A 227,218-nucleotide genomic window follows, 5' to 3' on the forward strand; every position below is an offset into this window, starting at 1 on the left:
AGCGGAAGCTGGACGGCTGGCCGGCGGTCACGCGGAAGTCGTCGCTCGCCACCGTGAACCACGCCACCGCCGGCGCGCCGGTGGTGCGGCGGCAGATGGTGCAATGGCATAGCGCCTGGTTGCGGATGCGCTCGGCGGTCTCGTAGCGGACGGCGCCGCAAAAACATTGTCCGGTCAGCATAGGGCCTCCTGATTGTGTTCAGTGCGAAGCTTTACGATACCGGAAATGCGCAAGTCGCCACGACACCTTACCGCCATGCACATCGACCGCTCAGCCCGCTTCGCTTGTCATGCGGCAAGTACACGCCGAATCGCTTCGTGCTATGCTTTTCCTCACTTTCGTAAGGAGGACATCATGCCCGCTTCCCACGACACCTACACCCGTCAGCAAGGGTTGAAAAACACTTATGACGTCGAATACACGGCGCTGCGCTACCGGATTTCCCTGGACGGCAGAGTGCTGAAAGACATTCAACTCGATATCCACAACACGCCCGCGCTCGATCCGGACGCGGCATGGTCGCGTGCCGTGTCCGATATCGAATTCCTGCGCGGAATGCCTGAACACTAGCCGCTAAGGCCGCAGCTGCTGAATCACTGGCCGGCCACCATCGCACCGGCCTGGGCGGCGAACCATGGCTGCATGCGGCGGATCGCCTCGGCGATTTCCTGCGTCGATACCGCAAAGCTGAAGCGGATGAAACGCTTGCCTTCGACCGGATCGAAATCGATGCCCGGCGCTGTCGCCACGCCCGTGTCGTTGAGCAAACGCTTGCAAAAGTCCAGGCTGTCGTCCGTCAAGTGCGCGATGCTGGCGTAGATGTAGAACGCGCCGTCCGGCGGCGCGATGGCGTTCAGGCCGAGCCCCGGCAACGCGTCCAGCAGCAGGCGGCGGTTTTCCTTGTACACCGTCAAATGGCCTTCGAGTTCGTCGAGCGCGTCGAAGGCGGCCAGCGCCGCGTGCTGGCTCAGCGACGGCGCCGTCAGGAACATATTGCCGCAGTAGGTCCAGGTCCGGTCGATGTGTTCGGCCGGCACCAGTAGCCAGCCCAGGCGCCAGCCGGCCATGCTGAAGTATTTGGAGAAGCTGCTGACGACCAGCGCGTCCGGCGCGTAGGCGAGGATGGTCTGCGCCGGTTCCACGTAGCTCAGGCCGTGATAGATCTCGTCCGAGATGATGCGGATGCCGCGCGCCTGGCACACCCTGGCGATGGCCTCCAGCTCGTCGGCGGCGATGATGGTGCCGGTCGGATTGGCCGGGCTGGCGATGATCACGCCGGCCGGGGCCGGTTCGATCGCCTCCAGCGCGGCGGCGGTGAGCTGGAAGCGGACCTCGGCGCCGCAGGCGATTTCCACCGGCTCCATGTGCAGCGCCTTGAGCGTGTTGCGGTAGGCGACGTAGCCCGGCCGCGCCAGCGCGATGCGGTCGCCCGGCGAGAACAGCGAGTTCAACGCCAGCACCAGCGCCGGCGAGGCGCCGCACGTCATGACAAAGCGGCTGGCATCGACTTTGATGCCGTAGCGCTCTTCATAGAAGCGCGCCAGGCGCTCCTTCAACGGCGTGCTTTCCCAATAGCCCATGTTGTCGGCGTCGAGCACCTGATGGGCCTTGGCGATGGCCGCCTTCGGCGCGCCGGTCGACGGCTGGCCGAATTCCATGTGGATGATCGAGCGCCCCTGCGCCTTCAAGGCGTGGGCGAGGCGGCTGATGCCGACGGCGTGAAACGGGTCGAGTTGCGCTTGCATGGATGTCCGATGGTCGGGAAGGTCCGATAGTGTAAGGCAAAACGCAGCCCGTCGGCGTCGGGCTGGGCTGGTAGTAAGTAAGCTTTGCAATTGCTATACTGTTACCTGTTGAACACAGATTATGGGAACCAGTTTTGCGGGCGATGACGATACGATGGAGACGGTGGGGCTTGGGCGTGGCCGGCGCGGTGGGGGTGTATGCGTTGGCGGGCGGCTGGGCGTTGCCGTGGTTGATCAAGCGTCAGATTCCACAATTTGTCGAAGCCGAGTTGGAGCGTAAAGCCAGCATCGGCGACGTCAGTTTCAATCCATTCACCTTGCGCCTGGAAGCGAAGGACGTGCGCCTCACCGAGGCCAACGGCGCGCCGCTGTTCGGCGTCGGCGCGCTGGCGGTGGAGATGCAGTGGCGTTCTCTGGTGCGCCGTGCGTGGAGCCTGGCCGAGATCCGCGTCACCGCGCCGTCGCTGCAGCTGGCCATTTCGCCCGACGGCAAGTTCAACATCGCGCAACTGATGGAGACGCTGGACAAGCGCAAGAAGGACGACAGCGACAGCGGCATGCCGCGCCTGATCGTCGAACATTTCGCGCTCGAGCAGGGCAAGGTCGAGATGCACGACCGCCATGCCGGCTACAACGACACGCTCACCCCCATCGCTTTCGAGCTGAACCATCTGAGCACGCTGCCGGACGAGAACGGCAACTACAGCTTGAGCGCCGACGCCGGCCTGGGCGGCAAGCTGCGCTGGAAGGGCGCGGCCGCGCTCAATCCGATCGGCGGCAGCGGCGTGCTGTCGCTGGAGAATGTCGCGTTGCCGGGCATGTCGACGTATCTGAAGTCGTTCATGCGGGTGGTCGTCGGCGACGGCCGGCTGTCGGCTAAGTTGCCCTATCAATTCGCCTACAAGGACGGCAAGCTGGACGCGAGTCTGATCGGTGCCAGCCTGGCGTTGAACGATCTGGCGATCCAGCATGCCGGCGTGGCTGCCCCGTTCGTCAAGCTGAAGTCGCTGGCGGTCAGCGGCGTCGGTGTCGATCTGAATAAACGTTCGGTGGAGGTCGGCGGGCTGGATTTGCAGGGCGGCGCATTGGCGCTGCGGCGCGATGCGCAAGGCCGGATCGACCTGGCGAATTTGATGGTGCCGGCGTCCGCTTCCGCTGGGACGCCGGCGCCGACGCCTGTGACCAAGCCGGCGCCGAAGGAGGAGGGCGGCTGGAAGGTGCGCTTCAAGCAGATCGGCCTGGATGACATCGCCATCAACGCGCTCGATGAAACCGCCAGTCCCGCGCTCAAGATCAGCACCGACAAACTGAAGCTGAAGTTGCAATTGCAGCTGGAAACCGCTGCAAGCGGGCTCAAGCTGAATATCGACGATGCCGCGTTCTCGATGGATAATCTGGCGCTGGTCGGCGGCGCGATGACGCCGTTGAAGCTCGGGCAGCTGGGTTTCGATGAGGGCACGCTCGATCTGGCCGCGCGCCGTGTCAGCCTGGGGCGCCTGTACGCGGATGGCGGCTTGCTGGATCTGTCGCGCGATAGCGCGGGCCGGTTCCTTTTCCTGGACCGCTTGCCGGGCTCGGGTTCGGCTGCCGCCGCCGTAACGCCGGCCCAAGACAAACCCGTCGAGCCTTTAGCGATAGGCTCGCCGGACCACTTAGGGGTCGGACCCCGACGGGGTCCGACCCCGCCTGGCCCTGCGGGTTTGCCATGGGCAGTTTCCGTCAAGACTGTCGATCTGAGTAAATTCGGCGCGCGCTATGACGACGCCAGCACCGGCATCAAGGCCAATCTGCAGGACTTCAATCTGACGCTGACCGATGTCGGCAGCGACCTGAAAAAACCGCTGGCGTTTGAGGGCGGCGTCGGCTTGCGGGAAGGCGGCCAACTGACCGCCAAAGGCAAAGTCGTGCCGGCCACCGGCGCCGTCGATACCGAACTGAAGCTGACCAAGCTGGCGCTGTCGCCGTTGCAGCCGTTGCTGAGCAAGTACGTCAAGCTCAAGCTTGCCGACGGCAGCGTTTCCGGGGAGGGCCGCCTGCGCACCGGCGCCGGTGGCAGCAGGGCCAATCCCGCCATGCGCTACGATGGTTCGTTTGAAGTCGCCCAGCTGGCGCTTGACGAAGAAGACAACGACCACTTCGCGCGCTGGAAGTCGGTGCGCGCCGACAAGCTGGCGCTGAGCGTCTCGCCGAATCTGCTGGATGTCGCCGAGTTGCGCGTGGTCGAGCCGAACGCGATCCTGATCATCGAGGACGATCGCAGCTTGAATGCGCAGCGGCTGCTGGTGAAAAAGTCCGAACCGGCACCGGTCGCGGCGACGCCGTCGTCCGCGTCGTCCGCGCCCGCCGTCAGCGAGCCGTTCCCGATGCGCATCCGCCGTGTGCGCTTCCAGAACGCCAAGCTGGACTTCACCGATTTGAGCCTGCGTCCGCAGTTCGGCGCGAAGATTTATGAGCTTAGCGGTCTGATCACCGGCCTCTCGTCGAAGGCCGACGCGCGCAGCCAGATCGAGCTCGACGGCCGCGTCGACGATTTCGGCCTGGCGCGCATCCGCGGGCAGTTGAATCCGTTCGTCCCGGCGGACAACACCGACGTCAATGTCGTGTTCAAGAACGTCGACATGGTGTCGGCATCGCCGTACTCAATGAAGTTTGCCGGCTACAAGATCGCGCAGGGGAAAATCTCGCTCGACCTGCAATACAAGGTGCGCAACAGCCAGCTGGAAGGCAACAATCAGATCGTGCTCGACAACCTGACCTTGGGGGAACGCATCGACAGTCCGGACGCGATCAAGCTGCCGCTGGAGCTGGCGCTGGCCATCCTCAAGGACAGCAACGGCCGCATCGACCTGGGCGTGCCCGTGTCGGGCAATATGAACGATCCGCAATTCAGCTACGGCGCCCTGGTGTGGAAAGCCATCGGCAACCTATTGAGCAAGGTCGCGCTGTCGCCGTTCCGCGCGTTGGGCAATCTGTTCGGCGTCAGCGGCGACAAGCTGGACGCTGTCGACTTCGATGCCGGCAGCGACACCGTGCTGCCGCCCGAGCGCGAGAAGCTGCACCAGGTGGCAAAGATTTTGGCGAGCAAACCGCAGTTGAAGCTGTCGGTGCCGGGACAATACAACGAGACGGCCGATGGCGCCGCGCTGCGCATGCAGGCGCTGCGCCGCCTGGTGGTGACGCGGGCGGAGATCAAGCTGGCGCCGGACGAACAGCCAGGGCCGCTCGATATCGGCCAGCGTAAAGTGCGCGGCGCCTTGCGCGACCTGTATGCCGAACGCTTCGGGGCTGCCGAGCTGGATAAGCAGAAAAAGGCGGCCGAGGGCGCGGCCGCCGCCAAGCCGGCGGCTGCGGACCTAGACGACGAGGCCAAGGGTGCCGATGCCGTGGCGCAGAAGAAGCTGCCGGTATTGCAGCGGCTGGGCAAGATCGTGCAGGGCGAACCGCAGGTGGCCGACCCCAGCGCCTTCTACGGTAAATTACAGGAACGCCTGGAGCAAAGCCAGCCGTTGCCCGACGGCGCCCTGCCGGAGCTGGGGGCCAAACGCGCCGCCGCAATCGTGGCGGCGCTGAAAGAGGCGGGCGTCAACACCGCCGCAATACAGGCGGGCGCGCCGGAGAAGACCGATGCCGCCATCGGCAAGCCTGTCGCGCTCAAGCTGGGATTGGCGGCGAAATAGATGACCGCTGACAAATCCCACGTTGGCGGCGGCGCGCTGCTGGCCGGATTCGCGCTGCTGTGCAGCCAGCTGTCGCTGAACGTCGGCGCGGCCGTCGCCAAGCATCTGTTTCCGTTGATCGGTGTCGAGGGTGTGACGGCTTACCGCGTGGGCTTCGCCGCGTTGCTGATGATGGCCGTGTTCCGGCCGTGGCGCACGCCGTTGACGTGGCCGCAGGCGTGCAACGTCGCCGTCTACGGCAGCGTGATCGGGTTGATGAACCTGATGATCTACCGCTCGTTCAATCTGATACCGCTGGGGATTGCGGTGGCGATCGAGGTGGCGGGTCCCTTGACGGTGGCGGTGCTGTCGTCGCGCCGGCCGCGCGATGTGGTGGCGATCGCGCTGGCGGTGGCGGGGCTGTATTTTCTGCTGCCGATCCACGGCCATGTCGATCAGCTCGATCCGGTCGGCGTCGCTTATGCTGCGGGGGCGGCGGTGTGCTGGGCGCTGTACATTGTGTTCGGCAAGCGGGTTTCGGTCATGCACGGCGGGCAGTCGGTGGCGTGGGGTATGACGGCCGCGTCGCTGTTCATCTTGCCGGTCGGCGCGTGGTACTCGGGTTCCGTGTTGTTGACGCCGTCGTACATGGCGATCGGTCTGGCGATCGCGGTGATGTCCAGCGCGTTGCCGTACACGCTGGAGATGCTATCGATGCGCAATCTGTCGTCGCGCACCTTCAGCATGTTCAGCAGCGCCGCGCCGGCGCTCAGCGCCTTGGCGGGCATGCTGCTGCTCGGCGAACATCTGACGTTGACGCAGTGGCTCGCGATTGCGGCTATCGTGATGGCGTCGGCGTTGACCACGTTGAGATAACTCAAATTGGCTCAGCTTGCCAGAGGCCGCAGCGTAAGCCTACCATGGTCGTATGGACCTCGACCTCAGACTGGCAAAGATAGAAAGCAGACTCGACAAGCTTGAAGAGTTTGCCATCGAGACGCGCGAACGGCTTGCAAAAATTGAGGCACGTTTGGAGCAAATGGCGACTAAAGCTGATCTTGCCGAGCTTAGCGCTACGCTGGTCAAATGGATCGTCGGCATGGCGGTTGGCATGAGTGTTGCGGCTGTCACGGTCATGACGTTTGTGATGAACAACGCGGTGCCTAAAGTACCGCCAACACCTCCGCAGACGCCGGCGCCAATCATCATCCAGATGCCACCTTACCGATAGCGTTGCTTTTCATGCTAGATCGTGGCAGCATGGTCGCTTCATCCAGGAGGAGCCATGCAAGTCGCCCGCGCCCAACAACCCATCGCCGCCGCCGCCGTCACGCTGGTCGTCTGGATCGGCTGCATCGCGTCGTTTTTGCCGCCGCTCAGCAAGTACACGACGAGCTCGGTTCCGCTGATGATCCTGGCTGGACTCGGCATCGCGGTCAGCGCCATCCTGCACCTGATTTTTGTCGGCGTCGCCGCCAAACGCCTGGGCCGCTCGCCCGCCTTGTGGGTGGTGATCGCGCTGTGCGGCTTTCCGATCGCGTCGATCATCGGCCTTATCCTGTTCGAATGGTTCAGCGACGAGAAAAACCAGTCGCCCGCATGAGTCGTTGCCAGCGTGCTTGCCAAGGCGCTTGCCAACATCGGAACTGATGGGCTAGTATGGATCCCGATGCAACATTGCATCGACGTCGCTCGGACGGTTCCGGGCGCTTACGTGAGATTTCCATGACTGACACCCAAACTCCGCGCAGATTTTCGCGCATCGATCGCCTGCCTCCCTACGTTTTCAATGTCACCGCCGAGCTCAAGCTGGCGGCGCGCCGTCGCGGCGAAGACATCATCGATATGTCGATGGGCAATCCCGACGGCGCCACGCCGTCGCACATCGTCGACAAGCTGGTCGACACCGTCCGCCGTCCCGACACGCACGGCTACTCCGCCTCCAAAGGCATCCCAAGGCTGCGGCGCGCGATCACCAAATGGTACAAGACCCGCTACGAGGTCGACTTCGATCCGGACTCGGAAGCGATCGTCACGATCGGTTCCAAGGAGGGCCTGGCGCACCTGATGCTCGCGACCCTGGACGCCGGCGACACCGTGCTGGTGCCGAACCCGAGCTATCCGATCCACATCTGGGGCGCGGTCATCGCCGGCGCCAACATCCGCTCGGTGCGCATGACGCCCGGCGTCGACTTCTTTGACGAACTGGAACGCGCGGTGCGCGAAAGCTACCCGAAGCCGAAGATGATGATCCTCGGCTTCCCGTCGAACCCGACCGCGCAGTGCGTGGAGCTGGAGTTTTTCGAACGGGTGGTGGCGCTGGCCAAGCAGCACGACATCCTGGTGGTGCACGACCTGGCTTACGCAGACATCACCTTCGACGGCTGGAAAGCGCCGTCGATCATGCAAGTGCCGGGCGCGCGCGACGTGGCGGTGGAGTTTTTCACCATGTCGAAGAGCTACAACATGGCCGGCTGGCGCATCGGTTTCATGGTCGGTAACAAGGAATTGGTCGCGGCGCTGGCGCGCATCAAGAGCTACCACGACTACGGCAGCTTCACGCCGGTGCAGGTGGCCGCGATCGCCGCGCTCGAAGGCGACCAGAGCAGCGTCAGCGAGATCTGCGCGATGTACCAGAGCCGTCGCGATGTCCTGCACAAAGGACTGTGCGAAGCGGGCTGGCCGGTCGACAAGCCGAAGGCGTCGATGTATATCTGGGCGCGCATACCGGAAGCCTACCGCCACCTCGGTTCGCTGGAGTTCTCCAAGTTGCTGCTGGCCGAGGCCAAGGTGTGCGTGTCGCCGGGCATCGGCTTCGGCGACTACGGCGATGAATATGTTCGCTTCGCCTTGATTGAAAACGAGGCACGCATACGCCAAGGATTGCGTGGCATCAAAGCCATGTTGCGCAAAATGATGGAATAAATCTGCGCGCTCTTTAAGCCGCATCAAATGCGTGATCCGATGCGGCAGCTAATGTAGCTCCTGAACCAACACAGGAGCTCCATTATGCCCCCACTGCCTATCGGTGACAGCACGCGGCGCTTGATCGCCGCCGTTAAAAAACTCGAGAACACCTTGAACACGGTCGGCCTGCCCCGTTTCGTGGCGCGCTTGCCCGTATGCTGGCTGTGCTGGCACTACTGCCGCACGCTGGACCAGAAAATCGTCCGTATCCGCCGCATCGCCGGCAAGTTCGAGCAGTGGCTGCCGACGATACGCGACTTCGGCAAGGAAGGGCCGGCGCAGCTGGAATTGATCGATGTCGATCACAGCATGCGCGACGATATAGAAGTGACCAAGAAGACGATGTGGGAACTGCGCGGTTATTGCATCGACGTGGGCCGCATGTTCGAGCAGCTCGGCTACCAGTCGCAGGGACTGAAACGCCGCCAGGCCATTTTCCTGCAAGTGCTGGAGACGTCTTGCGTATCGGCCAGCACCATGCAGGAAGCGCTGGTGGCGCATGACACCGCGGTGCTGGCCGTTTTGCGGGCCCAGCAGACGCACGAGCGGGAGCGTGCGGCGGCCGGGTCCGTGTCTTGAGTTTTAAAGCCCTTTAAAACCCTTCCAGCACAATCTTGCCCTTGGCGCGATTGCTCGCGAGCAGGGCGTGCGCCCGCTTCAGGTTGGCGGCATTGATCGTGCCGAAACGTTCCGCCAAGGTCGTTTTGAGGACGCCGGTGTCGACCAGCTTGGACACATCGTTCAGCAGTTCATGCTGCTTCTGGATGTCGGCCGTGTTGAACATCGAGCGAGCGAACATGAACTCCCAATGCAACGAGGCGCTCTTGCGCTTGAGCAGGCGCACGTCGATCGCGGCCGGATCGTCGATCACCGCGACCTTGCCTTGCGGCGCCAGAACTTCGACGATCGCGGCCCAATGGTCGTCGGTGTGAGTCAGGCTGGCGACATAGGTCACCGGCGGCAGGCCCAGACGGGCGATTTCTTCGTTCAGCGGCTTGCTGTGGTCGATCACATGGTGGGCACCCAACTCCTTTACCCAGGCCGCCGTGTCCGGACGCGAGGCGGTGCCGATGATCGTCAGGCCCGTCAACTGGCGCGCCAGCTGCACCAGGATCGAACCGACGCCGCCCGCCGCGCCGGTCACCAGCAGCGATTGTCCTTGCACGCCTTTGTCCCGGCTCACTTCCAGACGGTCGAACAACAACTCCCACGCGGTGATCGCGGTCAGCGGCAGCGCGGCAGCCTGGGCGAAGTCGATATTCTTCGGCTTGTGGCCGACGATGCGCTCGTCCACCAGATGCAGTTCGCTATTGGTGCCCGCACGGGTCAGGTCGCCGGCGTACCAGACTTCGTCGCCCGGCTTGAACAATGTGACGTCCGGACCGACCGCCTTGACCACGCCGGCCGCGTCCCAGCCGATGACCTTGTCCTCGCCGTCCGCCGGCGCCACGTTGGCGCGAATCTTGACGTCGACCGGATTGACCGAAATGGCTTTGACTTCGACCAGCAGGTCGCGGCCCCGGGCTTGCGGCGTTGGCAGCTCGATGTCGATCAGCGAATCGGCATCGTCGATGGGGAGGGGCTTGCGGTAGGCAACGGCTTTCATGAACTTCTCCTATAAATGGTATGGGAGTATCATCATTTATTTCGTGGTGCGGAAAAGGGGCGCCTCAGCGAAACACTTTCAAAAAAACGAAGAAAATGCTGCGACTTGATGATTTGACCGTTTTTGTCCGCACCGCCGACCGTGGCAGCTTGTCGGCGGCGGCGCGCGAACTGGAGATTTCCCCGGCGCTGGCCAGCGCAGGGGTAAAGCGACTCGAGCGGGAGCTCGGCCTGCGTCTGTTCGCCCGCACCACGCGCTCGCTGCGGCTGACGGAGGAGGGCGAGCACTATCTGCGGCACGCGCGCGAAGCGCTGCGCTTGTTGAAGGATGGCCACGACGCACTGATACAGGGGCAGGAGAGCCTGGGTGGAACGCTGAAGATTTCGATGCCGTCGGATCTGGGGCGCAATATGCTGGTCGGCTGGCTGGACCAGTTCCAGGCGCAGTATCCCAAAGTGAGCTTTCAGCTGAGCATCAGCGACAGGGTCTCGGACATGTACCGGCAGCCGGTCGACATCGCCATCCGATACGGCCGGCAGGAGGATTCCAGTCTGATCGCGCTGCCGCTGGCGCCGGACAACCGTCGCGTGCTGGTGGCCTCGCCCGACTACATCAAGCAGCATGGCAGGCTGACCGAGCTAAAGGATCTGGCGCGGCACAACTGCCTGCGCTTCATGCTGGAGGATGTGATCCATGACCGCTGGAGTTTTTACGCGCATGCCGACAGCGAAGCGATGGCTATCCACGTCAACGGCAACCGCAGCGCCGACGATGCCGACGTGGTGCGGCGCTGGGCGGTGGCGGGACTTGGCGTGGCCTACAAATCGCGGCTCGATCTGCGCGACGATATCCGTAGCGGGCGCCTGCATATCCTGATGCCGGACGTGCTGGGGGAGCCGACGCCATTGAATATGCTGTGCATGCACCGCTCGCAGATCACGCCGACGGTGCTGCAACTGCGGGATTTTCTGCGCGCGCAGTGTGAAAAAGCGTAATAAGCGTAATGCGGTGCATCTCCGCAGGCGTGGCAGGACTTAAAAATTCGCTTAAAAAGTCATTAAAGCAACAGCGCGCACACTTGTAGTGATAGCAAAACCCCTTAACATAGCTTCATGGCGTGCAATGTTGCTTGTCATTGAACTGCGCCTCAACAGCTGGCTGGGCGCGTTCGACGGCGGGGCTGCGGCAAGATGCATCTGTCTGATGACGGCTCGCCAGCTGCCAGATCCAGGTGAGGAGCGCGAGCGAGGTCGCGGCATCGGCCGGCCTGTCTTGCGACTGGATAGGGCAGCTGGCACCGGCAACCATTAGTGCGCCTTCGACAGGATCAACAGCCAGCGGCGGCACAGCAGAACCTCAAGGTGACCGGCTTGCACGCCGGTGTCGCATTCGATGACAGGATTGACCGCGTAGTAGCGCTTACGGAAATCACGGCAAACCAGCAATTCGCGTTTGCCCATGCGGACCAGGAAGGAAGTAGGCATATATTCCAGGCCGAAGCGGGAGCTGAAGCTGTTATTAACTGTTGTCATGACATTTTCCTTTTGGGAGAAGCGTTTAACGAGGAGTTCAGAATAGCATAAGTACTGTATGAATAAACAGGTACTGTGTAAATAAACAGTAAATTCGTTGTTTCGTAGTTTTTCCGCCAACTTCAACGGCCACCTATCCGGGAGCACCAAATTTTCAGCAAATCCAAGCGTTTCATTGAGGCAAGACTGTCGCCAGAGGGCGAGTTCGGCCTGCACCTGACCGTTGGCGTGCTTTTGATGGTGTTCGCCGTCTCCATTTTCGGCCACCTGGCGTCCGAGGTCATGGGGCAGGAAGAGATCACCGTGCTCGACCTGCACATCGCCAACTGGTTCAACGCCAACCATTTCGAGCCGATGACCAGCATCATGATGGCGATAACGACTGTCCACACGATGCCGGGCGTGATCCTGATGGCGTCCGCGTTCGGCTACTTTTTGTGGAAGCGGGGCCAGATTTATTGGATCTGGGCGCTGGTGCTCAGCGTACCCTGCGGCATGCTGCTGAACGTGCTGCTCAAGGTCACCTTCCAGCGCAGCCGGCCCGTGTTCGAGGAACCCCTGGTCACATTGGCGACGTACAGCTTCCCCAGCGGGCACGCGTCGGCCGCGACCCTGTTCTACGGCTTGGTTGCGTGCTATGTGATGATCGCCCGCAAGGGCTGGAGTGTGCGTTTAGGCACAGCCGCGGCCTGTACAGTGATGATACTGTTGGTGGCCTTCAGTCGCGTCTATCTTGGCGCACACTATCTGAGCGACGTGCTTGCCGGCATGGCGGGCAGCGCGGCGTGGCTGACGATTTGCATTACGGGGATCTCCACGCTGCGCCGCCGGCGCGAGGCCAAAAGCTTATCGAACAATTCCGGGGGAATGCTCTGAACAGTATTGTAGTCATCGTCAACGCCAGCGCCGGACAAGGCTACTGCGGCGGCTGGTCCGCCGCGCTGGCGGAAAAATTCCGTGCGCAGGGCGCCGAAGCGGATATCACATTGGCCAAAAGCGGCGAGGAAATGATCGCCCGCGCCAGGCGCGCCGTGGCCGACGGCGCCCCGGTCGTCGTGGCCGGTGGCGGCGACGGCACCATCAACGCGGTCGCGTCCGCGCTGGTGGGCAGCCAGACCCGCCTGGGAGTGCTGCCGCTCGGCACCTTGAATCACTTCGCCAAGGATTTGAACATCCCGCTGGACCTCGACGAGGCGGTCGCCAATGCGGTGCATGGCGTGCTGGCGCAGGTCGACGTGGGCGAGGTCAACGGTCGCATCTTCCTCAACAACTCCAGCCTCGGCATCTACCCCGACATCGTGCGCGACCGCGAAAAGCAGCAAAAGCGTCTGGGACGCAGCAAGTGGCACGCGTTCGCGCGCGCCGTGTTCGTGGCGGCGCGGCGGTTTCCGTTCATGAGCGTGCGGCTCAAGATCAACGGCAGCGAGCATCTGCGCCGCACGCCGTTCGTCTTCATCGGCAACAACGAATACATGCAAGGCCTGACCATGGGCGAACGCGAACGGCTCGACAGCGGCAAGATGTATTTGTACGTCGCGCAAAAGCCCACAAGGCTGGGCCTGCTTCGCTACGCCATCCACGCCTTGTTCGGGCGGCTGTCGGAGGCCAAGGATTTCGACGTGCTTTCGTCCAGCGATCTGGTGATCGAAACGCGCCACCGCCAAATACGTGTCGCCACGGACGGTGAAGTGACCGTGATGACTCCGCCATTATGCTATCGTTCCAGGGCCAAGGCACTGAACGTGATCGTCCCTGTCGTGCCGGCCACGTAGGAGGGGAAGCATGCGAACCATCGTCCATTTATCGGACCTGCATTTTGGCAGGGTCGACCACGCCTTGCTGGCGCCGCTGCAGGAACTGACCGCCAGGCTGGCGCCCGATGTGGTGGTCGTCTCCGGCGACCTGACGCAGCGCGCCAAGACCGAGGAGTTCAAGGCCGCGCGCGCCTTCCTCGACACCTTGCCGGGGCCGCAGATCGTGGTGCCGGGCAATCACGACATCCCCTTGTACAACGTCGCCACGCGGTTCCTCACGCCGCTGCGCAAGTACACGCGCTACGTGACCCTGGATCTGGCGCCGGAGTATATCGACGACGAGATCGCCATCCTCGGCATCAATACCGCGCGCTCGTTGACGTTCAAGGACGGGCGTATCAACGATGAGCAGGTGGCGCAGATGCGCCAGCGCATGAGTGCGGTCAATCCCAACCTTACGCGCATCATCGTCACGCACCATCCGTTCGATTTGCCCGAGACGTTCGACAAGGACGACCTGGTCGACCGCGCACCGATGGCGATGCGGGCGTTTTCCGAATGCGGTGTGGATCTGCTGCTGGCGGGGCATTTGCATGCGAGCCACGCGGGCAACAGCGAAAAGCGCTACAAGCTCAGCGGATACGCCGCGCTGGTGGTGCAGGCCGGCACGGCCACGTCCACGCGCGGCCGCGGGGAATCGAATTCGTTCAATGTGATCCGTGTGGATGCGGAGCGGATCGAGGTGGACCGCTATAGTTGGGTCGACGGCACCGGCAGCTTCGAGCGCGTGATGACCGAGTGCTTCCAGCGCATCGGCGAAGCGTGGCACCTGGCCGCAAAGGCTTGATACCAATCCGGGGAGTTTATAGCCAGTAGTTCATCATGCGGGCGGCCCATTCCTTCATGCGGTCCGTCAGCGGCCGGTTGCGCCAGTCCGCCAGCGTGATCTGCTTCGAGTCGCGCATGTCTTCCTGGAACGCCTTTTCCATTTCGTTGCCGAACGCGGCGCCCAGCACCACCACATTGAGCTCGCTGTTGTGCAGGAAGCTGCGCGTGTCGATGTTGGTCGAGCCCACCGTCGACCAGGTGCCGTCGATGACGGCGGTCTTGGCGTGCAGTACGGCCAGCTTGAGGTGGTAGATCTTGATGCCGTTCGATAGCAACTCGTCATACAGCGCGTGGCTGGCGTGGAATACCAGTCCGCTGTCCGATACCCCCGGCAACACGATCTTGACGTCCACGCCGCGCTTGGCGGCGGCGATCAGCGCGTCGATCGTCTGGCGGTCCGGTACGAAATATGCCGACGTCAGGTGGATGCTCTTCTTCGCTTCCTGGATCGCCAGGCTGTAAGCCTTGAAGATTTCAAACTGTCCGCCCGGGTCGCTCGCGAGCACGCGCACCACCTTGTCGCCGGCGATCACCTGTTGCGGGAAGTACTCCGCCTCGGGCAGGTCGGTGCGGTCCTGCGTGGCCCACTGGCGCACGAACAACCACTGGAACGCGTGCACCGCCGGCCCTTCGAGCTTGATGTGGGTGTCGCGCCAGCCGACGTCTTCCTTCTGCTTGGTCTGCTTGGCGCTGGAGCGGAACAGCGAGCCCTTGGAGTAGTCGGCGCTGATGTTGATGCCGCCGGTGAAGGCGGTCTTGCCGTCGACGATCAAGACCTTGCGGTGGTCGCGGTTGTTTACTTTCCAGTCGTCGCCCTTGACCTTGGCCGGATTGACGGGGTTGTATTCGAGCAGGTTGACGCCGGCCTTGCGCATGCGGTCGAAGAACTCGGCCGGCACGCCGATGGTGCCGACGCTGTCGTACAGGATGTTGACCACCACGCCCGATTGACGCTTGGCGATCAGCGCGTCGGCGAACTGCATGCCGAGTTCGTCCTGGTCGAAGATGTAGGTTTCCAGGTTGATGTTGTTCTTCGCGCCGTTGATGGCCTTGAGCATTTCGCCCATCGTTTGCGGGCCGTCGAACAGCAGAGTGACCTTGTTGCCGTCGATCAGCGGCACGCCGGTGGCCGCTTCCTCCAGCACCGCCTGCTGCTTCAGGTCGAGCGAGCCCTTGGGCCAGCGCTTGGCCAGCAGCGCCTTGGTGCGCGCCGTGCCGAGGTCGCCGTTCTTGCCCTTGACGGTGGGCGTGGCCGCCGCCGGTTCGAGTTTGTCGCCCATGGCGGCGACATCGGGCAGCGAGGCGCATGCGCCCAGCAAGCCCCAGCACATCAGGAACATGGGAAGCCAGATACGCATGCTTGAGGATTTCATCGGTTTGCCTTTAGGGGTGATTTCGATTCATCGGACAACGCCAGCGGCGCCGCCTCTTCTGCTGACGAGCCGAAAAAGAACGCGATCGGCCCTTGTATAAACCTGCGGCCCAGCACCTTCATCAGCTGCCAGCCGTGCTTGAAACGTACCTGGCGCGAGCGCAGCGCCACCCACAACGCCAGTCCAAAGCTGACCAGCAGATTCACCGTGCCGATCAGCACGAAACCGGCCACCGAGGTGACCACCAGCTGCCAGCTGACGTTGTAGTCGAGCCCGACCATGGCGGTGGCGAAGTTGGCCGACGAGAACGTCACGTGGCGGATGTCCAGCGGCATGCCGAGCAGGAAGCCCAGCAGCGGCATGACGCCGAGCAGGATGCCGAAGAAGAAATTCCCCATCAGGCCGCCGAGGTTGTTTTCCATGTAGACGCCGAAGCGGTCCAGGCGTTCCTTGCCCAGCAGCCAGCGCAGGCCGCGCAATTGCGCGATGCGCTGCGCCCAGCGCGTGTAGAGCGCCTTGTTGTCGTAGTAGCCCGAGATCAGGCCGGCCACGAACAGGCAGACGCCGGCGATGGCCGCGTACACCAGCGCCGGACCGCCGAAGGGATCGATGTCGGCCAGCAGGTGCATGGCTTTTCCGGGCGCGACCAGATGGTGGCCGGTCAGGTAGGGCCAGGCCATGGCGATCAGCCAGGCGGTCGGGATCGCGGTGGCCAGGTTGCCCAGTACCGCCATGTTCTGCGTGCGGATGACCTTGTTGCATAGCTCGGCCATGCTTTCGATATCGATGTTGCGGCCGTCCCGGCTGTGCAGGCCGGCGGCAATGCGCGAGGCCGTCATCGCCGGCTGCTTGGTGGCGACCGTGAAGTGCAGCACGTGGATGAACATGAAGCCGAGCGAATAGTTCATGCTGAACAAGAAGGTCTCGACCAGCGGCGCGGCGCGCAGGTAGGACATCAGGATCTTGAACAGCGCCATGAAGCCGATGACGACGCCGGCGCCGGCCGACGACAGGAACATGCCGCCGAGTTCCTTGCGGTGGTCGGCCACATAGTGCTCGCCGGTGTGGCTGGCGTTCTCGGTGACGTTGCGCGCCAACAGGTCGATATTGTCGCGCAGCAGATCGCTGACGGCGTATTTGTTGTTGTGGGCATCGACCAGTTCCAGCGCCAGGCCGACGGCGGCCGCGCGGCGCGGACTCGGCGGACCTTGCTGGCCGACCGGTTGCGGATGTTGCGCTTGCAGCTCGGCCGGTGCGATCAGCAGCGCGGCCGGCGCGATGGCTTCGGCCTTCAGTTCGCCGCTGACGTCAACCAGGAACAGCAGCTTGCGCAGCCGGGCGATGCTTTGCGTGAGCGCCACCAGCAGGTAGGTCAGCGCGATGCTGGTGCCCTGGTGCAGCGCCTTCTTGCGGATCTTGCCGACCACCACGTCGCACTGGTCCAGCATCACCAGCAGGTGGCGCGCGTCCTCGACCTCGACGTCCTCGCCGGCCAGGTTGCGCTGGTAGTTGTCCAGATAGGCGTTGACCTCGAAATTCTGGCCCATGAAGGGCGATTCGTAGGTCTCCATCTCGGTGTGGAAATTGGTCAGCTTCGGTTCCAGGCCGATCGCGCAGATGCGGTAGGACAGCGTGCGTATCGCTTCGAGCAGGCCCGGCAGCATCAGGTTGGGGGTGCAACGGGTAGTGGCGTCGCCACGGCTGGCTTCGCGCCGGTCGGGCGGATTGCAGATCACATCGACCAACGCCAGCCAGTCGGCGGCCGGCACGGCGCTGATCCAGAGGCGGTCGGTGCGCTTGTAGATCACCTGGTCGAGCGCTTCGCTCAGGTACTCGTTGCCCAGCGCCGGCGGCAGGATGCGGAAGGCGATGCGGCGTTTGAGTTCGGTGAAAAAGCCATCGTTCGACAGTACGCCGATCTCGGTGTACAGGCTGGAGTGGCGACGGCTGGACAGCAGACTGCAGGCGTAGCCGCGCAACGCGAGCGCGTGCGCGGGACTGCCTTTCAACAATTGGGCGAGCGTGCGCACGTTGGCGGTGGCGCGGACGCCATCGTTGGGGCGCTGGGGACGCAGTGTATCGAACAGCTCGACCATGAGGCCGATGTCCGTGCTTTCCGCGTCTATACGTTGTAATATTTCGAGCATGCACAGGGCGGAATGACCGCAGTTTTGACTAAAAAACGCAGTATATCCAGTCAGCATTACCCAGTATGTACGCTGCCGTACATATTTCTATCTGTCAGGAAATTCCCCTGCTCAGCATAGCAAGATTCGTTTGGCCGCGTCGCGCAGCTCCGCGCGGAAGTCCGGATGGGCGATGGCGATCAGCGCCTCGGCCCGCTGGTGTGCCGATTTGCCGCGCAACTGTGCCACGCCGTATTCGGTGACCACGTAGTTGACGTCGTTCTTGCCCGTGGTGACATGGGTGCCGGGCGTGAGCGTCGGCACGATGCGCGAGATCGCGCCTTCCCTGGCGGTCGACGGCAGCACGATGAAGGCCTTGCCGCCGTTCGAGCGGTTGGCCGCGCGCACGAAGTCGACCTGGCCGCCGGTGCCGGAATAGGGCAGGTGGGCCAGGCTCTCCGAGCCGCATTGCCCCAGCAGATCGACCTGCAGGCTGGCGTTGATGGCCACCAGTTTGTCGTTCTGGCCGGCCAGGTAGGGATCGTTGGTGAAGCTGACCGGATGCATCTCCAGCATCGGGTTCTGGTGCATGAAGTCGTACAGCTTGCGCGAGCCCAGCGCGAAAGTCGCCACCATCTTGCCCGGCATGAAGGTCTTGCGGCTGTTGTTGACCGCGCCGGATTCGACCAGCTTGAGGATGCCGTCGCCGATCATCTCGGTGTGCACGCCGAGGTCGCGCTTGGAGGTCAGCTGCTGGACCACCGCGTCCGGAATGCCGCCATAGCCGATCTGCAGGGTCGAGCCGTCCTCGATCATGGCGGCCACGTGTCTCCCGATGGCCTCCTGCACGGCGCCGATGGCCGGCAGGCCGACCTCGATCACCGGCTCGTCGCTTTCGACGATGGCCGTCACTTGCGACAGGTGCACGATGCATTCGCCATTTGCCACCGGCACGTTCGGATTGACCTCCAGCACCACCACGCGGGCCTTGCGGACCGCCGCCATCGTGTAGTCGGCCGCCAGGCTGAGCGCGAAGTTGCCGTGCTCGTCCATCGGCGAGGCCATCGAAAAGACCACGTCGGCCGGGATCAGGTCGCGCTGGATCAGGCCGGGGAGCTCGGAAAAGTAGGCGGGGATGAAATCTGCCCAGCCGGCTTGTCCCGCCGAGCGCGAGGCGCCGCCGAAGAACAGCGCGACGTGGCGCACATGGTTGACCGTGTCGCAGTCGAAATAGGCATATTTACGCATGGCTAGGATCTGCGCCACCCTGATGTCCTGGAAGCTGGTGCGCCTGGCCGACAGCGCGTGCAGCAGCGAGGGAGGCTCGCCGGCGCCGGTCGGCACGATGACGGTGTCGCCATTCCTCAGCAGTTCCAGGGCCTGATCGGGGGAGCAACGTTTGCTGGCGTATTCAACATGCATGGCGTCTGCCTTTCACATAATGAAATCCCACTATAAACCAAGTCGCGAAGAATTTGACGTAAACGTGTTGAGCCGCACAGAGCGGTGGCGAAGGGCGACCTATGATGAACTTAACAATTCACTCAAGTTCCCTGCTCATCATGAAACCGAACCTTCTCGTTACCGCGCTGTCCCTGATCGCGCCGCTGGCCGCGGGAGCGCAAGAGTCGTCCTCCGCCGAGGTCTACGGGTTGCTGGACGCTGGTGTTGTCGTGGAACAGGGTTGCAAGACCGATTGCGCCCGTACCAAGGTCGACAGCGGCATCGCTTCCGGCTCCCGGCTCGGCGTACGTGGCCGCGAGCAGCTTGGCGGCGGCACCTCGGCCGTGTATACCCTCGAAGCCGGCGTGCTGAACGATACCGGCGCGTCGGAACAAAACGGCAAGCTGTTCAACCGCCAGGCCTATGTCGGCATCGACGGGCCGATGGGACTGGTGACCATGGGTCGTCAATACAATCTGGTCTACGAGACCTTGACCGATGTGGCCGACCCCTTCCATGGCGGCATGGCGGGTGCGGCGTCCAACCTGGTGGGTTACACCACCAAACGCTATGACAACACCGTCAAGTACAAGACCAAACGCGCCCGCAGCGGCCTGATCGGCGCAGTCCAGTACAGCTTTGGCGAATCGCCGTTCAACAGCAAGGTCAACCGCGCATACGGCGGCAGCCTGGGCTACGACAAGGGACCGATCAAGATCGGCATCACGCACCAGCGCAAGGACAACCTGCTCGACGCCACCGGCACCACGCCGGCGGTCGACCAGTCGGCGCGCAACACCCTGGTGGCCGCCAATATCGACTTCGGCCGCTTCGTCGGCTACGCCGCATACGGCCAGAGCCGTGGCGAGGGCAGCTCGCACTGGGACATGTCCAATCCTTACGGCGCGGTCGCCCAGACCTTGCCTACCGACAAGAGCCGCGACGCGCTGTTCGGTGTTGCCGTGCCGATGGGCGCGACCACTCTGCTGGCCTCGTTCATCCGCAAGGACGACCGCACCATGCTCGACCGCGACGCCGACCAGATCGCCATCGGCGCCAGCTACGCGCTGTCCAAGCGCACCGATTTCTACGCCTCGCTGGCCCGCATCAAAAACCGCAACGGCGGCGCCTATACCGTCGGCAACGCCACCAGCCAGGGGCGCGGCGACAAGGCCTTCAACGTCGGCATGCGCCATGCGTTCTGAGCGGCCCGTTCCATGCTGCATTTAAGGTTGCCTGCCCAAACGTGATAAATTGCTTGTTTTTCTGAATTCGGAACAAGCATGCATCTGACTTACTTCAACGGCGAATGGGCCGAGGGCAACACTCCACTGTTTGGCGCGATGGACCACAGCGTATGGCTTGGCTCGTCCGTATTCGATGGCGCGCGCGCCATACGCGGCCATCTGCCGGACTTGCGGCTGCACTTGCAGCGCGTCATCACCTCGGCGGAGCGGGTGGGGCTGGCTTGCCCGTTGAGCGTCGATGAAATGGAAAAATTGGTGCGCGAAGGCGTGGCGAAGTTCCCGGCCGACGCCGAGCTTTACGTCCGCCCGCTGGTGTTCGGCACCGACGGTTTCCTGGTGCCCATTCCCGAGAAGAGCGCGTTCGCGCTGACCCTGTTCGACGCGCCGATGCCGGCCTTTACCGGTTTTTCCGCCTGCCTGTCGGCGCAGCTGCGTCCGGACGCCTTGATGGCGCCGACCGACGCCAAGGCGTCTTCGCTGTACGTCAACACCGCCAAGGCCATCCGCGAAGCGCAAAAGCGCGGCTTCGACAACGCCGTCGTCTGCGACAGCACCGGCAAGGTGGCCGAGTTCGCGTCGGCCAACCTGTTCTTCGTTACGCCGGACGCCAAGGTGGTGACGCCGGCCGCCAACGGCACTTTCTTGTCCGGCATCACCCGTGCGCGCGTGATCGCGCTGCTGGCGGAGGAGGGCATCATGGTCGAGCAGCGGGCGGTGGCGCCGGAGGAATTGGAGAGCGCGGTCGAGATCTTCAACACCGGCAACTACGGCAAGGTCATGCCGTGCATCCGCTATGAAACACGCGATCTGGCGGTTGGTCCTATCGCCACCCTGGCGCGCGAGCGCTACATGGCGTTCTCAGACACTCACTAAGCACTTTTAGCCCTTCGGCTTGGCCGGGCAGCTGGCGCCCACCCAGCGTCCGGCTGAATTGACCTTGACCTTCTGCGGCGCGCCGGTCGCCTCGGTGTTGACATCCATAATCATCGTGTAATGGCTGTCGTCGCTGAAGCGGATCTGGCCCTGGCCGCTGGAGGTCGGATTGGTGCAGCTGAACGACACGTCCAGCCCGCCCGCCGCCGGCACCGTCTTCGAGGTGCAATTCCCCTTCTGGTTCAGCGGCAGTTCTTTCTTGGCCGCCATCTCCGGCGTCACGCACGCGGTCACCGTCATGCTGCCGTCGCCGCCCACCTTGGGCACCGACACGCCGTTCTGCGCCAGCATCGCTTCCATCTGCGCGCGTTGCGCCGGCGGCATGTTGGCCAACTGCTGCATCGCCATCTGGATGGCGGCGTCGGTTTGTATATCGCCGGTCTTGACCGTGTTATTCAGTTCCCACAAGCCTGGCTTGATGGTTTGCGCCTGCGCCGCAGCCATGGGCAGCATGGCCAGCGCGATCAAAAAACGTTTCATAGTCACTCCATGGAAAAGCCAGCGCACAGCATAAACGAAAAAACGGCGCACCACCGCGAGGGTGGGGCGCCGCTTCGATCAGGTCGCGGTGTGCTACACGCCGCGTCCACTAATCAGGCGCAGCAGCACCATAATGATCGCAACGACCAGCAGTACGTGGATGAAGCCGCCAATGGTGTACGAAGTGACCAGGCCCAGCAGCCACAGGATAAGCAGAACTACAGCGATGGTATAGAGCATGATTCTCTCCTAAGGTTGTTATTGCGACGTCCACTGTGGGCATCGAATGCGATGTCGAACTGTTTGTTCGTATCTTGGAATCTATTATCTTTAAAACCAGCTTAAGCTTCTGTACGGTGCCGTACGTAACAGCGATTTCCGCCGCATAATTTTACTGTCGGTATCAATTGGCCGAGCGCAACTGTCCGTTTACCACACGAACGGCGTCACCCGAGCCCCAGGCCGGCTGCGCCGACTGGTTGAAGGTGCGGGTGGTGCCGTTGTCCATGCGAACCACGATGCGCCAGGTGTGCGTGGTCTTCATATGGGTTTCGACCTGGTTGCCGGCCACCGCGCCGCCCACGGCACCCGCGACCGTCGCCAGTTGGCGGCCATGGCCGCCGCCGACCTGGTTGCCCAGCAGGCCGCCAAGGATGGCTCCGCCCGCCGCGCCGACGCCGCTACCTTGCGGGCGGTGTTCGATCGAGCGTACCGACTCGACCACGCCGCAGCTCTTGCACACTGCCGCTTGTTTGACTTCCGGTTCCGGCGCGCGGTCCTGGTCGCGGCCCGAGGCGTTGTTGTCGGCATTGCGCCCGGCATTGTTGTTGGCCGCGAGACTGTTGCCGTTGTTGGCGCCGTTGTTATAGGCCGGGGCGGGCTGCTGCTCCGCCGGTGGCACCGATGACAACTGGCCCGGCATCGGCGCCGCGCCGGGCACGCTGCCGTTGGCGTTCGAGGTCGGCAGCCAGCCCATGATGGCGGCGGTGCCGACACCGCAGAACAGCACCACCGCGACGGCGGCGATGATCATCAGCGGGTGCAAAGTCTGTTTGGTCGGGGTGTTCGGAGTAGTCATGATGGTGTCCTTTTTTCGTGTTGGTGCGCGTGTTCGCATGCAGTGATCGTACGCGCGGAATTTTCCTATAGGACATGTTTAGCTTCCGTGCGTCAGCGTACATACATGGTAAATGATTACCCTTACGCTCAATTCATGCATACCCATCTCTCACACCTATCCGAAGAAGACAGGAGCCAGCCACGACCGGCGGTCAATCGCTTACTGTCGAGCTTGCCAGAGGAAGAACAAGGCCAGCTCGCCAGGCTCAGCGAACCCGTCAGAGTCGAAGTCGGCGACGTGTTATACGAACCCGGCCAGAGCATCCGTTATATCTATTTTCCCATCGACAGTCTGATCTCGCTGCTTGCCGTGGCCGAGGGCCGCATGACGCTTGAAGTGGGCGCCGTCGGCCGCGAAGGCATGATCGGCGCCTCGGTGGTGCTTGGTCACGAAATGGCGCAAGTGCGCGCGGTGGTGCAGCGCGCCGGCCGCGCCACCCGCATCGATGCGGCCGAGTTCGCCGCGGAGTTCACGCGCATGGAGGCGTTGCAGCGGTTGCTGTACCGCTACACGGACACCTTGCTGGCGCAGGCGATCCAGATCGCCGTGTGCAGCCGCTTCCATGTGCTGGAGGCGCGTCTGGCGCGGTCGCTGCTGATCACCCGCGACCGGTTGCAATCGGAAAAATTCCATCTCACGCACGAGTTCCTGGCGCATGCGCTAGGCGTGCGCCGCGTCGGCGTGACCAAGGCCGCCAGTGCGCTGCAAAACCAGAAACTGATTTCCTACAGCCGGGGCAATATCGAGATCCTCGATTCGGCCGGGCTGGAAGCGGTATCGTGCCGCTGCTACGAGCTGGTCAAGGACGACGGCGCCATCGGCATGGGCAACGTTTTCTTGTAGCGATACGGGACAAGGCATTCGGTAAAGCGATTTCCTCAAGTACTCCATCTAGCAAGTTATGTTGACCTTGCTATAGCTCAAAATATCATCTCCACGGCATGCCATGATCGACATGCCGCGCGGCCCTACCGTTGCTAAGAGGCATCGGTGCCGCGCGGTCTGCGATGGATGTTGAGGAGCAACCGTGGAACGCGATAAAGATTTTTTCAGCTTCATGAGCATGCCCAAGGAGCTGGTCACCTTCAACCGGCCGATCCGGCTCAAGCTCGATCTGCCGGGTGGCGTCAACGACGACATGCTGCTGCCGCAGCGCGTGTTCGGCACCGAGACGCTGTGCGGCGGCATCGACTACCGGGTGCTGTGCGTCTCGTCCAACGCCACGCTGCCATTGAAGCAGCTGATCGCCGTGCCGGCCGCGCTGCAATTCGTCACCGACCAGGGGGATTTGCGCAGCGTCTGCGGCATCGTCACCGAAGCGAGCTCCGGCGACAGCGACGGCGGCCTGGCCAGCTACCAGCTGGTGCTGCGGGACGCCCTGGTGATCCTGGAAAAGCGCATCAACACGCGCGTGTTCCGCCAGATGGATGAAGTGGAGATCGTGCGGCAGATTCTCCAGGAATGGCGGCAAAAAAGCTCCACGCTCGGTGTCTGCTTCAATGACGAAGTAGACGAGGCTTTCCATCTCCAGCAATACCCCAAGCGCGAATTCACCATGCAGCACAACGAATCGGACGCCGCGTTCATCCGGCGCCTGCTCAAGCGCAGCGGCATCGGCTGGTACGTGCGCGCCGAGGCCAATGGCCAAGTGCCGACGCACACGCTGGTGCTGTTCAACAGCGCCGACAGCCTGCGCCAGAACGTCGCCGGCACCATCCGCTACCACCGCGACGCCGGCACCGAGCAGCGCGACACGATCACCTCCTGGGGCGCGGTGCGCACCCTGCAACCGGGCGTGGTGACGCGGCATAGCTGGGACTACCGCCACCCGCAAGGATCGGACTACATGATGGCGCAGACCAGCAGCGGCGTCGATCAGGGCGTCAGCGGCAACGAGCTGGCCGCCAGCCTGGATGACTACCAGGTGATGATGCCGCACGCGGGCGACGACGTCGACGACTTGTGCCGCCTCGGGAGGCTGCACATGACGCGCCACGATTTCGAATCTAAGTGCTTCCACGGCGAAGGCAGCGTGCGCGATCTGTGCGCAGGCGAGTACTTCACCTTGACCGGGCATCCGGAGGTGGACCAGCACCCGCGCGAGGAACGCGACTTCGTCGTCACGGCCTTGCAGGTGAACGCGCAGAACAACCTGCCCAAGGCGCTGGCCGAACGCGTGGAACGCCTGTTCTCACGCAGCCGCTGGACGCAGGGCGCGCAGGAGCCGCAGACGCAAAAGGAGGTCGCGGACAGGATGGCGTCGGGCGCGCTGCGCATGCACGTCCAGTTCACGGCGGTGCGGCGCGGCGTGAAGATCGTGCCGGCGTACGACGCGCGCACCGACCTGCCACAGGCGCTGATGCAAAGCGCGATCGTCGTCGGGCCGAAGGGCGAGGAGGTGTACTGCGATCAGATGGGGAGGGTGAAGATTCGCTTTCCGGGCACGCGTGCGGCGGATCACAAGCATGCGGATGGATCGGGGGCGTCGAATGACGATAGCGACTCGGCCTGGGTGCGCGTGGCGTCGAATTGGGCGGGGAACGGGCCGGGTAGCGTGGATCAGTGCGGAACCATCGGCCTACCGCGCGTGGGGACGGAGGTGCTGGTCAACTTCCTGGGTGCAGATCCGGACAAGCCGGTAATTGTGGGGCAGCTTTACAACCAACAGGCGCAGCCGCCGGCGTTGAGCGATAGGGGGGACTTGCCTGGTAACCGCCACCTTTCGGGAATTAAGAGCCGAGAAGTTAAAGGCGCGCGGGCTAATCAGTTGCGATTTGATGATACACATGGCGAGATCAGCGCGCAGTTATCTAGTGAGCACGGGGCCAGCCAGCTCAATTTAGGTTTTCTCACTCAACCGAAAACCATGGGGTTTGGTGACGCGCGCGGCGAGGGGGCAGAGTTACGCAGCGATATGGGCATTGCTGTTCGCGGTGCTGGGGGCGTACTTGTTACCGCAGAGGCGTCTTCACACGACGGGCAGCATCTAGATCGCAATGAGATGATCAGCTTGGCCCAAAACCTGCAAAAGATCGCGGATCAACTCGCGAAGCTCGCGGCAACTCACTCCCAGGACGCAGCAGATGGCCCTAATGCCTCGGAACTAATACGCAAACTAGCGCATCTGGAAAAGCAGGCCGCCCAAGTTGTTGCCATTTTCGGCCCAGATGGAGCTTTTGTCGGTAGTGGCCAAGCTTTGCTGGTAGAAGGGTTGAAGGGAGTGGATATTTTGAGCGGCGCTCACGCCCGTATCGGAAGTTCAGGTATGACCTCGCTTCGCGCGGCGAATGGGATAAGTCTATTCGCGAACGAAGGCGGCGCAAAGCTCATCTCCGTTGCAGGAAAAGTGCAGATACAGGCGCAGCGCGAAGGAATGGAGCTTTTAGCTAAAAGTGTACTAGAGATCATCAGTACAAGTGACTGGATAAACATACGAGCGAAGCAAGGCGTCCGCATTAGCGGCGGCGGCAGTGAAATCGTAATAGATGGGCAGGGGATACGGGGTCAAACGAATGGGAAAAACGAGATGCACGCGAGTGTTCATCAGTCTTTCGGACCCAAGGCCGCTTCATCGAATCTTCATCACGACTTTCCGGAGCTTTCGAAATTGCTCACTGAGAAAACTTGGATCGAGATCGGTTTGGCCGATGGCTCAACTCCGCTAAGTGGTGAGAAATATCGACTTACAGATGCAGACGGCAATATTCACGAAGGCTCTCTTGATGCTGGAGGCCTGGCACGGATCGAATCGATCGTGCCCGGACACTGTAAGTTGGAATTCCCAGATGTGGGACAAATTAGCGAAGTATTGGCCTGATTTGGAGACAATATGCCTAAAACAGAGCAAACCCCTGAAAGGCTAAAAGAAGGCATCAAGGTATCAGCTGAAAAACTAACGACTATTCAGCTGATATCGCCTTCAATCGAAATTCTTGTCGGCGGTCCGTACAAAGCGGCTGACGGAATGCATACCTACGGGCACATGGCGTTACGAGTGACTACCTCGAAACAAGAGAAAATTTATGATTTTGGCCGCTATGGTGCCACGGGCGGGGAATTTAGCGCGGAGGGTGAGGGAATTCTTCGAGTCTGGACCAGTTTTAACTCATACATCGCTGGGGAGAACGCGTATGGCCGCGCGACCAAGGGCTTTTCTTATATTATTAATGAAGCACAGGCTGAAAAGGTTTTTTCTCACTTCTCATTATTGGTTTCTGATGGCACCAAGCGTCGGGCGAAGCATCCCAATTCCGAAGAGTACAAGCTCGCCAAGGATTATCATGGAATAACCAATAATTGTGCGACTATGACGCTTTCGGGAGCCCGCCTTGCTCTGCCAAGCATTGACGCGAACGGCTCAGCATATAATGCTGGAAGAGGGATGGGCGATTTGGAGAAGGTTGCTGCGCGTGGAACGAACTTCGGATTTTGGCCGTCTAAGATATTTATGCCCGCTGATGTACAGGTTATGTTGGAAAAAGAAAAACGGTATATTCCAAAGAAAATGGCAATCTATGGCAAAGGCATGCAATGAAAATTCCGTCTCCGATTCAGTTTTTTTGTGTTGCAATCGTTGCCGCAGTTTTCGGATTTTTTCTTTCAGAAAAAGGAGTTATTCATATGAGTGATAAAAAAGCAGTTCGTCTGGAGGAGCCGCTTCTCATCGAGGGTGAAAAACAAAACAGCTACTCGCTTCTGCCGACAGGAACGGTACTTTACTACGATAAGAGCTGGGCTGAGGGGCATAGCACCTACCACGTCTATTTCCATTTTAAAGGTGAGTTCAAGTCGGCACCTACCGATGGGAGCGGCATTGATCCTATTTGGTTGCGCACAGTAGACAGCGATGACTTGCCCAAGCTGCTGACGGAATACCCTGTCAGCAAAGAGGAGCTTACTAATATTTTGAAGGCCAAGCGCGCCACAAAACAAGATTTGGTCCAAATACTACGTGATTGGACAGATTAAAACTGTAGCGCCCTGCGTCTTGCTCTGTGCAGTCTTCTTTCCGGATTGTAATTAGTCAACATGTTGACTATTCCGCAAGTGTATGTATTTGGTCATGTAAATAAGATTCATTACAGTTAGCATCGACTCGCAGTACCAAGTCTTTGACAATAACTCTAAGGGAGATGACACACATGGCTATTCACAAACATTTTGCATCACTTCTGGTCGCCGGCGCTGCGCTCGCAGGTTGCGGCGGCGGCGGTTCCGCCGACACGGCGTCCGCCGGCGCCAGTTCCATCAGCACCGCGGCGGAGGTGAGTATCAGCGCAGCCGCTGCCGCCGCCGACCCCATACTGAACCAGGCAGGCAACCCGGCCTACAAAGAGATCGAGCGCTATAAAAGCTGGCTGAGCACTAACAGCAACAGTGACGCCGCGCTGGCGGCCGACAAGACCAAGGCCACCAACATCGTGTCATGGCAGATGCCGCATGGCGGCTTCTACAAGTTGCCGGCCTGGTACAACGCCCCGTGGAACGGCTCTGCTTCGCGCTCCGAATGGTTCGGCGCCAATGGCGTCGAACTGGGCACCATCGACAATGACGGCACCGTCACGGAAATCATGTTCCTGGGCGATGTGTACGCGCGCAGCGGCACAGTCGCGTACCGCGATAGCGCCCGCAAGGCGATGGACTTCATCTTGAACATGCAGTATTCGTCCGGCGGCCTGCCGCAGGTCTATCCGGCGCGCACCGGCACTTCGTATTCCAACTACGTCACCTTCAACGACAACGCCATGGTGCGCGCGCTGGTGTTGCTGGACCACGCGGTGAAGCAAAAAGCACCGTTCACCGGTGACTTCTTCACCTCGGCGCAGCGCACCCGAATGACAAACGCCCTCAATCTGGCGGTGGGTTACATCCTCAACGCGCAGATCGTGCAGAACGGCGTCAAGACGGTCTGGTGCGCGCAGCACGATCCCGTCAATTTTGCGCCGCGCGGCGCACGGTCGTACGAGTTGCCGTCGAAGAGCGGCAAGGAGTCCGCGCAGATCGTGGCGTTCCTGATGACACGCCCGCAATCGGCAGCCGTTGCGGCGTCGGCCAAAGCGGCGATCGCCTGGTACAACAGCAGCCAGGTCAAGCTGGTGAACACGGCGTATGAGAAGACCAATTCCAAAGCGACCAACACCTCGCCGTTCATCACGAAGGCCGGGTCGACCACGTGGTATCGCTTCTACGATCTGAACGCCGACACCGGTTTCTTTAGCGGCCGCTTGCCGACCGATAACCCTCCCGGCACCGGCAAGCAATACGACATCATGAATGTCGAGGCCGAGCGCCGCTACGGTTACGAGTGGGGCGGCAGCTACGGCACCAGTCTGTTCGCCTACACCAGCACCGTCGGATACTAATCCGGCGCCAGCACCGAACCGGCGTCCGCGCCGACGCCCTCTATTGGCCCACGGCGAAATAGGAGATGGTGGTGTTGGGCGGACCCATGATGGCCACCGCTTGTGCCGCGCCGCTGCTGTTGGTCAGTTTGCTTGCGTCACTGAGTACGAAGGCTTGCTGGCCGAAGCCCAGGTACAAGCGGTCATTTGCGGCATCGATTGTCACCGCGCTGGCGTAGCTTGAGGTCGGTAGCGAGAGCGTGGTGACAGCAGAGGTCCCGGTCGCCTTGCTTGCACCGTCCAGTATCATGGCGCCGCCCGTGCCCGCGACCATATAAAGCCGATCACGGCTACTGTCGATGGACAGCCTTTCTACGACCTTTGGCACGCTGATGCGGCGAGCGATCGTTGCCTCGCCCTTAAAGGTGTCGATGTGCTCGTAGACGTACACGTCCGCCACGGCGGTGTCGGTCGCGCTGGTGTACAGCAGGTTGCGCTTCAAATCCAGGGCCCAACGGTCTATGGATATGTTGCCCGAAATAATGCGCGAAGGCGCCACCGTTCCGTTGAGCTTGCTGGCCTGCTCAAACACGGCCAGGCCGCCACTGAACGGTGCTTTGAAGCCGACGTAGAGGCGGTCATTGGCCTTGTCCAGGAACACGCGCTTGAGACTATTGTAGCCACTGATTGCCGGGGTGATGGTGCGGGAGGCGGTAATATTCCCGTCCAGTTTGCTCGCATTGGCGTACACGGTGATGTAGTCGAACGCAGCAACATAAAGTTCATTGCGAGTGCTATCGAACGCAGCATCGAACCAGGACGCTTCGTTGGTGGAAAATACCTTCGCGGCCAAGGCGCCAGGCGCAGGCGTCAGCGTATCGATGGCAGCCATTTTCTGGTTGCCCCTGTCTCCGATGAAGATCATGTTACCGGATTGTACGGTTGGGGCAGGTGGTTGAGGCGTCGATGCGGCGGTGTTGCTACCGCCGCCGCCGCCGCCGCACGCCGTTAAAGCTGAAAAGCAAAGCAAAAATAAAGATGAGTGCAGGCGCATTGTTGAAAATTTAATTAAAAGAAAACAACTATCTTAACATAATTTCCTTATGGCATCTTGTAAGGCTGTCTAGTAAGAACCTTTGCTTCATTGGATTAATCCGGCGCGAATGCAAAACCGCCCCGTTCAAGCCGGTCTGCGGCTTGAACGGGGCGGTTTATTTGCGGCGTATGAAGGCCGGCGATTAACGCGGTGGCTTGTTGACCTGGTTACCGATCACGCCGCCGACAGCCGCGCCGCCGACCGTGCCCACCGCGCTGCCGCCGGTCAGCACCGAGCCGGCAACCGCGCCGACGCCGGCGCCCACAGCCGTGCTTTTATCTTGCGAAGACATGCCGGCGCAAGCGCTCAGGCCCAGGGTGGCGGCCAGAATTGCCGCGGTCGATGCGATACGTTTGATGTTCATGATCTTCTCCTTACGCTGTTAAGGCGCGGCGTCTGGCCCGCTCCAATGACTACAGAGTACGTCTCTGCGTCACCAATTTCCGTACGACAGCGCACATTGAAACACCTTGTTACCCTTTAGGTTGCGGCTTGACGTTTTGCGCGTTCTTGCCCGGCTTTTCCCGCAAGGTCTGGCCCGGCGGCGGCGCCACCGGCTTGCCGCCGCCCTGGGCCAGCAAGGCTTCGCAGCCGGTCGTCTCGCCCGGCCCGGCGTTGACCAGCGGCAGGATCGCCGCGATCGGCGCCACCACCGCCAGCGCCAGCGCACCGCCGGCGCGCATCGCCAGCACGCCCTTGTCGATGCTGACGTCCGGGTCCTTGAAGGTGCCGCGCACATAAATCGGCGCCCGCAGCGAAATCACGCGCACGCCCTTGGCGTCCGGCCGCAAGGTCAGGTCCAGCTTTTCGTTTTCGAGATTGACGGTGCCGGCGACATCGATCTTGGCGTCGGACGTGTCGACCACGAACAGGCGCGAGCGCATCAAGCCGTTGGTGACGCTGAAGTCGGTCACCATGCAGTTGAGCTTGACCTGCTTGTCGCCGATCAGCTTGGTCAGCACGACGTTGCCGAGGTTGAGTCCCATTTCCTCCAGCAGCAGCTTGCTGACGCTGCCCTCGTTGATCACGCCTTTGAGCTCGCCGTTCGACGAACCCAGCAGGCCCGCCACCGAGTTGCCCGTGGCCGACAGCGATATGTCCGCATTGACCTGGCCCACGGTGGCCTGCATGCCGTCGATGGTGGGGAACAGCTGCTTGAGCTGCAGCTTGCGCGCGCCGGCCTTGAGCTCGGCGCGGATGGCGTTCGGATTGATCTTGCCGCTGCCGTCGAGCATGATGTTGGAGGTGAAGCGGCCGCCGGCGATGTCGAAGTTCATCGGCGTCAGCGACAGTACGCCATCCTTCATGTGGATCAGGGTGTCGAGGTTGTGGATCGGCAGGCCGCCGTCGCGCGTGATGCGCTGGGCCTTGAAGCTGACGTCGGCGTCGAGCGCGGTCCAGCGTTCGGTCTTGAAGGTCTCCACCGGCAGCACCCGGTTGCCCGGCTGGACGGCATCGACGCCGCGCGCCTGCTTGCTGGCGTTGGAGTCGGCGCCGACCAGCGGCCCAAGGTCGGAGAACTGCAGCAGCGTCGATTCCACGGCGCCCGTCAACACCGGACGCGGCTGGCCGGACCGGTAGTCGAGCTTGCCGTGGATATCGCTGTTGCCGACGCGGCCGGTGAATTTGTCGTAAATCCAGTGGCTGGCGTTGGCGCCGATGTTGCCGGTCAGATGCCCCTCGGTGGCGAAGGCGGGCGTCTCCGGCAGCAGCACGCCGGTGATGCCGTACAGGCGCGCCATGCTGGGGCCGGAAATCTTCAGGCGCATGTCGAGCGCGGTCAGCGCGGTCGGCTTGGTCAGGGTGCCCTCGACGGCGATGCGGGTGCCGCCCACGTCCAGGCTGGCGGCCAGCGGGAAGGGTATCGTCTGCTGCTGCAACGACAGCACCGCGCCCGACTTGCCGCTGCCGGTGATGGTTTGATTATTCCACTTGCCGCTCAGCTTCCACGACACGCCGTAGGTCCGATCGGCGTTGATGGTGTCGACCGCTGCGGTGGCGTCCACATGCGTCATGGCGTCGATATAGTGCACCGCGCCTTTGGAGAAGACCACGCGCTGCAGGTCGAGCTTCCACGGCGACGGCTTGTCGGCCTGCTTGAAGGTCCAGTTGTTCTTGCCATCGGCGTCGCGCTGCAGCAGCACGCTGGGATTGTCGAAGCGCAGCACCGGGATGGCGATCTTGTGTTGCAGCAGCGGCAGCAGCTCGACGCCGAAGGCGAACTGGCCGACGCTGGCCATTTCGGCCGGCGCCCGCATGCCGGCCGGATTGCCGACGTGGACGTCCTTGGCGACCAGATGCGGCAGCGGCAGGTAGTCGCGCCAGGTGCGGTCCGCGCCCGACAGTCCCTGCTGTTGCCAGGTCAGCGACAGGTCGCCGCGAATCTCGAACGGGCGGTCGATCGATTCGCTGATCTTGTCGTTGAGCCAGGGCCGCGCCTTGTTCCAGTCGTAGGTCGCCAGCACGATGGCCGCGATCACGGGAACGGCCACCAGCACGCCGGCGACGGCAATGGCAATCCGGGTTCGGCTCGGGAGGCGGCGTGGGCCGGAAGTGGCGGGGGCGGGGGCGGGGGCGCTGCGGTTCTGGTCCTGCGGGGTCATCGGTTGGCCTTTCTTATTGGTAATGGCATTTTACACACCCTAAGCAACGCAGGCGGGCCCGGTTGTGCGCTGGCGCACCCTGTGTGGCGGCCCGGGCGGCTCCCCTTGTTCAATGTGCGGCAGCGTACTGAAGCACCGCAGGCAACAGCCTATAACGTTACCTGTCCACACAAACTTTCAAGGAGAACAATAATGACGACGACCTTACACCAAAGATTGACCATGATTTGCGGCGCCGCAGTGCTGCTCGGTCTGACCGCTTGCGCTAGCAACAAAACCCCTGCCACCGCCGACGTCGCCGTCTCGCGCGCCGCCGTGGCCAACGCCACCTCCGCCGGCGCCGCCGAGCTGGCGCCGGCCGAAATGCAATCGGCACGCGAAAAGATGGCGCGCGCCAACCAGGCGCTGGCCAACAAGGATTACAAGGCCGCCCAGGATCTGGCGGCGCAGGCCCAGGCCGACGCCCAGCTGGCGCAGAGCAAGGCTAACTCGACCAAGGCCACCGCCGCCGCCGACGAGCTGCAACAAAGCATTCGCGTGCTGCGTGAAGAGTTGAACCGCAATAGCACCACCACCCAATAATAGAGACGAGGGAATCATCATGAAACAACTGAACCTGAAAAAACTGAGCGTCATGCCTACCGTGCTGGCGATGTCGATCATGCTGGCAGCTTGCAGCTCCGCGCCGACCACCACCAGCCTGCTCGACCAGACCCGTGGCGACTTCTCGGCCGCGCAAAGCAATCCGTCGGTCGCGGCCAACGCCCCGGTCGAGTTCAAGGCCGCCGCCGACGCGCTGGACCGCGCCAACGCCGCCGCCGACAAGAAGGAAAGCGTCGAAGCGATCGACAAGCTGGCTTATCTGGCCAAGCAGAAGATCGCCGTCGCCCAGGAAGTGGCGAAATCCAAGCAAGCCGAGTCCGATGTAGCCAACGCCGGCCGCCAGCGCGACGAGATCCGCCTGCAGCAGCGCACCCAGGAAGCCGACAAGGCCAAGATGAGCGCCGAGCAAGCCAAGGCCGACGCCGACGCCGCCCGCCGCCAGGCCGAGGCGGCCACCGCCAGCGCCCGCGAAGAGCAATCGAAGAGCGCCGCGCTGCAACAGCAGCTGGCCGACCTGCAAGCCAAGCAAACCGACCGCGGCCTGGTGATCACCCTGAGCGACGTGCTGTTCAATGTCGACAAGGCCGAGCTCAGCGCTGAAGGCATGCGCACCGCGCAAAAGATGGCCGATGTGCTGTTGCAGGAACCACAGAGCGCCGTTTTGATCGAAGGGTTTACCGACTCCACCGGTTCGTCGGCGCACAACATGCAACTGTCGCAGCGCCGTGCCGAATCGGTGCGTAACGCGCTGATCGGCCTGGGCGTGAAAGCCGACAAGGTGTCCACCCGTGGCTACGGCGAAGCGTTCCCGGTCGCCAGCAACTCCGATGCCGGCAGCCGCCAGCTGAACCGTCGCGTTGAAATCGTGCTGTCGCAAAACGGCGCGCCGATCGCCAACCGCCGTTAATGGCGGAACCGGAGCCTCGGGCGTCACGCCGGATATTTCCGGCGTGACGCCTGAAGGGCTCCGCTAGCAAGACTTTCTGTACTTTATTTTAAGGAAAATATCATGGCTGAATCAAACCCCACCCAACCGGCAGGCATCGATAGAGAAGCCATCCGCGCCGCCGCCCGCAATCTGGAGGACGGCCCGGTAACCGCCGGCTACAAGGGTGACCGCACCGCCGTCATCAAGATGCTCAACGAGGCGCTGGCGACCGAACTGGTCTGCGTGCTGCGTTACAAGCGTCACTACTACACGGTCAGCGGTTTGCAGAACGGTCCGATCAAGGCCGAGTTCCTCGAGCACGCCCAGCAAGAGCAGGAGCATGCCGACTCGCTGGCCGAGCGTATCGTTCAGCTGAACGGCCAACCTGATTTCAATCCGGCAACATTGCTCGACCGTAGCCATGCCGAGTATGATGCTTCGGAAGACGTGCAAGCGATGATCCGCTCGAACCTGATCGCCGAGCGCGTGGCCATCGAATCGTACCGCCAGATGATCGAACAGATCGGCGATACCGATCCGACAACGCGTCATCTTTTGATCAGCATCATGGCCGTGGAAGAAGAACACGCCGATGATATGCGCGATTTGCTTGAATAACGACTAACATTTTGATTTTGCTGTAAAGTTTTCACACCTCACAACCATAATAGGAGCTCCATCATGCTGGAACAAAATATCTCTACCGTGAATAACGACGTGAAAACTCTGGTCAAAGATGCGCAAGCATTGTTTACCGCCGCCACCGCCCTGACCGGTGAGAAGGCTGAAGAACTGCGCGGCCGCGGCATGCGCGCGCTGGACACCGCCCTGGCCAAAGCCCACGACGCGCAAATCAGCGCCCTGGCAGCCAGCAAGGAAGCTGCCAAGCAAGCCGACGTCTACGTCAAGGAAAACCCATGGCGTTCGATCGCCGGCGCGGCAGCCGTGGGCCTGCTGATCGGTGTCATCATCGGCCGCAAGTAATCCATGGCGCAAGCTGACGAGTTGACACGTCCGCCAGGCCTGATCGCGTCGCTGGGCAATATCGCCCGCAACAGCATCGGCCTGCTGCTGACGCGGCTGGAGCTGGCCGCGCTGGAACTGTCTCAGGTGCGCAATCACCTGATGCATCTGGTGCTGGCTTTCGCGCTGGCGGTGGTGGCGGGGTGCTTCGCACTCGCCTACGCCACTGTCACGATTGCTTATCTGGCGTGGGATGCGCTGGGCTGGACGATCCTGCCCATTATGACCGGCGTCTTCCTGCTGCTCGCTATCGGCCTCATGGTGTACGCGCGCGGTTTGATCCGCAGCGGCAAGCTGGGCATGCCCGCAACCATGGCTGAACTGAAATCCGACCGCGACATGCTGTTGTAAGAGGAGCGCATATGACGAAAGACGCGGAAAGCAAGTTATTCGACGCTGACAAACAGCGCTTGATCCGTGAAGGCGAGCTGTATCGCATCAAGGTTGTGCACTCGAAGGCGCTGGTGGCCAACGCGTTGCATCCGGATGCGCTGTTTCATGGCGCGGTCGACCACGCCGTCGGACTGGCGCAAGCCCGTCTCGGCGGCCTGCTGCAGCCGGGTGGCATGAGCGGCTTTAACTACAAGGCGCTGATGCCGTACGCGCTGACGGTGGGGTCCTTCATCGCCCGCAAGAAGCTGGTCAAACCGGCGCTTGGCGTGGTAGCGGTGCTGGGGCTGGGCGCCGCCTGGCTGATGCGCCGCAAGCGCATCACGGACTAGTGTCTTGAGTTCGTCGTCCAACAAACTCAACCCTGCGGGCATGCGCATTGTGCTGGTGCTGCAAGGGGGCGGGGCGTTGGGCGCCTACCAGGCCGGCGTGTTCCAGGCACTGCACGAGCATGGCCTGGCGCCCGACTGGATCGTCGGCACCTCGATCGGTGCCATCAACGCCGCCATTTTGGCCGGCAACCCGCACGAAACCCGGCTGGCGCGCTTGCGCCAGTTTTGGGAAGGCATTTCCCACCGCGACTCCTTCGACATGCGCCGCGTGGCCGATGCCCAGCGGCGCTCCAATATTTTTCTGCAAACCTGGGATACCTTGCTGCGCGGCGTGCCGGGCTTTTTCAAGCCACGGCTGTTCAGCCCGTTTGCCGCCGGCATGGCCGTCGCGCCCGAGGAAGCCAGCTTCTACGATACCGCCGAGTTGGGCGAGACCCTGAATTCCCTCATCGATTTCGATTACCTCAACGGTCCCGAAGGCATGCGCCTGACCGTCAACGCGCTCAAGGTCACTTGCGGCACGCTGCGCAGCTTCGACAACCGCGACCTCGACATCAACGCCGACCACATCCGCGCCAGCGGCGCCTTGCCGCCCGGCTTTCCGGCGGTGCGCATCGATGGCGAGCTGTATTGGGATGGCGGCCTGTACTCCAACACCCCGCTCGAGACCGTGCTGGACGACGCCCAGCCGGTCGATACCCTGTGCTTCATGGTCGACCTGTGGAGCGCCGACGGCCGCGAACCCACCACCCTGGACGAGGTGCAGACGCGGCAGAAGGATGTCACCTTCGCTTCGCGTTCCAAGCGCCATCTGGACGATTATGTCGCCCGCCACAAGCTGCAGCAAAAGCTGCGCGGCCTGTACGCCGCGTTGCCGGAGCATGCGCAGACGGAGCAGGGCGAGCAGGATCTGGCCGAGCTCGGCTGCGGCACCACCCTGCACGTGGTGCGCCTCGAATACGCGGGCCGGGACTGGAATATGGCGGCCAAGGACATCAATTTTTCCAAGGGCTCGACCGAGTGGCGCTGGGACCAGGGCTACCAGGACGGGCTGCGTGCCGTCGAGGCCGCAGGGTGGCTGACCTTTGTGTCCGAAGACACGCCGCTGGTCGTGCACGAACTGCCGCCGCTGCCCGCCGCCAAGCCGGCCGGCGCACGTGAAAAAGCCGCCTGATCGCTCAGGCGGTTTTCTGTACCAACTTCATCCCGACGATTACTGCCGTTTGTTCTCTGCGAGAACCTGCGGCACCTTCTGCATGTCGCGCTTGTAGGTTTCGCGCGCTTCGCGGACGCAGGCATCGCGTTCGCTGGCCGGGCCTTTCTTGCAGGCGTTGGTGGATTCGGCCAGCGCGGCGCCGATTTCCTTGCGCAAGGTGCGGGTCTGCTCGGCGCTGGTGGCGTCTTCCTTGTACCATCGCGCCGGATCGCCCTTGGCGATTTCCTGCTGTTGCAGCTGGACGTTCTGCGGCGGCGTGTTGTCCTGCGCCTGCGCGGTCAGCGCCGCGCAAGCCAGCGCCAGGCCGCATGCAATGTGATGGAAACGCGTCATGATGTCCTCCTTGTGCTTACAAGCGGCCCGTCAGCAGCATGATCAGCAGGATCAGCACGATCAAGCCGGTGATACCGCTCGGTGCGTAGCCCCAGTTGCGGCTGTGCGGCCAGGTCGGCAGCGCGCCGATCAGCGCCAGGACCAGAATAATCAGAATGATGGTGCCCATGGTGTTCCCCTTAATTTGGTAGTTGTTTTTGGATGCGGTTTAACGGCGGTTCAATCGGATTAGTAGCGGTACACGCGGCCGTCGACCAGGCGCACGCGGTTGCCGACGCGCAGGTCGTACACGCTGTCCTGGTTCACCATGCGGTAGTCGCCGTTGTCCATGCGAACGCTGATCTGATATTCCTGTTTCGCTTCGTTGCGGTTGCCCTCGACGGTGTTGCCGACCACGGCGCCGCCGACCGCGCCGGCCACGGTGGCCGCAGCGCGGCCGCTGCCGGAACCGACCTGGTTACCCAGCAGTGCGCCAACCAGGCCGCCTGCGACGGCGCCGGCGCCACTGGTGCCTTCCTTGGCTTGCTTCATCTGGATCGATTCGATCGTGCCGTAGCTGGCCGATTCATTCTGATTTTGGTACGACACTTGTTGCGGCGCGTTGTTGGTGCTGGCGCAACCGCTTAAAACGGCGGTGCCGGCGATCATCAATGCTGCCAGGGTTTTTGTGTGGTTCATGTTGTTCTCCTGAAAATGTGATTCCAGAATAGTCACACGGCAAAAGTGGGTCTGTGCGGTTTCGCACGAAGGTTGTCAAGTCGGCGGGGAGGGCGAAACCGCCTGTCCCGGGTCAAATTTTTATCTGTGTACGGTACCGTACAGATGTCCATTTGGAAACCACGTAAAACGTCTACATCGGTAGCAGAGATGTCTAAACGTCCCGCTCGCTGACAAACTCATTAGTTAATAACTCCAAGGAGAACCGCCATGAAAATCGCACATAAAATCGCCACCGCCCTGTTCACCGTTTCGCTGCTGGCCACCGCTGGCTGCGCTTCGACGTCCACCAAAGAAGGCACCGGCGAGTTTGTTGACGATTCGGTCATCACCACCAAAGTGAAAGCCAGCATCTTTAACGAGCCGACCCTGAAGTCGACCGAAATCAATGTCGAGACCTTCAAAGGCACCGTGCAGCTGAGCGGCTTCGTTGCCCAGCCAGCTGACATCGCCAAAGCAGGCGAAGTCGCCCGCGGCGTCAAAGGCGTGACCTCGGTCAAGAACGACATCCGCGTCAAGTAAGCATTATCTGCCGGCGCGCCGTGCTCGTCCTTTCGAGCATGCCGCGCCGGGATTTTTTTGTGAGTCATCATGAGCCAGCCGCCTGTAGAGATTTCCCTTCCTCCAACTCCGGCCAGCAATGTGGCCACCGGTGCGGCCTCCGTCGCCGAACCCGATCCCAGTCATCTTCCCCGCATCCCCCTACATGTGAACGCCCGAGGCCTCGCGCTCGGCATCATCGCCACGGTTGCCTTTATCTACGCGCTGCAATGGTCGCGCGGCTTCCTGGTTCCCCTTCTGCTCGGCATTCTGATCAGTTACACGCTCAGTCCATTGATGGGCTGGCTGGAACGCCGCCGCATTCCGCGCATCGTCGGCGCCACCTTGATCACCGTTGCCATGGTCGGCGGCTCGGCGATGGTGGTCGACAAGTTGCACGGCCAGTTCGAATCGATCGTTGAAGAGCTGCCCAGCGCCGGGCATAAATTATCGCGCTTGGTCTCCGAGCGCTTGCACGGCGGCTCCAGCACGTTGCAGCGCATCCAGGCGGTCGCCACCGAATTACAGCAGGCCACGGCCGGCGCCCAGGAACGGCGCGCCGCGCGCCGCGCCGCGCCGGCCCCGGCCTCCGATTTTCCGTTGATGGATTGGGTGTGGGCCGGATCGATGGGGCTGATGGGTTTCCTGAGCCAGGCCACGATGGTGATCTTCCTGGTGTTTTTCCTGCTGCTATCCGGGGACACGTTCAAGCGCAAGCTGGTCAAGCTGACCGGGCCGTCGCTGTCGAAGAAAAAAATCACCGTGCATATTCTCGAGGACATCAACACCTCGATCCAGAAATACATGCTGATGCTGCTGGTGACGAACGGCATGTTGGCGCTGCTGATGTGGGTGGCGTTGCGCTGGATCGGGCTGGAGAACGCCGGCGCCTGGGCCATCGTCGCCGGCTTGCTGCACTTGATGCCGTATTTCGGCCCCTTGCTGATCATGCTGGCCACCGGCATCGTCGCCTTCCTGCAATTTGAATCGCTGCAAATGAGTTTGCTGGTGATGGGCAGTTCGCTGGCCATCGCCACGCTGGTGGGCACGGTGATCACGACCTGGATGACCGGGCGCTTCGCGCGCATGAACGCGGCGGCCGTGTTTGTCAGCCTGTTGTTCTGGGGCTGGCTGTGGGGCGTCTGGGGCTTGCTGCTGGGCGTGCCGGTGATCGTCATCGTCAAGGTCGTCGCCGAGCGGGTCGAGGGGATGGAAGTGGTTGCGGAGTTGCTGGGCGAGTAGCCGGGCAGTGACCATGGCGAAAGGCCGGCGATGCGCCGGCCTTTTTTTGTCACGGGAATGATGAGTCGTCGGTGTTCAGGGGTTCTGCTTGGTGACGGTGGTGGTTTGGGGCGGTGGCCGGTGGCGCAAACTACCCAGCTGCAACGCATATTGACGCGCGAACTCGGCGCCCAGGAAGAAGATTTGCGCCGAGTAATATACCCACAGCAGCAGCGCGATCACCGAGCCGGCGGCGCCATAGCTGCTGGCAATGCCGCTGTTGCCGATGTAGGCGCCGATCGCATACTTCCCCAACGAGAACAAGGCCGCCGTGCCCAGCGCGCCGATGGTGACGTCGTGCCACGACAGCTTCACCCTCGGCAGCATCTTGAAGATCACGCCGAACAGCGCGGCGATCACGGCAAAGCTGATCGCGTAGTTGATGCCGGTCAGCAGATCGCCGGCGTCGATCCAGACGCTGTGCACGTATTTTTCCAGTACCGTCAACACCGCGCTGACCACCAGCGACACCATCAACAGGAACGCCAGCACCAGCACCATGCCGAACGACAGCAGCCGGGTGCGGACGACGTCCCACACCGTGCCCGTTTTGAGCGGCGGCACCTGCCAGATCGCGTCCAGGCTCGCCTTGAGTTCGGCGAACACGGTGGTGGCGCCGAACAGCAGCAGGGCGCCGGCGATCAAGGTGGCCAAACGGCCTTCCTCCTTGCTGCGGGCGCCGGCCAGCACCAGCTGGATCGCCTCGGCGCCCTGGTTGCCGACCAGGCCGCGCAATTGCGCGAACAGCTCGCCCTGGGCCGCCTGCGGACCGTAGAACCAGCCGGCGATCGCCAGCACCAGCACCAGGATGGGCGCCAGCGAAAACAGGGTGTAGAAGGCCAGCGCCGCGCCCATGCTGCCGCCGCGGTGGTCGAGCCATTCGTAGACGGTGCATTTCAGCACCGAGACTATATTTTTGTTCATATAAAAAAAAAGCCCCGCAACTTTCGTCGCGGGGCTCCCCAATTAATTAATTAATTGACGCGGCGTTCGATCGTGATCTGTTCGACCTCGACGCGACGGTTAGGTTCCAGGCACTTGATCAGGTCAGCACGCTTCTTGTTGTCGCAGGTGACAACAGGATTGGCTTCGCCCTTGCCTTCGGCGACCAGGCGGTTGGCGGCGACGCCTTTACCGACCAGGTAGCCCTTGACGGTGTTGGCGCGCTGCTCGGACAGCTTCTGGTTGTACTTGTCGCTGCCCAGACGGTCGGCGTAGCCGGTGATGACGACGTTGTCGACGGTCGGGTTGGCGTTCAGCACGGTGGCGATCTCGTCCAGCTTAGGCTGGTTCGGGTTCAGCTTGGCGCTGTCGAAGCTGAACAGCTCGGTCGACGACATCGTCACTTTTTCAAAGCGCGCTGGCGGTGGCGGCGGTGGCGCGACCGGTGCTGGCGGCGGTGGCGGCTGCACGGCTTCCGGCGCAGGCGGCGGTGCCGGTGGGGCAGGGCGCGGTGGCGCGGCGAAGGCGAAGTTCAGGCCGACGGTCACGTAGACGTTGTCCGCTTTGCTAGGCGGGAAGGCATCGCCGCGCAGGAAGCCGTGCTGGTTGCGGATGTCCGCCTGGAAGCTGGTGCGCTCGTTCAGGTCGGCCTGGAAACCCAGACCGGCGCTGACGTACGGCGAGTTCTTGGCGATTTCGCCGAAGGTGTTCAGGTTCGACTTGTCGCGCTCGACGCCGGCGCCGACCAGGATGAATGGACGGAACGATTTACGGGAGAACATATACAGGGCGTCCGCACCCAGGCTCTGCTGCTGATAGCGCTCGCCGTTTTCCTTCGAGCGGGCGTAGGTGCCGCCCAGCTGCACATCCCAGTTCTGGTTCAGGGCTTTACCGAACTTCAGGCCGCCACCGTAACCCTTTTTGTCAACGCCGAAAGCGTCGTTGTCCGGCTTCATGCCGTTGATGCTCGGCTGGATGTACCACGATGGGTTGATGACCGCGTCTTGAGCGACAGCGGAGAACGACGCGCAGAGGGCTGCGACGGCGAGGACGATTTTCTTAGTTTTATTCAAAGTATGCTCCCGATTGATAAATATGGTCATTTGTTGCTTCATCAGCAGCAGTGCAGTGTTTTACCGCTGTTGGACCGAAGAATAGGTAACTTTCATGATGTGGTCGGTTCGCTACCGCACAAAAGCTTGTGCTGTATCAAATCGTACACAAAAGTTGAAACTTTTGCTTGATTGAGCGGGTCCGAAGACTATTGGGCCGGAATTCAGGTTGGTAAATACGCCACATACGCCCTTGAACAGGGTTCACAGATCAATAAGTCTGCGGTTCTGCCACTAATGTTCGTTGCCGCACAGACTGGTGCGCCACGACAAGGCATTCTTGAGTCAGATGCAGAGACTGTGGCGTTTCACACCGTAGGCCACCCCCTCTCGCTGCCACTAATCTCGGCAAATTGTTATAAGGAGTGTTCAAATGCATGCAGTTAGACAACCTCAACATCTGGTTCAGAACGAGATGAAAGCTTCGCCGGAAATGCAGGCGACCACCAAGCTGATGCTGGTGGAACGTCCGGCCCCGGCTCCTCTGGACCGCAAACCGGCGCTGTCGATGGCGTCGATCGAGCGTGTGCGTTCGACCTCTGCGACCCTGCGTCGCATTGAAAATATGCAAAAATTGATCGGCGAGCTGTCCATGCACGAGATGCTGGCCGACGAAATCGCCTGGTTCCTCAAGTTCTCGCCGTCCGGCGCCCGCAAATACATCCGCGACCTGCGCGAAGCCGGCGTCATCGAGCTGGCGCGCTATGTCGAAGGCACCGCCACCTATCTGGGCAAGGCCGTCTACCAGCTGACTCCCGACCCGGAGCGCGTCGCCGCCTTCCTGGCCGCGATCGTCCAGCCGAAGCGCGAAGGCGCGCCGCCGCGCAAGGAACGTCCGGGCATCCGTGAGCAAGCCATGGCCGGCAGCGGCCGCCACTTCCACATCCTGGCCGACGACACCCACTACGCGATCCGCGTCAACCGTGGTCCGGTGATGCGCGATCCATTGGTCGCCGCGCTGTTCGGTTCGGCGCCTTCGGAGCAAAAAGCCGCCGACTAAGCCGCCGGCCGCGCTGCGCCAGCGCACAAGAGTATCATCGACAGCCGGGCATGCCCGGCTGTTTGCATATTGAAAAGCAGACAAGCCGCCCCACTTAGCCAGCAATGGACATTACACGGACGCGCGGCACATGGAAGCTTTGATCTGGATCGGCCTGACGGCGCTGGCGATAGCGCTGCCTTTTTATGTGCCCCGCTGGCGCCTGCAACGGGTGCTGGCCAGGCCGTTGCCGGCCGAGGCGCAAACCGTTTTACACCGCAACATCCCCGTCTACCGCCGTATGGCCCCGGAATTGCAGCAACAGCTGCAACGGCTGGTCGTGCAGTTTTTACATCAGAAAAAATTCATCGGCTGCGAAGGCGTGGAAGTGACCGACGAGATGGCCGTCATCATTGCCGGCCAGGCGTGCCTGTTGCTGCTCAACCGTCCGACCAAGGTGTATCCGGCGCTGCACACCATCCTGGTGTATCCGAGCGAGTTCGTGGCGCGCCGCGCCGACGTCGGCCCGGGCGGCGTCGTCACGCCGGGCCACCAGAGCATGCTCGGAGAATCGTGGGACGACGGCCGCGTCGTCCTGTCGTGGGACAACGTGCGGCGCGGCGCCGACGACTGGACTGACGGCCACAACATCGTGCTGCACGAGTTCGCGCACCAGCTCGACAGCGAGTCCGGCCGCGCCAACGGCGCCCCGTATCTGGGCAGCCCGGACAGCTACAATGAGTGGGCCGAGGTCTTGTCGCGCAACTTCCAGAACCTGCGGCACAGTGCGATGTACCGCCAGCACAGCGTGATGGACCACTACGGCGCCACCAATCCGGCCGAATTCTTCGCCGTGGCCACCGAAACCTTCTTTGAAAAGCCATACCAGATGGCCGAGCACCACGGCGAGCTGTTCGCAGAGTTCCTCAAGTACTACCGCGTCGATCCGCGCGAGTGGCTGCCGCCACCGCCACCGCCCGAACCGCCGGCCGAGCCGTCCTACGGCTGGACGCCCACCTGGTCGCATTGACCGCGATAACACACCGCGACAGTGCGTGAGCGCACGGAAACGCGGCCCTGACGGGCGCATATTGCGCTGACCGGGCTACGGCCGAAACCAGGGAGAACACCATGAGCAATATTATTGCGGGGCATTTCCAGTTACAGGATGAAATCGCGGATGCGCGTATCGCCTTGCTGCGCGCGGGCTTCGCAGCCGAGCGCATCAGCGCGTTCTACGTCAATCCGCAGGGACAGCACGATACGTACGAGCTCGGCGGTGACCACGACAAGTCGCCCGGCGCCAAGGAGACCGACGACGGCGTGGTGCAGGGCGGCGCCACCGGTGCGGTCGCCGGTGCCGTGGCCGGGTCCGCCGCGATTCCGGTGGCCGGCCCATTGGGTCCGGTGGTCGGCGCGCTGGTCGGCGCCCACGTCGGTTCGCTGTTCAGTTTTTCGAAGATGAAGGATGCCGGCGAACCGGAGGAGGGCAGTTCAGAGAACCAGGTTGCGCCGCGCAAGTCGGGCATGATGATCGCCGTCGAGGTGGTCGACAGCGGCCAGGAGCAGAAGGCGCTCGAGGTGTTGCGCGGTCTCGGCGCAGAGGATGTTGAACGCGCCGAAGGCACCATCAGCGCCGGCGATTGGCGCGACTTCGACCCCACTTCAAGGCCGGTGCCAGCGTAATTCGGCATTGTTGCGAATGCGAGACTGAGTCAGCGCAACCGCGATTTCCGCCGGAGTCGTTGCTCCAATCGAGCGCTCGGCGGCGTCAACGCCGGCGCTGCTCCGTCCTCGTCTGGCAACCGATGCACAGGCGCGCCTCCGGCCGCGCGTCGAGCCGCGAGAAGCCGATTTCCTCGCCACAGTTCTCGCATAGCCCATAGCTTTGGTCGTCAAACTTGGCCAGCGCCTGCCTGACCGTGGACAACTGTTTGGTGGTGTGGGCGGCCGTCTCGTGGACCAGGGCGTTGAGGGTGCGCTGGCTGGCGTTGTCGGCCGGCGAGGCTTCGGCCTCGTGCGGCAGCGGCAGGCGCACGTCGGTGGTGCGGTCCAGATCGTCCGCGAGTTGGCTGAGCAGCGCCTTGCGCGCGCGCTCCAGCCGCGCCTGCAAGGTCTGCCATTGGTGTTCTTCCAGTCCGTTCATCCCGCGCGCTCCTTACGTCGTTTGACCGGAGATCGCGCGGTTTGTTCGGCCCAACTGGCGTCAACCCGCAGGCTTGTCCATCGCCTCCAGATGATGCTTGATGGTCTCGAACGGCTTGGCCAGTTTGTCCGGCTTGCCGGTAGCAATGGCCGCCGCCAGCGACAGCAGCTCGCCGGTCAGCGCGATCAAATCCTTGGTGTGCTGGATTTTGCGGATTTTCTCCTGCGCGCGGGCGGTCACGTCGAGCAACTGCTGTTGGGCGCCGGCCAATCCGCTGGCGGCCAGCACCGCCGCCTCCAGGTACAGGCCGTTGGCGTGCTGGCGCAGCGCCACTTCGTTTTCGAACAGCGCCTGCGCGGTGGCCTGCGCGATGCCCGGCGGTTTCTGGCGGAGTTCGCGCATCAGGCGCGTGTGAAGGGCGTCGGCGCTGGCGGACAGGCTGTCGGCCAGCGCTTCGATCTCCAGTTGGATGGGATTGGTAGTCATCGCTGCTCCTGTATTGGCTGATATTGGCTTAGTTGGACGGGATCTGGTCGAGCAGCGCGCGGTGGCTCTGTTCGATCGCCGCCAGGTTTTTCTGCGCCAGGGTCTGGCGCTGGCCGATCAGGCGGTACTCGGCTTGTTTGCTCTGCTGCGCGCTTTTGGCCAGCGCCGTCAGCAAGCGGTCGCGGGCCGGGTCGAGGAAGGGAATCTCCGACTCCAGCATGCCGATGACGATACGCTCCTCGTTCTCGCTGGACTTGTCGTACAGCCTCAGCAGCGTGGTCATGGCCTCGAGCAGATCCTTTACCGGTTGCGCGGCGTCGCGCATGACCTGGTTGACGGCGCGCTCCTGCGCCGGCGCCGTGATGGCGCGCGCGATCAGCGTCGTCAGCCGGGCGAAGGCGTTGACGTGTTTCTCCTCGATGCCGGAGTCGGGCCAGGCGTTGATGCCGCCGCTAATCGTCTTGATCTGGTCGCGCAGTTCGTACTGCTCGTCGCCGGCCAGCACGCCGAGCGTCTGCATGTACGCCTGCACGCCGTATTGCAGCTTGACGAAATCGTCGCACGCCTGCCGGCGCTTCGCGTCGAGCTCGGCCTCGCGGGCGTCGGCTGCCGCCGTCAGGAACGGCTGCTCGCGCTGGTAGGTCATGCGGTAGCGCTCGGTTAGTTCGTGATAGGCGTTGAGCTTGGGCGCCTGGGCGGCGAAGGCGCGCACCTCGGCCATGCGCGGCGTGCTGCTGGCGCAACCGCCGAGCAGGGCCAGCAATCCGAGTAGCAGGAAAAGACGCGGCAGTTTCATGGGTGCTCCTTTGGGGTTGGGACTATTGTTGCGCTGGGTGTTTACGGTTGCTTTGCGAATGCGCAGCTTACGACGTCAGGCTGCGGCGCCAGTCCAGGCCCGCGATGGTGTCGCCGGCGGGGAGATATTCGCAGCCGAGCCAGCCCGTGTAGCCGAGCTCGTCGATCAGGGCGAACAGGTGGCGATAGTTGATCTCGCCGGTGCCCGGCTCGTGGCGGCCCGGGGTGTCGGCGATCTGCATGTGCTTGATCATCGGCAGGTTGGCGCGGATGGTGTTGCTCAACTCGCCCTCCATGCGTTGCATGTGATAAATGTCGTACTGCAGGAACAGGTTGGGGCGGCCCGCCTCGGCGATGATATCGAGCGCCTGCGCGCTGCGGTTGAGGAAATAGCCGGGCATGTCGAAGTGGTTGATCGGCTCGATCAGCAGGTCGATGCCATGCGGCAGCGCCAAGTCGGCGGCGTGGCGCAGGTTGTCGACATAGGCGGCGCGCGCCGCCTCCGGCGCCAGGCCGGCCGGCACCTTGCCCGCCATGCAGTGCAGCCGGCTCACGCCCAGCGCCAGCGCGTAGTCCAGCGCCGGCCGCACGCCGGCGCGGAACTCCTCCACGCGCAGCGGATTGCAGGCCATGCCGCGGTCGCCCGCGTCCCAATCGCCGCAGGGCAGGTTGAACAGCATCAGCTGTAAGTCATGGCGGCGCAAGCGCTCGGCGATCTGCCCGGCATCATAGGCATACGGAAAGAGAAATTCGACGCCATCGAAGCCGGCCTCGCGCGCCAAGGCAAAGCGGTCGAGGAATGGCACTTCGGTAAAAAGCATCGACAGGTTGGCGGCGAAGCGGGGCATCAACGTTCCGATAATCGTTAGCAATCCGATATCGTAAACGATATTCGCCCGACCACATAAAAAAGCTTTCACTCCGGGGTCAGGTCCACCATTTCTACACGAGCTCCGCTGTTGAAGCCTCCCACTCACGAGGCCGTGTAGAAATGGTGGACCTGACCCTGGATTGGCGTGCCCAGGATTGGCGACCCTCGGTCCGGGCGAAAAAAATGCCGTTCAGCTTGCATTGAACGGCATTTCATCAGAGCTGGGTCGGCTTAGCGGCCGCGACCGCCCGAGCGGTGCGGGGACGCCGGACGCGGGGCGCTGGTGGCCGTGCGCGGGCCGCCGCCGTTGCCGCCGGCAGAAGCGCCAGGAGCGCGCGGCTTGCTGCCACCGCCGCCACCGCCGCCGGTCTTGGCGCCACCGCCACCACCGCCTGGCTTGCCACGGCCCTGGCCGCCGCCACCGCCGCCGCTACGCCCGCCACCTGGACGATGGCCGGCGCTGCGCAGCTGCACAGGTTGGGCGCGCGCGTTCAGGTCCGGCTCGAAGCCCGGGATTACTTCGCGCGGCAGCGTTTGCTTGATGAGCTTTTCGATGTCCTTCAACATGTCGTGCTCGTCCACGCAGACCAGCGATACCGCTTCGCCGGTGGCGCCGGCGCGGCCGGTGCGGCCGATGCGGTGCACATAGTCTTCCGGAATGTTCGGCAGGTCGTAGTTGACCACGTGCGGCAGCTGGTCGATGTCGATGCCGCGCGCGGCGATGTCGGTGGCGACCAGCACTTGCAACTTGTTGTCCTTGAACTCGGACAGCGCCTTGGTGCGCGCCGACTGGCTCTTGTTGCCGTGGATCGCCATCGCGCCGATGCCGTCCGCGCCCAGCTGTTCGACCAGCTTGTTGGCGCCGTGCTTGGTGCGGGTGAACACCAGCACCTGCGACCAGTCGTTAGCCTTGATCAGGTGCGCCAGCATCGGGTGCTTCTTGTCGCGGTCGACCGGGTGGATCTTTTGCGCGATCACTTCCACGGTCGAGTTGCGGCGCGCCACTTCGATCGTCGCCGGCTTGTTCAGCAGGCCGTCGGCCAGCGCCTTGATCTCGTCCGAGAAGGTGGCCGAGAACAGCAGGTTCTGGCGCTTGGCCGGCAGCGCGGCCAGCACTTTCTTGATGTCGCGGATGAAGCCCATGTCGAGCATACGGTCGGCTTCGTCCAGGATCAGGATCTCGACCTTCGACAGGTTGACGGTGCGCTGTTCCATGTGGTCGAGCAGGCGGCCCGGCGTGGCGACCAGGATGTCGACGCCATGCTTGAGCTGCTTGATCTGCGGATTGATGCCGACGCCGCCGAAGATCACGGTCGAGTTCAGCTTGGTGTACTTGCCGTAGGTGCGCACGCTTTCCTCGACCTGGGCCGCCAGTTCGCGGGTCGGGGTCAGGATCAGCGCGCGGATCGGACGCGTGGTGGTGTTGCTCGTCTGCGCCGCGCCGGCGGCGTCGGTCGACAGGCGTTGCAGCAGCGGCAAGGTGAAACCGGCGGTCTTACCGGTGCCGGTTTGCGCGCCCGCCAGCAAATCGCCGCCGTTCAGGACTGCGGGGATCGCCTGCAGTTGGATCGGGGTCGGCGTGGTGTAACCGGTTTCGGTGACAGCACGGACAATAGCGTCGGACAAACCGAGGGAAGAGAATGACATGGTAACTTTATATGAAGATCGGCCTGTCGCCGCGGAGGGCGCCAGTCGCAGGCAATCGGATTTTTGGATTGCGGCGCAAAGGACTGGTCAGATGCCGCAGCTATTAGTATAACAGCTAAGTCCGCTTGATGTTTCAATTGGGAAATGAAAAAGGGAGCATACGCTCCCTTTTTTGTAACAGATTGTCTATTGACGCGCCGCTATGGGGCGCAGCGCGGTCGATTAAGCGAACGGCGTCAGCAGGCCGACCATCTGGCCGAAGATTTTCGGGCTGGCGGCGATGATGTCGCCCTTGTACAGGTAGTCCGACTCGCCGTTGAATTCGCCGACGATGCCGCCCGACTCGGTCACCATCAGCGAACCGGCGGCGATGTCCCAAGGCTTCAGGCCTTTTTCATAGAAACCGTCGAGGCGGCCGGCGGCCACGTAGGCCAGGTCCAGCGCGGCGCTGCCCGGACGGCGCACGCCGTGCGAGCGTTCGGCCATGATGCCGTACATTTTCAGGTATTCGTCGAGCGCCTTGGCGTTGCCGGCCTGGTAGCCGGTCGAAAGCAGGGCGTTGGCAATGCGGTCGAGCTTGGTGACGCGGATGCGCTTGTCGTTCAGGTAGGCGCCGGCGCCCTTGGTGGCGGTGAACAGGTCGTTGCGCACCGGGTCGTAGATGACGCCCTGGGTGATCACGCCGCGCTGCGACAGCGCGATCGAGATGCAGTACTGCGGGAAGCCGTGCATGAAGTTGGTGGTGCCATCGAGCGGGTCGATGATCCAGGTGTATTCAGTCTCGTCGTTGGCGTTCTTCGATGGACCCGATTCCTCGGCCAGGAAGGCGTGGTCGGGATAGGCTTTGGACAGTACCTCGATGATCGCCTGTTCGGCGGCCTGGTCGACATCGGTGACGAAATCCTTGTGGTTTTTCTCGGTCACGATGACGCGGTCGAGGTCGAACGAGGCGCGGTTGATGACGGCGGCGGCGCGGCGGGCGGCTTTGATCGCCGTGTTGAGCATTGGGTGCATGTTAAGCTTTTCCGTTAAAAGAACGCTAACGCCCACCGGCGGACAGGGGCCGCGGCGGCGCGTTAGAGAACAAGAGTGAATTAAAGAGCGGAGCGGCGCCGACAGGGTAAAATCCGGGTTTGCGGGCTGGCTGTTGGCCTGGCCGCAAGGTTGAAGTTATTGTATCGATACCGCGCAATAGCGCTATTTTAAATGAACCTGCCCGAAATCAACACGAATCTTTTCACGCGACTGCGATTTATTCTGGTCGAAACCAGCCGGGCCGGCAATATCGGGGCAGTCGCGCGGGCCATGAAAACCATGGGATACAACGATCTGGTGCTGGTCACGCCCCGGTTCGAGAACGCCGCGCAGGACCCGGAGGCGGTCGCCTTCGCCAGCGGCGCGCAGGACATCCTGGCCAACGCGCGGACTGTCGGCAGCATGGCCGAGGCGCTCGACGGCATCAACTTCGCCGCCGCCGTCTCGGCGCGGCTGCGCGAATTTTCGCCGCCGGTGCTGACGCCGCGCCAGCTCTCCACGCAACTGGTGGCGCAGCCGGAGCTGCACGCGGCGCTCATCTTCGGCAACGAGCGCTTCGGCCTGCCGAACGAGCTGGTCGAGAAATGCAATGTGCTGATCAACATCCCGGCCAATCCGGAGTATTCGTCGCTGAACCTCTCACAGGCGGCGCAGGTGCTGGCCTACGAATGCCGGATGGCGGTGCTCGACGGCGCTGGCGTGACGCACACGCCGCGCCAGCCGGCCGGCGACGCCAGCGACGTCGGCGATGTGGGCTTCCACGGCGAGGCGGCCAGCCTGGCGCAGATCGAGGGCATGTACCAGCATCTGGAGCAGGCGCTGGTGGGGATCGGGTTTCTGGACGCGGACAACCCGCGCAAGCTGATGCCCAGGCTCAAGCGCTTGTTCTCGCGCGCGCAACTGGAGAAGGAAGAAGTGAATATTTTGCGCGGCATCGCCCGCCACATGACCGGCAAGCAGAAGGCGGGCAAGGGCGGCTAGAACGACAATAATATGAACGGGTGGGGACCATGGATTCAAACCGCAGATCTTTTCTCAAGGTCGGCGTGGCCGGGGCGGTCGCACTCGCCGCCGGCGGCGCCGTCTACCGCCTGGCCTACGCGCCGATGCGAGGCCATCGCTTCGCGCTCGACGGCCCCGCGACGATACTGCTCACTGCCGTGATCCCCTCCATGCTCGGCCCCGTGCTGCCGACCGAACCGGCCGCCCGTGCCGCCGTCATTCACCAAACCGTCGACCACGTCGGCACCGCCATCGCCGGGCTCGCACCGGCCTCGCAAAAACAACTGCAAGACCTGTTCGGCCTGCTGTCGCTGGCGCCGGTGCGGCGCATGCTGGCCGGCGTCTCCGGCGGCTGGGAGCACGCCTCGCCGGACGCGGTGGACGCTTTCCTGCAAAGCTGGCGGCACCACCGTCTGCAAACCCTGCAAACCGCCTACCTCGCGCTGCACGACCTGATCATCGGCGCCTGGTACGCGCAGCCGGCCAACTGGTCCGCGATCGGCTATCCCGGCCCGATCAAGGAACTGGCATGAGCAAGATGAGCAATACCAACATCCCCATCGCTGTGCAGAAAGGACCGATCCCCGATCCGATCCACGCCGGCCTGGCCGCCGGCTGGCGCGTGACCGACTGCGCGCGGCTCAACGAAGACCTGGTCATGGAGGCGGACGTGGTGATCGTCGGCAGCGGCGCCGGCGGCGGCGTCACGGCCGAGATCCTGGCGCGCGCCGGCCTGCGCGTGCTGATCGTCGAGGAGGGCGCTCTGAAGTCGTCGACCGACTTCAAGATGCGCGAGGCCGACGCCTATCCGGCGCTGTACCAGGAATCGGCGGCGCGCAAGACGCGCGACAAGGGCATCAACATCCTGCAGGGCCGCACCGTCGGCGGCAGCACCACGGTCAACTGGACCAGCAGCTTCCGCACGCCGGCCGGCACGCTGGCGTACTGGAACAAACACTACGGCCTTGCCGACTACACGCCCGATTCGATGGCGCCGTGGTTCGCGATGATGGAGCGCCGCCTCAACATCGCCGAATGGGCGCCGCCGCCGAACGAAAACAACGATGTGCTGCGGCGCGGCGCCGGCAAGCTGAACATAGCAACCGGCATCATCCACCGCAATGTCAACGGCTGCTGGAACCTCGGCTATTGCGGCATGGGCTGCCCGACCAATGCCAAGCAGTCGATGCTGGTCACAACGATCCCGGCGGCGCTGACGCTGGGTGCGACCCTGCTCACGCGCGCCCGCGCCGAGCGCTTGCTGATCAAGGGCGACCAGGTGGCGCAGCTCGATTGCGTCGCGCTGGACGCCGCCGGCCTGGCGCCGGCGGGTCGCCGCATCACCTTGCGCGCCAGGCACTTCGTGCTGTCCGGCGGCGCCATCAACACGCCGGCGCTGCTGCTGCGTTCCGTCGCGCCCGATCCGCACGGCTTGCTGGGCAAGCGCACCTTCCTGCATCCGACGCTGGTCTCGGCCGCCGTTTTCGCGCAGCGCGTGGACGCGTATGCGGGCGCGCCGCAGTCGGTCTATTCCGACCACTTCCTGCACACGCAAGCCATCGACGGCCCGGTCGGCTACAAGCTCGAGGCGCCGCCGCTGCATCCGGTGCTGATGTCGACCACGATGGCCGGTTTTGGGGCGCAGCACGCGCGCCTGATGGCGCAGTTTCCGCATGCGCAGGCGCTGCTGGCGCTGCTGCGCGACGGCTTCCACGCGGACGCGCCGGGCGGCAGCGTGGCCGTGTCCAATGATGGCGCGCCGGTGCTCGATTATCCGATCGGCGACTACCTGTGGGACGGCGCCCGGCGCGCCTTGCTGAGCATGGCGGAGATCCAGTTCGCGGCCGGCGCCAGGACGGTGATGCCGGTGCACGAGGCTGCCGGCGAATACACCAGCTGGCAGCAGGCGAAGGCTGCGATCGCTGCACTGCCTTTCAAGCTGCTGGCCACGCGCGTGGTGTCGGCGCATGTGATGGGCGGCTGCGCGATGTCGGCCGACGAGCGGCTGGGCGTGACCGATGCCGGCGGCCGCTATCGCGGCCTGCGCAATGTGTCGGTGCACGACGGCTCGCTGTTCCCGACCTCGATCGGCGCCAATCCGCAGCTGTCGGTGTATGGCGTGACGGCCAGGCTGGCCACTACGCTCGCGTTGGAAATGACGCGGAAAATGACGGGGAAATACGTAGGGCGGATCAGCGCAGCGTAATCCGCCAGGGTCCGTCGGCGGCTCATGGTGGATTACGCGCTGCGCGCTAATCCCCCCTACGAAATCGGTTGTTGTGCCGACAGGTTTTAGATATCGTTCAGTTCGCTTGAGACGCTATCTCCGTTCGTATCGCAAGAGTATGATGAGTCCATGATTAAACGTTTCCTCATCGTCCTCTTGGCGGTCCAGATTGGCGCGATGCTGGCGCTGTCCTTGTCGCTGTATCGCTGGTGGCATCCAGCGTGGCGCGCGGCGGTCGGCGCACCCGTCGCGGCGCTCGTTTGCGTGACCATCGCGGCGGCCATCGTGCTGCTGGTGCGCCTGCTCATCAACGCCAACAACTTCCGCATGAGCCGGCGCGCGCGCAGCGCCACGCCGCCCGGCCACGCGCTCAATCCCCACACCGCGATCAAGCTGCTCGCGCATGAATTTTTATCATCGATGTTGACATCGTCTTACTACATGCTGCGGCCCGTCGGCCTGCGCCTGCAACCGACCGCGCGCGGCTTGCCGGTGCTGCTGATCCACGGCTACGCCGGCAACAGCGGCTATTGGCTTCCGATGAGCAAGCTGCTAACGCAAGCACGCATCAGCCATTACGGCATCGACCTGGAGCCGCCCGGCGCGTCGATCGACGACTTCGTGCCGCAGGTGCGCGCGGCCGTCGAGCGCCTGTGCGCGGAGACTGGCAGCGAGCAAGTCATCGTGCTCGCGCACAGCATGGGCGGGCTGGTGGCGCGCGCGTACCTGCGCCGCCATGGCCACGAACATATCGCCCGCGTGATCACGCTCGGCACGCCGCACCACGGCACCGCGCTGGCCGGCTTCGGTCCTGGTAGTAACGCCATGCAGATGCGGCGAAACAGCACCTGGCTGGCGTCGCTGGCGGCCACTGAGGCTGATTTGCAACGCAAATTATTTTCATCCATTTACTCGGTCCACGACAACATCGTCGCGCCCCAGGATTCCAGCGATTTGCCCGGGGCGCGCAATCTCGTGTTTGGTGCAATTGGCCATGTTGCGCTGGGCCGGCATCCGGAAATCATGCGTTGCGCGCTGGCGGAAATCAAAACCGCAACACCTGTGTGATTTTGTGTGATGTTTTGCGCGATTTGTTGCTGTATGGTTACTCGTATGAAGTACAGTAAACAGCTGGAAAGACTGGTGGAACGACAGGTGGAACGATGGCGATAGACTTCGGCACCCTTATCCTCGACGAAACACCCGACGCGGTGATCATCACGCGGCTCGATGGCGAGGTGGTGTACTGGACCAACGGCGCGCGCATGGTGTTCGGTTACAGCAGTGACGAGGCGACGGGCCGCAAGCTGGCCGAGCTGATCGAGGTGCCCGGATTGGACGATGGCGGCGCGGTGGTGCGGCAAACGCTGGGCGCCGGCGCGGCCAGCTACGAGTCGGTGCGCCGCGCCAAGGACGGCGCGCTGGTGTACATCGACAGCACCAGCAAGCTGCTGCGCGACGCCGCCGGTGCGCCGGAATATATTTTGTGGAGCAAGAAGGACGTCACCACGCTCAAAGTGCTGCGCGACGCCAAGCTGGTCGAGGCGCGCTTCCATGGCATCCTGGAATCGATGCCGGACGCGATCATCGTCGCCAACGCCAGCGGGCGCATCGTGCTGGCCACGCGCCAGGCCGAGGCGATGTTCAAGTACCAGCACGGCGCCTTGCGCGGCGTGGTGCTCGAGATGCTGATGCCGGCGCGCTTGCGCCACGCGCACATCGCGCACCGCCACGACTACGGCGCGCGGCCGGCGCTGCGGCCGATGGGCAGCGGGCGCGATCTGTACGGCTTGCGCAGCGACGGCGTCGAGTTCCCCGTCGAGATCAGCCTGAGCCCGATCGAGACGGAGGAGGGCACCTTGATCATGAGCGCGATCCGCGACGTCGGCGAGCGCAAGCGGATCGAGCTGGCGCTGCAGGAGAAGAATGTCGAACTGGCAAAGGCGGTCGCGGCCAAGGACCGCTTCCTCGGCGGCATGTCGCACGAGCTGCGCACGCCGTTGAACGCGATTATCGGCTTTACCGGTACTATGTTGATGAAGTTGCCTGGGCCGATTAATTCGGAACAGACCAAGCAATTGCGCATGGTGCAAAGCAGTGCGCGCCACCTGCTGTCGTTGATCAACGACCTGCTCGATTTGACCAGGATCGAGTCCGGCAAAGTGGCGCTCGATCTGGTGCCGCTGCCGTGCCGGCCGGTGATCGACGAGGTGCTGGCGCTGCTGCAGCCGCAGGCGCGCACTAAGGGCTTGGCGCTGGCGCTGGTGGATTCCGAACGGGAAGTGACGGTCGAGACGGACCGCCGCGCCCTGCAGCAGATTTTGATGAACCTGGTCGACAACGCGATCAAGTTCACCGACAGCGGCACCGTGCGGGTGCGGCTGGGGACGGCGGAGGTGGACGGGCGGGCCCGCGCCACCATCAGTATCAGCGATAGCGATTGCGGTGTCGACGCCGGTCAGGGCGGGCGGCGCCAGGCGCTATCGCAGTTGCAAGCCAGTTCGATGCGTCAGTTCGAGGGCACGGGGCTGGGGCTGCATTTGAGCCAGAAGTTGGCGACCCTGTTGCATGGGGAAATTTTGTTTGACAGCGAGTATGGCGTCGGCAGTATTTTTACACTGACGCTGCCGCTGCAGTCATCACAGGGGGAGTCACAAGGTGTCGGCACGTATACTGATTATTGAAGACAATGCCACCAACATGGAGTTGATGGTTTACCTGTTGCGGGCGTTCGGCTACACGCCGCTGTCGGCGGTCGATGGCGAGGCGGGCGTGGCGGCCGCGCTGCGCGAGCTGCCGGACCTGATCATCTGCGACGTCCATCTGCCCAAGCTCGACGGCTACGGCGTGGTTGCCGCGCTCAAGGGCGACGCGACGGTGCGCCATATCCCGACCCTGGCCGTGACGGCCCTGGCGATGGTCGGCGACCGCGAACGCCTGCTCGAGGCCGGCTTCGACGGCTACATCGGCAAGCCGATCGAACCGGACACGTTTGTCACGCAAATCGAGTCTTTTTTGGACGGGGAGATGTCGACCCCGTCTAAAAACGACATCGCCACGATCCTGATCGTGGACGACCACGTACTCAACCGCGAGTTCCTGATGACCTTGCTGGGCTACGGCGGCCACCGCCTGCTGGAGGCCTCCAACGGGGCCGAGGGCCTGAAAATGGTGCTGGCCGAGCGGCCCGACCTGGTCATCTCCGACATCCTCATGCCCAATATGGACGGCTACGAGTTCGTCACCCGCATGCACGGCAATCCGGAGACGGCCGACGTGCCGGTGATCTTCTACACCGCCACCTACCGCGAGCGCGAGGCGATGGCCGTGGCGCAGTCGTGCGGCGTGCGCTGGGTGCTGCCCAAGCCGTCCGATCCGGACGTGATCCTGCGCACCGTGCACGAGGCGCTGGGGCTGGCCATGGTCGGCGACGGCGACGACGATGGCATCGGCGACCTGCCGGCCTTCGCGCCCGAGCCGCCGCAGGAGGGGCGCTTCCACAACATCGACGACAAGGTGGCCGAGTACCTGGGCGAGCTCGAATCGAGCAGCCAGCTGATCACGCAGTTCGCCCACGGCTCGAACGAGGCGGCCGACGGCGCGCCCGAGCACCTGTCGCTGATGACGCAGCGGCTGTCGAGTTCGCTGTCCAGCCTGCAGGCGGTGAGCCTGCGGCTGACCGCGCTCATCGAGCTGGGCATCGAGCTGGGCACCGAGCGCGATCCGCGCGCGCTGGTCGAAATCGGCTGCCGCGTGGCGCAGAACATTTGCGTCTCCAAATACGCCTGCATCGGCGTGCTGGAGGCCGGCGCGAGCGAGCTCAGTTACTACGCCAGCTGCGGCGCCGGCGTGCCGATCCGCCAGATCGCGCAATCGCCGCGCGCCGGCGTGCTGCGCGGCCTGCTCGACCAGCGCCTGCCGTGCCGCATCAACGACCTCGACGGCGACCCGGCCAACATCGGCCTGCCGGCCGGCCATCCGCCGGTGCACTCCTTCCTGGGCGTGCCGATCGCCTCGCGCGACCGCACCCACGGCTGGCTCTACCTGGTCGACAAGCTCGGCGCCGACGGCTTCTCCGAGGTCGACGAGCGCGTCGCCGCCACGGTGGCCGCGCAGATCTCGGTGGCCTACGAAAACCTGCTGCTGTACGACGAGATCAAGCGCCACCACGCGCAACTGACCCTGGACATGAACGCCCGCATCCGCCTCGACGAGGACCTGCGCCGCTTCCGGCTGGCCATGGACGCCACCGCCGACGCCATCTTCCTGGTCGACCGCGCCGGCATGTGCTTCGTCGACGTCAACGCCACCGCCTGCCGCATGCTCGGCTACGAGCGCGAGGACTTCCTCAAGATCGGCCCGGGCATGGCCGCCGAGGGCGACATGCGCAAGCTCGAGGAACTGTACGAAAAACTGCTGTCGGGCGATCAGAGCGGCGCCATGACCGAGCTGCTGCTGCAATGCCGCGACGGCAAGCCGCTGGCGGTCGAGGTGCAGCGGCGCACCCTGCGTTCCGGCCCGAGCTGGATCCTGGTGGCGGTGGCGCGCGACATCACCGAGCGCAAGGAGGCCGAGCAGCGCCTGCTCAAGCTGGCCCACTTCGACACCCTGACCGGCCTGCCCAACCGCAGCCAGTTCTACGACTCGCTGACGCACTCGCTGCGCCAGGCGACCGACCACAAATGGTCGCTGGCGGTGCTGTTCCTCGACGTCGACCGTTTTAAAAACGTCAACGACACCCTGGGCCACACCATCGGCGACGAGCTGCTGCGCCAGTTCTCCAGCCGGCTGGTCGACTGCCTGCGCGTGCGCGACACCATCGGCCGCTTCGGCGGCGACGAGTTCGCCGCCATCCTGATGCTGCCCGAGGGCGCGCAAAACGCCATCGCCGTGGTCGACAAGATCCGCGAGTCGATGCGCCGGCCGTTCGATCTCAAGGGCCACGAAGTCACCGTCACGGCCAGCATCGGCATCGCCGTGTTCCCCGACGACGGCACCGATCCGGACGTGCTGATCCAGTACGCCGACACCGCCATGTACCGCGCCAAAGAAGCCGGGCGCGACGCCTTCCGCTTCTTCACCGCCGAGATGAACGCGCAATCCTTGGCGCGCCTGGACCTGGAGAACGCGCTGCGGCGCGCCATCGACAACGAGGAGTTCGTGCTGCACTTCCAGCCCAAGGTCCATATCGGCAACGGCCGCATCAGCGGCGCCGAGGTGCTGATCCGCTGGAAGCGGCCCGGCCACGGCATGGTGTCGCCGGCGCTGTTCATCCCGATCCTCGAAGAGACCGGCCTGATCGTGCGGGTCGGCTCGTGGGTGATCCACGAGGCCTGCCGCAAGATCGCCGAATGGCGCCGCACCCACGGCTGGGCCGTGCACCTGTCGGTGAACGTCTCCGGCATCCAGTTCTTCGTCGGTGGGCTCGAGGAGGAGGTACTCAAGGCCATCAAGGAGCACGACATCGCCCCCGAGCTGCTGGAGCTGGAGCTGACCGAAAGCTCCCTGATGTCGAACGCCGAAGAGACCATCACCGTGCTGCAGAACCTCAAGGCGCTGGGCATCCAGATCTCGATCGACGACTTCGGCACCGGCTACTCGTCGCTGGCGTACCTGAAGCGCTTCCCGATCGACAAACTGAAGATCGACATCGCCTTCGTGCGCGAGGTCACCAGCAACCCGGACGACGCCGCCATCGTGCTGGCCATCATCAACATGGCGCACAGCCTCAAGCTCGAGGTCATCGCCGAGGGGGTGGAGAAGGACGCCCAGCTGTCCTACCTGCGCCGCCACGGCTGCGACGAGATGCAGGGCTACTTCTTCAGCCGTCCGCTGCCGGAGGAGGATTTCGAGGCCATGATGCGCGAAGGGCGCCAGCTGCAGACGCCGGTCGACGAGACGGTGTTCGACCAGCAAACCCTGCTCATCGTCGACGACGACGCCTTCATGCTCGACGTGCTGACCGACTTCCTGTCGCAGGACGGCTACCGCATCCTGACGGCGCAGACGGCCGCCGAGGGCTTCGATATCTTGGCCAAGCACCGGGTGCAGGTGATCCTGTGCGACCAGTGCATGCCCTTGATGAGCGGCACCGAGTTCATGGAGCGGGTCAAGAACCTGTGCCCTGACACCTTCCGCATCATGCTGTCGGCCTACGCCGACCTGACGCCGATCATGGCCGCCATCAACCACGGCGCCATCGATCGCTTCTACACCAAGCCGTGGAAGGGCGCGGTGCTGCGCGAGAACATTCGCGAAGGCTTCCGCCTGCACGCCCGCGCGCACGGCCCGCTGCGCATCGCCGACGCGGTCAAGGCCTGAGATGGGGGCGGCGCGCGGCCGGCCAGGAAATGAGGCGTTGGAAAAAGTTTAATTTCCCCGCCTTTTTCTGCCACAATGCCAAATCATCAACCGTTGTCGCAGAAAAATTGTGCGTATCATTTTACTCATGGCGCTTGCCGCCTGTTGCCTTGCCGGCCGCGCTGCGCAAGCTGAACCGCTAACGATCGAACAAGCCGTCGAGCCGACGGGCACGCTTGCCGTCAGCCTTTCGCCCGACGGAAAACATCTCGCCAGCATCATTTACAACGGCACCAACCATGGCCTGCTGCTGCACGACACCGCCGATATGTCCGCGAAGCTATTGTCGTTCGGGAAGCGTGTGCAGGAAGGGTTCTGGAACTTTCACAAGGCACCACGAAATGTCACTTGGGTCGGCAACGATTTGCTGGCGGTGGACTACGGGGTCGAGGCGGAAACCATCAATCTGCACGGTAAAAAGGTCGCGGAAGTGGGACAGTCGGTGATCGGCCCGGCCGAGGGCGGCAACCTTTTGTCCACCAAGCTGCTGGTCTACACGGACGTGGACGACGGCGACATGGCGCTGGCCGACGGGCGCAGCGGCGAAAGCCGGCAATTCAAGTACCCGAAGGGCAAGCTGATTCAAGCGGCGTTCGACCGCAAGGGCGAGCTGCGCGCGGTGACGGTCGTTAATTCGGAATTCTGGCGCGACGCCTCGACCGTGACTAACTGGTACAAGCCGTCGGCCGGCGTCGCGTGGCAAAAACTGGCCGATTTCAAGGTCACCGACGAGTACTGGCTACCCGTGTACGTGCCGGATGAACCGGACACCATCGTTGTTTCGAGCCGCCTCGGCCGCGATACCTACGCGCTCTTCAACTTCGACACCAAGCGGCTGGCCATCGGCGACATGCTGGCCGGGCATCCGACCCAGGATATCCTTTCCGTCGGCGGCATCGATCAGGGCGCGTTCGAGCGGGTCACCACGCGTGGCATGCGGCCGCAGGACATCTGGTTCGATCCTGTATGGAGCGGCGTGCAACGCGCGGTCGATGTCGCCTTGCCGAACCGGGGCAACCGCCTCAGCGGCGATCCCAAGGGGAAGGTACTGGTCTCTTCCTCCAGCGATCAGGATGCCGGTAGCTGGTATCTGCTCGACATGCCAAGCAAGGCGCTGCGACTGGTGGCACGCAGGCAGCCTGCCTCTGCCGACGCCGATTTGCGCCCCATGGAGATCATCGCTTACGCGGCCGGAGACGGCACTCAGGTCCCGGCGTTCCTGACCCGTCCGGCTGTTAAACCGGGTGCGGCGGCGGGGGCGGGTCCGCTGGTGGTTCTGATACATGGCGGGCCCACGGCGCGCGATTATTGGGGCTGGAATGCCGAGGTGCAGTTGCTGGCCGCGCGCGGCTATACCGTGTTCCAGCCGCAGTTTCGCGGCTCGAGCGGCTTTGGCCGGCGCTTCGAGCAGGCCGGGTTTGGTCAGTGGGGATTGGCGATGCAGGACGACATTACCGCCGGCGTGCGCTACCTGGTCGACCAAAAGATCGCCGATCCCAAGCGCATCTGCATCGTCGGCGCCAGCTATGGCGGCTACGCGGCGCTGTGGGGGCTGGTTAAAACGCCGGACCTGTATCGGTGCGGGGTCAGCTTCGCCGGCGTCGCCGATATCGAGTTCATGTTCAACGACAGTTCCGACAGGGTGGGCAACAAGGTCACGCGGCAGCACATGCTGGCCCGAATTGGCGATGTTCGGTCGAACAAGGAACAGTTCGACCAAGTCTCGCCACTCAAGCACGCCGACCGGATCGTCGCGCCGGTATTGCTGATGCATGGCGAGGATGATGAGCGGGTTCCGATTGCGCATAGCAAAAAAATGCGGAAGGCGCTGGAGCTGCACGGCAAAAAGGTTGAGTGGCTGGCCTTTGAGGAAGAGGGACACGGCTTGCGTTTCATCCGCAACGAGACGGCCTACTACGAAAAGTTGCTGGCGTTCCTGGATAAATACATCGGGACGCCCGCAGCGGCGCGGCCCTAGCGCGGCGAGCAGCGGGTTTCGGCGAAGATCGGCCTATCTTGCGCCAATTGGTCGCCATTGACGCTGAAAAGCTCGCCGGTGTTCTCACTTGGGGTGCAGAGGTGTTATGCTTGCACGAGAATAAACAGAGATCCTCGTTATGCAACAAAAAGCACCCCGCCGCACCCGTGAACGCATACTGGAACTGTCCCTGCGCTTGTTTAACGAGTTCGGCGAACCCAACATCACCACCACGGTGATCGCCGAGGAGATGAATATCTCTCCGGGGAACCTGTATTACCACTTCCGTAACAAGGATGACATCGTCAACTCGATCTTCGTCCAGTTCGAGGCCGAGATCGAACGCATCCTTACGGTGCCGAACGGGCGCCGCTCGAACATTGACGACGTCTGGATGTACCTGCACCTGATGTTCGAGCTGATCTGGCGCTACCGCTTCTTCTATCGCGACCTCAACGATTTGCTGTCGCGCAACCGCAAGCTCGAGCTGCACTTCAAGCAGATCCTGGCGCACAAGATCAAGGTCGCCAAACAGCTGTGCGAGGACTTGCGCAGCGAAAAATCGCTGGAGGCGTCCGACGCCGCCATCGACGCCATGGCTACCAACATGGTGGTGGTGGCGACGTACTGGCTGTCGTATGAGTACGTGCGCAACCCGCGCAAGTACAGCGAGCAGCAATCGATGGCCGATGCGCTGGCGCGCGGCTGTTACCAGGTGCTGTCGCAGATCGGGCCGTATCTGCGCAATGAGACCAGTTTGCTGTTCCAGAAACTGTCCGAAGAATACCTGAAGAAGCTCAAGTGAGCCGGAGACACCATGGCCTGGACCCCTTTCCCTTATCCCGATCCCGCCTACCGCTACACGCCGGAGGGCCTGCAGGCCGCCTGGCCGGCGCTGCATAGCGGCGACCTGGAGCCGTTCCCGGCCAATCCGGCGCTGCTGCAGGCCTGGATCGCCTTCCATGCCGGCGAGTTCGAGCGCGCCGCGCGCCTGGGCCTGGATGTCGGCGTGAACGGCTACTCGGTCGCGCACAAGGCGATCTGCATCTACGCCCAGTATCTCGAAACCAGCGTCAAGAAGCGCATCGCCACCTTCGAATGCGTGGCCGAGCGCTGCGAACGCCAGCAGCGCGAGCAGCCCGGCAACCCGGCCGGCTATTACTGGCACGCCTACGCGCTGGGCTACTACGCCGAGGGCATCTCGGTGGTCAAGGCGCTGGCGCAGGGGCTGGGCCCGCGCGTGCGCGCCAGCCTGGAGAAAACCGTGCAGCTGGCGCCGGCGCGCGCCGACGCCCATGTCGGCCTGGGCGTGTACCACACCGAGATCGTCGACAAGGTTGGCGGCATGATCGGTGGCCTGACCTACGGCGTCAAGAAGGAGGAGGGCTACCGCCATTTCGAGACCGCGCTGCGGCTCGATCCCGATTCGGCGATCGCGCGCATCCAGTACGGCCACGCGCTGGCGATGCTCGACGGTAAAAAGAAAATGGCCGACGCCACGGCACTGCTGGAACAGGCCGCGCGCCTTGCCCCGCGCGATGCGATGGAGCGGCTCGATGTCGAGGCCGCACGACAGGAACTCATGGAGGAAAAGCAGCAGTGACGAAGACGATTTGTGTATATTGCGGCGCCAACGCTGGTGTCAGCCCCGTCTACGCCGAGGCGGCGCGCGCGCTGGCGGCGGCGATGGTCGATCAAAACCTGGCGCTGGTGTACGGCGGCGGCAATGTCGGACTGATGGGCATCATCGCCGACGAGGTGCTGCGGCTCGGCGGCGAGGCCACCGGCGTGATCCCGACCGCGTTGGTCGAGCGCGAAGTGGGCCACACCGGCCTGACGCGCCAGTTCATCGTCAAGGACATGCACGAGCGCAAGGCGATGATGGCCAGCCTGTCGGACGGCTTCATCGCCATGCCCGGCGGCATGGGCACCCTCGAAGAATTGTTCGAGATGCTGACCTGGTCGCAGCTGGGCATCCACGCCAAGCCGATCGGCCTGTTCAATGTCGGCGGTTTTTATGACGGCTTGATCGACTTCATCGCCCATGCCAGGGAGCAGGGCTTCATCCGTCCGCAGCACGCGGCGCTGATGATGTCCGAGAGCGATCCGCAGGCGCTGCTGAAACTGCTGAAGGCTTAGGCCTTCACCGTATGCCCGGCGCGCGCCACATCCTCATCCTTGCCGCCGGCAGCGCCGGCGACGTCTATCCCTTCATTGTCGTCGGCCAGGCCCTGTTGCGGCGCGGCTACGACGTGACCTTGGTTGCTTCCGACAATTTCAAGGAACGGGTCGAGCGCGCCGGCATGGCCTTCGTCTCCGGCCTGAGTCAGGCCGAGCTCGACGAGTTGGTGCACGATCCCGACCTTTGGCATCCCCAGAAGGGGTTTTTCACGATCTGGAAGAAAATGGCCAGGCATTTCGCGCCGTCGTATGCGCGGCAGCTGGCGCTGGTCGAACAGCGGCCGACGGTGGTCATCGCCAGCACCCTGGCGATGACCGGCCGGATTCTGCAGGAGACGCGCGGCGTGCCGCTGGCCACCGTCCATCTTGCGCCGTCATGCTTTTTTTCCGCCGAAGATCCCGCCGCGCGCGCCGGGCTGGAGTGGCTGGCGAAGATGCCGCCGTGGGTCGTACGCGGCGCGCTGGGCCTGATCGAACGCCTGGTGCTCGATCCCGCCGTGCGTCCCCAAATCAACCGTTTGCGCGCCTCGCTGGGCCTGGCGCCGGTGCGGCGCGTGATGAGCCATTGGCTGCATTCGCCGCAACGTGTCATCTGCGCCTTTCCCGACTGGTTCGCCGCGCCGCAGCCTGACTGGCCGCCCAACACCGTGTGCACGGGGTTCCCGCGCATGCCGGCCGCGCCGGACGAGGCCCTCGACGAGGAGCTGCGGCGCTTCCTCGACGCCGGTCCCGCGCCGATCGCCGTCACGCCGGGATCGGCGATGGCGCACGGCCGCGAATTCATCGAACGCGCGATCGCGGCAGCCGGCGCCTTGCAACAGCGGGTGGTGGTGATCACGCCGTTCCGCGACCAGTTGCCGGCCGTGTTGCCGGCGTTCGTGCACCACGTGCCGTATGCGCCGTTCGACGCGCTGGCGCCGCGCGTGGCGGTGTTCGTCCATCACGGCGGCATCGGCACCAGCGCCACGGTGATGGCGGCGGGCAGGCCGCAGCTGGTGGTGCCGTTTTCGTACGACCAGCCGGACAACGGCATGCGCCTGACGCGACTTGGCGTCGGCGCGATGGTCAAGCCGGACGCGCCGCTCGGCGCCTGGACCGCTGCATTGTCTGGGCTGCTGAACCGGCCGGAGGTGGCTGTCGCCTGCGCGGCGCTGGCCGCGAAGCTGGCGGCCGAGCGCCCGCCCGCCGAGCAGATCGCCGATCTGGTCGAGGCGCTGGCGGTGGAATAAATGAAGCGTTAGCCCGCACCCCGGACGCCGGGGTCGGACCCCTCGGGGTCCGACCCCATGTGGCCGCAGTGCGGGTTGGCGGCAGCGCACGGTTAGCCCGACATCAATCGAACAACAAGGAGACGAAGTGACGAATCGACTTGGCAAAGTACTCATCGCAATCATCTTCGCAGGCGGTGCCTGGATTGCCGCAACAGCCGCAACGCCAGCCGAGCCGGCCAACCCGGCCGCCGCGCGCGCCGTCGACGGCCGCGAACGCATCAACATCGACAAGGACTGGCGCTTCGCCCACGGCCACGCCTACGATGCGCAGAAAGATTTCCGGCATGGCCTGCGTCCCTTTTTCTTCGCCAAGGCCGGCTACGGCGACGGCCCGGCCGCCGTCGACTTCAGCGACGCCGCCTGGCGCAAGCTGGACCTGCCGCACGACTGGGCGGTCGAGTTGCCCTTCGACGCGCGCGGCAATACCAACCACGGCTCGCTGGCAATCGGCCGCAACTTCCCGGAAAACAGCGTCGGCTGGTATCGCAAGGTGATCCATATCCCGGCCAGCGACAAGGGCCGCCGCATCTCGCTGGAGTTCGATGGCGTCTACCGCAACAGCATGGTCTGGGTGAACGGCCACTACATCGGCACCGAGCCAAGCGGCTACTCGGGCTTCCGCTACGACATCACCGATTATCTGAACGTCGGCGGAGACAACGTCATCGCCGTGCGCGCCGACGCCACGGTGGAGGAGGGCTGGTTTTACGAGGGCGCCGGCATCTATCGCCACGTCTGGCTGACCAAGACCGATCCGCTGCACGTGGCGCAGTGGGGAACCTTCGTCAAGACCAAGGTGGAAGGCGGCAAGGCGCGCATCGACGTCGACGTCACCGTGGCCAACGACGGCAAGAGCGCGCAATCGTTCGCGCTGCGCCAGCAGGTGTACGCGCCCGACGGCAAGCTGGTGGCGCAGGCGGAGCATTCCGGCCGCAGCGTGCGCGCCGTGCGTGACGGCGAGTTCAGCACCGTGCTGACGGTGCCGCGTCCGCGCCTGTGGTCGCTCGAAGAGCCGAACCTGTACACCCTGAAAACCACGCTGCTGCAAGGCGGCCGCGTGGTCGACAGCTACGACACCCGCTTCGGCATCCGCACGGTGGTGTTCGATCCGGACAAAGGCTTTTCGCTGAACGGCAAGCCGCTCAAGCTGCAGGGCACCAACAACCACCAGGACCATGCCGGCGTCGGCGTGGCGCTGCCGGACGGCCTGCAGACCTGGCGCCTGAAACAGCTCAAGTCGTTCGGCGTGAACGCCTACCGCGCCTCGCACCATCCGCCGACGCCGGAATTGCTCGACGAGGCGGATAGGCTGGGCATGCTCGTCATCGACGAACACCGCATGATGGGCACCACGCCCGAGGTGCGCGGCCAGCTCGAGCGCATGATACGGCGCGACCGCAACCATCCGAGCGTCATCATCTGGTCGGTGGGCAACGAGGAATGGGCGCTGGAGTGGAAGGCCCCTGGCCCGCATCTGGCGCGCGAGATGGACGAGCATGTGAAACGCATGGACCCGACGCGGCGCACCATGGTGGCCACCAGCGGATCGGGCCAGGGCGTGTCGCTGGAGGCGGACGTGATCGGCTTTAACTACGGCGCCCAGCATGACGTCGACCGTTTCCATCGCGACCATCCCGCCAAGCCGGCGATGATGTCGGAGGAGGGCTCGACCTTCACCACGCGCGGCGTCTACTTCGACGAGCCCGCGCGCTCGCATCTGAACGCCTACGACCGCCAGGCGCGGCCGGGCAGCAGCCTCAGCATCGAAGAGGGCTGGCGCCGCGTGCAGGAGCGCGGCTGGATGAGCGGTATGTTCGTCTGGACCGGTTTCGACTACCGGGGCGAGACCACGCCGTTCGGCTGGCCGGCGGTCGGCTCGCAGTTCGGCATGCTGGACACCACCGGTGTCCTGAAGGACACGGCCTATTACCTCAAGTCGGTGTGGACGCGCGAACCGATGGTGCACATCCTGCCGCACTGGAACTGGGCGGGCAGGGAGGGGCAGCCGATCAAGGTGCATGTGTACAGCAACGGCGACGCCGTCGAACTGTTCCAGGACGGCCGCCCGCTGGGCCGCAAGACGATGGCCAAGGACGGGCAGCTGGAGTGGATGGTGCCTTACCAAGCCGGCAAATTGACCGCGACCGCCTACCGCAAAGGCCAGCCGGTTGCCACGGCCGAGGTGGCGACCACCGGCGCCGGCGCGGGCGTCGCGCTCAGCGCCGACAAGACCGCCCTCAAGCCCGACGGCACCGACATCGCCGTGGTGTGGGTGAACGTGGCCGACGCCACCGGCAAGATCGTACCGACCGCCGCCGACCTGGTGGGTTTCGACGTATCGGGTCCGATCCGCATCATCGGCGTCGGCAACGGCGATCCGGGTTCGCACGAGCCCGACCGTCCGGCCGACCGCCACACCTTCGTGCCGCTGTCCGGCTGGCGCACGCTTGCCGTCGACAGCGCCGACCAACCGGCGGCGCGCACCGCGACAGTCGATACGTCGGCGTGGCGCGACCCGGCCGCGTGGTTGCCGCCCACGGCGCAGCCGCCGCTGACGCCGTATCTGGTGCTGCGCGGCGAGTTCCCCCGGCCGGTCATGGCGGCGGATGGCCGCGCCGCCTTGTTCATCGACCGGCTGGACGCCGGCCAGGCGGTGTATGTGAACGGCCGCCCGGTCGAGGCGACGCTGGTCGATGGCGGCCTGATGGTCGCGCTGGACGGCGCGCAGCTGAACGATATCAACAGCCTGGCCTATGTCGTGGCGACGCCGAAGGACGGCGTGCAGGGCATGTTCGACCGTTCCGTGGGCACCAGCAAATGGGGCGTGCTGCGCGTGACCGCGCCGGCGGCGCCGTGGCAGCGGCGCGTGTTCAACGGCTGGGCGCAGGTGATCGTGCAATCGACCGGTCAGGCCGGCGAGGCCAGCCTGACCGCCAAGTCGCCCGGCCTGGCGCCGGCGACGATCCATTTCCAGGCCGGCCAGGCCGCCCGCTAGCGGGTAGCCCGCCGTCCCGGCTTCGCGATGCCCGCGACCAGCATGTCGAAGAGGGTGCGCGAGGCCGGCGGCATGGCGTGCTGGTGCCTGCTGATCAAGCCCAGCGTGCGGTTGACGGTGGGATTGACCAGCGGGACGCCCACCACTGTGCTGTGCGCCTCCCGGGGGATCGACAGCCCCGGCACCGCCGCCACCCCCAGCCCCGACTCCACCAGCGCCAGAACGCCCGACACGTGGTTGATCTCGCACGAGATCCACGGGTGCTTTTCCACGCCCGACAGCGCGGCGTCCAGCACGCTGCGGTTGCCGCTCGACTTGGCCACCGAGATATAGCGTTCACCGACGGTGTCCTTCCAGTTGAGTTTCTTGCGCTTGGCCAGCGGATGGTCGTGCCGCATCGCCAGCACATAGCTTTCGACGTGGATGGGCTGGAAATGGATTTCCGGATTCTCCGCGCCGGTAAAACTGATGCCGAAGTCCGCCTCGCCCGTCAGCACGAGGTTGAGCACATCCTGCGCGCTTTCATCGTGCACGCGCACGCGAATCTTCGGAAACTGCGCGCTAAAGCGCTTGAGCACCTCCGGCAGGAAATGCCACACGGCCGACGGCACGCAGGCGAACGTCACCGTCCCCGTGCGGTGCGCGGCGAGGTCGGCGACGCCCAGCACGGCATCCTCGAGGCCGTTGAGCGCGTCGCGCACGTTCACCAGGAAGGCCTGGCCGACATTGGTCAACTGCACGCGCCGCGTGGTGCGCTCGAACAGCTTGACCCCCAGCGCCTCCTCCAGTTTTTCGATCCGCCGGCTGAGCGCCGGCTGCGACAGGAAAAGATCCGTGGCGGCCTGGCGAAAGCTGTTGCGCTCGGCCACGGCCACGAAGGCCTGTAAATCATGAAGTTCGTAATTGATGCGTTGCATGCATTAATCCCCGGAAAAATTGCAATTATCAAATTATGCCATTTCAACGATGATTCGATACTTATCAGCAGCCTCGTCAAGAAGGCGTCAATAAGAAGGCATCATTCGACAATGGAGACACGATGCGACATCGGTGCACGTTCGCGCTTCTGGCGGTGGCAAGCGGTAGCTGCCTGGGCCAAAGCAGCGCAATGATTTATGGCATAGCGGATGTCGGCATCCGTTATGGAAAAAGCCTTAACGCCGCCAACGCGCCGATGGCGGGCGGCACGCTGCCCTCCGTCAGCAGCGGCGTCAACAACACGAGCCGCTGGGGCCTGCGCGGCCTGGAAGACCTCGGCGGCGGCTGGCAGGCGCTGTACCGCCTCGAGGGCGGGCTCAATCTGGACACCGGCAGCTCGGCCAAATCCGACAAGCTATTCGACCGCCAGGCCTGGGTGGGCCTCAAGTCGCCGCAGGGATCGGTATACCTGGGGCGCCAGGCGACGCTGCTGGCCGACGCCATCGCGCCGGTCGACCCGCTGGGCATCCGCTACGCCAGCTTCAATCCAAACGTCAACATCACAGGCTTGAGCAACACCGCGTTCGGCGGCCACTCGTTCGGGCAGCAATACGGCAGCAGCGGCTATGCCGATAATTTCTATCGTCTCGACAACATGGTCAAGACCACCGCCAACCTCGGACCGGTGGTGGCGCGTGCGGCGTATTCCTTCGGCGAGGTGGCCGGTTCCACGTCGCCATTGTCGACCTTGGGCGGCGCCCTGGCTTACCAGAAGGCGGGGCTGGCCGTGTCCGGCGCGGTGATGCGCTTTCGCAATCGCGACAACCTCATCCTCGACGCCGCCACCTTGGGCGCCGCCTACAAGGTGGACGAATGGCAGTTCAAGGCCAATGTGGGCTTGAACCGCGCCGACACCGGCGTCGACCGGTCGGTGCGGCAGGGCGTGGTGTCCGCCGGCGTGAGCCGGCACGTCGCGCCCGACCTCCTGCTGACGACCGCTTACTACAAGGTGCGGCGCTCCGCCACCGGCCATATCGACGACGGCTTCCAGCGCGCCTTCGCCTACCTGGAAAAAACGCTGTCGCCGCGCGCCACGCTGTACCTCGAATCGGACTACACGCGCTGGCAAGGCGATGCCGCCGGCGTCACGGGCACGCGCGCCAACGACCGCCACGGCGCGGCCCTGACACTTGGCTTCATGCAGAAATTTTAACGATCGGAGAAACCACCATGCTTCAACCTCATTTTGTACGGAAATCCCGCCCGGTGCTGGCGGCCCTGGTCGCACTGGCGTTATCTGCCGCCGGCGCGGCGCAGGCCGCGGACATCCGCGTGGTCAGCTCGGGCGGTTTCGCCCAGGCCTACAAAAACCTGGCGGCCGAATACGAGCGCACCAGCGGCGACCATTTGCTGTCCGAATGGGGACCGTCGATGGGCAACACAGCCAAGGCGATCCCGGCGCGCCTGGCGCGCGGCGAACAGATTGACGTCGTCATCATGGTGGGCGACGCGCTGGACAAGCTGATGGAGGCGGGCCGCCTGGTCCCCGGCACCAAGGTGGTGCTGGCCAATTCCCCGATCGCCTGCGCGGTGCGTCAAGGCGCGGCCAAGCCCGACATCAGCACCACCGACGGCTTGCGCAAGGCTTTCCTGCAGGCGCGCAAGGTGGCCTATTCGGACAGCGCCAGCGGCGAATACATCGAGAGCAAACTGATGAAGAAGCTGGACATCGCCGAGCAGATGCAGGGCAAGGCCGCGAAAATCCCGGCCACCCCGGTCGGCGAGATCATCGCCCACGGCGAAGCCGATTTCGGCTGCCAGCAGCGCAGCGAGCTGATGCCCGTCAAGGGCATCGACATCGTCGGGCTGCTGCCGCCGGACGTGCAGTTGATGACCGATTTTTCTGCCGCGCTGGTGCGCGACGCCCGGCAACCCGAGGCCGGACGCGCCTTGCTGCGCTTCCTCGCCTCGCCCGCCAACGCCGCCGCGATCGAGGCCACCGGCCTGCAACCGGCAGCGGCGGCTGCGGCGCCAGCGCCAACCCCAACCCAGCACTAGACGACGTTTTCCAGCTTTCATCGATAGGTAACACATGACTACTCAATCCAGCGCCCAGCGCCTCGCCGAGGCCGCGCCGCCCGGCACACCGGCGCGCGCACCGTCCCGCATCGCCACCGTCATCCGCGTGACGAGCGGCAATTTCATCGAAATGTACGATTTTTTCCTGTTCGGCTTCTACGCCACGTATATTTCCAAGGCGTTCTTCCCCGCCACCAGCGAATACGCGGCCTTGATGATGACGTTCGCCACCTTCGGCGCCGGCTTCTTCATGCGGCCGCTGGGCGCGATTATCCTCGGCAGCTATATCGACCGCATCGGCCGCCGCAAGGGCTTGGTGCTCACCCTGGCCATCATGGCTTCCGGCACGGCGCTGATCGCCTTCGTGCCCGGCTACGAGACCATCGGACTGCTGGCGCCGCTGCTGGTGCTGATCGGACGCCTGCTGCAAGGCTTCTCGGCCGGCGTGGAGCTTGGCGGCGTGTCGGTCTACCTGTCCGAGATGGCAACGCCCGGCAACAAGGGCTATTACGTCAGCTGGCAATCGGCCAGCCAGCAGGTCGCCATCATCTTCTCGGCCGCGCTCGGCTACGCGCTCAACGAGACGCTGAGCAAAGAGTTCATCGCCGACTGGGGCTGGCGCATTCCGTTCTTCATCGGTTGCTCGATCATTCCGGTGGTGTTCTACATCCGGCGCTCGCTGCAGGAAACCGAGGCCTACCTGGCGCGCAAATCCCATCCGACGTTCCGGCAAATGCTCAAGACCATCAGCCTCAACTGGCCGCTGGTGGTCGCCGGCACCATGCTGATCGTGTTGACGACGGTGGCGTTCTACCTGATCACCGTCTATACGCCGACCTTCGGCAAGAGCGTGCTCAAGTTGAGCACCGAGGAAAGCCTGCTGGTCACGCTGTGCGTCGGCCTGTCGAACTTCATCTGGCTGCCGGTGATGGGCGCGCTGTCGGACCGGATCGGGCGCTGGCCCATCATGGCGATCTGCTCGGCGCTGACGGTGCTGACCGCGTATCCGGCCTTATCCTGGCTGGTCGGCCATCCCAGCTTCGAGCACATGGTCATGGTCGAGTTGTGGCTGTCCTTCCTGTACGGCAGTTACAACGGCGCCACCATCGTCGCGCTGACGGAGATTATCCCGGCCAGTGTCAGGACCACCGGCTTTTCGCTGGCCTACAGCCTGGCCACCGCGCTGTTTGGCGGCATGACGCCGCTGGTGTCGACCTTGCTCATCGAGAGCACCGGGGACAAGGCGGCGCCGGGCTACTGGATGGCCGGCGCCGGCGCCATCAGCTTGGTGGCGACGTGGCTGGTCTACCGCGGCATCGTCAAGGAGCGCCATCCGGTGGCCGGCGTGTAGGCTATCCCCTTTGCGCTCTACGCCGCCTGCAAGAGAACTTAATCATTGATTAATATTTGTACGTTCGATAAAATCGCCGGCCTGACTTTGGACGGATAACATCGATGCGCTTGGGATTTCTTTTGATGGCACTCGCTTGCGGCGCAAGCCAGGCGGCCGAGCCGGCATGGCAGCCTTTCCATTGGGCGATGGGCAGTTTCAACGGCGGCGCGCCGGAGCGTCTGGGACTGGTGTTGCCGGTGACCGTCAATGGCGTTGCCTGCACCGCTCAGCTCGATACGGGCGCCAACGGCGATTGGAACTGGAGAAAGCGCGACGGCGCGCTTGCGGGCGGCGACCGCGCGGCGGTCGAACTGGCCGGGTTGCAACGCTGGATTCCTGCCACGGCCGCGAGCCTGGCGCAACTCAAGGAACCCGATTGCGGCGGCAGTCCCATCGCCATCGTCGGCAACGCGCTGTTTGAGAACGGCACGCTGACGTTGGACCTCGGCCGGTCGCGCTACGCCTACGCACCCCAAGCATTATTGGCCGGTGTGCGGGATGCGCAGCCGTTGCTGTACTTGAGCTGGGCCGGGGGCGGCGGCCATATCGTGGTGGAGGTGCGGCGTCCCGGCGCCCGCATCGGTTACGCCATGCTCGACACGGGCGCGTCGCGCTTTGGATTGGTGGCGACGAACGCGGAAGAGTGGGGCGCGCTCGCGGCGGGCGCTGCGCGGCCGACGTCGGCCGATCCGGGCGCGATCAGTTTTACCGGACCCAAGGGTGAAGCGGTCAGTTGCGGCGATGTGCTGCTCAAGGACGGGCTGGAAGTCGCTGGCAAGAAGCTGGGAACCGTGCGCGCGTCCTATTGCGAAGGGCATAGCTTCCAGGCGCCGGTACGTCTGGTGGGCGCCCTAGGCATGGCGCCGCTGGGCGACCGGACGATCGTCCTGGACTGACTTATCGCGGCGCTGGACCCTTAGCGAGTAGCTGCGGGAGCGAATGTCGAACTACTTACAGGCTGACGACGATGGCAATCCCAGCCACAAGGGCCAGCGCAAAGACCGCACCGAGCGCCAACATTGTCTTAGCGAACTTCGCATCATCTGTCACGATGGATTCCATTAGTTTCAGCATGTTTCGCATCCCTGGATGCCGGTTTCCTCGTTATCAAGTGCTACGCGAACTTGAAGTGAATCATTGGATAGAAGATGCAGAGGCCGGCGGTTATAAAAATGGAGAGCCCGATAACATACCAATTTGTGGTGTCGCCCGTCGCTGCCCTCAGTGTACTTAATCCGACCAGCACAGTACACACAAAGCCCATTAGGATGCAGATCCCGATGGTTCCGCCGATTCCGGTGCCCGGGTCAGGGTATTTGTCCCATGCGCTAATGGCATCATAGGCGCACGCAGCGAGCATGGAGATCAAACGTGAGAGGATGCGGCCTCCGTAACGGCGGATTAAGCCCACAGCCGGCCGGCGCCGGTATCGAGATGGGTGAGGTAGAGCCGCAGATCGAACTCGTACTGGTGATAGTTCGGCTCCATGTACGTGCACAGCTTGTAGAAGGCCTTGTCGTGCTGCTTTTCCTTCACGTGCGCCAGTTCGTGCACGGCGATCATGCGCAGGAATTCCAGCGGCACTTCCTTGAACATGGTGGCGACGCGGATCTCGTGCTTGGCCTTGAGCTTGCCGCCTTGCACGCGCGAGATCGACGTGTGCAAACCCAGCGCGTGGTTTATCACGTGGATCTTGCTGTCGTACTCGACCTTGTTGATCGGCTCGGCGTTGCGCAGATGTTCATCTTTTAATTCCTGCACGTAGTTGTACAGCGCCTTGTCGGTGCGCAGCTCGTGCGGTTTCTTGTAGCGCTTGAGCAGCACCTCGCCCAACTGGTTTTTGGCCAGCAATTGGGTCACTTGCTGCTGCGTTTGCTCGGAATAGGCGCTGAGGTACTTCAGGGAGGACATGGCGTGACGGCTGAAAAGATTCGAGGCGTGAATGTACCACAACCATGACAAAGGGCCTGGCGTCGAGTACGATGGCGCAAACTTCCCAGCGCCCATCCATGCTCGATATCCTCGCCATCACCAGTCCGATCTACATTATCGTCCTCGCCGGCTACCTCGCCACCCGCTTCGGCGTGTTCGAGCGGGCCGATATGCGGGTGTTCGGCAAGTTCGTGCTGAACTTCGCGCTGCCGGCGCTGATCTTCAACGCGCTGGCGACGCGGCACATCCGCGAGGTGCTGCATCCGGCCTATCTGCTGGCCTACCTGGGCGGCTCCCTGCTGATCATGACCATCGCCTATGTGGGCGGCCGTTCAGCCGGGTTGAACCGCATGCGCAGCACGTTCCTGGCGATGGGCGTCTCGTGCTCCAACAGCAGCTTCATGGGTTTTCCGATCCTGTTGCTGATGGTGGCGCCCGTGGCTGGCGTGGCGTTGGCGCTGAACGTGATGGTAGAGAACCTGGTGATGCTGCCGCTGCTGCTGGCGATGGCGGAGAGCGCCCGTGGCGGCGGCGGCTCGTGGCGCCAGGTGCTCGGGCAGTCGCTCAAGCGCCTGGCGCGCAATCCGCTGGTGCTGGCGGTGACGGCCGGCCTGGTCGTCAGCCTGGCGGAAGTGTCGCTGCCGCAGCCGGTGCTGCGCAGCGTGACCTTGTTCTCGCAGGCCAGCGGCGGCGTGTCGCTGTTCGCCATCGGCGGCACCCTGGTGGGTTTGCCGTTGACCACCGGCTGGCAGCGCGTGCTGCCCATCGTCGCAGGCAAGCTGGTGGGGCATCCGCTGGCGGTGCTGCTGATTATTTCGCTGCTGCCGCTGGCGGGCATCGCGCCGATGGAGCCGTCGCTGCGCGCGGCGGCGCTGTTGATGGCGGCGATGCCGATGTTGAGCATCTACCCGATCCTGGCGCAGGCCTACGGCGAGGCCGACCGTAGCGCGACGACCTTGTTGATTTGCATGGTGACGTCGTTCTTTACATTAAGCGCGTGGATGTGGTTGGTGCGGTAAAAAACACCAACCACGGCGCGACAAACGCGCTGCTGTTATTTCGCCTCTAACTTGGCGCGCACTTTCGCGACATCCTTTTCCGACACCGCAGCCGCCGTATTGCCCCAACCCTGGCGCACGAAGGTCGCCAGCGCGGCCGCCTCGCTGTCGCTGAGTCGCTTGCCGAAGCCGGGCATCACCAGCACCGACGGCGCCTTGTCCGTCGAGGGCGTGCGCGCGCCGGCCAGCATCACATGCAGCAACGCGGTCGGATTCTCCGCGTTGACCACGGTGGCGCCGTCCAGTTCCGGGAACACCCGCGTCGCGCCCTTGCCGGTGACGAAGTGGCATGCGGCGCAGTTGTCAAGGTACAGCCGCTCGCCCAAGGTCAGTCCGACGGCGGCGGACAATTTCTTGACCGTGGCGTCATGTCCCTGCGCCTTGACGGCGGCGCCGCGCGCCGGCGCCGGCGGCAGGGCCTTGAGGTAGGCGGCGATGTCGTTCAAATCGCCCTCGCTCAAGTGCGAGGTGCTGTGCTCGACGACGGCGCTCATCTCGCCGGCCACCGCCGAGTTCTTGTTGCGCCCCGTTTGCAGGTAGTCGACGATGGCCGCCTGGCTCCAGTGCGGCATGCCGCGCAGCGACGGCACCGGCCAGTCGTTCAGCTCGCCGCCGGCAAGGAACTTGGGCGACGAGCTGTCGCCGGCCTTTTCGTTCATGGCGTAGCCGCGTGGCGTGTGGCAGCTGCTGCAGTGACCCAGTCCTTCGACCAGATAGGCGCCGTTGCGCACTTGCGCGCTCCAGCCCGGCTGCGCCTTGAACGGCTTGTCGTCCGCGAAGAAGTAGTTCCAGAACGCCATGCCCCAGCGCAGGTTGAACGGGAAGCTCATTTGCGAGGCCGGCGGCGCGTAGGCGGCCGGCTTGACGCCGCTCTGGAAGTAGGCGTACAGCGCCTTGATGTCCTGGTCGCTGACCTTGGCGTAGCTGGTGTACGGCATGGCCGGATACAGGTGGGTGCCGTCGGCGCGTACGCCCTTGCGCACGGCGTCGGCGAACTGCTGTTCGGTGTATTTGCCGATGCCGTGCTGCTTGTCGGGCGTGATGTTGGTCGAGTAGATGATGCCGTGGCCACTGTCGATGGCCAGGCCGCCGGCGAAAGCCGGCTTGCCCGGCGCGCTGTGGCAGGCGATGCAGTCGCCGGCGCGCGCCAGATAGGCGCCGCGCTGGGCCAGCGTCTGGGCCGGCGCCGTCGTGGCGGCCGCGCCGGCCGCCAGGGCCTGGCCCGCCGCCAGCGCGATGGCGGCAGCGCCCAGGAAGTACTTGAAAGTTTTCATAACGTCGCTCATACCCGGACCAGCGGTCCCGGATTTTTCAGATATTGGTTTTTGATCGCCTCGGCCGCGAACAGCGTGATGGCGCCGATGGTGGCGGTCGGGTTGGCCTGGAAGTTCTGCGGGAAGGCGTTGCCGCCCGGGACGAAGACGTTGTGCACGTCCCACGATTGCAGGTAGCGGTTGAGCGCCGAATCGCGCGGCGAGGTGCCCATGATGGCGCCGCCGACGTTGTGGGTCGAAACGTACTTGGTGATGTCCCAGTGCGAATCGAGGCCGAGGAAGTTCTCCGACATGGCGTCCGGCTTGAGTTCCTTGGCGATGCCGAGCACGATGTCGCGCAGGTGGCGTTGCAGCTTCAGTTCGTTCTGGCGCCAGTCGAACGTCATGCGCAGCAGCGGCTGGCCCCACGGGTCCTTGTAGTTCGGGTCGAGGTCCAGGTAATGGCCGCGATAGGACATGCAGGTGGTGGTGATGCCGATCTTCATCGAACGGCCGTACCAGTCGACCATGCCTTCCTTCCAGCCCTTGCCCCAGCCCGGCGTGCCCGGCGGCAGCGCGGTGCCGATCGGCGCGCCGGTGGCCTGGGAGCTGTGGATCTTGGCGCCGCCGATGAAGCCGAGCGACGGCCCGTCGAAGTTGCCCGGCGAGATGTCGTTAAACATTTCACCGGTGGCGCCGGCGGTGGCGAACGGGTTGAAGTGCTTGTCCTTGAAGAACAGGGTGGCGTCGCCGTTGCTCAGGAAGGCGTAGTTGCGGCCGATGGTGCCCTGCTCGGTGAGCGGGTTGTACGGCTGGCCGATGCCCGACAACAGCATCAGGCGCACGTTGGCGAACTGGAAGCTGCTGAGGATGACGATACGGGCCGGCTGGAACACCTCGCGCTGCTGCTCGTCGATGTAGGTGACGCCCTTGGCGGTCTTTTTGTCGGCGTGCAGGTCGACGCGGATGACGTTGGCGTTGACCTTGTAGTCGAAATTGGGCATGCGCTTGACCACGTCCAGGATCGCCGTCTGCGGCGAGGCCTTGGAGTAGTTCAGGCACGGATACTTGCTGCAGTAGCCGCAGTAGTTGCACGGCGCCAGCTGGGCGCCGTACGGATTGGTCCAGGCCTGCGAGACGTTGGCCGACGGATTGGGGAACGGGTGGTAGCCCATCTTTTTGGCGGTGGCCGCGAACAGCGAGCTGTTGAGCGTGTCGTGCAGCGCCGGCAGCGGGTAGGGGCTCGAGCGCGGCCCCTCGAACGGGTCGCCGCCCGGCTGCAACGTGCCGTTGAGGTTGCCGGTGTTGCCGGACAGCCCGCAGATCTTGTCGAACTTGTCGAAGTGCGGTTCGATTTCTTCCCACGTGAACGGGAAGTCCTTGATGCGCATGTCGGGGTCGAGCGTGCCGCGCTTGTAGGCCTGGTCGGCGTAGGTCTTGAGCTTGAGGTCGGTGGTGGTCGGGCGGATCAGTACGCCGGTCCAGTGCAGGCCGGAGCCGCCGACGCCGGTGCCGGGCGCGAAGGCGCCCCATTTGCGCGTCGGCAGCGCCGTCTCGCCGGTGTTGTAGCGCACCGTGAGGGCGGCGTCGCGCGGCGTGGCGAACACCTTGTTCTTAATCGCATAGGCGTACTGGTCGGCCGGCTTCGGATAGGCGAAGTCCTCCGGCGGACGGTCCGGGCCGCGTTCGAGCGCGCGCACCTTCAGGCCCTCCCTGGCCAGTTCGATGGCCATGATGGAGCCGGCCCAGCCGAGTCCGACGATGACGACGTCGACGTCGTCGTTAGTGATGGTTTGCATAGTTGGTCTTTGTGTGGGATGGATCAGGTGCGCTTGCCGCTCAGGCTCACCGGCCCCAGCGGATATTTGACGTCGTGCACGTCGACCCATTCGGTGTAGGCGGCGCGGGCGCCGGGGAAGCCGATGGCGACCCAGGCTTTCATGTCTTTGTTTCCGCCGTACATGGGGTCGGCCAGGTAGCCGTTCTTGGCGTCGCCGAGGAACTGGCCGAAGAACTGCGACGCCTTCAAGGTCGGCTCGCCCAGGTCGGCGAAGCTGATCGTGTTCTTTTGCAGCGCCGTCAGCAGCGCGTCCTTGTCGGCTGGCGCCAGCTGTTCGAACGGCTTGCCGTGCGCCTGCTGGCTATGCTGCTGGGTCAGCTTGATGCCGAGCCGGTACATCTGCTGCGGCGTGTGGTCGTGCTGGAAGCCCAGGGTCGGCGCGGCGTCGGCCTTGTGCGGCCCTTGCATATACACGTCGTCGCCGAGGCCGGCATGCAGTTGCTGGTCGATGAAGACGGGGACGTTGGTCTCCAGCGCGCCGGGGCCTTTGCCCTCGGCCGGGATCAGGCGGTCGCAGGCGGCCAGGACGAACTGCCATTCGGCGGCGGAAAAGAACACCGGCTGATAGCGGTGCAGCTCGACGCCTTCCAGGCCGTCGGCGCGCGCGCGCTGCGGCGACAGCGACACGAGCGGAATGGCTGCCGCGGTCGCCATCAGTATCGTTCGGCGGGAAAGATTAACTTTTTCTGTGGACATAGTGGCTTATGGAAATATTAAATAACCGAAGGAACTTTTACTTGTATGATGACTAGCTTAGTTGGAAAGTAATACATAGTCAAACTATTTATATGTGAAGTAAGTGCTTTTACGTAGACGCTTTGCCAAGCGAGCTAGTGCCTTGGGGAAAAGTGCGCGTACAAGGCCGCCGCAGCGGTTACGCTAGCCGCCTACCTGTTTCGAGAAGGAGCCCGCCTTGGATATCCGTCAACTGGGCATGCCGATTGCCGGCATCGGTCCTGAAAACTGGATCGTCGCCGCCATCGCCTGCGTGGTCACGTTCGCCGCCATCCACGGCGCGCTCATGCTGCTGCGCCGTCGCATGGCCAAGCTGGTCGACTCCGGCCAGGCGGACAAACCGGCCGCCGAACTGCTCGGCGCCACCCTGGCGCGCACCAGCAATCTCGCCGTCGTGCTGATTTCTGTGCTGGTCGGTCTGTCGTTGCTGGACCTGCCGCCGCCGTGGCACCAGCGCGTGCAAATCCTCTGGTTCATCGTGCTCGGCCTGCAGGTGACCCTGTACATCGACCGCGCCGTCAGCATCGGCACGCGGCGCTACTTCCGCCAGCATTCGGCCGACGAGTCGGCGCCGGACACGGTGGCCAACACCTTGATCGGCTGGGCCGTCAAGACGGTGCTGTGGGCGATCTTCGCGCTTGCCGTGCTGTCGAACCTGGGCATCAACATCACCACCTTCGTCGCCAGCCTGGGCATCGGCGGTATCGCCGTGGCGCTGGCGGCGCAGAATATCCTGGGCGACCTGTTCGCCTCGCTGGCGATCGCCATCGACAAGCCGTTCGAGGTGGGCGACGCCATCGCCGTGGCCGGCGTGTCCGGCGCGGTCGAGCATGTGGGCCTGAAGACCACGCGCATCCGCGCCGACAGCGGCGAGCAGATCGTCATCTCCAACGCCGACCTGCTTAAAAACGTCGTGCGCAACTACAAGCGCATGTCGACCCGGCGCGTGCAGCTGTCGTTCCGCATCAATCCGGCCACGCCGGCGGCGCTGGCCGCCGTCATCCCGGCCGCGATCCGCGAGATCGTCGAGGCGCAGGACGAGGTGCGCTTCGACCGCGTCCATCTGAAGGGATTGAGTCCGGAAGCGATCGAGTTCGAGCTGGTGTTCTTCATGCTCACGTCCGCCTATGGCACCTTCATGGACACGCAGCAGGCGGTGCTGTTGGCGGTGATGGAGAAATTCGATCAGTTGGGCGTGGACACCGGCACGCCGACGCACCATGTGATGCTCGAGCGCCAGCCGCGCGCCGTGGACGAGGCGCCGCCGCGCAACGAGCTGGCCGAGTTCAAGGGACGTACGCACGGCAGCCGCTAGTCGGTGACGAAGAGTTCGCGGAACGCGCCGCCGTTGAAGTAGATGATCTCGCAACTGGCTTCGCCGAAGCACAGGCTGATCGCCTCGTTGCTGATGTTTACCGGCGCGCACTGGACGCCGGCGTGGCAGACCGGCTTGTAGCTGCCGGGCTTGGCCAGCGACAGGCTTGGCGGGTTGGGGCCGGTATCGATGAAGGTCTTGACGACCTTGGCCGGCTGGCCGCTGCCGGCTTCGGGGAACACCACCACGTCATATTGCCCGCCCCGGTTTTTTTTGCCGTTATGCCTGAGTACAGCGAGGTCGCGTTGGTCCGGTTGCCGGAAGCTGCCCAGCACGGGCGGCGCCATCGCCGGTACATCGGTCGCGCCCGCTGCGGCAGCGTCCGCCAGGGTGGCTATGACCAGCAGACACGCCAGCAACGCGCCCGGCAGCCGGCGTGCGGCGGCACCGCCGCGCAGTGGTTGAGACATCGCTACTTCCTCCAGAGGTGATTGCGTCGAGCGCAAGCTGAAGGTCATGGTAGGTTTTTTTGATACGGGTGCCAATATGGAAATCATTACGATCTGGTAATGATTGTGTTGCATCGTCAGTCACCGCCGCCGCCACCGCAACCGCCGCCGCCGCAACCACCACCGTCGCTGCCGCCATCGCCGCCTCCAGCGCCATCTCCGTCGCCATCGCCGGAACAGGAACCGCCGCCGTCACCACCGCCCAGGTCTGCGCCGCAGTAGATGGCGCCACCGGAACCATCGCCGCCCGCGTTGCCTTGGCGTTTGACGCCGCTGCAATCGGGCACGTAATGGAAACCGCCGGGAATGCCGAGCTTGGTGTCCAGGGCGAACAGCAAAGGCAGCCGGGTGGGCTTAAGCGGGTTGATGTTTTCTTCATGACAGGCGAAGTGCCAGGCGCGGCGGATGCCTTGGTTGCCCTGATTGCGTTCGCTGAGGACGACGGCAGGGGTGTGGTGCAGCATGTGGCCGAAGGCGCGCCGGCAAAATTGCTCGTAGTCCCGGGTGTACAGGATGAATTCGTGCCACATGTCATCAACCACCTGCGATGGCATGGAAATGAATCGGCCGCCGCTCTTCAGATGCGCGAGGAAGAATTGACGCAGGCCCTGCGCTACCAGTTCGCAGTCCTTCAGCGACCGCTGCGGATGATGAGCGCGCAGCGCTTCGAACAGGTCCTTGGGAGCAGGAAATCGCGGATGTAGGCTTCGCGGCGCGCCCGGCGCGCGCCGGGTTGGCGCCCAGAGCAAGCTGGAAAAGCAGGCCGGGCCAAGACAGACCGTGAAACAACAACGCTCATGAATCAAACCTCTGCAAAGAGACACATCTTTTTTGCATAAACGACACCTCTACTGGACAGCGAGTTGGACAATTTGGGTGTTGCATGCTTTGCAGCGTTATCAGCTTTGGCATGCGCGAACATCCGTTGCCGCCGCATCGGATGACAAGTGAGAAATTTGCAATGTCTAACGAACAGAGAAAACTGCTGCCGTACTTAATCCATAGAAACGATCGACTTGGAACGGGTTATAGGCAGCGAAGTCTAACTTTACCCTCGCATGCGGATGTGGCCGCTTCCCTCGCGTAGGATCCGAAGAGAATACACTCAAACCTGGCTTTATTTTTTGCGCTACGCCTACATGCCAATTCGCGTCTGCTCCGTGATGCATGACTTGAAAAACCAAAATTTCTCGCGTACGTCTGGCGCCAAGGTATGCCAGCAAATCCGACAATTGAATCGTGGTTTTTAGATACCCATCACCGGTATAAATAACATTGACCACGTCGAAGCGGTGATTAAAGCATGCCTGAACATAATTGCGGGCCACTGGAGTGGCACACCCACAATATCCAGGCCCAGCGGCATTCAAGCTCCCTGCATACAAGAACAGGGAAATAATATTGCGTTGCTTACCTGAGACAAAACGAGCTTCATAAAGCGCCTTCAAACGCTTTAATGCGTCGTCTTTAAATGCTTTGTTAGGTGCCTTTAACAGCCACTCTAGCTCGGCTGAGGCGCGGGCTAAAAAAACGGCATCGGGCTGGTTTGCTACAGTCGGAGCTTGATAAGGAACAAATTCCCATATGCCACGAATATAAAGACGTCCCCCTGGTCGAAGCATCGACACTTTTCCGATTCCCGGAAGTGCGTTTCGGCTTAATTCCCACTCTTGCCATTCGTCCTCAGGATCACCTTCATCTATCGTTAGCGTTGGCGGCCCGTCGGGCACTTTAGCAACATTCAAATCGAGATCATTGTCAAAGTTATCATCGGGCCGACTATTTTGATTGCCGGCAACAACCCATACGACCTGATCGATCTCGACACCTTGAATAGCGGAAATCGTGCCAATCGGGTCCAGAATAAACGCACGATCACGCTTTGATACGTATTTACCTTGCCCAAAAATTAGAGCAGCACGTTGCCAAGGAACTACATAAGGAATTAGAAGTACGCCGACATGAAAATGCATCAACAAATTGACTAAGCCGCTAATGTGGTCAATATCAAAATGAGATATAACCACCAAGTCTAGGCGGGGCTTCACTGCTCCAGTGTGAGTAGCCGCAAGACGCTTGGTCGCGCCGTGAACTAATGTGTTCGAAGAAAGCGTCCCGCAGTCATATACCCAACTGAAAAGAGGATGCGAAGGATTCCCGTTGATGTTTAAAAGATAACCGGAAGCATATAAGCCTTGTCCTACGGGATGAAAGTTTAAACACCCCTTAAATTTAAGAGTCAAAATTCTTCTCACTTTTATTTTTTCAACACCATATCAAAAGACTCTTGACCAAGCTGGAAAATTTCCATCGATTGGAATCCTGTTGCTCGTTCTTGTTCGAACGGCGTCCTTTTGGGAAACGAGAATTTATAATCCATAAAATAGCACGTTTCTTGCGGGAGAATGCACGCATTCTCACTTCCACTCATATTGGAGAAAATTATTTGTGATTAGGTGGTGCAACACGGCCGCTAAGCGCGATGAGCTTCATCGTCGATGGCCGCTATCGGCGCGTGCGCGTTGCGGTGGTCGGACACCACCGTTCCATTGTCGATCGTGATGACGCGGTCGGCGGCGGCGATGGTCTCGCGCCGGTGCGCGACGATCACGCGCGTGATCGTCAGCGCCTTGAGGGCCGCGTTGATTTCCGATTCGCGCCGCATGTCCAGGTGCGAGGTGGCCTCGTCGAGCACCAGGATGCGCGGCTGCCGGTACAGCGCGCGCGCCAGCAGCAGGCGCTGTTTCTGCCCGCCCGACAGGTTCGAACCCATCTCGCCGATGAAGGTCTCGATCCGCATCGGCATCTTCAGGATGTCGTGGGCGATGGCCGCCTGCTCCAGGCAGGTCCAGACGCGCTGGACGTCGATCTGCTCGTCGAAGAAGGCGACATTCTCGGCGATGGTGCCGGCCAGCAGTTCGTCGTCCTGCATCACCACGCCGAGCGCGCGGCGGGTCGCCTTCGGCCCCCACGATTCGAGCGAGCGGCCGTCGAGCAGTACCTGGCCGACGCTGGCCGGATACAGGCCGCACAACACCTTGAGCAGGGTCGACTTGCCGGCGCCGGACGGGCCGACGATGGCGACGAATTCGCCCGGCTCGATCATGAACGAGACCTGGCGCAGGATGGGCGGCTCCTGTGGCGCGTAGGCGAAGCCGAGGTCGATGAATTGCAGCGCGCCTTCGATGTGCGGCTGCGCCACGCTGGCCTCGTCGATGCGCGGCTCCTTGGGCGTGAGCACGATGTCGGCCAGGCGGTAGGAATACATATCGGTCAGGCGCCAATGGATGATCTGGTCGAACAGCGCGCTGGCGCGGGTGGAGAACTGGTTTTGGTAGGACATGAACGCGTACAGCAGGCCGATCGACATGGCGCCGTCCATCACGGCGCGCGCGCCGAGGTAGATCAGGATCACCGTCACGCCGCTCTCCAGCAGGCCGTGGATGCCGGCGAAGCACAGGTTGGCGACGTTTTGCGCCTGCTCGCGGCGGATGGTGGCGGCGAACTTGTTGGCCCAGTCACTCTCGCGGGCGTTCTCGGCGCCCATCACCTTGACGGTCTGGATTGCGCGCACCGTTTCGATGCGCTTGCCGTTTTCGGCGATGCGCGCGCCCAGCGCCTCCATGCCCAGGCGGATCGAGATCGGCAGCGCGGCCAGGCGCACCAGCAGATACAGCAGCACCGACGCCAGCACTACCCACGCCAACTGCGGGGCGAATATGAACATCATGACCAAAGTGGCCACGGTCAGCAGGCCGTCGACGGCGGTTGTCACCAGGCTGCCGGAGATCAGGTCGCGCACCGGCGCGATCGAGTCGAAGCGCGACAGCACGTCGGCCAGCTTGCGGCGCTGGAACCACGGCAGCGGCAGCCGCACCATGTGGCGGAACAGGCGCAAGGTCATGTCCCAGTTCAGCAGCGCCGACAGGCGCAGTGTGACGACGCCGCGCAGCGCCTCGGCGCCGGCGTTGAACAGGGCGAACAGGCCGAAGCCGACCGCGAGCGACATCAGCAGGCCGTGGTCGCCCTTGAGCGCGGCCTGGTCGATCGCCAGCTGCATGTAGAACGGGCTGGCCACCACGTACACCTGCAGCAGCAGCGACAGCAGCAGGATCTGTCCCAGTGCTGCGCGCATGCCCGGCGCCAGCCGGAACCACGACCACAGGCTCAGCGGGCTTTTTTGCTTGCGGCGCTTGAACTCTGGCGCCGGCGCCAGCTCCAGCGCCACGCCGGTGAAAAAGCGCGACACCTCGTCGAGGCCCAGGTCGCTGCGGCCGCTGGCCGGATCGCTGATGCGCACGCTCGTGCCGCGCACCCGCTCGAGCACCACGTAGTGTTGCAGGCCCCAGTGCAGGATGGCCGGGCAGCGCAGCTGGCGCAGCTCGTCCAGTTCGCAGCGCAGCGCGCGCGTGACGAGGGCGTTGGCGGCGGCGATGTCGGCCACCTCGCGCAACGTCAGCCCGCGCGAGGACACGTGGTGCTTGCGCCGCAGCTCGGCGATGTCGACCGGCGCGCCGTGCGACGCCAGCACCAGCGCGACGCAGGCCAGGCCGCATTCGGCCGCCTCGGATTGGAAGGCTTGGTACATATGGATTCTTTTCTGGCTGAGGTGTTGGGGCGGACGCCAGGCCGGCGACGCCGCCCGAACGGCGGCGGCGTCGTGTGCCCGGCGGTTAGCCTCTGGACGGGATCACCTTGCAGTCGAAGCTGGGGCTTTGCGTCCACTGCACGCCCGCCGTGCCGCCGCGGATCGCTTTGAACAGTTCGAGCGACACCGTGACGCTATAGCCGGGGTTCAGGCCGCAGCTATAGGCGGTGGTGTTGCCGAACTTGTCCGTGGTGGTGACGATAAAGTGTTCGGCGTTTCCGGACGTGCAGACTTTGCTGCCGTTCTCCGCGTTGCAGGTCATCTTGATGTCGGCTTTGGGATTGTCTTCCGCCTTGGCCAACTGGATGTCGTTTTGCGCGTCGTCGACCGGCGCATCGGGGTCGGGAACTTCGTTGCCGTGGCCGTCGTCACCGCCGATGTCGCCGGTATCGTCGCCACCGGTGTCGCCACCGCCGTTGCCACCGTCGTCGCCACCGCCGCCGACGTCGCCGCCGCCACCGCCATCGTCGCCGCCGCCGCCATCGCCGCCACCGCCACCGTCGCCGCCGCCACCGTCGCCGCCACCGCCGCCATCGCCGCCGCCGTCACCCGGCTCTTCCTCCTCCAGCGTGTGCACCATGCCGAGCGGCTTGTGCCGGGCCTTGGTCTTGACCGGCAATTCAGCTTTTGCCGCAACGGTGTGTCCTTGTCCGCCGGCGACGGCGTCCATTTCATCATCATTCAAAATTCGCATTTTTTCTCCATGTGGTTGGTTAAAGAACAGACGTGGTGCTACGGTCCGATGAGCGCTCAAGGGACGGGGTCCGGCGGCGGCGCCGCCGGATAAGGGGTGGACGCTTGACGGCGTCAGGGATCGGTGGGCGAGGGCGGCTTTTCGCTGCTGGCGCTGTCGGCTGCGCGCAAGTCGGTGGCGCGTTCGGCCCCCGCTTCGCGCAGCGACGACACGCAGCGCTTTTGCGGGCCATACATGCCTTCGCGCTCGAAGCACGCCGACCAGGCTTCCTGTCGTCGTGACGGCTGGGTGGCGACCACGAGATAGCTGGTGGACTTGTCGCTCCAGTTGCAGGCGTAGCTGTCACCGTCGCGCCGGCAACCGCCGGGCAGGGCGCGCGCCGTCAGGGACGCGGCGGCTGGGGCCGCGGCCGCCGGCGGCACACCGGCCAACGCGGCGTCGAGCGCGCGGCGATCGGCCAGCAGCGAGATCGTATAGCCGGCCTCGCGCAGCAGGGTGATCAAACCGGGACCGTGCGGGCCGTCGGCGAAGTGGGCGGCGCCCAGCGCGTAAAACGGCAGCCGTTCGCGCCGCCACACGGCCGGCAGGCCGGCGACCCAGGCACGGCTGCGCTGGGCAAGTGTGAATTGATCGATCGCCAGTTGTCCTCCGCTCGATGGGGGAACGTCCCGCGCGCCGTATTCGGATGTGCCGGGCCGCTGGGGGAAGCGCAAGGCGGCGCGGGTGTCGTCCAGTGCCCGTCGATACGCGGCGTCGTTGTCGCGATAGGTGGTGTCGCGCAGTGCGGCGCCGGACGTGCCGGCGTCGGCGGGGTCGGTTGCCGGCGGTTGTCCGCTGCGCTCGATCGTCTCGGCGATCATCGCAGCGCGCTGCGCCGGGCGCATCGCGCAGTATGCCTGCAACCAGGTGCCGGTGTCCTCGACCGAGCCGACACGCTTGGGCGCCCCGGCCAGCAGCACGCCCGATTGCGCATTGCGGATGGCGAAGCTGCGCGCGCCGGCCACGGCGGGTATCGCGCCGTAGGCACGCTGGTGCGCGTCCATGAATAGCAGGTAAAAGCGCATGAACCGGCCCAGCGTCGCGATCCGGTCGGCCGGCGAGAGCGCGCGCAGCGCCGCCGGCAGGTCGGGCGGGGCGGGTGGCGCATGCCGGCGCAGCGCAGCGCTGAGCGCCGGATCGAGCGCGGCCTCGGCGCTGCCTTCGTCCGGACAACCGGCCTGGTCGTAGGTTTTGTCGAACCAGGACACACTCGAACGCTCGGCCAGCATGACGCTGCTGGCGGCGAACGCCGGACGGATCACGTCGCGGAAGTACTGGTCCTCCTGCGCCGGCGAGCCGATATGGCTCTCCGGCAGCAACAGCGCGACCCGGCCGTCTTTTTGCGCCAGCAGCAGTCGGGCGCCGAAGCCGTGGTCGTCCGCAGCGGCGCCGGCCCCGCCGGTGGCCAACAGCAGGCAGGCCAGCAGGCAGGCGGGCAAGGCCGCAGCGCCTCGGCGCGTTGTCGTTGTGCGGAATATCATGCGCCGCCCCCTTGCCGGTTGGCCGCGCGCAGCGGATCGAGCAGCCATTGCAGCAGGCTGCGCTCCTCCAGGATCAAGTCGGCGCTCAGGCGCATGCCGGGCGTGAGCGGCCAATCGCGCCCATACGCCGTCAGCGCGGCGCGTTCGAGCGTGACGCGGATGCGGAACAGCTGCTCCTTGGTCTCGATCGGGACCGGCAGTTCGTTGGGCATCACCGGCGCGCTGGCGATGTCGCGCACCACGCCGCGCGACATGCCGAAGGTCTGGTAGGGGAAGGCGTCATACATCAGATGCACGCGTGCGCCGGGCCGCAGCATGCCGATCGCGCGCGACGGCGCCCACAGCTCGACCTCCAGCGCCGGCTGGCGCGGATCGTGGCCTTCGGGGATGATGATGGCCAGCGTCTCGTTGGCCGTGACCGGCGCGCCGGGGTGGGCTTGCAGCGCGGTGACGATGCCGTCGGTCGGCGCGGTCAGGTGGTCGGCGTAGCTCGCCTCCGACATCATCTGCCGCTCGGCCGTTTGCGCCTCGGTGTTGTCGGTTTCCGAGCGCGCCATGCGTGACTCGGCCTCCAGGCGCGCGGCCTGCGCCGCCAGCTGCACCAGCAGGCTTTGCTGCTGCGCCTTTTCCCGCTCCAGGCCGGCCAGGGTTTGTTTGGCGGCGAGCAGGTCGTCGTCGCGGCTGCGCATGGCCATCGGCGAGAGCATGCCCTGGTCGGTCAGCGTATGGGCCGCCGCCACCGATTGCTGCTGGATGTCGATGCGCGACTGCTGCAGGCGCCACGCCTCCTGCAGCCTGACGACGTCGTCGGCCACGCTGCGGCGCCGCTCGGTGACCTCGTCGAGCTGGCGCTGCAACTGGTCGAGCCGCGCCCGCGCCTGCAGCCGTTGCGCGCGCAGCTGGCTGTCCTGACTGCGGCGCAGGCTGTCGCTGAGCGAGCCGCCCAGCTGCAGGCGCGGCGCCGACGAGATGCCGATTAACTCCTGGCCGGCGCGCACGTTCTGGCCCTCGCGCACCAGCACCTGCTCGGCGATGCCGCCGCGTCCGGCGATGATGCGCAGGCTGCCGGCCACCGGCGTGACCTGGCCGAAGACGTTTTCCTTGTGCGCGTATTGCGTGGTGCAGGCGAATCCCGCCGCCGTCGCCAGCAGGGCGGCGAAAAACAGCGTCATCGCCCAGCCGGAGACGCCCAGCAGCCGCACCGGCGCGCCCATCCGCGAACGCGCCTCGTCGAGCGCCTCGGGCCGGAACAGCGCCGCCGGCGCGGGCGCGACGGCCGCCGGCACCGAGGCGGGGGCGTGAGCGGTCAACGCCACGTCGGGCGGGGCCATGTCAGGCCGCCCGCGCCTGGTCGGCGGTCGCCGCTTGTTGCTCGTCGAGGTAATCGGCCAGCTCCAGCGCGAAGTCGTCGAGCGTGAACAGGCTTTGCACCATGACCGTGCCGATCGAGGTGGCGATGTACGGCGACACCGCGCGCTCCTGTTTGCGCACCAGCACGTAGGCGTCCTCGGCCAGCAGCAGGCCGTGCACCGACAAGGCGTGCACCGCGTGCCAGAAGGCGTTGTGCTGCGGCGAGGTCAGATCGTCGACGAACAGCACCGGCAGCCCGTTGGGCGCGCCCTCGATCAGGTTGCGGCGGCCATACGCCTTGCGCTCCTTGCGGATGGTGAAGGCGTTGAGCGTGATGCCGCGTTCCGCCGCCGAGCAGATCAGCGCCGTGATGATGGGCACGGCGGCCGATTCGACGCCGGCGATCTGGAATGGACGGGCGCGGTAGGTTTCCTCGAAGCGGCTCCAGAAGTGGTGGCTGATGGTCTGCAGGCTGCGGGCGTCGAGCAGGGCGCTGCGCAGGTAGAACTGCCAGGTGTAAAAGCCGGTGCCGTTCATCGACGGCATCTCCTTCGATTTCGGCGGCACTCGGAAGATGCCGTGGTCGTTGATTTTGTTACGCAGGATTTCGATATCGTGCGGCGTCGTGTGAGCCATGACTGTTCCTCCGAAAAGTTCGCCGTTGCTTTGAATGCAACCCGGAATCCATAGTAGTGTTGTTTGAAAGGGATGCCAACGAGGAAAGCATTACGATTTGGTAATGCACTTGTAATGCGGTTCGATTGACATGCGGCGCCTGTCCGGCGCAGCAAACTGGCCGGCCGGGATATTTCCTTGAAGCTGGCGATGGCGGCCTCGTTATATAATCGAGTATATTGCGGTGGACGGGGAACTTAATGACAAGGAAATCTATGCGGGCTTTGAACATGACGATGGCAACGGTCCTGATGGCCGTATTCGCGACGGCGTCTGCGACCGACATCACGGTCTCGGCGGCCGCCAGCCTGACCAACGCCTTCAAGGACATCGGCGCCGCCTATGAGAAGGATCACGCGGGCGACAAGGTGCACTTCAACTTCGCCGCTTCCGATCCGCTGGTCCAGCAGATCGGCAAGGGCGCGCCCGTCGACGTGTTCGCCTCCGCCGACCAGGAAGCGATGGACAAGGCCGAATCGCTGAAACTGCTGGCGCCCGGCACCCGCCGCAACTTCGTCACCAACAGCCTGGTGCTGATCGCGCCGGCCAATGGCACGCTGGTGCTCAAAGGCATCGCGGATTTACAGCAGGCCGGCGTCACCCGCGTGACGATGGGCAATCCCGCCAGCGTGCCGGTCGGTCGCTACGCCAAACAGGCCTTGGAGCAGGCCAAGCTGTGGGCAGCGGTCGAGCCCAAAGCCATCTTCGGCACCTCGGTACGGCAAAGCCTCGACTACGTGGCCCGTGGCGAAGTCGATGCCGGGTTCGTCTACGCCACCGACGCGATCGTCCAAAAGGACAAGGTCCGCGTGATCGCGACCGTGCCGACCGCCACTCCGGTCAGCTATCCGATCGCCGTTGTCGCCGCCGGGCCGCAGCCTGCGGCCGGACGCAGGTTCGCAGACTATGTGCTGACCCCGGCGGCGCAGGCGATCCTGGCCCGCCACGGCTTCGGCCGTCCATAGGACCGGAGCGCGCGGTTGGACATTTTTTTTGCCGAACCGGCCTGGATCGCGCTGCGCCTGTCGCTGAAGGTGGCGCTGTGGGCCACGCTGATCGATCTGGTGTTGGGTATTGCGCTCGGCTATCTGCTGGCGCGCAAGCGCTTCCCCGGCCGCGAATTGCTGGACGCGCTGCTGACCCTGCCGATGGTGATGCCGCCGACGGTACTCGGCTATTACCTGCTGGTGGTGATCGGACGCGAGGGCGTGCTGGGCGCCTGGTTGCAGCAAACCTTCGGCATCAACCTGATCTTCACCTGGCAGGCGGCGGTGATCGCGGCGGCGGTGGTGGCGTTTCCCCTTGTGCTGAAGGGCGCGCGCGCGGCGTTCGAGTCGGTCGACGGCCAACTGGAGCAGGCCGCGCAGGTGCTGGGCATCCCGCCCTTCGGGGTGTTTCTGCGGGTGACGTTGCCGCTGGCGTGGCGCGGCGTGTTGGGCGGCACGCTGCTGGCGTTCGCGCGGTCGATGGGCGAGTTCGGCGCCACCTTGATGGTCGCCGGCAGCATTCCCGGCAAGACGCAGACCTTGTCGATCGCCGTCTACGAAGCGGTCCAGGCCGGGCAGGACGATAGCGCCAATTTGTTGGTCATCATCACGTCGGTGGTGTGCATCGCCGTGCTGATCGCGGCCAATAAATTGACGCCGAACCGCAATCTCCAGGGCTGACCATGCAAATCAAAGTCGACATCGCCAAGACCCTGCGTTCCGGCGCGCGCACTTTCGAACTGGACGCGCGCTTCGAATCGGCCAGCCAGCGTGTGGTGATCTACGGTCCGTCCGGCGCCGGCAAGAGCCAATTGCTGAAAGCGCTGGCCGGCCTGATGACGCCGGATCGCGGCCATATCGAACTGGCGGGCCGCCGCCTGTTCGACAGCGCCGCCCGTATCGACCTGGCGCCGCGGCGGCGACAAGTGGCGTACCTGTTCCAGGATTACGCCTTGTTCCCGCACCTGAATGTGCGGCAGAATATCGGCTTCGGCTTGCAGCGCGGCTGGCGCAATCCCTTGTCGCGTGTGGATGGCGAGACCATCCGCTATTGGTTGCAGGCGTTCGAACTGGATCAAGTCGCCCACCAGTTGCCGCACGAATTGTCCGGCGGACAGCGCCAGCGCGTGGCCTTGGCGCGCGCGCTGGCGCCGCAGCCGACCGCGCTGCTGCTGGACGAACCGTTCGCCGCGCTCGATCCGGGCTTGCGCGAACGCATGCGCGCCGAGCTCGACACCGTGCAGCGCAAGCTGGCGATACCGATGATTTTGATCACCCACGATCCCGAGGACGCGCGGGCTTTCGGCGATCACGTGCTGCGCATGGAACAAGGGCGTATCGCCGATGCGGAGGAACAACCATCATGAAGCCGGCCATGGAATTGCAAGGCAACGTCTGGATGACCATCGGCGGCCAGAAGCTGGGCGGACACGAACGCGTGGCCTTGCTGGCGGCGATAGCGTCGACCGGCTCGATCACCGGCGCGGCCAAGGCGGTGGGCATGAGCTACAAGGGCGCGTGGGACGCGATCGAGGCGATGAACAACCTGGCCGGCGAGCCGCTGCTGGAGCGCGCCGCCGGCGGCAAGGGCGGAGGCGGCACGCGGTTGACCGCGCGCGGCGCGCAGCTGGTCGAGAACTTCCGCAAGATCGACGCGGAGCACCGTAAGTTCGTCGCGCATCTGAGCGGGCAGTCGCATGCGCTGGCCGATGATTTCCTGCTGCTACAAAGGATGAAGATGAAAACCAGCGCGCGCAACCAGTTCAGCGGCAAGGTGGTCGACTTGAAGCAGGGCGCTGTCAACGACGAAATCACGCTGGAGATCGTCGGTGGCCAGCATATCGTCGCCACCATCACGCGTGACAGCAGCGACAGCTTGGGCTTGACCATCGGCGCCGACGCGTTTGCGTTGATCAAGGCGTCGTCGGTGATCGTGGTGGCTGAGATGGGAACGGCGCGCTTGTCCGCCCGCAATCAGCTGGCCGGCAAAGTCACGCGTTTGCAGGCCGGCGCCGTCAACACGGAAGTGAGCATCGAACTGCGCGGTGGCGGCGTGATCGCCGCCATCGTCACGCGCGAGAGCGGAGAGGCGCTGGCGCTGCAAGTCGGTAGCCAAGTCGGCGCCGTGTTCAAGGCATCGAGCGTGATTGTCGGCACGCCCGCGTAGTCGTGTGGTCCGGTTACGAATTGCCCTTGCTGCCCTGACGGCTCCCGGTCTTGGCCGATTGCTCCGAACCGGTGCTGCTGCGCGCGTTCCCGGCTGCGGCGTTTTTCTCAGCATTGGCGCGCGCGGCGGATTGACGGCTTTCGCCGCCCTTGCGCCCGATCTGCGCCATATGTTCGCGATCCCGGCTGACCGCCTCGCCGCCTTTCTGGCCGGCGCGGCGGGCTTCCTCCGAGTCGAATTCGTGTGCCGTGCCTTTTTGGTGGGCGGCCTGGCCGCCCTTGCTGGCAATGGCGCGCTGGGTGGCTTCGTCCATTGCCGCGAAACCTCGCTTGGCGGTGCCTTTCGGCTTCGGCTGGTCGTTTCCTGAGTTATTACTATTACTTGCCATAACTTCCTCCTGAGATGTGTAGTGGGTCGTCGTCGTGGTTCCGCCGGGTGGGTAGTCGGTTGATAAGCAGCGACGCATTTCGCTGCTCTGCATGGTTAGAGTTGCAAGGTTGACGGAAGTTCCACCGGGTCTGAAGGGACGCCATTGGCGAACCTCGTCGTGTGCTTTGGTTAAAAAAACGCCGGGGTCGCGGCCCGGCGGGTTATTCGGCACAGAGATAGACGCCGGTGAGGCGAGAAGGTTCCAAAAATGCACGATCGTTCTAGTTTTACCGGATGAGCCCAGCCGTGCGACAATACCGGCCTTGTTATTGTTCCGTTGATATCGAAATCTACCGTGATGGCCATGACTAAACCCGCAAATCCCGAATACATCCTGAGTTTTTCCTGCCACGACCAGCGCGGCATCGTGCATCGCGTTTCGGGTTTTCTGGCCGATCACGGCTGCAACATCATCGATTCGGCGCAGTTCGGCGACAGCGAGTCGCGCCTGTTTTTCATGCGGGTGCACTTCGCGCTGGAAGACGGCGCCATCAACGACGAGTTGCTGCGCGCCGACTTCGGCCTGCTGGCGGCCGAGATGCAACTGACCTTCGACATGCGCGACGCGCACTACAAACCGCGCGTGATGCTGATGGTGTCAAAGATCGGCCATTGCCTCAACGATTTGCTGTTCCGCTACAAGAGCGGGCTGCTGCCGGTGGAGATTCCGGCGATCGTGTCGAACCACATGGATTTCTACCAGTTGGCGGCCAGCTACAATATTCCGTTCCACCACCTGCCGCTGGCCACCGGCGCGCCGCAGGAAGCCAAACTGGCGCAGGAAGCCAAGGTCATCGAGCTGATGGACACCCACAAGATCGACCTGGTGGTGCTGGCGCGCTACATGCAGATCCTGTCGCCGGGCCTGTGCACGGCGTTGAAGGGCAAGGCGATCAACATCCACCATTCCTTCCTGCCCAGCTTCAAGGGCGCTAAGCCGTACGCGCAGGCGCACCACCGCGGCGTCAAGCTGATCGGCGCGACCGCCCACTTCGTCACCGGCGATCTGGACGAAGGTCCGATCATCGAGCAGGACGTCGAGCGGGTCGACCATTCGATGGACGCCGAGACCTTGTCGGCCATCGGCCGCGACGTCGAGTGCGTGGTGTTGGCGCGCGCCGTGAAGTGGTTTGTCGAGCACCGCATTTTGCAAAACGGCGACAAGACTGTCGTCTTCAAATAAAGAGATTGACCGATGGCCCTCAAAGCAACAATTTACAAAGCCGACCTGCAGATCGCGGACATGGACCGCAATTTCTACGAGACCCAGTCGCTGACCCTGGCGCGCCACCCGTCCGAGACCGACGAGCGCATGATGGTGCGGCTGCTGGCGTTCGCGATCCACGCCAACGAGGCGCTGACCTTCACCAAGGGCTTGTTCGACGTTGAAGAGCCGGACATCTGGCAGAAGGATTTGACCGGCGCGATCCAGCTGTGGATCGAGGTCGGCCAGCCCGACGAGAAGGTGATCCTGAAGGCCAGCGGCCGCTCGGAACACGTCTATGTGTACAGCTACGCGGCCACCAGCCATATCTGGTGGAAAGCGCTGGCCAACAAGGTCGAGCGCTGCAAGAACCTGACCGTGATCAACCTGAACGCCGACGCCACCGAGCAGCTGGCCCGCATGGCGCAGCGTTCGATGCAGCTGCAATGCACGATCCAGGACGGCCAGATCTGGCTGACCGACGGCACCACCACCGTGGAAGTCGGCCGCGAGACCTTCAAGGCCGAGCGCTAGGGTTTAACCGCGGGCTTAGCGCACCACCGCGCCGCCCTTCATCACCCACTGGACCCGCTCCAGCACCGTCACATCCCTGAGCGGTTCGCCGTCGACGGCAATCATGTCGGCGAACTTGCCCGCCTCGATCGTTCCGATCCGGTCGCTCCAGCCCAGCAATTCGCTGGCGTTGACGGTGGCCGTGCGGATCGCCTGCGCCGGCGTCATCCCCAGCTTGACGAGCACCGCGAATTCGCGCGCGTTCAAGCCGTGCGGATAGACCGCCGCGTCGGTCCCGAACGCCACCGGCACGCCGGCCTTGATCGCGCGGCCGATATTGATGCGCGCCTGCGGCAACACCACCTTGGCTTTTTCCAGCAGCGGCTTGGGCAGCTTGATCGCCTCGGCGTTTTCGATCAGCCAGTCGCCCAGGTAGAGCGTGGGCACCAGCCAGGTCTTGTGCTCCTTCATCAGTTTGATGCCTTCGTCGTCGATGTACGAGCCGTGCTCGATCGAATCGACCCCCGCCAGCACCGCCAGCCGGATGCCTTCGCCGCCGTGCGCGTGGGCGGCCGCCTTGCGTCCGAGGCGGTGGGCGTCGCCGATGATGGCCTTTAATTCTTCCAGAGTGTATTGCGATGTGCGCGGATCGTCGCCGAACGAGAGCACGCCGCCGGTGGCGCAGATCTTGATGACGTCCGAGCCGTATTTGATGTTGCGGCGCGTGACCTTGAGCGCCTCTTCGACGCCGTCGGCCACGCCCAGGCCGGTGATCCCATATTGCGGCGCGTGCAAGGTGTCGTCGCAGTGGCCGCCGGTGATGCCCATGGCCGGCCCGGAGGCGGCGATGCGCGGGCCGGGCACGTCGCCGTCGTTGATGGCGTCGCGCAGGCCGATGTCGGTGTAGCCGTCGGCGCCGACGTCGCGCACGGCGGTGAAGCCGGCGTTGAGCGTCAGGCGGGCGTTCTTGGCGCCCGTCAAGGTCGAGCGCGGAATCGATTTGGCGACGATGGCGTAGCCGGCGTCTTGCGGGTCGCCGGTCAGGTGGGTGTGGCTGTCGATCAGGCCGGGCAGCAGGGTTTTGTTGCCCAGATCGATGACCTTGGCGCCGGCCGGGATCGCCAGCTTGCTGCCGGCGGCGGTGATGCGCTCGCCGCTGACGAGGACCACCGCATCGTCGATCAGCGTTCCCTTGCGCACGTCGACCATGTGCGCGGCCTTGATGGCGGTAACGGCGTCAGGCGGGGCCGGTGAGTCGGCCGCTGCGGCGGCGGAGCTCAATAGGATGGCAGGCAGCGACAACAGCGCGAGGCGGACGGATGAGGCGATGACGTTCAAGTATTTCTCCCTGTGGTTGCGGTTTTTTTGAGGCGCGACAAAGTGGGCTCGCCAGCAAGCGTACTCGTCAATGATGTCAAACGCTACACTTTGTCGATGAAAAGTCACAGCGATATGTTGTATAAGCAGTTATTCGGGCATCCCGAAGTGGTCCGGGATCTGCTGACGGGATTTGTTTCGGCGGAATGGACTGCTTCGCTGGATGTCGGCGCGTTCGAGCGTCTCAACGCCAGCTATGCCAGCGAAAACGGCAAGACCCGCCACGAGGATATCGTATGGCGGGCGAAAATCGGCGGCGACTGGGTCTATTTCTACTTGCTGCTGGAGTTCCAGGCGCGCTCCGATCCGTGGATGGCGTTGCGCATGCAGGTATATGTCGGATTGCTCTGCCAGGACCTGGTGGCGCAGCACCGGCTGACCCGGCACGGAAAGCTGCCGCCTGTCTTGCCCGTCGTGCTGTATCACGGCCGCAAGCCGTGGCGTGCGAGTACCGATTTGACCAAGTTAATGCTGCCGCCGCCGGAGGGGTTGGAACGTTTCCAGCCAAGCCAGCATTGCTTGCTGATCGATCAGCACAGGAACCTTGGCGGGGACGGCCGGTCTAACGTGCTGGCGATTCTGTTCCGGTTGATGCGTTCGCGCACCGATGCGCAGATGCGCGAAGCGTTGGGCGTTTTTGCGCAAAGACTGCAATCGCCGGATATGTCGCGTGCCCGCGATAGTTTGATGCGCTGGGTGCGGGCCGTGTTGCAGGACGAATTTTGCGAGACCGAGATCAGCATGGAGGAGGGGCCGATCATGTTGTTTGACCAACGATTCAAAAAGTACGAGGACTTGCTGGAATATGAGGCGATCGAACGTGGTCGTGCCAGGGGAAAAGAGGAAGGACGGCAGGAAGGACGGCAGGAAGGCGCGCTGCTAGCTTTGCAAGGCGTGGTGCAGAGCTTGGTCAGCGATAGTCAGGGGAGGCTTTCCGTCGACCTCAGCGAGAATCCTCGCTGCCGATGAGGATGAACTGAGGCGCTGGATTAAATCGCTGGCCTGCGGCGCCAAGGCCTGGCAACTATTTGCCGGGCCTTGACGCCTGATGTCGCGCTTACCGCGGCGCCGCGCCCAAGCGCTTGATCGTGCCGGAGCCGCGGATGTTCTGGCTCACCTTGGGATCGCCGTAGTAGCCGATGTCGCCCGAGCCGGCCACGCTCAGGTTCAGCGTTTTGCTCGCCGACACCGTCGCCTCGCCGGAGCCGCCGATGCTCACCACGGCGTCGCGCGACGCCAGCTTTGCCGCCTGCACCTCGCCCGAGCCGCCGATCGAAATCTGCAGGCGCTCAACGGCGCCGCCAACCTTGAGGTCGCCGCTGCCGCCCAGCGACACGGCGAGCGACTCCGCCCGCAGATCGGCCACATTGAGTTCGCCGGAACCGCCGATGTCGAACTGCATGCGCTCGACGTGCAGCTTGTCCGCCGCCACCGCGCCGGAGCCGGCCACCGAGACCCGCTCCAGCGTGCGCGCCATAACGACGATCTTCATGTTGCGCGTTTCCAGCGACATGTTGTTCTTTGCCGGACGAATCCGCAAGGTGCCGTTTTCCACCACCGTCTCGACCAGCGCCTGCAGGTTGTCGTCGGTTTCCACAATGACACCCTCGGTGTTTCCCTGCCGGATCTCGACGTTGCCGCTGACGCTGGTGGCAAAAGCAGTGAAATGGCCGACTTCCCGGTTCTGTTTGACGATCTTGCCGTTGCCTTGGACGCGGTCGCCGCCGACCCAGCTCAACGGGCCGGCCAGCACCAGGTTGGCCGGGGCGGCCACCGCCAGCATGCCGGTGGCGAGGATCAGTACGCGCAGTGTGCTGCGAACGGTGGTGGTGGTCATGCTGTTCTCCTGGTTGGTCATCTTGAGGTTGGATACTACGCAACCGGGGCCGCCGGCGACACCTGGCTGCGACAGAATGCATTCTGGGCGTGCTGGAATGCGTTCCGCCGGGAAGTGACGAGGCGGGCGGCGGCCGACGGCGGCCCCGGAACCGGCATGAGGTATCATTCGGCCTATCCCGCAAAACCCTCGCATCACCATCGCGACACCTATCTGGAATCACATGCTTATCATCACCATCAAACAGGGCAAGGAAAAGAGCTTGCTGGCCGGCGACCCCTGGATCTACCCGACCGCGATCGACAAGGTCGACGGCAAACCGCAGGAAAAAATGAAGCCTGGCTCGACCGCGATCGTGCAAAGCTCCGCGCGCCAGTTCATCGGCCGCGCCGCCTATAACTCCAAGTCGCAGATCCGTGCCCGCATGTGGAGCTACAAGGAGGACGAGCCGGTTGACCACGCGATGATGAAGCGCCGCGTCAAGGCCGCCGTCGTCAAGCGCGCCGCCGCCATCCGCGCCGCCGGCCCCAACGCGCTGGTGCCGGTGATCCTGGGCGAGGACGACGGCCTGTCCGGCCTGCTGGTGCACGGCTGGGGCGGCGTCGACGGTTATCTGATCTGCCAGTTCCAGTCCGGCGGCGTCGATGCCTGGAAAGTGCCGATCGTGCAGGCCCTGCTGGCGGAGACCGGCTGCCCCAACGTCTACGAGCGTTGTGACGACCTGATCCGTAAGGGCGAGGGCCTGCCGTTGTTCTCCGGCGCGCTGGCCGGCGAGGAGCCGCCCGAACACGTACTGGTGCTTGAAGGCAATCAGCGTTACAGTATGGACTTATGCACCGGCTTCAAATATCCGAAGCTGAAGAGCTAATGCCCATGCCCCGGAGAGCACTGACCAGATGGAAAATTACCTGTCGTCGCAAATACGCACGCTGACCTATATCGAGAACGAAGACCACCCGGTTTTCGGCACGCTGGTACAACAGATTCTGCACCTGCTGAACTCCAAGCTCATTTTCAGCGACATCCTGATCCATCAAAACAGTCCGCTCCTGCTGCGCCAGCCCAAGGGGCTGGTGGCGGTGACCGATTCGCCGATCACGCGCGAGGAGCTGGAAGAGTTCTTCGAGGTCGTCGAACCGAACTGGTCCGAGCGCATCCAGGACCGCGCCTTCGACCGCGCGGTCGACCTGCACACGGCGCGCATCCGCGCCAACTGTTTCACTTTCCAGGGCAAGAAGCGGCTCGGCTGCGTGATCCGGCGCTTCCCGAAGGAGCCGATGCCGCTCAACGAACTGGGCCTGCGCCGGCATGAGCAGAACTTCGCCAAGCTGACCAGCGGTCTGGTGTTGATTATTGGCGACACCTGCCAGGGCAAGTCGACCACCATCGCTTCGATGCTCGACGAGATCAACAAGCACCGTTCCGGCCACATCATCACCATCGAAGACCCGGTCGAAACCCTGATTCCGCAGCGCCAGTGCGTCATCACGCAGCGCGAGGTGGGGTTTGACGGCGACGTCGAGAGTTTCTATCTCGGCGCGCTGGACGCGCTGCGCGAGCGGCCCGACGTCATCGTCATCGGCGAGATCCGCGACGCCCAAACGGCGCAGGAGGCGCTGGCGCTGGCCGAATCCGGTCCGCTCGTGCTGGCCTCGCTGCATGCGCGCTCGACCGAGCTGGGCTTGCAGAAGATGGTGCGGCTGCTGGGCAACTCCGAGGCGCAGTCGCAGGCGCTGGCGCACGCTTTGCGCGGCGTGCTGTGCCAGGCGCTGCTGCCGTCGGTGGAAGGGGAGCGCTACTACCTCGCCACCGAATGCCTGACCTCCAACCCTGAGGTGGTCGAGATGATCGCCGGCGGGCAGCTGTCGGCGCTGCGCGGCTGGATGGCCGGCAAGACCAGCGAAGGCTGCCACACGATGAACGCGTCGCTGCGCGTGCTGCTGGCCGAAGGCAAGATCGGCATTGACGACGCCCGCAACGCCACCACCGACCGCATCGGCTTCGCCGAGCACCATTAATCCAGCGGAATCGCCCGGTATCGGTTGACCTCGTTGCCATCGACGGGCGGGGCATTGTTGCCCCAGGCGCTGCGCAGGTAGGATACGACTTGCGCCACCTCGTTGTCGTTGAGCACGTGGCCGAACGGCGGCATGCTGTACGGACGGGGATTGCCGGCCGTGCCTGGCGCGAAGCCGCCGTTGAGCACGATGCGAATCGGATTGACCGCCTGCTCCATCGTCAGCGCGCGGTTGCCCGCCAGCGGCGGATAGCCCGGCGGCATGCCGGCGCCGCCATCCCCATGGCACTCGGCGCAGTGCTGCGCGTACAGCTTGGCGCCCGCCGTCAGGAACGCCGTCGCCTGCGGCCCCTTGTCGCGCTCGAACTCCGACTTGACGCCTTGCGCCGGCAAGGCGCGCAAATACGTCGCCATCGCGTTGATGTCGCTGTCGTTCAGATGTTGCAGGCTTTCCCGGACCACCTCCGCCATCGGACCGAACACGGTGGCGCGTGGCGAGACGCCGGTCTTCAGCAGCGCGGCGATGTGGTCTTGTTGCCAGTCGCCCAGGCCCGCTTCGGCATCCGAGTTCAGCGACGGCGCGTACCAGCCCAGCACCGGTATCAATCCGCCCGACAGGCTGTCGCCGCTCGATCCGCTTACCGCGCCCAGCGCGTTGCGCGGACTGTGGCAGGCGCTGCAATGTCCAAGGCCCTGCACCAGGTAGGCGCCCCGGTTCCAGTCCACCGACTGCCCGGTCTCCGGACGGAACACCGCCGGCTTGAAGTACAGCGCGCGCCACGCCGCCAACATGATCTGCTGGTTGTACGGGAAACGCAATTCATGCGGGTGGTTGGCCTGGCTGACGGCCGGCACCGACTGGAAGTACGCGTGCAGCGCGTCCGAGTCGTCGCGCGTGATGCGGGTGTAATTGGTGTACGGGAAGGCGGGGTACAACAGCCGCCCGTCTTTCGATTTGCCGTTGTGCAGCGCGAGCCAGAAGTCGTCGGCGCTCCAGCCGCCGATGCCGGTGGCCTTGTCCGACGTGATGTTGGGCGAGATTACGCTGCCGAACGGCGTTTTGAGCGCGCGGCCACCGGCGTATTGCCGGCCGCCGCGCGTGGTGTGGCACGCCATGCAGTCGCCGGCCTTCGCTAGATAAGCGCCACGGGCGATTTTCTCGGTGGCTGACAATTTTGCGGTCACGCTCGGCGGCGGACCGATATCGTCGCCACCGGTACGGAACATCATGAAGAGCACGCCGGCCACGACCAACCCGACCAGTCCCGCCAGCGTATAAAAGATTTTTTTCGTCATCGTCGTCCCCGCGCTCATTTGGCGCCGTTCGGCACGCTGCCGCATGGCTGCGGCAACGGCATGGCGATACTGGCGGCGCTGGCCGGGCGCGCGGCGGCGTCGGGCGGTTGCTTGCTGAGCCAGGCGGAGACGGCGGCCACGTCGGCCACGCTCAGTTTGCCGGCGATGTCGGCCATGCAGTCGGGCGCGGTGGCGCGGCGCACGTGGCTCTTCCACGCGCCGAACTGGGCGTTGATGTAATCGCTGGGCAGGCCGATCAGCCCCGGAATGGCCGGTTCGACGCCGTACAGCGCGGCGCCGTGGCAGCCGACGCAGGCGGGGATTTTTTTGGCCGGATCGCCGTGCCGCACCAGCGCTTCGCCGCGCGCCAGGCTGGCGGCGGTCGCGGTGGCGCCACTGCCGGCTTGGGCGGGCGGGTAGGGCGGATGCTGGGCGGCGAAGTAGTCGGCGATCTCGCGCAGGTAGGCGTCGGGCAGATGGTCGACCATATAAGTCATCATCGGATAATTGCGGCGGCCCTCGCGGAAATTGAGCAGCTGGTTATACAGGTAGCCGGCCGGCTTGCCGGAGATGCGCGGGAAAAAGGCGTCGCCGCGCTCCTTGACCGCATGGCAGGCGATGCAGGCGGCCACGCGCTGCTCCAGGGTGTCCGGCGGCGTGGCGGCGGCCACAGGCAGGCTCAGCGCCAGCAGCGCGGCCAATCGTATGGTGGAAAAAGTAAGCATACCGTTCCTGGTCCCTGATTATTCCAGACAGGATACCCCGGTGTTGCCAGAAATGACAGTGGACAGAACGTCTAAGCGTCAGGTTGCGGCGGCTTGGGCGCGCGCGGCAGCTTGACCGGGCGCAGCGGCGGCAGCTTGCCGCCGTTGGCGATCCAGTGCCGGTACACGCGCAGCGCCACCTGGGCGTCGTCGGCGGCGTACAGGATCTGCTTTTCGTTCAGGCGCGGCAGTGCCCAATTGGTTGTGGAAATCTTCTTGGATTTTTGCAGCTTCTGGCCGAAGAACCTGGCCACCGCCGTCTTGGCGCCGAGGTCGTTGCGCTGGCCCGGCGTGCGCAACGCCACCGACAAGTCCACCACGCCGGCGGCGCGGATCGCCAGCTTGGCGTGCAGCCGCTTGACGTCGTCGGACAGGCCGAAGCCGACCTTCAGCGGCGCCGGCTGTTCGAGGATCGCTTGCAGCAGCTCGAGCGTGTGCGCCGGCGTACTGCCGCCGATCTGGAACAGATAGGCTTTGTCGTCGGTGGAAAATTGAATCAGGTGGGGGCCGGTGGACGTCTCGCCTTTGACAAATGTCGGCTTCGATTCGGTGTCGAAGCCGATGGCGTCGGCCGCCAGCAGGGCGGCGCGGGCGGCAAGCGCATGCTCCGGGGTTGTCACCAGTTGCACATCGGCGATCCGCAGACCGACGTAGGGCGGAAGCTCGGCCTCCGCCGCCGGTGCATGCCGGTGACCAGGCGACTGAGCGGGCAACTCGGCCAAACTTAACCCTTGCGCGAGAATTTCGCGGTCAGCTGGTTCAGTTTGTCGGTGCGCACGCGGGCCGCTTCTTCGGCCGCCGCGGCGTCGCGTTCGGCCTTCTTGCGTTCGGCTTCTTTCTTGAAGCGCTCCTGCAATACCTGGGTGGCGTGGGCGCGGTGCGTGTCGGTGACTTCGGCGCCGGGCGTGCCGTCGAGGTCGTGGCGCACCTTGGCTTTTTCCATCACTTTCAGGTAACGCAGCGAGCCGGTGTGGATGCCCAGCGCCGAGCGCATGGTCTTGCGGTCCAGTTCGGGCATGATCGCCAGGATCTGCTTGTCGATACCGATCGACAATGGCAGAAAATCGCGGAACGCCGGGAATTGGGTTTGCAGCTGTTTCAACAGGGTGCGCGGGGTCAGGGCCGCGGTGGCCGGAGCGGATGCGGCTGGCTCGGTCGCCAAAGGCTGAGGGGTAAGGCTAGTGTTCATCGACTTCGTAGGTTAAGCAAGAGGCGCCAGCATATCATGCGCCCTCCGGGATTGCAGTGCCTTTTAGGCTAGCGTGCCGGTTTGCTCACACTCCGGCCAATGGCAGATGGACGGCAGGTGCGGCGGCGGCCTAAAACGTGTATAATGCTTGACGCACCAATTGCAGGGCGGTGCGTTTCAGTTTGGTACAGGATGCGATCGGTCTGACACGGGCATGTGCCCTTGTTATATGGTTTTAGGATGTCGGATATGTGATTTATTCATTATCCTGATGTCTCGCTATACGGCATACTTTGCCCTCTCCTCATTCTTCACTGAAAAGAGAAACAAGCCCGTTGCTGGAAGCGGGCTTTTTTTATTCCGCAGATAATCGTCAGCTAAATTACAACATTTCCATCCATGCGCACTGGTAACGGTCGGCGCGGGCTATGGCATTTTGTATTTTCTGGCGAATACGCATTGAGAGACTTTTAATGACAAAAACGCCGAAAACTTTAACGTTGTCCGTCAAGGCCGCCCGCACCAGCTCCGCTCCGCTGGTGGTGCCAAAGACGACTCTATCCTATGTGATCGATAATGCGCAAGAGGCAGCGAGCAAAGTAACGGTAGTCAAGAAGAAAACGCGTCTGAGCGCCGCCGCCGAAGCGGCCCAGGCCGAGGCCCAGGTGGCCGTCGAGTCGCCGGTCAAGACCGTCAAGGTGGCGCGCAAGGGCGCGCTCGCCGGCGCCGTCGCGGCCGACGAGCCGGTCGCCGACACGGTGGTGGTCAAGGCCGCGCCGAAGTCCAAACTGGTCAAGGCTGTCAAGGTGGCCGCCGATCCGGCGCCGCTGACCATCGTCACCGCCGGTCCGGCCGTCAGCCAGGTTACCGATGCCGCCACCTTGGCGTCGATCGACACCTCCGGCTATCTGCTGCCGAGCGTCAAGGTGCCGGGCCGCCGTGGCCGCAAGCCGTCCGAATTCACGCCGGAAAACGACGAAGTCGCGGCGTTGAACGCCGTCGAGCGCGCCGAACTGAAGGCCGTGTCGAAAGCACGCGAGCGCAAAGCCAAGGGCGGCGCCGCCGACATGCTGGGCATGGACCCGAAAAGCTCGGCCGAGGACCTGGAGCGCCGCCGCAACCAGATCAAGAACCTGATCAACATGGGCAAGGAGCGCGGCTTCCTGACCTACGCCGAGATCAACGACCAGTTGCCGGAAAACATCGTCGATCCGGAAGCGATCGAAGGCATCATCGCGACCTTCAACGACATGGGCATCGCCATTTATGAGCGCGCCCCGGACGCCGAATCGCTGCTGCTGACCGACAGCGTGGCCACCGTCACCTCCGACGACGAAGTGGAAGCGGCCGCCGCGACCGCGCTGTCGACGGTCGACTCCGACTTCGGCCGCACCACCGACCCGGTCCGCATGTACATGCGCGAGATGGGCGCCGTGGCGCTGCTGACGCGCGAAGGCGAGATCGAGATCGCCAAGCGTATCGAAGGCGGCTTGAAGGACATGATCCAGGCCATTTCCGCCTGCCCGACCACGATCGCCGAGATCGTCGCGCTGGCCCGCAAGATCGAAGCGGACGAGCTCAAGGTGGACGAAGTGGTGGACGGTTTCGTCGACCTGAACGAAGCGAACAACGCGCCGGCCGTGGCCGCCGCGCCGGCCGCGCCGTCGGATGACGACGAGGAAGAGGAAGAAGAAGTCGAGGAAGAAGACGGCGACGCCAATGGCGGCGCGGCCGGCTTCTCGACCGAGCAACTCGCGCAGCTGAAAAAAGCCGCGCTGGAAAAGTTCGACGTCATCTCGACCCAGTACGACAAGATGCGCAAGGCCGCCGGCGGTTACGGCTCGAAGGCCTATGTCGCCGCGCAGGAAGCGATTTCGGCCGAACTGCTGGGCATCCGTTTTACCGCCAAGGTCGTTGAAAAGCTGTGCGACACCCTGCGCGGCCAGATGGAAGAAGTGCGCCACATCGAGCGCGCCGTGCTGGAGCTGTGCGTGAACAAATGCGGCATGCCGCGCGCCCACTTCATCAAGGTGTTCCCGGGCAACGAGACGGACCTGGACTGGGTCGACGGCGAAGTCGATTCGGCCTACCCGTACAGCGCCATCCTGGGGCGCAACGTGCCGGCCGTGAAAGAGCTGCAAAAGAAGATGATCGACCTGCAAGCGCGCGTGGCGCTGCCATTGGCCGACCTGCGCAAGATCAACAAGCAGATGGCCGCCGGTGAAAAACGCGCGCGCCAGGCCAAGCGTGAAATGACGGTCGCCAACTTGCGTCTGGTAATTTCGATCGCCAAGAAGTACATCAACCGTGGCCTGCAGTTCCTCGATCTGATCCAGGAAGGCAACATCGGTCTGTTGAAGGCGGTCGACAAGTTCGAATACCGTCGCGGCTACAAGTTCTCGACGTATGCGACCTGGTGGATTCGCCAGGCCATCACCCGTTCGATCGCCGACATGGCCCGCACCATCCGCGTGCCGGTGCACATGATCGAAACGATCAACAAGATGAACCGCATCTCGCGTCAGATCATGCAGGAAACCGGCAGCGAGCCGGATCTGGCGACGTTGGCCGTCAAGATGGAAATGCCGGAAAACAAAGTACGCGAAATCATGAAGATCGCCAAAGAGCCGATTTCGATGGAAACGCCGATGGGCGAGGACGGCGATTCGCAGCTGGGCGACTTCATCGAGGACAACACCACGTTGGCCCCGCTCGATGCCGCGCTGCACGCGTCGATGCGCAACGTCATCAAGGAAGTGCTGGACTCGCTGACCCCGCGCGAAGCGAAGGTGCTGCGCATGCGCTATGGCGTGGAAATGTCGAACGACCACACCTTGGAAGAAGTGGGCAAGCAGTTCGACGTGACGCGCGAGCGGATCCGCCAGATCGAAGCGAAGGCCATGAGCAAGCTGCGCCAGCCGTCGCGTTCGGACAAGCTGAAGACGTTCCTGACGCAGAACTAAGCGTCGGACAACCAAACAGAAGGGAGGCCAAGTGCCTCCCTTTTTTTGTCCGCTGAATGCCGCTCCGCCACGGAGGCCATGCATGCGTCGCCGGCGGCTCAACAATGGCCGATTGCGGCGTTCCGCCTAATCCGCGCTACGTGTCTCCCCGAAATGTAATACGATCGCGGCCGCCCCGGCCATCGCGCGATACCCGCTATCGTTCGGGTGCAGATGATCGCCGCTATCGAAAGCGGCCGACAGCCGCGACGGCCGCTCCGGATCGCGCAACACCTTGTCGAAATCGGCGACCGCGTCAAACTCGCGCGATTCGCGTATCCACGCATTGACCTCCTGCCGTTTCGCCTCCGCCACTGCGGAATGCACGAACGGCCTGCCGACGCCGCCATACGGCAACAAAGTCCCGCCGCAAACTTTCACGCCTTGCCCATGCGCCAGCCGTATCAATGCCTGCATGCCCTCGATAATCTGCCGCGCCGATACCTGCTCCGACGCCGACGCCAGCATATCGCCGGCGCTGATGTCATTGATTCCTTCGTGCAGCACTACCCAGCGCACGCCCGGCTTGTCGAGCGCATCGCGCTGAAACCGCGCCAGCGCACTTGGCCCGACGAATGGCTTGCTCGGACCATTCAGCAGGCGGTTACCCGCGATGCCCGCGTTGACGACGGCGATCGACGACTTCGTCAAGCGCTCGGCGAGCAGGTCCGGCCAACGTGCGTTGGCGTCGTCCGTCGAGCCGATGCCGTCGGCGATCGAGTCGCCCACCACCACGATGGCGTGCGCGTGGCGGCCGGAGGCGACCTCGACATCGGTGAGGAAGTAGCGGCTGTCGTCGGTTTCCGCTCCGGTGAAGCTGACGGCGGCCGTCGCGTCCGTACCGTGCAGGATGTACGCGGTCTGCATGCCGGCGCCGTGGATGGTGGAAGTGCCCGCGCCGGCAGGCAGGTACAGGCTAACCGCCAGTTCCCGCAGCGGTGCCACGTCCATGTCGAGCACGTCGCTCAAAACGCTGTCGCCGCTGGCGATGGTCACGGCCGGCCGGCCATTGAAGGTCAACGCGTGATCGCTCCCCGGCTCGATCGCCGGGCCGGCCGCCCGCAGCGCCACATGCGCCGCCCCGATGCTGACAGCGCCGGTGCCGTGCAGATTGGACAGGCGGATGCGCACGCTGCCGCCGCCGACGCTGGCGCGCACAACCTGGCGGATCGTTTGCGCCGGCAGCGCGGGGCCGGCACTGTCGGGCGCGGCAGTCCAGGTCGTGACCCAGTTCGAGGTTGTCGCCGACATGGCCGGCGCCCAGCTTCCAGCCAGGGTGAGCGCAAGCGCGAGCAGTGCGGCAGTGAAGCGTGGACAGGCGAGTTTCATCGATCGATTCCGTGACTGTTGGAAATTTAATTTCTTCAGTCTACGGAAGTCATGCCATTCGTTCAACGCTTGTGGCCGCATAGTGGGTATGCGCGCGCCGCATGGCGGCGACGCAGCCGCTCAGTCGGTATTGAAGTGGGTAACGCCGTGGTCGAACCGGTGCAGGACGTCGAACACCTGGTGCCGGAACCACTGGTGCTCCGGGTCCTGGTGATTACGCGCATGCCACAGCAGCCAGTAACGGTAGACGGGCGCGTCGAACGGCAACGGCTGCCAAACGATGCCCGCCTGCGCCGCCAGTTTGACGGCGATGTGCTCGGGGATGGTCAGCAGCAGGTCGTTGTCGCTGACGATGCGCAGCGCCGACGAGAAAAACGGCACGGTCAGCCGCACGTCGCGGCGCAGGCCTTGCCGGGCCAGCGCCTGGTCGACGAAGCCATCCTTGTCACTGCCGCCGGTGATGCGGGCGTGCGGCCAGCGCGTGTAGTCGGCCAAGGTGAGCGATTGCCCCGCCAGCGGGTGCGTGGCGCGCATCGCGCACACCGGCCTGTCCTCGCCCATCGCGCGGCCATGCAGGTTGTCCGGCACGATGTCGGCGATGGTGGCCACCAGATCGACGCCCTCATCGCTGAGCAGGCGATAGTAGCCGGCTTCCCATAGATGGAAGGACACGCCGGCACGCGGCGCGTTCGCAGCGATGGCCTCCACCAGCGGCGGCAGCATGTGGTCGGCCAGATAGTCCGAGCCGGCGATCGAGAACGTGCGCGCGCAGGTGGCGGCGTCGAACACGGGGCCGTCCATCATCGATTCGAGCGTGAGCAGGGTGGCCTTGAGTGGCCCGCGCAGGGCTAGTGCCCGCTGCGTCAGCAAAAAGCGCTGGCCCTCGCGGATCAGCAGCGGATCGCCGAACTGGCTGCGCAATTGCGCCAGCTGGCGGCTCAGCGCCGACTGCGTCAGCCCCAGCATGGTTGCCGCCAAGGTCAGGTTGCGGGTCTCCAGCAAGACGTCGAGCGAGCGGAGCAAGTTTAGGTTCGCTATTTTTTCCACGGGGTCTGGCCGGCGGCGCTGGCTTTGGCGAACACTTCCTGTTCGCTTTTTCATGGGGGTCAAGTCTAACATTTCTACACGAGCTCGTCCCTGAAGGCAGTCTACCGCCGGGGGCGTGTAGAAATGTTAGACTTGACCCCGGAGCTTAAACTCTTAAGACAGTCTACGGCCAAGTTCGTGTAGCAATGGCGGACCTGACCCCGGAGCTTATTGCATGAACCAGCCGTGGCTGACGACCAGCGATTGGCCGGTCAGCGCGTTCGACGGGAAGCTGGCGAACAGCAGCGCGACTTCGGCGACGTCTTCCACCGTAGTGAATTTGCCGTCGACGGTGTCGGCCAGCATGACTTTTTTGATGACGTCATCCTCGGAAATGCCCAAGGTCTTGGCTTGCTCGGGGATCTGCTTGTCCACCAGCGGCGTGCGCACGAAACCGGGACAGATGACGTTGGCGCGCACGCCGTGCTCGGCGCCTTCCTTCGAGACGGCCTTGGCCAGGCCGATCAGCCCGTGTTTGGCCGTGACGTAGGCGGACTTGAGCTTGGAGGCTTCCTTCGAGTGCACCGAACCCATGTAGATGACGCTGCCGCTGCCGGCCTTGTACATGTGCGGCAGGCAGGCCTTGGTGGTGAGGAAGGCGCCGTCGAGGTGGATCGACAGCAGCTTTTTCCAGTCCTCGTACGGGAAGTCCTCGACCGGGTGGATGATCTGGATCCCGGCGTTGCTCACCAGCACGTCGATCCCGCCCCAGGCGTCGACCACGGCGGCGATGCCGGCGTTTACCTGCGCTTCGTCGGTGACGTTCATGGCGACCGCCATCGCCTCGCTGCCGGCCGCTTTGAGCTCGTCGGCCGTGGCCTGGGCCGCTTCCAGGTTGAGGTCGGCGATGACGATCTTGCCGCCTTCGCGCGCGTAGATCAGGGCGATTTCCTTGCCGATGCCACTGGCGGCGCCGGTGACGACGCAGACTTTGTCTTTCAGTTTCATGTGCTGGCTCCTTGGGTTGGGTGTTGGGACATTACACGCCATGCGGTTTCGCATGTCGATGCTCCAACGTACAGTGCACCACCTGGCTGAAGGGAAGGTTAAGGCGCGCGCATGTTGGATTGAAATCGGCCCACGTGTCACAGTGGGGATTGGCAATTATCCGGTCAAGGTTAGCTTTACGACCGCGCCCCGTTCGGCGCCGTTGCTTACTTCCAACCTCGCGCCCAGACGCTCGGCGCGCTCGCGCATGCCGACCAGACCGTAGTGGCCGCGCCGCTTGCCTTGGTCGAGGATGTCGTCCGGGATGCCCTTGCCGTCGTCGCGCACTTGCAACATTAGCACATCGGCGCCGAAGTCCAGCTCCACCACGATGTCCCCGGCCTCGGCGTGGCGGAAGGCGTTGCCGATCGCTTCGCGGCCGATGGCGAACAGGTCGTCCCGCAGCGCGGCGTCCAGTTGCCAGGGCGTACCGCGGACTTCAAGGCGGTAGCGCGCCGGCAGTACCTCGGCCAGGCCGTTGCCGAAGCATGCCAGCGCCTCGGCCAAGGTTTCGTCGCCGCTCGACGCCGAGCGCAGGCCCATCACCTCGTCGCGGCCCTCGACCAGCGCCCGTTCGATGTAGCCGATGCCGCGCTCCATCGCGGCGCGCGCGGGCAGGGCGGGCGGGATCTGCTCCATCGCCGCCTGCATCATCAGGATCGTGCCTTGCGCCTGTTGCAGGAACGTGTCGTGCAGGGCGCGGGCGATGCGCTCGCGCTCGCTCACGCGCTCCAGATGGCGTGCCTCGATCAACCTGGCCACCTGCGCCAGCCGCCAGCGCCACGCCAGCGCCACCAGCGCTATCAACAGCACCCCGCACAGCAGCTTGAACCAGACGCTTTGCACAAACGTCGGCGGCAGCGCGATGTCGAGCGCGGCCCCCTGCGTGTTCCAGACGCCGTCGCGGTTGGCGGCGATCACTTGAAAACGGTAGTTGCCCGGCTCCAGGTTGGTGTAGAACGCTTCGCGCCGCCCCCCGCTGTTCTGCCAGTCCTGGTCCACATCGTCGAGTTTGTAGCGGAAGGCGCCGCGCTCCGGCACCGACAGTCCCAGCGCGGTGAAGGCGATATGCAGGTTGTTCGCCCCCTGCGGCAGGCGCAGCGGCTTTGCCGCGTCGTAGCGCTTGCCGTTGCTGGAGACCGAGAGGATTTCGACCGGCGGCGGCAGCGGGTCGCGGCGGATGGCGCCGGGCGTGATCAACATCGCGCCGCTGGTGGTCGACAACCATAGCTTGCCGTCGGTGGCCTGCACCATGGACGGGAACGGGCCGCTCGGCTGGACGGTGCCGGTCAGGCCCTCTTCGCTGCCCAGCAGTTCGTACGCCACCCGGGCGCCGTCGCGCACGAAAGCCCTGAGCTGGTCGGCGCCGATGCGAAAGGCGCCGTCGTGGCCGTGCAGCCAGAGTTCGCCGTCATCGGTGGCGACGATGCCGCTGATGCCGCGCAACTCGTGGCCGTCGGCCGCCAGCAGCGGCACGAAGCGCCGACCGTCGTAGCGGGCCACGCCCGATTCGCCGGCCACCCACAGGTTGCCGCCGCGCTCGTAGATGCACAGCACGTTGCCGATGCGCAGGCCGTCCCCGGCGCCCATGACGATTGCCTTTCCGTCTTCCACGACAGCGATGCGGTTGCCCTGGTAGCCGACCCACAGCCGGTCGCGGCTGTCCGACAGCAGCGACATCACCCGCAGCTTCGGCAGCGACGGGTACGGATGCTCCCACTTGCCGTCCCGGTGGCGGAATAGATCGTAGTTCAGATAGCTGGCCCACCAGTCGCCATTGCGGCTTTGCGCCAGCGCGTAGATGGTCGAACTGTCGCGCAGCGGCGCCGGCGGCGACGGGATCAGCGGTTGACCGGACCGCGCCGCCTGCCAGATGCCCCGGTAGCTGCCCAGCGCGCGGCCGCCGGCGCCGGCCGCCGAGCTCCAGAAGCCGCTGTCGAGGGCGGCGTGCTGGCGGCCTTCGGCGTCCATCAGCCAGGCGCTGGTGCTGGAGTTGCTGAGCCAGACCTTGCCGTCGGCGTCGGCCGCCAGGCCCGGCGTGACGATGGGCTGGTCGCTCGGCAGCGGCACGGCGCGGTGCCGGCGGAAGCGATCGAGCCCGGTCGCCGTGCCGAACCAGATATTGCCGTCGCGGTCTTCAAAAAAGGTCTGCGGACTCAGGCCGCTCAAGCCCTGGTCGCGCGTCAGGCGCTGGCGCGGGTCGGGAAACACGTCCGGCAGCACACGCTCGACGTGGGCGTCGCTCGCCAGCCACATCGTGCCGGCGCGGTCGAACCACATGCCGCTGCCCGGCAGTTCCGGCTTGGGCGGCCTGGCGCCGGCGACCGGCGCCGTTTGCGACAGGCGGTAGTTGGCGTCGGTCCCGTTCGATACCCAGACGGTGCCGTCGGGCCCGGCGGCCAGCGAGGCCAGCTCCATGTTGCCGGGACTGGCGACGCGGTAGCGCGTCTCGCCGGCGCGTCGGTAGTAAACGCTGTTCGAGGTCGAGACCCACTGCGTGCCGGCGCGGTCGAACAGCACTTGCCAGACAGCCTGGGGCGGATCGAAGCCGCTGTCGGGGCCGATCCGCACCCAGCGGTCGCGCGCGCGGTCGAGCCAGGCCAGGCCGCGCGCGGTGGTGGCCCACAGCACGCCGTCCGGGGCGGTGGTGAAGCTGTGGGCGGCGCCGGGCGGGAAGCCGTTGTCGGCGCCGTAGTGCGCGGCCTTGCCGTTCTTGAACATGCTGGCGCCGCCGAAGCGGTAGCCGACCCACAGGCCGCCGTCGGGCGCGGTGTGCAGCGGCAGCACGATGGTCGACAGCAGCGGGTGGCCGCCGACCTGGTCGCGGCGTTCGAAGTTGACGCCGTCGAAGCGGTACAGGCCGGTGGGCGTGGACAGCCACAGCCAGCCGTCCGGCGTTTGCGTGATAGCCTGGACTTGCGCCGGCGCGCCCTGGGCGGCGGTCCAGGCGCGGTGCGCGTAGTCGGCCAGCAAGCGTGCGTGCTGGGCCGCCCGCCCGGGCGGGGCCGGGGCGATCAGCGCGCACAGTGCGCCGACCATCAGCAAGCGGGCGCGCAGGCGGGTCCAACTGGTGATGATGTCCATGACAAAAAGCATAGTGGATTCCGCGCAAGCGGTGAAAAAGCCAAAAAAACGCCCCGGGGATGAGTCGGGGCGCTGGTCCTTCAGTCGACGGTGAGGCGGCTTAGCCGGTGTTGCGCAAGCCGGCCGCGACGCCGTTGATCGACAGGTGGATGCCGCGGTGGACCCGCTCGTCCGTTGCCTTGGCCGGATCGACCGTCAGCGCGCGGTGGCGCTTGATCAGCTCGACCTGCAAGTGGTTCAGCGGATCGAGGTAGGCGATGCGGTTCTGGATCGAGCGCGCCAGCAGCGGATTGCCCGTCAAGCGCTCGGACGCGCCGGTGATGTCCTGCAGGATCGCCAGCGTGTTGGCGTGCTCTTCGGTGATGCGCTTGAAGATGCGATCGCGCAGTTCCTTGTCCTGCACCAGGTCGGCGTAGCGCGAGGCGATCGCCAGGTCGGTCTTGGCCAGCACCATGTCCATGTTCGACAGCAGCGTGGCGAAGAACGGCCATTCCTTGAACATCGATTGCAGCTGGGCCAGGCGTTGCGGTTTGTCGCCGTCGGCCACCCAGGCGCCGATGGCGCTGCCGAAGCCGTACCAGCCCGGCAGCAGCAGGCGGCACTGGCCCCACGAGAAGCCCCATGGAATCGCCCGCAAGTCCTCGATGCGCTTGGTCGACTTGCGCGAGGCCGGACGCGAACCGAGGTTCAGCTCGGCGATCTCGGCGATCGGCGTGGCGCTGAAGAAGTAGTCGGTGAAGCCCGGGGTTTCATAGACCAGGTTGCGGTAGGCCTTGTAGGCGCGGTCGGAGATCTCCGCCATGATCGCCTCGAACTGGCTGAGCTGCTCCAGGTGGGCGCTGTCTTCCGACTGCGGCATCAGGCTCGCTTCCAGGGTCGCGGCGACCAGCAGCTCGAGGTTGCGGCGGCCGATGTCCTTGTTGGAGAACTTGGAGGCGATGATCTCGCCCTGTTCGGTCAGGCGGATCTGGCCGTTGACGGTGCCGTGCGGCTGCGCCAGGATGGCCTCGTAGCTCGGACCGCCGCCACGGCCGACCGTGCCGCCCCGGCCGTGAAACAGGCGCAGCTTGACGCCGGCTTTTTCGAACACCGTCACCAGGTGGGTTTCGGCCTTGTACAGTTCCCAGGTCGAGGTCAGGAAACCGCCGTCCTTGTTCGAGTCCGAATAACCGAGCATGACTTCCTGGATCTGGCCCTGCTTCGCGATCAGGCCCTTGACCAGCGGCAGCGCCATCACCGCTTCCATGATGCCGGCGGCGCGTTGCAGGTCGGGGATGGTTTCGAACAGCGGGATGACCATCAGGTCCAGTTCCGCTTCGGCCTCGCCCGCGGCGATGCGCAGCAAGCCCATTTCCTTTTGCAGCAGCATCACTTCCAGCAGGTCGGACACGGTTTCCGTGTGCGAGATGATGTAGTTGCGGATCGCGCGCGCGCCGTAGCGGTCGCGGATCTGGCGCGCCGCGCGCAGCACGCCCAACTCGGAATCGGTCTCGTCGGAGTAGTCGATGTACGGCGAGTACAGCAGGCGCGGTTGCGACAGCTCGCTCAGCAGCAGCGCCACCTTGGCGTCCTCGTCGAGCGAGGCGTAGGCGGGCTCGCCGCCGGCCTTGGCGAACAGCTCGGCCAATACGCGCTCATGGATGTCGGACGACTGGCGCATGTCCAGCGACGCCAGGTGGAAGCCGAAGATGTCGGCCGCGCGCTTCAACGTCGACAGGCGCGGGCGCACCAGCACTTCGCCGTGGTTGGCGGTGAGCGACTCGACCAGCGTTTGCAGGTCGGCCGAGAACGCGGCGGCGCTGGCGTACGGCTCGGCGTGGCCCACTTCCTTGCGCAGGATGTTGGTCGCGCCCAGGGCGCGGGCGGTGCTGGCCAGGCGCGCGTAGATGCCGATCAGGGCGCGGCGGTATGGTTCGTCGGCACGGTGGTCGGAGGTGTCCGGCGACTGGTCGGCCAGCGCCTGCAGGGCGGGGGTGCAGCCGATCATCAGGGTGGAGATCGACAGCTCCGCGCCCAGGGTGTGCGCCTCTTCCAGATAGAAGTCGAGGATGGTGGTGGCCTGGCGCACCAGTGCGTGCTGCATGGTGCCGCCATTGACGTTGGGATTGCCGTCGCGGTCGCCGCCGATCCAGCTGCCCATCTGCACGTACGGCGCGTTGATCGGCTTGACTTGCGGCTCCTGGTCGTCGGCCGGCGCGCTACCGTAGTGTTGGGCGATGTCGCTCTCGATGTCATCGTACAACCCCGGCAGTTCGCGCAGGAAGGTGGTGCGGTAGTACGACAGCGCGTTTTCGATCTCGTCGGCCACGGTCAGCTTGGTGTAGCGCAGCATGCGGGTCTGCCACAAGGTGGCGATGCGCGCGCGCAGCAGATGCATATTGGCGGATTTTTCCTTCGGCGTCAGCGGCAGGTCGCGCTCGGCCAGCAGGCGGGCGATGTCGTGCTCGGCGTCGAGGATGGATTTGCGCTGCACTTCGGTCGGGTGGGCCGTCAGCACCGGGGCGATCAGGGCCTGGTCGAAGAATTCGCCGACGGTTTGCTCGCTGACGCCGGCTTCCTTGAGCTTGCACAGCGCGAAGTTGATGCTGCCTTTCTGGGCGTTCGAGCCGGCCAGCAGGTGGGCGCGGCGGCGGCGGATGTGGTGCTGGTCCTCGGCGATGTTGGCCAGGTGCGAGAAGTACGAGAATGCCCGTACCACCGAGATGGTCTGTTCGCGCGTGAGGATCTTCAGCATGCCGTCCAGTTCCTTGGCGGCGCCGGCGTCGGCCTCGCGGCGGAAGCGCACGGCCGTTTGACGGATGGTTTCGACCACGGCGAACACTTCCTCGCCTTCCTGGTCGCGCAGCACGTCGCCCAGCAGGCGGCCGAGCAGGCGGATATCTTCTTTAAGGGGCGCGTCCTTGTCTACTTCGGTGGCCGCGCCGGGTTGTTCAGCGATGTTGTCGTCGATTGCACTAGATTGTTTTGCCATGTGATAAGCCGCAAAGATGTGAAATGTCGGTGCAAAGGCTGGTAGCCCGGTTCTGCATGAAGGTGAGCATGATAAAATTTGTGATCTTAAACACGCGCGATTTACTGGCCAGCGCCGGTGAGCGTCAGCTACAGCGAAAGAACTGGTTTTGAAAACATCCGAAGTGGTCCAAACTCCCCCGTCCAGATTGGTGATCGCGTCGCGGGAGAGCCGCCTGGCCATGTGGCAGGCGGAGCATGTTCGTGAACGCTTGACATTATTATATCCGCAGTGCGATGTCAAAATTGTCGGAATGACGACAAGAGGTGATCAAATTCTGGATCGCACCCTGTCGAAGGTGGGCGGCAAGGGCCTGTTCGTCAAGGAACTGGAAGTAGCGATGGCCGAAGGCCGCGCCGACCTGGCCGTCCATTCGCTCAAGGACGTGCCGATGGAGCTGCCGGAGGGCTTCGCGCTGGCCGCCGTGATGCTGCGCGAAGACCCGCGCGACGCCTTCGTCTGCAACGACTACGCCACGCTGGCCGAGCTGCCGCCGGGCGCCATCGTCGGCACCAGCAGCCTGCGCCGCCAGTCGCTGATCGCCGCGCGCTATCCGCACCTGGTGATCAAGCCGCTGCGCGGCAACCTCGACACCCGCCTGGCCAAGCTCGATCGCGGCGACTACAGCGCCATCATCCTGGCCGCCGCCGGCCTCAAACGCCTGGGCCTGTCGCAGCGCATCCGCGCCGTGCTGGCGCCGGAGGACAGCCTGCCGGCGGCCGGGCAGGGCGCGATGGCGATCGAAATCGCCGAACGCGACGATGGGCTCGACCTGAAAGCGTTGCTGGCGCCGCTCAACGACCTGGCCACCGCGCAGGCCGTCACGGCCGAGCGCAAGGTGTCGAAGGTGTTCGGCGGCAGCTGCCAGATTCCGCTGGCGGCCTACGCCACCGTCGAGGACGGCCAGATGCATCTGCGCGCGATGGTCGGCACGCCGGACGGCAGCCGCGTGGCCAGCGCGGAAGTGCACGGTCCGGCCGCCGATCCCGAGGCGCTGGGCCTGCAAGTGTCCGAGCTGCTGCGCGCGCAGGACGCGGTCGGCATCCTGGCCGTCTGCCTGAGCGACGCCGCCCAGGCCGAGGAGGAGGCGCGCTCGCGCGAGCTGAACGCCGACGGCTCGACCGGCGCCCAGCCGGTTTGATGACCCTCGGATGACACTGGGATGACCGGCATCGTCGTCATCACCCGTCCCCTGGCGCAAGCGCGGCCGCTGGCCGCCCGCGTGGCCGCGCTGGGCCGCGAGGTGGAAGTGCTGCCGCTGCTGGAGATCGCGCCGCTGCCGGATCAATCCGCGTTGCGGGCCGCGCTGGCGCGCTTGTGCGCGCCCGCGCCGGGCTATTCGATGGTGGCTTTCGTGTCGCCCAACGCCATCGACGCCGCCTTCGCCCATATTCAACAGTGGCCGGCCGGCGTGACGGCGGCCGTGGTGGGCGAGGGCAGCCGGCTGGCGCTGGCCGCCCACGGCGTCACACCGGACAAATTTAATATCGTCAGCCCGGCCGACAACGGCCACAGCGATTCCGAACATTTGCTGCAAACGCTGGACCTGGCCGCGCTCAAGGACCAGCCGGTGCTGATCGTGCGCGGCGAGAGCGGACGCGAGCTGATGGCCGACGGCTTGCGCGCGGCCGGCGCCCAGGTCGAGGTGGTCCCGGCCTACCGTCGTACCGTGCCGCAATTGACGGCGGCGCTGGAAAGCACCTTGCACCGCTTGCTGGCGCAACAAAACGACTGGATCATCACCAGTTCCGAGGCGCTGCGCGGCCTGTGCGACCTACTGGCCGAGCTCGATATAAAAAGTCCTGGCGGCAAGCCGTCCTGTGTTGTATCGATGCAACAACAGCATTTGATCGTGCCGCACGCCCGAATTGCCGAAACTGCAAGCAATTTGGGCTTTTCCCGTCTGACGCTCACCGGATCAGGCGACGAACGCCTGCTGGCCGCGTTACAATCACGCCTATGAACGATTTGCCTACATTACCCGACCCTGTCGTCTCGCACGGTTCCGCCGCCGAGTCCCCGTCCGCGCCGCTGAAATCGCCGCCCGAACCCCGGTTGCTCGATACGCTGCAGCAGCCGCGCATCCTGCTGGGTGGGGTGGTGGTGCTGGCCGTGTTGCTGGCCGCCCAGACGTGGTCGACCCATAACAAGATGGGCAAGCTGCGTCAGGAAATGGCGCTGCGCCTGCAAAAGGGCGACTCCATCAACGCCGAAACGGGCACCCTGGCGCGCACCGTGCAGGAAACCAGCCGCGAGTTGCAAATCAAGGTTGGCCTGTTGGAAAGCAAACAACTGGAGGCGCAGAGCCAGCAATTGGCGCTCGAGCAGCTGTACCAGGATCTGTCGAAGAACCGCGACGAGTGGGCGCTGACCGAGATCGAGCAAGTGTTGTCGACCGCCAGCCAGCAGCTGCAACTGGCCGGCAACGTGCCTGGCGCGCTGATCGCGCTGCAAAACGCCGACCGCAGCCTGTCGCGCTCGGACAAGCCGCAATTCATCACCATCCGCCGCGCCATCGCCAAGGACACCGAGAAGCTCAAGGCGTTGCCGAGCGTCGATTCGGTCGGCGTGGCGCTGCGCCTGGACAACGTCATCGCGCAGATCGACAACTTGCCGATGCTGTCGGACGAACAACCGACCCTGCCGGCGGCGCCGGAGAAAAAGGTCAAGGCCAGGGTCAAGCCGGTGTTGGACAAGAACGGCAAGCCGGTCGCGGTGGTCGAGCCGAGCGAGCCGAATCCATGGCTGCTTGCACTGCAAAACACCTGGACCGGCTGGAGCACTGAAATGTGGACCGATGTGCGTCAGCTGATCCGCGTGCGTAGCGTGGAAACGCCGGACGCGCTAATGCTGTCGCCGACGCAGGCCTACTTCCTGCGCGAGAACCTGAAGTTGCGGCTGTTGAACGCCCGCATGGCACTGCTGTCGCGCAATGAAACAGCCTTCCGCGCCGACCTGATCGCCGCCCAGGAAGCCTTGGTCAAGTACTTCGACACCCGCGCCAAAAACACCCAAACGGTGCAGTCGCTGCTGCGCCAGGTGCAGACCAGCAATTTGGCGATCGAGATGCCGACCCTGTCGGACAGCCTGAACGCCGTACGTAACTACAAAGCGAAGCAATAGCCATGCGATTATTCCTCTGGTTGGTCGCATTGATGGCCGCGGCCATCGGCATCGCCGTGACGGCGCGTTTCAATCCTGGCAACGTGGTGCTGTTCTACCCGCCGCACCGGATCGACATGTCGCTCAACTTCTTCTGCGTGATCGCGGCGGCACTGTTCGTGTTCCTTTACGCGGTGATCCGCGCCTTGCGCGCCACCCTCAAAATGCCGGCCAAGGTGGCGCTCTACCGCCAGCAAAAGCGCGAGCGCGACGGCAACAAGGGCTTGCGCGAGGCGCTCAAGGCCTTGTTCGAAGGCCGCTTCGGCCATGCCGAAAAGGCCGCCATCCGCGCCTCGGAACTGCCCGAGAACGCCGGCGTCGCCGCGCTGATCGGCGCCCGCGCCGCACACCGCATGCGCCAGGGCGCCCGCCGCGACCAGTGGCTGGCCAAGCTCAACGACGACAATGTCATGAAAACCGCGCGCCTGATGACGATGACCGAATTGCTGGTCGACGACCATCAGCCTGAAGCGGCGCTCGACGCCGTGCGCGAGCTCAACGCCAGCGGCACCCGTCACATTCACGCGTTGCAATGGTCGTTGAAGGCCCAGCAGCAGGCCAAGAACTGGCCGGAAGTGCTGCGCCTGGTGCGCTCGCTGGACAAGCACCGCGCGCTGCATCCGGCATTGTCGGCGCGCTTGCGCGAACTGGCCTACGCCGACCTGCTGTCGGACCAGACCAACGACGCCGAGTCGCTGCAGCGGGTCTGGTCGACGGTGCCGAACAGCGACCGCGTCAAGCCTTACGTCGCCTGCCTGGCGGCGACGGCGCTGAACGCGCGCGGCCTGCACGACGAAGCGCGCAGGGTCGCCGAGGAATCGCTGGCCGCCGACTGGGACGACCGTGTGATCCGCGCCTACCGCGAAGCGGCGGCGCCGGCCGGCTCGGCGGCCTTGCTGGCGCAGATCGAGGCGTGCGAAAAATGGCTGCACGCCCGGCCGACGGACGCCGAACTGGCGCTCACGCTCGGTTCGCTGTGCCTGAAGCAGAAGCTGTGGGGCAAGGCGCAGCGCTACCTGGAGCAGGCGCTGTCGGACGCGTCCGATCCGCGCATGGTGCGCGAATCGCACCTGAAGCTGGCGCAAATGCACGAAGCGCTGCAGCAGCACGAAGAGGCCGCCAACCATTACCGCCAGTGCGCGCTGGCGACCATCCTCTAAAAAACTACGGGGTCAAGTCTGTCATTCAGACACGAGCTGGACCGTAGCAGCGTTATACGGTCCAGCTCGTGTCCGAATGACAGACTTGACCCCCGGCTGATGCGTTAAAAGCTGCGCTTGGCCGCGCCGTGGGCGGGATCGACGTCTATCCCGCCGTTCGATTCCAAAATGGCCGTCGCCCGTTCGAGCTGGGCGGCGTCGGCGGCGGTGACCGTGATCATGCACAAATCGCCCCGCGCGGCGGGCTTGTAGACGTCCTGGTAATCGGAGCCGCCTTTGACGGCGGGGGAGTCGCCCACGTAAAAATTGCTCTCGGCGGGACCGGCCTCGTCGGTGGTGACGTTGACATGGATGCCGTCGCCTTCAAAGCCTTCGGCAAGCAAGCCATTGCGGGCCGCTTCGGCGGCTTCAAAACTGGGCAGCATGCGTACGATCTGGTGATTCATGATCCCTCCACGGTTGCGGTAAATATCCACGCTATCAGAATCTCCTTGCCGGGGGCGCAGGCGAGCTTGTAGGCAAGTGCGACCTATGCGCGCAAGTATTTCGTCAAGTCCGATCTGAAGCATTAAAATTTCCGCACGGTAGTGCTGCAATGCACAAGCGTCCTGGACTTCGTTATAATTACGCAGTAAACATTTGTCAGCACAACAACGAGGAAACCCATGAGCTTGAATAAAGTGCCTTCCGGCCGCGATTTGCCCAACGACTTCAACGTGATCATCGAAATTCCGATGAACGCCGATCCGATCAAGTACGAAGTCGACAAGGAATCGGGCGCGATCTTCGTCGATCGCTTCATGGGCACCGCGATGCACTACCCATGCAACTACGGCTACGTGCCGAACACCCTGTCGGACGACGGCGATCCGGTCGACGTGCTGGTGATCACCCCGTTCCCGCTGATCCCGGGCGTGGTGGTGCGCTGCCGTCCTATCGGCGTGCTCAAAATGACCGACGAGTCCGGTGAAGACGCCAAAGTGCTGGCCGTGCCGGTCGACAAGGTACTGTCGATCTACAGCCACTGGCAGAAGCCGGAAGACCTGAACGAACTGCGCCTGCGCCAGATCCAGCACTTCTTCGAGCATTACAAAGACCTGGAAAAAGGCAAATGGGTCAAGATCGACGGCTGGTACGGTCCGGAAGATGCCAAACAGGAAATCCTGAACGGCGTCGCTGCGTACAACAAGGAAACGGCAAGCAATTCCTGATACCCCGCCGGCCCAATCCGGCCGGCACAAAAAAGCCCCATGCGGCTTTGCCTGGACCTTGGTCCGGCAAGCACACATGGGGCTTTTTTATTTGTCGGGCGTGCTTATTCGCGCGCGGCGCTTTCGGCGGCCTCGGCCTCGGCCTCGCGCCGCAGGCGCGACATGTATTGCGGCGTGATGCCGAGGTAGGAGGCGATCGCGCGTTGCGAGATGCGCGCCTCCAGACCCGGGTATTCCTCGCGGAACGCGGCCAGGCGTTCTTGCGCCGAGGTCTCGCCGCTGCTGTAGGCGCGTTGTGCCAGACTCTGCAAACCATGCATCGCGGCCTGGAGATGATAGTGTTGCATCACCTCATGCTGGGCGCGCAGCGCGCACGACTGCGCCCAGTCCAGGGTGAACCCGTGGATGGTCGTCTCGGCCACCAGAAATTGCACGGCCGGTTGGCCGGTCTCGCCGGTGATCAGATCGGTCAGCGAGGTGGCGGACTCGCCCTCGCGGAAAAACCGCAGGGTCATCTCGACACCGTCACGATTGAAGAATCCGCTGCGCGCGACGCCGCTGGCGAGCCAGTGCACCTGCGTGGCCGGCACGCCGGCATGTTGCAGGAACTCGCCTTTGCGCGCGTGAAACGGCTCGGCGATCGTCGCCAGCAGGTTCGTCACGTTGGTGTAAGACTCTTCACTGACATTGATACGCTTCATCGTGGCGGACTTGAAGCGGTTCCGTTGTTTTATAAAATCTGCATTCATGCTGTGTGTGCCACATTCCTCATAAAACCATACAACGGGGCATAGAGTATAGGCTCGATTGAAAATGCTGTGAAGCAAACTGGTTTCATCTATCGGGACAAAATTGTATCAACCCGATTTTAACCCGTGGATGAAATGTAGGTATCGTCGGGAACCGTTTGCGTGTGCGCCAATCTGACTCAGTACGGGCTGTTTTTTTGCTATCGGAGGAGTCATGATCGAACGCGCTTATCACTGGCATCCTCGACATCGTGCTCGCGGTGCGCCTGCGCAGCCATGCGCGGCCGGGACGCCGATGCGGGCCGGCGCCGTCAGGAAAGAGGCCGCCAACGATCGCCGCGTCGGCGACGGCGCATGACGCCGGCGGGTCAGCATTGAACCGGTTTGCCGAACGGTACGTTCCCACGCGGAGGACTGGATACGATTACAATAAAGGTCCAAGCTACTAGAAGGAGTTACCCATGGACGCAAAAGCCTCCAAGATCGATATCGGCCTTTCCGACGAAAGTCGCGCGAACATTGCCGCCGGCCTGTCAGGCCTGCTGGCGGACAGCTACACCCTGTACCTGATGACCCATAATTTCCACTGGAACGTCAAAGGTCCGATGTTCAACAGCCTGCACCAGATGTTCATGGCGCAGTACACCGAGCAGTGGACCGCGCTGGACCTGATCGCCGAACGCATCCGCGCACTGGGCTATCCGGCACCGGGCACGTACACCGAGTTCGTCAAGCTGGCGACCATCAAGGAAGTGGAAGGCGTGCCGAAGGCGATGGAAATGGTTCAGCATCTGGTCAAGGCGCAGGAAGCGACCGCCCGCACCGCGCGCAAACTGCTGCCGCTGGTGGAAGGCGCCGACGATCAGCCGACCGCCGACCTGCTGGCCACGCGCCTGGACACGCACGAAAAGACCGCGTGGATGCTGCGCAGCCTGCTGGAAGAGTAAGAGACGCTTACGGTAAACCCTGCGTGACATCTGTTCCACGTAGGGCGGATTAGCGAAGCGTAATCCGCCATGCATGCGTCTCGACGGCTCGTCTAATGGCGGATTACGGCGTTCCGCCTAATCCGCCCTACGTGTTTTAGATCGGTTTGAAGGGCACGTGCTCGCCCAGCTCGTCTATATAATTGTTCATGGCCGCCGTCTCCTGCGCCAGGAAATCCGCGATCGCATCGGCAAAACGTTCATCCGCGATCCAATGCGCCGACCACGTCGGCGTCGGCACCAGTCCGCGCGACATCTTATGCTCGCCCTGCGCGCCACCCTCGAAGCGCGCGATGCCGTGTTTGATGCAATATTCAATCGATTGCACATAACACGTCTCGAAATGCAGCCCGGAGACGAATTCCTGCGTGCCCCAATAGCGGCCGTACATGATGTTGCCGCCCACCAGGTTCAACGCCACCGCCACCGGCTCCTCGCCGCGCTTGGCCAGCACGATCATCAGGCTGTCCGGTGCCTCGTCCAGCAGCCGCTCGAAAAACTTCAGGGTCAGGTAAGGCTTGGAGAAGTGCGCGTGGTAGGTCGATACATAGCAGCTATAAAAGAAGCGCAGCACCTCCGGCGTGATGTCGCGCCCGGCCAAATGTTCGAACTTGATGCCCGCATCGAGCACGCGGCGCCGGTCCTGGCGGATCTTCTTGCGCTTCTCCATCTTGAAGCTGGCCAGAAAGGCGTCGAAATCGGCATAACCGGGATTCTCCCAATGGAACTGCACCCCTTCGCGCAGCATAAAACCCGCAGCCTCCAGCGCTTGCCGGTCCTGCTCGTCGGGGAACAGGATATGCAGCGACGACGTCTCCAGCTGCCGGGCCACCTGCAACGCCGCGCGCGCCAGCAGGGCGCGGTTTTCCGAGGTGCGCGCCAGCAAACGGCCGCCCGTCACCGGCGTGAACGGCACCGCCGACAGCAGCTTCGGATAGTAGGGAATGCCGTTGCGATGGAAGGCATCGGCCCAGGCGTGATCGAACACGTATTCACCACGGCTGTGATCCTTCAGATACAGCGGCATGGCCGCCGCCAGCGCACCGTCGCGGTGCAGCACCAGGTAGCGCGGCGTCCAGCCTGTTTGGGCCGAGGCGCAGCGGGTGTCGTGCAACGCGTGCAGAAACGCGTAGGCCAGGGTCGGGTTGTCGCCGGCGATGGCTTGCCACTGCGCCGGGTCGACGTTTTCCAACGAGTCGATGATCGAAAACTCTGCTTCTGACACGCTTTACTCCAGCTCTGATGTTGGCGCCAGTCTAGCCTATCTGGCGCTGATCCGTTGGCGGCGGCGCGTCCGTGGCCGTGCGATAATTGGCTTTTGTTTGGTTGCGCACGCGAAAGACTTTACATGAGCTCGAATTTCCTTAATTTGTACACGCATGATTTCGCCCGGGTCGCCATCGCGGCGCCGGTGTGCCGCATCGCCGATCCGGCCTATAACGCCGAACAGACCATCGCGCTGGCCGGGCAGGCGGCGGCGCAGGGCGCGGCGCTGGTGGCGTTTCCCGAGTTGGGCCTGTCGGCCTACACCTGCGACGATTTGTTCCATCAAAGCGCTTTGCTCGACGGCTGCCTGGACGCGCTCGACACCATCGTCGCCGCGTCGGCGCAGTGGAAGATGGCGCTGGTGGTCGGCGCGCCGCTGCGGGTCGAGCACCAGCTGTACAACTGCGCGGTGGTCATCGCCAACGGCCAGATCCAGGGCGTGGTGCCCAAGACCTATTTGCCGAACTACGGCGAGTTCTATGAGGCCCGCCAGTTCAGCAGTGCCGACTATGCGGTGGCCACCGAGATCGACCTGCTTGGCGAGCGCGTGCAGTTCGGCTCGGGCTTGCTGTTCGAAGTGGCCGACATGCCGCTGTTCAAATTCCATGTCGAGATCTGCGAGGACCTGTGGGTGCCGGTGGCGCCGTCGTCGTTCGCGGCGCTGGCCGGCGCCACGGTGCTGGTCAACCTGTCGGCCTCGAATGCGCTGGTCGGCAAGGCCAATTACCGCAACCTGCTGGTCGGCCAGCAGTCCGCGCGCTGCATCGCCGCCTATCTGTACACGTCGGCCGGCGGCGGCGAATCGACCACCGACCTGGCCTGGGACGGGCAGGGCGTTATCTACGAGAATGGCGATTTGCTTGCCGAGCCGAAGCGCTTTGTCGACGAGCCGACCTTGACCTTCGCCGACATCGACCTGGAGCGCCTGTCGCGCGAGCGCATGCGCATGAACACTTTCGCGCAATCGGTGCAGCGCCACGCGGCCGAGGTCAACAAATTCCGCACGGTGTTCTTCGAATTGGAAATCGGGCGCGAGGAGCCGCTGGCGCTCAAGCGCTGCGTCGAGCGCTTCCCGTACGTGCCGGCCGACGCCCGCCGCCGCGACGAGCGCTGCAACGAGGTCTACAACATCCAGGTGCAGGCGCTGGCGCAGCGCCTGACGTCGAGCGGCATCCAGAAAGTGGTGATCGGCGTCTCCGGCGGCCTCGATTCGACGCACGCGCTGCTGGTGTGCGCGCGCGTGATGGACAAGCTCAAGCTGCCGCGCACCAACATCCTGGCGTACACGATGCCCGGCTTCGCCACCAGCGAGCGCACGTTGACGCAGGCGCACCAGTTGATGACGCTGGTGGGTTGCTCGGCGCAGGAAATCGACATCCGTCCAAGCTGCATCCAGATGCTCAAGGATTTGAACCATCCGTATTCGGAAGGGCAGGCGCAGTACGACATCACGTTCGAGAACGTGCAGGCCGGCGAGCGCACCAACCACCTGTTCCGCCTGGCGAACCACCACAACGCCATCGTCGTCGGTACCGGCGACCTGAGCGAGCTGGCGCTGGGCTGGTGCACCTACGGCGTGGGCGACCACATGTCGCACTACAACGTCAACGCCAGCGTGCCGAAGACGCTGATCTCGCACCTGGTGCGCTGGGTGGCCGAGTCGGGCGTGATCGGCCGCAACGACGCGCAGGTGCTGTTGAATATCCTGGCCACCGAAATCAGTCCGGAACTGGTGCCGGGCACCGCCGAAGGCCAGCCCGAGCAGCGTACCGAAAGCACGATCGGGCCTTACGAGCTGCAGGATTTCAATCTGTACTATGTGCTGCGGTTCGGCTTCCGGCCGTCGAAGGTGGCGTTCCTGTCGCTCAACGCGTGGAAGGACAGGGAGCAGGGGCGCTGGCCGGATGGCGACCATGTCACGCGCAACCAGTACGACCTGGCGGCGATCAAGAAAAACCTGGGCATCTTCCTGGACCGCTTCTTCCGCACCAGCCAGTTCAAGCGCAGCTGCGTGCCGAACGCGCCCAAGGTCGGCAGCGGCGGTTCGCTGTCGCCAAGGGGCGACTGGCGCGCGCCGAGCGACGCGCAAAGCGTGGTATGGATGGACGAATTACGCTCCATTCCAGTGCAAGAATAGATAAAAATCAGATAAAAACCGTGTAAATGGCCGGTTTTGGGCGGCTTTTTCAGTCGGGAGTGGACAGTAGCAAGTTGTCGATTACAATATACTCAATCGCTTGCGGATCGCCGGCTACAGATTCAATTTAGATTGCCCATAAGGAGAAGTCATGAAACAGATTACCGCTGTGATTAAGCCGTTCAAATTGGACGAGGTGCGCGAAGCACTGGCTGAAGTCAATGTCACCGGCCTGACGGTCACCGAAGTCAAAGGTTTCGGCCGCCAGAAGGGCCATACCGAACTGTATCGCGGCGCGGAATACGTCGTCGACTTCCTGCCGAAGGTCAAAGTGGAAGTGGTTGTCGATGACGGCGTGGCCGAGCAAGTGGTCGACGCCATCATCAAGGCCGCCCGCACCGGCAAGATCGGCGACGGCAAGATCTTCGTGCAGAACGTCGAGCAGGTGATTCGTATCCGTACCGGCGAAACCGGCGCGGACGCAGTGTAAGCTTCTCCACGCAACACATTCCAATGCCGGCCTAGCCGGCATTTTTTTTCGCCTTATATTTTTCGCATATGGTTGTTTGGTTATATTAGTTCGGGTTTTCTAGGTGGATTAGTAATATGGCTAAACTTTCCACTCATCAAGATACCGAGCAATGAATACGAACATCCCTTTCGCACTCGCTTTGTCGCTGCTGGCGGCGACCGCCGGGGCGTCCGATGTGAACGCTGATCCCGAACAGGCCAATGCAACGCTCACCGCCGCCGTCGCCGCCTCCGCCGCCCCGGACGCCGCGCAGGAGGTGGTCGCCCGCGTCACCGTCTCCACCCGCCGCCGCAACGAAACCTCGCAGAGCGTCCCGACCACCATGAGCGTGCTGGACGCGAACAGCCTCGAAAACAACCGCGTCTACCGCGTGCAGGATTTGCAGCAGCTGCTGCCGAGCACCACCGTCAACTATGTCCACGCGCGCCAGATGAGCTTTGCCGTGCGCGGCTTGGGCAACAATCCCGCCAGCGACGGCCTGGAAGGCAGCGTCGGCGTCTATCTCGACAACGTCTACCTGGCCCGTCCCGGCATGGCCGCCTTCGATACGCTGGACATCCAGCAACTCGAACTGCTGCGCGGTCCGCAAGGTACCTTGTTCGGCAAGAACACCACCGCCGGCGTGCTCAACATCACCAGCAAGCAGCCGACCTTCCGCGCCGAAAACAGCGCCCAGTTGTCCATCGGCGAGCAGGGCTACGCGCAAGGCAAGGCGGTGATCTCGGGCGCGTTTTCGGACACGGCCGCCGGCCGCATCTCGCTGTACAAGACGCACGAGGACGGCGACATCACCAACATCCACAACGGCGACAAGGTGCAGGGCGGCGACCGCCAGGGGGTGCGCGCGCAACTGCTGCTGGAACCGAACAACGAGTTCAGCGCGCGCCTGATCGCCGACTACAACGTCGAAGATTCCAACAACGGCACCCTGATCTTCTACAGCGCCGGCCCCAGCGGCAGGTTCCTGACGCAGGCCGCCGCCGTCGGCGCCCATCCGGTCACCGATCCGACCCGGCGCCAGGTCAATCTCGATGCCGGTTCGCATGTGGACGTGCATCAGGGCGGCGTCTCGGGCGAGGTCAACTGGAAGCGCGACGATGGCTACAAGTTCACCTCGATCAGCGCCTACCGCTTCTGGGACTTCACGCCGCACAATGAAGACGGCCTCGACGTGCCGGTGGTGCTGAATGTCGGCGCTTCCACCCGCCACCGCCAGTTCACGCAGGAGTTCCGGCTGGCCACGCCGCTGGGCCGCGACGTCGAATCGGTGCTCGGCGCCTACTACTATTACCAGAACCTGGACAACACCAACTTCACCGTCAACGGACCGCTGGCCGACCGTTTCAACGCCACGCCGGCCGGCGCCTGGAGCAACGTCAGCAGCTACGCCGACGGCCATCTGCGGGTCAACAGCTACGCCCTGTTCGGCCAGTCGATCTGGCATATCGATCCCGACTGGGACCTGACCGCCGGCCTGCGCGCCACCTACGAGGACAAGCTGGCCCGCGTCACGCGCGAGGTTCCGGTCGGCGCCCCGGTCGCCGGCGCGGCGCTGGCCGCGCGCAACGCCCGCTACGGCGCCTACAACTCCGGCGACGTCCGCCTGAACAACCTGAGCCCATCCGCGCTGCTGACCTTGGCGTACAAGCTCGACACCGACGTGCTGGCGTTCGCCAGCGTCTCGCACGGCGAGAAATCCGGCGGCATCAACCTGGCGGTGCCTGGCGCGGCCGGCGTCTCCTCGCTCGAGGTCGACAACGAGAAGGCCAACAATCTGGAACTGGGCATCAAGAGCAATCTGCTGGGACGGCGCGCGCAGGTCAACGCCAGCCTGTTCTGGAACGAGGTGCACGGCTACCAGAACAACGCCTACGATCCCGTCAGCGCCACGTCCTACCTGACCAACGCCGGTGACGTGCGCAGCCGTGGCCTGGAGCTCGACACCAGCCTGGTGGTGGTGCGCGGCTTCACGCTGGGCGCCAACGGCTCGTTCAACGACGTCAAGTACACCAAGTACAAGAACGCGCCATGCCCGGCCGAGCGCCCCGGCCCCTCGTGCGACCTGTCGGGCCGGGCGGCGCTGGTCAACGCGCCGCGCTGGATCGGCAATCTCAGCGCGCAGTACGCGCACGCGCTGGCCGCCAATATCGAAGCCTACGGCAACGTCAACTATGCCTATCGCGCCGCCACCTACGGAACGCTGGACGCGTCCGAGTATTCGCGCATTCCGGCCTACAGCCTGACCAACCTGTCGGCGGGGATCAAACTGAAGAACGGCCCGACCCGCTGGGATGTCTCCGTGTGGGCCAAGAACGTGTTCGACAAGCAGTACTACACCAGCATGTGGAACACCAGTCCCAACGCCTATAACACCGTAATCGGCACGCCGCGCCAGGTGGGCCTGACCGCCCGCGCGGATTTTTAATGGAGACCAGCAATGACCGATAAAATCAACACCACCAACGATCAGAACACCGTGCAGACCAACGGCGCCCGCCGCCGCCTCCTGAAAACCCTGCCGGCGCTGGCGCTGGCGGGCTATGTGCCGGGCGCCCTGGCCGCGAATAAACAGCAGCCGAACATCATCTTCATCCTTGCCGACGACCTCGGCCACGCCGACCTGGGCGCCTACGGGCAGAAAGACATCAAGACGCCGCATCTGGACCGTCTCGCCGCGCAGGGGCTGCGTTTCACCCAGGCCTACGCCAACTCGGCGGTGTGCTCGGCGACGCGTTTCGCGCTGATCACCGGCCGCTACCAATACCGCCTGCGCGGCGGCCTGGAGGAACCGATCGCCGGCGCCTCCGACACGCTGGGCCTGCCGCACACGCATCCGACCCTGCCGTCTCTGCTGCGCAAAAACGGCTACGGCACCGCGCTGATCGGCAAGTGGCACCTTGGCTCGCTGCCGAACTTCGGTCCGATCAAAAGCGGTTACGACAGCTTCTTCGGCAACTACGGAGGCGCCATCGATTACTTCACGCACAAGCCCGGCGTCGGTCCGAACGTCAAGGAGGATCTGTACGAGGACGAGGTGCCGGTGCAGCAGATCGGCTACTACACCGACTTGCTGGGCGCGCGCGCGGTCGACTTCGTCAACAGGCAGAAGGAGGGCAAGCCGTTCCTGCTGTCGCTGCATTACACGGCGCCGCACTGGCCGTGGGAGGGGCCGGGCGACGAGGCGATCTCGCGCGACATCGACAACATCTTCCACTACGACGGCGGCGATCTTGCGACTTATGGTCGTATGGTCGAGTCGCTGGATGCGTCGATCGGCGGTGTGCTCAAGGCGCTGGAGGACAAGGGCCTGGCCGGGAACACCATCGTCATCTTCACCAGCGACAACGGCGGCGAACGGTTTTCCAACAACTGGCCGCTGTCCGGGCAAAAGACCGAGCTGCTGGAGGGCGGCATCCGTGTGCCGGCCATTGTGCGCTGGCCCGGCAAGATCGCGGCGGGGCAGGTGACCGACCAGGTCGCCGTCAGCATGGACTGGCTGCCGACCTTGCTGGCGGCGGCCGGCGGCGCGCCCGATCCGGCCTATCCACCGGACGGCCAGAACCTGCTGCCGACCTTGCTGGGCCAGGCCAAACCGCGCGAGCGTACGGTGCTGTGGCGTTACAAGGCCAACGCCCAGCGCGCCATCCGCTCGGGCGACTGGAAGTATCTGAAAATCGGCGGCAACGAGTTCTTGTTCGACGTCGTCAAGGATCAGCGCGAGCGCGCCAACCTGGCCAAGCGCCACCCCGAGGTGTTTGCGCAACTGAAGGCCCAGTGGGAGACTTGGGACAAGGAAATGCTGCCGATTACCACCGATGTGCGCACCCACGGCGTCAGCGGAAACGTGCAAGCGGATCGCTATGGGGTTGCGCCAGCAGCGCGAATTAGTGACTAATATTCAGTTAGTTTCGCCGACGATAATTCAAAAATCCCCGCTTCCTGCGGGGATTTTCTTTTGTTGTTTATGTTTAGCTTGTGCGGTTAAACAGCGACAGTTCCTGAATAATTATTTGTTCGTTGGTCGCATTAATGTTAATTTGCAATGGACAACAGCAGTTGTGGTATCCATAAAAAAAGTACGGGAGACAATCGAATGACAATGCGAAAGACAATGGCCATCGCCCTGGCCGCGCCACCGCTCGCCCAGCCAGCAGAACAAGCCGCCCTTGCTTTTGCGAAACTTGAAAACGTTGTCATAGTTATCCCGTTCTGACCGACACCCCAACAATGCAAGGTCATCCGCCCATCAGGCGACCGCATGACATGTGCGCATTACATGTTTATCCCATCACGAACCCTATGGAGGCGTAACTTTCCAAAGAGTAATTATCAAGAGACCGGTATCAGCAAGACACAACACTGAGCGTTATGGCTTGTAACTATAAAAACCACCTTTACACGGGGGAGACGAAGTGAGTAAATTACAGAAAACGGCAATCGCCGCAGCGGTCGCACAGGTTGTCCTGCTGCACACTGGCGCGGCATGGGCGCAAACGGCCGACAGCACCAGCGCCGAGCCTGCCAAGAATCCCAACGTCGTCGTTGTGAGCGGCCAGCGCGCCGCCCTGCAATCGGCGCAAAAACTCAAGCAGGACGCCGACGAGGTCGTCGATTCGATCGTCGCCGAGGACATCGGCAAGCTGCCTGACCGTTCGGTCACCGAGGTGCTGCAGCGTATCGCCGGCGTCACCATCGACCGCAACATGGCGGGCGACCCTAACCGCCAATCGGTCGAGGGCTCCGGCGTGTCCGTGCGCGGCCTGACCTACGTGCGTTCGGAAATTAACGGCCGCGACGCGTTCTCCGCCGGTGGCGGCCGCTCGCTCGGTTTCTCCGACGTGTCGCCCGAGCTGATGGCCGGCGTCGATGTCTATAAGAATCCGTCCGCCGAGCAGGTCGAAGGCGCCATCGCCGGCCTGGTCAATCTGCGCACCGCGATGCCGTTCGACTACAAGGGCTTCAAGGGCACGGCAGGCTTCTCCGAGTCCTATTCCACCTTGCGCGAGGGCAAACCTTCGCCGACCAGCACCATCCTGCTGTCGAACCGCTGGAACACTCCGTTCGGCGAAGTCGGCGCCCTGGTTAATTTCGCCAAGGCGAAGAGTCCGAGCCGCTCCGACGGCGTCGGCGTCGATCCGTATTTCCCGCACGTGAACTCCACCGATCCGGCCCTGTACGACCGCTCCAAGACACAATGGATACCGATGGGCGTCGGCTACCGCTCGCAGGACTTCGACCGTACCCGCCGCGGCGATTACGCGGCCCTGCAGTGGAAGCCGAACAAGGATTTGACTGCCGGGCTGACCTACTTCAAGACCCACTATAAGGAAGACCTGGATGAGCACGTGGTGGCCTCGTCCGAGGACAAGTGGTACCAGCAGGTCGCCAGCAGTAACGCGGTGTTCGACAAAAACGGCGCCTTCCAGAGCGGCACGATCTCGAACCCGACGTATAAAGGTTCGCCGTTCAACAGCTCGCAGCGTATCAATACGCGTGAGTCCGACACGGCCGACACCTCGCTCAACGTCCAATGGCGCGTAACGCCGGACCTGACCTGGACCAACGACTTCCAGCACGTGCACTCGACCACCGAAGGCTTCGACGCCGACGTATCGACCGGCTTCATCCTGCCGGACCAGACCATGGACATGACCGGCAAGGTGCCGCAGCTTGGCCTCGGTTCGGCCGCCTACATGGCCGACCCGAAAAACTACTACTGGGCCTATACCCAGGAAGCGCTGGACCGCGCCTCGGCCAACCAGAAGGCATGGAAATCGGACGTCAAGTATTCGTTCGACCACCCGGTGCTGCGCGACGTCCGCTTCGGCGTGCGCCTGGCCAATCGCGAAGGCGAGAACCACAAGGCGCAGAAGTTCTACAACTGGTCGGCGATCACCTTCCCGTGGATGGAAGGCTGGCAGATCAACGGCGTCGCCCGCCTGAGCGATCCGCGCTTTGCCGGCGGCTCGTCGCTGCAGACGATGGACAACTTCTTCGGCGGCAAATACAACGTGCCGGCGATGCTGTTCGCCGACGAGGCGACCGTGCGCGGTTTCCCCGACCAATGGAGCAAGATCCACTCGTACCACGACGTGTTGTGCGCCGAAAAAGGCTCGACCTGCGATCCATGGAAGGCGGCGAGCTTCAACGACCCGGCCGCCAACAACACGCAGACCGAGAAGACCCGTGCCGCCTACACGCAGCTGCGCTTCGGCTGGGATAACCTCAAGTATCCGATCGACGGCAACGTCGGCATCCGTTACGTGAAGACCAACGGCACCGGCAGCGGTTACGTCTCGTTCACGCGGCCGACCCTGCCCACCGGCGGCGTCGGCATCGTGCCGACCGGCCAGGGCAACCTGATCGACATCGCATCGTTTGCGGAACAGCAGTCTGTCAACAATTCGTACGACAACTGGCTGCCCAGCCTGAACCTGCGCATGAAGGCGAGCGACCAGCTGCAGTTCCGCTTCGCCGTGGCCAAGTCGCTGTCGCGTCCGGACTTCAACCAGCTCCAGGTGCAGACGACGCTCAACGCCCAGCACAGCACGACCACCACCCGGGACGCGGCCGGCAACACCGTTGCCGTGCGCTTCGACGGCACCAGCCTGAGCGGCACCAGCGACGGCAATCCGCTGCTCAAGCCGACCACGTCGACCAACGTCGACCTGACCGCCGAGTGGTACTTTGCCAAGGCCGGTTCGCTGACGTTCTCGGCCTTTAACAAGGACCTCAAGGACATCATCACCACCAAGAACTACAGCTACAACGCGGTCGACGTGAACGGCACGCCGCGCACGTTCGTGGTCACCGGTCCGGTCAACGGCGCCAACGGCTTTGCCCGCGGTTTCGAGCTGGCACACCAGCAATACTATGATTTCGTGCCGGACTGGCTGCGCGGCATCGGCAGTCAGGCAAGCTGGACTTATGTGTCGAGCGAGCGCAAGCTGAAAGACCCGGTGTTTAACGCATGGTGCCAGGGCAACGACGCGTCGACCAACTTCAACCTGTTCATCAACGGCTGCGATACCGATGGACGCGCGTTCGGCAAGACACCGTTGCAGGGCTTGTCGCGTCATACGATCAACCTGGCGCTCATGTACGAAGCGCACGGCCTGTCGATGCGCGTGGCCTACAACTGGCGCTCGCGTTACCTGCTGGGCGTGACCCAGTGGGGCAGCCGCGGCAACAACGGCCTGAACACCAATCCGGCCGCCCCAGCGGACAAGTACCTGATCCCGACGACCAACAACGACCAGGCCTTCGGCCTGCCGTTGTACCAGGCCGCCTACGGTCAGGTGGACGCGTCGATCTTCTACGACTTCACGGATAAGTTCCGCGTCGGCATCCTCGGGACCAACCTGGGGAACACGTACACGCGCCAGATCATGGAGCAGCACGCGGGCGACTTCACCCGCCAGGTCTTCATGAGCGGTCCGCGTTACACGGTGCAGGCAACGTACGCGTTCTGATCGATTCGTATCCTCGATCCGCCGGCGGGGACGTTCTCCACGCCGGCGATCCTTATCCCGCCCGGGCCCGTCCCGCGCGGGATTTTTTTATTGCGGCGTTGGAATCCCGGCGACTGTCGGTTGTCGGACGGCGGGTTAGTGACGTCCGATACGCAGATCGAACTTCCACGTCACCAGGCGCAGCGTGGTGATGAAGGTGGCGCTGGTCCACAGCGCGTAGTCGTCGGAGACACCGGTGTACTGCAGGCCGATATACATCCAGCAGCCGAAGAAGGCGCAGATGGCGTAGGGTTTGCCGTCGCGGAACACCATCGGCACCTCGTTGCAGACAATGTCGCGCAGCACGCCGCCAAAGATGCCGGTGATTACGCCCATCATCGAGGCGATGAAGAGCGGCATGCCGGCCGCCTGCGCCTGCGACACGCCGGCCACGGCGAACAGGCCAAGGCCGATGGCATCGGCGATGACGATCAGGCGTTCGGAGAGAATCTGGCGCAGGGTGCGCATCAGCGGCACGGCGATCAGCGCCAGCACGAAGATGAGGATGGCGTATTCCTGGTGCATGACCCAGAACAGCGGCCTTCGGTCGAGCAGGATGTCGCGCAGGGTGCCGCCGCCGAAGGCGGTGATGAAGGCGACGGTGAAGACGCCGACCAGGTCCATGCGCTTGCGGCGCGCTTCGACGAAGCCGGAGAAGGCGCCGACCAGGATCGCCACGATTTCGATGATGATGATCAGGGAATCGTGGACGGGGACGGGCTTCATGTAGGCATGCGGACAAAGTGGGAATGTCCGTAGGTTAACATGCCGCAACAATTTGGTGTGGGCCAGATGAGCCCGGTCGGGTCTTTACAGACGCTCAGGCCGCAAGGCGGCGCGCAGCAGCACGATCAACGCGCCTTCGCCGCCTTCGGACGGACGCGCCTGGCAGAAGGCGACCACTTCCTCCTTCTGTACCAGCCAGCTATGCACCATCGACTTGAGCACCGGCTCCTGGCTCTTCGAACCGAAGCCGCGCCCATGGATCACGCACACGCAGCGATGGTTGCGCATCGCCGACTTGCGCAGGAAATCGCCGATGGCGTCGCGCGCGGCGTCGCGGCGCAAGCCGTGCAGGTCCAACTCGTCCTGCACCGGCCAGTGGCCCTTGCGCATCTTCTTGACGATGTCCGGCCCGACACCCGGCGCGGCGTAATTGAGCGCCGGGTCTTCTTCCAGATAATGATCGACTTCAAACAGGTCCGACAGCGACTCGCGCAGCACGGCCGCGTCGTCCTCCGCCTGCGTCAGCTTGCGCGTGGGCGCGGCGGCCGTGCCGGCCGATTTCGGCAGCGCCGGCACGTAGCGGTCCGACACGGGCATGCGCTTGACGCCGCCCACACTGGACTGGAAGATATTCGCCTCCACCGCTTGTACCTTTTCCCGTTTGACGCGCTCGGCCTCGGCGGCCGCGCGCGTCTCCGCCTGTTCCTTGAGCTGCTTGGCCAGGGATTTCAGGTCGGCGAAGTCTTTCAGGCCCACAATTACTCCTGCGCTTCCAGATAACGCTGCGCGTCCAGGGCCGCCATGCAACCGGTGCCGGCGCTGGTGATCGCCTGGCGGTAGATGTGGTCCTGCACGTCGCCGGCGGCGAACACGCCCGGCGCGCTGGTGGCGGTGAACATGCCCTCAAGGCCGGCCTTGGTCTTGATGTAGCCGTTGTGCATGTCCAGCTGGCCTTCGAAGATGCCGGTGTTCGGCTTGTGGCCGATCGCCACGAACAGGCCGTGCACGCTGATGTCGGTGACGGCGCCGGTGTCGGTCGACTGGATCTTCAAGCCGGTCACGCCGCTATCGTTGCCCACCACTTCCTGCAAGGTGTGGTTGTACTTGATCTCGATCTTGCCTTCGGCGACCTTGGCGTTCAGGCGGTCGATCAGGATCGGCTCGGCGCGGAACTTGTTGCGGCGATGGATCAGGGTGACCTTGGTGGCGATGTTCGACAGGTACAGCGCTTCCTCGACGGCGGTGTTGCCGCCGCCGATGACGGCCACTTCCTGGTTGCGATAGAAGAAACCGTCGCAGGTGGCGCATGCCGAGACGCCTTTACCCATGAAAGCCTGTTCCGACGGCAGGCCCAGATATTGGGCCGAGGCGCCGGTGGCGATGATGAGGGTGTCGCAGGTGAATTCGTTGCTGTCGCCTTTGAGGCGGATCGGACGCGCGGCCAGGTCGACGGTGTGGATGTGGTCGAACACGATCTCGGTGTTGAACTTTTCCGCGTGTTGCAGCAGGCGCTGCATCAGGTCCGGGCCTTGCACGCCCATCGGGTCGCCGGGCCAGTTTTCCACGTCCGTGGTGGTCATCAGCTGGCCGCCTTGCTCCATGCCGGTGACCAGCATCGGGTTCAGGTTGGCGCGGGCGGCGTAGACGGCGGCACTGTAGCCGGCTGGGCCGGAGCCAAGGATCAGTACGCGGGCGTGTTTAGGAGTGGTCATGGAGGGCTTCTTAATATGTTGGATTAATCCGAATTTGGGGGCGTTTAGAGTGGAGGCAAGGGCGGCAGCCGTTGCATTCACGCAGGCAATACAAGATTATAGTGCAACCGGGCTTAGAGGATGAATCGTAGGGGTCGTTGTGGCCTCTATGACGTAAAATACCCATATATGAATATTTCCCCCTCGCTAACGTTGCAACACCTTAATACCTATGAGCAGTAAAAAAGTTCAGGAGCGAGTGCCAAAAGCTGCAACTTCCTCCTCGCCGGGCTATACCCGCACTCCGACCATGCGCCAACCGCTGCCGAACCGGCTGGTGCGGCTGCTGTCGGAGGCGCGCTGGCTCGCGCTGGCGGTGCTGGGCCTGTATTTCGTCCTGATACTGGCCAGCTACAACAAAATGGACCCGGGCTGGTCGCACGAAACGCTGGTTCCCAAAGTGACCAACCTGGGTGGCCGCGCCGGCGCCTGGCTGTCCGACCTGTTGCTGTATATCTTCGGCATTTCCGCCTGGTGGTGGGCGTTTTGCCTGCTGCGCCTGGTCTGGAACGGCTACCGCCAGCTGACCCAAAAATACGTGATGTCCAAGGAAGCCGACCCCGAGCACGCGCAGGAGGGGCTGATACGCGGCATCGGCTTCCTGCTGCTGTTCGCCGGCAGCGTCGGGCTCGAATACCTGCGCATGTACTCGCTGCACGCGGAGTTGCCGCGCGCGCCGGGCGGCGTGCTGGGCGAGCTGATCGGGCACTCCGCCCATGTGGCATTCGGCTTCACCGGCGCCACCTTGTTGTTGCTGCTGCTGTTCGGCCTGGGTTTCAGCCTGTTCTTCCATGTATCGTGGCTGGCCGTGGCCGAGCGCATCGGTTACACGATCGAGACCGGCATCGAATGGTTCATCCAGCGCTACCAGTACCGCGAAGACCGCCGCCAGGGCGAAGTGGCCGCCGTCAAGCGCGAGGAAGTGGTCGTCATCGAGCGCGCGAAGCATGTGGAAAAGCACGTGGTGTCGGCGCCGGTCAAGATCGAGCCGCAGGTGGTCGCGGTGGTCAAGTCCGAGCGCGTCGAGAAGGAACGCCAGGCCGTGCTGTTCCAGGACTTGAGCGGCGACAGCCAGCTGCCGGCCCTGTCGCTGCTGGATGAGGCCGCCGAGGTGCTGGAAACCGTACCCATCGAAACCTTGGAATTCACCAGCCGCCTGATCGAGAAAAAGCTGTCGGACTTCGGCGTCGAAGCCAAGGTCGTGGCGGCCTATCCGGGTCCGGTGGTGACGCGTTACGAGATCGAACCGGCCACCGGCGTCAAGGGCAGCCAGATCGTCGGCCTGGCGCGCGATTTGGCGCGTTCGCTGTCGCTGACGTCGATCCGCGTGGTCGAAACCATCCCCGGCAAGAATTACATGGCGCTGGAGCTGCCGAACGCCAAGCGCCAGATCGTGCGCCTGAGCGAGATTGTCGGTTCCAAGGTCTACAACGACAATCCGTCGCCGCTGACCGTAGCGCTGGGCAAGGACATCGCCGGCAAGCCGGTGGTGGCCGACCTGGCCAAGATGCCGCACTTGCTGGTGGCGGGTACCACCGGTTCCGGTAAATCGGTGGGTATCAACGCCACCATCCTGTCGCTGCTGTACAAGTCCGATCCGGCCGACGTGCGCATGATCCTGATCGATCCGAAAATGCTGGAGATGTCGGTTTACGAAGGCATTCCGCACCTGCTCGCGCCGGTCGTGACCGACATGCGCCAGGCCGGCCACGCGCTGAACTGGGCGGTGAACGAGATGGAGCGCCGCTACAAGCTGATGTCCAAGCTGGGCGTGCGTAACCTGGCTGGCTACAACGCCAAAATCGCCGAGGCGAAAAAGCGCGAGGAACTGATCCCGAATCCGTTCAGCATCACGCCCGATTCGCCCGAGCCGCTGGAAAAACTGCCGACCATCGTCATCATCATCGACGAGCTGGCCGACCTGATGATGGTCGTCGGCAAAAAGGTCGAGGAATTGATTGCCCGTATCGCGCAAAAAGCCCGTGCGGCCGGTTTGCACTTGATTCTGGCGACGCAGCGTCCATCTGTGGATGTGATTACCGGCCTGATCAAGGCGAACATCCCGACCCGTATCGCGTTCCAGGTGTCGTCGAAGATCGACTCGCGCACCATTCTCGACCAGATGGGCGCCGAGGCGCTGCTGGGCATGGGCGACATGCTGTACATGCCCCCGGGCACGGGATTGCCGGTGCGTGTCCACGGCGCGTTTGTCTCCGATGACGAGGTGCACCGCGTGGTCAAGCACCTGAAAACCACGGGCGAGCCGAAATACATCGACGGCATCCTCGAAGGCGGCACGCTGGAAGGCGAGGGCGGCGCAGACGGCGCGGCAGCCGGCGAGGGCGGCGGTGAAGCCGATCCGATGTACGACCAGGCCGTGCAGGTGGTGCTGAAAAACCGCCGCGCCTCGATTTCGCTGGTGCAGCGCCATTTGCGCATCGGCTATAACCGGGCGGCGCGTTTGCTGGAACAGATGGAAAATAGCGGCGTCGTGTCGCCGATGCAGTCGAACGGCAACCGCGAGATCCTGGCGCCCGCCGCCAGTGCTGAATAACCAAGGAATAGATAACGTATGAAGTATTTGAAAAACGTAGCGGTACTGACGGCGGGTTTGCTGCTGGCGGGCGCGGCCGGCGCCACGGCGCTGGACCAGTTCAAGACCTTTGTCGGTTCGACCAAGGCGGCCAAGGGCGAGTTCACCCAGCGCCAGGTCAAGAACACCAGCGGCGAGGCCGCCAAGCCGACGCCGCCGTCGAGCGGGACCTTCCTGTTCGCCCGTCCCGGCAAGTTCATCTGGACGTATGTGAAACCCTACGACCAGGTGCTGCAGGCCGACGGCGAAAAGCTGTACGTCTTCGACAAGGATTTGAACCAGGTCACCGTCAAACAGCTGGGCAACGCGCTGGGCTCGTCGCCGGCCGCGATCCTGTTCGGCAGCAACGATCTGGAAAAGAACTTCACCTTGTCGGAAGCGGGCACGAAGGATGGCATGGAATGGCTCAAGGCCGTGCCGAAAGCCAAGGACACCAGCTTCGAGCAAATCACCATCGGCCTGCGCGACGGTTTGCCGCAAGCGATGGAACTGAAGGATTCGTTCGGTCAGACCTCGCTGCTGACGTTCAGCAAATTCGAGAAAAATCCCGCGCTGACTGCGACGAGTTTTAAATTCGTCATGCCGAAGGGCGCGGACGTGTTCAATAATTAAAGATTAAAGTATCGGAGACAACGCCGCAGCTGCGACGCTGCGGCGTTTTTCCATTCTGAGACACTATGGCTGACCTATTTGCAACAGAACCGCGCCAGCCGCTTGCCGAAGCCCTGCGGCCCAAGACGCTCGATGACGTGATCGGCCAGCACCACCTGCTGGGGCCGGGCAAGCCGCTGCGCCTGGCGTTCGAGTCGGGCCAGCCGCATTCGATGATACTGTGGGGCCCGCCCGGCGTCGGCAAGACCACCCTGGCGCGGCTGACCGCCAACGCCTTCGAGTGCGAGTTCATCGCCTTGTCGGCCGTGTTCTCCGGCGTGAAGGACATCCGCGCCGCGATGGAGCAGGCGCAGCAGAATCTGACGATGGGCAAGCACACCATCCTGTTCGTCGACGAGATCCACCGCTTCAACAAGTCGCAGCAGGACGCGCTGTTGCCGTACGCCGAGTCCGGCCTTGTCACGTTGATCGGCGCGACGACCGAGAATCCCTCGTTCGAGGTCAACTCGGCGCTGCTGTCGCGGGCGCAGGTGTACGTGCTGCAATCGTTCAACGAGGACGAGCTCAAGCAGCTGGTCGCCAAGGCGCGCGCCAAGGTCCTGGCGCATCTGGAGTTCGACGACGCGGCGATCGATACCTTGATCGGCTATGCCGACGGCGACGGCCGCCGCCTGCTCAACCTGCTGGAGCAGACCAGCACGGCGGCCAACGCCGCCAAGACCAACAAGGTCACCAGCGAATTCATCCAGAACGCGCTGACCCTGAACGCCCGCCGCTTCGACAAGGGCGGCGACAATTTCTACGACCAGATCTCGGCGCTGCACAAGTCGGTGCGCGGCTCCAATCCGGACGCGGCGCTGTACTGGCTGTGCCGCATGCTTGATGGCGGCGCCGATGCCAAATACCTGTCGCGGCGCATCGTGCGCATGGCGTGGGAGGATATCGGCCTGGCCGATCCGCGCGCCATGCAGCTGGCCAACGACGCCGCCGCCACGTTCGAGCGGCTCGGTTCGCCGGAAGGCGAGTTGGCGCTTGGCCAGGCGGTGATCTACCTGGCCATCGCCGCCAAGAGCAACGCCGGCTACAACGCCTTCAACCAGGCCATGGCGTTTGTGAAAAAGGACAAGTCGCGCGAAGTGCCGGTGCACCTGCGCAATGCGCCGACCAAGCTGATGAAGGAACTGGGCTACGGTCACGAGTACCGCTACGCCCACGACGAACCGCACGCCTACGCGGCCGGCGAAACCTACTTCCCGGACGATATGCGCGAGCCGGGCTGGTATCAGCCGGTGCCGCGCGGTATGGAAAGCAAGATCGCCGACAAGATGGCCTTCCTGCGCAAGCTCGATGAAGACGCCGGTAAACACTAAAGGAACAGCATGCAGCAAGTGATCGTGGTCGACGACATCGACGTGTACATCGAAGGCGGGGTGGAGGGTTCCGAGACGATCGTCATGATCCACGGCTGGCCGGACACGTACCGGCTGTGGGATGCGCAGGTCGAGGAGCTCAAGAGCCGCTATCGCTGCGTGCGCTTCACCTTGCCTGGCTTCGACCTGGGCAAGCCGCGCCGCGCGTATTCGCTCGACGCGACGATGCGGATCCTGTTGCACATCGTCGCGGCGGTCAACCAGAAGCAGAAGGTGACCTTGATGCTGCACGACTGGGGCTGCGTGTTCGGCTACGAGTTTTATATGCGCAACAAGGGGCTGGTGTCGGCCATCATCGGCGTCGATATCGGCGACGCCAATTCGGACGCCACCGACCGCTCGCGCAGTTTCGGGCAAAAGCTGATGGTCAGCGGCTACCAGAACATCCTGTCGCTGGCATGGGCCATCGGCGGGCCGATCGGCAACATGATCACGCGCGGGATGGTCAACGCGATGAAGGTGCCGGCGCCGAAACAGTACATCAGCTCGGCGATGAATTTCCCGTATTACATTCTGACGGCGGGCGCGGCGGGATCGTACCGGTCGCTGGTGCCGTTCTTCCCGAAGGTGCCGATGCTGTTTATCTATGGCATGCGCAAGCCGTTCATGTTCCATTCGAGGCAGTGGTGCGAGAAGCTGGCGGCGAAAGAGGGATGTAAGGTGGTGGCGATGAACACCGATCACTGGCCGATGGTGCGCGACCCGGAACGGTTCAACGAAGTGGTGCTGGAATGGCTGGAAAAGCCGGCCGCAAAAGAAGAAGCCGCCGGCGAAGACGCGGCGGCTTGAGCTAAGTTGCGATCAGATTAACGCAGTTTGATCGGCTTGTAATACGGTGCGAACGGTGGCGCTGGCAACTGCACGCCGGCATACGCGTCGCGGAAGCAAGCGGCTTTGCGGTTCTCGACGTCGGTGGTGCTCTTCGTGACTTTGCCGGACGCATCCAGGGTCAGCACGATCACAACCGGATACTTGGACAGGTCATGGCAATTGCCTTTCTCGTCCAGCTTTTTCGCGTTGTTGTAGTTCAGCGAAACCTCTTCGTACTTGGTGGCCTTGTCGTTCGGGAACTGCTTGTTGAACTTGTCCATTTCGGCGGCGAAGTTCGGGTTGGCCGGTGGCGGCGCTTCGTCGGCTGGCGGACCGCCACCGAGCGTCGAGCAACCTGCGGCCAGAACCATCAATGCGCTCATCGCGCCCATCTTCAGATATTGGTTTTTCAAATTATTCTCCTCGGGGCTGTATTGTTGACGCATTGTACATATTATCGAGGAGTGCATGGCGCACGATTAGTTGCGTAGGTGAAATCCTACAGATGCAGACCGGAAAGGACTGTGGCAAATTTGTTTTGCAAGCCCCGCCAGCCCACCGGCGCCGCCGTTTCCACCGGCAGGCGGATGCGCACCACACCCGTGCCGGCCGCCTCGATCAGTATCAGGCCGTCGTTCGGCACTTCGAACGTCAGCCCCCGGCGCAGCATGAAATCGGTGTGCTCGCCATAGGCGGTGATCCAGGCCGTGCCGTCCAGGCATTCGATCTGCTGGCCGGCCGCGTTGGCGATGCGCAGCGGGTGGTCCTGGGTCAAACGGTATTCGGCCAGGCCTTGTTGGACTGTGACCACTTGCGGTTTCATGGTGGCTCCTGCGTGGTGAACTATGCAACCAGAATACGCAGCGGCGGCCGGCCATAACAGATGCAGCGAATCGAAATTGTTACCATCACAGAAGCGGTTTCGTTAAACTGTTATGGTCAAAATGATTGCCCGCTGTACCTGTCGGCGCAGGCCGGGGCTGGGCCACAATATCGACATGCACATCAATTTGTACGAACAGCTTGCCAACGAACTGGGCGGATTGATCGCCAGCCGCGTTTTCGCGCCCGGCGACCGCTTGCCGTCGATCCGCCATCTGGCGCAGCAGAAGCGCCTGTCGGTCAGCACCGTCATGCAGGCGCTGCGGCTGATGGAGGATCGCGGCCTGATCGAATCCCGGCCGCAGGCGGGCTACTATGTGCGTCACCGCAGCCGCACGATGGCGGTGATGACCGACGCCGTGCACCTGCAGGAGCCGGCCTATGTCGGCATCAATAATCTATTGATGCGGGTGCTGAAGGCCAACGAGGAGCCCGACATCGTGCAACTGGGCTCGGCCTGGCCGCTCGACGAGCTGCTGCCCATGAAGCGCATGCAGAAGATCGTGGCGGCGGTGGCGCGGCGCGATTCGGCGCTGCTGAGCTCTGTCAGCTGCTACGAGACTAACTATCCCGAATTCACCCGCCAGATCTTGCGGCGCGCGCTCGACTGGGGCCGCCTGGACCCGGCCGAGATCGTCGTCACCACCTCGTGCACGGAAGCGATCAGCCTGTGCCTGCGCGCCGTCGCCAAGCCTGGCGACACCGTCGCGATTGAATCGGCCAGCTATTTCGTGCTGCTGCAGCTGATCGAATCGCTGGGCATGAAGGCGCTGGAGATTCCCACCCATCCGAAGACCGGCCCGTCGATCGACGCGCTCGAGCTGGCGATGAATGCCGGCCTGGTGCAGGCCGTGCTGTTCGTCCCGAATGCCAACAATCCGCTCGGCTGCATCATGCCGGAGGCGAACAAGAAGCGGCTGGCGGGTTTGCTGTCGCGGCACGACGTGCCGCTGATCGAGGACGATGTCTACGGCGAGCTGTGCTTCACGCCCGAGCGGCCGTGGCCGGTCAAGGCGTACGACACCAGCGGCCATGTCATGCTGTGTTCGTCGTTTTCGAAGGCGGTCAGTCCCGGTGCGCGCGTCGGCTACGTGCTTGCCGGGCGCTATGCGCAGGATGTGGCGGTGCTCAAGATGGTGTCGAGCGGCGCCACCAGCCACTTCTTTCAGGCGGTGCTGGCCGAGTTCCTGGCCGGCAGCGCCTACGAGAACCAGCTGCGCAAGATGCGCAGGGCGCTGTCGCAGCGCATCGCCCGCATGTCGGACGCGGTGTGCGCGGCGTTTCCGCAGCAGTGCACGGTGTCGGAGCCGCAGGGCGGCTTCGTGGTGTGGGTCGGCATGCCGGAGCAGGTCGACGCGCTGCTGCTGCACCAGCGCGCGCATGAGGCGGGTGTGGCATGCATGCCGGGACAGCTGTTCTCCGCTTCTGGTAAATACGGCAACTTTGTCCGGCTCAACTGCGGCAACGCGTGGGGTCCGCAGGTGGAGGCCGCCGTGGGCAAGCTGGGCGCGCTGGTGCACAGGCTAGCGGATGAGGCGCCAGCGCTGCGCACAGCGGCCTGATACGCGCCGTCGGCACGTCTCCCCAACTCCCGTTCTTGCCGTTATTTTGCACTTCATCCGCCGTTTCCGGCGCTTCGTCGCATCCCGGTGGCTTCGCATAGGCCCTTTAGGTACAGTACAACCATACCAAAGCGGCAGACATAAGTCGGTCGAAACCACCACCCAGGGAGCTATCATGAACATCGCTAAAAACATGGAAATCGTCTTCGTCGCCGCCGCCGTCATCGCCGGCGCCACCAGCTTCGCCACCGCCGCCGACGCGCCGGCGATCATGGTCGCCGCCGACCGGGCCGTGGCCCACGTCGCCACCGTCAACGTCGACATGCCGGTCGTCACCGTGACCGCCAAGCGCCTGAGCGCCGCCGAAAAAGCCGCCCTGTAATCTGGCGGGCGGTTGTACCAGCCGGCGGGCTGCTCAAAACTCGCAAGGAAGTGGCATCCTCTTGGTACAATTGACGTTTTCGATACAAACGGCACTTGTCCCCATGATTGATATCCAACTTCTCCGCAAAGATATAGCCAACGTCGCCGCGCGCCTGGCGACCCGCAAGTACCAGCTCGATGTGGATGCGTTCAACGCCCTCGAAGCTGAACGGAAAGCGATCCAGACGCGCACCGAAGAGCTGCAGGGCAAGCGTAACTCGCAGTCCAAGCTGATCGGCATGATGAAGGGCAAGGGCGAAGACACGACGGCGATCATGGCCGAAGTGGCCGGCCTGGGCGACGAGCTCAAGGCGAACGAAACCGCGCTGTCGGCGGTGCAGGCCAAGCTGGCCGATTTCATGCAGGCGATCCCGAACCTGCCGCACGAATCGGTCCCGCAAGGCACGGATGAATCGGGCAACGTGGAAGTGCGCAAGGTCGGCACGCCGCGCAGCTTCGACTTCGAAGTGAAAGACCACGTCGATGTCGGCGCGCCGCTGGGCCTGGACTTCGAGGTCGCGACCAAATTGACCGGCACGCGCTTCTCGGTCATGAAGGGCGGCATCGCCCGTCTGCACCGCGCGCTGGCGCAGTTCATGCTGAACACCCACACCGACGAGCACGGCTACACGGAGTGCTACACGCCCTACATGGTCAACGCCGACTCGCTGCGCGGCACCGGCCAGCTGCCGAAGTTCGAGGCCGACCTGTTCTCGGTCAAAAAAGGTGGTGCGGAAGGCGAGGGCGAGACCTTCTACCTGATCCCGACGTCGGAAGTATCGCTGACCAACATCGTGCGCGACGAGATCGTTGCCGCCGACACCTTGCCGCTGAAGATGACCGCGCACACGCCATGCTTCCGCTCGGAAGCGGGCAGCTACGGCCGCGACACGCGCGGCATGATCCGCCAGCACCAGTTCGACAAGGTCGAAATGGTGCAGGTGGTGCATCCGGACACCTCGTACGCCGTGCTCGACGAAATGGTCGGCCATGCCGAAACGATTTTGCAGCGCCTGGGCCTGCCGTACCGGGTGATGTCGCTGTGCACCGGCGACATGGGCTTTGGCGCCACCAAGACCTTCGATCTGGAAGTCTGGCTGCCGGCACAGAACACCTACCGCGAAATTTCGTCGCTGTCGAACTGCGAAGCCTTCCAGGCGCGCCGCATGCAGGCGCGTTTCCGCAACGCCCAGGGCAAGCCGGAACTGCTGCACACGCTCAACGGTTCGGGCCTGGCCGTGGGGCGCACCCTGGTCGCCGTGCTGGAGAACTACCAGCAGGCCGACGGCAGCGTCGAGATCCCGGAAGTGCTGCGTCCGTACATGGGCGGCCTGACGCATCTGAAGGCGTAAAATAGTCCTTCCCTTTTTGCTGCGGGCTGCTATAATCTTGCCTTCTCGCAGCAGTGACGCGGGAAAAGGAGAGGTGGCAGAGTGGTCGAATGTACTTGACTCGAAATCAAGCGTACGTTAAATCGTACCGTGGGTTCGAATCCCACCCTCTCCGCCAGTATTGAGAAAAACCCGCTTCGGCGGGTTTTTTGTTTTCAGCGATCATTTTTTTTTCGCCGCGAGATTGCTATGTGCATAAACGTATTTGGGGCTTCCGTGTTCTATTGTCGCCTGTTATAATCTTGCCTTCGCCGAACAGGCGGTGCAGGACCATTAGGAGAGGTGGCAGAGTGGTCGAATGTACTTGACTCGAAATCAAGCGTACGTTAAATCGTACCGTGGGTTCGAATCCCACCCTCTCCGCCAGTAATATTAAAAACCCGCTTCGGCGGGTTTTTTCATTTCCGCGCCCATGTGTATGCGGCACGGTTCGCTTGCGCAGAAAACATGTTTTTTCCAGGATCGCGTAGCATGAGCGCGGAGAAATGGAGGAAACATGGAACGTGCAAACATCCAGTCATGGACTTTGGAAAACTCAAGAATCCTTGCTTGCGCATTGCTGGTCGGCGCCGCCTGGCCCGCCATGGCGCAGCGCGCGCCTGAGCAAGCACCGTCACCAGCGACTGAGCCGAACGTCGGCGTAGCAACGCCGCACGAGATGTTCGGCCCCTTGTTCGAGGCGGTGCAGGCGGCGCGCATTTATCCGGACGCCAAAACCTTCGCCGACGCCGTCGCCAAGGAAGATCCGCAAACCATCCTCGCGCAGTATCAGCGCGAGCAGCCGACGGACGCCGCCGCGCTGAAGGCCTTCGTCGAGCGCCATTTTTCGCTGCCGGCGCCGACCACGGTCACGCTGCGCCAGCACATTGCATCGCTGTGGCCGGTGCTGACCCGTCCCCCGTTCGATCCGCCGAAGTGGTCGTCGGCGCTGGCGCTGCCGGCGAATTACGTCGTTCCCGGCGGCCGTTTCCGCGAAATCTATTATTGGGATTCGTACTTCACGATGCTGGGCCTGAAAGCCGACCATCGCAGCGACCTGGTCGATTCGATGATCGTCGATTTTAAAAGCCTGATCGAACGCTACGGCTTCATCCCGAACGGCACCCGCAGCTATTACCTGAGCCGATCCCAACCGCCGTTCTTCGCCGCGATGACGCAGCTCAAGCCGCTTGGCGACCGCGCCGACGACGCCAGGGTGCTGGCGGCGCTGAAGACCGAACACGCGTTCTGGATGCGCGGAAGAGGGTGCTTGCCGAAGGCCGGCGCAGGCGCCTGCGAGCGCGTGGTGCGCCTGGCCGACGGCACGCTCCTGAACCGCTACTGGGATGCCAAGGACTCGCCGCGCGACGAGGCGCTGGGCGAGGACGTCGCCACCGCGCGCGAAGGCAAGCGTCCAGCGCCCGAGGTGTACCGCGACCTGCGCGCGGCGGCCGAAAGCGGCTGGGACTTCTCGTCGCGCTGGCTGGACGATGCCGCGCGGCTGACCACGATCCGGACCACCGCCATCGCGCCGGTCGATCTCAACAGTCTGCTGTACCAGCTGGAAGGGGAGATCGAGCGGCGCTGCAAAGCCGCCGGCGACAACGCCTGCACGGCGCAGTTCGGCCGCGCGAAGGAAGTGCGGGCCACGGCCGTGCAGAAGCATCTATGGGTCGCCGCCGAGCGGCGCTATGCCGACTTCGACATCGTCAAGAACGCGCCGACGCCGGTGCGCAGCGCCGCCACGCTCTATCCGCTGTGGGTGGGGATGGCGACGCAGGCGCAGGCCGACGCGGTCGCCGCCACCACCCAAGCGGAGTTGCTGGCCGAAGGCGGGTTGCGCACGACCTTGGTTCGCAACGGCCAGCAATGGGATTCGCCCAACGGCTGGGCGCCGCTGCAATGGGTCGCGGTTGACGGCCTGGCCCGCTACGGTCACAAGGAACTGGCGCACGAGATCGCCCGCCGCTGGGTCGGCACGGTCGCCCGGACCTGGGGCGAGACCGGCAAGCTGCTGGAAAAATACGACGTGGAGGAGCGCAAGAGCGGCGGCGGTGGTGAATATCCCACCCAGGACGGCTTCGGCTGGACCAACGGCGTCACCAGCGCCTTGCTGGAGCGCTATCCCGACTTGAACTAATGAGAGGCCTTATTTACCGTCGCCGCAGCACTTTTTGTATTTCTTGCCGCTGCCGCAAGGGCAGGGATCGTTGCGGCCGACCTTGACGGTTTTGACCGGCTCCGGATGCCAGTGGGCGTTGATCTGGATAACCGACTGGATAACCGCGCGTTCCCAGCTGTCGCCTTCCCGTTGGAGCGGCGCGAACCACTCGGGATGCGCGGTCCGCAACGGCGCCCAGCCTTCCGCATCGAGCGCCATGCCGGCTTCGAAGCCGGCGGTCCACGCCTCCGCGCTCCAGGCGCCGCCGCACTCGTAGATGGGCTCGAAGCTGCCCGGGTCCTGCGTCATCCATTTGCGCATGTATTCGAGATGGCGCAGCACCAGGCCGGTCGCGGCCTCGGTGCCGGCCGCGGGCGCGCCACCCCAGACCTTGTCCAGCCAGACCGCTTGCGGCACCAGGCGCGGGCCGACCACCAGCGCGGTCAGCAAACCTTCGAGCGCCGAGACGTCCATCGCCTGCTCGCCGATCTCGCGCAACATGTCGTCAAGCTGGTCGTATTCTTCGTCCGTGAGGGGTGTGGTAAGCATGGTCTGAGCCGGTAGTCTGGAGGGAGTCGACATTCTACCTGCAAGTGACGATCTCAATCAGGCAAGCAATTTTATTGAATTCGCAATATGATGCGTGCCAACATTAATTCATTCTAAAATCCAAGGAGTCGACATGAAACCAAGCATTTTCCTGGCTGCGGCCACCCTCTCGATCGCCGGCCTGGTCAACGCCGCCGCTCCGGCCCCCGCCGCTCCCGCCCCGGCCACCACTGGCGCGCCCGACGCGGCGCGGGTGCAGGCCGCCCACGATCTGCTGGCGTCGATGCAGGCGGAAAAGCTGCTGCGCATGACCGCCGGCATGAGCAAATTCCCCAGCCCGGCCCAGCGCGAGCTGACCATGGCCAAGGTCGAAAAGCTGACGCCGCAGATGGTCTACACGCGCCTGTCGCAGCCGGTGGCGCGCCTAGTGAGCACCGAGACGGCGCTCGAGATGACCCGCTACTATCAGTCGAGCTATGGCCAGCGATTGCTCAAGGAAACCTACAACGGCGGCCCGCGCATGTACGCGGCCGACCCGACGCCGACGCCGGCCGAGAAGGCCGAACAGAAAAAGCCGGCCTTCGTGAAAGCCAACAAGGAATTCAAGGCGGCCGAGCCGGCCATCCGCCATGAGGTGTTTGTGCTGCTGACCGAAATCAATAAAGCCAAATAAGTTCGTTGCAAATTGAAAATTATTAAAAAATAAAGCATACTCAGTCCTTAACTTTTAAGGACTGTGCCGATGCTGAAGAAATTTGCCCTGGTGCTGGCATTGCTGCCTGCGTTGTCGCCATCGGCCGTCGAGGCGGCCGATTTGCCGACCTACCCGTTCATCCACGTCAGCGGCGAGGGCTTTGTCATGGCGGCGCCGGACATGGGCGAGATCGATTTCGACATCAGCGCCTTCGATGCCGATCCGGCAGCCGCCGTGAGCGTGATCCAGGCCCGAGTCGAAGAAATCCGCGCGCTGGTGGTCGAGCAATCCGGACCGCCGGAAGGCGACAGCGCGGCCGTCCTCGAAGTGCAGGACATGCGCAAGGAAATGCGCAACCCCGCCAATCCCGACCCCGCCGCCACACCCGAATACGATATCCGCAGCTCGGTGCACATCGTGGTGCGCGACCTGACCAAATGGCGCCCGATCATGCAGGCGCTGCTGGAGATGAAGAACATCGACCATATGTCGACCACCTTCGGCAAGAGCGACCGCCTCAAGGTCGAGCAGGACTTGACCGCCGCCGCCATCAAGGACGCGCTGCGCCGCGCCGAGGGCATGGCGGCCGGCTTCGGCAAGAAGGTGGGGCCGGTCACCGCCATCTCCTCCAGCCCGCTGCGCAACCTGACCAAGGCCGTCGGCCTGATGCCGAGCGACTACTACAACGCCGAGCGCCGCGCGCAAGCGAAGACGAGCGAGAAGGATTTCCTGTCGATCACCGTGCTGCGCTGGACGCAGAACGTGGACATGATTTTCCGCATCAAGTAACGGCGCCCCGCCATGGCCGATTCTTCTCCGCTACCCTGCGCTGCGCCGTCGGACGAGCGTCAATTCCAGATCCGGCGCCGGCTCGGCGGCGGCGGGCAAGGGGAGGTCTATGAGGCGTGGGATGCGCAATTGTGCCGCAGCGTGGCGCTCAAGCGCCTGCTGGCGCCGTCGCTGACGCGCAATCTCGATCGGGTGCTGTCCGAGGCGCGCCTGGCGGCCGGGCTGGGCCATCCCGCGTTCGTCAAGGTGTTTGCGATCGACGCCGACGGCGCGCAACCGGCGATCGTCATGGAACTGGTGCCGGGGCGCACGCTGCGCGAGTACCTGCGGGCGGGGCGCCCGGCGTTGCCGACGGCGTTAGCGATGATGGTCGCGGTGGCCGACGCCATGTGCGAAGCGCACGCGGCAGGCCTGGTGCACGGCGACCTCAAGCCTTCCAACCTGATGGTGGAGCCGTCCGGCCGCGTGCGCATTCTCGACTTCGGCTTGGCCCGGGAGGTCGATGCGCTCGCCACCCAAAGCGGGGCCGGCGACCTGTTTCAGGGCACGATCGCCTACATGGCCCCGGAGCTGCTGCTGGGCCGGCCGCCGGGTCCGTCCAGCGACATTTACGCCGTCGGGGTGATCCTGTATGAAATGGTGGTCGGCAATTTGCCGCATGGCGGCTTGGGCGGCGTCGCCCTGGCAGCGGCGGCGCTGCAGACGCCGTCGTCGAGTTGGCCGTTGCCGCCGGATTGCGACCCCGCCCTGGCCGACCTGATCCGCGCCCTGACCGCCGCCGAGCCGTCGCGTCGTCCGCCCACCATGCGCCATGTGCACGAACGCTTGCTCGGGCTGCATGGCGCGTCCGGGGCGCGGCCGGCCCACGGCCGCGTGGCAAACCGATCGCCGCGGTGGCGCCGCGGCGCCGCGATCGGCCTGCTGTGCGGCGCCACCGCGCTGGGGCTGGCGGCCAGCTCCGAGCGCCGCTGGGCGGCGCAGACGTATTCGGAGGCGGTGGCGTTCCGCACCGGCATGAACGCCTTGCTGGCGTCGGCGCGCGGCGGCGACCCGGCCGCCGCCGTGGCGCAGTTCGAGGCCATGCTGCGCCACTCGCCGGACCACGCGGCGGCGGCGGCCGGCTTGTCGCTGGCCTACAGCATGCGCTACGCGGGCGACCAGCGCGATGAGGTCTGGCTGCGGCGCGCTGACGCCAGCGCGCAGCTGGCGCTGGCCCGCGACGACCAGCTCGGCCTGGCGCACGCGGCGCAGGCCTGGGTGCGCGAATCGCAGGGGCGGCTCGACGAGGCGCAGGCGCTGGTGGGCCAGGCGCTGCGGCTCGAACCGGGCAACCAGTTCGCGCTGCGGGTGCAAGCCCATCTGCTGATCAGCCTGCGCCGCTTCGACGCGGCCGAGGCGGCCATCGGACACGGCGCGCGCAGCTTTCCGGCCGATCCGTGGTTTTCCGACTGCCTGGGCAAGCTGCGCTACCAGCAGGGGCGCTATGCCGAGGCCGAACAAGCGTTCCGCCGCAGCCTGCGGGCGCAGCCCGACGCCACCATCGCGTACGCCAACCTGGCGCAGGCCCAGCTGAGCCAGGGACGCGGTGCCGACGCCTTGCAGGTGTTGCAGCTGGGGCTGCAGGTGCGACCGGACAGCCGGCTGTATGGCACGCTGGGCACGGTGCTGTTCGAGCGCGGTGACTACCCCGGCGCCGAACGCGCGTTCGCCCATGCCGTCTCCTCGGACAAGGGCAGTCCCGGCCTGTATCTGCACTGGGCCAACCTGGCCGACGCCCGGCGCTGGATGCCGGACCGGCTGGGGGCGTCGCGCGCGGCCTACCGCCGCGCCACCGAGCTGCTGGCGCCGTTGCTGGCCCGCGAGCCGGGCGATCCCACGCTGCAGTCCAGGATGGGCCTGTATCTAGCCAAGCTGGGCCGTGCGGCGGCGGCGGCGCCCCTGATCGGCCAGTCCGTCGCCGGCGCGCCCGCCAGCGCCCAGCTGCAGTTCCGCGCCGCCGTCGCCTACGAATTGATCGGCGATCGCGCGGCCGCGCTGGCCGCGCTCGGTCGGGCGCGCGCCCTGAACTACCCCGCCAACCTGATCGACACCGAACCGGATTTGTTGTCACTCCGCCGCGATACGCGTTTCCACCAAACCAACCCTGAAAGCAAGCCATGACCCAAAAAGAACACGTGACACTGACGCTGGGATTCGATGTCGACCGCGTGGCCGACTCCCTGTCGTACCTGTATGTCGGCGACGGCGCGACGCCGACCAATCCGCTCACCGGCATGTTTTCCGGGGAAATCTATTTTGTGCGGGACGGCAAGCTGCGCGTGGTCATCCTCGGTGGCGGGGCCAAGGCCGGTTTCGAGAAGTTCGAAGTGGTCGATTGCTGCTTTGTGAGCAAGCCCAAGATGATCGCCGTGCCGGGGGGACGCCGCGCTACGCCCGGCCGTCGCCGTTCCTGGGCCACGAGGGCGCCACCCACCGGTTGCAGAACGAATTTTCCTGTAGCACCGAGGATATCGACAATTATCGCATCGTCACCAAAACATGGGATCAGGAACTCGAGATCGGCGGCGAGGACGGCCGCTGGGAGATGTCGGTGATCTTGACGGTGAAGATCTGGCGCAGCCCCTACAGCGACCCCGATCTGCGGGTGTTCACGTTCGATCCGGAAGGCCAGGTCGGACCGGGGACCTCGCGCGACTGACCCCGGCTGCGGGCGCCCTCACGACGCCAAACCGTGGGCGCGCACATGGCGGCGCAGCGCCTCGCCCGGCGTGCGCAGCGCCGCCGCGCATTTGGCCAGGTCGGCGTCGTGGGCGTCGAGCGCGCGGCGGATTTCGTCGGCCGGAATTTTTTCCGGGCGGCGGATCGACGGGTGGCGCTCAAGCAGCTTGTAGAGCGACGGCCGCGAGATGCCCAGCGCCTGCGCGGCGGCCTGGATTTGCCAGTTGTTGTGCTCCATGGCGGCGCTGACGGCATCGTCGCTGAGCGTGTCGAGCTGTGGACGGCGCGGGCCGGCTGCCGGCGCCATGGCGGGCACCGGCGCGGTCGCCGCCGGTTCGCCGAGCAAGGTCGCCAGCGACGGCGGTGCGCCGGCCGCGCACGCGATCAGGGCGCGCCGCGCGACGTTTTGCAGCTGGCGCACATTGCCCGGCCAGTCGTAGCGGCACATCGCCGCGACCAGGTCGGCCGGTAGCGCCGGCGCCGCGCCGCCCGTGCGCTCCCATCGGGCGACGACGTCGGCGATCAGCAGGCCGATGTCCTGGCGCCGTTCGCGCAGCGGCGGCAAGCGGATGACGAAGCCTTCCAGCCGTCGCAACAGCGGCTGGTTGAACGCGCGCACCGTCAAGTCCTGGTCGGTGGCGGCGATCAGCCGCGCATGGCTGACGCGGTTGCTGGCCGCGCCCAACGGACGGTATTCGCCGTTTTCCAACACCCTGAGCAACATGGGCTGGATGGCGGCGGGCGCGTCGCCGATCTCGTCGAGGAACAAGGTGCCGTCGACGGCCTGGGCGAAATAGCCGTGGCGCGTCGCCAGCGCGCCCGTGTAGGCGCCTTTTTCGGCGCCGAACAGATCGGCTGCCGCCAGCGACTCGCCCAGCGTGGCCATGTTGACGGCCACCAGCGGGCCGTTACGGCGCGCGCCGGCGGCGTGGATGGCGCGCGCGGCCACTTCCTTGCCGGTGCCCGTTTCGCCCAGCAGCAGCACCGGCAGCCCGGTGGCCGCCGCCTGGCGCACCTGCTCGCGCAACACCAGCGCCGCGTCGGACACGCCCAGCAGGGGACTGTGCGCGCACGGCCGGGGCAATTGCCGCATCCAGTGCACGCACACCAGCACGGCGCCGCCGAGCGAAAGCACCGCGCCGCGCTCGACCTCCTCGCGGCTGAGCCAGGCGGTGGCGGCCAGCGCTTGCCCGTTCAGTTCGACGCGCATGCGGCTGGCGGGCGCGCCCACGCTCACGCCGTCGCGGCCGTCGCGGCGCAGGCTCAGCGGCAGGCGCGCCACGCGCGCGTCCGCCAGCGGCCGCAACTGCCCGTCGGCGCCGCGGAAGGCCGGGGCGTAGCGCCCCAGCTCGACGGCGCCGTCGCCATCGCCGCCGCTGAACTGGGCGCCGATCTGCGACGGTTCCGGATGCCACAGGATGGTCAGGCCGAGCAGCGGCCGGGCGTCGCGCGTGGCCGGCGGACGCTGGGAAGTGTGAGTGAGATCGGCATCCATCGATAGGGGTTCCGGTTTACGGCTGGCCTCGCCATGAGCTGCGCCGATTATCGCATGCGGCCCCGTCGTTGACATGTCGCGCGGCCGGATTTACATGTAAAGCGGGGGCGCTGGCGCCGGCCACGCCCGTGCCGGGCATGGCACGCATTTTGATATAGGGAAGGGACGCGGCCAATCGGCGCGCGGCGGCACAGTGGCGAGGAGAATGACATGAGTGGAGACAGGCTGGTGATGGAAGCGGGCATCGAGGCGGGGGACGATGCGCTGCCGAGCCTGGAGTTCAGCATCAGTCTGAACGAGGAGCATGTGTTTTTGGCGCTGAGCCGGGGTGGACGCACGGTGTGCGACCTGGGCGAACGCGCCCATCATTACTGCCTGCTGACGTTGGCGCGCCGGCGCCTGCGCGACGCCGGCGACCGCCACGACGCGACCAGCCAGGGATGGCTGGCCAGGAAGGAGCTGGGCCGCATGCTCGGACTCGATCCGGCCCATCTCAACATCCAGCTATTCCGGCTGCGCAGCCAGTTGTCGCGCGTGTGGCCGGCCGATGTGCCGATGCCCGAGGTGATCGAATGCCGGCGTGGCGAGGTGCGCATCGGCGCGCTGGCGTTCCGCATCGCGCGCGGCCTGCAGCACGAGGGCGGCTGGCGGCCCGCGACCGGCCTTAGCGATAGCGGATCAGGTAGTTGACCGCGATGTTGATCGGGCGCGTCTCGTCGCCGGCCACCGCCGCCGGCTCGGGCGGGCCGGTCTCGCCCTTGATCAGCGCCTTCAACTCGCCCGGCTCGCCGCCGGTCAACGGCGACACGCTGCTCGGCGCCTGGTAGGCGTGGGTATGGGTCTGCAAGGCGCATTGCTGGGTCGAGCCGACGCCACCCTTGAGCGCGGCGTCGAAGTGGGCGGGACCGACGCGCTGGTCGCGGTCGGGATCGATGTTGCTATCGGGCGAGGTGCCGCGCAAGAACATGCCGCGCAGGTCGGGCAGCGCGAAAGCGCCGTCGCCGCCGCCGTAGCGGATGCCGAGCACCCGCGCCAGCTCCGGGTATTTGTCCATTGGCAGGGTGCGCCCGTCGCACAACAGCCACCCCTGGCGGATGACATAGGCCAGCTGGTGCGGGTGCTCGAGCGGTCCCATGTAAGGGCAGATGCCGCCGACCGGGGTCATGCCTGCCCCCGCTCGAACACCGGCAGTTCCTGGTCTTGCTGCAGCAACGTCATGGTGGTCGGGATGCGCAGCTCCCACACCCGGCTGCGCGTGCCGCGCGGCCGCTCGGCCATGCCGCAGCGCTTGAGTTCATTGAGCAGGTCGACCGATTGCCCCACGACCGGCGCCAGCGCGTCCTCGCCGTACCACAACATGCCGCTGTCGAGGAAGCACGACAAGGCCAGGCTATGCCGCGGCCGCACCGGCAGCAGCACCCGCACCGCGTGCGCGGTCGTCAACCTGAGCAGCAGGTTGTCCTGGCCGTCCGCAGCCTCGCCAGCGCGCTCGAAGCCGTTCGGCGCGCTGAACGCAAAGCTCATCTCGTTCCATTCGAATGCCTGCTGGAAGAACTGGCGGTAGCGTCCCTGGTTGACCGGGGGCAACTCAGCCGCGCCGATGCGGTCGAGCGCGCGCTGCCACATGGCTTGCCGCATGCACGCCATCAGCGCCTGGCGCACCATGCGCTCGGCGGCCAGCGGATTGGCGGCATCGCCCTCGACTGCCACGCCGATCGCCGCCAGCCAGGCGGTCTGGCGGCTATGGTAAGCGGCCTGGATCGCCTGGTAAAACGCGAGCTGCCATTGCTCGAGCGTGTCGCCGGCCGGCGTGGCGGCGACGTCGACGCTGGCGACCACCGCCGGCGCGGCCGGGGCGCTGCCGTCGCCGGCGCCGGCGGCTGGCGCCGGCGGGAGCAGCAGCATCACCGGCAACGTGCCGCGCTCATCGCGCAGCGCGATCGTCGCGCTGCCGTTGCCGCTCGCGCCGGGCGCCCCGGTGACCGCGATGCTGAAGGGGGTGGTGCCCACCAGCCCCCGGATCGGGCCCGGTTGGCCGGCCGCGCCGAAGCTGACGCTGATGGTGGCGCTGGCGGCCTGGTAGCCCGGCGGGATCGTTATCAGGCGCGCACAGCCGGAGGCTTGATCCAGGGTGGCGCTGAGGACGACCTTCGGGGCCGGCGGCAGCGTGACGTCGCGCGGCTGGTAATACTCGATCAGCGCGGCGTAACCGGCGGCCGACGCGGCGTCGGGGGAAATGTCGGTGTGGCGCCGCACCCCGAACGATTCGGGCGTGCGGGGTTCGCTGAGCGGCTGGCCGTCGCCGCCCAGTTGGCCGTCCAGCATGGCCGCCGGCGACACCAGGTTAAATTCCAGCATCAGGCGGTGTCCGTAGTTCTCGACGTGGGCTTCGTAGATCTTGTCGACCCAGCGGTGGATCCCGCGCGTGTTAGCGTCGAAGCGGCTGCCGTCGATGCGGCTGACGGCCACGCTCTCGCGTTCGTGCAGGCTGCTGCTGGCGCGCTCCCGTTCGGTGCGCCGCCCGAGCCGGGTGGCCGCGCGGCGGGTGATGTCGCGGGCGTAGCGGGCGGCGGCGTCGACCGTGCTCACCTGTGGTTTGCCGTCGGCGTTGGGACCGATCTCGATCGACTCGGCGGCGGTGGCGTCGGCCGGCGGGCCGTAGACGGTGCTGCCGCTGAGTTTGAACTCGGTGGCCAGCGAGCGGTTCGCTTCTTCCTGGTAATCGGTCTGGCGCTCGTCGTCGGCGTCGTCGCGCAAGTCGTCGTCCCGCCCCCGGTGGATGTCGCTGTGGCTGCTGCGGCTCAATTCCCGGCGGGTGGTTTCCCGGGTCTCGCCGCGCATGACGTTGTCGATCCGGCTGACTTCGCCCAGCGCATAGCACTTGAGGCGCTGGCGCACCAGTTCCAGGTCGCCGATCGCATACGGCGCGAAACTGTCCTGCCGGAACGTCTGGGCCGATGGCAACCCCTGCGAGGGCGGCATCGGGAACAGCTCCGAAGGCAGGATCAAGGTGGCGGCCAGGCCGTCGGCGATGCGCGACGGCGGCCAGCGGGTGGCGGCCCGGTGGTTGCCGACTTCGTGCGCGCCATCGTCGCCGGTGTCGCCGCCATGCCCGCAATTGTCGCTATCGTCGCTATCGTCGCTGTGGTCCGTGTCCTCGTCGCCCTCGGCCAGCAGCGCCAGCATGCGCGAGAGCAGGCGCGCCATGAGCAGCGTCTGGATCAGCAGGTCGAGTTGACGGTGACGGTTGCCGAGCACGATCATGAGGGCGAACACGCTGTTCCAGCAGCACTGCAGTACCTGCTCGGCCGGGTCGCCCGCCAAGGTGTGCCGCAACATAGTCCAGTCGCAGCGCAATTCCCGCTGCACGATCTTGCGGAATTGTTTCATGTCGGTCGCCGGCTTGGCGCGCAGCGCGCTGTGGCATGCCGCGAGCCGATTGAACGGGGGCGGCAATCGGCTGACGTCGGCGACGAACGGAGAGAGATATTTTTGCGAGGGGGCGTCGATGTAGGACACCGCCAGCGTTTCCATCGGCAGGCGTTGGCCGGCCTGCACCAGCGCCGCCAGCAGCCGGTAGAGGTTGGGTTTGGCACCGGCGGTGGCAGGCAGGCCGCCTGGCGGGGCGATATATGACACGAAGCGGTCTTCTTTTTCCTGCGCGGTGATTCCCGGCCACGGGCGCAGGTACACATATGCGAACAAGTCGGTGTGGGCGGCGCCGTGGATCACGGCGCCGCCGATCAGGTCGTCCACCGGCGGCTCCGTCGGCGTCGGTACGGGCGCCGGCGTGGGGGTGGGGGTGGGGGTGGGCGTCGGACATGGCGTCGGACCTGGCGCGGGGCAGGGCCCGTCCTGCCATAAAATATAGGTTTGTTCGTTGGCGTTGCGCAAGGCCAGGTCCAGCACGATTTGGCGGATGCCGTCGGCGTTGCCCAGCAAGTACACGCGGCCGCTCACGAGCTGCTTGTTTTGCTCGCTGCGCAGGCTGAAGGGAACCGCTGGAATATGGTCCGGGGTTTGCCGAATCAACGTGGCTTCGACTAACAGGGTGCCGCTCCACCACATCCGCACGTCGCAATAGCCGTTGGCGTCGCAACTCCAATGCACGTTGAACTCGTCGAAGCTGCGGCTGCCCGATGGATGGTTGTTCATGTTGGACCTGTTTGAATAGTTGGGTTTCAGGGAAAGCGCGGACGCCCGGCATTTTCAGGCGGGCGGCCGCGCCGTGTGGTCGACGGTTAGGGTAGCCAGCCTTGGATGTTCGCCAGCGAGGTGGAGGTGATCCGGTGGCCGATGTTGTACAGGTCACCGGAGCCGGCAGCTTGGTCGTGTACGCCGATGATCGTCAGCGGACTTGCGTCCGTGAGCGTGATCGCCGTGCCGCTGGCGCCCGGCTTGGTGCTAATCGCGTAGCGCAGTTCCAACGCCGTTGAGTCGCTGATGTTGCCTTTGCCGAGGTACATGGCGCGCCCGTCGCTCTGGTCCCACCAATAAAGGCCGGCGAGGCTGACGGCGGCGTTCGGATTCAAGTCCCCGTCGCCGAGCGCGACGACGTCGGGCATGGTTGCGTCGTTGGGCAGCAGCGTGGCCTTGGTTTCCAGTCTGACCACGGCGTAGTCCTCCTCGATCGGAACGTCGTCGATGGGAGTGCTCTGGTTGGGACAGTGCCAGCTTGTGGCGGCCACATCTTCCAGTTGTCCCATCTTGTGGTTTTCGCGGGGGTAAAAACGTACCGCAAAACACTTCATTTTGGTGGTGTCGCGAACGTTGTGGGCAGCCGTGAGGAGCGAATAAATCGTGGTGTCGGAGTCTCCGGTTTTGGCTTTGGCGCCGATGATCGTGGCGCTCCCGTAGTAAGTTTCCGGCACGTCGTCCGCGCCTCTGAAATCCATCTCCAGCCGTCCGACGAAATAATAAGGCGCCGTATTGGCATCCACCACCCGTGTCGGCGTGTTGCCCGGGATCGGTTTGTAGAACTTGTCGATGGGATCCCACGTGTCGAGGATCTGATAGTTGTACAGGTCGGCGGGATCGTGTGCGACCGCGGCCAGCAGTTGCCAGTCGGGCTCGATGCCGGAGGCCGGCGGCGCCAGGAGGACGACACCGTACACCGGTTTGCTGTTTGGATCCGGCCGGACGCTGAAATTCAGTTGCAGATCGGTGATGGATAACACTTGGTCCACGATCGAATCGCCGTTCAGGGTGACGATGATTTGATAGCTGGGTGCGTCGCCGTTCAGTTTTTGGTATTGGATCTGCGTGTTGAAGCCACCTCCCGCGTCCCATATCAGGAAGGCTGCCGGTTGCGCTGCTGGTTTGTCGGTGCTCATGTCGATTCCTTGATTGAATGACGGCCGCGCCGGGCGGCCCAGTGTCGTCTTGAGACGGCCGGCGGACAGGGCGCCGGCCATGGATGGCTATTAGCGCGTGGTGATCTGGTAGCCGGTCCACATCGAACCTTCCACCGTGATGACGTCGCCCTCGAGCACCGCCGTTTCAGTGGCGCTGATTTCGGCGTCGACCAGGCGGGCACCCTTGTTGACGAATTGGGCGACCACCGCGACGTAGTAGGTCGAACGGGTGTCTTCCATGCGCTTGGCGCTCGGCCACAGCACTTGCGGTGGATAGATCTCGTCGCCGTCCATGGTGATGTGGCTCCACACGCCGGTGCCGAACTTGTTCTCCATGACGACTTCGTTGAGCACCAGGTCGTCGAAGCTCTGGGTGATGGTGGCGCCGGTGGAGCGCTGGTCCTGCGAGGTTTCGCTGCCGATGATGAAGCGCGCCGTGTTTTCCCCGAACTTCAGCACCTGGGTTTTGTTGCCGGCATTGGGATCCTGGCGCTCGTTCGGATCGAGCGAGTAGGTGGCGAACGCCTCGAAGTATTGCGGGATGTTGACCAAGGTGCTGCCACCGCTCGGCGGCGGCGAGACGATTTTCCACGCGATCGTGTTCAGATCCGGGTTGGACACAGGTTTTTTGTACAGCGCGATGCGCACAACTTCCGAACCGGTGGTTTTGTTGACGAAGGTGAGTGAGGCCATGTGGATGCTCCGGTGATGGTGAGCAGAGGTCATCTCTGCGGCGGCACCGAATGGCGCCGTTAAGTCATCATCTACCGGTCCGGACCCCGGAGCCATTACCGGGGATTACAAGCTATTACCGGGCGTTACATGTGTTGCCAAAAGTTTACAAAATCGACATCCTTCACCGTGCCAGCCACCACAGGGGGTGTTTGCGCCTTGCGTGTGGTGGCGCACTTAACGGCGCAACCGACGGTTTGAGAATCGCGTATCGAGGTCCATTGTGGTTATTGAACCTATTTAACGGAGGACTTGCCATGAGCGCCATAGACATCAACGACGTGCCCCGGCACGCGCACAGCACACCCGATCCAGAGGTGCCGCCGCCGCAGCCGGAAAAAGATCCGCCACCGGACAATATGCCGGTGCCGGACCAGGCGCCGATCGAGGAACCGACGCCGAAGGCGCCGCCGCTCAAGGTCTGAGCGGTAAGCCGGCGGCGTTATTACGGGCGCGGCGGCTGCTTGGGCTTGCCGTGCCCGCTGTCGTCCGGCAGCGGCGGAATGCTTTTGATGGCCTCGTCGGTCTCGCGCTGACCCGGCGAGCGTTCGCCGCTGCCGATGTCGGCTTCGTCAAGCATATGGCCGCCTTCGGCGGCATGGTCGTTGCCGTGTGGTTTGGTTGGTTGATTCATCATGGACTCCGTGGTTGACTGAAACCCATGCTAGCAGCTTGACGCCGGGACCGGCGCGCGGTGGACGGCGCCGGAAAGCGTGGTGATCGTTGCTCGACAGATACAAATTTAAATGTTTGTGTTGAGCGTCACACTGCCGTCATGAAACTGTTCCTATAATTTAGTCATGTCATCGTTTTTCGTTCACGGAGAGCATCATGGGCAATTCCTTACACAACAAAATCTACCTCGGTCGTCGTCGTAGTGTCGTGTTAAGCACGAAGCGTGTCCAAGCCCTGATTTGCATCGCCGCCTTCGCCAGCATCGGCCTGGTGTGGCTGGCGATCCGGGCGCTGTAAAGGTCCATTCCGCCATTGTCGCGGTGGGGCGGGCGTTTCATCGTAAACGCATTGGCGGCGCATTTTCTTGCCGTCATCCCGCCGGGCGCGTACCATGAGGGCCGCAGCAGTCTCTTATGGAAAAAATGGCAATGAAGAACGAGAAATTAACGCAGGACGAATACAACGCGCTGGACGAAGTCAAACGCGGTATCAAAGGCGAGCGCGTCAGCGCTTGCGTCGGTCGCAACACCAAGCGCCTGGCCGGCATCAAACTGTTCACCATCGCCAAGAACGGCCGCATTTCGCTCACCGACAAGGGTGAGGAAGTGTTGTTCCTGCGCCGTTGCATCCTGGGCTTGCGCGCCATCGAGGCCGATCCCGCCAGCCCGCTCGACGCCGACGTGGCCCTGTTCCTCGGCAAAAAATCCCACATCGTTCCCCGCGCCGAAGGCGGCTTCGAGCTCAGTGACAAAGGCCGCGAATCGCTGGCCGATATCGCCAATCAAGGCTTGTGATAAAAAAACGCTCCGCTGGAGCGTTTTTTTGATGTATTGTAGTAATAAATGAGCAACTGGCGCAAATGAGAGCCCGCATCCCGTGATGAGAGTCGAGACCCTTCGGAAATTCAGAAAGCTGTTTGGCGTACTGGTGGTCGCCGTCGCCGTCGCCTTGTTGATTGTCTTGCTGGGTATCGGGCACGTCCTCAACCAGAGCCGCCTGCGCTACTATGCCTCCGCCGACGAGACCTCGCGCAACCTCGCCATCACGCTGGAAAAATTCCTCAACTCGCATTTCCTCGAGGTGGACCTGGCGATGCGCCGCGCCGGCGTCGAGTTCCAGGCCATGCACGCGGCGGGGCGCTTCGACAACGACAAGTTCAGCGCCTACCTGCGCTCGCTCAAGGAGCGCATCCCGCAGGCCGACGCCGTGCGCGGCGCCGACGCCGCCGGCCGCGTCATCTATGGCGAGCGGGTCGATCCGGCCAAGCCGCAGGACCTGAGCATCCGCGAATTCTTCCAGCGTGCCAAAAGCGAGCAGGAGCTCATCATCGGCACGCCCGCCAGGTCGCGCATCAGCGACGAATGGGTGTTGCCGCTGGCGTTTCCGCTCACCATGCCGGACGGCGGCTTCGGCGGCGCCGCCTATGTGCTCATCAACAGCGCGCGCCTGACGGCGGCCTTCGCGGCGCTCAATATCGGCGAGCGCGGCGCCATTGTGCTGCTGGACAACCGCAAGCGCGTGCTGCACCGCTATCCGGAAGCCGAGGACATGCTCTTTGGCAGCACCATCAAGGTCAACGCCATCACCCAGCGCATCATGGACGGCAAGGCGGACCGTGGCACCTACACGGTCATCAGCCCGCGCGACAACCTCGAGCGCACCTTGAGCGTCTCGCGGGTGGGCGCCTATCCGGTCTACGTGGTGGTGGGGCTGGCCAGCGACGATTTCCTGGCGCCTTGGCGCAAGGAGGTGCGCAACGCCGCCATCTTCGCCTCGCTGCTGCTGATCCTGGCAGCGGCTTTGCTGATGAGCATGCGCTTCGGCTTGCGCAAGCAATTCCAGTCGGTTGAGCAGTTAATTGAAAACAAGCAGGCCTCGCAAGAATTGTTGACGCAGCTGACGGCGTCGGAGTCGCGCTGGCGCTCGCTGACCGAAGGCTTGCCGCAGATGGTGTGGACCGCCACGCCGAACCTGCGCGTCGATTTCCTCAGCCATCACTGGGAAGAGTTCAGCGGCATTCCGCCCGAGCAGATGCTGGGCGACGACAACTGGGCCAGCGTGATCCACCCGGACGACATCGCCGCGATGGCGGCGGCCTGGCGCCAGGCCAGCACCGAGGGCACCGAGTTCCGCTGCGACTGCCGCATGCGCCGCCGCGACGGCATCTGGCGCGTGTTCGACAACCACGCGCTGCCGCAGCGGAACGCCGACGGCGTCATCGTCAGCTGGGTCGGCAGCAGCACCGACCGCACCGAGTCGCGCGCCTCGCGCCTGGCGCTGCAGCAGGCCAAGGAGGAGGCGGTGCAGGCCGGCCGCGCCAAATCGGAGTTCGTCGCTAACATGAGCCACGAGATCCGTTCGCCGATGAATGCGGTGCTGGGCATGCTGCAACTGCTGCAGCAGACCGAAATGAGCGAGCGCCAGCAGGACTACACGTCCAAGGCCCACTCGGCCGCCAGCGCATTGCTGGGACTGCTCAACGACATCCTCGACTTTTCCAAGGTGGAGGCGGGCAAGCTGGCGCTGGACCCGCATCCGTTCCGGCTCGACAAACTGTGGCGCGACCTGGCCGTGATCCTGTCGGCCAACGTCGGCAGCAAGAATATCGAGGTGCTGTTCCGCATCGATCCGGCGCTGCCCGATCTGGTCGTCGGCGACGGCCTGCGGCTGCAGCAAGTGCTGCTCAACCTGGCCGGCAACGCCATCAAATTCACCGAGCACGGCGAGGTCCTGGTGTCGGCCAGGCTGCTCGCGCGCGACGGCAAGCGCCTGTCGATCGGCTTTGCGATCCGCGATACCGGCATCGGTATTTCCGAGGAACAGTGCCGGCACATCTTCGACGGCTTCTCGCAGGCCGAGGCCTCGACCGCGCGGCGCTATGGCGGCACCGGACTGGGCCTGGCGATCAGCCAGCGGCTGGTGGCGCTGATGGGCGGCACGCTCGGCGTCGACAGCACGCCGGGCAAGGGCAGCGTGTTCGATTTCACCATCGAGTGCGAGGCGGCGGAGCAGCAGCCGGCGCGCGAGGCGCAGCCGGGCACGCAACCGTCCGACGAGCTGATGCGCGACCTCAAGTGCCTGGTGGTTGATGACAACCCGGTCGCGCGTGTGGTGTTGAGCGAAATGGCCGGCTCGTTTGGCTGGCAGGTGGATCTGGCGGCCAGCGGCCAGGAGGCGCTGGCCGCCGTGTCGGAACAGGTGGCGCAGCAGCGCGCCTACGATGTGATATTCATTGACTGGCGCATGCCGACGCTGGACGGCTGGGAAACGAGCTGCCAGATCCGCAAGCTGGCGCCGTCGGGCAAGATGCCGCTGATCGTCATGGTCACCGCGCACGACCGCGAACTGCTGGCGCAGCAGCACGAGGATTTGTCGCCGGTGCTCGACGGTTTCGTGGTCAAGCCGGTCACCGCCTCGATGCTGTTCGACGCCGTGGCCGACGCCCGCATGGAGCGGCGCGCGCCGCTGTCGCTGGTGTCGGTGCCGTCGAAGCAGCGGCTGGCCGGCTTGCGGCTGCTGCTGGTGGACGACAATCCGGCCAACCAGCAGGTCGCCAGCGAGCTGCTCGGCAACGATGGCGCGCGGGTCGAGGTGGTCGGTTCGGGCCCATTTGCAATCGAAGCGGTCACGCGCGGCGGGCCGATGCCGGACCTGATCTTGATGGATATCCAAATGCCGGAGATGGACGGCTACGAGGCGACGCGGGAAATCCGCCGGCTGCTGGGCGCGGGCGCGCCGCCGATCGTCGCCATGACCGCCAACGCCATGGCCGCCGACCGGGTCGCCGCGCTGGCGGCGGGCATGGTCGACCACGTCGGCAAGCCCTTCGATCTCGCACAGCTGATCGACGTGATACTCAAACATGTGGGGCGCGGGGCCGGGCCGGCTGGTGTGGCGGAGGTGGCGGCGGTTGCCCCAGTCCCAGCGCCAGCCGACAAAGCAGTCGACGCAGCTCCTGTCGCCGCTGTTGCCGCCGACAGCGGCGCCATGCCGCTGCCCGAGGCCGGCCTGAACAGCACTGCCGCGCTCAAGCGCATGGGCGGCTTGCAGCCGGTCTATCTGATGGCGCTGCGCAGCTTCACCGGGGAGTCGGTCAAGCTGGCGACGCAGTTGCAAGAGGCGCGCGCCGCCGGCGATGCCCAAGCCGCGTTGCCAGTGCTGCACACCCTCAAGGGATTGTCCGGAACGGTGGGCGCGGACCGAATGGCGGCGTTGGCGCAGTTGGCCGAAGCGGCGTTGAAAGAGGGCGCCTCTGCACGCGCCTGGGATCAGCTGGGCCTGGTGCTGGACGGTGTCCCCGGCTTAATCGGCGACATCGAACAAGTAGTACGCCAGCTAACTCCCGCAGCACCGAGAACCCAGGCATGACCCGACATCGGCAACCGCCACCGACCCAAACACGATCTGAACCACGTAGGGCGGATTAGCGAAGCGTAATCCGCCATGCATGCGTCACCGCCAACGCATCCACCACGTGATCAAACAACGATTTTCAAAACTAAACCAGGGAGCAAACAATGGAAAAACCAATGACGTGGTCGGCCCACGAACTGAGCATGACCGTGCTGATGACCCCGGACATGGCCAACTTCTCCGGCAACGTCCACGGCGGCACCATCCTCAAGTATCTGGACAGCGTCGCCTACGCCTGCGCCAGCCGCTATTCGGGCAGCTACGTGGTGACGTTGTCGGTGGACCAGGTGATGTTCCTGCAACCGATCCACGTGGGCGAGCTGGTGACGTTCCTGGCCTCGATCAACTACACCGGCCGCACCTCGATGGAAGTCGGCATCCGCGTGGTGACGGAAAACATCCAGCAGCGCCTGGTACGCCACGCCAACAGCTGCTACTTCACGATGGTGGCGGTCGATGCCAGCCGCAAGCCGGTCGAAGTGCCGACTTTGGTGCCTGAATCCGAAGAGCAGAAGCAGCGCTGGGAGCAGGCGCTGCTGCGCAAACAGTCGCGCCAGATGGTGCACGATGGCGCGCGCAAGGGCTGATAGCCGAAGCGCGCGATGCATCGCTTACTGAGCGCCCTATGCCTGCTGGCGGCCTTCGCGTCGCCGGCCTCCGCTTGCTTTTTGATCACCAGTAATGAGGAATTCGCGCCAGCGGCGCCGGCGAACTTCGAGTGGGACAAAGTCAAACTGAGTTCGGCGCTGCCGGCGCCGGTGTTGAAAGTCGAGCGTCTGGAACGATTGCCCTATATCCCGACCGATTATCGTGAACGGATCGAAGCCTGCCGGTCGGGCAATGTCAGTGTGCGTATCTACTGGCCTCGGGGCGCCAGGGCGAAACTTGACCATATCGGCTTTCGGTTCAAGATGCTGACCAAGGATAGTGGGCTTGCAGTGGAGGACGTGCCCGTGACGGGCGTGCGGGAAGGCGAATCGATGCGCTTCGATTTCCTGCTGTTCGAGTCGCCGTACGTCACGAACAAGCCACTGGTGATGAAAATGGAGGTCTACGCTGTCAATGCGAAACGGCAGCGTGGGCCGGCGAGCATGCTTGTATTGCAGGCGCCGGTGGCCCGGCCCGTCGAGAAGTAGCGTTGAAGTGCACTTGCGGTGACTCGGTCTGATATGTTTTGTCTAATGAGTTTAAGTTGCCGCTCCGCAGCCAAAACCGGTCGCTCAAGTAATCACCCATTAAAACCTCACGCCGATGATGCAGCGCCCAGCTGATGCCGAAGTTATTCTCCGTCTTACGTCTACCAGATACAACCAAGATAAAGTATTCTCTGACAGACAGTTCACTCCGGATGTTGCATAAGTTCTATGGTGTGGCCGTCCGGTCCTCGGGTGTAGACCATGATTGTTCCGCTAGGCGCAGTTTGCGGTTCGCCGGTTGCCGTCCATCCATAAGGGGCCATGCGATTTAGCATTGCGCGAAGATCGGTCACGGCAAACGTCAAATGAGCCGAACCGACGTCGCATGGACGTTGTTTCAAAACCACGCGGTCTTCCGGCGAATCGTACTCAATCAGCTCAACTCTATATCCATCGGGACCCTCTAGGAGAGCGTTTCTTAAATAAGCCCCCGGCACCCCGACCACTTGTTCCATCGCGTGCCCACCGCCAAGCTCTTTGCGGTACACGAGTTGAAAGCCGAGGACCTCAGTCCAGAAATCAAGTACGCCATTGATCGACGCGACAGTCAGCCCAGTGTGCTCGGTGCGCAATACGGTAGAGGTTTGGTCGTTCATAGGTGCATCCTGTTAACAGTCGAGGCCGCAGATTTATGCGAGAGTTAAGAATCCAGTCTGGATTTCCCGCCTTACTTTAACAGATGACCGTTATGGGGCGGAAGCCGCCGGTCCGGCGATCATGTTGGATGGCACTCAGCAGGCTCCATGCTGGCCGCCATCGGTTGAAGCACATCATCGCAAGGACCAATTCGCAATCAACCACGCATGCAGCGCGCGCTTCGCCCCCCCTGGGCGCTTGCCGGCCTTGTTCCATAAGGTATCGAACGCGTGCGCCTGCGGCGTATTGGGTAGCATTGTCGACATCGTTTGTCGTTTTCCGGAGTTCAAATGATGGCCTTCTACGAGACTCTGCAGCGGGCCGCGCTGCGCCTGCTTTTACTGTCGTCATTCCTCGCCTTGAGCGGCTGCGCCAGCCTGTCTACGGCTGATCAGCAGAACGTCGCCGGCAAAACCTATGTGATCACGGGCGCATCCAGCGGCTTCGGACGTGGCGTCGCGCTCAGGTTGGCTGGCATGAAAGCCAATGTGGTGCTGGCCGCGCGCCGCACCGATGTGTTGAACGAGGTCGCCAGCCAAGCGCAGGCGGCCGGCGGCACGGCGCTGGTCGTCACCACCGACGTCTCGAAACCGGACGACGTGCGCAGGCTCGCCGATGCCGCCGTGCAGCGCTTCGGCCGTATCGACGTCTGGATTAACAACGCGGCCGTCGGTGTGATCGGCGCCTTCGATACCGTTCCCGTCGAGGACCATGCGCGCGTGGTCGACGTCAACCTGAAGGGCGTGATCTACGGCAGCCACGCGGCGCTACGCCAGTTCCGCAAGCAGCGCGCGGGTGTGCTGATTAACATCGGCTCGGTCGAGAGCGAAGTCCCGTTGGCCTATCACGCCTCGTATTCGGCGACGAAGGCGGCGGTGCTAAGTCTGGGGCGTGGCCTCAACGAGGAGTTGCGCCTCGCCGGCCTGCGCGGTCCGATCGAGGTGGCGACCGTGATGCCCTGGGCGACCGACACGCCGTTCTTCGAGCATGCCGCCAATTACACCGGCCGCACCGCGCGCGAGCCGGCCATGGATCCGCCGGAGAAGGTGGTCGAGTACATCGTCTACACTTCCCTGCATCCGAGCGAGGAGGTGCCGACCGGCTGGAAGGCACGCGCGGCGATTTGGTCGCACCACCTCGCGCCGGACCTGACCGAGCATGTGTCGGCCAACATCTCGCACACATCGCAGATGGAGCATGCGCCTCCGACCCAGCCGCCAACAACCGGGTCGCTGTATGAGCCGATGCAAGGCGGTACCGGGGTCGATGGTGGCGTGCGGGCGCGCATGGAGCGCGAAGATGCGGAGCGTCAGAAGGCCGAGCAGCGGCAGTAAGCTGCGCTGACCACCTCGATTTCCTCCTCGTCCTGGCGTGCCCAAGAAGAAATCAGGTCATGCGTTGCTCAAACTGTTACTCAGCATCGCAGGCGGCGGCACTAGCGCTTTCATAGCTGGTGCGTCATATTCTCGGGTTGGGACGACATCGACCGGGAGCAAAGCGTGGAGAAGATTGGGCAGGATTTATTGGCGTTGCAGCGGACACCGTTGGCGGAATCCCACATTGCCGCGATGCGCAAGGCGGGCACCGAAGTCCTTTACCTCGCCGGCACTGTGCTGGTCAGGCCCGGCGACCCGGTGGAGACGTTTGTCTACGTCGAAGAAGGCGAGATCGAGATCGTCGACGCCTTCACCGGAGAGCGGCTGATCCCCGCGACCCTCGGACCGGCGCAGTTCATGGCGGAGATCGCCTTCCTCGCGGGCGGCAGCTGGTCGATGGCGTTTCGCGCTGCCAGCGATACCAGGGTAATCGAGGTGCCCCGCACCGCCATGCTGGCGTTGATGGCGCATGTGCCCGAGATGTCGGACATTATTATCACCGTGCTTGCAGCGCGGCGCCGCAAGCAGCTGGAGACCGGACTCAGTTCCCTGGTGCTGATCGGCGAGGAATCGCACCGGGATATCCGACGCATTGCCGAGTTCGCGGCGCGCAATCGCGTTCCGTATGCTGCCCACGCGCTGGGCAGTGCCGAAGCGCAGGCGGTGGCGCTGAGCGCCCGCGCCGACCCAACCAGGCCCGCTGTGATCTTCGGCAAAGACATGGTCATTGCCGATCCGACGCCGGAGAAGATTGCGCGGTTGATCGGACTGAATCAGGATCTCATCAACGACGAGGCCGTCGATGTGCTGATCGTTGGCGGCGGCCCGGCGGGCGTCTCGGCAGCCGTCTACGCCGGCGCGGAGGGACTGAGCGCGCTGGTGGTCGAGGACATCGCCATTGGCGGTCAGGCCGGCACGTCCAGCCGGGTCGAGAATTACATGGGTTTCCCGACCGGCATTTCCGGCGCCGACCTGGTCTGGCGCGGCCAGGTGCAGGCCATGAAGTTCGGCACGCGCTTCGCGATGCCGCTGCGCGTCGAGGCATTGGAGAAACTGACAGACGGCAGTTTTTGCGCCACGTTCAACAACGGAAAACGGATCCGGTCCAATGCGGTGGTGATCGCCACGGGCGTGCAATATCGCCGGCTGCCGATCGAACGCCTTGCCGAATTCGAAGGCGCGGGGATTTACTATTCCGCCACCGAGAACGAGGCGCGCTACTGCCGCAGCACGGAGGTGATTGTCCTCGGCGGCGGCAACTCGGCCGGACAGGCGGCGATGTTCCTCAGCCGCGTCGCCGCGCGTGTCCGGCTGCTGGTGCGGGAAACTCGCTTGCCGCCTCGATGTCCAGCTACCTTTCCAGCCGTCTTGAGGCCGATCCCGCCATCACCATCGACTACGGCGCCCAGGTCGTGGCCGTGCATGGCGAGGAGCGTATGGAAGCGGTCACCATCCGTCGCGGCGCTACCGACGAGACAGTCGACACCTGCGCCATGTTCGTGATGGTCGGCGCCATGCCGAATACCGCATGGCTTTCCGATCTGGTGCAGCTGGACCACAAGGGCTTCGTGCTGACCGGCGCGGCGGTGCGGGCCGCTTCCCCGTACGCGGCCTCCTGCCCGGGCGTGTTCGCCGTTGGCGACGTGCGTGCCGGGTCGGCCAAGCGCGTCGCCGCGTCGGTCGGCGAAGGCTCGGTGGTCATCTCTGGTGTCTGGGATTACCTCAACCGCGCGCTGAGCGCATCCTGACGACGTGTTGGTACGTAAATTGAGGAAGGTAGCTTGATGGCCGATTCCAGCCTGGGGCAAACGCTCGGACCCGTGGTCGTCCTGATGGGGGCGGCGGTAATTGCAGTGCCCTTATTCCGACGGCTCGGCCTTGGATCGGTACTCGGCTATTTTGCCGCCGGCATGCTGATCGGTCCATCGGCGCTCGGTTGGGTGGCGAACGCGCAGTCCATCATGCACATCTCCGAGCTCGGCGTGGTGATGTTTCTCTTCGTCATCGGACTGGAGCTGCGTCCGCATAAGCTGTGGGCGATGCGCAGCCAGATCTTCGGCCTTGGCCTTGCGCAAGTCGTTGCGGCCATCGGCACGTTGACGCTGACCGCCTATGCCATTTTTGGCTTCGCCGCGCCAGCCGCCTTCGTGGCGGGCGCAGGCTTCGTTCTGTCGTCGACCGCCGTCATCATGTTGCTGCTACAGGATCGCGGCGAGCTCTCCAGCACGGAGGGGCAGAAGGCCGTATCGATACTTCTGTTCGAGGATCTGATGATCGTGCCGCTCCTGGCCATGGTCGCCTTGTTGTCGCCACTGGCGCAGGAGCGGGCGGGATGGCCCGGTATGTTTGCCGCCCTTGCGGCCCTGTTGTCGCTGCTGGCGCTGTCGCGCTGGGGCCTTAACGCCTTCTTCGCTTTGCTGGCTCAGGCGCGAACGCGCGAGGTGTTGACGGCGGGCGCCTTGCTGGTCGTTATTTGCGCGGCGCTGCTCATGGAGTCGGTCGGCTTATCGATGGCGATGGGGGCGTTTCTGGCCGGCGTGATGCTGTCGAATTCCAGCTACAGGCATCAGATCGAAAGCGATATCGAGCCTTTCCGTGGCTTGCTGATGGGGCTGTTCTTTCTCGCGGTGGGCATGTCGCTCGACTTGTCGATAGTCGCGGCGGAATGGCCCTTTCTATTGTCCCTGCTGTTGGCGTTCATGCTGGCCAAGGGGACGGGGGTGTACGCGATAGCGCGCGTGTTCGGGGCAGGCCGGCACCAGTCCCTGCATCGCACGTCGATGTTCCTGCAAGGCGGAGAATTCGCCTTCGTGCTGTATTCGGCGGCGCTGTCGGCCGGCATTTTCGATGCCAGAACCAACGCGCTATTCGCCACGGTGGTCATCCTGTCGATGGCGGCCTCGCCGGTTTTGATGATCGCCGCAGACCGTTTGTTGCGGCAGGAAGTCTCGATGGACGGGGTGGAAAGCGCCAGGGATTTGAACGGACGGATGCTGGTCATCGGTTTTGGCAGGTTCGGCCAGATCGCTTCCCAGATTTTATTGTCCAGTGGCGTCAAGCTCTCCGTCATCGATAAAGATCCCGAGCGTATCCGTGATGCGGAACGCTATGGCTTCAAGGTATTTTTCGGCGAAGGTACCAGGCTGGCGTCGCTGCGGCACTCCGGTGCCGCCGAAGCCGATGCGATTATGGTGTGCGTCGACGATCCCACGGCGGCGCTACAGATCGTGCAACTGGCGCAACGGGAATTCCCGCAGGCCAGACTGCTGGTGCGTAGCTATGATCGTGCCCATGCAATCGAACTGATACGCGCGGGAGTGGATTATCAAATCCGGGAAACGGTCGAATCAGCCTACCTGATGGGCGCGGAAGGCTTGCGCGCGCTGGGCTACTTACAGGCCGGCGTTGAGGAGGCTGCTAACGATATCCGTCAACGCGATGCCGAGCGACTGTCCGAGCAAGTGCATGGAACCCCGATGTCGGGTCTGGACCGGCTGCATTTCCCCATCATTCCGGAGCCGTTGCACCAGCCATCGGTGCCGAAATCCCATTCTAAATAAATCGCAGGTGTCACGATGCAAAATGATATCGTCAAGGTTGACTCAGCAAGCCATCCGTCCGCTCCCGCGCAAGGCATGGACATAGCGGCCAATGGCCATACGATCCACGTGCTCACGCAGGGGCGCGGACCGGCCGTCCTGTTTTGCCACGGCTTCCCCGACACTGCCGAGACCTGGCGGTGTCAAATGCAGGCCGTGGCGGCGGCCGGCTATTGCGCGGTGGCGCTCGACCTGCGCGGCTTCGGCAAAAGCTACGCGCCCGCTGATATCGATCTCTATACTTCGCTGCACGTGGTGGGGGATTTCGTCGCGGTGCTGGATGCGCTGGGCATGGAAACAGCCGTGCTGGTCGGGCACGACTGGGGTGCGGATTATGCGCAGCGTGCCGCCGTGATGCGCCCCGACCGCTTCCGGGCGATCGTCAGCCTGAGCATTCCATTCGCGCCGCGCGGCGAGATCAGTCTGTGGGACCAGCTGCGCCAGCGGGGTCTGGCGCGGCGTTATTATTCCATGAGTATGGTCGAGCCGGACGCGGGCGCACGCTTCGAACCCGCCGCGACTTCGATTCCGGCCATTTTGTACTGGCTTTCCGCCAGTCCACCGTCCGGCCAGCGGTGGGATCCTGTCAATCCTGAATTGCACATGCTGCGGCCGGCACCCGCCACCGTGCCGGACTGGGTCGACCAGACTTACCTTCAGCGCACGATACGCGCCTTTGAACACAGCGGTTTCGACACGGGTCTGAACTATTACCGTGTCGTGCAAAAGACGTTCGACCTGACCGCCACTTTCAAGAACGCGCTGATACATCAGCCTTCGCTGTATATCTGGGGTGCAGCTGATGGCTTATGCAGATTCTTTCATCCCGACGGCCCGACGCTGGAAGAATCCAGAAAGGTGCAGCCGGGCTTGATGGACATCATCCGCCTGGACAATGCAGGACACTGGATCCAGCACGAGGCGGCAGATCGGCTCAATGCCGAACTGATCAAGTTCCTAAAAGCGATTGAATCAAGTAAAGCGGAGGTTTGAACATGTTGGAAACTGCAATTCGGGAGGGCAATTTGGCGACGGTAACCGGTCTGCTGCGTACCGGCGCCAATCCCAACGGGCGCAATGCACAGCAGCTCACGCCGCTGATGATTGCCGCCGGTCTTGGCCAGTCGCAGATGGTGGAACTATTGCTGACCGCCGGCGCGGAAGCGCAGGCGCTGGAACCGCGCATGGGAGCGACAGCGCTGCATAAAGCGGCACAATCGGGCAATGCCGATGTCATCGCGCTATTGCTCCGGCATGGCGCCTTCATCGATCAACAGTCGCCGATACTTGGGCACACCGCTTTGATGGACTCGGTGTTGCACAAGCAGGAGGAAGCGGTTTGCGCGCTGCTGGAGCATGGCGCGAAGACAGCAATTCGCAACCATACGCAACAGACGGCACTGGACCTGGCAAAATCGGACGGCCTCGAGGCGATCGCAAACCTGATCGAAGCTCGCAGCGCTGCGGATGGCGAGCGGACGAAGTCCTTTCCCTGGATCGCCGCGATCAAAACAGGGAATATAGACGAGGTGATGCGTTTAATCGCGGCGGGCAGGACTCTTAACGAGCGAGCGCCGTCAGTAGGCGGCCTGGATGATGGCTATACCCCGTTGGGGCTGGCGGCGCGCGAAGGACAGACGGAAATCGTCAGGCTACTGCTGAATGCCAACGCGGACATACGCCGGGTGACCGGAACAATGCGCGGCACGCCAGTCCATGAGGCCAGCTATTTCGGCCATGCCGACGCGTTGCGCGTGCTGACGCGGGGCGGCGCGACAAAAGCCGAGCTCGATGCGCAGGGCCCCTACAACGGCTACACGCCTTTGCACGACGCGGTATGGCACGGCCACCTGGAGGCCGCGCATGTGCTGGTGGACGCTGGAGCGCCGCTTGATTTGAGGTCGGACAGCGGTCTCACGCCACTGGCGCTGGCGCAGCGCTATGAATATCACGACCTGGCGCGATTCCTCGTTCATGCGGCCTCGCTGCTACCGCGTTGAGATTTAACGCCCATGTGGCCCGTAAGAATTCTGCCGCGAGAACAGTAGGGCGCATTTGCCAGCTTGCACGGTTGAACAGCCCACGATGACGCAATGCTGAGCTGTTCTACTGGTTTCCGTGGCCGGGCCCCGCCAGCGACCGCCAGGTCGCGTACCGGGATTTTCAAGATGAAGGACATATAAATGAAGAAATTTAGTCTGCGTCGGACCTATCGAGTAAAGCCGCACATAATCAGGGCGGCATCCCTATCGGCCATGGCGCTTGTGCTCGGCGCTTGCGGCGGTTCGCCCGACACCGTGCGGCCGCAGGAGCCCGGGACTGTTCCAGAGGGACTGGCGCGCTTCTACAGTCAGCGGCTCGATTTCGGGTCGTGTGATGGTTACGCTACCACCAGTGCGGACGCCATTGCCTTCGCGAACAAGGAGTTCAAGTGCGCGCGCCTCGAAGTACCGCTCGACTACGCCAACCCGGGCGGAAGAAGCGCTCGGATCGCACTGCTAAAGGTGGCGGCGAAGGGCGGCCCGGGCATCCGGCTCGGCTCCCTGTTGCTTAATCCGGGCGGCCCCGGGTTCTCCGGCATGAGCTACGCGACCACCGTGGCCCGCGCATTGGCTGATAGTCCGATTACCAGGCAGTTCGATCTGATCGGGTTCGACCCGCGGGGAGTCGGCGCATCGACGCCGGCACTGGATTGTTTCACCGACGCCGAACGCGAGGCCGGCGCGACGCTCTCCACGCTCAACTCCGGGGTCGAGGACTATACCGAGGAAGGAACCCGCCAGTTATACAGCAAGTGTGCCCAACGGTCGGGCGGCGAGGACGTGCTGGCCCACGTTGGCACACGTGACGTGGTCCGCGACATGGACGTGCTGCGCGCCGTGCTTGGCGATCAAAAGCTCAGCTTCGCGGGCAGCAGCTACGGTACCCGGCTCGGGGCCGTCTATGCGGAAATGTTCCCCCAGAACGTCAGAGCCATGGTGCTTGACGGCGCCGTCGACCCCACCACCGGCACCGCCGCGCGCCGGCTTGTGCAGTTCGCGGGCTTTCAACACGGTTTCGATAATATGGCCGCTTTTTGTGCCAAGACGCCCGGATGTCCCCTGGGCACCGATCCCAAGCAGGCTACCGCCGCTTTTCAGCAACTGCTGCAACCGCTGATCGACAAACCGATCACCGGTGCGGACGGGCGCAAGCTCACCTATACCGCAGCGCTGAGCGGCCTGGTTCTTCCCCTTTACAGCGAGGAGGGCTGGCCGGCGGTAGTGCGAGGCATTGCTGACCTGAAGGCCGGAAACGGTAGAACTTTAATGATTCTTCGCGACCTGGCCCAATTGCGCAGTCCTGATGGAAGCTACGGCAATGGTTCCGAAGCGCAGCTGGCGATCGAATGTCTCGACGAGGAGCGCCATACTCCGGCGCAGGAGAGCGCGATCAAGCGCGCCGTGTTCGACGTCGCGCCTTTCCTTGCCACCGGACGGCCGGTTCAGGCCCGAGATCTGTGCGAACACTGGCCCGTCAAACCTACGCTGGGCTACCCCTACGCTCAAGATATCAAAGGTCTTCCCAAAACGTTGGTCGTGTCGGTGACGCGCGACCCGGCCACGCCACACGAGGGCGGTATCAGTTTGGCCAGGTCCCTTGGCGCCAGCCTGCTCACCGTCGAGGGTGAACAGCATGGCGTGGCCCTCATCGGCGGAAACGCTTGTGTCGACGGCATCGTCGCCGACTATCTCATCCACCTAAAATCCCCCGACCCGGATCGTCGCTGTACGCTGTAATCAGACGGGAGCGCACGCAGAGCCGGGAACAGCTGCCGTCTGGCGCTTTTCGCGGCTCTGCGTGAATCAACCGGCGTTGGCTGGAACCGGCGTGTTGAGCAGTTGCTGTTCCCAGATGTAGGCAATGCCACTACCACCACCATGCTGCTTGAGCACTTCGGTGATCGCGCCAGCCGAATCGCGGGCCCAATCGCGTTGCCATTCCGCCGCCAGCGCCATCCATGTCATCACGTTCACGCCGGCGGCGACCATGCGCTGAATGGCAATCTGATGTGCCTCGACAGAAACGCCGCCGGATGCGTCGGTGATGACGGTAACGTCCCAGCCTTCGCCGGCGGCCTGGATCGCTGGCATCGCCACGCACACTTCGGTCCACAGACCGGCGAGGATCAATTGTTTGCGTCCCGTGGCCTTGACCACGTCCACTACGTTGGGGTCCTGCCAGGTATTGATGAAGGTACGGTCGATGATTTCCTGGCCCGGGAAGACATCGGTAACCTGGGGAAACAACAGTCCACCCCGGCTTGCGACCACCGTCGTCAGAATGGTAGGAACATTGAAGGCTTTGGCAGCCTTGGCCAGACCAACGGTATTGTTAATTACCATTTGCGGCTCGTGGCTGTTGAGGTTCGCAAGCTGGTATGGCTGGTGGTCGATCAGCACGAGGATGGAATCTTCAGGACGAAGGAGGGAGTTAAGGCCGTTACGAAGAGTCATTATTTTTCCTAAACTGCTGGGGTGAATGAAAGGTTTCGCCAGGCTCCATGCACTCAAACATGTCCACTAGCGAAGTGAATTATGCTGTTGCGAATAACCGCGCGGTAGCCCCATTTCACGACGAGGTGTCCTTCATTGTCCGGAACGGTATCTTTGATTGGGCCCGGCCGTGGGTTCAGAGTTCAAGCAAGCCTCGTTTGATGGCGATCATCACGGCGTCTGTCCTATTGCTGGCACCGAGTTTGCAGAATAGATTTTTCAGATGGACTTTCACGGTATTTACTGCAATTCCCAGCAATTCACCGATGGTTTGATTCGTAAGGCCCCGCGCCACGCACGCTAACACCTCGACTTCCCGGCCGCTCAATTTCGGTGCGAGATCAAAACACAGATTTTCCACCAATCTGCGATCGATCCACCTTCGGCCGGCAGAGACGGCGCGAATTGTTTCAATTAACTCAGAAGTCGAGATATTCACCAGGAGAACCGCATAGGCGCCCGCCTCAATGAATTTTTTGATGGAAGTTCCATCCTGACTGGACGTTAATATGATTATTCGCATCGCTGTATCGGACGAACATATTTTTTTCAAGGTCGCAGTTGCAAAGGTTTCCGGATTGCAGACATCGATAATAACGATATGGGGCTGCGACCGGGTGTTAAATTCCAGCACAGCGCGCTCGCTGTCAATGTCACCGATGAGATGCATCGCCGGTTCTGCGGAGATAATACTCACAAGGCCATGCCGCATCACCGGTCGGTCGCTGACCACCAAAATTCTTGTATCTCGCATGCTGTCAGGAGATTAGGCGACGCGCGCGCCTTCCGCTGGATCAAACATGGAGACAGCGCCCATGACCTTCGATAGCGGTACTTCGTCCTGCAGCACGTCCCAGTGCTCGGCGAGCATTCCGTTCTCGATCCGGAACAAATCGACCACCACTTGCGGTTCCTCCGCCCAGCCGCGAATACGTCCGTGCAGGGCAACCAGGTCCCCCTCGGCGACGATGAGGCCGGGTTCGTAGTAGACCGCCTCCGACAGATTGGACACCAACTTCCGCAGCGCGTCGCGCCCTTGCGCAATGTTGGGGTTGTGCTGCACGTAATGAGGGGAGTAGAAGCGCTCCACCGCCGACGCATCACGTCGCTGGAACAGTGAGAGCATTGCCTCGAGCACGAGCGCCTTGTTGCGCTCGGGGCGATGATCATTCTCGACATCGGCTGGGCGGATAACCTCGAATGTCCCCGTCATCCGCATAAACTGACCGTTGGTCAGGGCCGCGTGTGAATGGATCAGTCCACGATCATAGTCCTGGACGTTCGTCACCGTGGCGCCATCGTGCTCTTGCCAGCTGACCGCGAAAAGACTGTTCCCCAAGGGGACGACATGTGTATCGACCACCTCGGTTCTGGCGAACGGTCCTTCCTTAATTTGGAACTCCAGTTGCGTTACCGACAGGAGCTTGATGCTCACTTTGAAGCTTGGGTAAGCGACGTCAATCTCTATGCCGACAGGGAAATTCTCTAACGTTGGTTGCATGTTTTCTTTTCCATAAAATTGTGGGGTGGGCATCGTGTCGATTCTGATTATGCTGAGTTATCAGTGGATGCGGTAGTGTCATTTCAAGACACGCTGTGGGGCGAAATCAGGAACGCGAATGTCACTCCGTATTAACTATCTGTTCCACTTTGAGCGAAGCAGTATCTCGGGTGCCGATACTGCCGCGGCGGAGGGGCGATGATATTCTGTTGGGTAAGCCCGAAGACGTATTTACGCGTTATCAACTTACATTGGAGAAGAAAATGCGAGCAGTAACTGTAACGGCGCAAGCCGGCGAGAAACGTCTATCGATTGTCGAATGCGACCCTCCGGAATCGACGTCTTCCGAGGTGACAGTCGCCGTTAAGGCCTTTTCACTTAATAATGGCGAGATCCGCGGCGCGCTGGCAGCACCTGCGGGCTATCGGCCAGGATGGGACTTCGCCGGGATAGTCGAGTCCGCCCCGACGGGATCGCCGTTCACACAAGGAGACCGCGTGGCAGGCCTGAAATTTGAAGGGTCCTGGGCCGAACGAGTCGTTGTGGCGCCGCGCTTGCTGGCGGCGGTTCCCGACGAAGTGAGCCTCGAAGTCGCTGCAACGTTACCCGTCGCGGGCGTGACGGCGCTGCTCGCCTTATCGAAAAAACCCGTGCGACGCGCGCAAAAGGTCCTGGTGACGGCGGCCACTGGCGGTGTTGGGATGTTCGCCATTCAGCTTGCGGCAGTGGCCGGCGCCCACGTGACAGCTTACGTTCGAAAGGAAGCCGACGCGTCGTTGTTGTCCAGCCTGGGTGCGGATTGCGTCGCTATCGGCGAGGACGAGGCGTTGCGGCGGGGGCCATACGATTTGATACTCGATGGGGTGGGGGGCCGATTGTTAGGGACCCTGCTGCAATGCCTGGCCCCCCGCGGCGTGTGCGTGCAGTTCGGCGACGCCGGCGGCGAGGAACTGACGACGTTCGATGCGAAGTTGTTCCGTTTGGGTTCTGGCGGCGCCTTCGGCGGAACGTCGCTTTACGGCTTCTTCCTGATCGAAGAGCTTACCCGCGACGAGAGCGGCGGCGCTGGTCCGCACCTCGACCAGCTCCTCTCGCTACTGCGGACGGGATTGCTGACGTCGATCATCGATCGAACACAATCCTGGCATGACATTGACGAGGTAGCGCGTGCGCTGATGAAGCGCCGGTTCAAGGGCAAGGCTGTCCTGCGCATCGATTGAACAGCGCCGGCTTGAATTGCTCCGGAATCAGCCGGTGACTTCTGCCAACTCGAACAGGTTACCGAACGGGTCGGCGAAGAACGCCAGTTTGCGACCGACCACCGGCAGCGAGAATGGCTCGGCGACAATCCGCACGCCGCGACGACGCAGCTCGGCAACGGTCTCCTCGACATTCGCTACGTTGAAACAAGTGTGGTGGTAGCCGGCCAGACGCAGGCTGTCGTCCAAATCGCTCCATGACGGCTTCGGCACTGGCTGCGGCGTACCGTCGCCGATGATCTCAATCATGAACTCGTCGTCGGCGGGCGCCAAGTAAGCGAGTCTCAAATCCTCGTGCGGCCAGATATGAACCACGCGGAAATCAAGTTTTTCGATGAACCAAGTCACGCTCGCATCGAAGTCCGGGACGCGCATGCCGACATGATTTCCGCGTAAGGCAGCCAGCGCTGCCGAGGGATTGCGGGGTGGAAAATTTACGATGCTCATGGTGTGCTCTTATGCTGTGGGATAGCCTGCGGATACGCACACTAGCCGCGAAAAATCGGAATATTGCCGTCGGGATTACGACGATCGCCAGCCTCGACCAGAAGCCCGCGCAGGCGTTCGATGTTCGCCTCGCCCCGGGCCAGGGAATCGGCAGATGTATGAACTGAATAGTTGCCCAGGTGGAGGTAATGCGGGTGCGGCGCGGCCGAGCCGATCACGAAGATGGTGTCGCTGGTCGGGCTCGCCTCTAAGGTGATCGGCTGCTGCGATTGTTGGAAGATGAGCATTTCTCCCGCGTCGGCAGGTGTGGCTCCGACGAGCCCGCCGGTGGCGACCGCCAGCCAGGAGACCGTTTGCGCCGCAGGCGGCAAGAATGTCCAGGACGTCCCTGCCGACAGTTTCAGCAGCAGGTAGGTGATGCCATCGGGCGAACGCGCCGGACTGCGCGCGCCGTCGTAGCTGCCGAGGATGACGTGCGCCGGCCCAACGGTCGGAACGTGCTGGGCTTCCACATACTGGCTGTCGACGTCCGAGTGCTCCAGCTCGGATGGCAGTGCGAGCCAGAGCTGGAAGCCCTTCGCTGTTGGCGAGGTGCCGCCGGAGAGTTCCTTGCCGTGCCACACCCCGTTACCAGCGCGCATCCATTCAAATCCGCCCAATCCAAGCTGGCCGGTGCCGTCGATGGCATCGTCGAAACGCAAATTCCCTTCGACGATCACGGTGATCGTCGCGATCCCGGAATGCGGATGAACGGTTAGCCCGCCGCGCGGATCGTGGAGGTCCAGGTCGAACAGATCGAGGAACACAAAGGGCTTGAGCTGGCGACCAAAATCCGAGGGACTCATCAAGCGGGTGATGGGGCCGTGCGTATGGCCGCGGGTGCGATAGGTCACGCGGCGAGGGCCGTCCGACGCCGGGGCAAGTTCGCTGACAGGGTTCATTTTGTTCTCCATTGAAAGTGGGTACGACTACGGTTGTCGAGGGTTTGGCTTTCTTGCCCCATCATCGCGGCGCAGGTTCGGTCGACGCCGGTGTGCATTGCTTTTAAAACCGGTATTGCACGCTGAGGCTGACAAAGCTCAGCGGATCGCTGGCGCCCGTCTCGCGCAGGAACGCGCCCGGTTTAGCGTAGGCAACCACCGCTGTCGACGACCAAGCCGGGGCCAACGTCCACGTGGCGCCCAACGATGCGATGGTTGCCACATAGCGGGCGCGGCTTTCGCCAGCGGCGCGGATCAGCATGCCGTTCGGCGTATACACGCCGTCGCGCGTGCTCTGCCGCCAGAAGAAGTCCAGGCTGGCGTTCAACTGTACCTGCGGCACCGGCCGCATGCTCAGCGCCGGGTGGATGTTGGAAAAGTTTCGCGGCCCGAGCGTCGCCTCGTCGCCGAAATAATTTCCGCGCGGGTAGATGGGATTGGCCGTGCCGAGGCGGTTGTCATGCGGGTCCTTGTCGCCGCTGGCGACGGCAAGCAACAGGGCTGCCCTTGGCTTTCCTGCGACGTCGTCGAAGGTGTAGCCGGTATCGGTGGCAAGCGACCAGGCGTGGATCCCGGCGTTACCGAAGCGTCCCCCCTGTAAGATAAACTCGCCGTTCCAGTCCCATCCCTTGCGGGCGCCGAAGACACGGGTGCCGGCCGACCAGCGGCGTTCGTGCGCCACGCCCTGAATGTAGCGCGCGGCCGTGTCTTCGGAATGCAGCAGATAGACGTCCCAGGACGTGACGCCGCCCAAGCGGGTGGCATACACGCCCCGCAATGCCTGGCTCTGGGAGCGGGCGTCGTCGAAGCTTCCCTGACGGTTCTGCCGTGGCGCCCCGGCAAAGGCGTCGACACGCCAGCGGTCGCCGCTCGCGTAGGCGCGGACCGCGTCGAAGCTGCGCCTTACGTTCGGGCCTTCGCGTGCGTCGATGACGCGGCCCGAGCCGAACTGCAGCTCCTGAACCCCGACCCGCATGCCGACGCCGCCTCCACTACCGGCCGAACGCCATTCGACGAACAGGTTGGTCGGATCGAGCCGGTCCTCATCCACCGGCGTTGGACCGCCGGCGCGGCCGTTGGTAGTGGAACTGGCCAACTGGGCGAAGCCGCGCCAGTGCGCGCCCAATCGCAGGTCGGCGAAAACCGAAGCGCGCTGCATCAGCACACCCCACTTGTCCTGCGGATCGGCGCCGTAACGCGGATTTTCGGCATGCTCGTATCGCCAGCGCAGATCGCCTCCAACACTTAGACGCACATCTTCGGCAATCGGCCTGTCCTTCCAGCATGCGATGTTATCTCCGGCGCATGCCTGGCGCTGCGCACTGAAATCGTCGTCGTAGCGCAACGGACGGAACTGCGCCAGCGCGGCAGTTGCCGTCAGCAGCAAAGGCAGGCAGAGCCATGCTTTTCCGGTGTTAATCGACATCACCACGATTGCGGATAGCCGCCAAAGTGTTTAATTGGCGACCACACCGGCAGGATTTCTGGCAATACCGGCGACAGCGACTGGTAGTCCTGTGCGCCATACACCACCCGGCCATCCATGACGGTCAGGACCGAGGCGATGGATTTGATCTGGTCCTCCGGCACCGAAAAGTAGTCGCGGTCGAGCACGGCGAAGTCGGCAAGCTGGCCGGGCGCGATCATGCCCAGTTCGGATTCGGCATTCATGAACCATGCGGCGCCGCGCGTGAACAATCCTAGTGCTTCGATGCGCGACAGACGGTTATTCTTTGCCAGCAGTGGCGTGCCGGAGATGGAGTTGCCCGATACCATCCAGCTGATCCCGACCCACGGATTGAACGACGCCGCCCGGAAGGCGTCGGTCGTCATGGCCAGGGGGATGCCGCTGTCGACCAGTTCGCGCAGGCGCGGGGTCAGCGATGCCTTGTCGCGGCTGTAGGTCTTGATGAAGGCCTCGCCGTGCAGCGCCATCTTGGTGTCCAGCGCGATGCCGCCGCCCAGCGCCTTTACCCGGGCGATGTTGGCCGAGCTGATGGTCTCGGCGTGTTCGATGCTCCAGCGCAAACCGTCAAGTGGCGTCTTCTGGTTCAGCTTTTCCAGCGCGTCGAGGAAAGGCGTGATGTTCTCGTCGTAGCTGATGTGTTCGCGGAACGGAATGCGCCGCTCGACCAGTTTGGCGATGTCGCGTTCGACCAGTTCGCGCATCTTGGCAGGTTCGATGACCACCGCCGGATGGTCGAAATTTTCGTGATCGTGCACCTCGGCGGACAGCAACTCGCCCGCGCCCTGGTAGACGTGGCCGTGCGCCAGCTGTGGATGCAGGTTTTGCCCCGGGCTGATCGGCGCGGTCTTGGTGATTGCAGCGATCTGCGCATCGACCATGTTGAAATCGGCGCCAGCGCCGAACTGAATATCGATGAAGGGCATGCGGATATTGAGCCGGTTGTCGCGCGCCAGCGCATTCACGGTAGGCAGCGCCTTGGGATAGCCGCGGCTGCCAGTGCCCGCATCGACGATCGAAGTGATCCCGAAACGGTTCAGGCTATGGACCGTCTGGACCAGCGAGCTGACACCCTCGTCGAACGAGAGTTGGGGAACCATGGCTTCGATGGAGATGAACAGGAACGTGTTGCCGTGGACGACGCCGGTGTACTGGCCTTGTGCATTCTTCTCCAGCACCGTCCCCGGCACAGTGGGAAACTTGTCAGTGCCCACGCCGAGGGCGTCCATCGCCTGCTGATTCATGTAGGCGTGATTGTAGGCGTACTGGACTAGCAGCGGGCGGTTGGGGACGGCCTTGCGCAGTTCATCGATGGTGGGGAAGCGCTTTTCTGCGAATTGATAGGGCGACCAGCCGCCCACTACCTTTACCCACTGGCCCTCCGGTGTGCGTTTCGCTTGCTCACCCAGCATGGCCAGGGCGCGGCGCAGCGTCGGCACGCCGTCCCAGCGCAGCGTGTAGTTGTAGCCACCCTCGTTGAGCACGTGAGTGTGGGCGTCGATGATACCTGGAATAAGACGCCGGCCGTGGGAATCGATGACCCGGGTGTTGGCGCTCTTCAAGCCCAGCACCTCGGCGTCGGTGCCGACGGAATAGATACGGCCGTTCCTGACCGCCAGGGCCGACGCCTCTGGTTGCGCCCGGTTCCCGGTGAAGATCTTGGCATTGTGCACAATCAGGTCCGCGCCGGACGCCTCTTGCCCGGTTTGCGCATGCGCATTGGTGAAGCCGATCACCGTCATCAATCCGATCATTAATATTAATTTCACTGCCATTCCCCATGTCGATTTATTTAATAGAGCCGTGCGCAGCCATGTCGTAGCGCGCAGCGTTCGTCTCGTTCTCGCAACTCATCGTAGCGCGCCGGCATGCAATCTGGTAGCCGACCAGGGCGGGAAACTGTGTCGCTTTGGCAGGAACGGGAGCCGGCGTTCCGCAATCGGCGACACAGAAACATACAATGCCGCACTAGCGTTTTCACGACCGTCGCTGCACTATTCCGGACGTTGACGACCCCAGGAGTAAAGTGTAGAGAAGAGAGACCGTGCCGATCCTGCGCGGGGACGGTCGCCGACGCTCAAATTCATACCAAGATAAAAGGAACGCTATAGTGGACATCGAAGAGTTGCGCACATTTGTGGAAGTGGCCGATGCCGGCGGCATCTCGGCTGCCGCGCTGCGGCTTGGCGTGGCCAAGTCGATCGTCAGCCGCAGGCTCAACCGGCTGGAGGAGGAATTGGGCGTGCAGCTGCTGTCCCGGAACACCCGTGGCGCGGCGTTGACGGAAGCTGGCGCCGCGTTCCGGCAGTCGGCCGACAAGATCTGCGCCGAGATCGATATGGCGAAGGAAACGATCGCGCCCGCCGGCGACCTGCGCGGCCGCCTGCGCATCGCCGCTCCACTGACGTTCGGCCCGACCCATTTCGCGCCGGTGCTTGCGGAAATGGCGCGACGCCATCCGCGTCTGCAAATTCACACGTGCTATAGCGACCATCTGGTCAATCTCATCGCAGAAGGTTTTGACTGCGCAATACGGGTGGGCTGGCTGCAGGACTCGAACCTGGTAGCAAAATGCGTTGGACCTGTTCATGGCGTCACCGTGGCCAGTCCGGAATACATCAAGGCACATGGGGCGCCAACGACACCCGAAGAACTGCTCGGCCACCAGGCACTGATGCAAGGCACGGAACCGTGGTCTTTCCTGGATGGCGACAAAACCATCACGGTGCGTCCGCTAGGCCGATTCAAGGCCGATAACGGGGCTGCGCTTGTGGCGGCGACGGTCGCCGGCCTTGGCATCGGCTATCTGCCCGCCATGCTGGTTCAGGAACACTTGCGCTCCGGCGCACTTGTCCAGGTAATGACGGCTTATCCGGTACCGCAGGCGGCAGCGTACGTTGTCCGGCCGCCCGGGCTGCATCCCTCGAAGAAGATCGGCATTCTGACCGAGTTACTTGTCGAGTATTTTGGCACGATGCCCGAGGTCGCGCCCGCATCGCCCGGTCTATGACCTTGATCGCGCCGCAGCTAAGGACGCGACGGCAGAACGTCCGCCTGTAGCCAGGCTTTCACCGCTGCCGTGTCGTTGATGTTTCCAGTAAACACGCGCGTCGGTTTTTGCGGCACATTGTCGTCGCGCTCACGACCGTCCCGCGTCATGACGGGCACATAGACAGTCCCATTGCCGCTGGGTAGCGGTGTGCCGAATGGCGTTCCGGTGCGGGAGTCGACCGACGTGTCCACGCCAATTTGTTCGACGCCTGGAAAGCGCTTGAGTTCATCGACAAACGCGATACAGGCGCTAGCGCAACTGTAGTCGGTCAACACATATACTTTCGCCTTGACCGGATTGGCGGGTGCCTGCGCAGGCTGAGGTATCTGGGAGGCTTTTTTCGGCGCCGTCAGAAGCGGTTTTCCTGCCTTCAGTGCCGCTGCGAACTCGGTGTTATGCGGATCGAACCGCTCCCCATCCGGCGGCGGAACGAGCGCATCTGTTTCAGCGGCGACGTCCTCGTTGAAATACGCCAGGATTTCCGGCGTGAGGCGGAAGACGGCGGAGATTCCCAGGCGAGCCCGAGCGTAATAATCGGTGTACTGCCCGCCATACAATGCGCGCAGGAAGCCCATAAACCATTCGTATGGACCGCCACCATTGCCGCGCACATCGAGCACGATGACGGACTTGCTGCGCAGGCCAGGCGCTTCGGCGAATAATTGCTTGAACGCCAAGCCTTCGTTCTGCGTGCCGGGCAGGAAAATACCCATCCGTACCCAGGCACCGTCGGCACCGAACGCGCTGATGGCGGTAAGGCGATCGGATGGCGGCGTAAGCGCGTTCACGGCAGCATTGATTTGGCTGGCCGGAATGGCACCCCACGCTAGCGCGATCTGCTTGCCGCCGATTGTGCAGCTTTTCGGCCGTGGCAAGAAGGGGTTGCCGGCATCGCGGAAAATCAGCGGTGCGGCCTCGGCGTTGGTCGACTCGAGGTCGAAAATCATTTGTTCGTAGGTCGCTATGCCACGGACCCAAGACGCCATCGGCCGGCCATCGCATTCGCTGATCTCCTGACCGTCCGCGATAGCGCCCTTGCTCGCGGCGGTGTAATAACGCAGGTTGCGATAGACAGCAGAGAAACCCGGCCATTGGTAGGCGTTGGGCGACAAGGAGTATGCAACCGACAGGTGCATATCCTGAAAACTGCCGACAAAATGATTCAATGCGTGGCGATAACCTTGGTAGTTGTCCACGTGTGGCAACTCCTGTTCCAGGATACGTCGCGCCTGCGTGAGCCGCGCCGAGTAGGCGTTCGCGTCGGGATAGACGGCGCCAATCGACTGGCGCAGCATCCAATCGCCGACAAAATTGGCATCGGCCCGCGTCATCATCTGCCAGGCATTGGACTGCGGTGCAGCGGCTGCAAGCGCCGGGACTATGCTCAGCAAGGCCAGCGCCAGAGTCTTTTTGGTGAATGTAGCGAAAATCATTGAATGCTCCGGTTTGCCTTGGTCTGGATTAAGCTGCGCCGATCAGGCGTCACCTTGGTCGAGGAAAACATGGAGAGACTGAATCAAGTTGTTCCGGATGCTGGCGACGTCAGTACCGGTGATCAGTACCGCACCGGTTGCGGCAACCGCGCTCCACTGCAATCGTCCAGCCCCGTGATGGCCGACCGCTGGCCGGATGGCGCGGAATGTCACTCCCGCGGGCAAATGATCGAGCAGTTCGGTCACCGCCTGCGAGATAGCCCCGTGGCCTTGCACCGATCGATCACGCTCGTACAGTTGCGCATCCGGATGGTAAAGCGACCGGAGTGCCTCGATACGGCGGGCGGGATCATGCTCATTGAAGACGCTCGCCAGGTTGGCCTGCATGATCGCATCGTAATCGGTCTGGCTGTCGTTCGACATTGGTTCCACCTCGTCGGGAGGGCGCGATCCATGTGCGATGCGGTCAATGACACCGGCAATCTCTACCCTCGCTGCGGCCAGCGCCAGTTCGCGAAAATCCGGACCGAAGCCGATTTTCTCCGCACGAATAAACGTGACGTCGGAAATACCGATAAAACCTAAAAGTTGTTTGAGGTAGGGCTCCTGGAAGTCAATCTTTTTCGATGGTCCCTCCGAATAGACCCCGCCGCGCGATTCAACCACAATTGCGCGCTTGTTGATCAACAGCCCCTTTGGGCCGCCAGCGCCGTAGGAAAATGTGACGCGCGGGCGCAGAACGTGATCGAACCAGGTACGCAACGACGATGGAATACTAAAGTTGTACATCGGCGCACCGATGACGATCGTATCCGCAGCTGCTAGCTCGGCAATCAAGGTATCGGACAACGTTTGCGTTGCCCGTTCCGCTTCCGTGCCAGCAACGGCTCTGACGCCTGCGACAGTTGTGGCGGTGAGATGCGGAATAATATCCAGGTCGACATCCCGGTAGGTAAATTGCGTGCCAGGCCTGGCTGCGGCGATGCGTTGGACGACCTCGTCCACGAGATCCCGGGATACCGACGAGCTACCAGAGGCGCTGCTGTTTATGACCAGGACGTGATCCAAAATAGGCTTCCTAAAGATTTTTATTGGGGAAAATATAGCATCGTCGCGTCGGCACTGGTAGCCGTAGCTTCCGACGATCTATGTCGCGACATGCGGAACACTTTTTGCGGAGCAGGGATATTCATCGCTGCACGACACGGCTTGAAATTGCCGGTCAGGGTCCGCCATTGGGTGAAATCTTGTCGAAATACTCGATGAGCAGATCGGTCAGCACCTGTATTTTCCTGGCCGTGTTCCGGCCTGGCGGCCGAACCACGTAAGCGCCAGCCGGCGGTATGGGATATCGGGGCATCACCTGAACCAGGGCGCCGGACTTTAAATGTTCGTAGACAAGGCCGCTGGGAAGATAGCCGATGCCTAGCCCCGCCAGGGCGGCCGCGACGAGCGCCGTGCCGTTATCGGCCTTGAAACGGCCTTGTGGGCGAATAACGATGACGTTCCTGCCATCCTGGAAGTGCCACGCTTCCGTTCCTTGCATCAGGACCTGATGATTGAGAAGTTCGGCGGGACTCTCCGGTTCCCCGTGTGCTGCGATGTATTCCGGACTCGCTACAACCGTTCCGTATATCGGTCCGATGCGCCGTGTCACCAGGTTGGAGTCCTGAAGAAAGCCAAGCCGGATCGCACAATCATAACCGTCCGCGAGTAGATCGATCACATGATCGCTGTAGCAAGTGTGAATTTGCAGTCGCGGATATCGCCGTGCCATTTCCGCCAGAATGGGCGCGAAATGGGTGGGTCCGAAAGATAGCGGCGCCGCGATGCGCAAGCGCCCCCGAAGGTCGCCGGCGGGCGAAATTGTCTCCTTCGCCAGATCGATCTCGCTACAGGCTCTATCGGCGAAGTCCCGAAACGTCGTGCCGGCTTCCGTGAGCGCCGCGCCGCGGGTTGTGCGCGAGAGCAGCTGGACGCCGAGATCCGCTTCCAGGCGGCCGAGCCGACGACTGACAATGGACTTGGAAACGCCGAGCCGAAGCGCGGCGGGCGAAATGCCTCCAGCATCGGCCACTTCAACGAACGTCTTCAACTCTTCTAGATCCACTTCGACGGCCCCCTTTTGATCGTCATGTAACACGGTGCGGCTTGCAAGAGCGAGACGATATCAACCGCGTGACATGTCATCAATGTCTAATCCTGCGCTTAACAGTCGGATCGTGCTATGTTAGGGGCAGCTGCCGGCGCAGCTTGTTGAGTCAGCGTAGAATCCTCTGAAGTCTCCTCATTACGTCATGTATGAACAGTGTTTGTAATTCCTCCATAGTGCCGACCTTACCTGAAAATGTGCTCAGCCTGAACATGTCGCAGCGGGCATGGAACGGCGTACACCTCAGTGTCGCCGCCTATTCTTGCAACGGCGAAGTGCTCCACAAACTCCCGCAAGAGGATCGTGCGCGGTTGAGTGTGGTTTTGGAGGAAGTTGGCGGCGCTTGCGAGCCTCGGCTCCACGCCAATAGCCCATGTCCGATCGAGCATGCGCCGCGACACATACTCTACGCGCCAGCCGGTATGGAAGTTTGGGGCTATACCAAGGATGCGCGGCATATTGTTGATGCAACGTTGGCTTTCGACTTCGCGATGTTTAGCGAACGTTTGGCAATGCCGATCGACCCCAACCTGAGCGGTAATCCGCAGTTGCGGTTCGTTAATGCTCGCATTGCAGCCTTGGTCGAACTGCTGGCGCAAGCGATCGGAAATCCGGACCCCTCCATGCAACTGTACGGCGATGGGATCACGGTTGCCATAGCTTCGCAACTTTTTGTGACGCAGAACACGCCTGTAGCCTATACGGGAATGCTGGCGCCATGGCAGTTACGGCGCGTTGTCGATTACATGGAAAACCACCTCCCGCAGCGCGTTGAGTTGGCAACTCTGGCCGGCTTGATTAACTTATCTCAAGCGCATTTTAGCCGCGCGTTTAAAGCGTCGACTGGATTGGCTCCGTATCAATGGCAGCTTGACGCTCGAATTCGACGCGCGCAAATATCGCTGGTGCACTCCGAGGCGTCCATCAGCGAAGTGGCGCTCGCCACGGGTTTTTCGGACACCGTGCATTTTGCGCGCACATTCCGTAAGCTCGTTGGAATCACCCCCGGTGTCTGGCGGCGCGAGCGCAAGCGATAGGCCGGTCCGGGCGCGATCGCGTGTAGGGTTTTGCGATGGGTGTTATTCTTCTCAAACGATTACGTGTCGACCTATCGAGCATCCATGATTTCTGCGAACAATACAAAAGATTTGATTTCCCTGCTGTCGCTCCAGCCCCATCCGGAAGGAGGCCACTTCAAGGAGACCTATCGCGGCCAAACGCGCGTGACCAGCGGGAAGGACTGCGCTAGCTATTCTGCCTCCACCGCAATCTATTACATGCTCCAAGGCAGGGAGAAGTCAACCTGGCACCGCATCGCATCGGACGAAATGTGGCATTTTTACGAGGGTATGCCTATTCGGATCTATATTCTGGAACCAGATGGAAGTCTCAAGGTTCTCAGGCTGGGGAATCCTCTGCGGCATGACGGCGCAAGTTTTCAGGCACTGGTGCCTGCGGGGCAGTGGTTTGCCGCTGAATGCGAGGACCATGAAGGCTTTGGCCTGGTGGGATGCACGGTGGCGCCGGGCTTTGAATTCCAGGATTTCGAGATTGCCGATAAAAGTTTTCTTGAACAGCATTGGCCTGAACACGTTGAGTTGATCGCACGCCTGGTACAGTGATCAGATTGCCAATTGTTGCCGCGCGAAGACGGCGTCGGTGTATCCCTCGCCTGAACCGTCTTCGGCGGCGCGCAGCGCGCGCGCCGCACAGCAGCTGATTTTTACGGTGCCGACCGCACAAATTCCTCCATCACAGCCTTGCGCAACAGGGCCGGGGGCACCAGCCCTTGGGCAAGCACGAAGTCGTTGAACTTCTGACGATTGAAACGGTCGCCCATCGCCACTTCGGTCGCCTGGCGTGTCTCCATCAGGCGCTGGTAGCCGTAGAAGTAGGATGTGGCCTGGCCCGGCAAGCGGAACGTGTACCGTTGCACCTCCTGGGTCGCCATGCCCTCGGACAGGCCGACCTCCCGCATCAGGAAGTTCTTGACACCATCGGGCGTGATCTCCCCCAGGTTGACCATCGGGTCGAGGAAGGCGCGAGCCGCTCGCATGCCCCGCGCCTGCAGCGCGAACAACTGGCCGTCGAGCGGCTCGTAGGGCTGCATCTCCGCCTCGGCGTACAGCGCCCAGCCTTCGACGTTGACGCTGTTGAAGGCAAACACCGCGCGCGCCGTCGATACCCCGTTCTCCATCATCTTCGCGAACTGCATCTCGTGTCCCGGACGCGCTTCGTGCGCCGTAATCGACCAGGTTCCGGCTTGATGGGTGAAGTCGTCGAACACGAGTCGCTTGCCGGTGGCGTCGGGCGGCATGCCGGTGGTCAGCACGAATTCGCCGTACTCCCCAGTGTTGCCAATCAGGCGGGGAGGGCTCATGTGCGGCGCCGGCTGCGCCGCGTTCTCGGCCATGGTCGCTAGCCGGATCACGGCGCGCCGTTCTGGCAGGGTGACGACCTCATGCTCACGTGCCGACTTTTCCAGCGCGGCCAGGCGCTCGGCATACAGCGGCATCACCTTTTCGGTCGGGATCTGCTGCTTTTTCAGTTCGAGCATGACGGCGCGGTAGTCGGCATCTTTGAAGCCACGCTCTTTCGCCAGCAGGTTGGCCGTGATCTGCATCTGGTTGCGGATTTCCGCGAACGAGGTGAGCGACTTCGAGATCAGTTCCTGCGGGCTGATGTCGACGCCGTAATTCTTCAGGTTGTCGGCATAGACTTCCGGCGGCAGGCGATGGTCAACCCGGGCGCGCGGCAGGATCTCCGCTTGCACCCGCGCGTTGTAGGCCGTCAGCTGTTTTTCCAGCGCATCGAAGCGCGGTTCCCAGCCCGATAAGGCGCTTTTTGCCAGCAGCTCGCGCATGCCTTTGAGCAGGGTCGGGGCGTCATTGATCGCCTGTTCGACCTCGCCCTTGTAGGGCCCCAGCAGTTTTGGGTCCGCTTTCAGGCGTTCCCGCAAGCGCTCCTGCGCCAGTTCCGTCACCGGCCGGTAGCCCTTGGCCAGGCCCGCGTACTTGTCCAGGCGCGCCAGCAGCGTCTGCTGGCGGGCTGGCGGAACGCGCGGGTCGAGCATCGCGCGCACGACGCCGAAGACCATCCCGGTCAGGTCTTGGTAGGGCATGAAATACTTGCGTTGCAGGGCATCCGTCTTGAGTTGGTCCTGGGCCTTGTCGATCAGGATCTGCAGGTCTTGCCGGACCCTGCTGTCGCCCTCGCTGCCCAGGCGTTGTTGCAGCTCGGTGATGGCTGCGCGCAGGTCGCGGTTCGAGGCGTCGAACTGGTCGCGCGAAAGGTCGACGATCTGCTCGTCGTAACCGTCGACGCCGAGACTGCTGGCGCTCTCGGGCGAGTATTTTGCGAGGACGTTCAGCAAGACCTGGGAATTGGTATTGCTTTTCGTGACCCATGCCGGCTCGGCGGCCAAGGCGGGCAAGGACAGCACTGCGGTGAGCAGACCGAGCATGGCGGTTCTGGCGAAGGGTGGGGTGGGCGGCATTCGATTCCTAAATAAGAAAAACAGTGTGTGGTTCGACGTCGGTGAGATTTTCGTCAAACGAAGTACGTCGGTATTGGAGGCGGCAGACGTGTTTAATAGCGCGTATAAAGGAATGCAGTGTTTCTGATGATGTTTTCCATGAGTGGTTTGTCGAAGGCGCTACTGTAGAATAAATTTTCGCTGCCTGCCTGCGGCGTGCGACAGACGGTCGCAATAGCGGAACAGACAGCGAAAACAGGCGCTCTGTTAATTTTGCCCGGGCGTTGTGCCGCGGCGTCGGATATGGCTTATCGTCGCGCGTCGTCGTACGGATAAATCAGCTCGCCTGAACGGTACTCGTTTGGGGACAGTACGATCTGGCGCAGGCCGTCACGAAATTGCGCAACTTCGTTGCCTTCGATGCCTTGAAATTGCACTTGCAGTACGCGCGGTTGTGCCCATTCACCGTTCCTGCCGAAACGCATCGATCCCATCACGGTATCGAAGTTCGCATTACGGGTATGCTCAGCCAGCGCGACATCCTCGACGCTGCCAGTCGCTTTTATTGCCTGCGCCAGCACTTGCATCTGCGCGTAGGCAAGCGGGGCCATGTAGTGGCCGAGCAGATCGACATCTTGTACCGCTGCCCGAGCCTGGTAGGTTTGCAAAAACTCGCTCACGCCCGGAAACATTAAAGCTTGCACCGGTTGCCAATACTCGTAATTGACGAAGCCATTGAGCAGCGGTCCAAGCGTGGTTTTGACAGCGGTATTTTGCGGCCCGATCATCGCGCCGCCAACCATGCTGGGACGAAAAGCATGAGCATGGATCGTACTTACCAGCTCAATGGAATCGTTTAGATAGGAACAGAGAAACAGCAGGTCGCATCCGCTTGACGCTACCGCATCGATGATGGGCTTGAAGTCCTTGGTGTCCAATGCATACCTGGCTTCGTGAACGATCTCAAGCCCGTACTTGTCGGCATTCGCCTTGGCGCCGGAGACCGGATGATGAGCGAATTCGGCATCTGCGGCAACGATCGCCACGGTTAAAGGCCGCGGCGCCTGTTGCGTGGCCAGTTCGAAGAAACCTTCCGTGAGCGCAGCGTTGGGATCCTCGCCGGTGGGGGCCATGGCGAAGTAATTCGGATACGCGAAGCCATCGTTGGCGCCCAGGCCCATCAAACCGATGAAGAACCGCTGTCTCTGGATAATGAGCGGCATCGCTGCACGCAAGGTGTTGGTGCCGTAGCCGCCGATCAGTAGATCCACCTTGTCCAAGTCGATCAGCCGTTCGTAAAGCGCGGCCGCATTGGACGCTTGCCCCTCATCATCGTAGCAAATCAGCTCAACCTGGCGTCCCAGCAAGCCACCTTGTCGATTGATGTCCTCCAGCCAAATGTCGTGCGCCAATGCCGCCGATCTGCTGTTGCCTGCGATTGGGCCTGTCAAGGAAAGGCAGTAGCCGATGCGCAGCGGCTTCGCGTCACTATGCCGGGAATTTTTTTGCATACGATCTCCTGATGGCACCGAAGCGCGGCTTGACCTTCCATGCCACGGTGCGTGCTTCAAAAACGAGACGATATCAATCTCGTCAAACGTCATCAATGTCTATTCCTGCGATTAACAGTCAGATCGTGCTATGTCTGGCGACGGGCGAGCTGTGTGGCCTTGGCGCGCCCTGTATCGGTGTTCCATATTCTGCGTGTCTCTTGTGCTCCGGATGCCACTAGCTGCACGCTAATTCGAATGTTACGATTTTGCCGCGCGTCCTACCTCTCGATGGTAGGACACGCGCCCTTGTAATCTTATTTTCAAAGGAAACGTCATGATAAATTTGGATGGGAAGCGGGCGTTGGTGACCGGCGGCTCGCGTGGGATCGGCGCCGCGATTGCGTTGGCGTTGGCTGAAAATGGAGCTGATGTGGTGTTCACCTATCATTCTTCGTCCGACAGGGCGGAGGCGGTGATCAAATCCATACAGGGTACGGGGCGCCGGGCGGTGGCGATTCAGGCTGACAGTGGTGATCCCGAGGCTATTGCGCGAGCGGTAAGCGACGCCGTCGCCGCGCTCGGTGGGCTCGATATTTTGGTGAACAATTCTGGCAAAGGCCTCTACGGACCGGTCGCCGATATTAACGTCGACGAATATCAGTCGATGATGGATACCAATGTCCGTGCACCCCTATTATTCGCAAAAGCCGTTATTCCGCATTTGAAGGCGGGGGGCGCATCATCACCATCGGCTCGGGCCTTGGAGAGCGGGTCCCGTTTCCAGGTATAACGGCGTACGCCATGTCCAAGGCCGCGCTGACGTCCTTCACCCGGGGGCTCTCGCGCGAACTGGGCCCAAGCGGTATTACCGTGAATCTTGTCCAGCCTGGGTCCGTGAATACGGAGTCGAATCCGGCGCACGGCGAGGCGGCCGACTTCCAGCGCAGCTTGACCTCGCTGGGACGGTACGCCGAACCCCGTGAAATCGCCAATACGGTGGTCTTCCTCGCAAGTTCCGCGGCAAGCATCGTCACCGGCGCCACCTTGACGGCAGACGGGGGCGCGATCGCGTAAAGCGCGCGCTTGTGGGGCTGCCCGCTGGACAGCCATGTGCCGGGATCTGCTGATTCCTGGGATGGCGACATCCGCGGGCATTTTCGGATCGCTGGCTGATTTGCTCAATCGCCGCCGGTTTGTTCCCGGCGCGGACACGGTCTTTATCTCGTCGCTCTGGCGCTTAAAACCGCGCTCAAAGGTTGCCGTGCGAAGACGGCGTCGGCGAAGCGTTCCCCTATCAGACGGTGCGTGGGCGTGTCCGGGTGCAGTGCGTCAGGTAGCGGATGCTGCTGGTTGTCCATTTCACCGTAGAGCTGAGTGCCGTCCAAGTAATGAATATTGACGTCCATTTTTGCCCGCTGCCGGACGATCGCCTGTAGCTGCTCGCGAATGACGGCCAGGGTCAACTTGCCTTGGGCGATATCGCCTTCGGCACCGGAGGCCCTGAACAACATTCGTCCCTCGGCTAAAGCCGCCGTGTCGAACACGGTGGGGCCCGGCCGATGCTCGTGTATGGGACAGAACGTGGGTGACACGACAACCAGGGGTGTGCTGGGGTGGCCGTCTCGCACCGTGTCGAGAAATCCGTGGACAGAGGAAATAAAGGCGCGCAAACGCATCATATCCGTATTGACCAGATTAATGCCGATCTTGATGCTTATGAGGTCGGCCGGCAGATCGCGAATGGTCCGGGCGGTGAAAGGATCGAGCAGGCCGTTTCCGCCGAACCCGAGGTTCACCAGATCGACCGCTGCCTTGGTCGAGGCCACTGCCGGCCAGGTTCCCGAAGGATGCGTCGCATTGGAACCCTGGCTGATCGAACTGCCGTGGTGAACCCACCGGCGTCTGGCGTGAGCGGTGACCGGTGTGACATCGGCGTCGGAGCGCAAGGCTACCAGCTCGGTCTTCTCATCGTGCGGCAGCCATATCTCGATTGTTTTCCGGCCATCGGCGAGACCATCAAATCTTAACGTCTGGACCGTACCCGGCGTGAGGGCGACCGAACCGGCCGCCATGTCGATGTGCAGCGCGTTTCCTCCCGTGGCGCTTAGTTGATGTGTCAATCGGCCGTCGGTAAACAAGTCGTACACCCCGTCTTTTCTCGGTGGCATGTTTCGGTACACCCGCTTGGTAGGCAGGGTCAGCAATTCCAACGTTGTGGACGCGGTCCGAAATGCCAGGCGAACTCCCGCTGGTTGCGACTCGGCCATCGTCAATTGCGCGTCGCTATGCTGGGCGCGTGCCCATGCAGGAAGTCGATGTGGCAGATGGCCTGACTCGGTACGTTCGATCTCGACCGCGCCGTGGATGAATTCCGGCGATAGTGGCGTGTTAAAGGTGAGGGGCGCTGGGATCACGAATGTCTTTCAAGTGGATGGCGTTTCCAACCGTTGAGTACGGCGTCGAGGGCTTCGATGGTTCGGTCCCACGAGGTGTCGATCGCTGGCTGGCTATGATCGAAACTGCCGGCAAGTTCCAGCATTGGAAAGCCGAGAAAAACGCTACCGAGCAGGCGAATGGCGTGCGTGCATTCGACCTCGTCCAGGGCATAGCCGCGCAATACAGCACGCATGAGACGGGAGATCCTGAGCCCGCCGTTATCGTCAGCTAACGGTCCCTGCAGTCGGTGGCGGGCTGCCTCGAACAGGCCCGGATGTTCCCGCGCGAACGCGCGATGAACGTTGGCGATCGCGGTCAGGGCAGCTTTGCCCGATCGGCCGGCGACCGCTTGCTCAGCCCGACTGGCAAGTTTACCCAGGGACAGCAACGCAACACGCGCTCTCAGATCCTCGGAATTTTTGACGTGCGAGTAAAGGCTCGCCACTTTCATGTCGAAGCGACGAGCCAGTTCGGTGAGCGTTATGGATGAAAAGCCGATTTCATCCGCTAATTCCCCTGCGGTTTTCGTCAGCAGCTCCGGCGTCAGGCCAATACGAGGCATTTCATCTGTCTCCTAATCATATTAGGATTATGCCTAAGGCAATTAGGTTTTGTAAAGCGCGGTGTAATCTGTGACGGATTGGCTGGGGCGCAGAGGGCGCCCCAGCCAATTGCCTTATCCGGCGGAAATGTCCATCCGTCCACCTGGGAAAGCCGCGTGCACGTGATACACGATCGGTTCCGCCGCAAGATACGCCTGCAGCCTCGCCATGAAGACTTGGTGGTCTTCACTTGGTTCGAACCCTTCCGTATGGTCCTCGAGGGTCCGCCATCGCACGATCAGCGTGAAATGCGATGGCGCCTCGACCCCTTGCGTGAGCACGTGGCCTTGGTAGCCCTTGGCGCGCGCCAGCAGATGGGTTACATCGCGAAACGCGCTGGTAAAGGCGTCGATATCGTCGCCTCTGACCGGCAACGAAGCAATTTCGTAGATCATGACTTCCTCCGTTGACAGTGTTTAGGACTTTGCCTGGCCAGCATTCGCTTCCGGAACGACCGCGATGGCGACTTTCCCGCGCAGTCCGTTATCACGGCTTTCCAGTCGCGCATGGGCAAGCGGAATCTCTGCCAGCGAGTACGTCGCGCCTATATGCGGACGCAATTGACCGCGTTCCACCAACGCCTTCAGTTCATCGAGCTTGCCGCGGTTCTGCCGCGTGAACACGAAGTGATAGCTCGCGTTCTTGCCCCAGGCCTGGATCAGGTTTTGCGGCTTGGCCAGATCGACGATCGAGACGACCCGGCCGAGCTGGGCGAGCGCGTCCGGCGAGCGGGTGAGGGTGTCCCCGCCGATCGTGTCGAAGATGACGTTGACGCCCTGGCCCGCCGATTCGCGCATGATGACTTCGACGTAGTCTTCCTTTTCGTAGTCGATCACGACGTCGGCGCCCAGGCTGCGGACAAATTCAAACTGATCCGCACGTGCAGTCGTGTACACCTTCGCGCCGATCGCCTTCGCCACTTGAATCGCCACGTGACCCACACCGCCGGCGCCGCCGTGCACCAGAACGCTTTCCCCGACGCGAAGTTGCGCGCGGCCGACCAGCGCTTCCCACGCGGTTCCGCCAACCAAGGTCAGGCTGGCCGCTTCCACATGGCTAAGCGAGGCAGGCTTCTTGCCGATGATGTTTTCGGCGGCGACGTGGTACTCCGCATAGCTTCCCGGACCATCGAAGATCTGCGGGGTGTACCACACCTCGTCACCCGGAACGAAGGACGCGACGCCCGGTCCGACTTCTTCCACCACGCCGGAGACATCGTGGCCGGTGATGGCGGGCAGGGGCACATAGTCCTTGTAATCCCCGCGACGGACTTGGTAGTCCAGTGGGTTGATCGAAGTAGCGTGCACGCGCACGAGCACCTGGCCGGCGCCGGGTGCCGGCTTCGGTACGTCGACCAGTTCGAATGCATCGGTACCGCCAAAAGTGGTGAGTGTCATTGCTTTCATTTTTTTCCTCGTTTCGTTAAAAAGAGATATCGAAAATTATCGATATGTTGTTGCAAAAAAATTTACAGGTCTTTGCCTATCTGTTGCGCCAGTGAACGGATGGCTTCCTCGTTGCGCTTATAGTACGTCCATTGCCCTACACGCTGGACCTCCACCAAACCTGCCCGCTGCAGTGTCGCCAGATAGTTGGACACCGTCGATTGCGACAATCCAACTCCCTCCTGGATACTGCTGACGCAGACGCCGACCGTATGCACATCCCCCTCGTCCTGCGGAGGAAAGCTATTTTCAGGGTCCTTCAGCCGTTCCAGGATTTCAAGCCGGGTGCGGTTCGAGAGTGCTTTGAATATTTCAAGTAAGTCCATACAACACAGTATATCTAGATTTCTCGATATGTCAACTTGATCTTCAATTAAACCGCATCTTGGCCGCATGGCCGCAGCCGACATCACCGCAGCATGCACGGCATCTTGTTATCGAACTTCCAGCCCGGAATCAGGTACTGCATCGCCACGCCATCGTCGCGCGCGCCCAGGCCCATGCCGAGGTAGAGCCGGTGGGCGGCCTCGACGGCATCCATGTCCAGTTCGACGCCGAGGCCCGGCTTGGCCGGCACCTTGACCATGCCGCCTTCGATCTTCAACGGCTCGCGCGTCAGGTGCTGGCCGTCCTGCCAGATCCAGTGGGTGTCGATGGCGGTGATCTTGCCGGGCGCGGCGGCCGCCACGTGGGTGAACATCGCCAGCGAGACGTCGAAGTGGTTGTTCGAGTGCGAACCCCACGTCAGGCCCCATTCGTGGCACATCTGCGCCACCCGCACCGACCCCTGCATGGTCCAGAAATGCGGATCGGCCAGCGGGATGTCGACCGATTGCAACTGGATCGCGTGGCCCAGCTCGCGCCAGTCGGTGGCGATCATATTGGTGGCGGTCAGCAGGCCGGTGGCGCGGCGGAACTCGGCCATGACTTCGCGGCCGGAGTAGCCGTTCTCGGCGCCGCACGGATCTTCCGCATAGGCGAGCACGTCGTGCTGGTCGCGGCACAGGCGGATCGCGTCTTTCAGCAGCCAGCCGCCGTTGGGGTCGAGCGTGACGCGCGCGTTCGGGAAGCGTTCGGCCAATGCGGTGACCGCTTCGATTTCCTCCTCGCCCCGGAACACGCCGCCTTTTAATTTGAAGTCGTTGAAGCCGTAGCGCTGGTACGCGGCCTCGGCCAGACGGACCACGGCCTCCGGCGTCAGCGCCGCTTCGTTGCGCAGGCGCATCCAATCGTCGGCGGCGTCGGCCGGCGTGCCAGCGTAGGGCAGGTCGGTCGCCTTGCGGTCGCCGATGTAGAACAGGTAGCCGAGCATTTCGACGGCGTCGCGCTGCTGGCCGTCGCCGAGCAGGGCGGCGACCGGAACGTTGAGGAACTGGCCCAGCAAGTCGAGCAGCGCCGCCTCCAGCGCGGTGATGGCGTGGATCGCCACGCGCAGGTCGAAGGTCTGCAAGCCGCGGCCGCCGGCGTCGCGGTCGGCGAAGGCCCGGCGCGCATGGTTCAGCACGGCGTTGTAGTCCCCCAGCGCGCGGCCGACCACCAGCTCGCGCGCATCCTCCAGGGTTTGGCGGATCGCCTCGCCGCCGGGCACCTCGCCGACGCCGGTGCGGCCGGCGCTGTCGGTCAGAATCACCAGGTTGCGGGTGAAGTAGGGGCCGTGCGCGCCGCTCAGGTTGAGCAGCATGCTGTCGCGGCCGGCGACCGGGATGACGCGCATGGCGACCACGCGCGGCGTGTCGTGGACGGAGGGTGTGGGTTGTTGTGACATTGTGATTCCTGGTCTGTGCATGCGAATGATTGCGCTATCATTCGATCATACCGGCCGCCCCTGGAAAATTCAACACAAATTTGGTCATCGGATTGACTTTTAAGCTGGTGGTAATGATTGAAAATGATGCGCTACTGTATAATCCGTTGTTATGGATAACAAAAAAACCGTCAAGCCTGTTGTGAAGAAGGCAAAGCCCGCCACTAAAGGCGCCGCTAAGGCCGCCGGCAAAAACGCCGCCAAAGGCGCTGCGGCCAAGCTCGCGGCCAAAAACGCCGACAAGAACGATCTGCGGGTGCTGCATACGTCCACCGCCGACCTGAGCGTTAGCGGCGCGACCTTGATCGACGTCGCCAAAGTGGCCGGGGTGTCGCCGATCACGGTGTCGCGCGCGCTGAACCAGCCGCATCTGGTACGCCCGAACACGGTGGCCAAGGTACAGGAAGCGGTGCAGCAGACCGGTTATGTCAAGAACATGATGGCGGGCGCGCTGGCGTCGAACCGCAGCAAGCTCATTTCGCTGGTGCTGCCGACCATCGCCACGCCGATCTTCGCCGACATGGTGGAGGCGGCCAGCGACCGGCTGACGCAGGCCGGCTATCAGGTGCTGCTGGGTTTGTCGCGTTACGAGGCCTGGCGGGAAGAGGTGCTGGTCGAGACCATTCTGAGCCGGCGTCCGGACGGCGTCATGCTGACCGGGACCTTGCATACCGATATCACCCGGCGACGCCTGCAACTGGCGCGGATCCCGGTGGTGGAGGCGTGGGACATGTCGCCGTCGCCGATCGACATGGTGGTTGGTTTCTCGCACGAGGGAGTCGGCCACGCGCTGGCGCGGCATCTGGTCGAGCGCGGCTACCGGCGCATTGCCGTGTTGTCGGCCGACGATCCGCGCGCCGAGCGGCGCAACCAGGGTTTGCAGGCAGAGCTCGCCAGAATGGGGATCGCCGTGGCGGCGGTGCAGACGATGCCGCCGCCGACCACGATGCAGGCCGGCCGCGAAGGGTTGACGCGGCTGCTGGCGCTGGCGCCGGATATCGACGCCGTCTACTGCAGTTCGGACACTCTGGCGCACGGCTTGATGATCGAGGCGATGAGCCGCGGTATGAAGGTGCCGGAGCAGCTGGGAGTGATCGGTTTCGGCGATCTGAATTTTGCGGCGCATACGCATCCGCCGTTGTCGACGGTGCAGGTGGACGGGCGCAATATCGGGCTGGTGGCGGCGCAGGCGATCCTCGACCGCATCGATGGCGTCACCGGGGACCAGGACACGGCTTCGCGCGTGTTCGATACCGGGTTTGAGTTGATCCAGCGCGGTAGCACGTAAATTTGCCCGCGCTGAATGCCGACCTCAATACACCTTGGAGACACGTAGGGCGGATTAGCGAAGCGTAATCCGCCATGCATGCGCCGTCGGCGGCCCAACGATGGCGGATTACGGCGTTCCGCCTAATCCGCCCTACGTGCCTCCCACCTCAGTTTAAGCACCGTCCAATGCGCCAGCAGCCGGTTCAGCACCGGCAACGGCATCCCATGGCTGCGCGCCACCTTTTGCTGCATCGCCAGCGCCGGCGACGGCGCGCCGCCCTTGACCGCGAATAAAATCCGGTTGTTCCCCGCAATGCCGCGAAACCAGCAAATCCGCCCCTGGAAAGCATGCCGCAGCCGCCGCAACATCGCGCCATACTGCGGATCGTAACTGAAGATATTCGCCACCATCACGCCGCCGGGCCGCAGCGCGCGCCGGCAATCGGCGTAAAACGCCGCAGTGCCGAGCTCGGGCGGCAGGCCGGTGGCGTCGAAGCCGTCGACCAGCAGCACATCGACCGCGCCGCGCAACTGCCGCATATACAGCGCGGCATCCGCCTCGACCACGCGAAAACGCGCATTGTCGCGCGGGATGGCGAATTGTTCGCGCAGGGCGATGACGTCGGCACGCAACTCGAGCACGGTGATGCGGCTGTGCGGCAGGTAGCGGTAGCAGAACTTGGCCAGCGAGCCGCCGCCCAGCCCGACCATGACGATGTGCTCGGGCCGTGGATGAAACAGCACAAAACACATCATCGCCCGCGCGTAGCTCAGGATCAGCTCGTCGGGGCGCGAGAGCCGCATTTCGCTTTGGATCATGCCCGGCTCAAATTCAAGCGAGCGCTTGTCGCCACGCGTGTGGACCAGGGGACGAAGGGTGGGCGGCGTCAAGATTTGTTGTCTTGTGGATTTATATGGGCGATTTATAGTAGCATGCCGGTCCGGCAACATGGGCCGAAAGCGCGGCGATTGTGTCACCGGTGGTCGCGGTCGCCATGCTTGCATTTACAGACGGAAAAATAATAGGTACATTGACGTTAGCACCGGCCAGCCCCTTGGCTGCCATCTTGGAGAGAGACGATGTTTTTAGATCACCCTACGCTTACCGCCACCAACAGCTTGACCGAACCGGACCGTATCGAGCGCCTGGGCCGGGTTTACGGTTACGTCGCCGCCCTGGCCGACGTGGCCGGCAAGCTGACTTTCATCGAGAAGGTTAGCCAGCTGCACGACCACAAGGGCACCTTGATCGTGTTCTGGCACGACGCCCCGACCGAGGAAGAAAAAGTGTACTTCACCCAGGCATGGGCCAGCAAAATGGGCGACGGCAGCACCAACGTCGAGCACGAGGTCTGACCAGCACCCGGTCATGGATATAAAAACACTGGTACTGGCGCTGGCGCTGGGCAATCTGAGCCTGTGCGCGGCGCTGTTCTTTTTTGAGCAGCAGCAGGGCGGCGGTGCCGGCGTCTCTGGTCAGGTGCGCACCGCCACCTGGTCCCGGGCCAAGCTGTTCCAGGCCGTGGCGTGGACCCTGCTGTACCTGCGCGGCACCTTGCCCGATTTCCTGACGATCCCCTTCGCCAACGCCTTGCTGTTCACCGGCTTCGCGCTGGATGCGGCCGCCCTGTGGGAGCAGGCCGGCCGGCGCGTGTGGCGCCGCTACCTGGTGCCGGTGCTGGTGGCGGCGATCACGATTTTCGTCAGCGCCTGGCTGCTCGACAAGCCGGCGCCCGAGCGCATCGCCATCACCTCGGTCGTGATGGGCTTCTTTTTCGTCGCCGGCGCGGCCGCGCTGGGACGCGGCTGGTCGGCCGGCACCATGCTGCGCCGCTATCTGGTGGTGGTTATGCTGGTGCTGGCGCTGGCCGTGGTGGCGCGCGGGTTGCTGTCGCTGGCGCTGCCCGACGGCTGGAGCTGGGTGAGCCCGGCGCTGATCCAGGGCGTCGGCATCGCCGCCCTGTATTTGATGATGCTGAGCAACGCTTTCGGCTACCTGCTGCTGGCGCACGAGCGGCTCGACGGCGAACTGGCGCGGCTCGAGGTGCTCGACGCGCTGACGGACGTGCCGAACCGGCGCGGCTTCTACCAGGCGCTGACGCCGTGGATGGCGCTGGCGCGCCGTCCGGGCCTGCCGACGGCGCTGATCATCCTCAACCTGGATCATTTCAAGCGCATCAACGACGATTACGGCCACGCCGTGGGCGACATGGTGCTGGTGGCGATGGTCGACGTGTGCAAAAAACAGCTGCGCGACAGCGATTCGATGGGCCGCCTGGGCGGCGGCGAGTTCGCCATCCAGCTGCCGCGCACCACCCAGGACGACGCCATGATGGTGGCCGAGCGTATCCGCAACGCCATCGCGCTGCTGCCGGTGAAGGCCGAAAAAGCCGTTATCAACATGACGGCCAGCCTGGGCGTGACCACCATCCGCGCCGACGACAGCGCCGTGAGCCTGTTCAAACGCGCCGACGAGGCGCTGCGCGAGGCCAAGGCGTCCGGCCGCAACCGGGTGGCCGAGGCGCAGGCGCCCGCCAGCGCCCTCGAAGCGTAGGCCTGGCGAGACATCTTTCGCGTGTTTGAGGGCCGGTTTGACGAAGCGGCGGGCGCGGGCGTCATCACGCTGTCATAATGGGCGCATATCGTGATGATTTTCGTAACCGTGTAAATCGTTTAGTTTGATTCCGGTTTTGTCCGAACCAACGCAAGCCTTCGTAGCCGTTTGCACAGAGAGGCTTTCATTTATGTACGCAGCAGTAGATTTGGGTTCCAACAGTTTCCGCCTCCACGTCGGCAAGCACGACGGCGATGCGATCCGCGTGCTGAAAAGCGTGCGCGAACCGATACGCCTGGCCGCGGGGCTGGACGACAAGGGCAACCTGACGCCGGCGGCGATGCAGACCGCGCTCGCTTGCCTGAAGAATTTCCGCGCGGTGCTGGACGGCTACAAGCTCGACGGCGTGCGCGTGGTCGCCACCTCGGCGATGCGGGTGGCGCGCAACGCCGCCGCCTTCCTGCCGCAGGCCGAACTGGCCATCGGCCATCCGATCGAGATCATCTCCGGCGAGGAGGAGGGGCGCCTGATCTACATGGGGGTGGCCAACGCGCTGGCCACCCCCGGCGAGCGGCGGCTGGTGATCGATATCGGCGGCGGCTCGACCGAGTTGATACTGGGGCGCGGCCAGGAGATCGAAAAGGTCGAGTCGTTCAGCGTCGGCACGGTCAAGCAAAGCCTGTCGTTCTTCGTCGGCGGCCGGGTCGACGCGCCGTCGTTCGAGGCGGCCATTCTGTCGGCGCGCAGCCATTTCGAGGACGCCGCGCCGCCTTACCGGCCGCAGTTCTGGAAGCAGTGCTACGGTTCCTCGGGCACCGCGCGCACCATCGCCGACATCATCGTCAAGAACGGCATCGGGCGCGAAGTCAACGCCACCACCCTGGGCGCGCTGAAACAGCGCTTCATCGAATTCGGCCATGTCAGCAAGATCGAGATGGCCGGCCTGCGTCCGGACCGCGCCAGCACCATCATCGGCGGCCTGGCGATTTTGATCGGTTTGGTGCGCGAACTCGATATCCCCGTGGTGCAGCCGATCGAGGCCGGCCTGCGCATGGGCGTGATGTGGGATTTGCACCTGCGCTCGACCAAGCGCGATCGCCGCGAGCAATCGGTGCTGGCCTGCGTGCAGAAGTTCCACGTCGACGAGCGCCGCGCCAACCGCGTGGCCGACGACGCGCTGGCGCTGTACCTGCAGACCAAGCCGGCCACCGAGGAGTACACGCGCCATCTTTACTGGAGCGCGCTGCTGCACGAGGTGGGCCTGGTGGTGTCGCAGACCGGATACCACAAGCACGCCGCCTACATGATCGAAAATGCCGACCTGCCGGGCTTTACCACCCGTGAGCAAAAGGTCATGAGCCGCCTGATCCTGGCCCACAAGGGCAATCTGCGCAAGGTGGTCGAGGTGCTGGCCGAGCCGGACTTCGCCAAGGCGGTGGTGGCGCTGCGGCTGGCGGTGCTGTTCATGCACTCGCGGATCGATATCGATTTCAGCCTGCTCAAGCTGCGCGTGAAGAACCGCATCGAGCTGGAGATCCGCCGCGAGTGGGTGGCCGAGCATCCCACGCTGTCGTACTGGCTGGAGAAGGAACAGGAGAACTGGGACGAAATGGGCGTGGATTTCACCATTCGCACCAGCGGCTGAAGAAGACCAGGAAGGGAGAAGACGATGACCCGGCAACGCCATTGTGGAAGCTTTGGGCGCATCTGCGCCGCCTTGCTGGTGCTGGCGTTGCCGGTGGCATCGCACGCGGCCGACAAGCCAAAGGAGGTCGTCTCCCTGTGTTTCGAAGCGCAGGATGTGCTGCCCTGGCGTACCGAGAAGGGCGGCGGCCTCAATTTCGAGCTGCTCAAGATGGTCGAGCAGCGGCTCGACATCCAGTTCAATTACCTGAGCATCCCATGGAAGCGCTGCCTGGCGCAATTGAAGGCCAACGCCGTCGACGGCGCCTTCGCCGTCAGCTACAAGCCTGACCGCCGCGAGCTGGGGGAGTACCCGGGCGGTGAGAAAATCGACGTCGGCAAGCGCATGCACGTGGACCGCTACGTGGTGCTGCGCAAAAAAGGCAGCAAGGTCGAATGGGACGGCAAGAGCTTCCGCAACCTGGATGGGCCGGTTGGCTTCCAGCTGGGGTATTCGGTCGGCGACGTGCTGCGCGCGCAGAACCTGGAAGTGGACGAGGGCAGCCAGCGCGCCGTCGAACTGGCCCGCAAGCTGATCGCCGGCCGGGTCGCGGCGGCGGCCGTCGGCGGCAGCGACGCCGGTGGCCTGATGCGCGGCCCCCTCGCGCCGGAACTGGAGCAGTTGCCGATTCCGATTATCGAAAAGCCGTATTTCCTGATCTTGTCGCACGCGATGGTGGCCGCGCGGCCGGAGCTGGCCGAGCGGATCTGGCGCGCCATCGAGCAGTCGCGCAACAGCGCGGCCTACAAAAAGCTGGAACGGGCGGAAAGTGCCAGTCATTGACACCAGGCGGCCCGCCGCCGCCAGCGACGCCGCCGCCGATGCGGTGCTGATGCGCGGGCGCGGCCCGCTTGCGCGGCTGCGCGGCGCGTGGCGCCGCAATATCTTCCTGCGGCTGGGGTGCGGCATCTTCTTCGCGCTGGCCGTCTCCACCGCCATCTACACCACTTATGTGATGCAAACGCTGCGCACCGAGGCCGAGCAAAACCTGCGCGAGAGGGCGGAGCGCTGGACGGCGGTGCTGTCGCGGGCGCTGGCGCGGCCGCTGTTCGACATCAACAGCGCGGCCGTCTCCAGTGTCGTCGACGCCTCCGGCGCCACGCCGGAAGTGCTGGTGCTGCGGGTGCTGTCGCCCAACGGCGCGGAGATCGCCAGCTATGTGTCGCCGCTGCGCGAGCCGGTGGCGGCAATCCACCTGCGGCGCGAGATCACCTTCAACGATGCGCGCCGCAGCTATGCGCTGGGGCATATCGAGCTGGCCTTCTCGCGCCAGAAAATGGACGAGGACCTGCGGCGCCGCATTGTCGATACGGTGGCCGCCAACCTGCTGCTGGCGCTGGGCATCGGGCTGTCGATCTTCCTGGTCGCGCGGCGCGCCGCGCGGCCGTTCTCCGACATCCAGGCCAGCCTCGAGAAGCTCACCCACGGCGAGACCGACATCAAGTTGTCCGGCATCGGCCGCGAGGACCAGGTGGGGCGCATGTCCGAAGCGGTGCTGCGTTTCCGCGACACGCTCACGCGCCTGCGCGACGCCGAGCGCGAGCTGCGCGACCTGAACGCCGATCTGGAAATGCGCATCAGCGACCGTACCCGCGAACTGACCGAGTCGATGCTGATCGCCGAAGAGAGCGAGGCGAAACTGCAAACCATCGTCGACACGGCGCTCGACGCGGTGGTGCGCATGAATCCCGAAGGCCAGATCGTCGGCTGGAACACCCAGGCCGAACGCATCTTCGGCTGGAGCCGCGACCAGGCGCTGGGCCGTGAACTGGACCAGACCATCATTCCGCCGCGCTTCCGCTACGACCATCATCGCGGCATGCGGCGGCATTTGTCGGGCGGCGGTGGCGGCGTGCTCGATACCCGCATCGAGGTGTTCGCGTTGCGCCGCAACGGCGAGGAGTTCCCGATCGAGCTGTCGATAACCAAGGTCAGCACGGACACGCAGGGCGGCTACGAGTTTTGCGCCTTTATCCGCGACATCAGCATACGCCGCGCGCGCGAGCAAAAACTGGTCGCCGCCAACGTCATGGCGGAAGCGGCCAACGTCGCCAAGTCCGAATTCCTGGCCAATATGAGCCACGAGATCCGTACGCCGATGAGCGCCGTGCTGGGGATGGCCTATCTGGCGCTGCGCACGGAGATGACGCCCAGGCAGCACGACTACATTAGCAAAATTCATGGGGCGGCGTTGTCGCTGCTGGGGATCATCAACGACATCCTCGATTTTTCCAAGATCGAGGCCGGGCGGCTGGAGCTGGAGTCGATTCCCTTTTTGCTGGACGACGTGCTGGCCCACGTCTCCAGCGTGACGGCGCAGCGCGCCCTCGACAAGCAGCTGGACTACGTGATCGATGTCGCACCGGACGTGCCGCGCTATCTGGTGGGCGACCCGCTGCGGCTTGGTCAAGTGCTGATCAACCTGGCCAACAACGCGGTCAAGTTCACGCCCGCCGGGTCGCTGGAACTGCGCTGTGCGCTGGCCGGCGGCGCCGCCGCAGCAGCATCAGCCGATGGCAAGGCCAGGTTGTGTTTTTCGGTGCGCGATACCGGCATCGGCATGACCCCGCAACAGCAGGGGAAGCTGTTCCGCGCCTTTATCCAGGCCGACGGGTCGACCACGCGCCAGTATGGCGGCACCGGCCTGGGATTGTCGATTTCGCAGCAGCTGGTGCGACTGATGGGCGGTAATATCGACGTCGAGAGCCAGGTCGATCACGGCTCCACCTTCCGCTTCGAGGTGGAACTTGCGGTGTCCGACGCGGCGGCGCTGGCGGTGCGCGCCGCAGTCTATGAAGGACCGCTGGCGGAGCTGAAGCTCGACGCATCGCCGCGCCGCACCGCGCGCGTGCTGCTGGCCGAGGACAGCGCCGACAACCAGGATGTCACCAGGGAGCTGCTGGCGTTGCAGGGACTGGACGTCGAAGTCGTCGGCAACGGCCAGCTGGCGGTGGAGCGGTTGCTGGCCGCCGGGCCGCATGCCTACGACCTGGTGCTGATGGACCTGGGCATGCCGCTGCTGGACGGCTACGAGGCCACCCAACTGCTGCGCAAGGACGGCCGCTTCAACGAGTTGCCGGTGATCGCCGTGACGTCGCACGCACTGGCCGACGTGCGCGCGCGGTGCCTGGCCAATGGCATGCAGGACTATGTCACCAAACCTATCGATCCGCAGCGGCTTTACCGCGTGCTTTCGCGCTGGCTGGGCATGTCGATGAAGGTGGTGCCGCCGCTGCCGCCGCGCGCCGAGGTTCAAATCGCCAGCGAGGAGGATGCGCGCCGGGCGATCGCCGAACTGCGCGCGCTGCTGGCGGAATTCAGCGGCGAGAGCCTGGACTATTTCGAGGGCGTGCGCGCAAGCCTGTCGACGATCTTGTCGCCGCAGACCATGGGACGCCTCAAGCATCACATGGAGCAGTATGAGTTTGAAGCGGCGGGCAAGTTGCTGGCCGCCGTGGCGGATGAAGACGAATGAGGAGGTGCCATGAATACGAAAGCCGATGAACGCGCAACGGTGTTGATCGTTGACGATACGCCGGACAACCTGACCTTGATTGCCGGTTTGTTAAAAGACCGCTACAACACCAAGGTGGCGACCAGCGGCGCGACCGCGCTGCAGATCGTCGCCTCGGCCAAGGTGGATTTGATCCTGCTCGATATTATGATGCCCGACATGGACGGCTTCGAAACGTGCCGCCGCCTGAAGGCCGATCCCGCCAGCAGCGCCATTCCGGTGCTGTTCCTGACCGCGAAAGGGCAGGCCGAGGACGAGGTGATGGGCCACAAAGCGGGCGGCGTGGATTTCCTGCGCAAGCCGGTCAGCCCCCAGCTGCTGTTCGCCCGGGTCGCGGCACATTTGCGATAACGCAAGCAAAATTTACGTAAATGATATATATTGTTTATATTGTTGATTAATTTGGAGTAAGTATGAACAAGCCTGTTAATGGTCTGGCCAACGGAAAAGCGCCAGTTACCAAAGCCGCCGCCAAGCCAACCGTCGCGAAAATCGCCGTCGCCCCGGCAGCCAAACCCGCAGCTGCGAAGCCAGCCGCCAAACCTACCGCCGCAAAACCCGCAGCAGCGAAACCAACCGTCAAACCGGCCGCTAAACCGGCAGTCAAGGCCGCCGCTAAACCAGCCGCAAAGCCTGCCGCCAAGCCGGCACCGAAGGCCGCCGCCAAACCAGCAGCCGTCAAACCAGCCGCTAAAGCAGCCGCCAAGCCAGCCCCCAAAACCGCCGCCCCGAAGGCCGCCGCGCCAAAAGCTGCGCCGAAAGCCGCCGCAAAAGCGCCTGTGGAAACTTCCAAAACGGCAGCCGCGAAGCCGGCCGCGACGGACGCCGCCAAGCAAAAGCTGCCGAAGGAAAAGCTGGTGCGCGACAGCTTCACGATGCCTGAACAGGAATACGCGGTGCTAAGCCAGGTCAAGAAAGCCTGCCTGAAAGCCGGTTTCGAGATCAAAAAGAGCGAATTGTTGCGCATCGGCGTCGCACTGATCAGCCAGATCGACATGGCGACGTTGCAAAAAGTACTGGGCAGCCTGCCGACGCTCAAAACCGGCCGCCCGAAAAAAGGCTGATTTAAAAACAACACTTGTGCGCATGTCACGGAACTGACATTAAGTTGTCATTTCCTTGAAGTATTCGACCGGTACGCTTGCTTCGTCTTCCACAGAAAGGATGAAGCATGCAAACCTCGATCATACAAGCGGACGTCCGAGCGATTTCCGGCAAGCTGGTGCTCAGTATGGCAAGCACGCCCGAAGAACTGCGTGAAGTGCAGCGCCTGCGCTACAAGGTCTTTATCGAAACGATGGGACTGAGTTCGCTGGTGCGCGAGGATGGTCTCGACAGCGACGAATTCGACGAGCATTGCGATCATCTGATCGTGCGCGACACGAACACGCTCAAGGTGGTGGGCACCTACCGCCTGCTGAGCGCATCGCGCGCCCGCAAAATCGGCCGTGTCTATTCCGAAGGCGAGTTCGATCTGGGCCGCCTGAACAACCTGCGCAACCGCATGGTCGAAGCGGGCCGCGCCTGCATCCATCCCGACTATCGTGGCGGCAGCGTCATCATGCTGCTGTGGTCCGGCCTGGCCGAATATATGCGCCGCGAGAATTGCGACTATCTGGCCGGTTGCGCCAGTATCAGCCTGGCCGATGGCGGTCACAATGCCGTCGCCGTGTTCCAGTCGCTGATCGGCCAGCACATGGCGCCTTCCGAATACCGCGTCACCCCGCATCTGCCGTTCCCGTTCTCGAAGCTGGAAGCGGCGCAAAAACCGCAAATACCGCCGCTGCTCAAGGGCTACCTGCGTTCGGGCGCGTGGATTTGCGGCGAACCGGCATGGGATCCTGATTTCGAAAGCGCCGATTTGTTCCTGCTGCTGCCGCTGGCGAATCTGGATGGCCGCTATGCGCGCCACTACGGCATGGCCAACGAGCCGTTGGCGGCGTAACGTACGCATAACGCCGGCCAGCCTGCGGTATCGTCCCGCCCCGTGTAAAATGGTTTATTTGCGGGGCGGCGGCGATGATATTGGACGATGAAGTAGAACGGGCGGGCTTTCAGCTGCGCCAAGCGGTGCGCCATCGCGGCACCGTACCGCAGGACCCTTCCAGCACCACCGACCGCGTCGCCGAAGAACTGCCGGTGGCGCTGGTGATCAATGGCATATCGCATGCCGTCATGATGGTCACGCCGCGCGAGTTGCAGTCTTTCGCCGTGGGCTTCGCGCTCACCGAGGGCCTGGTGACCCAGGCCTCCCACGTCTACGACATCGAACTGCGCGAACATGCCCGCAGCTTCGAGGTGGAAATCACCATCGCACAGGAAGACTTCGTGCAGCTCAAGCAGCAGCGCCGCTCGATGGCGGGCCGCAGCGGTTGCGGCGTGTGCGGCATCGAGAGCCTGGAGCTGCTCGATCTGAAGCCTGGCCGCATCACGGCGCCGGCACTGCATGACGACGGCTCGCTGCCGCCGGCGATCGCGCGCGCGGCGGCGGAGCTGGGGGCGCATCAGCAGTTGATGAAGGCGACCGGTGGCGTGCATGCCGCCGCGTGGTGCGACGCCGATGGCGCCGTGCTGAAGGTGTGCGAGGACGTGGGACGCCACAACGCGCTGGATAAATTGATCGGCCATCTGGCGCTGGACGGCGTCGATATGCGCGGAGGTTTTGTCTTCATGTCGAGCCGCGCCAGCTATGAACTGGTGCGCAAGGCGGCGCGCATGAATATCCCGATGCTGGCGACCATCTCGGCACCGAGCACGCTGGCGATCGATATCGCCAGCGAGGCCGGGGTCAAGCTGGTGAGTTTTTGCCGTCAGGACGGCTGCGTGGAATATACCTGACGCGCTTACTCGGCAGCCGATTGGTCCGCCGACAGCGATAACAACACCGGTATCGATTTCGATGTCGGCGTGCCGGCGCCGTCGGCGGTGCTGTGCAGCGGGATCAAACCGTTTGTCTCCGGGAAGTAGGCGCCCAGGCAGCCGCGCGGGATGTCATATTCCACCAGAGCGAAGCGATCGGCGCGGCGTTCGACGGCGTCGTCCCACACGCTGACCATGTCCACATACTGGCCGTTCTTCATGCCCAGCATCGCCAGGTCTTCCCTGTTGATGAACACCACGCGGCGCAAGCCGAACACGCCGCGATAACGGTCGTCCATGCCATAGATCGTCGTGTTGTACTGGTCGTGCGAGCGCGCTGTCATCAAGACCATCAACCGTTCGCCGTGCAGGGCGCGGGCGCGGTGGATCGGCGTGTCGGTATCGACCGCGTGCACCACGAACTGCGCCTTGCCGCTGGCGGTGCGCCATTCGCGCTCGCGCGAGGCCACCTTCAGATGGAAGCCGCCCGGCTTGGCCACGCGCGCGTTGAAGTCGTAAAAATCGTCGAACACCTTGGCGACGGCGTCGCGGATGCTGGCGTAGTCGCTGCCATAGGCGTTCCAGTCGATCTTGTCGCTGCCCAGGGTGGCGTGCGCCATGCGCGCGACGATCGCCGTCTCCGACAGCAGGTTGTCAGACGCCGGCTGGTTCATGCCGTATGACAGATGGACCATGCTCATCGAATCTTCCACCGTCACGCCTTGCGGCACGCCGTTTTGCATGTCGATCTCGGTGCGGCCCAATGTCGGCAGGATCAGCGCTTCCTTGCCGAGGACCAGATGGCTGCGATTCAGCTTGGTGGCCACGTGCACCGTCAGGTCGCAGGCGCGCAGCGCGTCGAAGGTGAGGGGCGTGTCCGGCGTCGCCATGGCGAAATTGCCGCCCATGCCGAAGAAGACCTTCACTTTACCGTCCAACATGGCCTGGATGCTTTCGACCACGTCGTAGCCATGCTCGCGCGGCGGTTCGAAATCGAACACCTGTTGCATGCGGTCGAGGAAGGCCTTGGTCGGCTTTTCCTCGATGCCCATGGTGCGGTCGCCTTGCACGTTGGAGTGGCCGCGCACCGGGCACAGGCCCGCGCCCTTGCGGCCGATATTCCCGCGCATCATCATCAGATTGGACAGCATCTGGATCGTCGCCACCGCGCCCTTGTGCTGGGTCAGCCCCATGCCCCAGGTGCAGATGACGTTTTTGCCGTTGATGTAAACCTCGCTCAGTTCCTCGATCTGCGCGCGCGGCACGCCCGATTCGGCCACCAGTTCGGCCCAGCTTTGGGCGCGCAGGTCCTGCGCGAACGCGTCGAAGCCGCTGGTGTGTTCGGCGATGAAGGCGCGGTCCAGCAGGCCGGCCTGGCCGGCGGCCATGGCCTCGTCGTCGCGTTCGACCAAGCGCTTGGCCAGCGCCTTGATCAGCGCGAAGTCGCCGCCAAGCGTCGGCTGGACGAACATGGTGCTGATGGTGGTGCTCGAATTGGTCAGCATTTCCAGCGCGTGGGCCGGGCTGGTGAAGCGTTCCAGTCCGCGCTCGCGCAGCGGATTGATGGACACGATGCGCGCGCCGCGCTTGGCGCAGTCGCGCAATTCACCCAGCATGCGCGGGTGGTTGGTGGCCGGATTCTGGCCGAAGATCAGCAGCACGTCGGCGTGCTCGAAATCCTCCAGCGTGACCGTGCCCTTGCCGATGCCGACGGTGCCAGGCAGGCCGCGGCTGGTCGGCTCATGGCACATATTGGAGCAGTCCGGGAAGTTGTTGGTGCCGTACATGCGCACAAACAGCTGGAACAGGAAGGCGGCCTCGTTGCCGGTGCGGCCGGACGTGTAGAACGCGGCCTGGTTCGGATCGGGCAGGGCCTTCAAGTGGCGGGCGATCAGCGCGAAGGCGTCGTCCCAGGCGATCGGCAGGTATTTGTCGCTGGCGCGGTCGTAGACCATTGGATCGGTCAGGCGGCCATGCTGTTCCAGCTCATAGTCGGACTGGCGCAGCAGCTCGGCGACCGTATGCGCGGCAAAAAACGCCGGCTTTACGCGCTTGCTGGTCGCCTCGGCGGCGACGGCCTTGACGCCGTTCTCGCAGAACTCGAAGGTCGACGCGTTTTCGCGGTCGGGCCAGGCGCAGCCGGGGCAGTCGAAGCCGTCAGGCTGGTTTTGCTTCAGCAGCGTTCTGAAGTTGCCGCCGCTGACCTTCTCGCGTACCAGGTTGATGGCCACCTGTTTCAACGCGCCCCAGCCGCCCGCGGCATGGTGGTACGGTTCGATGTGGCCTTCGGGTTTATCTTTTTGCATGTTGCTTTCCGGTAATATAGCTTATTTCCGAGAGTATAGTGCAGAATCACTTTTACGGCAGAAAACAGATAAGGACGGCGGTTAATGGATGATGAAGTGATGGCGGCGCTGATCGGCGTGCTCGAAGCGTTATGGCGCATCGAGGTGGAGCAGCCCGGCAAATCCTGCTCGCTGGCAAAGCTGAGCAAGCAGGCCCAGCGCCCAATGAGCGTGCTGAGACGCCAGCTGCTGATGCTGGTGGAGGCGGGCTGGATCGAGTTACAGCTGGACGAGGGCGGCGTTACCGGCACCGTGCGCTTGAGCGCTAGCGGCCTGCAGCTGTCGAACGAACTGTTCACCTGAAAATATCCCTTGCATCCCGATCCGCATGGCCGTAGACTGTTTGTACCGATTGGTACAACTCACGAAAGCCCATCATGACACGTCCGCCGCTGCCTCCCTTCACCCGCGACACCGCGATCCAGAAAGTCCGCATGGCCGAAGACGGCTGGAACACCCGCAATCCGGAAAAAGTTTCGCAGGCCTATACGGAAGATTGTCGATGGCGCAACCGCGCCGAATTCGTCACCGGCCGCGCCGATATCGTCGGCCTGCTGACGCGCAAGTGGACCCGCGAGCTCGATTACCGCCTGATCAAGGAGCTGTGGGCGTTCGAAGGCAACCGCATCGCCGTCCGCTTCGCCTACGAATACCACGACGATTCCGGCCAGTGGTACCGCGCCTATGGCAACGAGAACTGGGAATTCGCGCCCGACGGCCTGATGCAATTGCGCCTGGCCAGCATCAACGAGGCGCCGATCGCGGCGGCCGACCGCAAATTCCATTGGGATGCCAGCGGCCCGCGTCCGGCCGACCATGCCAGCCTGAGCGAGCTGGGTTTCTAGCCATGGCAAGGGTGATGGGCGAGCGCGGCGATGTGGTGCCGCTGCTGGCCGAAGTGTTCCGCACCTATGGCTACGAGGGCGCCAGCCTGGCGCGCATCAGCGAGGGCACGGGCCTGGGCAAGGGTAGCATCTATAACTTTTTCCCCGGCGGCAAAGAGGAGATGGCCGAGGCGGTGCTGGCCAACATCGACGGCTGGTTCCGCGACCAGGTGTTCCAGCCGCTGCGCGAGCGCGATGACGCGGGACAGGGCGTGGCCGATATGTTCACGGCGGTCGGCCGCTATTTCCTGTCCGGCCGCAAGGTTTGCCTGGTGGGCGTGTTCGCGCTCGGTCATGAACGCGACCGCTTCGCCGTCAAGGTGCAGGCCTATTTTGCCGAATGGATAGATGCGCTGGCATCGGCGCTCGAGCGCGGCGGCCGTACGCCGGAGCTGGCGCGCGAGCTGGCCGAGGACGCGGTCGGCGGCATCCAGGGCGCGCTGGTGCTGGCGCGCGCGGCCGACGAGCCGGAGTTGTTCATGCGTGCGCTGGAGCGGATGCGGGTGCGGCTGGGATAGTGATGGCGGCGACGGCGAACCGAATCGCCGGGAGCCTGTCAAACTTGTTTTGACGGGTGCCCGCCATGAATCCTCCATTGACCGCCGTGCTGGCGCCCGACCTTGCGCCCGATATCCTGCTGCGGCAGATTTATCTGAACGTGCGCGACTTCGCGATTTTCACGGTCGATCCGCGCGGGCTGGTCACCAGCTGGAATATCGGCGCCCAACTGATCTTCGGCTTTACCGCCGAGGAGATCATCGGCAAGAGCATCGACGCCATCTATACCAGCGAGGATCTCGCTCACGGCCAGCCGCAATTCGAGCGGCGCACGGCGGCCGAGTGCGCCCGCGCCACCGATTACCGCTGGCATGTGCGCAAGGACTGCTCGCAGTTCTGGGCCGATGGCATCCTGACGCCGATCCCGAACGCCGCGGACCCCCGCCAGCCCATCGGCTTCCTCAAGATCCTGCGCGACGTGACCGACCGCAAGCTGGCGCAGGACGAGATCCACCGGCTGGCGTCGATCGACGTGCTGACCGGCCTGGCCAACCGCGCCGCCTTCGACGCCCACCGTGCCGAGATGGTGGCGCTGGCCGGGCGCACCGGCCAGTTGCTGCTGTTGCTGATGATCGATCTCGACCAATTCAAGGAAGTCAACGACCTGATGGGCCACCAGGCCGGCGACCAGCTGCTGCAACAGGTGGCGCAGCGCATCCGCGCCATCAGCCGCGAGAGCGATTTCATTGCGCGCATTGGTGGCGACGAGTTCGCCATGCTGCAGCTGCACGCGCCGTCGCCGGCCGCCGGCGGCGCCTTGGCGGAAAAGCTGCTCGCGTCGCTGCGGCAGCCGTTCCTGATCGACGAGCGCGACATCCGCATCAGCGCCAGCATCGGCATCGCGGTCTGTCCGGTCGACGCCACCACGCCGGACCATCTGCTCAAGAAGGCCGACCTGGCCATGTACCACGCCAAGAACGATGGACGCAATTGCTACCATTACTACACGCAGGAACTCGACGAGATCGCGCACCGTAAAAACGCCGATCACAGCGAGCTCAAACGCGTCGTCAGCGGCAAGCTGTTCTGGCTAGCCTACCAGCCCATCGTCGATGCGGTCAGCGGTCGCACGGTGGCGATGGAAGCGCTATTGCGCCTGCCGGGCCAGTTGTCGCAACACTCGGTCGATTATGTGATCGGACTGGCGCAGGAGATCGGCCTGCTGCCGGACCTGGGCGCGTGGGTGCTGCGCCAGGCCTGCGCCCAGCTGCGGCAATGGCGCGATGCGGGATTTTCGCAGTTGCGCGTGTGCGTCAACACCTGCGCGGAGGAGCTGCGCGACCCGGATTATCAACAGCATCTGGACGTGGTGCTGGCCGAATCCTCGCTGGCGCCGCAGGATCTCGAAATCGAACTGACCGAGCGCGATGCGATCGAACTTGAACGCAGCGGCAGCAATATTATTTTCCGTTTGCGCGAGCGCGGCTTTCCGCTGTCGCTCGACGATTTCGGCACCGGTTATTCGTCGCTGAGTTATCTGCGCATCCTGCCGGTGACAACCATCAAGCTCGATAAGAGCTTTTTGCACGGCGTGCCGGAAAACGCCGACGCCAACGCGGTGGCCAGCACCGTCATCCAGTTGGCGCAGAACCTGCGTTTGCGGGTGATCGCCGAAGGCGTGGAGAGCACGGAGCAGGCCGACTTTCTCTGTCAGCTGGGTTGCGGCGCGTTCCAGGGGCATTTGTATTCGCCGGCGCTGTCGGCGGGCGAGGCCACCGAGTGGCTACGCGCGCAAGCCGGCGACGCTTCAGATCAACCCTAGGTCCTGTCCCTTGGCGCCGAAAATGCGCTCCACCTGTCCCGCGTCGAGGCCATACATGCGCGCGAACAGGCCGCCGAACATGGCGCGGTATTCGTTGAGCACCGGGTAGTCGCGGTTCTGGAACAGCGTGTTCTGCTCCAGCCGTATCTGCTCGCCGCGCACCCGGCCGCCGGCGACGCCGCCACCCAGCACCCAGTAGACGCTGCCGTGTCCATGGTCGGTGCCACGGTTGCCGTTCTCGCGGAAGGTGCGGCCGAATTCGCTGACCACCACCACCACCGTGTCCTTCCAGTCCGGCCCCATTTCCTTCGCGTAGGCGGCCAGGCCGCGTCCCAGCTCCTCGAAGCGGCCGGCCAGGTAGCCGGTGGCGCCGCCCTGGCCGACGTGGGTATCCCAACCGCCGACATCGACAAAGCCGATGTTGTATTTATCCTTCATCAACTTGGCGATGCGGCGCGCCTCCAGTTCGAAACCCTTGGCGGTGATGGCGTTGCGGTTGGCAGCGTCCATCTCGCCGATCATCTCCTTCATCACATCCTCGCGCACCACGAAGCCGTCGCGCACCTGGCGCGCCAGCGCGGTGTCGCCGTACATCGAGGCGATCAGCTTCGCCTGGCGCGCGTCGACCCCCGGCTTGCCGATCGAGCGCAGCGCCATATTGGGCAATTGCGCGCCGCCCTGCATGATCAGCGGCAGCTGGTCGGTGAAGGAGATCGCACTGGCACGGTCGGCGTTCAGGGTCGTCGCCAGCCGGTTCAGGAAGCCGGAGCGGTAGTCGCGCGTGCCGTCCAGCGCCTGGCCCAGTTCTATGCTGTCCTGGGTTTCGAAATGGCTGCGCGAGATATCCTCGGTGCCGGCGAACGGCACGAACGCCACCTGGCCGATGGTGAACAACGGGTAGATGGTCTCGCGCAGGGCCGGGTGCAGGCCCCAGTCGGCATTGATCGGCAGCGCCGCATTGGGGTCGTCGCCCGGTTTCGGCACCGCGATGTTGGGCCGCGCCTTGTAATAGAACTGGCTGGAGATCGGCACCAGCAGGTTCGTGGCGTCATAGCCGCCGCGCATGAACACGAACAGCAGCCGCGTTTTGCTGGCCGGCGCGGCCCACAGCTTGCCGGCCATCGTGGCGATGGGCAGCGCGGCCAGGGAGTGGAGCAGGGTGCGGCGTTTCATCGGGCGTCTCCTCTTCTACATCAACGGTGCATCAACTCCGGCGACGACAGCAGGAAGGTGTTCCATTCCTGCGGCGACGTGGCCTGTTCCAGCACCTGGCGCGTGGGCTGGCCCAGCGTTTTTTGCAGCGTTTGGTAGTACAGCGCGTTGGCCAGTTGCGGGAAGGCGGGGCGCTCGGTCGGCTGCGGACCGTCGGTCTTGAATAGCCCCGCGTTGCCGGAACCGATGGCCTTGGCGATTTCGAAGCGGGTCGTCATCTGGCCCGGACTGGCCCAGCCGGATTCGGTGAGCGGATAGCCGTCCGGCGTCTGGCGTCCGTACAGCGGTTCGGCCATCCGGTTGAGCCACGACAGCATCGGGCCGGTGTTGAGGATCACCTTGTCGTCGTAGGTCAGGCGCACGGCGGAGACCACGTAGTGCACCGGGTCCTTGAATTTGCGGCCCAGCGATTGTGCGAATTCGTCGGACGTGAACATGGTGCGCAGCACCGCCGCGATGTCGCCGTCGCTGGAGGCGAAGGTCGCGGCCATGCGTTCGACCAGCGCCGGCGACGGTTCGTCGGCGACGAAGTACACCGCCAGCTTGCGGCTGATGAAGCGCGCCGTGGCCGGGTTGCGGCTCAGGCGCTCGATCGCCTCGTCGACCTCCGCCAGGCCGCGGCCCTTGACGGTCCGGCCCAGGAATTCCTTGTCGCCGTAATCGTGGCGGTTGGGATTGAATTCGAACAGGCCTTGGCGCACGTATTGCGCCTGCAGCTCCTTCTTCACCTTCGGTTCTGCGCTGCCCAGGTTGACGCCGACGCCGGTGAGGATGCGCGCCAGTTCCTGCACGTCGCGCTGGCTGTAGCCGCCGTCCACGCCCAGGGTGTGCAACTCCATCAACTCGCGCGCGTAGTTCTCGTTGATGCGGTTGGCGGCGTTTTGTTCGTTGTCCAGGTAGCGGATCATGGCCGGATGGCGCAAGGTGGCGGCCAGCAGGTCGCGGAACTTGCCCAGCGCGTGAGGGCGCACCGCCTTGTCCTCGTAGTCGCCGACCAGCACGCGCAGGTTGCTTTTCCCTTGGTGGACGCTGAAGTGGTTCATCCAGAACCACGTCATCTGCTCTTGCAGCTGGTTGGGCGAGTACAGGTTGCGCAGCAGCGAGCGCGCCGCCGCTTCCTTGGCGACGCGGTTCAACTCCTGCTGGTAAGCCTGCTGGGCCGACTTCTTGTCGTCGTCGACGGTGATTTTTTCAATATCCTTGCGTTGCTGGTCCAGCTCCTGGATCAGCTGCGGCAGCGGCTTTTGAGTGATCGTCATGGCGTCGATCTGGGCCTGCGCGGCCGGCGGCAGCGCGGCCGGCGACGGATGCAGCTGCCGATCGAGCCAGGTGTCGTAGCCGAGTTTTTCGGCCTGCCGCCAGGTGCTCTGGTTGACGCCCCAACTGACGCGGTTCAAGGCGCCGGCCAGTTGATCCGGCTTGACCGCAGAAGGGGCGGGGGCTTGGAGGGGCGTTGCGCAGCCGCCCAGGATGAGGAGCGCGGCGCAGGCAGCCAGGTATCTGATTCGCATGGGCGGTGTGGGCATGGTGAGCGTCATAAGGCTGTAGAGTACGCCAATCCCGGCGAACTGCTATATTTGCCATGTATCGTGTGCTACAACATGTTACCGTGGCGCGCGGCGCCTCCTCAATCATTAATGAACAAGGCGATAGAGAACCCCATGGCCCGACACCCGCTCCGCCTTCTGTCCCTTTGCGCCGCGCTGGCGGCCAGCCACTCCGCTTTCGCCGCCGTCACGCTGCAGGTCACCTCCTCGGTGCACACCGAATCCGTCAAAGGCGTGACCAACCCGTCGGCCGATACGCGCCAGGTGATGGACGTGACGCTGTCCGACGACTACACCGCCGTGAAGATGCCCAAGGTCGAATTGATTTACGACTTCAAGGCGCGGCGCTACTACGTGCTCGATACCGTCAACAAGGTCTACGTCGATTATTCACTTTACAGCATCGCCGGCTTCCGCGCGATGGAGCTGAAGAACCGCGAGAACATCAACGCCATGCTGGCCAAGGCGAAGATCGATACGCCTCTGAGCCGCCAGGTGGACCGCGAGCAGGAGCTGTCGGTGGCCGACGGCGAGGCGGTCAAGATCGACGAAAGCGCCGGCGACGGCACGCTGGAGTTTTCCAGCGAGGGCCGCAAGCTGGCCGCGTGGAGCAAGGCCGGCGCCAAGGTAAGCGCTTCGGACGCGGCGCGCTTCGCGCAGTTGCTGCGCTATACGCAGGCGGGGCATCCGCAGCTGCTGGCCAGGCTGGCCAGGGATGGCGTCATTCCAGGGCAGTTGACGTTCACCGTCAACACCGGCGTGGGCGTGCGCACCATCAGCATCAGCGTCGCGGAAGTGAAGGGCGCGCGGCCGCCGGCCTACGACTTGAAAGGCTACGCGCCACGCGCGGCGCAGTCGGGCGAACTCGCGGGTGAGCTGGATCGCATGCTCGACCGGATGGCGGCGCTGACGCCGGAGCGGCTGGCGGCCCTGCGTGCGGCCCATCCCTGCGACACGGCGGCCGACTATCGCGACGACCAGCTGCTCGACACGATGCTGGGCCGCACCGAGTGCGTGCTGGCCACGGGCGAGCCGATGCTGCCGTTCACGCCGGCGCAGCTGGAAAAAATGCGCGAAGACCCGGCGGTGGGGCTGATGCTCGCTTCCGTCAGCCCGAAAAGCAAGGAGGAATACGAGGGCGCGGTCAAGACGCTGGTGGAGCTGCGCAAGCAGGCGCCGCGCAAAGCTTACGTCCTCCAGCTGCTGGAGGCGAACAACCGCCTGCGGCTCGGCCAGCGCAAGGAAAGCCTGCAGCTGTTCGGCGAGGTGTTGGAGGCCAACCCGGTGCTGGGCGGCGCGTACAAGGATCTGGGGGATTTGCTGCTGTTGACCGGCGATAGCCCGCGCGCCTGGCGCAGCTGGGACATTGGGCGCGCCATCGCGCCAAAGGTGCCGAATTTCACGGTCGTCAACGACTTCGAGGCGCAGCTGCTCAAGCGGCATCCTGAATTTTTCTGATTGATTGGTGGGGGATGGAGCAGGGTGAAGCCGAGGGGGGATTTAATGCTGCGTTCAGCGGGGTTTGGGCTGACGCGTTGGTGCATTAAGGGGGCGCCGTTACCGCATACCGGCGCCTGGCATGGCAAGATCAGCTGAGCTGCTCAATGCATTGAAGCGGTCGACAGATCTTTCAATTCCCGTATGCTGATCTCTGACTTTTCATGCATACGCAGCAAAATCGTGGCTCCAACTGCCAACTTGCGGTGTCGGATTTTGCTGATGATGGGAGGTTGCACTTCTAAAACTCGGCACAATTCCGCGTCGTTTTTTAAGTTCATTTTTTCGATCAAGGTATCAAGCAACTTGTTCGGGACGAAGCTGGATGGTTCCAGTGCCCGAGCACGATTCATGGCCTCGATCAGTTCCAGCTTTTTTTGCCGTACGTTCATGATTTGCTCCTCCTTTGCTCAAACGTGTCAAAAAAGACGTTTCCCAGCAAGGCTAGCGCCCACATATTCTTGACTCGAATGTGGTGCGCGACTCAACATTCTTGATAACCATGCAAGTTAATTTAAATAATACTACTTTGCGGGGAAAATTGCTGGCTTTAACAAATGAATTATCTTGTTTATTGCTTAAACGGGTTGACGTTTGTTGTTTCTTGTATGCAGCTTTTCGATAGTTGTAGGATTTTGTCTGTCATCTCGGCCGCAATTCGGGAATGGGTCACCATAATGGCGCACGCGCCGGTCGATTTGATTTCGCGCCGTAACAAGGTGAGGATGCTGTGGGCGGTGTCCGGATCGAGGTTGCCGGTCGGCTCGTCGGCCAGCACCAGGGCCGGACGATGCACCAGCGCGCGGGCGATCGCCACCCGCTGCATTTCGCCGCCGGAGAGCTGGTGCGGAAAATCGTCGCCGCGCCCGCCCAGGCCGACGGCGTCGAGCATCTCCGCCGCACGCGCGGTCGGCAGGCCGTTGAGCAGCAGCGGCAGCGTGACGTTTTGCAGCAGGGTCAGATGCGGCAGCACGTGGAAGGCCTGGAAGATGAAACCCATGCGCGCGCGGCGCAATTTGGTGGCGGCGTCGTCGTCGAGCCCCGACATCGGCACGCCGTCGACGATGATGGGCGAGTCGCCCGGCGCCGCGTTCGGGTCGACATCCGGCGTATCGAGGCCGGCGATCAGGTTGAGCAGCGTCGATTTGCCGACGCCGGAGTCGCCCATGATGGAGACGAATTCGCCCGCCTTGAAGGTCCACGAGAGGTTGGACAGCACCGGACGGCCGCCGGCATAGGATTTGGACAGGTTGCGCAGTTCGAGCATGGGGACGGGGCTCCTGTAAGAAGCGGATTGGCGGATTAGCGCGTGAGCGCGCGGCGCATCGCGAAGCTGATGGCGTCGACCAGTGCGACCAGCAGCAGCATGGCGATGATGACGGTGGCGGCCTTCTGCATCTGGAACAGCGACAGGTGATATTTGAGCATCTGCCCCAAACCGCCGGCGCCCACCACGCCGAGGATGGCGGCGGCGCGGATATTGTTCTCCCAGCGGTACAAGGTATAGGACAGCATTTGCGGCAGCGTTTGCGGCAGTGTCGCGTAAAGGAAGGCGCTGGTGGCGGAGGCGCCGTTGGTGCGCAGGCTTTGCTCGGGCAGTGGCGCGGCGTTTTCCAGCGAGTCGGCGAACAGGCGTCCCAGCACGCCGGCGGTGTGCGCGGCCAGCGCCAGCGTGCCGGCGAACGGTCCCAGGCCGGCGGCGATCAGCAGGATAGAGGCCCACACCAGTTCCGGGATCGAGCGCAGCACGTTGAGCGCGGCGCGCACCGTTGCGCGCGGGGCGCGGCCGAAGCGGCCCGACGCCGGCAGCGACAATGCCAGCCCCGCGACCACCGCCAGCAAGGTGCCCAGCGCCGACATCGACATGGTTTCAATCGTGGCCCACGCGGTCTTGGTCAGGAAGCCCGCCGACAGGTTGGGCGGCGCGAAGCCGGCCAGCAGTTCGACCACGCTGTTGACCGCGTCGGCGGTGAAGAACTCGCGCCATTTCAGCGGCAGCGCGGCGAAGCTGGCCACCACCAGCACCAACACCAGCGCCATCAGCGCCAGCACGGTCCAGTCGCGGGCCGGCGGTTGGGGCATGCCGGTATGCGGTTTGACGTCGTTCATCCGAGCCGCCCCCGCAGGATCTTGGAGAACAGGTCCGCCAGCGCCACCAGCGCCACGAACACCAGCAGCATCGAGGACACCTCGGCGCCGGCCAGCATTTTCATCGATTCATCCATGCGCTGACCGAGGCCGCCGGCGCCGACAAAGCCCATCACCACCGAGCCGCGTATCGCGCATTCCCAGCGGTAGACCGTGTACGACATCAGTTCCGACGCCGATTCCGGCAGCGCGCCGTACAACAGGGCACCCAGTCTGCCGCTGCCGTTGGCCAGCAAGGTATCGGTGGCGTGGGAGTCGGTCGATTCCAGGATCTCGGCGTAGACCTTGCCCAGCATGCCGCAGTAGGTGAGGGCGATGGCCAGCACGCCGGCGGTCGGACCGAGGCCGATGATGCGCACGAACAGCAGCGCCCAGACCAGTTCCGGTACGCTGCGCAACAGCACCAGCAGCCAGCGCACGCCCTGGCGCAGCAGCCTGGCCGGAAGGCGCATGCGCCCGGTGCCCAGCGCGGAAACCGACAGCTTTTCGTTGATGATCAGGGTGGCGGGGATGGCGCCCAGCAGCGCCAGGGTCAAGCCGGCGGTGGCGATGGCGACGGTCTGCCAGGTTTCGCGCAGCAGCATTCGCAGGAATTCGGCGCCGTGCGCGGGCACCAGGAAGTCCGCCAGGAAGCGCCCCGTGGCCGACAGGCTTTGCCAGTCCCACAGGATCCACGGCTTGAATTCACTGACGACCAGCATCGGCCACAGGACGATGACGGCGGCCGCGCAGGCGATCAACCGGCCGCGCCATGCCGGATCGGCGTGCAGATTGGGTGGAAAATTGTGTGGAAAAACAGCCATTACAGACAAGCGCCGATGCCCAGTTTGACGGCCAGCGCGTCGTGGTCCGGCGGCGGGGCGCTGGCGGTTTGCTCGCCCTGGTACAGTGCGTCGATCATCTGTTGCGTGACCTGCTCGCGCGGCAGGTCGAATTCGATGCGGCCGTTGCGCAGCGCGACGATGCGCGGGAAGTGGCGCAGCGCCAGCTCGACCTGGTGCAGGCTGCAAATCAGGGTGGCGTCACGCGCGGCGGCTTCCGCGCGCAAGGTGGCCAGGGTCAGTTCGGACAGCGCCGGATCGAGCGCGGACAAGGGCTCGTCCACCAGCAGGGCCTTGGCCGGCGACAGCAGCAGGCGCGCCAGGCCGCAGCGCTGACGCTCGCCGCCGGACAGCCTGTCGACGCGCGAATACAGTTTGTCGCCCAGGTTGAAGCGCGACAGCGCCTGCCACGCGGCTTGCGGGTCGGCGGGTTTGAAGAGTGAGGCGAGCGCGCGCCACACGCTCCATTGCGGCAGGCGCGCGGCCAGCACCGCTGTCACCACGCGTTGGCGCGGCGGCAGCGGCGGCGTTTGCGGCGCCAGGAACAACTGCGCGCGCAGGCGGTGTCGCGCGCCTTCGCCCAGCGCCCACGGATCGGCGCCAAAGGCTTTGAATACGCCTTCGGCCGGCCGCTGGGCGCACGCCAGGGTCGCCAGCAACGTGGTCTTGCCGGCGCCGGAAGGGCCGATCAGCGCCAGTTGCTCGCCCTGTCGTACCGTCAGTGAGAT

General features: G+C 63.6%; 205 protein-coding genes, 2 tRNA genes and 2 pseudogenes (2 of these 209 cut by a window edge). 116 read left to right on the forward strand and 93 right to left on the reverse strand.

Annotation, left to right across the window (positions count from 1 at the left end):
* Positions 1–181, reverse strand: partial view of a GFA family protein gene (locus AC0IYS_RS09995; protein ID WP_471705000.1) — the start only. Its footprint begins 221 nt before the window's first position; the window shows 181 of its 402 coding nt (coding positions 1–181); it begins with the start codon at positions 179–181; the stop codon falls past the left edge of the window.
* A gap of 174 nt (positions 182–355) precedes the next feature.
* Here AC0IYS_RS09995 and AC0IYS_RS10000 point away from each other — a divergent pair, with 174 nt between their 5' ends.
* The gene (locus AC0IYS_RS10000; RefSeq protein ID WP_471705001.1) at positions 356–571 is read left to right on the forward strand and encodes a hypothetical protein; all 216 of its coding nucleotides are present in this window, start codon (positions 356–358) and stop codon (positions 569–571) included.
* A gap of 23 nt (positions 572–594) precedes the next feature.
* Here the strand turns inward: AC0IYS_RS10000 and AC0IYS_RS10005 are convergent, their stop codons facing one another.
* Complete coding sequence (locus AC0IYS_RS10005) at positions 595–1,746, reverse strand: pyridoxal phosphate-dependent aminotransferase (protein WP_471705002.1); 1,152 nt, start codon at positions 1,744–1,746, stop codon at positions 595–597.
* A 143-nt stretch (positions 1,747–1,889) separates the two neighbouring features.
* Between AC0IYS_RS10005 and AC0IYS_RS10010 the strand changes: the two genes are divergently transcribed.
* The 6 genes from AC0IYS_RS10010 to AC0IYS_RS10035 all read left to right on the forward strand — a co-directional run bounded on the left by AC0IYS_RS10010 (position 1,890) and on the right by AC0IYS_RS10035 (position 8,948).
* Positions 1,890–5,423, forward strand: coding sequence for a DUF748 domain-containing protein (locus tag AC0IYS_RS10010; protein ID WP_471705003.1), 3,534 nt, complete (start codon positions 1,890–1,892; stop codon positions 5,421–5,423).
* Positions 5,424–6,278, forward strand: coding sequence for an EamA family transporter (locus AC0IYS_RS10015; RefSeq protein WP_471705004.1), 855 nt, complete (start codon positions 5,424–5,426; stop codon positions 6,276–6,278). It begins immediately after the preceding gene.
* A 52-nt stretch (positions 6,279–6,330) separates the two neighbouring features.
* Positions 6,331–6,633: a hypothetical protein gene (locus AC0IYS_RS10020; RefSeq protein WP_471705005.1), complete on the forward strand. Its 303-nt coding sequence runs from the start codon at positions 6,331–6,333 to the stop codon at positions 6,631–6,633.
* 54 nt (positions 6,634–6,687) lie between these two features.
* The gene (locus AC0IYS_RS10025; protein ID WP_471705006.1) at positions 6,688–7,005 is read left to right on the forward strand and encodes a hypothetical protein; all 318 of its coding nucleotides are present in this window, start codon (positions 6,688–6,690) and stop codon (positions 7,003–7,005) included.
* 122 nt (positions 7,006–7,127) lie between these two features.
* Positions 7,128–8,327 (forward strand): alanine transaminase, encoded by a 1,200-nt coding sequence (gene alaC / locus AC0IYS_RS10030; protein ID WP_471705007.1) that lies wholly within the window; start codon positions 7,128–7,130, stop codon positions 8,325–8,327.
* Positions 8,328–8,411: 84 nt separating this feature from the next.
* Entirely contained in the window at positions 8,412–8,948 is a 537-nt protein-coding gene (locus AC0IYS_RS10035; protein ID WP_471705008.1) for a hypothetical protein, read from the forward strand.
* A 13-nt stretch (positions 8,949–8,961) separates the two neighbouring features.
* On the opposite strand, the gene AC0IYS_RS10040 is transcribed toward AC0IYS_RS10035, so the two are convergent.
* A complete protein-coding gene (locus tag AC0IYS_RS10040; RefSeq protein WP_471705009.1) occupies positions 8,962–9,975 on the reverse strand; it encodes a zinc-binding alcohol dehydrogenase family protein in 1,014 nt (337 codons plus the stop codon).
* 95 nt (positions 9,976–10,070) lie between these two features.
* Between AC0IYS_RS10040 and AC0IYS_RS10045 the strand changes: the two genes are divergently transcribed.
* Entirely contained in the window at positions 10,071–10,970 is a 900-nt protein-coding gene (locus AC0IYS_RS10045) for a LysR family transcriptional regulator (protein WP_471705010.1), read from the forward strand.
* A gap of 312 nt (positions 10,971–11,282) precedes the next feature.
* Here AC0IYS_RS10045 and AC0IYS_RS10050 read toward each other — a convergent pair whose 3' ends face one another.
* Positions 11,283–11,507, reverse strand: a complete 225-nt coding sequence (locus tag AC0IYS_RS10050; RefSeq protein WP_209719781.1) for a hypothetical protein — start codon at positions 11,505–11,507, stop codon at positions 11,283–11,285.
* 237 nt (positions 11,508–11,744) lie between these two features.
* On the opposite strand from AC0IYS_RS10050, the gene AC0IYS_RS10055 reads away from it, so the two are divergent.
* From AC0IYS_RS10055 to AC0IYS_RS10065, 3 genes are read left to right on the forward strand one after another with little or no spacing between them, the layout of a single operon-like run.
* Entirely contained in the window at positions 11,745–12,383 is a 639-nt protein-coding gene (locus AC0IYS_RS10055; RefSeq protein ID WP_471708835.1) for a phosphatase PAP2 family protein, read from the forward strand.
* 14 nt (positions 12,384–12,397) lie between these two features.
* On the forward strand, positions 12,398–13,279 hold the full coding sequence (locus AC0IYS_RS10060) for a diacylglycerol/lipid kinase family protein (protein WP_471708837.1): 882 nt from the start codon (positions 12,398–12,400) through the stop codon (positions 13,277–13,279).
* Between the two features lie 10 nt (positions 13,280–13,289).
* A complete protein-coding gene (locus AC0IYS_RS10065; protein WP_471705011.1) occupies positions 13,290–14,108 on the forward strand; it encodes a metallophosphoesterase family protein in 819 nt (272 codons plus the stop codon).
* Between the two features lie 16 nt (positions 14,109–14,124).
* Here the strand turns inward: AC0IYS_RS10065 and cls are convergent, their stop codons facing one another.
* The 3 genes from cls to AC0IYS_RS10080 form a co-directional block, all read right to left on the reverse strand.
* Positions 14,125–15,522, reverse strand: a complete 1,398-nt coding sequence (cls, locus tag AC0IYS_RS10070) for a cardiolipin synthase (RefSeq protein WP_471705012.1) — start codon at positions 15,520–15,522, stop codon at positions 14,125–14,127.
* Positions 15,519–17,669: a site-specific recombinase gene (locus tag AC0IYS_RS10075; RefSeq protein ID WP_471705013.1), complete on the reverse strand. Its 2,151-nt coding sequence runs from the start codon at positions 17,667–17,669 to the stop codon at positions 15,519–15,521. The genes cls and AC0IYS_RS10075 overlap by 4 nt, the downstream gene beginning before the upstream one ends.
* A 111-nt stretch (positions 17,670–17,780) precedes the next feature.
* On the reverse strand, positions 17,781–19,070 hold the full coding sequence (locus tag AC0IYS_RS10080; RefSeq protein ID WP_471705014.1) for an acetyl-CoA hydrolase/transferase family protein: 1,290 nt from the start codon (positions 19,068–19,070) through the stop codon (positions 17,781–17,783).
* Between the two features lie 140 nt (positions 19,071–19,210).
* On the opposite strand from AC0IYS_RS10080, the gene AC0IYS_RS10085 reads away from it, so the two are divergent.
* Positions 19,211–20,296 (forward strand): porin, encoded by a 1,086-nt coding sequence (locus tag AC0IYS_RS10085; RefSeq protein ID WP_471705015.1) that lies wholly within the window; start codon positions 19,211–19,213, stop codon positions 20,294–20,296.
* A 78-nt stretch (positions 20,297–20,374) separates the two neighbouring features.
* Positions 20,375–21,211 (forward strand): branched-chain amino acid aminotransferase, encoded by an 837-nt coding sequence (locus AC0IYS_RS10090; RefSeq protein WP_471705016.1) that lies wholly within the window; start codon positions 20,375–20,377, stop codon positions 21,209–21,211.
* Positions 21,212–21,217: 6 nt separating this feature from the next.
* On the opposite strand, the gene AC0IYS_RS10095 is transcribed toward AC0IYS_RS10090, so the two are convergent.
* From AC0IYS_RS10095 to AC0IYS_RS10105, 3 genes are all read right to left on the reverse strand, one after another.
* Positions 21,218–21,751 (reverse strand): DUF3617 domain-containing protein, encoded by a 534-nt coding sequence (locus AC0IYS_RS10095; RefSeq protein WP_471705017.1) that lies wholly within the window; start codon positions 21,749–21,751, stop codon positions 21,218–21,220.
* 93 nt (positions 21,752–21,844) lie between these two features.
* A complete protein-coding gene (locus tag AC0IYS_RS10100; protein WP_019921959.1) occupies positions 21,845–21,991 on the reverse strand; it encodes a lmo0937 family membrane protein in 147 nt (48 codons plus the stop codon).
* Between the two features lie 163 nt (positions 21,992–22,154).
* Positions 22,155–22,829: a glycine zipper 2TM domain-containing protein gene (locus AC0IYS_RS10105; protein ID WP_471705018.1), complete on the reverse strand. Its 675-nt coding sequence runs from the start codon at positions 22,827–22,829 to the stop codon at positions 22,155–22,157.
* Between the two features lie 135 nt (positions 22,830–22,964).
* Between AC0IYS_RS10105 and AC0IYS_RS10110 the strand changes: the two genes are divergently transcribed.
* From AC0IYS_RS10110 to pelA, 5 genes are all read left to right on the forward strand, one after another.
* Positions 22,965–23,714: a Crp/Fnr family transcriptional regulator gene (locus AC0IYS_RS10110; RefSeq protein ID WP_471705019.1), complete on the forward strand. Its 750-nt coding sequence runs from the start codon at positions 22,965–22,967 to the stop codon at positions 23,712–23,714.
* A gap of 184 nt (positions 23,715–23,898) precedes the next feature.
* The gene (locus tag AC0IYS_RS10115; RefSeq protein ID WP_471705020.1) at positions 23,899–26,688 is read left to right on the forward strand and encodes a type VI secretion system Vgr family protein; all 2,790 of its coding nucleotides are present in this window, start codon (positions 23,899–23,901) and stop codon (positions 26,686–26,688) included.
* 12 nt (positions 26,689–26,700) lie between these two features.
* Positions 26,701–27,405, forward strand: coding sequence for a hypothetical protein (locus AC0IYS_RS10120; protein ID WP_471705021.1), 705 nt, complete (start codon positions 26,701–26,703; stop codon positions 27,403–27,405).
* Positions 27,402–27,839: a hypothetical protein gene (locus tag AC0IYS_RS10125; RefSeq protein WP_471705022.1), complete on the forward strand. Its 438-nt coding sequence runs from the start codon at positions 27,402–27,404 to the stop codon at positions 27,837–27,839. Before AC0IYS_RS10120 ends, AC0IYS_RS10125 begins: the two co-directional genes overlap by 4 nt.
* Before the next feature lie 173 nt (positions 27,840–28,012).
* The gene (pelA, locus tag AC0IYS_RS10130) at positions 28,013–29,233 is read left to right on the forward strand and encodes a pectate lyase (RefSeq protein ID WP_471705023.1); all 1,221 of its coding nucleotides are present in this window, start codon (positions 28,013–28,015) and stop codon (positions 29,231–29,233) included.
* 40 nt (positions 29,234–29,273) lie between these two features.
* On the opposite strand, the gene AC0IYS_RS10135 is transcribed toward pelA, so the two are convergent.
* From AC0IYS_RS10135 to AC0IYS_RS10145, 3 genes are all read right to left on the reverse strand, one after another.
* Entirely contained in the window at positions 29,274–30,137 is an 864-nt protein-coding gene (locus tag AC0IYS_RS10135) for a hypothetical protein (RefSeq protein ID WP_471705024.1), read from the reverse strand.
* 313 nt (positions 30,138–30,450) lie between these two features.
* Positions 30,451–30,672 (reverse strand): glycine zipper 2TM domain-containing protein, encoded by a 222-nt coding sequence (locus tag AC0IYS_RS10140; protein ID WP_090320315.1) that lies wholly within the window; start codon positions 30,670–30,672, stop codon positions 30,451–30,453.
* A 109-nt stretch (positions 30,673–30,781) separates the two neighbouring features.
* Positions 30,782–32,911: an AsmA family protein gene (locus AC0IYS_RS10145; RefSeq protein WP_471705025.1), complete on the reverse strand. Its 2,130-nt coding sequence runs from the start codon at positions 32,909–32,911 to the stop codon at positions 30,782–30,784.
* A gap of 192 nt (positions 32,912–33,103) precedes the next feature.
* Between AC0IYS_RS10145 and AC0IYS_RS10150 the strand changes: the two genes are divergently transcribed.
* The 7 genes from AC0IYS_RS10150 to AC0IYS_RS10180 all read left to right on the forward strand — a co-directional run bounded on the left by AC0IYS_RS10150 (position 33,104) and on the right by AC0IYS_RS10180 (position 37,361).
* Complete coding sequence (locus tag AC0IYS_RS10150) at positions 33,104–33,493, forward strand: DUF4398 domain-containing protein (protein WP_471705026.1); 390 nt, start codon at positions 33,104–33,106, stop codon at positions 33,491–33,493.
* A gap of 19 nt (positions 33,494–33,512) precedes the next feature.
* Complete coding sequence (locus AC0IYS_RS10155) at positions 33,513–34,421, forward strand: OmpA family protein (protein ID WP_471705027.1); 909 nt, start codon at positions 33,513–33,515, stop codon at positions 34,419–34,421.
* Positions 34,422–34,523: 102 nt separating this feature from the next.
* Positions 34,524–35,060 carry a ferritin-like domain-containing protein gene (locus AC0IYS_RS10160; RefSeq protein ID WP_315218925.1) on the forward strand — a complete coding sequence of 179 codons (537 nt, stop codon included), beginning with the start codon at positions 34,524–34,526 and terminating at the stop codon, positions 35,058–35,060.
* Positions 35,061–35,123: 63 nt separating this feature from the next.
* Positions 35,124–35,426: an ElaB/YgaM/YqjD family protein gene (locus AC0IYS_RS10165; protein WP_090320330.1), complete on the forward strand. Its 303-nt coding sequence runs from the start codon at positions 35,124–35,126 to the stop codon at positions 35,424–35,426.
* Between the two features lie 3 nt (positions 35,427–35,429).
* A complete protein-coding gene (locus tag AC0IYS_RS10170) occupies positions 35,430–35,816 on the forward strand; it encodes a phage holin family protein (RefSeq protein ID WP_463451830.1) in 387 nt (128 codons plus the stop codon).
* Positions 35,817–35,827: 11 nt separating this feature from the next.
* Entirely contained in the window at positions 35,828–36,187 is a 360-nt protein-coding gene (locus tag AC0IYS_RS10175) for a hypothetical protein (RefSeq protein WP_471705028.1), read from the forward strand.
* 40 nt (positions 36,188–36,227) lie between these two features.
* Entirely contained in the window at positions 36,228–37,361 is a 1,134-nt protein-coding gene (locus AC0IYS_RS10180; protein ID WP_471708838.1) for a patatin-like phospholipase family protein, read from the forward strand.
* Between the two features lie 39 nt (positions 37,362–37,400).
* Here the strand turns inward: AC0IYS_RS10180 and AC0IYS_RS10185 are convergent, their stop codons facing one another.
* Genes AC0IYS_RS10185 through AC0IYS_RS10195 form a run of 3 tightly spaced genes read right to left on the reverse strand, consistent with a single transcriptional unit; the run spans position 37,401 to position 38,414 of the window.
* Positions 37,401–37,736, reverse strand: coding sequence for a hypothetical protein (locus AC0IYS_RS10185; RefSeq protein WP_471705029.1), 336 nt, complete (start codon positions 37,734–37,736; stop codon positions 37,401–37,403).
* Between the two features lie 16 nt (positions 37,737–37,752).
* Positions 37,753–37,905: a DUF3309 domain-containing protein gene (locus tag AC0IYS_RS10190; protein ID WP_315218932.1), complete on the reverse strand. Its 153-nt coding sequence runs from the start codon at positions 37,903–37,905 to the stop codon at positions 37,753–37,755.
* A 59-nt stretch (positions 37,906–37,964) separates the two neighbouring features.
* Complete coding sequence (locus AC0IYS_RS10195) at positions 37,965–38,414, reverse strand: outer membrane lipoprotein (RefSeq protein ID WP_471705030.1); 450 nt, start codon at positions 38,412–38,414, stop codon at positions 37,965–37,967.
* A 249-nt stretch (positions 38,415–38,663) separates the two neighbouring features.
* Here AC0IYS_RS10195 and AC0IYS_RS10200 point away from each other — a divergent pair, with 249 nt between their 5' ends.
* Together AC0IYS_RS10200 and AC0IYS_RS10205 are read left to right on the forward strand one after the other, a co-directional pair.
* On the forward strand, positions 38,664–38,975 hold the full coding sequence (locus AC0IYS_RS10200) for a BON domain-containing protein (RefSeq protein ID WP_090320349.1): 312 nt from the start codon (positions 38,664–38,666) through the stop codon (positions 38,973–38,975).
* Between the two features lie 69 nt (positions 38,976–39,044).
* Complete coding sequence (locus tag AC0IYS_RS10205) at positions 39,045–40,235, forward strand: AI-2E family transporter (protein WP_471705031.1); 1,191 nt, start codon at positions 39,045–39,047, stop codon at positions 40,233–40,235.
* 75 nt (positions 40,236–40,310) lie between these two features.
* On the opposite strand, the gene AC0IYS_RS10210 is transcribed toward AC0IYS_RS10205, so the two are convergent.
* Together AC0IYS_RS10210 and AC0IYS_RS10215 are read right to left on the reverse strand one after the other, a co-directional pair.
* On the reverse strand, positions 40,311–41,198 hold the full coding sequence (locus AC0IYS_RS10210) for a YihY/virulence factor BrkB family protein (protein ID WP_471705032.1): 888 nt from the start codon (positions 41,196–41,198) through the stop codon (positions 40,311–40,313).
* Positions 41,199–41,248: 50 nt separating this feature from the next.
* Positions 41,249–42,289, reverse strand: coding sequence for an OmpA family protein (locus AC0IYS_RS10215; protein WP_471705033.1), 1,041 nt, complete (start codon positions 42,287–42,289; stop codon positions 41,249–41,251).
* Between the two features lie 454 nt (positions 42,290–42,743).
* Between AC0IYS_RS10215 and AC0IYS_RS10220 the strand changes: the two genes are divergently transcribed.
* From AC0IYS_RS10220 to AC0IYS_RS10230, 3 genes are all read left to right on the forward strand, one after another.
* On the forward strand, positions 42,744–43,328 hold the full coding sequence (locus AC0IYS_RS10220; RefSeq protein ID WP_315218941.1) for a winged helix-turn-helix domain-containing protein: 585 nt from the start codon (positions 42,744–42,746) through the stop codon (positions 43,326–43,328).
* A gap of 130 nt (positions 43,329–43,458) precedes the next feature.
* Positions 43,459–44,337: a M90 family metallopeptidase gene (locus AC0IYS_RS10225; RefSeq protein WP_471705034.1), complete on the forward strand. Its 879-nt coding sequence runs from the start codon at positions 43,459–43,461 to the stop codon at positions 44,335–44,337.
* Between the two features lie 101 nt (positions 44,338–44,438).
* The gene (locus AC0IYS_RS10230; protein ID WP_471708964.1) at positions 44,439–44,993 is read left to right on the forward strand and encodes a hypothetical protein; all 555 of its coding nucleotides are present in this window, start codon (positions 44,439–44,441) and stop codon (positions 44,991–44,993) included.
* An 85-nt stretch (positions 44,994–45,078) separates the two neighbouring features.
* Here the strand turns inward: AC0IYS_RS10230 and AC0IYS_RS10235 are convergent, their stop codons facing one another.
* From AC0IYS_RS10235 to AC0IYS_RS10260, 6 genes are all read right to left on the reverse strand, one after another.
* Positions 45,079–45,453: a TraR/DksA family transcriptional regulator gene (locus tag AC0IYS_RS10235; protein ID WP_471705035.1), complete on the reverse strand. Its 375-nt coding sequence runs from the start codon at positions 45,451–45,453 to the stop codon at positions 45,079–45,081.
* 60 nt (positions 45,454–45,513) lie between these two features.
* Positions 45,514–45,939: a hypothetical protein gene (locus AC0IYS_RS10240; RefSeq protein ID WP_471705036.1), complete on the reverse strand. Its 426-nt coding sequence runs from the start codon at positions 45,937–45,939 to the stop codon at positions 45,514–45,516.
* Positions 45,940–45,967: 28 nt separating this feature from the next.
* Complete coding sequence (locus AC0IYS_RS10245; RefSeq protein ID WP_471705037.1) at positions 45,968–46,735, reverse strand: hypothetical protein; 768 nt, start codon at positions 46,733–46,735, stop codon at positions 45,968–45,970.
* 67 nt (positions 46,736–46,802) lie between these two features.
* A complete protein-coding gene (gene otnI, locus AC0IYS_RS10250; RefSeq protein ID WP_471705038.1) occupies positions 46,803–47,582 on the reverse strand; it encodes a 2-oxo-tetronate isomerase in 780 nt (259 codons plus the stop codon).
* Positions 47,583–47,836: 254 nt separating this feature from the next.
* A complete protein-coding gene (locus tag AC0IYS_RS10255; RefSeq protein ID WP_471705039.1) occupies positions 47,837–49,252 on the reverse strand; it encodes a DEAD/DEAH box helicase in 1,416 nt (471 codons plus the stop codon).
* 222 nt (positions 49,253–49,474) lie between these two features.
* Positions 49,475–50,257 carry an inositol monophosphatase family protein gene (locus AC0IYS_RS10260; protein ID WP_090320397.1) on the reverse strand — a complete coding sequence of 261 codons (783 nt, stop codon included), beginning with the start codon at positions 50,255–50,257 and terminating at the stop codon, positions 49,475–49,477.
* A gap of 201 nt (positions 50,258–50,458) precedes the next feature.
* On the opposite strand from AC0IYS_RS10260, the gene AC0IYS_RS10265 reads away from it, so the two are divergent.
* The 12 genes from AC0IYS_RS10265 (at position 50,459) to galA (ending at position 68,301) form a co-directional block, all read left to right on the forward strand.
* Positions 50,459–51,268, forward strand: coding sequence for an RNA methyltransferase (locus AC0IYS_RS10265; protein WP_471705040.1), 810 nt, complete (start codon positions 50,459–50,461; stop codon positions 51,266–51,268).
* Positions 51,269–51,297: 29 nt separating this feature from the next.
* Positions 51,298–51,822, forward strand: coding sequence for a hypothetical protein (locus AC0IYS_RS10270; RefSeq protein WP_471705041.1), 525 nt, complete (start codon positions 51,298–51,300; stop codon positions 51,820–51,822).
* 5 nt (positions 51,823–51,827) lie between these two features.
* Entirely contained in the window at positions 51,828–53,495 is a 1,668-nt protein-coding gene (locus tag AC0IYS_RS10275; protein WP_471708839.1) for a GMC family oxidoreductase N-terminal domain-containing protein, read from the forward strand.
* Between the two features lie 150 nt (positions 53,496–53,645).
* The gene (locus AC0IYS_RS10280; RefSeq protein WP_471705042.1) at positions 53,646–54,584 is read left to right on the forward strand and encodes an esterase/lipase family protein; all 939 of its coding nucleotides are present in this window, start codon (positions 53,646–53,648) and stop codon (positions 54,582–54,584) included.
* A gap of 95 nt (positions 54,585–54,679) precedes the next feature.
* Entirely contained in the window at positions 54,680–56,200 is a 1,521-nt protein-coding gene (locus AC0IYS_RS10285) for a PAS domain-containing sensor histidine kinase (RefSeq protein ID WP_471705043.1), read from the forward strand.
* Positions 56,175–59,837, forward strand: coding sequence for an EAL domain-containing protein (locus AC0IYS_RS10290; protein ID WP_471705044.1), 3,663 nt, complete (start codon positions 56,175–56,177; stop codon positions 59,835–59,837). The genes AC0IYS_RS10285 and AC0IYS_RS10290 overlap by 26 nt, the downstream gene beginning before the upstream one ends.
* A gap of 109 nt (positions 59,838–59,946) precedes the next feature.
* The gene (locus tag AC0IYS_RS10295; RefSeq protein ID WP_471705045.1) at positions 59,947–61,854 is read left to right on the forward strand and encodes an alpha/beta hydrolase family protein; all 1,908 of its coding nucleotides are present in this window, start codon (positions 59,947–59,949) and stop codon (positions 61,852–61,854) included.
* A 139-nt stretch (positions 61,855–61,993) separates the two neighbouring features.
* Entirely contained in the window at positions 61,994–62,659 is a 666-nt protein-coding gene (locus AC0IYS_RS10300; RefSeq protein WP_090320420.1) for a TetR/AcrR family transcriptional regulator, read from the forward strand.
* A 12-nt stretch (positions 62,660–62,671) separates the two neighbouring features.
* Entirely contained in the window at positions 62,672–63,457 is a 786-nt protein-coding gene (locus tag AC0IYS_RS10305) for a hypothetical protein (RefSeq protein ID WP_471705046.1), read from the forward strand.
* Positions 63,454–63,993: an LOG family protein gene (locus tag AC0IYS_RS10310; RefSeq protein WP_471705047.1), complete on the forward strand. Its 540-nt coding sequence runs from the start codon at positions 63,454–63,456 to the stop codon at positions 63,991–63,993. The genes AC0IYS_RS10305 and AC0IYS_RS10310 overlap by 4 nt, the downstream gene beginning before the upstream one ends.
* An 11-nt stretch (positions 63,994–64,004) precedes the next feature.
* The gene (locus AC0IYS_RS10315) at positions 64,005–65,264 is read left to right on the forward strand and encodes a glycosyltransferase (protein WP_471705048.1); all 1,260 of its coding nucleotides are present in this window, start codon (positions 64,005–64,007) and stop codon (positions 65,262–65,264) included.
* A 127-nt stretch (positions 65,265–65,391) separates the two neighbouring features.
* A complete protein-coding gene (gene galA, locus AC0IYS_RS10320; protein ID WP_471705049.1) occupies positions 65,392–68,301 on the forward strand; it encodes a beta-galactosidase GalA in 2,910 nt (969 codons plus the stop codon).
* On the opposite strand, the gene AC0IYS_RS10325 is transcribed toward galA, so the two are convergent.
* On the reverse strand, positions 68,298–69,218 hold the full coding sequence (locus AC0IYS_RS10325; protein WP_471705050.1) for a LysR family transcriptional regulator: 921 nt from the start codon (positions 69,216–69,218) through the stop codon (positions 68,298–68,300). The two genes, galA and AC0IYS_RS10325, sit on opposite strands and share 4 nt — an antisense overlap.
* A gap of 122 nt (positions 69,219–69,340) precedes the next feature.
* Here AC0IYS_RS10325 and AC0IYS_RS10330 point away from each other — a divergent pair, with 122 nt between their 5' ends.
* From AC0IYS_RS10330 to AC0IYS_RS10345, 4 genes are all read left to right on the forward strand, one after another.
* Positions 69,341–70,432 (forward strand): porin, encoded by a 1,092-nt coding sequence (locus AC0IYS_RS10330; protein WP_471705051.1) that lies wholly within the window; start codon positions 69,341–69,343, stop codon positions 70,430–70,432.
* 17 nt (positions 70,433–70,449) lie between these two features.
* Positions 70,450–71,277: a substrate-binding domain-containing protein gene (locus AC0IYS_RS10335; RefSeq protein WP_471705052.1), complete on the forward strand. Its 828-nt coding sequence runs from the start codon at positions 70,450–70,452 to the stop codon at positions 71,275–71,277.
* Between the two features lie 34 nt (positions 71,278–71,311).
* Entirely contained in the window at positions 71,312–72,649 is a 1,338-nt protein-coding gene (gene tcuC, locus AC0IYS_RS10340) for a tricarballylate/proton symporter TcuC (protein WP_471705053.1), read from the forward strand.
* Between the two features lie 104 nt (positions 72,650–72,753).
* Positions 72,754–73,587 (forward strand): hypothetical protein, encoded by an 834-nt coding sequence (locus AC0IYS_RS10345; RefSeq protein WP_471705054.1) that lies wholly within the window; start codon positions 72,754–72,756, stop codon positions 73,585–73,587.
* 55 nt (positions 73,588–73,642) lie between these two features.
* On the opposite strand, the gene AC0IYS_RS10350 is transcribed toward AC0IYS_RS10345, so the two are convergent.
* A complete protein-coding gene (locus AC0IYS_RS10350; RefSeq protein ID WP_471705055.1) occupies positions 73,643–73,765 on the reverse strand; it encodes a hypothetical protein in 123 nt (40 codons plus the stop codon).
* 327 nt (positions 73,766–74,092) lie between these two features.
* Positions 74,093–74,602: a YgjP-like metallopeptidase domain-containing protein gene (locus AC0IYS_RS10355; RefSeq protein WP_471705056.1), complete on the reverse strand. Its 510-nt coding sequence runs from the start codon at positions 74,600–74,602 to the stop codon at positions 74,093–74,095.
* A 71-nt stretch (positions 74,603–74,673) separates the two neighbouring features.
* On the opposite strand from AC0IYS_RS10355, the gene AC0IYS_RS10360 reads away from it, so the two are divergent.
* Positions 74,674–75,642 (forward strand): AEC family transporter, encoded by a 969-nt coding sequence (locus tag AC0IYS_RS10360; RefSeq protein ID WP_471705057.1) that lies wholly within the window; start codon positions 74,674–74,676, stop codon positions 75,640–75,642.
* A gap of 35 nt (positions 75,643–75,677) precedes the next feature.
* Here AC0IYS_RS10360 and AC0IYS_RS10365 read toward each other — a convergent pair whose 3' ends face one another.
* Genes AC0IYS_RS10365 through AC0IYS_RS10375 form a run of 3 tightly spaced genes read right to left on the reverse strand, consistent with a single transcriptional unit; the run spans position 75,678 to position 79,428 of the window.
* On the reverse strand, positions 75,678–76,955 hold the full coding sequence (locus tag AC0IYS_RS10365) for a c-type cytochrome (RefSeq protein WP_471705058.1): 1,278 nt from the start codon (positions 76,953–76,955) through the stop codon (positions 75,678–75,680).
* A gap of 8 nt (positions 76,956–76,963) precedes the next feature.
* Entirely contained in the window at positions 76,964–78,733 is a 1,770-nt protein-coding gene (locus tag AC0IYS_RS10370) for a GMC family oxidoreductase (protein WP_471705059.1), read from the reverse strand.
* 23 nt (positions 78,734–78,756) lie between these two features.
* A complete protein-coding gene (locus AC0IYS_RS10375; protein WP_471705060.1) occupies positions 78,757–79,428 on the reverse strand; it encodes a gluconate 2-dehydrogenase subunit 3 family protein in 672 nt (223 codons plus the stop codon).
* 259 nt (positions 79,429–79,687) lie between these two features.
* Between AC0IYS_RS10375 and AC0IYS_RS10380 the strand changes: the two genes are divergently transcribed.
* Positions 79,688–80,824 carry a mechanosensitive ion channel family protein gene (locus AC0IYS_RS10380; RefSeq protein WP_471705061.1) on the forward strand — a complete coding sequence of 379 codons (1,137 nt, stop codon included), beginning with the start codon at positions 79,688–79,690 and terminating at the stop codon, positions 80,822–80,824.
* On the opposite strand, the gene AC0IYS_RS10385 is transcribed toward AC0IYS_RS10380, so the two are convergent.
* From AC0IYS_RS10385 to AC0IYS_RS10420, 8 genes are all read right to left on the reverse strand, one after another.
* A complete protein-coding gene (locus tag AC0IYS_RS10385; protein WP_471705062.1) occupies positions 80,821–81,294 on the reverse strand; it encodes a hypothetical protein in 474 nt (157 codons plus the stop codon). The genes AC0IYS_RS10380 and AC0IYS_RS10385 overlap by 4 nt on opposite strands.
* Positions 81,295–81,410: 116 nt before the next feature.
* Entirely contained in the window at positions 81,411–82,139 is a 729-nt protein-coding gene (locus AC0IYS_RS10390; RefSeq protein WP_471705063.1) for a glycine-rich domain-containing protein, read from the reverse strand.
* Positions 82,140–82,298: 159 nt separating this feature from the next.
* Positions 82,299–83,576, reverse strand: coding sequence for an MBL fold metallo-hydrolase (locus AC0IYS_RS10395; RefSeq protein ID WP_471705064.1), 1,278 nt, complete (start codon positions 83,574–83,576; stop codon positions 82,299–82,301).
* A 230-nt stretch (positions 83,577–83,806) separates the two neighbouring features.
* The gene (locus tag AC0IYS_RS10400) at positions 83,807–85,921 is read right to left on the reverse strand and encodes a peptidase domain-containing ABC transporter (protein WP_471705065.1); all 2,115 of its coding nucleotides are present in this window, start codon (positions 85,919–85,921) and stop codon (positions 83,807–83,809) included.
* A gap of 85 nt (positions 85,922–86,006) precedes the next feature.
* Positions 86,007–86,675, reverse strand: a complete 669-nt coding sequence (locus AC0IYS_RS10405) for a hypothetical protein (RefSeq protein WP_471705066.1) — start codon at positions 86,673–86,675, stop codon at positions 86,007–86,009.
* A 113-nt stretch (positions 86,676–86,788) separates the two neighbouring features.
* A complete protein-coding gene (locus AC0IYS_RS10410; protein ID WP_471705067.1) occupies positions 86,789–88,195 on the reverse strand; it encodes a hypothetical protein in 1,407 nt (468 codons plus the stop codon).
* The gene (locus AC0IYS_RS10415; protein WP_471705068.1) at positions 88,192–89,526 is read right to left on the reverse strand and encodes an HlyD family secretion protein; all 1,335 of its coding nucleotides are present in this window, start codon (positions 89,524–89,526) and stop codon (positions 88,192–88,194) included. The genes AC0IYS_RS10410 and AC0IYS_RS10415 overlap by 4 nt, the downstream gene beginning before the upstream one ends.
* A gap of 1 nt (position 89,527) precedes the next feature.
* A complete protein-coding gene (locus tag AC0IYS_RS10420) occupies positions 89,528–90,181 on the reverse strand; it encodes a type I phosphoribosyltransferase (protein WP_471705069.1) in 654 nt (217 codons plus the stop codon).
* Between the two features lie 254 nt (positions 90,182–90,435).
* Here AC0IYS_RS10420 and modA point away from each other — a divergent pair, with 254 nt between their 5' ends.
* Genes modA through AC0IYS_RS10440 form a run of 4 tightly spaced genes read left to right on the forward strand, consistent with a single transcriptional unit; the run spans position 90,436 to position 93,373 of the window.
* Positions 90,436–91,185 carry a molybdate ABC transporter substrate-binding protein gene (modA, locus tag AC0IYS_RS10425; RefSeq protein WP_471705070.1) on the forward strand — a complete coding sequence of 250 codons (750 nt, stop codon included), beginning with the start codon at positions 90,436–90,438 and terminating at the stop codon, positions 91,183–91,185.
* 15 nt (positions 91,186–91,200) lie between these two features.
* On the forward strand, positions 91,201–91,887 hold the full coding sequence (gene modB / locus AC0IYS_RS10430) for a molybdate ABC transporter permease subunit (RefSeq protein ID WP_471705071.1): 687 nt from the start codon (positions 91,201–91,203) through the stop codon (positions 91,885–91,887).
* Between the two features lie 2 nt (positions 91,888–91,889).
* Positions 91,890–92,573 carry an ABC transporter ATP-binding protein gene (locus tag AC0IYS_RS10435; RefSeq protein ID WP_471705072.1) on the forward strand — a complete coding sequence of 228 codons (684 nt, stop codon included), beginning with the start codon at positions 91,890–91,892 and terminating at the stop codon, positions 92,571–92,573.
* On the forward strand, positions 92,570–93,373 hold the full coding sequence (locus tag AC0IYS_RS10440; protein WP_471705073.1) for a TOBE domain-containing protein: 804 nt from the start codon (positions 92,570–92,572) through the stop codon (positions 93,371–93,373). The genes AC0IYS_RS10435 and AC0IYS_RS10440 overlap by 4 nt, the downstream gene beginning before the upstream one ends.
* Positions 93,374–93,386: 13 nt before the next feature.
* Here the strand turns inward: AC0IYS_RS10440 and AC0IYS_RS10445 are convergent, their stop codons facing one another.
* On the reverse strand, positions 93,387–93,761 hold the full coding sequence (locus AC0IYS_RS10445) for a KGG domain-containing protein (RefSeq protein ID WP_471705074.1): 375 nt from the start codon (positions 93,759–93,761) through the stop codon (positions 93,387–93,389).
* 345 nt (positions 93,762–94,106) lie between these two features.
* On the opposite strand from AC0IYS_RS10445, the gene purU reads away from it, so the two are divergent.
* Together purU and AC0IYS_RS10455 are read left to right on the forward strand one after the other, a co-directional pair.
* Positions 94,107–94,985 carry a formyltetrahydrofolate deformylase gene (purU, locus tag AC0IYS_RS10450; RefSeq protein ID WP_471705075.1) on the forward strand — a complete coding sequence of 293 codons (879 nt, stop codon included), beginning with the start codon at positions 94,107–94,109 and terminating at the stop codon, positions 94,983–94,985.
* Positions 94,986–94,997: 12 nt separating this feature from the next.
* Complete coding sequence (locus AC0IYS_RS10455; RefSeq protein WP_471705076.1) at positions 94,998–95,540, forward strand: YaeQ family protein; 543 nt, start codon at positions 94,998–95,000, stop codon at positions 95,538–95,540.
* Between the two features lie 15 nt (positions 95,541–95,555).
* On the opposite strand, the gene AC0IYS_RS10460 is transcribed toward AC0IYS_RS10455, so the two are convergent.
* Positions 95,556–96,857: a Xaa-Pro dipeptidase gene (locus AC0IYS_RS10460; protein WP_471705077.1), complete on the reverse strand. Its 1,302-nt coding sequence runs from the start codon at positions 96,855–96,857 to the stop codon at positions 95,556–95,558.
* Between the two features lie 42 nt (positions 96,858–96,899).
* Here AC0IYS_RS10460 and AC0IYS_RS10465 point away from each other — a divergent pair, with 42 nt between their 5' ends.
* The gene (locus tag AC0IYS_RS10465) at positions 96,900–97,865 is read left to right on the forward strand and encodes an Rpn family recombination-promoting nuclease/putative transposase (protein ID WP_471705078.1); all 966 of its coding nucleotides are present in this window, start codon (positions 96,900–96,902) and stop codon (positions 97,863–97,865) included.
* A gap of 88 nt (positions 97,866–97,953) precedes the next feature.
* Here AC0IYS_RS10465 and AC0IYS_RS10470 read toward each other — a convergent pair whose 3' ends face one another.
* Positions 97,954–98,733, reverse strand: a complete 780-nt coding sequence (locus AC0IYS_RS10470) for a head GIN domain-containing protein (RefSeq protein WP_471705079.1) — start codon at positions 98,731–98,733, stop codon at positions 97,954–97,956.
* Between the two features lie 223 nt (positions 98,734–98,956).
* Between AC0IYS_RS10470 and AC0IYS_RS10475 the strand changes: the two genes are divergently transcribed.
* Together AC0IYS_RS10475 and AC0IYS_RS10480 are read left to right on the forward strand one after the other, a co-directional pair.
* Positions 98,957–99,601 (forward strand): SAM-dependent methyltransferase, encoded by a 645-nt coding sequence (locus AC0IYS_RS10475; RefSeq protein ID WP_471705080.1) that lies wholly within the window; start codon positions 98,957–98,959, stop codon positions 99,599–99,601.
* 28 nt (positions 99,602–99,629) lie between these two features.
* Positions 99,630–100,751 (forward strand): type IV pilus twitching motility protein PilT, encoded by a 1,122-nt coding sequence (locus tag AC0IYS_RS10480; protein WP_471705081.1) that lies wholly within the window; start codon positions 99,630–99,632, stop codon positions 100,749–100,751.
* Here the strand turns inward: AC0IYS_RS10480 and AC0IYS_RS10485 are convergent.
* From AC0IYS_RS10485 to AC0IYS_RS10500, 4 genes are all read right to left on the reverse strand, one after another.
* Positions 100,748–102,046 (reverse strand): c-type cytochrome, encoded by a 1,299-nt coding sequence (locus AC0IYS_RS10485; protein ID WP_471705082.1) that lies wholly within the window; start codon positions 102,044–102,046, stop codon positions 100,748–100,750. The two genes, AC0IYS_RS10480 and AC0IYS_RS10485, sit on opposite strands and share 4 nt — an antisense overlap.
* 14 nt (positions 102,047–102,060) lie before the next feature.
* A complete protein-coding gene (locus AC0IYS_RS10490; protein ID WP_471705083.1) occupies positions 102,061–102,771 on the reverse strand; it encodes a c-type cytochrome in 711 nt (236 codons plus the stop codon).
* Between the two features lie 71 nt (positions 102,772–102,842).
* Complete coding sequence (locus AC0IYS_RS10495) at positions 102,843–103,439, reverse strand: 3'-5' exonuclease (protein WP_471705084.1); 597 nt, start codon at positions 103,437–103,439, stop codon at positions 102,843–102,845.
* Between the two features lie 95 nt (positions 103,440–103,534).
* On the reverse strand, positions 103,535–103,999 hold the full coding sequence (locus AC0IYS_RS10500; protein ID WP_471705085.1) for a ProQ/FINO family protein: 465 nt from the start codon (positions 103,997–103,999) through the stop codon (positions 103,535–103,537).
* A 473-nt stretch (positions 104,000–104,472) separates the two neighbouring features.
* On the opposite strand from AC0IYS_RS10500, the gene rpoD reads away from it, so the two are divergent.
* Positions 104,473–106,962 carry an RNA polymerase sigma factor RpoD gene (gene rpoD, locus AC0IYS_RS10505; protein WP_471705086.1) on the forward strand — a complete coding sequence of 830 codons (2,490 nt, stop codon included), beginning with the start codon at positions 104,473–104,475 and terminating at the stop codon, positions 106,960–106,962.
* A gap of 126 nt (positions 106,963–107,088) precedes the next feature.
* Here the strand turns inward: rpoD and AC0IYS_RS10510 are convergent, their stop codons facing one another.
* The 5 genes from AC0IYS_RS10510 to ppc form a co-directional block, all read right to left on the reverse strand.
* Positions 107,089–108,330, reverse strand: a complete 1,242-nt coding sequence (locus AC0IYS_RS10510) for an SGNH/GDSL hydrolase family protein (protein ID WP_471705087.1) — start codon at positions 108,328–108,330, stop codon at positions 107,089–107,091.
* Positions 108,331–108,450: 120 nt separating this feature from the next.
* Positions 108,451–109,353, reverse strand: coding sequence for a LysR family transcriptional regulator (locus AC0IYS_RS10515; protein ID WP_471705088.1), 903 nt, complete (start codon positions 109,351–109,353; stop codon positions 108,451–108,453).
* A 231-nt stretch (positions 109,354–109,584) separates the two neighbouring features.
* On the reverse strand, positions 109,585–110,364 hold the full coding sequence (locus tag AC0IYS_RS10520; protein ID WP_471705089.1) for a 3-hydroxybutyrate dehydrogenase: 780 nt from the start codon (positions 110,362–110,364) through the stop codon (positions 109,585–109,587).
* A 156-nt stretch (positions 110,365–110,520) separates the two neighbouring features.
* Entirely contained in the window at positions 110,521–113,499 is a 2,979-nt protein-coding gene (locus tag AC0IYS_RS10525) for a sensor histidine kinase (protein ID WP_471705090.1), read from the reverse strand.
* Between the two features lie 88 nt (positions 113,500–113,587).
* On the reverse strand, positions 113,588–116,458 hold the full coding sequence (gene ppc / locus AC0IYS_RS10530; RefSeq protein ID WP_471705091.1) for a phosphoenolpyruvate carboxylase: 2,871 nt from the start codon (positions 116,456–116,458) through the stop codon (positions 113,588–113,590).
* A gap of 163 nt (positions 116,459–116,621) precedes the next feature.
* Between ppc and hemC the strand changes: the two genes are divergently transcribed.
* From hemC to AC0IYS_RS10550, 4 genes are read left to right on the forward strand one after another with little or no spacing between them, the layout of a single operon-like run.
* Complete coding sequence (gene hemC, locus AC0IYS_RS10535) at positions 116,622–117,638, forward strand: hydroxymethylbilane synthase (RefSeq protein WP_471708841.1); 1,017 nt, start codon at positions 116,622–116,624, stop codon at positions 117,636–117,638.
* Between the two features lie 21 nt (positions 117,639–117,659).
* Entirely contained in the window at positions 117,660–118,460 is an 801-nt protein-coding gene (locus tag AC0IYS_RS10540) for a uroporphyrinogen-III synthase (RefSeq protein WP_471705092.1), read from the forward strand.
* Positions 118,457–119,620: a uroporphyrinogen-III C-methyltransferase gene (locus tag AC0IYS_RS10545; RefSeq protein WP_471705093.1), complete on the forward strand. Its 1,164-nt coding sequence runs from the start codon at positions 118,457–118,459 to the stop codon at positions 119,618–119,620. Before AC0IYS_RS10540 ends, AC0IYS_RS10545 begins: the two co-directional genes overlap by 4 nt.
* Before the next feature lie 2 nt (positions 119,621–119,622).
* A complete protein-coding gene (locus AC0IYS_RS10550; RefSeq protein WP_471705094.1) occupies positions 119,623–120,819 on the forward strand; it encodes a heme biosynthesis HemY N-terminal domain-containing protein in 1,197 nt (398 codons plus the stop codon).
* 104 nt (positions 120,820–120,923) lie between these two features.
* On the opposite strand, the gene AC0IYS_RS10555 is transcribed toward AC0IYS_RS10550, so the two are convergent.
* Positions 120,924–121,265, reverse strand: coding sequence for a hypothetical protein (locus tag AC0IYS_RS10555; RefSeq protein ID WP_471705095.1), 342 nt, complete (start codon positions 121,263–121,265; stop codon positions 120,924–120,926).
* 219 nt (positions 121,266–121,484) lie between these two features.
* On the opposite strand from AC0IYS_RS10555, the gene ppa reads away from it, so the two are divergent.
* Positions 121,485–122,030 carry an inorganic diphosphatase gene (gene ppa / locus AC0IYS_RS10560; protein WP_471705096.1) on the forward strand — a complete coding sequence of 182 codons (546 nt, stop codon included), beginning with the start codon at positions 121,485–121,487 and terminating at the stop codon, positions 122,028–122,030.
* Positions 122,031–122,134: 104 nt separating this feature from the next.
* Here ppa and AC0IYS_RS10565 read toward each other — a convergent pair whose 3' ends face one another.
* Positions 122,135–122,731 carry a Crp/Fnr family transcriptional regulator gene (locus tag AC0IYS_RS10565; RefSeq protein ID WP_471705097.1) on the reverse strand — a complete coding sequence of 199 codons (597 nt, stop codon included), beginning with the start codon at positions 122,729–122,731 and terminating at the stop codon, positions 122,135–122,137.
* 509 nt (positions 122,732–123,240) lie between these two features.
* Between AC0IYS_RS10565 and AC0IYS_RS10570 the strand changes: the two genes are divergently transcribed.
* On the forward strand, positions 123,241–123,726 hold the full coding sequence (locus tag AC0IYS_RS10570) for a Dps family protein (RefSeq protein ID WP_090320538.1): 486 nt from the start codon (positions 123,241–123,243) through the stop codon (positions 123,724–123,726).
* Positions 123,727–123,862: 136 nt separating this feature from the next.
* Here the strand turns inward: AC0IYS_RS10570 and AC0IYS_RS10575 are convergent, their stop codons facing one another.
* Positions 123,863–124,990, reverse strand: coding sequence for a GNAT family N-acetyltransferase (locus tag AC0IYS_RS10575; RefSeq protein ID WP_471705098.1), 1,128 nt, complete (start codon positions 124,988–124,990; stop codon positions 123,863–123,865).
* Between the two features lie 123 nt (positions 124,991–125,113).
* Here AC0IYS_RS10575 and AC0IYS_RS10580 point away from each other — a divergent pair, with 123 nt between their 5' ends.
* The 5 genes from AC0IYS_RS10580 to AC0IYS_RS10600 all read left to right on the forward strand — a co-directional run bounded on the left by AC0IYS_RS10580 (position 125,114) and on the right by AC0IYS_RS10600 (position 135,172).
* Positions 125,114–127,168 carry an NAD(+) synthase gene (locus tag AC0IYS_RS10580; protein WP_471705099.1) on the forward strand — a complete coding sequence of 685 codons (2,055 nt, stop codon included), beginning with the start codon at positions 125,114–125,116 and terminating at the stop codon, positions 127,166–127,168.
* Positions 127,169–127,319: 151 nt separating this feature from the next.
* Positions 127,320–127,658 (forward strand): P-II family nitrogen regulator, encoded by a 339-nt coding sequence (locus AC0IYS_RS10585; protein ID WP_008447011.1) that lies wholly within the window; start codon positions 127,320–127,322, stop codon positions 127,656–127,658.
* A gap of 151 nt (positions 127,659–127,809) precedes the next feature.
* The gene (locus AC0IYS_RS10590) at positions 127,810–130,125 is read left to right on the forward strand and encodes a TonB-dependent receptor (protein WP_471705100.1); all 2,316 of its coding nucleotides are present in this window, start codon (positions 127,810–127,812) and stop codon (positions 130,123–130,125) included.
* A gap of 12 nt (positions 130,126–130,137) precedes the next feature.
* The gene (locus AC0IYS_RS10595; protein ID WP_471705101.1) at positions 130,138–131,595 is read left to right on the forward strand and encodes a sulfatase family protein; all 1,458 of its coding nucleotides are present in this window, start codon (positions 130,138–130,140) and stop codon (positions 131,593–131,595) included.
* Between the two features lie 517 nt (positions 131,596–132,112).
* Entirely contained in the window at positions 132,113–135,172 is a 3,060-nt protein-coding gene (locus tag AC0IYS_RS10600) for a TonB-dependent receptor (RefSeq protein WP_471705102.1), read from the forward strand.
* 135 nt (positions 135,173–135,307) lie between these two features.
* Here AC0IYS_RS10600 and AC0IYS_RS10605 read toward each other — a convergent pair whose 3' ends face one another.
* The 3 genes from AC0IYS_RS10605 to trxB form a co-directional block, all read right to left on the reverse strand.
* Positions 135,308–135,937, reverse strand: coding sequence for a trimeric intracellular cation channel family protein (locus AC0IYS_RS10605; protein WP_090320561.1), 630 nt, complete (start codon positions 135,935–135,937; stop codon positions 135,308–135,310).
* Positions 135,938–136,021: 84 nt separating this feature from the next.
* The gene (locus AC0IYS_RS10610) at positions 136,022–136,693 is read right to left on the reverse strand and encodes a Smr/MutS family protein (protein ID WP_471705103.1); all 672 of its coding nucleotides are present in this window, start codon (positions 136,691–136,693) and stop codon (positions 136,022–136,024) included.
* 2 nt (positions 136,694–136,695) lie between these two features.
* Positions 136,696–137,649 (reverse strand): thioredoxin-disulfide reductase, encoded by a 954-nt coding sequence (trxB, locus tag AC0IYS_RS10615; RefSeq protein WP_471705104.1) that lies wholly within the window; start codon positions 137,647–137,649, stop codon positions 136,696–136,698.
* Positions 137,650–137,860: 211 nt separating this feature from the next.
* Here trxB and AC0IYS_RS10620 point away from each other — a divergent pair, with 211 nt between their 5' ends.
* From AC0IYS_RS10620 to AC0IYS_RS10635, 4 genes are all read left to right on the forward strand, one after another.
* Complete coding sequence (locus AC0IYS_RS10620; protein WP_471705105.1) at positions 137,861–140,242, forward strand: DNA translocase FtsK; 2,382 nt, start codon at positions 137,861–137,863, stop codon at positions 140,240–140,242.
* A gap of 18 nt (positions 140,243–140,260) precedes the next feature.
* Complete coding sequence (gene lolA / locus AC0IYS_RS10625) at positions 140,261–140,893, forward strand: outer membrane lipoprotein chaperone LolA (protein WP_471705106.1); 633 nt, start codon at positions 140,261–140,263, stop codon at positions 140,891–140,893.
* A gap of 65 nt (positions 140,894–140,958) precedes the next feature.
* Positions 140,959–142,263, forward strand: a complete 1,305-nt coding sequence (locus tag AC0IYS_RS10630; RefSeq protein WP_090320576.1) for a replication-associated recombination protein A — start codon at positions 140,959–140,961, stop codon at positions 142,261–142,263.
* Positions 142,264–142,272: 9 nt separating this feature from the next.
* Positions 142,273–143,112 carry an alpha/beta fold hydrolase gene (locus AC0IYS_RS10635; protein WP_471705107.1) on the forward strand — a complete coding sequence of 280 codons (840 nt, stop codon included), beginning with the start codon at positions 142,273–142,275 and terminating at the stop codon, positions 143,110–143,112.
* A 17-nt stretch (positions 143,113–143,129) separates the two neighbouring features.
* Here AC0IYS_RS10635 and AC0IYS_RS10640 read toward each other — a convergent pair whose 3' ends face one another.
* Together AC0IYS_RS10640 and AC0IYS_RS10645 are read right to left on the reverse strand one after the other, a co-directional pair.
* The gene (locus tag AC0IYS_RS10640; protein WP_471705108.1) at positions 143,130–143,546 is read right to left on the reverse strand and encodes a hypothetical protein; all 417 of its coding nucleotides are present in this window, start codon (positions 143,544–143,546) and stop codon (positions 143,130–143,132) included.
* A gap of 86 nt (positions 143,547–143,632) precedes the next feature.
* The gene (locus AC0IYS_RS10645) at positions 143,633–143,956 is read right to left on the reverse strand and encodes a DUF2917 domain-containing protein (protein WP_471705109.1); all 324 of its coding nucleotides are present in this window, start codon (positions 143,954–143,956) and stop codon (positions 143,633–143,635) included.
* 175 nt (positions 143,957–144,131) lie between these two features.
* On the opposite strand from AC0IYS_RS10645, the gene AC0IYS_RS10650 reads away from it, so the two are divergent.
* The 6 genes from AC0IYS_RS10650 (at position 144,132) to treA (ending at position 149,510) form a co-directional block, all read left to right on the forward strand.
* The gene (locus AC0IYS_RS10650) at positions 144,132–145,577 is read left to right on the forward strand and encodes an aminotransferase-like domain-containing protein (RefSeq protein WP_471705110.1); all 1,446 of its coding nucleotides are present in this window, start codon (positions 144,132–144,134) and stop codon (positions 145,575–145,577) included.
* A 175-nt stretch (positions 145,578–145,752) separates the two neighbouring features.
* Complete coding sequence (locus AC0IYS_RS10655) at positions 145,753–145,959, forward strand: hypothetical protein (protein ID WP_471705111.1); 207 nt, start codon at positions 145,753–145,755, stop codon at positions 145,957–145,959.
* Between the two features lie 103 nt (positions 145,960–146,062).
* Positions 146,063–147,352 carry a serine--tRNA ligase gene (serS, locus tag AC0IYS_RS10660; protein ID WP_471705112.1) on the forward strand — a complete coding sequence of 430 codons (1,290 nt, stop codon included), beginning with the start codon at positions 146,063–146,065 and terminating at the stop codon, positions 147,350–147,352.
* Between the two features lie 67 nt (positions 147,353–147,419).
* A tRNA-Ser gene (locus AC0IYS_RS10665) sits at positions 147,420–147,509 on the forward strand.
* Positions 147,510–147,667: 158 nt separating this feature from the next.
* Positions 147,668–147,757 (forward strand) — tRNA-Ser (locus AC0IYS_RS10670).
* Positions 147,758–147,887: 130 nt separating this feature from the next.
* Positions 147,888–149,510: an alpha,alpha-trehalase TreA gene (gene treA, locus AC0IYS_RS10675; RefSeq protein WP_471705113.1), complete on the forward strand. Its 1,623-nt coding sequence runs from the start codon at positions 147,888–147,890 to the stop codon at positions 149,508–149,510.
* Positions 149,511–149,519: 9 nt separating this feature from the next.
* Here the strand turns inward: treA and AC0IYS_RS10680 are convergent, their stop codons facing one another.
* Positions 149,520–150,080, reverse strand: coding sequence for a UPF0149 family protein (locus AC0IYS_RS10680; protein ID WP_471705114.1), 561 nt, complete (start codon positions 150,078–150,080; stop codon positions 149,520–149,522).
* Positions 150,081–150,213: 133 nt separating this feature from the next.
* On the opposite strand from AC0IYS_RS10680, the gene AC0IYS_RS10685 reads away from it, so the two are divergent.
* The 4 genes from AC0IYS_RS10685 to AC0IYS_RS10700 all read left to right on the forward strand — a co-directional run bounded on the left by AC0IYS_RS10685 (position 150,214) and on the right by AC0IYS_RS10700 (position 154,157).
* Positions 150,214–150,753, forward strand: a complete 540-nt coding sequence (locus tag AC0IYS_RS10685) for a hypothetical protein (RefSeq protein WP_471705115.1) — start codon at positions 150,214–150,216, stop codon at positions 150,751–150,753.
* 69 nt (positions 150,754–150,822) lie between these two features.
* Positions 150,823–151,563 carry an SIMPL domain-containing protein gene (locus tag AC0IYS_RS10690; protein WP_471705116.1) on the forward strand — a complete coding sequence of 247 codons (741 nt, stop codon included), beginning with the start codon at positions 150,823–150,825 and terminating at the stop codon, positions 151,561–151,563.
* A gap of 12 nt (positions 151,564–151,575) precedes the next feature.
* The gene (locus AC0IYS_RS10695; RefSeq protein WP_471705117.1) at positions 151,576–153,723 is read left to right on the forward strand and encodes a protein kinase domain-containing protein; all 2,148 of its coding nucleotides are present in this window, start codon (positions 151,576–151,578) and stop codon (positions 153,721–153,723) included.
* The gene (locus tag AC0IYS_RS10700; protein ID WP_471705118.1) at positions 153,720–154,157 is read left to right on the forward strand and encodes a hypothetical protein; all 438 of its coding nucleotides are present in this window, start codon (positions 153,720–153,722) and stop codon (positions 154,155–154,157) included. Before AC0IYS_RS10695 ends, AC0IYS_RS10700 begins: the two co-directional genes overlap by 4 nt.
* 122 nt (positions 154,158–154,279) lie before the next feature.
* Here AC0IYS_RS10700 and AC0IYS_RS10705 read toward each other — a convergent pair whose 3' ends face one another.
* Positions 154,280–155,776 carry a sigma-54-dependent transcriptional regulator gene (locus AC0IYS_RS10705; protein ID WP_471705119.1) on the reverse strand — a complete coding sequence of 499 codons (1,497 nt, stop codon included), beginning with the start codon at positions 155,774–155,776 and terminating at the stop codon, positions 154,280–154,282.
* A gap of 210 nt (positions 155,777–155,986) precedes the next feature.
* Between AC0IYS_RS10705 and AC0IYS_RS10710 the strand changes: the two genes are divergently transcribed.
* Positions 155,987–156,466 carry a hypothetical protein gene (locus AC0IYS_RS10710; RefSeq protein ID WP_471705120.1) on the forward strand — a complete coding sequence of 160 codons (480 nt, stop codon included), beginning with the start codon at positions 155,987–155,989 and terminating at the stop codon, positions 156,464–156,466.
* Here AC0IYS_RS10710 and AC0IYS_RS10715 read toward each other — a convergent pair.
* From AC0IYS_RS10715 to AC0IYS_RS10730, 4 genes are all read right to left on the reverse strand, one after another.
* Positions 156,441–156,941, reverse strand: a complete 501-nt coding sequence (locus AC0IYS_RS10715) for a tail fiber protein (RefSeq protein ID WP_471705121.1) — start codon at positions 156,939–156,941, stop codon at positions 156,441–156,443. The genes AC0IYS_RS10710 and AC0IYS_RS10715 overlap by 26 nt on opposite strands.
* A complete protein-coding gene (locus AC0IYS_RS10720; protein ID WP_471705122.1) occupies positions 156,938–159,931 on the reverse strand; it encodes a hypothetical protein in 2,994 nt (997 codons plus the stop codon). Before AC0IYS_RS10720 ends, AC0IYS_RS10715 begins: the two co-directional genes overlap by 4 nt.
* Positions 159,932–160,017: 86 nt before the next feature.
* Positions 160,018–161,190 (reverse strand): trypsin-like serine peptidase, encoded by a 1,173-nt coding sequence (locus AC0IYS_RS10725; RefSeq protein ID WP_471705123.1) that lies wholly within the window; start codon positions 161,188–161,190, stop codon positions 160,018–160,020.
* 9 nt (positions 161,191–161,199) lie between these two features.
* Positions 161,200–161,823: a hypothetical protein gene (locus AC0IYS_RS10730; RefSeq protein WP_471705124.1), complete on the reverse strand. Its 624-nt coding sequence runs from the start codon at positions 161,821–161,823 to the stop codon at positions 161,200–161,202.
* Positions 161,824–162,119: 296 nt separating this feature from the next.
* On the opposite strand from AC0IYS_RS10730, the gene AC0IYS_RS10735 reads away from it, so the two are divergent.
* Positions 162,120–162,287, forward strand: coding sequence for a hypothetical protein (locus AC0IYS_RS10735; protein WP_471705125.1), 168 nt, complete (start codon positions 162,120–162,122; stop codon positions 162,285–162,287).
* A gap of 20 nt (positions 162,288–162,307) precedes the next feature.
* Here AC0IYS_RS10735 and AC0IYS_RS10740 read toward each other — a convergent pair whose 3' ends face one another.
* A complete protein-coding gene (locus AC0IYS_RS10740) occupies positions 162,308–162,496 on the reverse strand; it encodes a hypothetical protein (protein ID WP_471705126.1) in 189 nt (62 codons plus the stop codon).
* A 197-nt stretch (positions 162,497–162,693) separates the two neighbouring features.
* Here AC0IYS_RS10740 and AC0IYS_RS10745 point away from each other — a divergent pair, with 197 nt between their 5' ends.
* From AC0IYS_RS10745 to AC0IYS_RS10765, 5 genes are all read left to right on the forward strand, one after another.
* Positions 162,694–162,834, forward strand: a complete 141-nt coding sequence (locus tag AC0IYS_RS10745) for a hypothetical protein (RefSeq protein WP_177196792.1) — start codon at positions 162,694–162,696, stop codon at positions 162,832–162,834.
* A gap of 131 nt (positions 162,835–162,965) precedes the next feature.
* Positions 162,966–163,331, forward strand: a complete 366-nt coding sequence (locus tag AC0IYS_RS10750) for a hypothetical protein (protein WP_471708842.1) — start codon at positions 162,966–162,968, stop codon at positions 163,329–163,331.
* An 85-nt stretch (positions 163,332–163,416) separates the two neighbouring features.
* Complete coding sequence (locus AC0IYS_RS10755; protein WP_471705127.1) at positions 163,417–166,905, forward strand: response regulator; 3,489 nt, start codon at positions 163,417–163,419, stop codon at positions 166,903–166,905.
* A 149-nt stretch (positions 166,906–167,054) separates the two neighbouring features.
* The gene (locus tag AC0IYS_RS10760) at positions 167,055–167,537 is read left to right on the forward strand and encodes an acyl-CoA thioesterase (protein WP_471705128.1); all 483 of its coding nucleotides are present in this window, start codon (positions 167,055–167,057) and stop codon (positions 167,535–167,537) included.
* 15 nt (positions 167,538–167,552) lie between these two features.
* Positions 167,553–168,086: a hypothetical protein gene (locus tag AC0IYS_RS10765; RefSeq protein ID WP_471705129.1), complete on the forward strand. Its 534-nt coding sequence runs from the start codon at positions 167,553–167,555 to the stop codon at positions 168,084–168,086.
* A gap of 203 nt (positions 168,087–168,289) precedes the next feature.
* Here the strand turns inward: AC0IYS_RS10765 and AC0IYS_RS10770 are convergent, their stop codons facing one another.
* Positions 168,290–168,742, reverse strand: coding sequence for a VOC family protein (locus AC0IYS_RS10770; RefSeq protein ID WP_471705130.1), 453 nt, complete (start codon positions 168,740–168,742; stop codon positions 168,290–168,292).
* Positions 168,743–169,072: 330 nt separating this feature from the next.
* On the opposite strand from AC0IYS_RS10770, the gene AC0IYS_RS10775 reads away from it, so the two are divergent.
* The 6 genes and pseudogenes from AC0IYS_RS10775 to AC0IYS_RS10800 all read left to right on the forward strand — a co-directional run bounded on the left by AC0IYS_RS10775 (position 169,073) and on the right by AC0IYS_RS10800 (position 177,536).
* A complete protein-coding gene (locus AC0IYS_RS10775) occupies positions 169,073–170,116 on the forward strand; it encodes an SDR family NAD(P)-dependent oxidoreductase (protein WP_471705131.1) in 1,044 nt (347 codons plus the stop codon).
* Positions 170,117–170,350: 234 nt separating this feature from the next.
* Positions 170,351–171,906 (forward strand): annotated as a pseudogene (locus AC0IYS_RS10780) (FAD-dependent oxidoreductase).
* 36 nt (positions 171,907–171,942) lie between these two features.
* Positions 171,943–173,718 (forward strand): monovalent cation:proton antiporter-2 (CPA2) family protein, encoded by a 1,776-nt coding sequence (locus AC0IYS_RS10785; protein WP_471705132.1) that lies wholly within the window; start codon positions 171,943–171,945, stop codon positions 173,716–173,718.
* A gap of 15 nt (positions 173,719–173,733) precedes the next feature.
* Positions 173,734–174,750 carry an alpha/beta fold hydrolase gene (locus tag AC0IYS_RS10790; RefSeq protein ID WP_471705133.1) on the forward strand — a complete coding sequence of 339 codons (1,017 nt, stop codon included), beginning with the start codon at positions 173,734–173,736 and terminating at the stop codon, positions 174,748–174,750.
* A gap of 2 nt (positions 174,751–174,752) precedes the next feature.
* Positions 174,753–175,757 (forward strand): ankyrin repeat domain-containing protein, encoded by a 1,005-nt coding sequence (locus tag AC0IYS_RS10795; RefSeq protein ID WP_471708843.1) that lies wholly within the window; start codon positions 174,753–174,755, stop codon positions 175,755–175,757.
* 183 nt (positions 175,758–175,940) lie between these two features.
* On the forward strand, positions 175,941–177,536 hold the full coding sequence (locus tag AC0IYS_RS10800; protein ID WP_471705134.1) for an alpha/beta hydrolase: 1,596 nt from the start codon (positions 175,941–175,943) through the stop codon (positions 177,534–177,536).
* A gap of 66 nt (positions 177,537–177,602) precedes the next feature.
* On the opposite strand, the gene AC0IYS_RS10805 is transcribed toward AC0IYS_RS10800, so the two are convergent.
* The 3 genes from AC0IYS_RS10805 to AC0IYS_RS10815 all read right to left on the reverse strand — a co-directional run bounded on the left by AC0IYS_RS10805 (position 177,603) and on the right by AC0IYS_RS10815 (position 179,826).
* The gene (locus tag AC0IYS_RS10805) at positions 177,603–178,253 is read right to left on the reverse strand and encodes a hydrolase (RefSeq protein WP_471705135.1); all 651 of its coding nucleotides are present in this window, start codon (positions 178,251–178,253) and stop codon (positions 177,603–177,605) included.
* Positions 178,254–178,428: 175 nt separating this feature from the next.
* A complete protein-coding gene (locus AC0IYS_RS10810) occupies positions 178,429–179,046 on the reverse strand; it encodes a response regulator transcription factor (protein WP_471705136.1) in 618 nt (205 codons plus the stop codon).
* Between the two features lie 12 nt (positions 179,047–179,058).
* Positions 179,059–179,826, reverse strand: coding sequence for a nuclear transport factor 2 family protein (locus AC0IYS_RS10815; RefSeq protein ID WP_471705137.1), 768 nt, complete (start codon positions 179,824–179,826; stop codon positions 179,059–179,061).
* A 176-nt stretch (positions 179,827–180,002) separates the two neighbouring features.
* Here AC0IYS_RS10815 and AC0IYS_RS10820 point away from each other — a divergent pair, with 176 nt between their 5' ends.
* Complete coding sequence (locus AC0IYS_RS10820) at positions 180,003–181,013, forward strand: zinc-binding dehydrogenase (RefSeq protein ID WP_471705138.1); 1,011 nt, start codon at positions 180,003–180,005, stop codon at positions 181,011–181,013.
* Between the two features lie 27 nt (positions 181,014–181,040).
* Here the strand turns inward: AC0IYS_RS10820 and AC0IYS_RS10825 are convergent, their stop codons facing one another.
* From AC0IYS_RS10825 to AC0IYS_RS10840, 4 genes are all read right to left on the reverse strand, one after another.
* Entirely contained in the window at positions 181,041–181,499 is a 459-nt protein-coding gene (locus tag AC0IYS_RS10825) for a VOC family protein (RefSeq protein ID WP_471705139.1), read from the reverse strand.
* 41 nt (positions 181,500–181,540) lie between these two features.
* Entirely contained in the window at positions 181,541–182,440 is a 900-nt protein-coding gene (locus AC0IYS_RS10830; protein WP_471705140.1) for a pirin family protein, read from the reverse strand.
* Between the two features lie 103 nt (positions 182,441–182,543).
* A complete protein-coding gene (locus AC0IYS_RS10835) occupies positions 182,544–183,905 on the reverse strand; it encodes an alginate export family protein (RefSeq protein WP_471705141.1) in 1,362 nt (453 codons plus the stop codon).
* A complete protein-coding gene (locus tag AC0IYS_RS10840) occupies positions 183,905–185,713 on the reverse strand; it encodes an amidohydrolase (protein ID WP_471705142.1) in 1,809 nt (602 codons plus the stop codon). The genes AC0IYS_RS10835 and AC0IYS_RS10840 overlap by 1 nt, the downstream gene beginning before the upstream one ends.
* A 341-nt stretch (positions 185,714–186,054) precedes the next feature.
* Between AC0IYS_RS10840 and AC0IYS_RS10845 the strand changes: the two genes are divergently transcribed.
* Complete coding sequence (locus AC0IYS_RS10845) at positions 186,055–186,954, forward strand: LysR family transcriptional regulator (RefSeq protein WP_471705143.1); 900 nt, start codon at positions 186,055–186,057, stop codon at positions 186,952–186,954.
* 17 nt (positions 186,955–186,971) lie between these two features.
* Here the strand turns inward: AC0IYS_RS10845 and AC0IYS_RS10850 are convergent, their stop codons facing one another.
* From AC0IYS_RS10850 to AC0IYS_RS10860, 3 genes are all read right to left on the reverse strand, one after another.
* The gene (locus tag AC0IYS_RS10850) at positions 186,972–188,429 is read right to left on the reverse strand and encodes a hypothetical protein (RefSeq protein ID WP_471705144.1); all 1,458 of its coding nucleotides are present in this window, start codon (positions 188,427–188,429) and stop codon (positions 186,972–186,974) included.
* A gap of 42 nt (positions 188,430–188,471) precedes the next feature.
* A complete protein-coding gene (locus AC0IYS_RS10855) occupies positions 188,472–189,497 on the reverse strand; it encodes an NAD(P)H-dependent oxidoreductase (RefSeq protein WP_471705145.1) in 1,026 nt (341 codons plus the stop codon).
* Between the two features lie 154 nt (positions 189,498–189,651).
* Entirely contained in the window at positions 189,652–190,572 is a 921-nt protein-coding gene (locus AC0IYS_RS10860) for a LysR family transcriptional regulator (RefSeq protein ID WP_471705146.1), read from the reverse strand.
* A 158-nt stretch (positions 190,573–190,730) separates the two neighbouring features.
* Between AC0IYS_RS10860 and AC0IYS_RS10865 the strand changes: the two genes are divergently transcribed.
* Positions 190,731–191,618, forward strand: a complete 888-nt coding sequence (locus tag AC0IYS_RS10865; RefSeq protein WP_471705147.1) for a helix-turn-helix domain-containing protein — start codon at positions 190,731–190,733, stop codon at positions 191,616–191,618.
* A gap of 84 nt (positions 191,619–191,702) precedes the next feature.
* The gene (locus AC0IYS_RS10870) at positions 191,703–192,203 is read left to right on the forward strand and encodes a cupin domain-containing protein (protein WP_471705148.1); all 501 of its coding nucleotides are present in this window, start codon (positions 191,703–191,705) and stop codon (positions 192,201–192,203) included.
* 101 nt (positions 192,204–192,304) lie between these two features.
* On the opposite strand, the gene AC0IYS_RS10875 is transcribed toward AC0IYS_RS10870, so the two are convergent.
* A complete protein-coding gene (locus tag AC0IYS_RS10875; protein WP_471705149.1) occupies positions 192,305–194,077 on the reverse strand; it encodes a DUF885 domain-containing protein in 1,773 nt (590 codons plus the stop codon).
* A 287-nt stretch (positions 194,078–194,364) separates the two neighbouring features.
* Entirely contained in the window at positions 194,365–195,567 is a 1,203-nt protein-coding gene (locus AC0IYS_RS10880; RefSeq protein ID WP_471705150.1) for an amino acid ABC transporter substrate-binding protein, read from the reverse strand.
* 316 nt (positions 195,568–195,883) lie between these two features.
* Between AC0IYS_RS10880 and AC0IYS_RS10885 the strand changes: the two are divergent.
* A pseudogene (locus AC0IYS_RS10885) lies at positions 195,884–196,623 on the forward strand (SDR family NAD(P)-dependent oxidoreductase).
* Positions 196,624–196,766: 143 nt separating this feature from the next.
* Here the strand turns inward: AC0IYS_RS10885 and AC0IYS_RS10890 are convergent.
* From AC0IYS_RS10890 to gudD, 6 genes are all read right to left on the reverse strand, one after another.
* Entirely contained in the window at positions 196,767–197,963 is a 1,197-nt protein-coding gene (locus AC0IYS_RS10890; RefSeq protein ID WP_471705151.1) for an SGNH/GDSL hydrolase family protein, read from the reverse strand.
* Positions 197,960–198,547: a TetR/AcrR family transcriptional regulator gene (locus AC0IYS_RS10895; protein ID WP_471705152.1), complete on the reverse strand. Its 588-nt coding sequence runs from the start codon at positions 198,545–198,547 to the stop codon at positions 197,960–197,962. The genes AC0IYS_RS10890 and AC0IYS_RS10895 overlap by 4 nt, the downstream gene beginning before the upstream one ends.
* 114 nt (positions 198,548–198,661) lie before the next feature.
* A complete protein-coding gene (locus AC0IYS_RS10900; RefSeq protein ID WP_471705153.1) occupies positions 198,662–198,982 on the reverse strand; it encodes an antibiotic biosynthesis monooxygenase family protein in 321 nt (106 codons plus the stop codon).
* Positions 198,983–199,003: 21 nt separating this feature from the next.
* Positions 199,004–199,993, reverse strand: coding sequence for a zinc-dependent alcohol dehydrogenase family protein (locus AC0IYS_RS10905; protein ID WP_471705154.1), 990 nt, complete (start codon positions 199,991–199,993; stop codon positions 199,004–199,006).
* A gap of 62 nt (positions 199,994–200,055) precedes the next feature.
* Positions 200,056–200,358: an ArsR/SmtB family transcription factor gene (locus AC0IYS_RS10910; RefSeq protein WP_471705155.1), complete on the reverse strand. Its 303-nt coding sequence runs from the start codon at positions 200,356–200,358 to the stop codon at positions 200,056–200,058.
* An 83-nt stretch (positions 200,359–200,441) separates the two neighbouring features.
* Positions 200,442–201,797: a glucarate dehydratase gene (gudD, locus tag AC0IYS_RS10915; protein ID WP_471705156.1), complete on the reverse strand. Its 1,356-nt coding sequence runs from the start codon at positions 201,795–201,797 to the stop codon at positions 200,442–200,444.
* Between the two features lie 151 nt (positions 201,798–201,948).
* Here gudD and AC0IYS_RS10920 point away from each other — a divergent pair, with 151 nt between their 5' ends.
* Positions 201,949–203,124, forward strand: a complete 1,176-nt coding sequence (locus AC0IYS_RS10920; RefSeq protein WP_471705157.1) for a LacI family DNA-binding transcriptional regulator — start codon at positions 201,949–201,951, stop codon at positions 203,122–203,124.
* A 122-nt stretch (positions 203,125–203,246) separates the two neighbouring features.
* Here AC0IYS_RS10920 and AC0IYS_RS10925 read toward each other — a convergent pair whose 3' ends face one another.
* On the reverse strand, positions 203,247–203,924 hold the full coding sequence (locus AC0IYS_RS10925; protein ID WP_471705158.1) for a fused MFS/spermidine synthase: 678 nt from the start codon (positions 203,922–203,924) through the stop codon (positions 203,247–203,249).
* Positions 203,925–204,185: 261 nt separating this feature from the next.
* Here AC0IYS_RS10925 and AC0IYS_RS10930 point away from each other — a divergent pair, with 261 nt between their 5' ends.
* The 9 genes from AC0IYS_RS10930 (at position 204,186) to fdhD (ending at position 213,695) form a co-directional block, all read left to right on the forward strand.
* Positions 204,186–204,461 (forward strand): hypothetical protein, encoded by a 276-nt coding sequence (locus AC0IYS_RS10930; protein WP_471705159.1) that lies wholly within the window; start codon positions 204,186–204,188, stop codon positions 204,459–204,461.
* Between the two features lie 13 nt (positions 204,462–204,474).
* Entirely contained in the window at positions 204,475–205,659 is a 1,185-nt protein-coding gene (locus tag AC0IYS_RS10935; protein ID WP_471705160.1) for a GGDEF domain-containing protein, read from the forward strand.
* A gap of 190 nt (positions 205,660–205,849) precedes the next feature.
* The gene (locus AC0IYS_RS10940; protein ID WP_471705161.1) at positions 205,850–207,304 is read left to right on the forward strand and encodes a Ppx/GppA phosphatase family protein; all 1,455 of its coding nucleotides are present in this window, start codon (positions 205,850–205,852) and stop codon (positions 207,302–207,304) included.
* 24 nt (positions 207,305–207,328) lie between these two features.
* Positions 207,329–208,126 (forward strand): transporter substrate-binding domain-containing protein, encoded by a 798-nt coding sequence (locus tag AC0IYS_RS10945; protein WP_471705162.1) that lies wholly within the window; start codon positions 207,329–207,331, stop codon positions 208,124–208,126.
* Positions 208,113–210,818: an ATP-binding protein gene (locus tag AC0IYS_RS10950; protein ID WP_471705163.1), complete on the forward strand. Its 2,706-nt coding sequence runs from the start codon at positions 208,113–208,115 to the stop codon at positions 210,816–210,818. Before AC0IYS_RS10945 ends, AC0IYS_RS10950 begins: the two co-directional genes overlap by 14 nt.
* Positions 210,819–210,827: 9 nt before the next feature.
* The gene (locus AC0IYS_RS10955) at positions 210,828–211,208 is read left to right on the forward strand and encodes a response regulator (protein ID WP_471705164.1); all 381 of its coding nucleotides are present in this window, start codon (positions 210,828–210,830) and stop codon (positions 211,206–211,208) included.
* Positions 211,209–211,270: 62 nt separating this feature from the next.
* Positions 211,271–211,921: a hypothetical protein gene (locus AC0IYS_RS10960; RefSeq protein ID WP_471705165.1), complete on the forward strand. Its 651-nt coding sequence runs from the start codon at positions 211,271–211,273 to the stop codon at positions 211,919–211,921.
* A gap of 107 nt (positions 211,922–212,028) precedes the next feature.
* Positions 212,029–212,802 carry a GNAT family N-acetyltransferase gene (locus AC0IYS_RS10965; RefSeq protein ID WP_471705166.1) on the forward strand — a complete coding sequence of 258 codons (774 nt, stop codon included), beginning with the start codon at positions 212,029–212,031 and terminating at the stop codon, positions 212,800–212,802.
* Positions 212,803–212,876: 74 nt separating this feature from the next.
* Positions 212,877–213,695: a formate dehydrogenase accessory sulfurtransferase FdhD gene (gene fdhD, locus AC0IYS_RS10970; RefSeq protein ID WP_471705167.1), complete on the forward strand. Its 819-nt coding sequence runs from the start codon at positions 212,877–212,879 to the stop codon at positions 213,693–213,695.
* 5 nt (positions 213,696–213,700) lie between these two features.
* Here the strand turns inward: fdhD and AC0IYS_RS10975 are convergent, their stop codons facing one another.
* Positions 213,701–216,022 carry an FdhF/YdeP family oxidoreductase gene (locus tag AC0IYS_RS10975; protein ID WP_471705168.1) on the reverse strand — a complete coding sequence of 774 codons (2,322 nt, stop codon included), beginning with the start codon at positions 216,020–216,022 and terminating at the stop codon, positions 213,701–213,703.
* Positions 216,023–216,106: 84 nt separating this feature from the next.
* Here AC0IYS_RS10975 and AC0IYS_RS10980 point away from each other — a divergent pair, with 84 nt between their 5' ends.
* From AC0IYS_RS10980 to AC0IYS_RS10995, 4 genes are all read left to right on the forward strand, one after another.
* The gene (locus AC0IYS_RS10980; protein ID WP_471705169.1) at positions 216,107–216,364 is read left to right on the forward strand and encodes an ArsR family transcriptional regulator; all 258 of its coding nucleotides are present in this window, start codon (positions 216,107–216,109) and stop codon (positions 216,362–216,364) included.
* A gap of 74 nt (positions 216,365–216,438) precedes the next feature.
* Positions 216,439–216,906 carry a nuclear transport factor 2 family protein gene (locus AC0IYS_RS10985; protein ID WP_471705170.1) on the forward strand — a complete coding sequence of 156 codons (468 nt, stop codon included), beginning with the start codon at positions 216,439–216,441 and terminating at the stop codon, positions 216,904–216,906.
* Positions 216,907–216,908: 2 nt separating this feature from the next.
* On the forward strand, positions 216,909–217,463 hold the full coding sequence (locus AC0IYS_RS10990; protein WP_471705171.1) for a TetR/AcrR family transcriptional regulator: 555 nt from the start codon (positions 216,909–216,911) through the stop codon (positions 217,461–217,463).
* A gap of 65 nt (positions 217,464–217,528) precedes the next feature.
* Complete coding sequence (locus AC0IYS_RS10995; protein WP_471705172.1) at positions 217,529–219,265, forward strand: putative bifunctional diguanylate cyclase/phosphodiesterase; 1,737 nt, start codon at positions 217,529–217,531, stop codon at positions 219,263–219,265.
* On the opposite strand, the gene AC0IYS_RS11000 is transcribed toward AC0IYS_RS10995, so the two are convergent.
* Together AC0IYS_RS11000 and AC0IYS_RS11005 are read right to left on the reverse strand one after the other, a co-directional pair.
* Positions 219,251–220,438, reverse strand: a complete 1,188-nt coding sequence (locus tag AC0IYS_RS11000) for a DUF1501 domain-containing protein (protein WP_471705173.1) — start codon at positions 220,436–220,438, stop codon at positions 219,251–219,253. The two genes, AC0IYS_RS10995 and AC0IYS_RS11000, sit on opposite strands and share 15 nt — an antisense overlap.
* 20 nt (positions 220,439–220,458) lie before the next feature.
* On the reverse strand, positions 220,459–221,988 hold the full coding sequence (locus AC0IYS_RS11005) for a DUF1800 domain-containing protein (protein ID WP_471705174.1): 1,530 nt from the start codon (positions 221,986–221,988) through the stop codon (positions 220,459–220,461).
* A 150-nt stretch (positions 221,989–222,138) separates the two neighbouring features.
* On the opposite strand from AC0IYS_RS11005, the gene AC0IYS_RS11010 reads away from it, so the two are divergent.
* Positions 222,139–223,482, forward strand: a complete 1,344-nt coding sequence (locus tag AC0IYS_RS11010; protein ID WP_471705175.1) for a hypothetical protein — start codon at positions 222,139–222,141, stop codon at positions 223,480–223,482.
* A 143-nt stretch (positions 223,483–223,625) separates the two neighbouring features.
* Here the strand turns inward: AC0IYS_RS11010 and AC0IYS_RS11015 are convergent, their stop codons facing one another.
* From AC0IYS_RS11015 to AC0IYS_RS11035, 5 genes are all read right to left on the reverse strand, one after another.
* Positions 223,626–223,913, reverse strand: coding sequence for a hypothetical protein (locus AC0IYS_RS11015; protein WP_090320664.1), 288 nt, complete (start codon positions 223,911–223,913; stop codon positions 223,626–223,628).
* A 179-nt stretch (positions 223,914–224,092) separates the two neighbouring features.
* Positions 224,093–224,788 carry an ABC transporter ATP-binding protein gene (locus AC0IYS_RS11020; protein ID WP_471705176.1) on the reverse strand — a complete coding sequence of 232 codons (696 nt, stop codon included), beginning with the start codon at positions 224,786–224,788 and terminating at the stop codon, positions 224,093–224,095.
* 35 nt (positions 224,789–224,823) lie between these two features.
* Entirely contained in the window at positions 224,824–225,630 is an 807-nt protein-coding gene (phnE, locus tag AC0IYS_RS11025; RefSeq protein ID WP_471705177.1) for a phosphonate ABC transporter, permease protein PhnE, read from the reverse strand.
* A complete protein-coding gene (locus tag AC0IYS_RS11030; protein ID WP_471705178.1) occupies positions 225,627–226,472 on the reverse strand; it encodes a PhnE/PtxC family ABC transporter permease in 846 nt (281 codons plus the stop codon). Before AC0IYS_RS11030 ends, phnE begins: the two co-directional genes overlap by 4 nt.
* On the reverse strand, positions 226,472–227,218 hold the 3' portion of the coding sequence (locus tag AC0IYS_RS11035) for a phosphonate ABC transporter ATP-binding protein (RefSeq protein ID WP_471705179.1). Its footprint extends 87 nt past the window's final position; 747 of the gene's 834 nt are visible here — the last part of the coding sequence; the start codon falls outside the window, past its right edge; the stop codon is at positions 226,472–226,474. Before AC0IYS_RS11035 ends, AC0IYS_RS11030 begins: the two co-directional genes overlap by 1 nt.

Source organism: Duganella sp. AC237 (assembly GCF_979254035.1).

What these genes read in the sequence shown, in the direction of transcription:
- AC0IYS_RS10000 (WP_471705001.1), top strand. Translation starts at nt 356, where the DNA reads ATGCCCGCTTCCCACGACACCTACACCCGTCAGCAAGGGTTGAAAAAC.
- AC0IYS_RS10005 (WP_471705002.1), bottom strand. Translation starts at nt 1,746, where the DNA reads ATGCAAGCGCAACTCGACCCGTTTCACGCCGTCGGCATCAGCCGCCTC.
- AC0IYS_RS10010 (WP_471705003.1), top strand. Translation starts at nt 1,890, where the DNA reads ATGACGATACGATGGAGACGGTGGGGCTTGGGCGTGGCCGGCGCGGTG.
- AC0IYS_RS10015 (WP_471705004.1), top strand. Translation starts at nt 5,424, where the DNA reads ATGACCGCTGACAAATCCCACGTTGGCGGCGGCGCGCTGCTGGCCGGA.
- AC0IYS_RS10020 (WP_471705005.1), top strand. Translation starts at nt 6,331, where the DNA reads ATGGACCTCGACCTCAGACTGGCAAAGATAGAAAGCAGACTCGACAAG.
- AC0IYS_RS10025 (WP_471705006.1), top strand. Translation starts at nt 6,688, where the DNA reads ATGCAAGTCGCCCGCGCCCAACAACCCATCGCCGCCGCCGCCGTCACG.
- alaC (WP_471705007.1), top strand. Translation starts at nt 7,128, where the DNA reads ATGACTGACACCCAAACTCCGCGCAGATTTTCGCGCATCGATCGCCTG.
- AC0IYS_RS10035 (WP_471705008.1), top strand. Translation starts at nt 8,412, where the DNA reads ATGCCCCCACTGCCTATCGGTGACAGCACGCGGCGCTTGATCGCCGCC.
- AC0IYS_RS10040 (WP_471705009.1), bottom strand. Translation starts at nt 9,975, where the DNA reads ATGAAAGCCGTTGCCTACCGCAAGCCCCTCCCCATCGACGATGCCGAT.
- AC0IYS_RS10045 (WP_471705010.1), top strand. Translation starts at nt 10,071, where the DNA reads ATGCTGCGACTTGATGATTTGACCGTTTTTGTCCGCACCGCCGACCGT.
- AC0IYS_RS10050 (WP_209719781.1), bottom strand. Translation starts at nt 11,507, where the DNA reads ATGACAACAGTTAATAACAGCTTCAGCTCCCGCTTCGGCCTGGAATAT.
- AC0IYS_RS10055 (WP_471708835.1), top strand. Translation starts at nt 11,745, where the DNA reads ATGGTGTTCGCCGTCTCCATTTTCGGCCACCTGGCGTCCGAGGTCATG.
- AC0IYS_RS10065 (WP_471705011.1), top strand. Translation starts at nt 13,290, where the DNA reads ATGCGAACCATCGTCCATTTATCGGACCTGCATTTTGGCAGGGTCGAC.
- cls (WP_471705012.1), bottom strand. Translation starts at nt 15,522, where the DNA reads ATGAAATCCTCAAGCATGCGTATCTGGCTTCCCATGTTCCTGATGTGC.
- AC0IYS_RS10075 (WP_471705013.1), bottom strand. Translation starts at nt 17,669, where the DNA reads ATGCTCGAAATATTACAACGTATAGACGCGGAAAGCACGGACATCGGC.
- AC0IYS_RS10080 (WP_471705014.1), bottom strand. Translation starts at nt 19,070, where the DNA reads ATGCATGTTGAATACGCCAGCAAACGTTGCTCCCCCGATCAGGCCCTG.
- AC0IYS_RS10085 (WP_471705015.1), top strand. Translation starts at nt 19,211, where the DNA reads ATGAAACCGAACCTTCTCGTTACCGCGCTGTCCCTGATCGCGCCGCTG.
- AC0IYS_RS10090 (WP_471705016.1), top strand. Translation starts at nt 20,375, where the DNA reads ATGCATCTGACTTACTTCAACGGCGAATGGGCCGAGGGCAACACTCCA.
- AC0IYS_RS10095 (WP_471705017.1), bottom strand. Translation starts at nt 21,751, where the DNA reads ATGAAACGTTTTTTGATCGCGCTGGCCATGCTGCCCATGGCTGCGGCG.
- AC0IYS_RS10100 (WP_019921959.1), bottom strand. Translation starts at nt 21,991, where the DNA reads ATGCTCTATACCATCGCTGTAGTTCTGCTTATCCTGTGGCTGCTGGGC.
- AC0IYS_RS10105 (WP_471705018.1), bottom strand. Translation starts at nt 22,829, where the DNA reads ATGACTACTCCGAACACCCCGACCAAACAGACTTTGCACCCGCTGATG.
- AC0IYS_RS10110 (WP_471705019.1), top strand. Translation starts at nt 22,965, where the DNA reads ATGCATACCCATCTCTCACACCTATCCGAAGAAGACAGGAGCCAGCCA.
- AC0IYS_RS10120 (WP_471705021.1), top strand. Translation starts at nt 26,701, where the DNA reads ATGCCTAAAACAGAGCAAACCCCTGAAAGGCTAAAAGAAGGCATCAAG.
- AC0IYS_RS10125 (WP_471705022.1), top strand. Translation starts at nt 27,402, where the DNA reads ATGAAAATTCCGTCTCCGATTCAGTTTTTTTGTGTTGCAATCGTTGCC.
- pelA (WP_471705023.1), top strand. Translation starts at nt 28,013, where the DNA reads ATGGCTATTCACAAACATTTTGCATCACTTCTGGTCGCCGGCGCTGCG.
- AC0IYS_RS10135 (WP_471705024.1), bottom strand. Translation starts at nt 30,137, where the DNA reads ATGATCTTCATCGGAGACAGGGGCAACCAGAAAATGGCTGCCATCGAT.
- AC0IYS_RS10140 (WP_090320315.1), bottom strand. Translation starts at nt 30,672, where the DNA reads ATGAACATCAAACGTATCGCATCGACCGCGGCAATTCTGGCCGCCACC.
- AC0IYS_RS10145 (WP_471705025.1), bottom strand. Translation starts at nt 32,911, where the DNA reads ATGACCCCGCAGGACCAGAACCGCAGCGCCCCCGCCCCCGCCCCCGCC.
- AC0IYS_RS10150 (WP_471705026.1), top strand. Translation starts at nt 33,104, where the DNA reads ATGACGACGACCTTACACCAAAGATTGACCATGATTTGCGGCGCCGCA.
- AC0IYS_RS10155 (WP_471705027.1), top strand. Translation starts at nt 33,513, where the DNA reads ATGAAACAACTGAACCTGAAAAAACTGAGCGTCATGCCTACCGTGCTG.
- AC0IYS_RS10160 (WP_315218925.1), top strand. Translation starts at nt 34,524, where the DNA reads ATGGCTGAATCAAACCCCACCCAACCGGCAGGCATCGATAGAGAAGCC.
- AC0IYS_RS10165 (WP_090320330.1), top strand. Translation starts at nt 35,124, where the DNA reads ATGCTGGAACAAAATATCTCTACCGTGAATAACGACGTGAAAACTCTG.
- AC0IYS_RS10170 (WP_463451830.1), top strand. Translation starts at nt 35,430, where the DNA reads ATGGCGCAAGCTGACGAGTTGACACGTCCGCCAGGCCTGATCGCGTCG.
- AC0IYS_RS10175 (WP_471705028.1), top strand. Translation starts at nt 35,828, where the DNA reads ATGACGAAAGACGCGGAAAGCAAGTTATTCGACGCTGACAAACAGCGC.
- AC0IYS_RS10180 (WP_471708838.1), top strand. Translation starts at nt 36,228, where the DNA reads ATGCGCATTGTGCTGGTGCTGCAAGGGGGCGGGGCGTTGGGCGCCTAC.
- AC0IYS_RS10185 (WP_471705029.1), bottom strand. Translation starts at nt 37,736, where the DNA reads ATGACGCGTTTCCATCACATTGCATGCGGCCTGGCGCTGGCTTGCGCG.
- AC0IYS_RS10190 (WP_315218932.1), bottom strand. Translation starts at nt 37,905, where the DNA reads ATGGGCACCATCATTCTGATTATTCTGGTCCTGGCGCTGATCGGCGCG.
- AC0IYS_RS10195 (WP_471705030.1), bottom strand. Translation starts at nt 38,414, where the DNA reads ATGAACCACACAAAAACCCTGGCAGCATTGATGATCGCCGGCACCGCC.
- AC0IYS_RS10200 (WP_090320349.1), top strand. Translation starts at nt 38,664, where the DNA reads ATGAAAATCGCACATAAAATCGCCACCGCCCTGTTCACCGTTTCGCTG.
- AC0IYS_RS10205 (WP_471705031.1), top strand. Translation starts at nt 39,045, where the DNA reads ATGAGCCAGCCGCCTGTAGAGATTTCCCTTCCTCCAACTCCGGCCAGC.
- AC0IYS_RS10210 (WP_471705032.1), bottom strand. Translation starts at nt 41,198, where the DNA reads ATGAACAAAAATATAGTCTCGGTGCTGAAATGCACCGTCTACGAATGG.
- AC0IYS_RS10220 (WP_315218941.1), top strand. Translation starts at nt 42,744, where the DNA reads ATGAAAGCTTCGCCGGAAATGCAGGCGACCACCAAGCTGATGCTGGTG.
- AC0IYS_RS10225 (WP_471705034.1), top strand. Translation starts at nt 43,459, where the DNA reads ATGGAAGCTTTGATCTGGATCGGCCTGACGGCGCTGGCGATAGCGCTG.
- AC0IYS_RS10230 (WP_471708964.1), top strand. Translation starts at nt 44,439, where the DNA reads ATGAGCAATATTATTGCGGGGCATTTCCAGTTACAGGATGAAATCGCG.
- AC0IYS_RS10235 (WP_471705035.1), bottom strand. Translation starts at nt 45,453, where the DNA reads ATGAACGGACTGGAAGAACACCAATGGCAGACCTTGCAGGCGCGGCTG.
- AC0IYS_RS10240 (WP_471705036.1), bottom strand. Translation starts at nt 45,939, where the DNA reads ATGACTACCAATCCCATCCAACTGGAGATCGAAGCGCTGGCCGACAGC.
- AC0IYS_RS10245 (WP_471705037.1), bottom strand. Translation starts at nt 46,735, where the DNA reads ATGAAACTGCCGCGTCTTTTCCTGCTACTCGGATTGCTGGCCCTGCTC.
- otnI (WP_471705038.1), bottom strand. Translation starts at nt 47,582, where the DNA reads ATGCCCCGCTTCGCCGCCAACCTGTCGATGCTTTTTACCGAAGTGCCA.
- AC0IYS_RS10255 (WP_471705039.1), bottom strand. Translation starts at nt 49,252, where the DNA reads ATGTCATTCTCTTCCCTCGGTTTGTCCGACGCTATTGTCCGTGCTGTC.
- AC0IYS_RS10260 (WP_090320397.1), bottom strand. Translation starts at nt 50,257, where the DNA reads ATGCTCAACACGGCGATCAAAGCCGCCCGCCGCGCCGCCGCCGTCATC.
- AC0IYS_RS10265 (WP_471705040.1), top strand. Translation starts at nt 50,459, where the DNA reads ATGAACCTGCCCGAAATCAACACGAATCTTTTCACGCGACTGCGATTT.
- AC0IYS_RS10270 (WP_471705041.1), top strand. Translation starts at nt 51,298, where the DNA reads ATGGATTCAAACCGCAGATCTTTTCTCAAGGTCGGCGTGGCCGGGGCG.
- AC0IYS_RS10275 (WP_471708839.1), top strand. Translation starts at nt 51,828, where the DNA reads ATGAGCAATACCAACATCCCCATCGCTGTGCAGAAAGGACCGATCCCC.
- AC0IYS_RS10280 (WP_471705042.1), top strand. Translation starts at nt 53,646, where the DNA reads ATGATTAAACGTTTCCTCATCGTCCTCTTGGCGGTCCAGATTGGCGCG.
- AC0IYS_RS10285 (WP_471705043.1), top strand. Translation starts at nt 54,680, where the DNA reads ATGGCGATAGACTTCGGCACCCTTATCCTCGACGAAACACCCGACGCG.
- AC0IYS_RS10300 (WP_090320420.1), top strand. Translation starts at nt 61,994, where the DNA reads ATGCAACAAAAAGCACCCCGCCGCACCCGTGAACGCATACTGGAACTG.
- AC0IYS_RS10305 (WP_471705046.1), top strand. Translation starts at nt 62,672, where the DNA reads ATGGCCTGGACCCCTTTCCCTTATCCCGATCCCGCCTACCGCTACACG.
- AC0IYS_RS10315 (WP_471705048.1), top strand. Translation starts at nt 64,005, where the DNA reads ATGCCCGGCGCGCGCCACATCCTCATCCTTGCCGCCGGCAGCGCCGGC.
- AC0IYS_RS10325 (WP_471705050.1), bottom strand. Translation starts at nt 69,218, where the DNA reads ATGCAACGCATCAATTACGAACTTCATGATTTACAGGCCTTCGTGGCC.
- AC0IYS_RS10330 (WP_471705051.1), top strand. Translation starts at nt 69,341, where the DNA reads ATGCGACATCGGTGCACGTTCGCGCTTCTGGCGGTGGCAAGCGGTAGC.
- AC0IYS_RS10335 (WP_471705052.1), top strand. Translation starts at nt 70,450, where the DNA reads ATGCTTCAACCTCATTTTGTACGGAAATCCCGCCCGGTGCTGGCGGCC.
- tcuC (WP_471705053.1), top strand. Translation starts at nt 71,312, where the DNA reads ATGACTACTCAATCCAGCGCCCAGCGCCTCGCCGAGGCCGCGCCGCCC.
- AC0IYS_RS10345 (WP_471705054.1), top strand. Translation starts at nt 72,754, where the DNA reads ATGCGCTTGGGATTTCTTTTGATGGCACTCGCTTGCGGCGCAAGCCAG.
- AC0IYS_RS10350 (WP_471705055.1), bottom strand. Translation starts at nt 73,765, where the DNA reads ATGCTGAAACTAATGGAATCCATCGTGACAGATGATGCGAAGTTCGCT.
- AC0IYS_RS10355 (WP_471705056.1), bottom strand. Translation starts at nt 74,602, where the DNA reads ATGTCCTCCCTGAAGTACCTCAGCGCCTATTCCGAGCAAACGCAGCAG.
- AC0IYS_RS10360 (WP_471705057.1), top strand. Translation starts at nt 74,674, where the DNA reads ATGGCGCAAACTTCCCAGCGCCCATCCATGCTCGATATCCTCGCCATC.
- AC0IYS_RS10365 (WP_471705058.1), bottom strand. Translation starts at nt 76,955, where the DNA reads ATGAAAACTTTCAAGTACTTCCTGGGCGCTGCCGCCATCGCGCTGGCG.
- AC0IYS_RS10370 (WP_471705059.1), bottom strand. Translation starts at nt 78,733, where the DNA reads ATGCAAACCATCACTAACGACGACGTCGACGTCGTCATCGTCGGACTC.
- AC0IYS_RS10375 (WP_471705060.1), bottom strand. Translation starts at nt 79,428, where the DNA reads ATGGCGACCGCGGCAGCCATTCCGCTCGTGTCGCTGTCGCCGCAGCGC.
- AC0IYS_RS10385 (WP_471705062.1), bottom strand. Translation starts at nt 81,294, where the DNA reads ATGTCTCAACCACTGCGCGGCGGTGCCGCCGCACGCCGGCTGCCGGGC.
- AC0IYS_RS10400 (WP_471705065.1), bottom strand. Translation starts at nt 85,921, where the DNA reads ATGTACCAAGCCTTCCAATCCGAGGCGGCCGAATGCGGCCTGGCCTGC.
- AC0IYS_RS10405 (WP_471705066.1), bottom strand. Translation starts at nt 86,675, where the DNA reads ATGCGAATTTTGAATGATGATGAAATGGACGCCGTCGCCGGCGGACAA.
- AC0IYS_RS10410 (WP_471705067.1), bottom strand. Translation starts at nt 88,195, where the DNA reads ATGATATTCCGCACAACGACAACGCGCCGAGGCGCTGCGGCCTTGCCC.
- AC0IYS_RS10415 (WP_471705068.1), bottom strand. Translation starts at nt 89,526, where the DNA reads ATGGCCCCGCCCGACGTGGCGTTGACCGCTCACGCCCCCGCCTCGGTG.
- AC0IYS_RS10420 (WP_471705069.1), bottom strand. Translation starts at nt 90,181, where the DNA reads ATGGCTCACACGACGCCGCACGATATCGAAATCCTGCGTAACAAAATC.
- modA (WP_471705070.1), top strand. Translation starts at nt 90,436, where the DNA reads ATGCGGGCTTTGAACATGACGATGGCAACGGTCCTGATGGCCGTATTC.
- AC0IYS_RS10435 (WP_471705072.1), top strand. Translation starts at nt 91,890, where the DNA reads ATGCAAATCAAAGTCGACATCGCCAAGACCCTGCGTTCCGGCGCGCGC.
- AC0IYS_RS10440 (WP_471705073.1), top strand. Translation starts at nt 92,570, where the DNA reads ATGAAGCCGGCCATGGAATTGCAAGGCAACGTCTGGATGACCATCGGC.
- AC0IYS_RS10445 (WP_471705074.1), bottom strand. Translation starts at nt 93,761, where the DNA reads ATGGCAAGTAATAGTAATAACTCAGGAAACGACCAGCCGAAGCCGAAA.
- purU (WP_471705075.1), top strand. Translation starts at nt 94,107, where the DNA reads ATGACTAAACCCGCAAATCCCGAATACATCCTGAGTTTTTCCTGCCAC.
- AC0IYS_RS10455 (WP_471705076.1), top strand. Translation starts at nt 94,998, where the DNA reads ATGGCCCTCAAAGCAACAATTTACAAAGCCGACCTGCAGATCGCGGAC.
- AC0IYS_RS10470 (WP_471705079.1), bottom strand. Translation starts at nt 98,733, where the DNA reads ATGACCACCACCACCGTTCGCAGCACACTGCGCGTACTGATCCTCGCC.
- AC0IYS_RS10475 (WP_471705080.1), top strand. Translation starts at nt 98,957, where the DNA reads ATGCTTATCATCACCATCAAACAGGGCAAGGAAAAGAGCTTGCTGGCC.
- AC0IYS_RS10480 (WP_471705081.1), top strand. Translation starts at nt 99,630, where the DNA reads ATGGAAAATTACCTGTCGTCGCAAATACGCACGCTGACCTATATCGAG.
- AC0IYS_RS10485 (WP_471705082.1), bottom strand. Translation starts at nt 102,046, where the DNA reads ATGACGAAAAAAATCTTTTATACGCTGGCGGGACTGGTCGGGTTGGTC.
- AC0IYS_RS10490 (WP_471705083.1), bottom strand. Translation starts at nt 102,771, where the DNA reads ATGCTTACTTTTTCCACCATACGATTGGCCGCGCTGCTGGCGCTGAGC.
- AC0IYS_RS10500 (WP_471705085.1), bottom strand. Translation starts at nt 103,999, where the DNA reads ATGAACACTAGCCTTACCCCTCAGCCTTTGGCGACCGAGCCAGCCGCA.
- rpoD (WP_471705086.1), top strand. Translation starts at nt 104,473, where the DNA reads ATGACAAAAACGCCGAAAACTTTAACGTTGTCCGTCAAGGCCGCCCGC.
- AC0IYS_RS10510 (WP_471705087.1), bottom strand. Translation starts at nt 108,330, where the DNA reads ATGAAACTCGCCTGTCCACGCTTCACTGCCGCACTGCTCGCGCTTGCG.
- AC0IYS_RS10520 (WP_471705089.1), bottom strand. Translation starts at nt 110,364, where the DNA reads ATGAAACTGAAAGACAAAGTCTGCGTCGTCACCGGCGCCGCCAGTGGC.
- AC0IYS_RS10525 (WP_471705090.1), bottom strand. Translation starts at nt 113,499, where the DNA reads ATGCTTTTTGTCATGGACATCATCACCAGTTGGACCCGCCTGCGCGCC.
- ppc (WP_471705091.1), bottom strand. Translation starts at nt 116,458, where the DNA reads ATGGCAAAACAATCTAGTGCAATCGACGACAACATCGCTGAACAACCC.
- AC0IYS_RS10540 (WP_471705092.1), top strand. Translation starts at nt 117,660, where the DNA reads ATGACCGGCATCGTCGTCATCACCCGTCCCCTGGCGCAAGCGCGGCCG.
- AC0IYS_RS10545 (WP_471705093.1), top strand. Translation starts at nt 118,457, where the DNA reads ATGAACGATTTGCCTACATTACCCGACCCTGTCGTCTCGCACGGTTCC.
- AC0IYS_RS10550 (WP_471705094.1), top strand. Translation starts at nt 119,623, where the DNA reads ATGCGATTATTCCTCTGGTTGGTCGCATTGATGGCCGCGGCCATCGGC.
- AC0IYS_RS10555 (WP_471705095.1), bottom strand. Translation starts at nt 121,265, where the DNA reads ATGAATCACCAGATCGTACGCATGCTGCCCAGTTTTGAAGCCGCCGAA.
- ppa (WP_471705096.1), top strand. Translation starts at nt 121,485, where the DNA reads ATGAGCTTGAATAAAGTGCCTTCCGGCCGCGATTTGCCCAACGACTTC.
- AC0IYS_RS10565 (WP_471705097.1), bottom strand. Translation starts at nt 122,731, where the DNA reads ATGAAGCGTATCAATGTCAGTGAAGAGTCTTACACCAACGTGACGAAC.
- AC0IYS_RS10570 (WP_090320538.1), top strand. Translation starts at nt 123,241, where the DNA reads ATGGACGCAAAAGCCTCCAAGATCGATATCGGCCTTTCCGACGAAAGT.
- AC0IYS_RS10580 (WP_471705099.1), top strand. Translation starts at nt 125,114, where the DNA reads ATGAGCTCGAATTTCCTTAATTTGTACACGCATGATTTCGCCCGGGTC.
- AC0IYS_RS10585 (WP_008447011.1), top strand. Translation starts at nt 127,320, where the DNA reads ATGAAACAGATTACCGCTGTGATTAAGCCGTTCAAATTGGACGAGGTG.
- AC0IYS_RS10590 (WP_471705100.1), top strand. Translation starts at nt 127,810, where the DNA reads ATGAATACGAACATCCCTTTCGCACTCGCTTTGTCGCTGCTGGCGGCG.
- AC0IYS_RS10595 (WP_471705101.1), top strand. Translation starts at nt 130,138, where the DNA reads ATGACCGATAAAATCAACACCACCAACGATCAGAACACCGTGCAGACC.
- AC0IYS_RS10605 (WP_090320561.1), bottom strand. Translation starts at nt 135,937, where the DNA reads ATGAAGCCCGTCCCCGTCCACGATTCCCTGATCATCATCATCGAAATC.
- trxB (WP_471705104.1), bottom strand. Translation starts at nt 137,649, where the DNA reads ATGACCACTCCTAAACACGCCCGCGTACTGATCCTTGGCTCCGGCCCA.
- AC0IYS_RS10620 (WP_471705105.1), top strand. Translation starts at nt 137,861, where the DNA reads ATGAGCAGTAAAAAAGTTCAGGAGCGAGTGCCAAAAGCTGCAACTTCC.
- lolA (WP_471705106.1), top strand. Translation starts at nt 140,261, where the DNA reads ATGAAGTATTTGAAAAACGTAGCGGTACTGACGGCGGGTTTGCTGCTG.
- AC0IYS_RS10630 (WP_090320576.1), top strand. Translation starts at nt 140,959, where the DNA reads ATGGCTGACCTATTTGCAACAGAACCGCGCCAGCCGCTTGCCGAAGCC.
- AC0IYS_RS10635 (WP_471705107.1), top strand. Translation starts at nt 142,273, where the DNA reads ATGCAGCAAGTGATCGTGGTCGACGACATCGACGTGTACATCGAAGGC.
- AC0IYS_RS10645 (WP_471705109.1), bottom strand. Translation starts at nt 143,956, where the DNA reads ATGAAACCGCAAGTGGTCACAGTCCAACAAGGCCTGGCCGAATACCGT.
- AC0IYS_RS10650 (WP_471705110.1), top strand. Translation starts at nt 144,132, where the DNA reads ATGCACATCAATTTGTACGAACAGCTTGCCAACGAACTGGGCGGATTG.
- AC0IYS_RS10655 (WP_471705111.1), top strand. Translation starts at nt 145,753, where the DNA reads ATGAACATCGCTAAAAACATGGAAATCGTCTTCGTCGCCGCCGCCGTC.
- serS (WP_471705112.1), top strand. Translation starts at nt 146,063, where the DNA reads ATGATTGATATCCAACTTCTCCGCAAAGATATAGCCAACGTCGCCGCG.
- treA (WP_471705113.1), top strand. Translation starts at nt 147,888, where the DNA reads ATGGAACGTGCAAACATCCAGTCATGGACTTTGGAAAACTCAAGAATC.
- AC0IYS_RS10680 (WP_471705114.1), bottom strand. Translation starts at nt 150,080, where the DNA reads ATGCTTACCACACCCCTCACGGACGAAGAATACGACCAGCTTGACGAC.
- AC0IYS_RS10685 (WP_471705115.1), top strand. Translation starts at nt 150,214, where the DNA reads ATGAAACCAAGCATTTTCCTGGCTGCGGCCACCCTCTCGATCGCCGGC.
- AC0IYS_RS10690 (WP_471705116.1), top strand. Translation starts at nt 150,823, where the DNA reads ATGCTGAAGAAATTTGCCCTGGTGCTGGCATTGCTGCCTGCGTTGTCG.
- AC0IYS_RS10695 (WP_471705117.1), top strand. Translation starts at nt 151,576, where the DNA reads ATGGCCGATTCTTCTCCGCTACCCTGCGCTGCGCCGTCGGACGAGCGT.
- AC0IYS_RS10700 (WP_471705118.1), top strand. Translation starts at nt 153,720, where the DNA reads ATGACCCAAAAAGAACACGTGACACTGACGCTGGGATTCGATGTCGAC.
- AC0IYS_RS10705 (WP_471705119.1), bottom strand. Translation starts at nt 155,776, where the DNA reads ATGGATGCCGATCTCACTCACACTTCCCAGCGTCCGCCGGCCACGCGC.
- AC0IYS_RS10710 (WP_471705120.1), top strand. Translation starts at nt 155,987, where the DNA reads ATGAGTGGAGACAGGCTGGTGATGGAAGCGGGCATCGAGGCGGGGGAC.
- AC0IYS_RS10715 (WP_471705121.1), bottom strand. Translation starts at nt 156,941, where the DNA reads ATGACCCCGGTCGGCGGCATCTGCCCTTACATGGGACCGCTCGAGCAC.
- AC0IYS_RS10720 (WP_471705122.1), bottom strand. Translation starts at nt 159,931, where the DNA reads ATGAACAACCATCCATCGGGCAGCCGCAGCTTCGACGAGTTCAACGTG.
- AC0IYS_RS10725 (WP_471705123.1), bottom strand. Translation starts at nt 161,190, where the DNA reads ATGGCCGGCGCCCTGTCCGCCGGCCGTCTCAAGACGACACTGGGCCGC.
- AC0IYS_RS10730 (WP_471705124.1), bottom strand. Translation starts at nt 161,823, where the DNA reads ATGGCCTCACTCACCTTCGTCAACAAAACCACCGGTTCGGAAGTTGTG.
- AC0IYS_RS10735 (WP_471705125.1), top strand. Translation starts at nt 162,120, where the DNA reads ATGAGCGCCATAGACATCAACGACGTGCCCCGGCACGCGCACAGCACA.
- AC0IYS_RS10740 (WP_471705126.1), bottom strand. Translation starts at nt 162,496, where the DNA reads ATGAATCAACCAACCAAACCACACGGCAACGACCATGCCGCCGAAGGC.
- AC0IYS_RS10745 (WP_177196792.1), top strand. Translation starts at nt 162,694, where the DNA reads ATGGGCAATTCCTTACACAACAAAATCTACCTCGGTCGTCGTCGTAGT.
- AC0IYS_RS10750 (WP_471708842.1), top strand. Translation starts at nt 162,966, where the DNA reads ATGAAGAACGAGAAATTAACGCAGGACGAATACAACGCGCTGGACGAA.
- AC0IYS_RS10755 (WP_471705127.1), top strand. Translation starts at nt 163,417, where the DNA reads ATGAGAGTCGAGACCCTTCGGAAATTCAGAAAGCTGTTTGGCGTACTG.
- AC0IYS_RS10760 (WP_471705128.1), top strand. Translation starts at nt 167,055, where the DNA reads ATGGAAAAACCAATGACGTGGTCGGCCCACGAACTGAGCATGACCGTG.
- AC0IYS_RS10765 (WP_471705129.1), top strand. Translation starts at nt 167,553, where the DNA reads ATGCATCGCTTACTGAGCGCCCTATGCCTGCTGGCGGCCTTCGCGTCG.
- AC0IYS_RS10770 (WP_471705130.1), bottom strand. Translation starts at nt 168,742, where the DNA reads ATGAACGACCAAACCTCTACCGTATTGCGCACCGAGCACACTGGGCTG.
- AC0IYS_RS10775 (WP_471705131.1), top strand. Translation starts at nt 169,073, where the DNA reads ATGATGGCCTTCTACGAGACTCTGCAGCGGGCCGCGCTGCGCCTGCTT.
- AC0IYS_RS10785 (WP_471705132.1), top strand. Translation starts at nt 171,943, where the DNA reads ATGGCCGATTCCAGCCTGGGGCAAACGCTCGGACCCGTGGTCGTCCTG.
- AC0IYS_RS10790 (WP_471705133.1), top strand. Translation starts at nt 173,734, where the DNA reads ATGCAAAATGATATCGTCAAGGTTGACTCAGCAAGCCATCCGTCCGCT.
- AC0IYS_RS10795 (WP_471708843.1), top strand. Translation starts at nt 174,753, where the DNA reads ATGTTGGAAACTGCAATTCGGGAGGGCAATTTGGCGACGGTAACCGGT.
- AC0IYS_RS10800 (WP_471705134.1), top strand. Translation starts at nt 175,941, where the DNA reads ATGAAGAAATTTAGTCTGCGTCGGACCTATCGAGTAAAGCCGCACATA.
- AC0IYS_RS10805 (WP_471705135.1), bottom strand. Translation starts at nt 178,253, where the DNA reads ATGACTCTTCGTAACGGCCTTAACTCCCTCCTTCGTCCTGAAGATTCC.
- AC0IYS_RS10810 (WP_471705136.1), bottom strand. Translation starts at nt 179,046, where the DNA reads ATGCGAGATACAAGAATTTTGGTGGTCAGCGACCGACCGGTGATGCGG.
- AC0IYS_RS10815 (WP_471705137.1), bottom strand. Translation starts at nt 179,826, where the DNA reads ATGCCCACCCCACAATTTTATGGAAAAGAAAACATGCAACCAACGTTA.
- AC0IYS_RS10825 (WP_471705139.1), bottom strand. Translation starts at nt 181,499, where the DNA reads ATGAGCATCGTAAATTTTCCACCCCGCAATCCCTCGGCAGCGCTGGCT.
- AC0IYS_RS10830 (WP_471705140.1), bottom strand. Translation starts at nt 182,440, where the DNA reads ATGAACCCTGTCAGCGAACTTGCCCCGGCGTCGGACGGCCCTCGCCGC.
- AC0IYS_RS10835 (WP_471705141.1), bottom strand. Translation starts at nt 183,905, where the DNA reads ATGTCGATTAACACCGGAAAAGCATGGCTCTGCCTGCCTTTGCTGCTG.
- AC0IYS_RS10850 (WP_471705144.1), bottom strand. Translation starts at nt 188,429, where the DNA reads ATGATTTTCGCTACATTCACCAAAAAGACTCTGGCGCTGGCCTTGCTG.
- AC0IYS_RS10865 (WP_471705147.1), top strand. Translation starts at nt 190,731, where the DNA reads ATGAACAGTGTTTGTAATTCCTCCATAGTGCCGACCTTACCTGAAAAT.
- AC0IYS_RS10870 (WP_471705148.1), top strand. Translation starts at nt 191,703, where the DNA reads ATGATTTCTGCGAACAATACAAAAGATTTGATTTCCCTGCTGTCGCTC.
- AC0IYS_RS10875 (WP_471705149.1), bottom strand. Translation starts at nt 194,077, where the DNA reads ATGCCGCCCACCCCACCCTTCGCCAGAACCGCCATGCTCGGTCTGCTC.
- AC0IYS_RS10880 (WP_471705150.1), bottom strand. Translation starts at nt 195,567, where the DNA reads ATGCAAAAAAATTCCCGGCATAGTGACGCGAAGCCGCTGCGCATCGGC.
- AC0IYS_RS10895 (WP_471705152.1), bottom strand. Translation starts at nt 198,547, where the DNA reads ATGCCTCGTATTGGCCTGACGCCGGAGCTGCTGACGAAAACCGCAGGG.
- AC0IYS_RS10900 (WP_471705153.1), bottom strand. Translation starts at nt 198,982, where the DNA reads ATGATCTACGAAATTGCTTCGTTGCCGGTCAGAGGCGACGATATCGAC.
- AC0IYS_RS10905 (WP_471705154.1), bottom strand. Translation starts at nt 199,993, where the DNA reads ATGAAAGCAATGACACTCACCACTTTTGGCGGTACCGATGCATTCGAA.
- AC0IYS_RS10910 (WP_471705155.1), bottom strand. Translation starts at nt 200,358, where the DNA reads ATGGACTTACTTGAAATATTCAAAGCACTCTCGAACCGCACCCGGCTT.
- gudD (WP_471705156.1), bottom strand. Translation starts at nt 201,797, where the DNA reads ATGTCACAACAACCCACACCCTCCGTCCACGACACGCCGCGCGTGGTC.
- AC0IYS_RS10920 (WP_471705157.1), top strand. Translation starts at nt 201,949, where the DNA reads ATGGATAACAAAAAAACCGTCAAGCCTGTTGTGAAGAAGGCAAAGCCC.
- AC0IYS_RS10925 (WP_471705158.1), bottom strand. Translation starts at nt 203,924, where the DNA reads ATGATCCAAAGCGAAATGCGGCTCTCGCGCCCCGACGAGCTGATCCTG.
- AC0IYS_RS10930 (WP_471705159.1), top strand. Translation starts at nt 204,186, where the DNA reads ATGTTTTTAGATCACCCTACGCTTACCGCCACCAACAGCTTGACCGAA.
- AC0IYS_RS10935 (WP_471705160.1), top strand. Translation starts at nt 204,475, where the DNA reads ATGGATATAAAAACACTGGTACTGGCGCTGGCGCTGGGCAATCTGAGC.
- AC0IYS_RS10940 (WP_471705161.1), top strand. Translation starts at nt 205,850, where the DNA reads ATGTACGCAGCAGTAGATTTGGGTTCCAACAGTTTCCGCCTCCACGTC.
- AC0IYS_RS10945 (WP_471705162.1), top strand. Translation starts at nt 207,329, where the DNA reads ATGACCCGGCAACGCCATTGTGGAAGCTTTGGGCGCATCTGCGCCGCC.
- AC0IYS_RS10955 (WP_471705164.1), top strand. Translation starts at nt 210,828, where the DNA reads ATGAATACGAAAGCCGATGAACGCGCAACGGTGTTGATCGTTGACGAT.
- AC0IYS_RS10960 (WP_471705165.1), top strand. Translation starts at nt 211,271, where the DNA reads ATGAACAAGCCTGTTAATGGTCTGGCCAACGGAAAAGCGCCAGTTACC.
- AC0IYS_RS10965 (WP_471705166.1), top strand. Translation starts at nt 212,029, where the DNA reads ATGCAAACCTCGATCATACAAGCGGACGTCCGAGCGATTTCCGGCAAG.
- fdhD (WP_471705167.1), top strand. Translation starts at nt 212,877, where the DNA reads ATGATATTGGACGATGAAGTAGAACGGGCGGGCTTTCAGCTGCGCCAA.
- AC0IYS_RS10975 (WP_471705168.1), bottom strand. Translation starts at nt 216,022, where the DNA reads ATGCAAAAAGATAAACCCGAAGGCCACATCGAACCGTACCACCATGCC.
- AC0IYS_RS10980 (WP_471705169.1), top strand. Translation starts at nt 216,107, where the DNA reads ATGGATGATGAAGTGATGGCGGCGCTGATCGGCGTGCTCGAAGCGTTA.
- AC0IYS_RS10985 (WP_471705170.1), top strand. Translation starts at nt 216,439, where the DNA reads ATGACACGTCCGCCGCTGCCTCCCTTCACCCGCGACACCGCGATCCAG.
- AC0IYS_RS10990 (WP_471705171.1), top strand. Translation starts at nt 216,909, where the DNA reads ATGGCAAGGGTGATGGGCGAGCGCGGCGATGTGGTGCCGCTGCTGGCC.
- AC0IYS_RS10995 (WP_471705172.1), top strand. Translation starts at nt 217,529, where the DNA reads ATGAATCCTCCATTGACCGCCGTGCTGGCGCCCGACCTTGCGCCCGAT.
- AC0IYS_RS11000 (WP_471705173.1), bottom strand. Translation starts at nt 220,438, where the DNA reads ATGAAACGCCGCACCCTGCTCCACTCCCTGGCCGCGCTGCCCATCGCC.
- AC0IYS_RS11005 (WP_471705174.1), bottom strand. Translation starts at nt 221,988, where the DNA reads ATGCGAATCAGATACCTGGCTGCCTGCGCCGCGCTCCTCATCCTGGGC.
- AC0IYS_RS11010 (WP_471705175.1), top strand. Translation starts at nt 222,139, where the DNA reads ATGGCCCGACACCCGCTCCGCCTTCTGTCCCTTTGCGCCGCGCTGGCG.
- AC0IYS_RS11015 (WP_090320664.1), bottom strand. Translation starts at nt 223,913, where the DNA reads ATGAACGTACGGCAAAAAAAGCTGGAACTGATCGAGGCCATGAATCGT.
- AC0IYS_RS11020 (WP_471705176.1), bottom strand. Translation starts at nt 224,788, where the DNA reads ATGCTCGAACTGCGCAACCTGTCCAAATCCTATGCCGGCGGCCGTCCG.
- phnE (WP_471705177.1), bottom strand. Translation starts at nt 225,630, where the DNA reads ATGAACGACGTCAAACCGCATACCGGCATGCCCCAACCGCCGGCCCGC.
- AC0IYS_RS11030 (WP_471705178.1), bottom strand. Translation starts at nt 226,472, where the DNA reads ATGGCTGTTTTTCCACACAATTTTCCACCCAATCTGCACGCCGATCCG.